Here is a 230,686-nt window from a genome sequence, read left to right as displayed (position 1 = left end):
ATAGATTTAATGATTATTGTCTCAGCGGTTTTACCTGCGTTTTCGCTGAATATAGTCGACCGTTATTTAATAGCGGCTGAAGCCATGCATATCAAGCCTCTGTTATTGCTGAATAAAATTGATTTATTAACCGAAGAACAGCGCGCGGAAGTCGATCAGCAACTGGCTATTTATCAGAAGATTGGTTACGAATTTTTATTGTTAAGCGCAAAAACAGGTGAAGGTACAGCTCAGCTGGATTCTTACCTGAAGCAAGGCGTAAGTATTTTTGTCGGCCAGTCTGGTGTCGGCAAATCTTCATTAGTGAATAACCTGTTGCCGGATATTTCCGCCGAAACCCGTGAAGTCTCAGAAAACTCAGGTTTAGGCCAACACACCACCACCACAGCACGTTTGTATCACTTACCGGATGGCGGCGATTTAATTGACTCACCAGGTATCCGCGAATTCGCCTTATGGCATCTGGAACCAGAGCAAATAGCTTTAGGTTATCCTGAGTTTAAAGACTGGCTTGGCCGTTGCAAATTCCGAGACTGTAAACATTTAAACGACCCGGGCTGCGCTTTACAACATGCGGTCAGCATTGGAGAAATCCACCCGGAACGTTTTGCCAACTACCATAAAATCCTGCTCAGTATGGCGCAGGATAAACCGAATTATTTTCAACCCTGAGGTTTAAATCCACTATGGATCAAGTCAAAATCGCATTGCAATACGCAATGCCAAAGCATTTATTATCCCGTCTTGTCGGCTATCTGGCAGCGGCTCGTTTAGGTTTTATCAGCCATGCGCTGATTAATCTGTTTATTAAGGCCTATAAAATTAATATGGCCGAAGCTCAATTTGAAAAAGCTTCGGACTATGCCAGCTTTAACGAGTTTTTTACCCGCCCGTTAAAAGATGGCTTACGCCCTATCAATGCTGATGCTGATGTGGTCTGCCAGCCAGTAGACGGCGCGATCAGCCAGTTAGGTGATATTGTCGATGGTAAGCTGATCCAGGCGAAGAACCACAACTATTCACTGCAGGCTTTATTAGGCGGAGATGCGGCTACAGCTGCTCCTTATGCCGGCGGTAAGTTCGCAACTATTTATTTAGCACCCAAAGATTATCACCGTATTCATATGCCTATTGCAGGCACCTTACGTGAAATGATTTATGTGCCAGGTGATCTGTTTTCAGTGAACCCATTAACAGCCGAAAACGTACCGGATTTATTCGCCCGTAACGAGCGTGTTGTGACCATTTTTGATACTGAACTGGGCCCTATGGCTTTGGTGTTAGTAGGCGCAACTATAGTGGCCAGTATAGAAACCGTCTGGGCTGGTACTGTGACACCGCCTACAGGCAAAGATGTATTCCGTTGGACCTACCCTGTCACAGGGCCTCAAGCTGTTACCTTAGAAAAAGGTGCTGAAATGGGCCGCTTTAAATTGGGATCTACAGTGATCCTGGCGTTCCAGGCTGGTCAGATTGAATTTACTGACAAGCAATACCCAACAGCAGTCACCCGCATGGGCGAGCCTTTTGCCGAGATAGTATCTAAGGCTTAAACAAATCAAGCAGAGCTCAGTCTCTGCTTTTTTATGTACAGGATGTACGTTACGTCGCTACTGTCGGGGTGATAGCGGCGAAGGCCGGGCTCTTGTTGCGACCTTTCTGGAGAACACAAATGCAGATTATTGCCCACCGTGGTGCCAGTGGCTCTTATCCGGAAAATACCTTGCTGGCGATTGAACAAGCGTTACTAGCCAAAGCCAATGGTATTGAAATTGATGTGTTTTGTGTCGAAAACCAGCTGGTGGTGATCCATGACGAGAATGTCAGCCGCACCACAAACGGCACAGGGTTGTTGCAGGATTTTACACTCAAGCAATTACAGCAACTGGATGCAGGTTCTGGCCAGAAAGTCCCCACTTTATGGCAAGTGCTGCAACTGGTAAACAACCAAAGCCTGCTGAATATCGAACTCAAAGGTGCTGACACAGCAGAGCCTTTATTAAAACTACTTAAAAAAGCTGAAACAGAACTAGGCACAGATCCGGACAAACTGTTGATCTCTTCTTTTAATCATCACCTTTTGCAGCATATAAAAAACCACAGACCAGATTTAAAAACAGGGGCTTTAACAGCCTCATTGCCACTGGATTACGCCGCTTTTGCGTCAGAACTAGGCGCCTGGTCAGTGAACTGCGACAAAGGATTTATCAATCAACAGATGGTAAAGGATGCGCATCAACGCGGTTTAAAAGTGTGGGTCTATACAGTCAACGACGCTGCCACAGCAAAAAAGATGCAGCAGTTGGGTGTAGATGGAATTTTTTGTAATTATCCGCAGGAAGCCAGAAGCTGGTAGCAGGTCAAAAAAGCTTAGTGCTTGTGGCTATCGCAACTATGACATTTGTTGCAGAGGCGAATATTTAAGATATGCGCCAGCACGACAAAAGATGCGCCAACAATCAGGATATAGTGCTCATAGTCATGGCCAAAAATGTCTTTTTGCCAATAGATAAAACCACCTAAAAACAGCGAGTAAAAAGGGTAAATCTTTTTATGGTAGCGGTGAAAACCGGCGAACAAGGTAATAAAACCCAACACCATAGTGATCAACAAAATGATCCGCTCGAAAGCATGGTTATGCCAGGCACTTAAACCCAGAAGTGGCAATACAGGTAATAACACAGGCAGCATAATGCAATGAATAGCACACAAAGATGTGATGGCTATACCTACTTTATCCAATGTATTCCGAACCTGACTCAGCACGACTTGACACTCCGGTTTTGAAAGAGTGATATAATATAACAAATCAAAATAAAAACAAACCGCCCTGCCCATTCTTTTGCTGCCAACAACGAAAAGCACTATGACGCAATCGGCATCTGGCAAAGGCTGTGGCATAATGCGGAAAATTTTTTGGAGACAAAAACATGGAACAATTACTGGAACAACTGGATCAGAATTTAAAAGATCTGTATCGCAAGGCTTTGGATGCAGACGCGATTTTAGAGGATATCCAGCAACAAGGCCATGGCAACTATCAGACCATTTTTGTTAACGACAAAAGCTTTCAGGTCAGCAGCAACAGATTTATGCCGTATTTAAGTGAAGCGGCAGAACAAGTCGCAGCGATGCGCCAAACCCAGCAATTTAATACAGCCACTTTACAGCGCGTGGTGAAACAAATTCAGTTATTACACAAAACTCTGGCAGATTTCCGCCAGGCAATAACTAAATAGCTTATTTTTTCACCTGATTATAGATATTTATTCTAACGACAAAAGGCCGTTGCACTACTCTAACTAAGTAGAAGGAGTATGAAATGGCAAGCTTAACAACTTCATTAGACAGCATAAAACTACAAGCGCGACAATTTGCGTTGTCCGGTAATCAAACTCGTCCTAACCCTGGTGCAGCCATTGCTAAGGAATTGGAACCCGCTGTACAACAAAGCAAACAGCAACAAGTTGTATCAAGTTTGCCTGAACCTGCGCAGCAAAAAGAAGAAACACGGCAAGATTCGATACGGGTGACAAGTACCCTGGGAAAAGCAGCCTCCAGTGGTCAATTAAGCCGCGAGGAGGCTGTTGCGATTTATAAGGAGATAGCTAGCTTGCTTTGACACTTCCCTGTTGATGCGCGAGCACTGCAGGCTCGATACTGTCTTTAAACCAACGTTCCAGCATGCTACGTTCATGCTCAAAAGGTCTGTCTGCTCTGGCACCGCTGATTCGGGTCATAAAGCCCATATCTTTTAACTTCAAATCTTTTTCTTCTGCAACTACAACCTTGTTTTGATCGAGCAAGGTGTAGCTGAAATTAATGCGTGGAATAAAGATCTCTTTGATGACACGGATCTGTTGACCCGTCTGAGTGAACATATGATTGACATCACCGGCCAAGTCTATATCTGTCACAACAACGTTCCAGCTATAACCTTCTGGCAACTTTCCTGCTAAATCAGCAAAAATTTTATCAAAGCTGGCCATAGTACGTTTTTCGAAACTGCCTCTCGTTTCGCTTGCAGGTTTGATGTCAGTAAACTTTTTATAGTCTTTGTATTCAACCTTCACTTCACCCGCCATGGCTGCAGTACCGACCAGTGCAGAAAGCATCAGTACACCCAATTTAATAAAACGCATATACACCTCCACTCATATCTTTAGAGCACTAAGCCGTCTTGTTTCAAGGATAAAACAGCAGCGAGCAATTCATTCTGAATAAGTACCTAAGCTATTGACTTCACTATAGCCTAGTCCGTTCATTAAACTGAAGTGATTAATTGTGCCAATAGGTGTTCAGATGTAATGCGTTGCTGACATAGCCTGACAATGGCGGTTATAAGCTTTGCTTTATGGCTGTAAAAGCCTGAGTTTCTCGTAGATGCATAAAGCAAAAAACCGCCTCGCGGCGGTTTTTTACACTAAAACGATGTAATTAACCGGCGCGGCCAGCACGTTTACGGTCGTTTTCAGTCAAGTGACGCTTACGGATACGAATTGACAGTGGTGTTACTTCAACCAGTTCGTCATCATCGATAAATTCCAGAGCTTGTTCCAGAGTGTAACGGATTGGTGGAACCAGGTTGATAGCTTCATCAGTACCAGAAGCACGAACGTTAGTTAACTGTTTGCCTTTTAAGCAGTTTACAGTTAAGTCATTACTACGGCTGTGAATACCGATCACCTGACCTTCGTACACTTCTTCAGCATGACCGATAAACATACGACCACGTTCCTGCAGAGAGAAAATCGCATAACCTGCGGCTTTACCCATAGCGTTAGAAATCAATACGCCGTTCATACGCTGGCCAATGGTACCGCCTTTGTATGGACCATAGTGATCGAAGCTGTTGTACATCAGGCCAGTACCAGAAGTGATAGTCATAAACTCTGTACGGAAACCAATCAAACCACGGCTAGGCATTTGGAAATCCATACGGATACGGCCTTTACCGTCCGGCTGCATGTTGGTCATTTCAGCTTTACGCTCGCCCATTTTCTCCATGATAGAACCCTGGTGCTGTTCTTCCACGTCGATAGTGACGTTTTCCATAGGTTCCATTTTCTCGCCATCGATCACTTTCATGATCACTTCAGGACGAGATACAGCCAGTTCGAAGCCTTCACGGCGCATGTTTTCGATCAGAACGCCTAAATGCAGTTCACCACGGCCAGACACTTTGAATTTATCACCGTCTTCAGTTTCTTCAACACGTAAAGCTACGTTGTGTTTCAGTTCCGCATTTAAGCGTTCTAAAATCTGACGTGAAGTAACAAACTTACCTTCTTTACCCGCAAACGGAGAGGTATTGACCTGGAAGGTCATAGTGACTGTTGGTTCATCCACTTGCAGAGCTGGTAATGCTTCCAGATTAGTCGGAGCACAAATGGTATCGGAGATTTTCAGTTCGCCTAAACCAGTGAAGGCAACGATGTCACCAGCGTTGGCTTCAGTCGCTTCAATACGTTCCAGACCTAAATAACCAAATACCTGGCCTACTTTAGCGTTACGTTTGGAACCATCAGCACCTAAAATAGTAACCTGCTGGTTTGGCTTTAAAGTACCACGCTTGATACGACCAATACCGATAATGCCTAAGTAACTGGAGTAATCCAGCTGAGACACCTGTAACTGAGTATCACCGTTCAGCTCAACAGCTGGTGGAGCTACGTGCTCAACAATGGCTGCGAACAAATCGTTGATATCAGTTTTTGGTTCGTTGTAATCCAGAGTAGCCCAGCCGTTGATCGCTGATGCATAAACTACAGGGAAATCTAACTGTTCGTCAGTGGCACCCAAGTTATCGAACAGGTCAAATACCTGGTCAATAACCCAATCAGGACGTGCACCCGGACGGTCAATTTTATTCACAACCACAATAGGCTTTAAACCGTGGGCAAAGGCTTTTTGAGTTACGAAACGCGTCTGTGGCATTGGGCCTTCAACAGCGTCTACCAGCAACAATACAGAGTCGGCCATAGACAATACACGTTCAACTTCACCACCGAAATCGGCGTGACCTGGAGTGTCCAGAATGTTGATATGGTAGCCGTTCCAGCGCACAGAAGTGTTTTTGGCCAAAATAGTAATGCCACGCTCGGATTCCTGAGCGTTAGAGTCCATCACACGTTCCTGCAATTTAGCACGGGAATCGAAAGTACCTGATTGTTGCAGTAACTTATCAACCAGGGTGGTTTTACCATGGTCAACGTGCGCGATAATGGCGATATTACGCAGTTTTTCTATTGCTGAAGCGGTTCCGCTCATTTGTATTTCCTCTGTGGCACTAGCTGACCATAAACCTGACCACTAGGCATTGACTAAAAGTTGCTCGAATTCAAGGGCGCGTATTCTACTCTGTTTTTACACAGAAAGAAAAATTAACTGTGATCTGAAGCGGCTTATTTTTGCATCCATAGAGCCAGCCTATATATTTCATGGTTTTTCAGTGACAGCGCGATGAAACTTGCTATTTTAAGTGGTGTTTATTTATAAAAGCACCAAGCTGGGGCTCTTGCCTCACAATGAGGCAACATTGCACCACAATAATGCAAAAGCTTGCATCATTAGGAGGCGACACTATAAAAAACCATTACAGATCAATGAGCTAAATCTTTGGCATAAGAATGGCATCAGAATGCGCAAAGCTTTGGCCTAAGCCAGCATTATATAACAGGTGTGCTCAACACACCCGTCAATAGCACAAACCGGAGGAATGCATGTCTGCATCTACAGTACTGAGTTTTATCAAAGAGAACGACGTAAGATTCGTTGATTTACGCTTTACAGATACCAAAGGTAAAGAACAACACGTGACTATTCCAGTCAGCCAGATCAACGAAGATTTCTTTGAAGACGGTAAAATGTTCGACGGTTCTTCAATCGCGGGCTGGAAAGGTATCAATGACTCAGACATGATCCTGATGCCTCAGGCAAACACCATGTTACTGGACCCGTTCTCAGAAGAAACGACAGTCAACATTACTTGTGACGTAATCGAGCCTAGCACTATGCAAGGTTATGAGCGCTGCCCACGCTCTATCGCTAAACGTGCCGAAGAGTACCTGAAATCAACCGGTATCGCTGACACTGTATTGTTTGGACCTGAGCCAGAGTGGTTCATGTTTGATGACGTGCGTTTCAAAAACACTATGTCTACAGCTTTCTTCGCTATCGATTCTGCTGAAGCTGCATGGAACTCAGACAAAGTATACGAAGGCGGTAACAAAGCACACCGTCCTGGCATCAAAGGCGGTTACTTCCCGGTTCCTCCAGTAGATCAACACCACGACATCCGTAGCGCTATGTGTGTAGTGCTGGAAGAAATGGGTCAGGTCGTTGAAGCTCACCACCACGAAGTTGCTACTGCTGGCCAGAACGAAATCGCAACTCGTTTCAATACTTTAACTAAGAAAGCTGACGAAATTCAGGTACTGAAATACGTTGTTCACAACGTAGCTAACCTGTACGGCAAAACTGTAACCTTTATGCCAAAACCACTGGTTGGCGATAACGGTTCAGGTATGCACTGTCACCAATCATTAGCAAAAGATGGTGTAAACCTGTTTGCTGGTGATAAATATGCTGGTTTGTCTGAAACTGCGCTGTACTACATCGGCGGTATCATCAAGCACGCGAAAGCAATCAATGCCTTCACTAACCCTTCTACCAACTCGTACAAGCGTTTAGTACCACACTTCGAAGCTCCGGTAATGCTGGCTTATTCAGCCCGTAACCGTTCAGCTTCTATCCGTATCCCTCTGGTACCAAGTGCTAAAGCACGTCGTATCGAAGTGCGTTTCCCGGATCCGGCTGCTAACCCGTACCTAGCTTTCGTAGCTCAGTTAATGGCTGGTTTAGATGGTATCCAGAACAAGATCCACCCAGGCGATGCTATGGATAAAGACTTGTATGACCTGCCACCAGAAGAAGAAGCACTGATCCCTCAGGTTTGTGGTTCTTTAGACGAAGCTCTGGATGCACTGGATGCAAACCGCGCTATCTTCACTAAAGGCGGCGTCATGTCTGACGCTATGATCGATGCGTACATCGAAATGAAACGTGCTGAAGCCAAACGTGTTTCTGTTGCAGTTCATCCACTGGAATACGAACTGTATTACAGCGTATAACACCAGGTTTAAAACAGCCTTTCATCCGCTGTTTTGACCAGCAAAACCCGCGCCTGACGCGGGTTTTTCTTTGACTGAAATTTGAGATCTGTGGCTGGACGGATTAGAGTGAATACAGCAGCAACCACCATTCGGGTTTACATGAATAAGCTGATCCTGTTTTTTGCTTTAGTCTGTGCCAACACCTTGGGCCAACAGGTTTATGTCAGCGTAGATAAAAATGGTGTCCCTCTGTATTCAGACCAACCTGTTGCCGGTTCCAAAAAGCTGGAATTGAAAGTGTCGCTGCAAAGCCAGCAACCTCAACAAGACACCCGGTTAGACCCCATAGCTTCATTCACAGACGAAGCAGCACCCTATCAACTCACTATAGTCAACCCTGCAATGGAAGCCACTGTGCTTTCGAATCAAGGTGAAGTGGCTGTACAAAGTGATGTCAGCCCACCACTGGCCGATCACCACAAACTGCGGTTAGTTCTTGATGGCAATCAACAAAGCCCATTGCAACAAAGCAGCAACTTTCGCTTGCTTGGCGTCGAGCGAGGTGAACATCAACTCCAACTTCAGGCCCTTGATCAAAACGGCAAGCTAATTGCAGAAAGTGCTGTAACAACCTTTTACTTACGTAAAACTACAATAGCTTCACCAAAATAGTGCGTTTTGACGGTGATCCGTCCGATTTTGCAGTACACTGTGAAATTGAAGCACCACTTTGGTGCAATAGGTGAGCGCAGTGACCCAACAACAAAAGACGATGGATTTTTCCACCACCGACTTTACCGATCAACTCAGCACCGCCATTTTGGTGTTAGATAGCCAGTTGCAGGTGCAGTATTTTAATACCGCCAGTTCGGCGATGTTTGGTGTGGGCGAAAAACGACTAGCGCAGCAGTACTTTTTTACCTTATTTCAGTACACGGATTTAACCTCCAGCTTCTTTTTAACCGCACTGCAAAACAGGCAAGGCTTTGGCATCAGTGATGTACAAGCGGTATTGTTAGATGGCCGGCATATTTTACTCGACGTGACCGTCAATCTGATTGAACAGCCCCATTTAGCCCTGATGCTGGAATTACGTCAGGTAGATCAGCAACGCAAAATCAGTCTGGAAAGTTTGCAGCAGCACCAGCATTTAGCGGCTCGGGAACTAATTCGGGGTTTAGCCCATGAAATTAAAAACCCTTTAGGTGGTTTACGTGGTGCAGCTCAGTTGTTGGAAGAATCACTGAACGACGATCAAAAGGAATACACTCAGCTTATTATTGCGCAGGCAGACCGGTTACGTAATCTGGTCGACCGATTACTAGGCCCTTATAAAGCGCCGAGTAAAAAATCCTCAAATGTGCATCAGGTGCTCGAAAGGGTCAGCCAACTGGCCCAAATGGACAACCCTACTCATGTTCAGTTTGTCAGAGACTATGATCCCAGCATTCCGGACTTTTCCTTCGACCCTGAACTGATTGAACAAGCACTACTGAATATTGTTGGCAATGCCCAGCAGGTGCTGACTGAAGGTGGCCAAATCACTTTACAAACCCGGATATTAAATCAGCATACCATTCATGGCCGTCGCCACCGCTTAGTAGCGGCAGTCAAAGTGATAGACAACGGCCCTGGTATTCCACCTGAAATTAAAGACACCTTATTTTTCCCTATGGTCACAGGCAAACCTGGAGGTACAGGCTTAGGTTTGTCGATAGCTCAAACCTTAATTCACCAACACGGTGGTTGGATTGACTGCGAAAGCTGGCCGGGGCAAACCGCTTTTACTTTGTATTTACCGCTCAATAACTCTGGAGAAGAACAATGCAGCAAGTAGTCTGGATTATTGATGATGACAATTCGATCCGCTGGGTATTGGAGAAAGCATTAGCTCGGGCAGATATAGCCTGCGAAAGTTATGCTTCGGCCGATTTAATGTTGCAACGTTTACAGTATGAACAGCCGACTGTTGTGGTATCTGATATTCGGATGCCAGGTACAGATGGTATGGCATTGCTGACCAAATTGCAGGAATTATCACCCGAGTTGCCAGTGATTATTATGACGGCACATTCGGATCTGGATAGTGCAGTCAATGCCTTTAAAAAAGGCGCTTTTGAATACCTGCCCAAACCTTTTGATATCAATGAAGCGGTGTCGCTTATTCAACGGGCTTTGGCTCATAGTCAGGCGAAACAGCCAAAACAACAGGCCGTAGTGCAAACAGAAGTACCGGAAATTATCGGTGAAGCGCCTGCCATGCAGGAAGTGTTTCGCGCCATCGGCCGTTTGTCGCGCTCCAGCATCAGTGTACTGATCAATGGTCAGTCCGGTACAGGCAAAGAGTTAGTGGCGCATGCACTGCATAAACACAGTCCCCGTTCAGAGCAGGCTTTTATTGCGTTGAATATGGCGGCTATTCCAAAAGATTTAATTGAATCCGAGCTGTTTGGCCATGAAAAAGGGGCCTTTACCGGCGCAGCCAATTTGCGAAAAGGCCGCTTTGAACAAGCTGATGGTGGCACTTTATTCCTCGATGAAATTGGTGATATGCCGCTGGACGTGCAAACCCGTTTGTTAAGGGTGTTGGCAGATGGCCAGTTTTATCGGGTTGGTGGTCATCAGGGCATTAGTGTGGATGTACGTATCATTGCCGCCACCCACCAGAATCTTGAAATTCTGGTGGCCGAAGGTAAATTCCGTGAAGATTTATTTCATCGCCTGAATGTGATCCGAATTCAAATTCCGGCATTGAAAGACCGTAAGCAGGATATTCCTAAACTGGCACAGCATTTTCTGCAACAAGCGGCGCGTGAGCTGAATGTTGAAGCAAAAAGTCTGGCCAGCGAAACGGAGAAGTTTTTAGCTCAGCTCGATTGGCCAGGTAATGTGCGTCAACTGGAAAACAGCTGCCGTTGGTTAACAGTGATGGCCAGTGGCAAACAAGTACTGCTATCTGACTTACCCCCAGAGCTTACCAGTGCGCCTAAAGTGGTTGTCAGTTCGGTTCCTGGCGGCCAGCAAAGCTGGCAAGATGCTTTAGCAGCCTGGGTCAGTCAAAAACTCAATGCTGGCGAGGAGAACATTCTGGCTGAAGCGGGACCAGAGTTTGAAAAAATAGTATTACAGCAGGCTTTACATTACACCCATGGCCATAAACAGGACGCGGCCAAACGCTTGGGTTGGGGCCGTAATACGCTAACGCGTAAGCTGAAAGAACTGAATATGGAATAAGGCTGAGTTGATCAGCCTCTGTACTGTAAGGTAAAAAAACCAGCCAGATGCCACATCATTGCATCTGGCCGGCAGGAAATCAGCGCTTAGGGTTAATAGGGCTCAAGCGCAATCTCTATGCTTTTGTAATACAAAGAGGTTAAACCTTCATAACCAGAATCTGTGCCAACAAAAACCCAGACCCGCCCCTGCCCATCGCTGTACAACGGAATACGTTCGTTGGTGGTGGTTTGTACTGTCTTTTCAGCAAATTTCGAACCATCACAAGCAGCGTCTTTGGCTGCAACATTGCCTATCACTTTGGCTTGAGTACCAGACTGTGATTGCTGCCCCTTGTCCAGATTTAAGTAATATCCTTCCTGCTTCGGCTCTTTGTCACCGTAACCAAACTTCAGATAAACACTTTCCCCAGGCGCACCTCCAACTCCGGCGCAATCCACACCAGCGTTAGATAAAAAAGTTAACCGTACTCTGGCGTAATATTTTGTCGAAGGTTCCAACCCGGAAAACTGATTTTTCAGGAACATAAACAAATCGTCGCTGCGATTGATGCCCGAGAGGAAATATCCCTTTTTTGCCGCCGCACCAGGCAAGGCGCGAATACCTGACTCTAGCTGGTAGGTTGCAGCGTTGTCTGCCGGATAGTCTGAAAAGCCTGCGGTCCAGCCATGAACTCCTGAATTAAAATCAAAATTAAAAGCTTTGTCTTGTCCTGGAAGTAACTCCACATTACAACCTGCAAGCAACAACCAGCTACAACCAGCAACAAAGGCTAAACGCTTCATCAGAGATCTCCTTAAGTTGTGCTTAGTCTAAGAACAACCGGAAAAAACCCTGTGACCATTTGTAATGGATCAGTTGGCAAAAGTTACCGGATACAACCAAAAGTAAAACCAGCCGTCCGATGCGGCTGGTTTGTTTGAGCTTAAGCGAAGGGTTGATCAATACTGACGGCAGGTTGTGTAAACCAAAGCGGACCTGAGCTGGTCATGTAAAAATGATCCTCAAGTCGCACACCAAACTCACCAGGTACACAGATCATCGGCTCATTACTGAAGCACATCCCAACCGCCAGTGGCGTATGCTCATTGCGCACCAGATAAGGGCCCTCGTGAATATCCATCCCTATGCCATGACCTGTTCTGTGCGGTAAACCCGGCAGGGCATAATCCGGCCCTAAGCCATGAGCTTCTAAGACTTCGCGCGCAGCGGCATCCACCAGACCACAAGCCATACCCAACTTAGCTGCGTTAAAAGCTGCTGCCTGAGCGGCCTTTTCGACAGACCAGATTTCACGCTGACGCGCTGTTGGCTCGCCAAACACATAACTGCGGGTAATATCAGACACATAACCCAATAAACGACAACCGGTATCAATCAACACCATATCGCCCTTTTCAAGGTTTTTTGGCGTTTTCACGCCATGCGGGTAAGCTGAATCCGGTCCAAATAACACAATACAAAAGTAGGAACCGCTGGCACCGACTTTACGATGGGCTTCGTCGATAAAAGCTTCAACTTCAGCTGTACTGATCCCTTCATACAAGATGCTGGCCACGGCTTTATGCACCTCTAATGTCATATCCATAGCGCGCTGCATAATGGCAATCTCAGCCGCTGATTTTTGTGATCGGGAGCCCTGAGTAATCACTTTACCGCTGACAATCTGTTGTTGTGGATTAGCCTGACGCAGGCCTTCGAAGATAAAAAACGCACTGCTGTCATCCAAAGCCAGCACAGGATCTGCTTTAATACAAATCCGTTTGCAGCTATCAAGCAGCAATTGATAGGGGTTTTCGTGCTCGTGCCAGCCCAGCACTTCGCCCTTTACTACCTGAAAACCAGCCAGAGTCGGGATTTCAAATACAGGACTGATATACACCAGCTCGCCTTTTGCTGGCAGCAAAGCTCCCACCAAGCGCTCACTGGCGTACCAGACTGTGCCGGTGAAATAACTTAAATTAGTACCGGCATTCAAATACAAAGCGTCTATGCCCTGCTGCTGCATCAGTTGCTGCGCTTTTTGAATACGGGCCTGATACTCGGCAGCACTGATCGCGTCTACGCCAGCAACCATGGAGGTTAAGCTATCCAGCGCTTGTTGTTTGGTTTTACCACCTATCTGACTCATTAGGTACTCCAATATTCAATTGATAACCCAGAGTATGCAGCTGCGAACATATGAATTAAAATGATATAAATTCAACAGTTCATGAATTGGATTCATCCATGTTGCCGCCACTGAAAGCATTACAAGCCTTTGAAGCCACAGCCCGGCTCAAAAGCTTTAGCAAAGCTGCAGAGCAGTTATTTGTCACCCAAAGTGCTGTCAGTCATCAGGTGAAACTGCTGGAAGACTTTATTGGTCAGCCGTTGCTTTTGCGACAAAACAAAAGTGTCGAGCTGACACAGTCTGGCGATATGTTGTATTCGGTGGTGCGGGATTGTTTTGTCCGGTTGAATTCAGTGACTCAGCATTTATTAAATCAGCCCCCTGTGCAGCTCAAAATTCTGGCACAAACCTCTATTGCAGTGGAATGGCTGGCACCGAGGCTGGAGCTGTTTAAACAGCAGCAACCAGAGCTGGATACCTTATTAGATATGGCGTCTATGGCAAACAATGCCGATCCTGAGCAGTACGATATTATTCTGGGAACCTGGCCGGCTCCGGCTGGTTTTGTTAGCCGGCAATTGCGTACTGAGTTCTGGTATCCAGTCTGTGCTCCGGCGCAGTTTCAATTATTAACCAGCTCTGATGCAGCAGAATTATTGCAATACCCGCTGTACAGCTCGGAGACAGGCGAAGACTGGCAATTGTGGTGTCAACATCAACAACTGCGCAGCCCGGCGGCTATGCAGCTGCGTTATGTCAATCTGGCATTATTGGCAACAAAAGCCGTTACTGGTGGCAGCGGCTTTGCATTGTCGAATGATTTTATTGCAGGGCCAGCCCTGGCTAGCGGTCAGTTGATTGCTTTACGCCAGTTCAGTTATCAGCTGCCATGGGGCCAGTATCAGGTGCATTACAAAGCCGATAGCATGCAAAGTTCAGCTGTGGAGCATTTTATTCAGTGGCTGACAACCCAATTGCAGCCACCTTCTGCTTAGAATTCGTTGCGCTGCGCGTAGGCGCGCCAGAACATTACGCCGCAGACGAAGAATACAAAAGCCAGCACCAGCGGCAGGCTGTTCCACTTGTTCATTACGATGATGTTGTTTTCCGGCCATAACAGCTTTTTATTGGTTGCCGAGGTACGGACGCCATGAATTAAAAAATCGCCGACTTTGTTTTCAATAAAAAAGATCAGCTGATTTTCTTTATTTAAAAAACCGTATAACTGCTGAGTATTGTCGCAATCCTGACGGTCCTGCAGCGGCAACCATTCAGTCGACAAGCTGCTTCTTAAATAAATAATACCTTTGCCACCTAAATCTGCATCGCAATTCATACCACTTAACACAGCCGGCACCTGCAACAAATCTGAGCCATCGCTTTCTACTGTGTATTTAGGAAAGAACACAAACACAGCCACAGCAGCAGCGGTCAGTAAAAAACTACACAAGCTGCTCCACTTTAAACGTCTTTGGCTCCAGTTCAGATACGACAGGCTTATTTTCATAGATCACCTCAAAGTGCAAAGAGCGATAAAGTACCAGTGTCATGAGCCTAAAGAAAGCAGAGAGTGATGCTCCTTATGTAGGCGCTGCAGCAAATTGACAGGCCTGCTGGCGAGCACTGATCAGTTCTACTGGAAATGACTGACCTGGTGGCTGGGGATTTTGCTCACATTAGGTAGAAATAAGGACACCGTGTTATGGGTGTCCTTGTTGATTAATATTTGGGGAAAGGTGCCCCCCCAATATTGTCTTAGTTATCTTTACTTTTAAACATCGACAGCAATTTATGTACAGCCAATTCAATTAACAAAGTTACTGCGATACATACTCCACCAACTATGGCCATTTGATAACCATTAGAGACCAAATCTGTACCTTTCAAAATTTTTGCAACCATGATAAAAACGACCACAGCTGCAACAATGAGTACATTTATACGCCGTTTGATAACTCCATCATCATTGTTCACGTAAACGCTCCTCAGTCATACCTGACGTTCCTCCGGCAACTGCACCAACAGCAGCCCCCACAGCACCTTGCTTAGTTTTGTCACCTTGAAGAGTACCAGGGTTCTCGGTCATACGCTGCGTACGTCCAGCAGGAACGTTAGGTTCCTTCACTGAGGGCATATTTTTGACTGGTACCATTTGCCCTATCTTAGTGCCCATGACAGTCCCTGCCGCCGCAGAAGCCCCTGAGCTTAAGCTTTTTTTAACATCTATATCGCCAACATCTTTACCGTCCACTACAACTTGAGCTGTAGCATCTGCTACAGAACCAGCAGCAAAAGATTTCATTACATTTGTGGCTAAGCGTCCTGGGGATAACGATAGAGCTGCTCTTACTCCACCAATAGCTCCAGATTTAAGCGTGGCTGTCACATCACCGCCTGTGCTGTTATAAGTCTGATACATACTGACGGCAGCAAATGCAACTGCATGAACTAACGATTCACCTTCAGGATCTTTGTATTTATAAGGATTGTTGTTTACATAAAAGTAACGGGTGAAACTCATCGGGTTATCAGCCTTAAACCCAACCGGATCATTCGAATAAAACCGCCCAATAACCGGGTCACAATACCGCTGCTGCATATAAATTAGTACGATGTAGCAACCAGAAATCATTCTGGTTTATCCCTAATATGTATACAAGCAAAAAAAACCGACATCATGTCGGCTTTTCAGAAGGGGGGATGAAGTGTCTAGGCTGCAACTTCCCAGTGGTCGCCTACTTCTTCCAGTTTTAACTTTATATCTTGCGCTGCTGCTTTGGCTTCAGTGTCGGCCAGTAAATCCAGGAAATAACTGACAGGATTATTCTTTTCCTGACTTTCCATGTACAGGGTTCTTAAAGCTACATCTGTCGTACGTGGGATTTTTGTCTGGCCTTTTTCGTAACGTGCAATGGTCTGCTCATCAACACCGAAACGTGTCCCCAGCATTTTTTGAGAAACATTCAGCTCAATACGCAAAAACTTAAATTCCTCATGAGTCAGTGGTCTATTGCAGTCAACAATAGCTTGAGCAATGGTTCTGTGAAGACCGTTCATATCGTCAATACTGGTGTATTCCTCACCGTCAATCACCTCAACCGTAAAGCCATTAACCAAATGCACATTCGATAAACCACATTCGCTGTAATGATACATAGTGATCTCCTTAACTAATCCAGACAGTAACGAGCACGGAGCTTGGCGTCTGTTGATGATTTTTCAGGGCCACGGCCAGTTCTATCACTGTACCTGCGGCCAGACCTTTGAGATTAAATTTCCAGTCACCATTCGATTCCTGAAACGGCCCCTCCCGAAACACGGAGTGTTTGCTCTTAAGCAGCGTCAGTATTTGACCGGTGGTCACGCCTCGTTCCTGCATCCGTTCTTTAACGTGTTTACTCCAGCGAATCCTGTCCGTGTGGTATTCAGCCAGATTATTGATGATCTGTCTGGCCGTTCCTTCCGTCAGAGGAAACTCATCTACTCCTTGAGGTTCACTTTTGCTCATGAATCACCTATCAAGTTGATACCCATCATTTTGATAGGTGAAGTGCGCACTGTCAATCATTGTTATCCATTCATTCAAAACAACCCGCTCCCTATCAACGCCGAAGGATGCGTTTTCATATACACCTCTTGGTAATCATCCCATTTTTAATGGACGCTTGAAGTAGAAGCCTGTGTTACTAAGTTGTCCTTGTACTTCGGTGGTATGCCACCCAAAGCTTTGTTTGGCCGTTCATTGTTATAAAACCACAGCCATTCTGTCGCATAGTCCTGAACTTCGGCAATACTGCTGAATAAATATTGGTTTAGCCAGTCGTAGCGAACTGTACGGTTATATCGCTCCACATAGGCATTTTGCTGCGGATTGCCTGGCTGAATATACTTCAGGGCCACTCCGTTTGATTCTGCCCAGTTTTTGAGGACAGAACCAATGTATTCAGGGCCGTTGTCGCTACGGATTTCCTTGGGTTTGCCTCGCCACTCAATGACTTGATTGAGCACTCTGACTACCCGTTCTGCCGGTAGCGAGAAGTCGACCTCAATGGCTAAGCCTTCCCGGTTAAAATCATCAATGATATTCAGCAGCCGGAAACTGCGGCCATCCTCGAGCTGGTCATGCATAAAATCCATCGACCAGCATTGGTTCTTCATCTCTGGCACCGCCAGCGGTTCAGGCTTTTCACGGGTGAGCCGTTTCTTGGGTTTTATCCTTAAGTTCAGCTCCAGCTCGCGGTAAATCCGCAGCACACGTTTATGGTTCCAGCCAAAGCGTTTCACATTACGCAGGTAATAGAAACACATGCCAAAGCCCCAACTCCGGTAAGTGGAGGTTAAGCGCAGCAGCCAGTCCGCAATTTCCGCGTTCTCATCCCTCAGACGGGCCTGATAGCGGTAGCAGGTTTCACTGATGCTAAACACCGCACAGGCCAATGTGACAGAAATGGATTTCTCGCGCACCGCCTTTTGCGCCAATTCCCGTCGGCGCGACGGCTTTACCACTTTTTTTCGATGGCCTCTTTGAGGATTTCGGCTTTGAGCCGTTCTTCGGCGTACATCTTTTTCAGCCGGGCATTTTCCGCCTCCAGCTCTTTAAGCCGGGCCATCATGGATGCATCCATGCCGCCAAATTTGGCGCGCCATTTGTAAAAGGTGGCCGAACTCATACCGTGCTCACGGCAGAGTTCGGGAACCGGAGCTCCAGCTTCCGCTTGTTTTAAAATTGCCAGGATTTGGCTGTCACTAAATTTTGATGTTTTCATGCAGAATCTCCTGCGTTTATATTACGAGAAAATTCTACTTTTAGCGTCAGTTAATTTAAGGGATGATTACCTCTTTGAGCTTCTGCCTGCTGGCATGGGGGTCAATCTGGGTGTGGTGGAAATACTGGCGTGACCGAGTGTAGGCGCTGCAGCAAATTGACAGGCCAGCTAGTGAACGTTGATCACTTCTACTGGAAATGACTGACTAGGCAGCTGGTGGTTTTGCGCGGTTTAGGTAGAAAAAAGGACACCGGTGAGATGTCCTTTGGATTTTAGAAAAAATACTAATTACAAATCAAACTTATTAAATATGTAACGCAAAAAATTCAAACCTAAATAATATAGAATAGGGATTAACAGAAATATCTGCAGCCCTATAAAAATCAGCCAGGTAAATCCATTCATTTCTCGGACTGGAGTGTCAAAGTCTAACTCAAAATATATTGCAAGCTTAAAGAAAATGTATGAGCCAATAAATGTAATAACCATCAAAACTGTAAACGCGATTGTCATTTTGATAGCCGTTTTTATTGGACTATTTCCAATTACAGATAAACTTTTTCTTTTATTCAGCATCGTCTAATTCTGTTTTTGCTCTTTTATAAATTGTTCACCCGCTGCAACGCCTAAAATTGAACCGGCACCATATGCAGCCCCAACCGCGGCCTCTTTCATTGGATTGACACTAGTAGCTAATTCTGCAGACCCTGCTAGCACTCTTTGTGAAGAGGATTCGGTCATATTGTTTGAATCGACCAGACTTTCTTAGACAGTTTGTTGCCTCATAAAGTACTGCTTTTCAAATACAGCAGGAGGCAGATCACCACTGTACCCATGTTTGCGTTTGATGTTATAGAACATTTCGATGTAATTAAAGATATCCGACTTCGCTTCTTCTCTGGTTACATACACTTTTCGCCTGACCCGCTCTCGCTTTAACAACTGGAAAAAGCTTTCTGCACACGCATTGTCATGGCAATTACCGCGACGACTCATACTGGCTTTGAGGTTGTGTTCTTTTAAAAAGCCTTGCCATTCGTAGCCAGTAAACTGGCTGCCTTGGTCGGAATGAACAAGGACTTCCTGCTTGGGTTTTCTGCGCCAGATCGCCATTAGTAACGCTTTGAGCACCACATCCGCATCCATTCTCGGCTGCATCGACCAACCAACAACCTGACGCGAGAACAAGTCCAGTACGACCGCCAGATACAGAAAGCCTTCATGGGTTTTGATGTAAGTTATATCGGTGACCCAAACCCGATTCGGTTCTGTGACATCAAACTCGCGTTGCAACACATTCTGCGCCACCACCGCAGGCTTGCCATGGTAGTGGCCTTTCCGTCTGCGGTATCCCACTTGCGCACTCAGCGTTTCCTGCTTCATCAGCCTGGCCACGCGGTTTTTACTGCATCGTTCGCCTAAATCTTTCAAATCGCTGGTGACTTTGCGATAGCCATAAACACAGCCACTTTCCAGCCACGAATGCTTAATTAACCCTAACAAGCGGTTGTCTTCCAAGGTCCGGCCAGAATGTGGCTGTTTTAACCATGCATACAACCCGCTGCGCTGAATATTCAGCACCTGACACATCAGTTGCACCGGATAGTGAGCCAGTCTGGATTTTATGAACGTGTACTTTTCTTTGACTCCACGGCAAAGTACACGGCGGCCTCCTTTAATATATCGCGTTCCATCGTCACCCGTTTCAGTTGTTTCTCTAACTCACGGATCTTGGCTTCCTGCTCAGAAACCTGTTGATAATGTTCGCTGTTGCTGCCGTATTTTTTAAGCCACAGGTAAAGACTGTTTGTAGAGATGTCTAAACGCTTCGCAACGCTCGCCACAGAATGGCCGCGCTCCGTAATTTGCTTGACTGCTTCAATCTTAAATTCTTCTGGAAACCGTTTTGTCGTCATTTGTCCCCCTTAACACACTGCATTGTAATGCTATTTTGTGTCTAGGAAACTCTGGTCGATTCAGTTGGCTGCTTGTGTCATAGTGTTATTGGGCAAACCTTTAGCACCGCTAATAAGTTGTGCAGCACCTCCAAGAGCCTTACCAACTGCGCCACCAACTGCTCCGGTAGCAGTAGCTGTTGCGATTTTACTGCCCCTTCCTTATTAATACTTCCAGTTGTAGCCAATTGCTTTCCTGCTTCGGCAACACCATTTGCTCCAGCACCGGCAAGAATGGTCGTTCCCAACCCCATACCAAGTATTGCTGTAGCAGCTCCAGCCGCGGCTCCAGCAAAAGCCGCGATTCCGATGTCTTTCATTGTTGCATTCGGATTAGACATATATTCTGCTGCTCCGCCTATCAGGCCACCAACTACCGCTGCAAACGCTATAACAGCTGGAACTGCAAATTCTCCATCCGGGTCCGTGTACTTATATGGATTATTATTCCCATAAGCATACCGATTAAACAGCATCGGATCCGACGCAGAGAAGCTCACTGGGTCATTGCTGTAAAACCGCCCAATCACTGGGTCATAATACCGCTGCTGCATATAGGTTAACCCTATATCTTTAAAGAGGAAATACGACTCTCAAAATAGGAAAACGGCAGTCTGTTTCACCAGACTGCCGTTTATTATCATTCGATATTAAGACTTGGCTTCGGCTCTTGCCTTGGCTTTTTCCTGCCATTTTTGTTGACGTTCAGCCAATTTGGCTTTTTGTTCCACCGTCAACACTTTGTTGATCTCAAACTGCAATTTCGCACGGGCCACTTCGTGATCCAGCTTGTCTTTCTGCTTGGCTTCTAACAAAGCACGTACAGCGGCTTCATCAAAACTATCAGCCTGCACCAGGGCTTTTAATTGATCCATCTCTGGTTTCACTTCATCACGTTTTGGCATAGTGGCGCGGTGTTGCTCCATCAGAGTTTTAATTTGCTCTTTTTGCGCATCGGTCAAATCCAGACCTTTTAAGGCTTTCATATGAAAACCTGCTGCAGGGCCATGGCCTTGATGGCCACGTTCTGGACCTGCAAAGCTGCTGATGCTGGTTGCAGCCAATAAACCACTGAATAATAATGCAATCACTGTAGAATGTTTCATAGTGTCTTTCCTCGTTTGGGCTGTATTGCGACAGTGATAGCTTACGATACTGATTGCAAAGCAGCGCAAAGCCAACGTAAAGGTTGTGTAAAGGACTGCAACAAGATAGCCGTGTCTTTTAAACTGGCAAAAAACACACCGGAGCCAGAATGACTTCTATATTGATGATTGATGACGACATAGCACTGACCCAGCTGGTTGCAGAATATCTGCAACTGGACGGGTATCAGTTTACTGCTGTACATCAAGGGCCGGAAGGTCTTGAACTTGCCAAATCCAATACCTTTCAGCTGGTGTTATTGGATATTATGTTGCCAGGTATGGATGGTTTAACTTTATTAAAACTTTTACGCCAACACAGCTATTGCCCGGTGTTAATGTTAACAGCTCGTGGTGACGAGATTGATCGGGTGGTTGGTCTGGAACTGGGGGCTGATGATTATCTGGCTAAACCCTTCAGCCCAAGAGAACTGGTCGCTCGCATAAAAGCCATCTTGCGCCGGGTTGAACTGGTACAACAACAACAGCAACCACAGTCCAGTTCTTTACAGGTCAATCAGCTACGACTCGACAGCGCCAAACGGCAGATCTACGTACTGGACAATCCACTGGTGTTAACAGCCACCGAATACCAAATTCTAGAGCTGCTAATGCGTCATGCCGGTGACGTCGTCAGTAAAGAAGATTTAAGCCAGCTGGCTTTAGGCAAAAGACTGCAACTGTATGACCGTAGCCTCGATATGCATATCAGTAACATCCGCAAAAAAATTGCCCAGTATGATGAAAGTGAAAAAATTCAGACCTTAAGAGGCTTAGGTTATTTGTTGTTACAAGGTGAACATTGATGAACTGGTCGCGCTGTAATCCGGTGAACTATCTGGCTGGCCGCATCTTTTTATGGTTTTGGCTGGTGTTATCAGTGGCTGTGGCCAGCGCAATTTTATTGGCAAGAGGCTGGCCTGAACAAACCGAAATACGGCGCTTACCTCATCCCGTCGCTGAGCAGTTCAGGCACCTGAAAGAGCATTTTCAGCCTTTTGCTAACCTCACCACCTTACAGCGCGATTTAGAACGCAAATACAAAGGTCGGTGGCTGATGGTAGATGTAGACAATAATCAGCTACTAAATCCGGATGCATTGCCCGCTAATTTTGACCCCAACTGGCTGACGGAGCTGTCGCAACTGAACAGACCCCGTATGCTGGTGCATAAAAACACTTTTGTGACGGGGCCTTTGCTCATTATCGCTTCCCACAAAAACCTCGCGCTATTTCAATTAAAACAACGGCCTGAACAAGCCTGGTGGCAATTCCATGCGCTGCCGGAAGGCTTTTTATTGATGTTATTGCTAGCCGTCTCTGCTGTAGCGAGCTTAATTCTGGCCTTGTCTATCACCCGACCTTTACGCGAACTGAGTAGCAGTCATTTAAAATTTGCCCAGGGCGAACTGGATAACAGAGTCAATGCGCTGGCCGCCCGTAAAGATGAGCTGGGTGACTTAGGCCGGGGTTTTAATACCATGGCCGCTCAGATAGAAGACCTGATCCATAATCAACAACGGTTACTGAGGGATGTGTCGCATGAATTGCGCTCTCCGCTGACCCGCTCACAACTGGCGCTCGCTCTGCAACAACGTCAGGGTGACCATCCGCAACTGCAGCGTATTGAAATGGAGTTAAAACTGCTGGACCAGCTGCTGGACGAACTATTAACCTTCAGCCGGCTGGATGCAGGCCAGTATCCATTGGAAAAACAAAAGCTGGATTTAACTGAGTTACTTTATGCCATTATTGAGTTAAATCAGCTCGAAGCTGATGCCAAACAACAGCAAGTGCACCTCAATGCGCCTGAACAATGCTGGCTGGACGCCGATCAACGTCTATTAGGCCGGGCTATTGAAAATGTGCTGCGCAACGCCATTAAATACAGCCCGGCAGAAAGCCTGATTTTATGCACATTAAAGCAGCACGAACAACAGCTTGAGCTACTTATTCAGGACGAAGGACCCGGCGTACCTTTGGATAGTTTATCGCATATATTTGCGCCTTTTTATCGCGTATCTGCAGTGCGGGAACATCAGAATGGTACAGGCCTTGGTTTGGCTATAGCAGCCTCTGCGATACGGCAACATCAAGGCAGTATCAGTGCTTCGGTACCTGAAACCGGCGGTTTATTGATCCGTATTTTGTTACCTTTGCCCCATTAAGGATCGTTAATTGTCTGCAGCATCTTTTAATACTCTGTCAGCCCGTTTTACTGAGGAGCAATTGCAGCACGCATTGCCTGTTTTGCAGCAGTTCTGGCAACAAGGCCAACATCGGTCTTTTTTCAGTTTTGATCAAAGGCAGCTTTATTACAGTAGCTTCCGCCATCCTGAGCCGCGAGCTGAAATAGTGCTGTCCCCCGGCCGTATTGAGGCCGCTCAGAAGTACCAGGAATTCTGTTTTGATTTGTATCAGGCAGGTTTTACTGTGCATTTGATTGACCACAGAGGTCAGGGGTTGTCGGACAGGATCAGTGCAGATCGGCATTTAGGCGATGTGGCTGATTTTCAGCATTATGTGCAGGATTTTGCACTCTGGTTACAGCACCATATAGTGCCAAAGCAACAAGCTCCGCTGCTGGGGTTAGCACATTCCATGGGGAGTGCCATTTTATGCCGTTATCTGCAGCAACATAGTAAACACGGTTTTAGCGGTGTAGTGTATTGCTCACCTATGTTTGGCATTCAAACAAAACCTTTGCCAAAAGTTGTCGCCACTGTGCTGGTGCATCTGATCGCAAAGTTACATAGCTTATGCGCTAACCAAGCTTGCTACTTTCCTGGCCAGAAGCCTTATCTGGATAAGCCTTTTAGCGGCAATCATCTGACTCACAGCCTCGTTCGTTATCAGCAGTTTCGGCAGTTGTATCAAACACAGGCTGAACTGCAATTAGGTGGGGTATCCAGCCGTTGGTTAGAACAATCCTTGCTGGCCATCAAAGCGTTGCAACAGGCTCCGGCTCTGGCTTTACCCCAGTTGATTGTGCAGGCAACAGCAGACCCTGTGGTAGATAACCAAATGCAGCAGCTGTATCAGCAGAAACATTCACAACAAGGGCTACCTTGTGAACTGGTGACGATCCAGGGGGCTTTGCATGAGATTATTTTTGAAAGCGACCCGCTGCGTAATCAGTTATTCAGCGCACTCCATCGCTTTGTGCTTCAGCTCGGACTCTGAATAGGGTTCAGCATGAATAATAACTTCGGCCTGTTTATACAAAGCCATCAACTGTCGCTCGGCTTGATCGACTATGGCATGAGCGGCCAGCAGAGATAAATCATCCTGCAATACCAGCCTCAGCTGAATAAATACATCAGGGCCGGCCTGACGGGTTTTTAACTGTTCTACCGCCAGTATTTCAGCTTGCGTCAGCAAGGTCTGCTCTATACGCAGTAACTGATCAGCAGGTAATTGCTCATCCAACAGATGTTGTAGCGCTTCTTTGGCAAGTTCAAAGGCACTGTAAAGTAAATAACCGCAGATCAATACAGCCACCAGATTATCCACCCAGAGGAAGTTTTGACTGGCGAGAAACAACGCGGCCAGAACCAGCAGGTTCATCAGTAAATCACTGCGGTAGTGCAACAAATCGGCTTTGACAGCTAAAGAGCCGGTGCGCCGGATAATCCAGCGCTGGGCAAGTACCAGAGTCAGAGTTAACAGCGCACAAAGCACGGTGATCCACATACCGAACTCCAGTTGCTGTACCGCTTCATTCTGATTAAAACGGCTGAAGGTTTGCGTCAGCAGCAGTAAAGCAGCACCAGTTAAAAATGCGGCCTGCAACAAGGCCATCACGGCTTCAGCTTTGCCATGGCCAAAACCATGGTTGTCATCAGCGGGCCGCAGGGCATAACGCAGCACGGCAAAATTCAGTACAGAAACCAGTAAATCCATGGATGCATCAGTAAAGGAAGCGAGCACCGAGCTGGAGTTGGTCGCCATTACAGCGCTGAATTTCAGCAGCAGAATAGTTAAAGCAATAGTTAGCGTCAGATAACCCGAACGTTTCACCCAAAGTTGATAATCAGTATTCTGTGTTATTTGGTTGTTCACAGTACTCATGTCAGCCTCATTCGTTATCTGCATCCATAGGCATTGTACGCCAATTTTGATACACTCACAGTGCTTAAAAAATTGGAAATCATCATGTTAGACATAGTGTTATATGAACCTGAAATTCCGCCTAATACCGGCAATATTATCCGCCTTTGTGCCAATACAGGCTTTCGCCTGCATTTAATTGAGCCATTGGGTTTTGCCTGGGATGACAAACGCATTAAAAGAGCGGGCCTGGATTATCATGAATTTGCCGATGTGAAACGTCATGCCAACTTTGCTGCCTTTTTAACTGACGTCAAACCAACCCGGGTTTTCGCCTGCACCACCAAAGGCAGTAATCACCACAGTGATGCGGCATACCAATTAGGCGATGCACTGGTATTTGGGCCGGAAAGCCGTGGTTTACCTGCAGATTTACTGGCCACCTTGCCCAAAGAGCAGTGGCTGCGAATTCCGATGACACCGGACAGCCGTTCGATGAACTTGTCTAATGCAGTCTCAGTATTTGTTTATGAATCCTGGCGCCAACTGGGTTATGCAGGTGCCAGACCCTGAGTTTGCCAAGCTTGAAAACATAGAGCTATAGTGTTACTCAGCTTGCTGATTTGTCTTAAAAAATTGCCCGGGGAATGAATTCAGATGCTGCTGCGTTGCCTTAAATTTTGTCTGGCGCTTTGGCTGTTATGCTGCAGCAATGGTATTCATGCCTATTTGCAGGTGCAGCCTATGGTGCATTCCCGCCAGTCACAGCATTTAGCCATTGAGCTCTTTACTCAAGATAAATCGGGGTTGTTGTGGTGGAGTACCAGCACTCAACTGCACCGTTTTGACGGCCATGATCATCAGTCCTACACCTTGCCCGGTGAATTACAAACTCAATCTTTAGTGCAGTTGCTGACGCTGGACCAGCATAGATTATGGCTGGCCAGTGTCGACCAGCTTTGGCTGTTTGAACAACAAAGCGGTGAATTCCGTCAAATTTGGCAAAGTAAAGAAGCCATCAAAGGGCTGTTCTTATCCGGCAACTCTATTCCGTTGATTTTGACTGAACAGGAAATCTGGCAATGGTCGGTTGAATCCACAGACGCCAAACTATTGTGGCGTGGCAGCAGCACAGCAGCAGGCTGGGCTCAGGGGGTCAGTGATGGCTTACATTTATGGTTATGGTCGAAAGACGCCAAATTGGCCCGTTATGATTTAGTCAGCCAAAGTTGGCAACATTACCCGGTGAATTTGCCTCAGCAAACCGATTTAGCTTTAGGACCTGATCAACAGCTGTGGTTGTTGGTACAAAATCAAACACTCTATCAGCTAAAAGAACAACAGCCGCAGCGTGTAGCTACACCTGAGAACTTTTACGCCACAGCTATGGAAGTAGACCCTTTAGGCCAGGTATGGCTGCTCTCTGCACAGAAACTTTATCTTTATCAAAAAGACAACAAAAGCTGGCAAACGCAACAACTGGCTCAGCCTTGGGTGCAGCTCTTCGCCGATCGCCATCAGAATATCTGGTTGGCAGACTCAGCCGGCGCTTTAGCTTTGGCGCAAGCTTCTGCTTTAACAGTTCAGCCAACAGATAAAACTCTGTTATGGGACAATACAAATCAAAGCTGGCAATTAGAACAACAACAGCTTACGCGGGTGACACCAGAGCAAAATAAGAAGCAAACGCTAGTCTTTCCCTTTGCATTGGAGCAGCTAAAAAAATTCTGGTATCAACAACAGTATTTTGTCTGGGTCGGCCAGCAAATCTGGCGTTACGACGACGCCACGGCCAATTGGTTGCCGCTACAAGATGCAGTGCTGGATGTGGCCCTGTCTGAACAGCAATTTTGGTATCTGACCAATCAAGGATTATGGCAATGGGATCAGAGCTCTGAACGCCCGGTTCTACTCAGTGATCAAGCCAGTTGGTTTTTACTGCGTTACCATTCAGGACAGTTATGGTTGACCGGCAGCAACAGGATTTATTCTTATCAACTGGCAGAGCAGCAACTGCGCACCTATGATGTAGGCCCTTGTGTTGCACCACCCTGCCTGGATGTGCGACAGATACAGGATTTAGTCCCAGAGCAACAAGAGTTATGGCTGCTGACACCCGATCAGCTGTATCACTACGAAGTTCAACGCAATACAACCAAGCTAACCCTGTTATTGCAGAATAAATGGCAGGTTCCCTGGCAACAGCTGCATATGCTGAAGCAGGACCAGCATCTCTGGCTCTGGTCCAGACAGCAGTTAAACTTACTTCATCTGGCCGATCAGTCTTTGCTGCAATGGCAATTGAACCAGGGCGAACAATTACTGCCATTTCAGGTTCAACTAGTGGATCATCAGCTACAGATCAATAGCTCCATTGGTCACTACCAGCTGCCGTTGGATCAACAATACGCTGCAACAATAGCCAATCCATTACGCATTGAACTGCTTGCGGAAAATGGCCAACACCTGAAACAACAGGACCACCTATTACAACTGGACAGCTGGGGGCCACAACTACAGTTTCGTTTGAGCCACTACCCAACGGCAGGCAAACAATGGAACTACTTTCGCTACAGTCTGGATAAAGCTCCTGCGGTGATGCTGACTTACCCACAACGACAATTCAAACTGCAACTGGACAACAGCGGCGACTATCAGCTGTCTGTCGAAGCCAGTCAGGATGGTTTGAGCTGGCAGCAGGCTGGCGATTACCAGTTGCAGTTTAACCGCTACTGGTGGATCCAGCAGAGCTGGTTGTGGTTGATGTTATTTGTATCCGTGGTCATGCTTGCTTTGCTGTTATGGCGCTACCGTGTGCATCAAAACCGCTTGCATCAAAGTCTGGAGCAACAGCTGATGATTAGCTCCCTGTTCGACAATACTCAGGATGCAGTCTGGTTAGGCGACGAGCAACTTCGGATTGAAAAAGTGAATCAGGCCTTTTGTCAGATCACAGGCTTCGACGTTACCCAGATAGAAGGTAAAACTTTACAACTATACACAGCCCAGGGCCATCAGACAGAACTGCTGAAAACCATAGTTCAACAGTTGCAGCAGTTCAGCTTCTGGCGTGGTGAGGTCTGGAGTAAAAAAGCCAATGGCGATAGCTTTGCTTTATCCTTAGCTATTACCTTACTATCAGGGAAAGGTGCGCTGGAACCAAAACTCTATCTGGCGATATTTTCCGATGTGACTAACCGCAAGCTGAATGAACGGGAACTACGTAAACTAAGCACTCGTGATCCGTTAACCCAATTACCTAACCGTGCTTTATTTCTGGAGCATCTGGACAGAGCCTTTTTCAGCTGCAGCAGCCGTTTTCCTCACTTTGCTGTATTACTGGTCGATTTAGACCGCTTCGCCAAAATTAACGATTCATTAGGCCATGACAGTGGCAATATGCTGCTGCAGATGGTCGCTGAACGCCTGCAAAAACAACTACCGTCTGGCTATATTCTGGCGAAATTAGGCGTGGATGAGTTTGCCATTCTGGTGCCATCGCATTTTAGTGTCGAACAATTTGATCTGTTGCTGAATCGCCTGAGTCTGCAATTGCTGCTGCAAATCCGCCAGCCGCTGGCATTGGGCGATTTGGAAATCACTCTGACCGCCAGTATTGGTATAGCAATCTACCCTGACGATGGCCGCTCTTCTGACATTTTATTACGCAGCGCGGATACGGCACTGCACCATGCTAAACAAATGGGCCGTAACAACGCTCAGTTCTTTAATGACAAAATGCTGCAACGCACTCCTGAATATTTGGCTTTGGAAAGCGATTTATGGCGCGGTATCAGTCAAGGCGAATTTAAAGTGGTGTATCAGCCTAAATACAATGTCGGCAGCAATACCATAGTAGGGTATGAAGCCTTATGCCGCTGGCATAATCCGGCCAGAGGCATGGTTTCCCCTCTGATGTTTATTCCTATTGCTGAAGAAAATGGCGTGATCATTCAACTGGACCGTCTGGTGTTCAGTCAGGTTTGTGCTCAAATTCAGCAATGGCAACAACAAGGCCGGATGCGAGGCCGGGTTGCGGTGAATCTGTCGGTGCAGCAACTACAACAGCCTGACTTGTTGGACTTCTTACAACAGGAACTGCAGCACTATAAGCTGGACGCCAGTTTACTGGAGCTGGAAATCACAGAGACAGCCATGATGCGTGATGCTGAACACTGCCTTGAGGTGATGCATCAACTTAAAGCTATAGGTTTTACTCTGGCGCTGGATGATTTTGGTACTGGTTATTCGTCTTTGGGTTACCTGAAGCGGTTCCCTATCGACACCTTAAAAATCGATCGGGCTTTTATCAAGGATATGGATATGTCCGAACAAGACCGGAATATTACGTCCACCATAATCCGGCTGGCCGGTTATCTGAAAATAGCAGTAGTGGCAGAAGGTGTAGAAACTGAAATGCAGGCTTATCTACTGCATGTAATGGGCTGTCAGGTAGTGCAAGGTTATCTGTTTAGCCCACCAGTCCAGCCAGAACAAATCGCCTTGCTACTGGATAAAGAGCCAAGGACAGAGTAGTAGGGGCTTGGTTTATCCCAGCCCGTTACTGCAGCTTCAAATACGACGGGGTATTTTAGCCTAAGTAGTTGGAGTTGCAGCGAGGCGGCAAGAGATTGAGACCCCAGGAGCATAGTTCACTATGTTACTGGAGCGAAAGCGTGCAGCCAACAAAGCTGCAGCTTCAAATACGACGGCCGTTTACCCTAAGTAGTTGGTGTTGCAGCTAGGCGACAAATGAACGAGACCCCAGGAGCATAGCAGTCTATGCGACTGGAGCGAAAGCGTGCAGCCAACAAAGCTGCAGCTTCAAGTACGACGGCCGTTTACCCTAAGTAGTTGGTGTTGCAGCTAGGCGACAAATGAACGAGACCCCAGGAGCATAGTTCACTATGTTACTGGAGCGAAAGCGTGCAGCCAACAAAGCTGCAGCTTCAAGTACGACGGCCGTTTACCCTAAGTAGTTGGTGTTGCAGCTAGGCGACAAATGAACGAGACTCCAGGAGCATAGCAGTCTATGCGACTGGGGCGAGAGAATGCAGGCAACAACGCTGCGGCGCCAAATACGACGGGGACTTTTAGCCTAAGTAGTTGGAGTTGCAGCGAGGCGGCAAGAGATTGAGACCCCAGGAGCATAGTTCACTATGTGACTGGGGCGAAAGCGTGCAGCCAACAAAGCTGCAGCTTCAAGTACGACGGCCGTTTACCCTAAGTAGTTGGTGTTGCAGCTAGGCGACAAATGAACGAGACCCCAGGCGCATAGTTCACTATGTTACTGGAGCGAAAGCGTGCAGCCAACAAAGCTGCAGCTTCAAGTACGACGGCTAAACTATTCGTCGCGTTTTTCACGGCCTAGTAGATCCATCGCCGCCAAACGCGCATCTTTGCCCTGATACAACACCTGGTAAATTTGCTCGGTAATAGGCATTTCTACACCGACACGTTGCGCCAGATTAAAGACTTCCTTGGCATTACGGTAACCTTCCACCACCTGACCTATGGTTGTCATGGCTTCGTCTACACCTTTGCCTTCACCTAACAACAAACCAAAGCGTCTGTTGCGGGACTGGTTGTCTGTGCAGGTTAAAACTAAATCACCTAAACCCGCCATGCCCATAAAGGTTTCTTTTTTCGCACCTAAGGCACAACCTAAACGGCACATTTCCGTTAAACCACGGGTAATTAAAGCTGTACGGGCATTAGCACCAAAGCCAATACCATCGGCCATACCGGCACCTATAGCAATAACGTTTTTCACCGCACCACCGAGTTGCACGCCAATAAAATCAGGATTGGTATAAACCCTGAATGTTTTAGTGCAATGCAATAAGTCGGATAAGGTGGTAATAAATTCAGGATCTGTGGAGGATAAAGAAATAGCTGTAGGCAAACCTTTGGCCAATTCTTTAGCAAAGGTTGGACCTGACAACACAGCTAAGGACACTTCTTCGCCGAGAATTTCTTTGGCGACATCTTGCAGCAAGCGGCCAGTTTCAGGCTCTAAACCTTTTGTTGCCCAGGCGACACGGGCATTATGCTGAAGAAAAGGCTTAATATCTCTTAAGGTGTCAGCAAAAGCATGACTGGGCACGGACAATAAAATATCCCGGCATGACCCTACTGCGTACGCCAGATCATCAGTCACAGCCAAAGAATCCGGCAAGCGGATGTCCGGCAAATAGCGCTGATTCATCCGCTGTTCGGTCATCACACGAATATCATCAGCGTTCCGGCCCCACAACAGAGTTGGATTACCATTACGGGCCAGCGAAATAGCAAGGGCGGTCCCATACGAGCCCGCCCCTAACACAGCAATTGCAGCGTTCATCTTAAGACTGTAGTTCTACGCCTTGCTGGGCCTGAGCTTCAGCCTGACGTTTTTGTACATATTGAGCAAATAAGGCATCAAAATTCACAGGTGCCAGATTTAATTGTGGGAAAGTACCGCGGTTCACCAGGTTAGACACCGCTTCGCGGGCATAAGGGAACAGAATATTGGGGCAGAAAGACGCTAACATATGCGCCATTTGTGCATCTTCCAGCGCTGGTACGCTGAAAATACCAGCCTGCTGCACTTCACATAAAAACGCCACTTCTTCTTCGATACGGGCGGTCACGGTCAGAGATAACACCACTTCAAACGTATTGTCGTCTAACTTTTCGCTGCGAGTGTCCAAATCTAATTGAATAGCTGGCTGCCACTCTTTGCGAAATATTGCCGGCGCGTTAGGTGACTCATAAGAAATGTCTTTGACGTAAATACGCTGGATGGCAAATTGTTCCGCGGCTTGTTGTTCGGCCATGATAAATCCTAGTTTTAATAATATTTAGTGATAGCTGGATAGCTCGCTGCAATCAGGCAGAGAGCATCGAATTCAAAGTACCGGCATTTTCCAGTGCAAAAAGATCGTCACAACCACCTACATGAGTATCGCCAATAAAAATTTGCGGTACTGTAGTACGGCCATTGGCCCGTTCAATCATGGCTGGACGCAACTCTGGCTGTTCGTCGATTTTAATCTCGTCAAACTGAACGCCCTTTTGACTTAATAACGCCTTAGCGCGAACACAATAAGGACAATAGGCCTTAGTGTAAATAGTGACTTGTGCCATCAGAGCTCCGACTTACGTTTTACTTTTTAACCAGAGGCAGGTTTGCCCCTGTCCAGGTACTCATGCCGCCCTGCAAAACAAAGACCTTAGTAAAGCCTTGTTTGGACAACGTAGCGGCTGCGCCTTGTGCAGACATACCAGCCTGACAGACTACTATGATGGGTGCGTCTTTTTTGTTTTCAAGTCCTGCAACGGCTTGGGTGTTGATTTGTTCCGTTGTCAGATGGCGGGCGCCGGTGATATGACCTTTTTTAAAATCTGCTTCCGCACGGATGTCGATGACTGTTGCATCTTCCCGGTTCACCATCAGCGTCAACTGGGTGGGAGTAATTTGTTTTACTGACGAAGTTAACGACTTAATCCAGCTGACGATTAAGGCTAAAAATAACGCCACCCAAGCGGCCGTCAGATACGGATGATTACTTAAAAAATCAATATATTGCTGCATAAACACCATTCTGTTTCATTTCAGGAGCAAAACTTTGCGGCCGAGTATACCTAGTTTGATAAAAGAATGCAGCATTGAAGCCCTATCCGTACTATTTCGTCACTGTTTTCACAGGAAAAACAAGGTAAGATAGGCAAACAAAACGATGATCAAGCAACAAGATACGGAGCTTACCAGATGCAGCCGAAAAAGCCGTTAGTCTTACTGATATTGGATGGATGGGGATACAGAGAAGAACGTGACTCCAACGCCATTTTACAAGCCAATACCCCAGTAATGGACAAGTTATGGGCAGAGTATCCTCATACGCTGATCTCAGGCTCTGGTCTGGATGTCGGTTTGCCAGATGGTCAGATGGGTAACTCTGAAGTAGGTCATGTCAATTTAGGCTCAGGCCGCGTGGTGTATCAGGATTTTACCCGAATCACCAAAGCTATTGACGATGGTGATTTCTTTACCAACCCAGTGCTGGTTGAAGCGACACAAGCTGCAGTGCGCCATGGCAAAGCTGTGCATCTGATGGGCTTGTTATCGCCAGGTGGCGTGCATAGTCACGAAGATCATATTATTGCGATGATTGATTTAGCCAAACAACAAGGCGCGACTGAAATCTATCTGCACGCCTTTTTAGATGGCCGTGACACCCCACCACGCAGTGCGGAAGCCTCATTGCAACGGGTGGAAGATCACTTTAAAGCTATAGGTGTAGGCCAGGTTGCCTCTGTGATTGGCCGTTACTTTGCGATGGACCGCGATAAACGCTGGGATCGTGTGCAAGCGGCTTATGACTTGTTAACTCAGGGCAAGGCATTGTTTACAGCCACTACTGCAGTGGATGCACTAAAAGCCGCTTATAGCCGTGATGAAAATGACGAATTTGTTAAAGCGACCGCCGTTAAAAATGCTGCTGGCGATGTAATTAAAATGCAGGATGGCGACAGCCTGATTTTTATGAACTTCCGTGCCGACCGTGCTCGTCAGTTCAGCCGCGCTTTTATTGATGCGGACTTCGCAGGTTTCGCCCGCGAGTATCAGCCTCAACTGGCAAGCTTTGTGATGTTGACCGAATACGCTGCCGATATTAAAGCGCCTTGTGCTTATCCACCAGAAAGCCTGGACAACGTATTGGGTGAATGGCTGGCAAAACACCAGAAAACCCAGTTACGTATTTCCGAAACTGAAAAATATGCCCATGTGACCTTTTTCTTTAGCGGTGGCCGTGAAGATGTATTTGACGGTGAACAACGTATTCTGGTGCCATCGCCTAATGTGGCCACTTACGATTTGCAGCCAGAAATGAATTCCACCGAACTGACCAACAAACTGGTGGGAGCCATTCACAGCGGCGAGTTTGATGTGATCATCTGTAATTATCCAAATGGTGATATGGTAGGTCATACCGGTATTTTATCTGCCGCAATTAAGGCAGTTGAAGCCGTCGATCACTGCATTGGCCGAGTGGTTGAAGCATTACAACAAGTGGGCGGAGAATGTTTAATTACCGCCGACCATGGTAATGCAGAGCAAATGATGGATCCGGAATCGGGTCAGGCTCACACCGCCCATACCAGCGATCCGGTACCACTAATTTATGTGGGCCGCAACGCCGCAGTGACTTCAGGCGGTATTTTAAGTGATATAGCTCCAACTATGCTGCACTTAATGGGCATGCCTATCCCTGCTGAAATGACAGGCAAAATTTTGATGAAGACAAATTAATGCCAGTACGACTCGTCAACTTTAGAATAAGGATGCAGCAGAGCTTAGCTCTGCTGCTCTGTTTAGGCACAGCAACAGTCGCGGCTCAGGATCAAAAAGAGGTGCAGCAGGAACTGTCGCAGCTCAAAGGAAAAATTCAGCAAACCGAAAAAGAACTGAAGCAACAACAAAAAGCTTTTACCAAAGCACAGGATTTGTTGAAATCGGCAGACCAATCACTGGCCAAGCTTGCACAACAAATTCGACAAAGTAATGAAGAACTTGCCAAAGTACTGCAACAACAACAGCAGTTGGAATTAGAGCAGCAGCAACTGCAACAAAGTTTCGAATTACAAAAATCCTTACTCGCACAACAACTTAAGGGCGCTTTTGTTACTGGCGAACATGATTACACCAAAATGCTGCTGAACCAGCAAGACAGTAATAAGCTGGAACGGGTACTGACTTATTATCAGTACTTGAATCAGGCACGTATGCAGCAGATCAAAAAAATTAAACAAACGGCGGACTCGCTAAAGCAAGTTGAGCTGGAGTTACAGGATAAAGCAGAACAACAGCAAGAATTACAGGCCCAGTTGAAAGAACAGCAGCAAGAACTGACAGAAGCAAAAACCAGTCAGTTGGCTTCAGTGAAAAAAATGAAGAGTTTTTTAACGGATCAGGAACAGCAACTGGACTACCTGAAACAAAACGAACAAAGCCTGCAAAACACCTTAGGTAAATTAAAAGCTGCAGCTATCGCGGCAAAAAAACGGATCAATTTGCCAAAAACCAAAGGCAAATTACCCTGGCCTGTGCAAGGTGATATTTTACAGGGTTATGGTGAAAAACGTCTGGCCGGTGTCAGTTCGCGCGGCATCTTAATAGCAGCGGCGGAAGGCTCAAAAGTAAAAGCAGTGGCTGATGGTCAAGTCATTTATGCCGACTGGCTCAAAGGTTATGGCTGGGTGATCGTATTGGATCATGGCAATGGTGTGATGAGCTTGTACGGCCACAATCAAACCTTATTAAAAAAACCAGGTGAAGCAGTGAATGCCAGCGAAGCAGTGGCTTTAGTCGGAGCTAGTGGTGGTCAGGCTCAAGCCGGATTGTATTTTGAGATCCGGCAAAAAGGTACGGCAATTAACCCTATTACCTGGTTACAGAAACGCGCAGGATCTTAGTCAATGAAGTATCTATTAAGCTTGGCTTTTGCGCTTTGCAGCTTACCCTCTGTTGCCGCTAAAGTGGCTATTGTGATTGATGATATTGGTTACCATCAGATTGACTACAAGCTGCTGGAATTGCCTTATGATCTGACCTTTGCCGTGATCCCGCATACACCCCACAGCAATGCAGTGGCCAAAGCTGCGTATAAGAAGCAACGAGATGTGATTTTGCATATGCCAATGGAGTCTGCACGTCGGGCCGATTTAAGTAAAAATGCATTAAAAATCACAATGAGCCGCTCTCAGATTGAGCATAAATTACAGGCTGCTTTTGCTGATGTACCTTATGCCATAGGCGTTAACAACCATATGGGCAGTTACTTCACAGAGCAGGCCGACGTGATGGACTGGACTTTGGGGTATATTGCCAAACGTCAGCTTTTTTTCCTCGACAGTAAAACCACTGCACGCAGTCAGGCTGGTGTTTATGCAAAAAAACATCAAATGCCACTACTGACCCGTCAGGTCTTTTTGGATAACGATCGCTCATACCAGGCTTTGGATAAGCAATTTAAGCTGATGATCAAACTGGCTAAACAGCATCAGTATGCGATAGCTATTGGCCATCCTTACCCTGAAACTTATGCCTATCTGAAAAAGCACTTAGCCGATTTAGCAACACAAGGCATTGAAGTGGTCAAGTTATCTGCACTGCTGCCAGCCGACTATTCGGTGATGACAGCAGCACAAACCGCAGATATACCTTTAACTTTGCCTGAACGAGATCCGGTCCAAGTTACGCTTGTGAATGGCATAGAGAACAAAGCAATGAATACAACAGTAAAAACACAGACTCCAGAGCCGGTGTTTGTGCCAGCCATTGAAGAGCCTGCAGCTATTATTGCCATGTATAGCCAGCAATGGGACATACCAGAGCTGCTGAACCCTATGACATTAGCCGTAATCACACCAGTTCAGGTATTGATACAAAAACCCTGGGCTTTGCCAGAACCAGCTAAAAAACCAGTAAAGTCTTTGCCCTTTTATCAGCTAGGAAGTAGTTTTTAACTAAAAATGCTGCAGATAAAAAGCAAAAAGCCCTGATATGTATCAGGGCTTTTTTACGGGGAAGAAACATTAAGCAGCCATTGCAGCCTGCAGTTTCTTCATCGCGTTTTTCTCTAACTGACGTACACGCTCAGCAGACACCTGGTAACGGTCAGCCAATTCTTGCAATGTCAGTTTCTGATCATCTAACCAACGGGCACGGATAATATCCTGGCTACGATCATCCAGTGTACGTACTGCTGCTTGCAGACGATCGACTGATGCATTATCCCATTGATCTTCTTCAATACGGTTGGCTAAATCTGAGCCTTTATCCTGCAGATAAAATACCGGCGCAGTGTAATTGCTTTCGTCTTCATCATCAGAAGCATCAAAAGGCATATCGTGATTGCTCATCCGGGATTCCATTTCCAGCACTTCGTGCACAGGAACACCTAAGGAATCCGCCACGTTTTGCACTTCTTCTTTGCTGAACCAGCCTAAATGCTTTTTGGCTTTACGCAGATTAAAGAACAGCTTACGTTGTGCCTTGGTGGTGGCCACTTTAACAATACGCCAGTTTTTCAGCACAAACTCATGAATTTCAGCTTTGATCCAGTGCACTGCAAAAGACACTAAGCGCACACCGACAGAAGGGTCAAAACGTTTTACAGCTTTCATCAGGCCTATATTGCCTTCCTGAATTAAGTCGCTGATAGGTAAACCATAACCTGAATAGCTGCGGGCAATATGCACTACGAATCGCAGGTGAGACATAATCAGCACACGGGCTGATTCTAAATCACCGTCTTGTTGTAATTTTTCAGCTAAAGAACGTTCTTCTTCTGCTGTGAGCATTGGGATAGTACTTACCGCATGAGTGTAAGCTTCTAGGCTGCCACTTCCAGCCACTGTCAGATTCATCATTTGTGAAGCCTGAGTCATGTCATTTCCCCTAATTGCGTAATTGGCCCAAATCTTAGCACTCTTTGATAGAGAGTGCTAAAAAAAATTTCGGTCTTTTAAGATCTGAATTGTATAAGCCCTGTTTTTTAATAATATCAATTCATATATAAACAACCAGTTTTCTTATATGATAAATTTAGAACCTACGCACACTGGTAATGAAAAAAAATAAAATCCACTTAAGGCACTTCTATGTATTGTTATGTCGCCCGTCAGCCTATTTTTGATCGTCAAAAATCCGTAACAGGATACGAGCTGCTATTTCGTGACGGTGTGGACAACTGTTTTCCAAATATTGATGCCGACGAAGCCACGTCGAAACTGATCACTCAACATCATCTGTTATTAGGGGTTGAAAAGATCACTGGCGGCAAGCAAGCTTTTATTAACTTTTCGGCAGATACACTTATCCACCACTTCCCCACTTCCATTGACCCCAACAGTATGGTGATCGAAATTCTCGAAACCGTGCCTATCAGTGATGAGCTGCTGACTGCCTGCAAAGAGCTACATAAGATGGGCTACCGCCTTGCGCTGGACGATCATGATTTTGACACCAAGTGGGATGTGTTTTTACCTTATATCAGCATTATTAAGGTGGATGTGCGGATGTTTAATATACTGCAGATCAGTAAATATCTGCGCCGTATAGCTAAATACCCTGTGACCTTACTGGCGGAAAAAGTAGAGACCGCAGATGAATACGAACAACTGAAGCAGCTGGGGTTTGATTTATATCAGGGCTACTTTTTTGCCCACCCGGAAATGCTTAAACACAAACAGATTGGCAGTAACAAGTTAAACCTGCTGGCACTGATCAGCGAGTCCAGCAAAATACAGTTAGATTTTGACGGACTGGCCGCCATAGTAGAACGCGATTTGGATATGTCCTACAAGCTGCTGCGTTTTATCAACAGCGTCAACTTTGCCCGTAAACAAAGTATAGGTTCATTGAAACATGCCATGGTGTATATGGGTGAAGCTGAACTGAAAAAGTTTATTTCCCTGCTGGCATTAGCCAATCTGGCAGAAGGCCAATCGGATGAGTTGTTAGTCATGTCACTGATCCGTGCACGTTTTTGTGACCGGTTGGCTAATATTCGCGGTGACAAAGAAAATCCACCAGCGGCTTTTTTAACAGGTTTATTTTCTTTGGTTGATGCACTGCTCGAGCAACCATTGGAAGAATTGTTGGCCCAGCTACCGTTGCTGCCGGAAATAAAAGTAGCATTGCTGGAAAACAAAGGTGTGCTGGCAGAATATCTGACGGTTGAACGCACTTTTGAGCGTGGTTTGTGGCAGCAGCAAACAGAACTGTCATCCCGCATGGTGCCCGATACCGTAGATTTAAATCTGGTGTATTTTGAAGCTGTGGAATGGGGGCAACGTTTGCTGGCAGTGCAACAACATTAACCCCCGGTATTCAATTAAAGTCCTGTTGCTTCAATCTGGCTGATATTGCGACGCACAGCCAAAAAGGAGCCTAAAAACCCCAATGTTACTGCTACCAGCAATAAATAACCTAATTCGGCCAGACTAAGCGGCTGTAAAGTAAAGCTGCTTTCGTACAACTGGGTCACACTGGCGATCGCCTGTTTTAACCACCACAGCAGTACTTCTTCTATTAAAAAGGTCAGGATGCCGCCAAAAAAACCAAGCCAGATACCGGTATATAAAAATGGACGCTGGATATAACTATTGGTAGCGCCCACCAGTTTCATCACTTCAATTTCGTCTTTTTTATTCAGGATCATCAGCCGAATGGTATTACCCACCACCAGAAGTACGGCGACCATCAGCAGCAAAGCGACAGCAATAGCCACCTGACGTACTAAGCTGACAATAGCATCCAATCGTTCTAACCAGCCAATATCCAGTTTCGCCAACTCAACATAACGTTCCTGCTGCAGCGCAGTCAGTAAAGCAGAAGCTGCGACGCTGGAGGTATTTTTCGGACTAACCAACATGACATGAGGTAACGGATTTTCTTCAATATAACTTAACGCATCGCCGAAACCAGATTCAGCGGTAAACTCAGCCAGCGCCTGACTTTTATCAATAAACTGCACATCAGCCACTTCAGGGTTAGCCTGTAGTAAAGCTATCAGTTCTGCAATCTGAGTTTCGTTGGTATCTGCTTTTAAAAACAAGCTGATTTGCGCCGCCTGATCCACACTGGTGCTGACCTGCTGCAGGTTTTTTACCATTAAATGCAAAGTTACAGGTAAAGTTAAACTCACGCCAAGCACTGCAACTGTTAATAAAGACGAAGCCGGAGTCAGCCATATTTCACCTAAACTGGTCAGAGCCTGGCGAATATGATGCACCCAAAACATCACAAATCTGTTCCACAAGCTTTGCTTCACTGCAGTAGCCCCTGTCGCACGGCCCTGAAATAAAATACTCATTCGTCGGCTCCATAGGACGTTAAGCCATCGTTGATCATGCGGCCATTTTTTAAAGTCAGGGTACGGTAACGCATCCGGGCCAATAGACTTAAATCGTGACTGGCAATCAATACAGACACGCCCACCTGATTAAAGGCTTCGAATACGTTCATAATGTCTTTGGATAAATCAGGATCCAGATTACCTGTGGGTTCATCGGCTAACAATAAAGGTGGGCGATTGACGACAGCACGGGCTATACCGACCCTTTGCTGCTCACCACCGGATAAAGTGTGAGGCAGACAGCGCACCTTATCCAACAGCCCTACTTTATCCAAAGCTGCATGCACTCTTTTGGTCATGTCTTTGCCGCTGAAACCTTCAATCACCAGAGGCAATGCTACATTGTCGAACACGCTATGGTTCATCAACAGCTTATGGTTCTGGAAAATCATACCAATATCACGGCGCACATAAGGCACCTGACCTTTGTTCACCCGGCTTAAATCCACGCCGTTGATAAAGACTTTGCCTGTGCTTGGGCGTTCAATCAGGCTGATCAGTTTTAATAAGGTACTTTTACCCGCGCCTGAGTGCCCTGTTAAAAAGGCCATTTCGCCTTTTTCCAGATGAAAACTAACCCTGTCGAGCGCGACAAAACCACCGCTATAACTTTTTGTGACTTGCTCAAAACGCAACATAATCAGAGATCCCTGGCAAACAATGCCTTAATAAAATCTTTACTATCAAATACCCGCAAGTCATCTATCCCCTCACCCACACCAATGTAGCGGATAGGTAATTTAAACTGGTCAGCGATTGCGAATATCACACCACCTTTGGCTGTACCATCGAGCTTGGTTAAGCTGATGCCACTAATATCCACTGCTTCTTTAAATAAGCGTGCCTGACTTAATGCATTTTGTCCTGTGCCAGCGTCCAGTGTCAGCATCACTTCATGTGGGGCGTTGGCATCGATTTTTTTCATCACCCGGACAATTTTTTTCAGCTCTTCCATTAAATGAGCTTTGTTTTGCAGACGACCTGCGGTATCCGCAATCAATACATCAATACCACGGGCTTTGGCTGCCTGATAGGCATCAAAAATCACTGAAGCACTGTCGGCACCACTGTGCTGCGCTATCACAGGAATTGCATTTCGCTCACCCCATACCTGCAACTGCTCGACAGCTGCAGCTCTGAAGGTATCGCCAGCGGCTAACATCACTGATTTGCCTTGTTGCTTAAACTGCTGCGCCATTTTGCCAATAGTGGTGGTTTTACCTACACCATTCACACCGACCATCAGAATCACAAAAGGACCATCAGCGCCTTCTAGTTGCAGCGGTTGCTCAACATCATCCAGCAACATCGCCATTTCCTGTTGCAGTTTATCGAACAAGGCATCAGCATCTTTTAACTGTTTACGATTGGCATGTTGCACCAGCTGTTTAATCAGTTTCTGACTGGTATCTACACCTACGTCGGCCATTAACAGCTGAGTCTCTAATTCCTCGTATAAATCGTCATCAATTTTTTTACCTAAAAACAAACTAGCTAAGCCATTGCCTAAATTCTGGCTGGTTTTAGTTAAGCCTTGCTTTAAGCGGGCAAAAAAACCTGGACGTTCAGCAGGCTGAGGTTGCAGTTCAACCACAGGTGCAACAGTAGCTAAAGCGGCCGCCTCTGATTGTTGGGCTTCAGGCTCAAGTACTTCTTCTGTAGCTACTGTTACTTCAGTCACTTCTGCAATCGCAGCAGCTTCAGCTGTAGTATCCGTCTGTTGTTCTGCCGGCTTACTCTGCTGTTCTACTGCAGTTTCAACAGGTGCAGCTTCTGTTTTTTTACCAAAACCAAGCCAGGAGAAGAGTTTATTTTGCTTTGTCATAAAGGTCGCTGCCAGAAGATCCGAAAACTAAGGTAAAATTGACCTATATAGTACCATCTTTAAGATGCAGGACAAAAATACTCAATGAAAACAGCAAAGGGCCGCAGTACAGCTCCGGCACATCAGGGGCCAGGTTTTGTCAGGCTGATTAGTGGCAAATGGAAAGGCCGGCGTTTACCAGTCTTGGATGCAGCAGGGTTGAGACCAACTTCAGACAGAGTCAAAGAAACTCTGTTCAATTGGCTGATGCAGGATGTGGCTGGCAGTACTGTGCTGGACTGTTTTGCCGGTAGTGGTAGTTTGGGTTTAGAAGCTTTATCGCGTTATGCCGATTTTGTTTTGTTGCTGGAAAAGGAAGCCAAAGCAGCAAATTTACTGAAACAACATGTCAAAAGCCTTGGTAGTACAGAAGCAGAAGTTTTGCAGACAGATACCTTGGTGTGGTTACAAAAACCAGCGCAGCGTCAATTTGACTTGGTTTTTATTGATCCACCTTTCCGTCAGGATATGGCACTGCCTTGCTGCAAAGCTTTGGCTGAACAGGGTTGGCTCAAACCCGGTGCGCTGATTTATCTGGAAACAGAAAAAGAACTGGCTTTGGATCAGCTTCCTGCAAATTGGCTGTTATTAAAGGAAAAAGTGGCAGGGCAATTGGCTTACCGGCTCTGGCAACAACCTTAAAGCTGAAAACAGAAAAGGCGCCATCAGGCGCCTTTTCTACATAAAATTCGATTAGCTTGCGCTACGGGCTTTGATAGCTTCCAGAATTGGCGAAGCAGCAAAACCATTGCTTGTAGCCCACTCTAAGTCACCTGATTTAGCAACATGGCTGCCTGGCAACTGCTTGATGATAAACTCAGCAGTATCAGCTGCATTGTGTTTGATAGCATGACGCACTAAAGGTAAACCGTCACAAACGATACCATCATAAACGCTTTTTAAACGCAGACGGTTGTCTGACAAGGCTTTACGCAGGTCGTTTTTGTTGTTATCGGCCACATAAGCACAGATTGACTGAACAATCTGGTCGTTAGCTGAGGCAGTTGGTGCAACAAATTGCACAGCGGCGATAGCGATTAAAGCAACAAACTTAAATTTCATAACAAGCTCCGGTGTTGGCTAACACTGATCTAAAAATCAGGCTGATTGGTCTGTATAAACAGGCTGAAACTTCAACAACAGTATGTTTGCCGTTGTTTATCAGCGAACACGAAAGGAGGAGCTTTGATACCAGCGAGCTGGCGTAGATGCGTCCTACGTAATCATCAGATTACGGCAGCCCAGCCATCATAGGTTTCCCCTTAGATCTGCAGCTTTGCGTGTACTCCCTTTCGGGAGACTTGCCTTTCGAGCGCGCGCATTCTAAGCAGTGACTGCTTTTTATGCAAGAAGAATTTTTACGCTTTTTAACAAAGTTAAAGCATTGACTCTAAAGAAACTATTCCTCCGGACAGCAAGACTTTTAGCCGTCTAAATTTTGAGTTTCAGGAACAAGCTCCATGCCTAGATTGCTTAATCCTTGTTCACGTACCCAGGCTTTCAGCATTTGTACTTGTTCACGCTGAAAACCGTCATTTAATGGTGTCACCAGTTCAATCAGTTCTGACAGACAATCCATTTCATATTCCATCAGTTCATGATCACGTACCCACTTTTTCAGTTCAGCTTCAGTAGTAATATCAAGATCTTCAGCCTGGTACTCGATTAAGCGGGCAACTGAGGCCTGCGAAATTTTGGCGACGTTAACAAACTCAGTCGCATCCTGTGACAAAATGCCATTTAACATAGAATCCAAAGCTGTGGCTGTATCAATAGCAGGATAGACTCCAAACATATCAAACTGATTTTGATCTGGTGTCGCCAGCTCTAACTCATTGCATAAACGCTCAAAATTAATTTTAACCTTTTTAACAAACAGCCATTCCCACACCATATTCAGTATATCGCGGCATAATTTAGCATCACCAAAACCTGTGACTTCACTAAATAGCTGATAATTAGGCAGCATCCGCTCCAGCAAAGTCGCTGCTATTGCAGCTTGCTGATAAAATCCCAGTTCACGCATGTTCTGGAAGTTGTTTGCTTTTTGTTTCATGCTTTATCCATATTGGTCTGGCAGTTGTGGCTGCGCATCATACACAAGCACAGCCAGACAGAAAACACTGTTATTTTTGTCCAGTGTACTACCCGCATGGCACTAATGCGAATATGATCAGAATCTTAGTCTATCTTTCTCCACTCTGACCACAGGTGACTTTATGTTGATGACCATGACCACCCCTGCTTTGTTATTTCCGGCTATTTCTCTGCTGTTATTGGCTTACACCAACAGATTTCTGGTTTTGGCGCAGCTGATTCGTCAACTGAATACCCGTGAGGGCGGGCAAGTGCGGGACATGGCCAAACGTCAGATCGAAAATCTGCGACAACGTATGTTTTTAATAAGGTCGATGCAACGCTGGGGCGTCATTAGTTTTGTACTGTGTACTTTGTCGATGTTTTTTCTGTTTATGCAGTGGAGTTTGGCCGGTCAGACCGCCTTTGGCGCCAGTCTGGCCAGTTTAATGCTGAGTTTACTGGTGTCTCTGTATGAAATTCAGATTTCCTGCAATGCCATTAAAATAGAGTTGGAAAGTATGGAGCAAGAGCAGGCTTAACTAACCCGCTCTTAGTGCTGCCAGTTGTTGCTCTAACGCTGCGCAACTGGCCTTTGTGTCCTGCTGCTGGATAGATAAAATAATTTCCCCCACAGGCAAACCAAACTTATACAAAGTAGACTGATTCATCAGCTGTTGCGGAGTCACCAGATACAACCAGTCCTCCACTTTGACTTCAATCACATCATCTTCATCCGGGATTTGCAGCACATATTCCCAATACAAAGTATTACCAGCCTGCTGGCCGGTCGCCTGTCCTGTCACATCAGCAGCTGAACCTGTGACTTTACCTTCTTTATCCACCGCCAGTTGCCAAATTCGTTGTTCCACCCGCCCATCGCTAAAATGAAACAACTCAAACAAAGTCCCTTCATTACCTTGCCACTGACCACAGAGCTGCGCTTCAAACCTCACACTCTGTTTACCTTGCCAGTTTTTTACCACGCCGTAAGCCTGTAGTGACCCACTGAAATAATCAGGTAAATGAAAGACTGGGGTTTGTTGCTGATAATCCTGCACCTGATGGCTACATCCCCACAGTAGCAAAGACGCAAACAAAGCAATAGAACGCATAATAAAGCTCCTCAACCAAGATAAAGGAGCTATACGTAGCCAGAGTCTGTCTGGCTCAGTTTTGTGTTAATGCAAAACAGCAATAAAAGGTAGCACCTTGCCCTTCTACTGATTCAAAGCCAATTAACCCATTCATACCATGCACCAGCTCTTTTGAGATGGCAAGACCCAAACCCGTGCCTCCTGTTTGTCTGGTGTCTGAAGCATCCGCCTGTGAAAAACGCTGAAAAATACGATCACGGAATTTTTCCGGTACGCCGGGTCCTTGATCAACAACTGCAATTTTTACCATTTTTTCGTTCAGGCTCAGCTGCACAACCACTGTTGCTGCGGCTGGCGAGAATTTAATAGCATTACTTAAAAAATTCGATAACACCTGAATAAAACGTTTAGCATCCACCTTGATACAGGCATCCGTCACTGAGGTTTGAATATGCAGCTGAATATGCCTGTCTTGCGCCATCATTTTGTTGGCATCCAGCGCCTGTTGGATCAAAGGCAACACCAACTCAGTTTCCAGATCAAACTGCATTTTTCCTGCAGCTATTTTTTCAATGTCCAGCAAATCGTTGATCAATAAAGTTAAACGCTGACAGTTTTTATAGGCAATGCTGATCAGGCTACTGACTTTTTCCGGCATATCGCCCATAACTCCAGCATGCAGTAAACCTAAAGCTCCGGTAATCGAAGTTAAAGGTGTGCGCAGCTCATGGCTAACCGTAGAGACAAATTCATTTTTCAGTCGCTCTATACGTTTACGATCACTGATATCCCGCACAGTACAAATGTAAATCAGCCGTCCCTGTCTGCGGATCACGGACAAGGCCATTTCCATAGCAAAGATACTGCCGTCTGCACGTAATCCATCCAATTCGCGATTGCAGCCTAACATTGGCTTCACCCCAGGAGTAGGCAAATAGGCCTGGTTGGAGTCCTGATGCTGACGCAGTACTGGCGGTAACAGGTTGGTCGCATAGTGCCCTAAAAAATCCTCAGCTTTACAGCGGAATAAGCTCTGGGCAGCAGGGTTCATACTGGCAATACGACCATTCTCATCAATGGTAATAATGCCATCGACCACATTATTTAAAATAGTCTGAGTATGCTGGGCATATTCTTTACTAATTTGTTCCGCATCTTTACGCTGCGCGACCGACAAAGTTTGCGCCATCACGGCAGCTATAGCACTGGCAAATGCTTCTTCGTCAGAATGCCATTGGCGTTTGGGCCCTATGTGCTCCAGGCACAGCACTCCCACCACTTTGCCAGCAATGATAATACCGGCATCAAGCATGGAACTGATGCCTAAAGGTTTTAGATAAAGTTCAGCAAATTCCGAGGTTGCAGGATCGTGAATCGCATCATTGGCACAAATCCAGCCACGGGACGCAACTACATCGAAATACTGTGGATAATCTGCCTGCCTCAGCAGCAATTGCCCAAACTGCTGCTGACCTTCACTTTGATGCAAAGCCAGACAAAACATTTCATCACCCAGCTCAGACAACATCCAGACACTGACTCGGTTACACAGGACAGCCTGGGCAGTTAAACGCACTAAGCTGGTCGCAAAAGCCAGGGTATCTCCGTTGGCGACAGCCTCATCAACCACCAATTGGGCTAAAGTAATACGTTGGCGTGCGGTGCGACTCTGACTGTCTTTTTCTGCCGTTTCCGCTGTCTTCCTGCTACTGATATCCAGACAAATCACGACAAACCCCGTCAACTGGCCCTGCTCGCTGAATACAGCATCACATTCAAGACTTAACCAACACGCTTGACCCGATACGCCGCAGCACAATAACTCTTCAGAAAAACCTGTGCCTATGACAATGGCCTGATGGATACGTTGCAGTACTGCAGCATCGGCTTTTTGACTGGTTAAAACCTGAGTGATCGCCTGGCCGTTTAAGTAACTGGCTTTATGGCCAGATAAGCGTTCATAAGCTGGATTAACCCACTCAATAGAACCTTGCGGATCAGTCACTATAACTCCGTTGCTGGTTCGGCTGACCACCAGCGACAAACGCTCCAAAGAAGCAGTACCCTGCTCTACCTTATGTTCCAGCTGTACAAAAGCATCGCTGAGCTTTGTTGCCATCAAAGCAAAAGACTGGATCAAACCGTTCAGTTCAAAAACCGGCGTTTGATACAAACTGAAATCTGTTCTGTCACCACTGGCTAACAGATCTGCTCGGCGGTGCAAGGCCTCAATAGGTTGCACCAGTTTGCGGCTCAAGACAAAAATCAACAAAGCGCCAATGATCACAGCCAACAGTATTAACCAAAGGGCCTGCAATGAGTTTTCGTCGACAAAACTCATCAGTTGCTGCTGTGGCAAAACTACAGCAATGCGCAGCTTTAAGCCTTGTGGGTCATTAAATTCAGTAAAATTCACTACATAATGCAGACCATCCAGCTCAAGCTGTTGCTGGCCTGCGGCACCAGTTTTACCATGGAGGGCTGCGGCTGCACTTTGGATCAATGGGTTTTCGCTTCGACTGGCGAGCAGTTGAGTAGTACCAGAGCCCAACTCAGATAACAACGCTGCTCCGGCGGAAGATGCAATCAAGTGACCTGCAGGGTCAGTGATAAAAATCAGTCCCTGCCCTTCCACCGACTGAGCCTGCAAATACAACTCTAAATGACGCAAACTGATATCCGCTGCCACTACCGCCTGTAATTGCCCACTACTGTCAAAGCTAGGAGCAGCCAAACCAACACCTAACCCCTCATACGACTGATATTTATAGATCGGATACCAGCTTGGTTTGCCTTGCTCAACTGCATGCTTAAACCAGCTGCGGGTTCTAACATCATATGGAATACCTTGCTCCAGTGCAGCTCCGGGTAAACCTATTTCCTGCAAGGTATAGCGCACCCTGACTAAGTCTTGCTGATTCAGTGAACTGATTAACGTCAATTGGCCATCGCCAACATCCCGGTTCACTCCCAGGTATCGACCATTAGCAAAACCTGCAGAAACATAAGTTAAGTAAGGGGCGCTACGTATTTGCAGTGTCATAAAGCGCGCCAAATCCTGCTCAGATTTCAGGTCCAGCATGCCACTGTCTATGGATTGTAATGTTGAATCCAATACAGTTTTTGGGATCGCCAGTAAATACTGCAAATGAGAATTTACCCGCAGACTAATTTGATCGGCCAGCTTCTGGCCGTAATGCAAAGCGGCCTGCTGACCATTGCTATAAGAAATCAGGCTAATCAAACCAGCAGTCAAAACAAACAGCAACAACACAGGCACTGTAAAAAAAAGCCGCAGGGACATTCCTTTGTATGAAGGGCGCTTTAAACGCATAGAAGCAAAACACTCCGGCTCTGATTTTTATAGACCATTCCAGTATAGCGGCAATATTTGGAACTACTGCAAGTTAAATCAGCTACTTATCCATATTTATCTGCAACTTAATAGGTGCCGGGCAACACTAGTGGATCAAGCCTAGTTCCAAAGCCAATAACACTGCACGGGTTCGGTCACGTACGCCTAATTTAGCCAAAATACTGGAGATCTGATTCTTAATAGTGCCCTCAGATTTGTACAGCGCACTGGCTATTTCTTTATTGGCATAACCCGACGCCATCAATTGCAGAATTTGCAGCTCTTTGTCAGATAACTCTTCAATAGCAACGGGACGAGGGAAATTACTGACCGGGCTCAGGCCTGATAATAAACGCTCTGTGATAGTGCTTTGAAAACAGGTGCCGCCTTGCTGCAGCGTTTGAATGGCAGAGACTAAACTGTCCAGCGACACGTCTTTAAGTAAATAGCCTTTGGCTCCCAGCTGGATACTTTTTAACACCAGATCATGCTCTTCAAAGGTAGTTAAAATCAGCACTGGTGTTTTTAGTTGCTGCTGTTTTAATAGCTCCAATGTGGCTATGCCATCCACTTTGGGCATAGATAAATCCAATAAAATCACGTCTGGCTTATGCAATAGCACCAACTCCACCACAGTCGAGCCATCCGGCGCTTCAGCGACCACATCAACCTGACCAGACAACTGCAATAAACTTTTAATGCCCTGACGGATCAGCATTTGATCGTCAACCAGCAACACCCGCAAGGTCATAGCTGTATTCCTGAAGGTAAAATTACCTGTAAATTAAAGTGATTGTCTTTGATTTGCCACTGCAAAGTGCCAGCGCAAGATGCAACCCGCTCTTTCATGCCAGTTAAACCATTGCCTGGTTTCCAGCCTGGATCCACCTTGCCGTTGTCATCAATAGTCAGCTGCAAAAAGCCATCTACAGGTTTCACAGATAAATAAAACTCAGTGGCCTGACTATGTCTTAAGGTATTGGTTAAGGCTTCCTGCACAATCAATAACAATTGCTGTGCTATTTTCACATCGGCAAGCTCTGCATCCTGCGGACAATCCCACTGTACTTTTACAGCGGGAACTGCAGTCAGAAGCTTATCCAATGCCTGATAAATGGAAAATTGCTGGTGTTCACGCAAGGCGCTGACAGCTTCACGTACATCAGATAACAGCAGCTTGGCAATCTGATGGCATTGATCCACTTTGGCTTTCGCTTCGCCTTCAGTTAAATGCCCCGCTACCTGCAAGTTAATAGTTAAAGCTGTTAAATGGTGACCCAATACATCATGTAAATCCCTGGCTATCCGGGTACGCTCCTGCTGCTGGGATGCCACCATTAGCAAATCCTGAGTCGCCAGCAATTGCTGGTGACTATGCTGTAATTCTTGCTTAGCTTTTTGTTCTGAGCGCGCCTGCTTGGTCATCAATAGCGCAAAAAAGTGAAAGCTGCTGAACAAAAGCCCGGTGATCCATAACGACCTTTGCTCCAAAGCAGAATCTACGCCATACCAAAACCCCATCAATGCAAGAGTGATGATCACCGCAGTTCGCATTGCCACCAGATAAGGCAAAACCGACACCCAAATAATGCTCAGAATAGCCAGGTAATCGAAAGGCAACAGCCAATTTAACGCCAGAGCAGACATCAACTGCAGCAGATAACAACAGAGCTCAAAGGCAGGCATGCTGCCATGACGTTCAGCACTGCGGGTGGTCAGATAAAAACAAAGGCCATTAACTAAAAATAACGGTATAACCCAGGGCCATAAAGTCCAGAGTTCAGCATCAGACCAGAGCAACCATAAGCTCAATACAAAGACTAAAAACCAGGTCAGCAAGCCTGCCAACACATCCCATGCTATTGAAAACTTTAGTCTCATCACTGACTTCAACCTTTGCTTATTCACTTTGCAGTATGCCTGATTTCAGGGGCGGCTCAATAGGCCAAAAGTCACAGTCAAAAATCCTGACTTATGGCACCTGCGAAAACACAGCTGAAGTTTTAGTCTGACTGCATCTGCTAAAGGGAGAATGATGATGTTAACGCTACATAGCCTGTTATTAAAACTACATATTGTTTTAGGTGTAATTGCACTCTTGCTGTTCTGGTTACCTATGTTAAGCCGCAAAGGTAGTTCTTTGCATCGCAGATCCGGCCGTTATTATGGCCATATTATGAAGACTGTGGCTTTAAGTGGTTTGGTGATGACCTGCATGGTCTGGTTTGATCCTATCGGAATTAAAGGTGCTGCTCTGCTGGCAGATGGTCAGGTCTCAGAGCGCAAACTGGCATTTTTTAACATGCTGAACCTGTTTTTGTTTTTACTCAGCCTGTTGACCTGGGTCACCATACGTCATGCCACCGGCAGCCTTTTATGCAAACAAAACCGCGAGCCACTGAAACACTGGAGTTATCAGGCTCCGGTCTGGTTGCTTGTGGTGGCAGCGCCCTACGCAGCCTGGCAAGGTTTTCTGTTTAATATGCCGCTGGTGATGGTGTTTGCCGGTATTTCGCTCGTGACCAGCTTTAGTATTCTGGCTTACCTGCATACCAAAACGGTTACCGCCAATCGTTGGTTAATAGAACACGCCTCAGCCATGATTGGTTCGGGCATTGCCGCTTACACCGCATTTTTTGCCTTTGGTGGCCGAGCCTTATTTGCCGAGTTATTAACAGGCCACTGGATGATGTTGCCCTGGCTGATCCCGAGCCTGATTGGTGTGCCAGCTACTATCTGGTTTAAACGCCGCTTATCACAGCCCTTAAGAAACTCAGCGTCATAACCTGAAAAAACCAAGGAGAACTTCATCAGAAATTCTCCTTTATATTTATACACTTAAAAACTCTTCAAAAATATTCCTGCTTTTTTGTCAAATCAGGCAAACTATTTTCAGACCTGATACGACTTATCATCAATACAACTTCACAATAGATCAAAAGTGTTTAAACGCAGCGACGAGAGCTTAATAGAAAAAGCCATAGGCGGTGATGCCAAAGCCTGGCAGCAATTGGTGTCGAGATATCAGGCACCCCTGTATTATTTTGGCCTGCGTTTATTGGGTTCGCCTGACGACGCCCGCGATTTATTGCAGGATGTATTGATGGTGCTTTGCCGTAATCTGGCACAGTACCGAGGTGATAGTTCATTCAAAAGCTGGTTGTTTGGCATTGCCAACTACAGAGCCATGGATATGCTCCGCAAGCGTAAAACAACCACAGAGTTTACCGACGAGCATGATTTTTATGATGATGAAGCACCAAGTTTTGAACAACAACTTTATGGTCAGCATACACAAAGGCTGGTGCAACAGCAGTTGCGATCCTTACCGCCGGAGCAGCGGTTGGTTGTAGAGCTGAGGTTTTATCAGCAATTTACTTTTGATGAGATTGCCGATCAGTTGGCGCTGTCGAGCAATACCATCAAATCCAGATTTTACGCGGCCTTAGATAAACTGCGTACGCAGTTGGAGTTAACAGATGTCGAACAGTCAGCAAATTTTTGAAGCATGGCTGGCCGGAAAATTGACGGCCAGCGAATGCGAACAGCAACTGGACCAGAACAGTGAATGGTATAGCCGTTTTCAGACAGCACAGATGATTCAACGTCAGGCTAAAGCACCATTTTTTGCGCCAGTGCCTGAAGTCGACACCATGTCGATGTTTGCGCAACAATGGCAGCGCCCTGCTAAAAGCAGCAACTGGTGGCCCAAACTAAGTGTGGCCTTTTCGGTGGTGGCTTTAGTGGTCAGTTTGTCACCATTGGAGCTGCAGATGCAGGACAGTGGCCTGACATTAAGCTGGCGTGGCGGACAACAAATGCAGCAGCAACAGCTGGAAACCTTGCTCGCAAGCTATCGCAAAGAGCAGCAGGATTATATCCAGACTCAATTACAGAGTACTCAACAGCAGCAAGCTTCACAGCTTATTTTGCTGAAGGACTATTTAACCGAACAACAAACCAAAGAAAGACGCACCGATATGCTGGAACTGGTGGAATACCTCAATCAGCAACGTCAGTCTGACTGGCATTACTGGCAGGATAATTACCAGCCAAGCCAGGCCAGATTGGATCTTGGTGCATCACCGAACACTCAGAACAGATAACCTAGTGGAGTAACAAACTCATGAAGATATTCAGCAAAGTCTCCTTGTTGGCAGGCCTTATTATCGCAAGCAACAGTTTTGCCGCCACTGAAGTGAACGCTAAGCTTGGACAAAATCTGAAAATAATGCAGGACATACTGCAAAGCTCATTAGGCGGCGAAGAGCACTCCAGCATAGGTCGGATCCAACACAGCTATCTGATAGGTCAGGGTGTGGCATTTCGGGTGGATAGTAACAGCGGCTGGTTGCGACATTTTGTGATGCCTCCTATGCCTCCTATGCCACCAGTAGCTCCTGTGGCTCCCGGGGCTGCAGTGGCGGTTTCAGCTAACGTGGCAAACTCCATCAGTATTTCGGAAAACGGTAATAGCTTTAGTTTTAGCTTTGATGAAGAAGCTATGGAAGAAATGGCTGAAGCCGCCGAAGCCATGGCAGAACAACAACAGGATCAAAGCGAAAAGCTGCGGGATCTGCGGGAGGAACGCCGTGACATCGAACGTGATTTACGGGATTACGAACGGGAAAAACGCGATATAGAGTTTTCCTCCAAAGTCAGCAAACTGGATGCAGATCAGCAAAAGAAACTAAAAGAAATTAACCAAAAGTCAGAGCAACTGAAGATCCAACTGACCCAATTGCAAAAAAATCTGACTGAGCAAGAACAGGAATACAATAAAAAACGCGCTGAGCAGCAAAAACTGGCGGCACAGCGTCAAACTGAGCTGGTGGCTAAAGTAGGTCAGGTGTTCAGTAATACCTTGTGTGATTACGGCGCCAGCTTACGGGATTTAAAAGAGCAGGAATTTGTCTCGTTTCAGCTAAGTTTATCTGGCCGCAACAACGCCAAAGATCACTACTGGGTGGTGAAAAAATCCGATATCAACCAGTGTGTCACAGGCAAGATTGATGCACCGGCTTTATTGAAAAAAGCCAGTTATTACCAGTATTAATAGCTCCCACTTCAAGACAACACAGCAGCAAGCCTCTGTGTTGTCTTGACAGCAGTTCAGCTTCTGGCGTACAAAGCCGAAAATTCATGATAAACCAGAGCTCAATAGTCCTTATGTCTTATCAATGGCCCACTTTAACAGACTGGCTGGAACAGATAGCTCCAGCTTTTTATCAGCAAGGTTATGTGGTGTTGGAACAGGCTATTCCGGCCAAGTTATGCTGGCAGTTGTATCAGGACGTGCAACGGCAGTCATTAAAAGCGGCAGGAGTTGGACGTCAGGGCCTGCACCAGCTGGATCAGCAAGTGCGACGCGATCATACCGCCTGGTTAGATTCTGACAATCCGGTGCAACAGCAGTATTTGCAACAAATGGCTTTACTGCAACAGGATATGAACCAACGCTGTTTTTTAGGTTTAATAGATTTTGAAGCGCATTACGCCCGTTATCAGCAAGGTGATTTTTATCAGAAACATCTTGATGCTTTTGTCGGCCGTTCAAATCGTGTGTTATCCAGCGTTTGTTATCTGAATACGCCAGAGCAAGGCGGCGAGCTGGTACTCTATGACGAGCAGGATCAGCTATTAACCACCATACAACCTAAAGCCGGCACTTTGGTGATCTTTGAAAGTTGTCGTTTTCCACATGAAGTATTGCCTGCGTCCGAAACCCGCTACAGCATTGCGGGCTGGTTCCGACATAACAGCAGTATTCAGGGCCAGATTGACCCCTCACAATAAACAGCTCAAAACAATAAACAAAAACACTCGCACAGTGTTTTACTTCAGGGCAAGATAATAAAAAAATTCGGGAATAGTGCCTGTGGTCTTATCTTCATTTTGGGTGTCACCGCTCACGTCATTGGCTCGTTTGTCATTCTGGCGCAGAGTGCACAAATATCTTGGCTGGGTGTTACTGCTGCAATTAATAGGCTGGTTTGGCAGTGGTTTGGTGATGAGCCTTTTACCTATAGAGCAAGTACGAGGTGAACATTTACGTCGAGCTCTGGCAACTCCGGACTGGAGTCAGGCTATCTCTCCTGCACCACTGGCGCAGCAACTCCCGCATCATCAGTTGAAACTCAGCCAACAAGGCATTACTCCTGTTTATCAATTCAGTAAAGACAAGGAGCAGTTGTATTATTCGGCCTTAACAGCTGAAGTGATAGCTCCATTAACAGAAGCTCAGGTAAAAGACTTAGCAAGACGTCAGTATCAGGGCTCTGCCGAAATAGACAAAATGCAGTACATGCAACAAGCACCTTTTGAAGTCAGGCACTTAACTGCACCTTTATGGCAAGTGCAGTTCGCGGATGAAGACAACAGCAGCTTTTATTTGGAAGAGTACACAGGCAAACTCTTGTCGGTGCGCACCGCGAACTGGCGTGTTTTCGATTTTGTCTGGATGCTGCATATTATGGATTACGAAAACAGAGAAGATTTTAACCACCCACTGTTGATTGTGTTTTCCGCTACAGCTTTGTTTTTTACCCTAACCGGCGCTTTGTTATTGCCATGGCGGCGGAAAAAACGCAATCGCTCATAACAAATCGAGGCCAATACCTGCAAATAGCAATAAACCACTGTAATGGTTATTTAAAAATGCCTGGAAACAACCGGCCCGGCCCTGCGTTTTTGCCTGCCAGTGTTGATGAATAAAACTCAGCAGCACCAGCACTAAAGCCGCATAAAAAAACCATCCAAGGCCATTTTGTTGACCCACCCAGGCCATCAGCGCCAAAAACATCAGCTGCAGAGCAGCAATAGCAGGATGACAATAACGACCAAATAATAACGCGGTGGATTTAACCCCTATCGTTTTGTCGTCCTGCATATCGACCATAGCGTAAAAGGTATCAAATGCGACGGTCCAGACTAAATTCGCCAGATACAAAGCCCAAATCCATAGCGGAATACTGCCTGTTGCAGCCATAGCGGCCATAGGAATTGCCCAGCTGTACGCCGCTCCTAAAACAAATTGTGGCAGGTAGGTCACACGCTTCATAAAGGGGTAGAGAATGGCTAAAGCAACTGCCACTAAAGATAACAGTTGGGTAGCCGGGCTTAAAAACAACAGCAAACTTGCACTACACAGCAGCAAGAGTACAAACAGCTGCAAGGCTTCGCCGCTGCCAACCAGCCCAGCGGCTAAAGGCCGCGCTTTGGTGCGCTCAACATGACCATCAAAATTGCGGTCCGCATAGTCGTTAATCACACAACCTGCAGATCTCATCAGTACAACACCAGCACTGAATACCAACAATAAGGTTAAATCCGGAAAACCAGATGACGCCAGCCACAAGGCCCACCAGGTTGGCCACAACAACAGATAAATGCCAATAGGCCGGTCCAAGCGCATTAACTGCCGGTAATAAGGCCAATTCTGCCATTGCAATTGCCATCTCATAGCTCAAGCACTCCGGGTAAAAAAACTTCCTGCACCAATAAAGGGTGTTGTTGCACTGAAAAGATGGAGCGTCGGGCCCATAATTCCCGCTGTGCACCAAGCACTGGCAGGTGTAAGCCAGCACTGAGTAAAGCGACTTCAATCTCACCGCGCTCTAAACTGGCATGTTGAAAAATATACTCCCCCAAAGGCTGGGATCCCAAACGGGCCAAAGGTTCCATCTGTTCCAGTGTCGATTCCGGTAACCAGCTTTGTGCATAAACACAAGGCGTACCGTCACACCAGAGGATCACATCCCGTTTTAACCCTTGAGGCTGTTGCCATTGCCGTTGTAACAGGTCCGGCAGCACTTGCCAGTGTTCTGCGACCAATTCCAGCCTGAAATTCTGGCAATGACGTTTAAGTAATGCGGTCAATGAGCCCTGACATAACAACCAGGACTCAAGTGCCGCAGGCAATTGCAGCTGCCGGGCATTTTGCCAAAAGGCATTGAGTTGAAAAAGACTGTCTGTGCTGTGCATAAAATTAAACTGCAGCTAAGGTGCCGCGCATCATAACAATTTTGCCATCGTATTGGTATGTAATGCCTTTGAGGGAAAAATTGATTACCATAGCGACATTATTATGTAAGCCCCCCCTTTGTTCTATGACGTATTGCCATACATTAATTATCGGAGCTGGCCACGCTGGTTATAGCCTTGCCAAAGAATTACGTAAGCTGGACCCCAATCGCAACATTTGCCTTGTCAGCAGTGACAGCGCAGATTATTACTCCAAGCCATTGCTATCCAACGGCTTTAGCAAACAAAAAAGCGCCGCTGATTTTATCCAAAAAACTGCAGCGCAAATGGCTGATGAACTGAACATCGCGATTTGGCCGCATTGCCAGGCTGAACAGATTGACACCGAGCTGCACCAAGTCCAGACCAATAAAGGCACAATACAGTATCAACAACTGGTACTTGCCACAGGAGCCAGCCCAGTCAAACTGGCTTTACCACCAGCAACAGAAGGTCTGGTTTGGTCTGTGAACGACTTAGCGGATTACCAGAATTTCCTGCAGCAAAGCCAGGGTAAACAAAAAATCACAGTGTTAGGCGCAGGTTTAGTTGGCATTGAATATGCTAACGATTTGGCTGCAGCAGGTTTTCAGGTATCGGTCATAGCGCTGGAGCAACAACCTTTGGCTCAGCTACTGCCGCCACTATTGGGCGACGTGTTGCAACAGCAGTTAAAAAACCTTGGCGTTGAATTTTATTGGGGCTCTGCCATCGCAGACGCAGAGCTCACTGGCCAGCACCTCAGGCTGACATTGGCAGATGGCCGCAGTCTGGATACAGAACTGATCCTGTCCGCCGTGGGTTTAAAACCAAATCTGCAACTTGCAATGCAGGCAGGTTTAGACTGTGGAAAAGGCATAAAGGTAAATCGGACTCTGGCAACTTCGGCCACTGATATCTATGCTTTGGGCGACTGCGCTGAAGTTTGCGGTTATAACCTGATGTATATTCAACCAATTAGTTTATCTGCCAAAGCCTTGGCCTTAACTCTTACCGGCCAAAGCAGCGCAGTGCAATTCCCTGTAATGCCGGTGATTGTTAAATCGCCGGCTTTATCTGTAGTAAGCTGGCCGGCAGCACCGCAGCAACAGGGTGAATGGAGCTTTGAGGGACATGGACTGGATTGGCTGGCCAGGTTTCAAAGCCAGTCAGGCCAGTTGCTGGGGTTTGCGTTAACCGGAAAAATGGTGGCACAACGTTTACGATTGGCAAAAGAAATGCCAGCTTTGATAGCTTAACGTCAGACCTTCGGGTAAGATCCTTTTTTGAATGTTTGATAAAAATGAAAGAGTGAACCGGATGAAAAAAGCGCTGACTTGTTTTGTTTTTTTATTGTTAAGTCAAAACCTTTGGGCTCAGGATGAAGCCAACACGCCCATGAAGGCGAGTTATGCATATTTTGGCTTTGATCCGGATATAGTCACTAACTATGTTACGCCAACCACTGAAGATCTGGGGTACGTTCGGGTGACGATGGAACTGATGATTATGGATAAAAAGTATCTCGAGGTGGTAGAGCACCACGAACCATTGATCCTGGATAAAATAGTCGCAGCCTTTGGCCGTGAAAATGGTGAAACAATTAAGTCTCTGACAGGGCGAGAAGAAATCCGCCTGAAAATACTAAACCAGTTGCGTGAAGTCCTTAAAAAGGAAACGGGTCAGGATATTTTAAAAGACGTATTGTTTACCAAGTATCTGTATCACTAAGCACTAAAAAGCACTTACTGCACTGTCAGCGCTGTGCAGTAAGTAGTTTGCTTGCGGCTATAAGTAAAAACGCGCAGACAATTCCAGCCAGTAGTCCCGCCAGATGCGCCCAATTCGCCATGGCAATCCACAACAAATCAAAAAAGCCTATCACTAGCCATATCAACATAAAGCCCACTAAAGCATTACTGATGCGCAAACCCCAGTTCGGCTTTAACAAACCGCATATCCAGTAAAAACCAAACAGGCCATACACCAAACCTGACATACCGCCGAAATGGGAATCGACCATGAAGAACTGAGTAAGATTGGAAATCAACAATACAATCAGCGTCAGGCTGATAGCAACAATACGGCCTAACTTCAGCTCCAGCGGCCCAAGTAAGTACCAGACCCAAATCAGGTTAAACACCAGGTGGGAGCCAGAAAAATGCAACCAGCCCGGAGTAAACCAACGCCACGCTTGATCCAGACTTAAGCCCAGTTCAGGTTTCAACTGCAAAGCCGCCAAAGCAGACCATGGATCAATTTGTTGCCAGCCATACACCAGCAAAGCCGACAACCAAACCATATGGCTAAACCAGCCACCGTTAGCCCATAACTGTTGCCAGTAACCGGATAAACCTGCTGACCCTGTGCCCGACTTCAGCACTTCAGCTCTGTCCCATGCCGCAGCCTGATAACGATCTGCATAGGGGTTTAACAAAAAGCGTTCCAACTCAGCCAAAACCTGTTGTGCATGCTCCGGCGCACACCACAACTCGGCTTGCTCTGCAGAATGCACTACCACACTGACATCCAGTTGCTGATTTTTACAATAATCAGCCAGACTCAAAGCCGCAGCAGAAGAGGCAAAATCACCAATTTTAATCATGGGAACCCGTAACAAAAGGCAATTGCTGACGCCAGGCTTCAAAACCGCCGTCCATACTGAATACAGTTTCAAAACCCTGTTGTGCCAGATACTGAGCAGCACCCTGGCTGGAATTACCGTGATAACAGACCACAACCACCGGAGTTTCAAATTCGGTTTGTTGGATAAACTGATTCAAACTACCGTTGGTTAAATGGAAAGAGTCAGCAATATGACCAGAGGCATAACTTTGCTCATCACGAATATCGACCACTACTGCTTTATGCTGCTTAATTTGCTCCAGCGCTGTGGCTACTGAAATACGACTGAACTCACTCATAGGTCACTCCGTTTACAACTTCAAATTCAAATGAATGCCGCGATTGTAGCCCAGCCAGACTATGTTGAGTACCACAGCTTGCATCAGATCCGCTGAACAGCAGAGAATTGACGAAGAAATAAACAGGCTAAAGCTACTAAATACCGCATTAAAACACCAAGTTAACAATTACAGCTTTAGCTAAAGCCCAAGCTTAGGTAAAATAGCGCGCCTTGTTGGTTTGGAAACAGAGTACTCATGTCAGATAGTCCCTTGTATTTAATTTACGATCCTGCTTTTGATGATATGGACGCCGAAGGCTGCCCGGGATTTGGTTTTATACTGGTATTTGACGAGCAGGATCTGGACAACTACCAATCGGGTGAAAACCCGCCTTTCCCTGCTGTATCCATGTTATTTACTGACCATGCCGATGGCAGCATCAGTGGTGACTTATTAGGCTGGGCGCAACTGGATGCCGAAATATTTCAACAGTTTCCCTTGGGTCAGTTTTTTCAGTTGATGGAACAAGCTGCTCAGGTTGCTATTAACGCTTATCGTCAAGTGGGCCAGGTACCAGACAAACTGATAGCCCAAATGTTACCGGACGATGATTTAATTCAGTTTGATGTGCAGTTTGCCACGCTGGAGCTAAATGATGCCGAAGCCGAATCACAGCTGGCCAAACAAATGATGTCTGGCCGTCCTTATTTAGATTCTTAACCGATCCTTTTCCCTCAATGCTCCGTAATCTGACAAAACGGAGCTTGTATGACCCATCATAAATTACATCTTCCTCAAAAAATCTGCGCCTGCTGTGGTTTAGCTTTTAGCTGGCGGAAAAAATGGCAAAAAAACTGGCCTGAAGTAAAGTACTGCTCAGAGCGCTGCCGCCGGAAAAAGTGACTTTCAGCCTATTGTAAAATTCTGCGAAAAACCTGTTAAATAAGGGTTAACCTATAACGCAGGATCCGTTATGAAAACTCTGTATCTTTTCGCCGCTTTAAGTAGTTTCCCCTTACTAGCCAGTGATTTAAGTTCATACGATTTATTGCTAGAGCAGGATAAATTCCGTCAGTTACAACAACAGCTAAGCAAGACAAGCAATTTACCCGATAAAGAGCTGTGGGCACTGCAACTGAAAACCATGCTGGGCTTGCGCCAATCTGAACAGGCAGAGCAATTGGCTAATCAGGCGCTTAAAGCCTATCCAAAAGATGCGGAACTGCTGCGTCTGGCGGCATTAAATCAGTTTAATCTGGCGCAAGAGAGCAGCATTTTTTCTGCAGGCTCTTATGCCAAAGCAGGTTTAGCTTTACTGAAACAGGCGATGGCTGCGGATCCTGCAGATTTGGAAACTCAACAAAGTCTGATTAGTTTTTATCTGCAAGCCCCTGCCATTGCAGGTGGCGACACGGAAGAAGCGAAAAAACTGGCGAAAGCTATGGCAGAAAAACATCAACCAGAAGGTACCTTAGCGGGTATCAACGTATTAATGGACGATGACAAACTACCGCAGGCTATTCAGCTCGCAGAACAACAACTGCAACAGTATCCAAAACACCCGGCTTTATTAGGCGCTTATGCAAATTTACTGAGCTTAAATAACGAACCGGCCAATGCTTTTATTCAGTATCAAAAAGCAGCCGCTGCAGCGACAGATTTGTCAGAGCAGCAAGGTTACTACTATCAGCTGGGTCGCTTAGCTGCAACAGCCCAAAAAGATCCACAACTCGGTCAGCAGGCACTGTTGGACTATTTAGCTTTTTATCAGGACAGCGACAACGCCAGATTCAGCTGGGCACAATTACGCTTAGCCCAGATTTATCTGGTACAAAAACAGCAGGATAAAGCAAAAGAGTTGCTACAGCAGATCAAAAACCAGCAGCAGGACGATGATCGGCTGCAAAGCGAGCTCAAAAAACTGGAAAAACAACTGAAAAATGCCTGAAGCCTGCTTATCTGAACGGGATCTGTGGATCCCGTTTTGCTTTTTAGGCGCAGGCCTTTTACTATATGCACTTTATTTCATCACCCAGTTCGCCGGAATCGCAGCATGGCAAAAGCAATTAATATGGCCGAGGTAGAAAAAGCGTTAAGTGGCTTTACTATTCCCCCTCAGCCGACTGTTTTATTAAGTATCAAAGCAGAAATTGAAAGTGATGATCCGAACATTAAGCGTATTGCTGAACTGATCAATCAGGATCTGGGGATTGCGGGTTTTACCCTCAAAGTGGTGAACTCTGTCTATTTTGGTTTGCGTCGTAAAATCAGCTCAGTAGAACATGCCTGTAAGTTTTTAGGTTTAACCCGGGTGATTAAATTAGTCAGCTCTGTGGTGTTGCGTTTTACTCTAAGCGAAGGCCGGACTGACCGTTTCACTGAAAACCTGTGGCAAAGCGCCGGCAACGTGGCCAATGCCGCTACTTTGTTAGCACAGCAGCTGCGTTATGGTACAGATTGCGCTGACGATGCCTACAGCTTAGGTTTATTCCATAATGCCGGTATGCTGTTGATCAGCAGCCAGTTTAAAGATTATGCCAAAGTACTGAAACAAGCTCATTTAGCGGGCTACAGCATGTCTGACGCTGAAGATCAGAATTTCCAGACCACCCACGAACTGCTGGGCTATATGATTGCTCAGTCCTGGGGCTTAGCACCTGAGCTGACCAATGTGATCGCTTACCACCACAGCCATGCGCTGATCCTGGCCTCTGATGATATCTACGAAAAACGTTTATTTGCTTTGCTGAAACTGGCTGAGCATATGACAGATGAAAGCAAAGTTTTGCTGGATTTAGATATGGATCCGGAATGGGATCATCATAAAGCCACTATTCTGGATATTCTGGAGCTGGACGAACTGGCCCTGCACGACTTAGGCGACTACCTGCAGCAGCAAGGTGTGCCAAATAGGTACCACGCTTGATATCCCCTTCGTACTTGAAGCCGCAGCTTTGTTGACTTCGCTTCTAGCCCCAGTCGCATAGGCAACTATGCTCCTGGGGTCTCGCTCGCTTGTCGCCTCGCTGCGACTTCAACTACTTTGGGTATAGCCGACCTTTGTTCTGAGGAATTTATAACGATGCGTATTGTACTAGCCCCAATGGAGGGTGTGGTGGACCATTTAATGCGGGATATGTTAACCCGTATTGGTGGTTTTGATTTATGCATCACTGAATTTGTCCGGGTGGTAGACCAACTTTTGCCAAACCGGGTTTTTACCCGTATTTGTCCTGAATTAAAGCAAGGTGGCGTAACTCCGGCCGGTGTGCCGGTGCGGGTGCAATTGTTGGGGCAAGAACCACAATGGCTTGCCGAAAATGCTGTACGTGCTGTGCAACTTGGTTCTCCGGGAGTGGATTTGAATTTTGGCTGTCCGGCCAAAGCGGTCAATAAAAGCCGCGGCGGAGCTGTGCTGCTAAAAGAAACCGAAACCTTGTACCAGATTATTAAAGCAGTGCGTGATGCAGTACCGTCCCAGTTTCCGGTCACAGCAAAAATACGCTTAGGTTTTGACGATACCAGCCTGACACTCGACAACGCCCGCGCTATTTATGAAGCCGGAGCAAGCGAGCTGACAGTTCATGCCCGCACTAAAAGTGATGGCTATCGACCGCCTGCGTATTGGCCCTGGATCAAACAAATCCGCCAAACCATACCTTTGAATGTGGTCGCCAATGGCGAAATCTGGACACCAGAAGATGCAGCTTTGTGTTTAGAACAATCCGGCAGCACAGATTTAATGTTAGGCCGCGGTGCTTTAGCCAGCCCGGGTTTAGCCCGCGATATCAAACAGCACTTTGCTAATGGCACTCATCAGAAAATGCCATGGCCTCAAGTACTGGAACTGCTGTTGCAGTACTCAGACTATGAAATAGCAGGCGACAAAGGCCTGTATTATTCCAACCGGATTAAACAGTGGTTTAGTTACCTAAAGCTGCAGTATGTCGAAGCCGAAACCTTATTCCAGCAACTACGGGTACAGCAAAAAGCAGCGGATTTAGTAGCGACTTTGCATGGGGCTTTGGAGAAGCTTTCAAGCATCTCTGAACATTAACCCGCGGAGATTCGACTCAAACGGCACGGTCAACTACAACGCAGACTCGCCGTAAATACGTACATGTAGGGTCCTGTTCGGCCCTGGGGTTTTGCAGAGCAAAACCCGTTCAGTCGGCAGCAAGTCAGATTGCTGACTTGCTGAAATCCCGACTTCACCCAACTGGACAGGGTCTGCTAACGCAGTTGTCCGGCCGTTTCCCAAGCTCCTTTGTATCTTCACTTTGTGCCAAAAGCGGATATTGCCTGTACTACTGGGCGAATACACAGTGTTATTTGCTTTCAGCACAAAACAGGCACGCTTTGTACAAGCTAACAGGCACATTTATCTGTTGCTGAAAAAGAAAAAACACTCTAATTTAGATACTTAGAGTGGGCCAACCTAAAAATAACAGGCCAGAGAAAAGAAATACTGTGCCAGCACGCTTTGTTCGCAGCTAGTAGTGGTTGATTGTGATTAATTGATTTTTATTAATAAGTTAATGCTGGCATGCCATCTGGTAGAACCAGAGAAGGCGTGCTGGCACAATATACAAATGTTATGTGATCTGAAATGGACAAGCCACGAATTAATGTAGACTTCAATGAACTAATAGAAAAAGATTTGGTTCTACTTTCTAAAACAGATGAAGTTCAAGACTCAGCCGGTGAAAATATTATCCTGCAGGTCGGCAAGCCAGTAGCAATATATGAATATAACCACTATGAAAGTGGCGAAAGGGAATATCTGTTAGCTGAGGGAATTGCAGTCTTGAATGAAGTTCAAGAAAATCCCATCGCAAAATGGTGTTGCCGTATAAATGAGCATGGAATTAAAGTAGTGAGCACATAACAAAGTGCTCCAACACGCGCACTTCGTGCGCTGGACAGTTTGTAAGTCGCGGCTTTGTGGTTTTGCTGCGCAAAAGTAATCCACAAAACCATGACTTACAAACTGCCGTTGAGCACGGCGTTAGGTAAATCCATGAGAAAAATCATATTGTTGTTCATTGTCCTATCTTTCTTTGGATGCTCATTATTAAATACATCAAAAAGAGAAATACGAAATTCTGAAAAGTTATGGGCGACTTCTGCGGTAAAGAATTACAACTACACATTTACAGTTGCATCTTTGGCTAGAGACAATGAGTGCTCAACTCCTAAAGTTGGAATTGAGGTTGAAGTGAGAAATGGAAAGCTTACGAAGTTCGGTACTTGCGCATTAACTGTAGAAAAAGCTTCTCAATTTGGAACAGTAGAGAGGGTGTTTGAAACTCTGAAAAATGAAAGGTCTAGCTCACCTCCTGGTCTAGAGGTAAGATTTAATAAGGTTTATGGGTATCCTGAATATATAGACATAAACTATTCTAGGTGGCTAACTGATCATAGAGTTCAATACCACCTGCGTAATTTCAAGGTCATGGAGTAAAGTTACCTAACAAAGTGCTCCAACTCACGCACTACGTGCGCTGGACAGTTTGTAAAGAATTAGCACCTAACTAAGTGAATTAAAGTGAATGAATACGATAGAAAAAGAAGCTCTAGGCGCTCATTACTTGGTAATTTGTTGGGCGCAACTCTCGGAATGATAGGTTGTTATTATGGTATGGATGCATACTACGATGGCGATGAGAAAGTAGGGCGAATTCCCCCAGTATTGTTTGCGTTTCTGAGCTTATTACTTGTTTTTACATGCTCCAATTCATTGTTTAAATTAAACAAGACATCCAATAAGAAAGCCGGAAGTGGCACCGAAACATAACAAAAAAATTAAGTCGCCTGCAGGCGCAGGCTGGGGCACATACACACAGGGCGGCTTCGCCATTATGCCCTACGTGTCTGCGCCCTTTATTTAGAAGTTATGTTCTCTAAAGGGATTTTGTGCATTGAACAAAAGCAACAAATTTAAGCTCTCGCTTATAGCATTAATTGCCTGCGTCATTGGCTTTCAGTTTTCGACACCGAGCATGAATTTTTATACTAACCCGTTCTATATTGGCGCTTTCATTTTCGCTATCGCTTTGTTGGTTAGTGCGCTGAATTTTTTCTGTCCAAACTGCAAGAAAAATCAGGTTACGCTCTCTTTAAAGCAGTTTAAGCTTCCGAGTAATACATGCTGCAATTGTGGTTACAAGTTTTGTAAAAATGGCACGGAATAATATCGGTGCTCAGAACATAACAAGCAAATGCATCCGACGCCAAACAGCGGCGCGGCTGATTAGAGCGTTATGTCCATTTTTCGCTCTTAGCTGCCAATCAGAAAAGGCCATACGGTAATCATCCCTTAAATTAACTGACGCTAAAAGTAGAATTTTCTCGTAATATAAACGCAGGAGATTCTGCATGAAAACATCAAAATTTAGTGACAGCCAAATCCTGGCAATTTTAAAACAAGCGGAAGCTGGAGCTCCGGTTCCCGAACTCTGCCGTGAGCACGGTATGAGTTCGGCCACCTTTTACAAATGGCGCGCCAAATTTGGCGGCATGGATGCATCCATGATGGCCCGGCTTAAAGAGCTGGAGGCGGAAAATGCCCGGCTGAAAAAGATGTACGCCGAAGAACGGCTCAAAGCCGAAATCCTCAAAGAGGCCATCGAAAAAAAGTGGTAAAGCCGTCGCGCCGACGGGAATTGGCGCAAAAGGCGGTGCGCGAGAAATCCATTTCTGTCACATTGGCCTGTGCGGTGTTTAGCATCAGTGAAACCTGCTACCGCTATCAGGCCCGTCTGAGGGATGAGAACGCGGAAATTGCGGACTGGCTGCTGCGCTTAACCTCCACTTACCGGAGTTGGGGCTTTGGCATGTGTTTCTATTACCTGCGTAATGTGAAACGCTTTGGCTGGAACCATAAACGTGTGCTGCGGATTTACCGCGAGCTGGAGCTGAACTTAAGGATAAAACCCAAGAAACGGCTCACCCGTGAAAAGCCTGAACCGCTGGCGGTGCCAGAGATGAAGAACCAATGCTGGTCGATGGATTTTATGCATGACCAGCTCGAGGATGGCCGCAGTTTCCGGCTGCTGAATATCATTGATGATTTTAACCGGGAAGGCTTAGCCATTGAGGTCGACTTCTCGCTACCGGCAGAACGGGTAGTCAGAGTGCTCAATCAAGTCATTGAGTGGCGAGGCAAACCCAAGGAAATCCGTAGCGACAACGGCCCTGAATACATTGGTTCTGTCCTCAAAAACTGGGCAGAATCAAACGGAGTGGCCCTGAAGTATATTCAGCCAGGCAATCCGCAGCAAAATGCCTATGTGGAGCGATATAACCGTACAGTTCGCTACGACTGGCTAAACCAATATTTATTCAGCAGTATTGCCGAAGTTCAGGACTATGCGACAGAATGGCTGTGGTTTTATAACAATGAACGGCCAAACAAAGCTTTGGGTGGCATACCACCGAAGTACAAGGACAACTTAGTAACACAGGCTTCTACTTCAAGCGTCCATTAAAAATGGGATGATTACCATACCAACTAATGGCACCAAATCCCCATTAGGGCGCGGTTCCGGTACTTCGCTGAGCTCAGTACGTCCATTCGGCGGCAAGCCAAATTGTTGGCTTACCGAAAGCCCGAATGAACCCAGAAAAAATTGGGTGGTCAAGGTTTTAAGGCTGGGAGTGTTTGAGTGAGGAGCCGGTAGCGACGAGCGAGTTGCCCAGCCGCCTTGGACACACGATTTTGGGCCGGGCTTTATACTTACTTCGCGCGTCCCCCTTCGGGGCCAGCTAAAGCTGTTCAACGCAAACCTTGTCGCTGCGACCTGGGGTCGCCTTTTATGAATTACATCCATGTAATTCACCCTGCGGGCCAGCCTTCGGCTGTTAGAAAGTGCTTCCTGAACTTACTTGCTTTGGGTACTTTCTTTTGGCGAAGCAAAAGCAAAGTATCTCGCCAAAGGCGAAAGCTTCTGCGGTAAACATCAATGACTACTTGCAGCAGGTTCCAAACCGGTCGATTGCTCTGGCGATAACTCTTCAGACTGAATATCAGCACTCAATACCAAAGCCGAAGTCGGCTGAATACAACAAGCCAATACTTCATCCCCGCCACAACTCATGCTGGGCTCCAGCACCTGCTGGTATTCACCTTTAACAACCCGCACTTTACAAAGGCCACAAGAACCTCCTTTGCAGTCGTAATTCAGCGGTACTCTTGCAGCCAGAATAGCATCCAGTACTGATTTATGGCCCTGGCTATCTGCAAACACACCATTGATTTCAATAGGGAAACTTTGCTCGCTGGCCGAAGCACTAAAAAACTCGGCATAACAATGCTGGGCTCCTAAAATGCCCAAATCATAAATCAGCTGCTCCACCATTTTGGCTGAAGCGCAAAAGTAATACTGAGCCTGAGCGCCTGCCAGTTTATACAAATACCCTGCGTCAATGCGGCCTTTAAAGCCTTGCCAGTCTGCTGGCGGCTGAGTCAAAGCAATACGAAGTTGTAAACGGGGTAAACGGCGTAGTAAGGGATAAAATACGATATCGTCCAGACGACGGGCCTGATACACCAGAAACACCTGACGTTTTTGCCGGATTGCGGCATAAGCCATTGCCAACATTGGCGTAATACCTACACCACCAGCCACCAGCACCAGCGGCTGGCGCGAGCGGTTTAATAAAAAATGGCCACGTGGATAAGAGCTTTCGATGAAGTCGCCTACTTTTAAATGCTGGAATAAAGCCTGACTCAAGCGGCCATCGGTTTCAGCTTTAATCACCAGTTGGTAATAACGCTGCTGACTACAATCCTGTGCCAATGAATAAGCGCGGCTGACGGGTTTGCCCTGTAAATCTTTGCCATACAATAGAATATGCTGACCCGCTTTAGCTTTGGGTAATAGCAGGCCGTCCGGATGCTGCAGCCATAACTTCAAATACTGGCCCTGGCGTTTTACCCTTACCAGTTGCAGTTTCAAACGCTGGTTCTGTAATTTTGGCAAAGCAATATGCTGCCAATAACCACGGCCAAATAAGAACAATGTCAAAAACAGCAGAGCAAAAGTCAGGACGATCATTGGAGCTGTAGCGAGTTCAGATAAGAATAATTATCAAATGATAACAGATCGCATTTAGGCTGCCAAGCGGGAAATTAATAGCAGAACACAGAGTGAAACAGAGAGCGGGATGAAGGGCAGAGCAAAGCTCTGCCCCTGTCAAATTACCAGTTCAGAATGACTTTACCGGATTGGCCTGAGCACATAATCTCAAAACCTTCCTTGTAGTTTTCCATTGGCATTTCGTGGGTAACTATTGGGCTTAAGTCCAGACCTGACTGAATTAAGCTGGCCATTTTGTACCAGGTTTCAAACATTTCGCGGCCGTAAATGCCTTTGATCACCAGGCCTTTAAAAATAACCTTATTCCAGTCCACCGCCATATCTGAAGGTGGAATACCCAGCATAGCAATTTTGCCGCCATGGTTGATGGTATCTAACATGCCACGGAAGGCAGAAGGCACACCGGACATTTCCAGACCTACGTCAAAACCTTCGGTCATGCCTAGCTCTTTCATCACGTCTTTTAAATCTTCTTTGCTGACGTCTACTGCTCGGGTCGCACCCATTTTACGCGCCAGCTCTAAGCGGTATGGGTTCACGTCGGTAATGACGATATGACGGGCGCCGACATGGCGCGCAACGGCCACAGCCATTATGCCTATAGGGCCAGCGCCAGTGATCAGTACGTCTTCACCTACTAAATCAAAAGACAAAGCAGTGTGCACTGCGTTACCAAATGGGTCGAAGATAGCCGCGATATTATCCGGAATATTGTCCGGAATTTTAAACACGTTAAAAGCCGGAATAGACAGGTATTCAGCAAAAGAACCTTCACGGTTAACGCCTACACCGACGGTGTTGCGGCATAAATGCACACGACCGGCGCGGCAGTTACGGCAGAAACCACAGACCAAATGGCCTTCACCTGAGACGCGATCGCCTTTGGCAAAACCACGGACTTCCGAGCCCATGTCGACTATCTCGCCGACATATTCGTGACCTACCACCATGCCATGAGGAATAGTTTTTTGTGCCCATTCATCCCATTTGTAGATATGCACGTCTGTGCCACAAATAGCGGTTTTTTTGATTTTAATCAGCACATCATTTGGGCCTACTTTTGGCATTTCTACTTCTGTTTGCCAAATGCCCGGTTCTGCTTTTAATTTTGCTAATGCTTTCATCATGGCGTCCTCAGGCAATTACGCCCATTTCTTTACCAATACGAATAAAGGCTGTGATGGCCTTATCCAGGTGTTCTTTGTCATGCGCGGCCGAGATCTGAGTACGAATGCGCGCCTGATCTTTGGGCACTACCGGGAAAGAGAATCCCACTACATAAATGCCTTCGGCGAGCATACGGCGCGCCATTTCAGCTGCAACTTTGGCATCACCTAACATCACAGGAATAATAGCGTGATCTTTGCCTGCCAGCGTAAAACCAGCAGCTGACATTTTTTCGCGGAAATAACTGACGTTGTCCCATAACTTAGCGCGCAGTGCATCACCGTTCGCCAATAAATCCAGCACTTTGATAGAGGCAGTCACAATAGAAGGCGCTAAAGAGTTAGAAAATAAATAAGGCCGTGAACGCTGGCGTAACCACTCGATGATTTCTTTTTTGCCTGAGGTATAACCACCAGAAGCGCCACCTAAAGCTTTGCCTAAAGTACCAGTGATAATATCAACACGTTCCAGCACATCGCAGTATTCGTGGGTGCCGCGGCCATTTTTACCAACAAAACCCACAGCATGGCTGTCGTCCACCATCACCAGCGCATTGTATTTGTCGGCTAAGTCACAGATGGATTTTAAGTCAGCAATCACACCATCCATAGAAAATACGCCGTCTGTGGCGATCAGTTTAAAACGGGCGCCATCGGCATCTGCTTGCTTCAGCTGAGCTTCTAATTCGGCCATATCGTTATTGGCATAACGGTAACGTTTAGCTTTACATAAACGCACGCCATCAATGATCGATGCATGGTTTAACGAATCTGAAATGACCGCGTCTTCAGCACCTAAAATGGTTTCGAATAAACCGCCGTTGGCGTCAAAACAAGAGGAATACAAAATAGTGTCTTCAGTACCTAAAAAACCACTGATTTTTTGTTCCAGTTCTTTGTGAATATCCTGAGTACCACAGATAAAACGCACAGAGGCCACACCAAAACCGTGGGAATCCAGGCCTTGTTGGGCGGCTTTAATCAGTTCCGGGTTATTGGCTAAACCTAAGTAGTTATTGGCACAAAAATTTAAAACCTGTTCATGACCTACGGTCACGGCGGCTTGTTGCTGAGAGCTAATCACTCGTTCAGCTTTGTACAAGCCTTGCACTTTTACGTCTTCTATTTGTTGTTGTAAGTGTGCAAGGAAAGGAGTCGTTCGCATAGCTGTCTCCAAAGAGGCTGTGGGCTTGGTAAAAACCGCCGTATTGTAATCACTAAGCGGTAGGGATGCAGCGCTTTTCTGTCAGAAAAGGCTGCAGATCGGATTAGTTGCGTAGCAAATTGTTGCCAGTTGGAAGTCAGAGCGTCTGATCACCGGACAACGCCTGGTAATGCTGTTGTAGTTTTTCTATACGAGGCAGAGCCTGAGCTGTGGCATAAGGCTTAAATAGCAGCAGCACTTTGAGCACCCCCAGATAAGCTTGCTCTTTGTTCATGGAGGTTTGGGGCTCCTGGGTTTTTAAATAACTGATCCAGAAGGTCACCACCAGTTTAATAGTGTGGGCAAAATTAGCGATGTCTGTATCGTCTATTGCAATCACATCAGCTTTTTTTAATGCGCTTAATACTGAAATGACCTTAGCCAGCACAGCTTTTTGTACTGTCAGGTAATCCTGCTGCAAGGCAGGATCACGCGACAAAATATCCGGCAAGTTGGCGTAAAAGAAATGGAAGCGCCACATTAGTTCGAATACCACATCCAGATACTGGGCTAACGAGTCCAAAGCCTCAGACGGTTGGCTGGGAGGCTGTACTCTGCTGTCGAGCAACTTGGCGTATTCACGGAAAATATTCCGCACTATGTCTTCTTTATTGCGAAAATGGTAATACAGATTTCCCGGACTAATGCCCAGATGTGCAGCTATATGATTGGTGGTGATACAACGCTCACCCTGCTGGTTAAACAACTCAATACTGGCCTGCAGTATCTTGTCTTTGGTCCGTAGCTTCTTATCCATCCGCGTATTTCTTTTTATTTATTTTTTATTAATTTGCTATAGTAACGCCAATTCGATTAAAAACTCTAGTCTCGTATACCCTTCTTACTTGAAGCTGCAGCTTTGTTGACTGCGTGCTCTAGGCCCAGTCACATAGGACAACTATGCTCCTGGGGTCTCACGCACTTGTCGTCTCGCTGCAACATCAACTGCTTTGGGTATAGGCAAAACAGGGATCAGCCACAAACGATGAAAACCAAAGCGATTTATCCCGGTACTTTTGACCCTTTAACTAATGGTCACAGTGACTTAGTCCAGAGGGCTTCGCGTTTATTTGATCAGGTGATAGTGGCTGTTGCTTCTAACCCAAGCAAGCAACCTCTGTTTACGCTGGCAGAACGTGTGCAGTTGGCTGAACAATGTTTTGCAGATATTCCTAACGTGACAGTGGTGGGATTTTCAGGCTTGCTGGCCGATTTTGCCAAGAATAATCAGGCTCAGGTGCTGTTACGTGGCGTGCGGGCTGTAGCCGATTTTGAATACGAGTTTCAGCTTGCCAGTATGAATCGACAACTGAACCCGGACTTAGACAGCTTGTTTATGACACCTTCAGAAAAAAATACTTTTATCTCTTCCACTTTAGTGAAAGAAGTTGCCCGCCATGGTGGCGATGTCAGCCGTTTTGTAGCTTCTCATGTTGAACAGGCATTGAAGCGCAAGTTTGCTGCGGTTTAGCCTGAAACACGGATCCTGGTCGTAATGAAAAAACTTCAGTATAGTACTTTTACCCTGGCTTTTATGGCTTTGTCAGCACAAGCCACCCCTTGGATAGATACCCAGGACAATTACCTGCGCCAGTCACTGCAAACTTTGTCTCACGCAGGTTTAATCAGTGGCCCTGTGAATACCTACCCTTTAATGTGGAAAAACATTGCAAAAGATGTAGCAAAAGCTCCGAATCGCCGCTACAGCGAAGAGGTGACTTTTGCGCTAGCCCATGTACGTAAAGCTTTGAACGTCAACGAAAGTGACAAAACCGCAGGCATTAAACTCAAAGCTAATTCAGAGGTTATGGGTATTCTGAGTTTTGGCGAAAGCTATAACGAAAAAGCCAGCATCACAGTATTCAGCGAATTTCAGAATGATATTTTGGCTGGCCGCTCCGAAGTGCATTACCGAAAATTACATGACGGCAGTGCCGAACAGGAATTAACTTACGACAACAGTTATCTGGCAGCCTTGCTGGGCAACTGGGTAGTATCTGTTGATCAGGTCAGCTCCTGGTGGGGTCCTGGTCAGCAAAGTGCCTTACTGCAAAGCAATAACGCCCGCCCCTTGCCTTCTGTACGTTTAAGTCGTCATGGCTGGGATGCGATAGATTTGCCTGTGCTGAACTGGTTAGGCCCATGGAGCTTTACCACCTTTATCGGTTTAGGCGAACATCAAAGTGCGGTCAGTCAAACCCGCTACTGGGGTGGACGTTTTAATTTCAGACCTACCGCCGCTTTGGAACTGGGGGTTTCCCGAGTCAGCCAATGGGGCGGTCAGGGAAAAAATAATGGCTTTGGTGATTGGTGGGATATGCTTGCGAATAAAGATGAATCAAGCGCCAACTCAGACCAAAGAGCAGCTATAGATGCGAGCTACCATTTTACTCTGCTGAACCAGCCTCTGACCGCTTATGTGGAACTGGCCGATGATGATAACGCGGAAGATTTACCGGATAACCCCTTGTTGCTGGCCGGTGTGCGCAGTTACTGGGGTAATAGTTCAGGCATTCATACGGTCAATATGGAGTATTCAGATACTTATATCGATTGTCCGGATTCAGTGATCAAAGGCGATTGCGCTTATCAAGGCGAGTTATACCCTCAAGGTTACAGCAGATACGGCCGGGTGATTGGTAGTGGTTATGGCAAAGATGCGCGGGTATTGAGCGCTGGTTATCATTACCAGACCTATGATGGTATTAGTTGGTCAGGCCATCTGTATCTGGCTAATTATTATGATACCGCAGGTAATAGCGAACAAAGCTGGCAGGCGAAAGCAGAACACAGACGACCATTTTTTAATGGCTTACTCAGCTTGCAACTAGGTTATCTGGATCAATCGCCATTACTGCCCGAAGGCGCTGACGAAGTGGCAGCTGCCACCACCTGGGAATACAGGTTCTAACGAATTCGGGTCAGAATAAACATGGGGTCATAAGACCCCATGTTTATTCGCAACCGTCCCTCTCGCTTCCCGCTCGGGCCAATGCTTCGCATTGTCAAACATTGTTCCTGTCCATGTTTTTATAGCTTTATCACTATATTGCGTTTATACAGCAGCAACGACAGGTACCAAAACCCAATCACGTGCAGCACAGCAAACAAAAAAGACGCCAGTTTGGCAGGGAAAATCAAAGCTAACTGCTCAAAGCCCCACTGATACAGCGATACTGAACCTGCGTCAGTTGGAATAAAAATAAGCTGACCAATAAGCACAGCCCACAACCAGGACAAGATATAAATAAACAGCGGATTAGTACCGTAGACTTTTAAAGGTTCTGCCAGAACAGTCCAGCCTTTGATATCAATGCACCAAACCAAAATAGCTAATAACAATAAAATTAAGCCACTGCTCAGCGCCAGATAACTACCAGACCATAAGGCTTTATTCACAGGCCAAAGCAATTGCCACAGTGCAGCTAAAACCACCAAAGCCACGCCAGATAACAACAAGAGCCGCAACGCCTGGTTATGCTGCTTCCCCTGTAAAGTTGAAGCCGTAGCAAAACCAATCAATACGGCCACAATACAAGGCAAAGTACTTAAAAGGCCTTCAGGATCAAAAGCCACACCAAAACCCTGATACAAATGTGCGGCACCAAAAATGGCCAGATCCCATTGCCGCACCAGGTTGTGCTGCAGGCTATAAGGCTGCTCGCCACCACCCAGTATCAAAGCCAACCAATACAACAACACTAAAACCACGGCAATGAAAGGCAAATAACTACGTTTGACGCTTAATACCAGCAACGCAGCACACCAGTACGCTAGCCCTATTCGTTGTAATACACCTGGCAGGCGCAACTCGGCCAGATCCACACTAAAAGGCACGTAGTTCAACAGAACGCCGATACCAATCAGTTTTAAAGCCCGGCTACTGATACGCCAGACACTCTGTGGAGAAAGCTCTGTGGTTTTCAGCGAATAAAACATCGCTGCCCCCACCACAAATAAAAAGGTAGGGAACACAATATCAGCGAAGGTAAAACCATCCCATGGCGCATGCAACAGCGGACTATACACATGCTGCCAGGAGCCAGGCGTGTTTACCAAAATCATTAAAGCTATGGCTAAACCCCGTAAAGCATCCAGCGCATAAAAACGTGTTGAAGACATGCAGGCACCTATACCAAAAAAACGAGTCAGAATAGCCAAAGTAATTGATGTTGCAGCAAGGCGACAAGCGAACAAGTCCCCATGAGCATAGTTGTCCTATGTGCAGTTGGATTGAAGCGAGAACTCGCAGGTCAATCCAACGATAATGTGCAACAAACTATTGGGGCGCGAGAACGCAGTCAACGCAGCTGCAGCTTCAAGTACGCAGGATATTTATTTCCAGCTGGTTAACTTATGCCCTTTAACTGCATAAAACAGGATAAAGGCGTAACAAGGTAACATCACCAGATAAGCGCCCTGCTGCCCAAGACCAGAGCTGCTGGCAAGACCCCAAAACAATGGCCCAAAAGCGCCACCTGCGATCCCCATAATCAGTAGAGCTGAACCAATGCTGGTTAAAGCTCCCAAGCCAGATAAAGCCAGAGGCCATACCGCAGGCCAGACGATGGCATTGGCTAATCCAAGAATAGCGATAAATAACAAAGTATCTGGTAAAGCTGTGCCACCAAAAGGCACTAAAAGAGCATTTGCAATCAGATAAGAGTTGGTATCGCCAAAAACGATGGCCAAAGTTAGTACTAAACCTAAAACGGCTGAGACAGCTAAGGCTTTTTGTTGTGATAACACCCGAGGGATCAGCACTATGCCTAAGATATAACCCAATACCATACAAGCCATAGTATAAGAGGTCATGACAGTGTAGCGTTCAACCCCAAGCGACAAGGCAAATAAACCTATAGTGTCACCCGCTATCACTTCAACAGCCACATAGACAAATAAAGACAACACACCAAACACCAGCGCAGGTTTTGCTAATACTGCTTTGAGCTGATCGGTACCAGTGCCTGTATCCGACTCTTTTTCCAATTCAGGCAAAGGCGAATATTTGACAGCAAGTCCCAGTAAACCTAAAAATGCGGCCAGCCCTAAATAAGGCAATACCAGACTCGCCGCCATGGCGTCAATTTGGTCAGCAGTCAGAGTTGCATCAGCCGGCGCAGTAAAACCGCTGACAATCAAGGCGGTAAATACCAGTGGCGCCACAACACCAGCGGTTTTGTTTAAGATGCCCATAATACTGATGCGTACCGCAGCCGTATCTTCAGGACCTATTTTAACCACGTAAGGATTCACAGCAGTTTGTAATAAGGTTTGACCAGCACCAATCACCAATTGAGCCAGCAGAAATAAGCCAAAGGTTTGAGTTTGTGCCGCTGGAATATACAAAAGCCCTGCCAGCATCATCACTGCCATACCCAAAGCCATACCGTTTTTATAGCCCACCCGACGGATCAACCAGGCCGAAGGCAACGCAGTAAAAGTAACGGCTATATAAAAGGAAAACAGCACCAGAGAGGCCTGCAACGGGGTTAACTGCAGCATTTGTTTTAAGTAAGGCATCAAAGAGCCATTGAGCCAGGTGGCAAAACCCAGCACAAAAAACAGCATGGCCACTATGACCATGGGCAAAATACTGCGGCGAACCTTGGGGGTATCGACTGTCATTTCCATAATTCCTTCCTGTTGCTTTAATAATTATTATTTTGAATTTATTGGATATTTTTACTATTAGATAGCAGGACGACCTTCCAGCCAGCACTGCTGTACCAGACCTTCGTCATTCAGTAACACCAGATCGGCTTTGGCCCCCACCAGTATTTGTCCACGCTGCGCGCTGATACCTAAAAACTCGGCCGGATACAAAGACGCCATACGCACAGCTTCTGCCAACTCAAGGCCAAGCTCTTTCACGGCATAAGACACAGCGCTGGCCATATCCAGTACAGAACCTGCTAAATTGCCGTTTAAGTTGGTTAACTTGTTGCCATCCCGAATCACTTTACCGTCAAAAAAATCAAACTCGGTTTGACTGGTGCCAACAGGCGACATGGCGTCTGTGACTATCAGTAGCTTGCCTTTAGGCTTAGCAGCTAAAGCCACTTTCACCGCCAGGGGGTGTACATGCAAACCGTCTAAAATCACGCCACACCAGCTGTGTGGGTCGGCAAGTGCAGCCCCTACTACACCGGGTTCACGCGAAGTTAAAGGTGACATGGCATTGTATAAGTGGGTAAAGCCCGTAGCTCCGGCAGCCAAAGCAGCCTGTACTGTAGCAGCATCTGTATTGCTGTGACCTAAACAGACAATGACATTGGCTTGGACTAATTCTTTGATTTGTTCAGCGCTGATAGTTTCAGGCGCAACAGTCACCAGCTTGATGCCAAGGTCGGTGCGACGATAAATCGCTAACTCAGCTTCGGATAAAGGCCGGATAAAGTTCTGCGGATGCACACCTCTCTTTGGCACGGATAAATGCGGGCCTTCAAAGTGCACACCCAAAACACCGGGCTCTTTATTCGCAATAGCCTGAGCTATCACATCAGCGGCTTGTTGCATCACAGCCACAGAATCAGTGATGACTGTTGGCAATAAAGCCGTGCTGCCAAACTGAGCATGGGCTTTGACCATAGTGCGCAGCGCTTCGAGACTGGTATCTGTGTTAAACAAAGCGCCACCACCGCCATTAACCTGCACGTCAATAAAACCCGGCACCAAAGTGCCAGCAAGCACAGCGCCAGCTGCGGGATGAATCGCATGAATGCGACCGGCTTCAATCTCCAGTGTCACATTCTGTTGCCAGTTCTGGCCATCAAAAAGCCGGGTTACTGAAATCTGTTGCATCAGGACCTCGTCAGACTGTTTTAGTGACTTTATTCAGGCCAGGAGGCGCATCCGGATTGACGCCACGGCTACGAGCCACAGCTTCAACATCCAGATAAAAACGCTGCAATAGCGCCAGAGGCAATACCCGCGGATTCGATAACAAGTCTGCATGGTGTAAATGCACAATACGGGCACCACGGCTGCGTACTTCGGCAATTTGTGCCTGATGAGCGGCATTGGCTTCATCCGCTATGCTGACATCGACAATGGCAAACTGGTCTTTGACTAAAGTCACAGGGCCATGCAGGAATTCAGCACTGGAAAAGGCCTCTGCATGAATGCCACAGACTTCTTTGAGTTTCAGCGCAATTTCACGGCTAATGGCATAACCAGGACCACGACCTAACACTACTAAATGCTCAACGCCTTGCAATGAGTGTGCTGTTAACTGAGCAGGCAATTCAATAGCGCGCTGCAGTAACTCTGGCAGGCTGATCACCGCATCCTGCAACTGGCTGTTACCAGACCATACCGCCACCAGCTGTAATAAAGCACTTAAGGTCGCGAGATAACTTTTGGTTGCAGCTACTGCTTTTTCAGCGCCCACATTCAGTGGGATCACCTGATCAGCCTGTTCAGCTAAAGGTGAACTTTCATCATTGACCAGAGCAACGACTAAAGCACCAGCGGCTTTGGCCATAGCTACCTGAGCCAGAATATCCGGGCTGCGGCCTGATTGTGAAATCACCAGTACCAATGCACCTGTTAAATCTAATTGTTTGTTGTATACGCTGGCGATAGAAGGGGCTGCAGCTGCAACAGGTAAACCTATTTCAATTTCTATCAGATACTTGGCAAATACGCCGGCGTGATCAGAAGATCCACGACCGACCATATAGACATAACGGGGTTGCTTTTGTTTGATAAGCGCCACTATGTCGGCAATACGACTGGCATTGGCCGCTAATTGTTCGCGGATCCGGCTTGGTGCTTCTGCAGCTTCCTGCGCCATAATGGTTCGGGTCATCTTGTGTTACTCACAGCTAATAGTTAAGAAACAAATTAAGAAATACGTTGGGCTTTGTGCTGACTTTGTTTGGCAAACCAAACCGCGCCAAATTCAGGGGCAGCTAAAGCCGGTGTGACTTTTTGCTGTACCTCGGAAGCCAGATAAGGTTGTAATTTGTGGGCCAAACCACCAATCAAGGACAATCGAGGTGGATTGATGCTTAATAAGCGCTGGGCTATCGCACTGATATGAGCAGCGGCTTGCTGCACTATCTGCTCAGCCAGAGCATCGCCTTGCTCTGCTGCAGTAAAAACCAGAGGCGCATATTTGGCATAGGTGGTTGGTGTGGCATGCATAAAGAAATCAACCAAAGCCAAAGTCTGACTCAGCTTTAATTCATGGCATAACAAATCGGTCAGTAAAGTCTGCGGACCTAATAAATCTTTGGCTAACAGCACATGATGCACCATCTGTAAGCCTATCCAGGCGCCGCTGCCATTATCACCATAAGGGAAACCATGGCCGCCAACTTCAATCAGTTGACCTTTCACATCAGCCAAACCGCAAGAACCTGTTCCTGCAATAATTACAGCACCATCGCCGCCTTGATGGGCGCCAATACAAGCTACATGCAAATCGCTGGTTAAATGCAATTGCGCAAAGGGATGCTGCCATTCTGAAAAAATACGGAAATATTCAGGCATGTTGACGCCAGCCAAACCGGCACCCACAATGAGTTTGGACATATCTTTAAAAGCCATACCAGCGCAAGTCAAAGCCTGCTGGGTCGCGGCCAGAATAGAGTCGGTTGCGACTTTCATACCACGTAACGGATTAGCGGGGCCAGATAAGCCTTCGCCTATTACCTGATTGTCTTCTGTGGTTATGATGACCCGGCATTTGCTGCCACCACCATCTACACCTAAATAAAACGGGCCATCATAGCCTACTGCTGTAGTCATCCCACCAACCTCATTGCATTGTCCGCTGGTCTGCATTAATCAAGTCCGATTAAGCTTTCACCTGTTGCTGTCCATTATTTCATCAAAAATCGAATTGACAGCGTTGTCATTTTTTCAATTCAGCATATAATAATTTTGACAAATAACAAGACCCTTGTTTAAAAATCGAGCTTAATTTTTCGAAATAAGCAGAAAAACTACTAAATTAACATTTAAAATCAATCAATTAAAAGAGGTCTACCTTGTCATTGTTCTGTCACTTTGCGTATTAAAAACACAAAAACATGCCTGAACAATTCACATAAAATCCATCAGGGAATAGCCCGCGGTACAGTGTACCGCTGTTTAGGGGAGCGTACGATGAAGTATTTTTTACTACTATGGCTTTGTATTAGTTACTTTTTTAGTGGACAAGTTCAGGCTTTTACTCAGGCTGAATTAGCCGATTTTGCTAAAAACACCGAATTAAAATTTGCGGTCAAAAGCAATTTTACCTCAGCTACTGCGCTCAAAGCTCAGGTCGAACTTATTCTGAGTAATAAATCATCGCAAACTCTGAAGGCAGGAGAAGGCAACTGGGTGTTGTATTTTCATGCGATCAGAAAACAGGAAGCTGCAGAGCAACATGGTTTGATACTGCAGCATGTGCAAGGTGACCTGCACAGTGTGAGCCCGGGTAAAAAATTTAAAGGGTTAAAACCAGGCGAGCAACTGCGCCTTACTTTTTCCCCCTCTTCTTCGATGGTCAGTTACAGCGACTGGATGCCACGGTCTTTTATTACTGCCAAAGGCTTAAAACCTGAAATCTTTGCCAATACGGATAGTGAAGATTTCAGTCGCTTTGTTGAGCCCTACACCAGAGCTGAACAATTGCAACGCTTTAATCATCCCGGGCCAGACTTATACCCAATAGCCACCAGTCAAAGCCGTTTTGTGCTCAACCAGCAGCAACTTTCCGCCTTTGAAAAACCAGAACAGCTATCCATAGTGCCGAGCCCACAACAGCTCAGTTACCAGCGTGGCCACACTCAACTCACTGCCGATTGGGTGATTTATCACAGTGGCCGTTTAACCTCTGAAGCCAGCTATTTGCAGCAACAATTAAAGCAGGTTACTGGTTTATCTTTAGCATTAACCACTCAGATTCCATCCACTAAGCAGCCGCATATAGCTGTGGGTATTGCGGATGTTAAAGAAAAAGCAGAAGGCTACCAGTTGGTGATCCATGATGAGCAAATTGCGCTAAATGCCAATGACAACGCCGGAACATTTTATGCAATTCAAAGTCTGCTGGCGCTGCTTCCGGTAGAAGGTGAACGTACTGTGTTACCTAATCTGACCATCAGCGACTGGCCACGATTTGGCTGGCGTGGTTTGCACTACGATATGGCGCGTAATTTCCATGGCAAAGAAGTCACCTTGCGAATGATTGACCAACTGGCGCGCTACAAACTAAATAAACTGCATCTGCATTTAACTGAGGATGAAGGCTGGCGCATTGAAATTCCAGGCTTACCAGAGCTGACTCAAATTGGCGCCAATCGCTGTTTTGATTTATCCGAACGCAACTGCCTGCTGACTCAGCTCGGCACAGGCCCTTTTGCATCAGGCAACGGCAATGGCTATTACAGCACAGCAGATTTTATTGAGATATTAAAATATGCCGCTGTTCGCCATATTGAAATCATTCCGGAAATCGATATGCCTGGTCATGCCAGAGCGGCAGTTAAAGCCATGCAGGCTCGTTACCTTGCACTGAAAGAACAAGGCAAAGAAGCAGAAGCGACGCAGTATTTATTGTCCGATCCTTTGGATCAATCTAAATACATGACAGTGCAAAACTACACAGACAACTCCATTAATGTCTGCTTGCCTTCAACTTATGCCTTTGTTGATAAAGTCATTTATGAACTACAGCAAATGTACCGTCAGGCTGGATTAAAACTCAGCACTTTCCATATGGGCGGCGATGAAACAGGCGTTGGTTCCTGGACCGCCTCTCCTGCTTGTCAGCAACTGATCGCAACACCAGACAATGGTATTGCAGGTGTCGCAGATCTTAAACCTTATTTCGTCGCCAAAGTGGCCCAACTGGCAGCCAATCGACAGCTGGCTTTAGGTGGTTGGGAAGATGGCTTAATGTATGACGCCAAAAACCCCTTCAACCGTCAGCAATTTGCTAATGAAAAGGTCTATGCCAATGTGTGGGATAATATTTGGGAATGGGGTGTTGGTGATCGCGCTTATCGTTTAGCGAATGCCGGTTATCAGGTGGTGTTATCGCATGGCACCCATTTGTATTTTGACCATCCTTACGAAGCTCACCCGGAAGAACGTGGTTACTACTGGGCTGCCCGTTTTACTGATGTCGCCAAAGTATTTGGTTACATGCCCGATGATTTATATGCCAATGCCGATAAAACCCGTGAAGGTAAAGTGATTGAAGATTTGGAAGTCTTGTTAGGTCAGGAACTGCCCCAACTCGAGAAACCAGAAAATATTCTCGGTATTCAGGGGCAAATCTGGACTGAAACCATTCGTACCCCACAACAGTTGGAGCAAATGTTGTATCCACGTTTATTGGCTTTGGCAGAACGAGCCTGGCACAAAGCTGATTGGGAAGGTGCAGATCCTGACACTGAGCAAAGGCAACAAGACTGGCAACGTTTTGGCTGGACTTTAACTCAAAAGGAATTACCACGTTTAGCGGAAGCTGGTGTGGCCTTGTATCTGCCACCACCAGGTGCAGTGCTGCAGGATGGTTTATTGCTGGCCAATAGCGCATGGCCTGGTTTAGTGGTCGAATACAGTGAAGACCAAGGCCAAAACTGGTTACCTTACTCCGAAGCGGTGAAAGTCAGCAGTAACTTACTACTGAGGACAAAAGCAAAAAATGGAGCCACCAGCAGAGTCACCAAGCTGGATTAGTCACAGGGTCAGAGCTTCGGCTCTGACCTGCGCTATGGAGGCTTAACTAACCTGAGCTTAACGCCCAGATACTGGGGGCAGAGTTAAAACTCTGCCCCCAGTATCTGCTCCATCATCCAGCTGGCTTTTAACGCCGTTTTGCCAGTGGAAGGATGGCCAGTGCCATGCAGCAAGTCCTGCACCATCGCCTGAATATGATAGAACTGGATATTTTCCGGATGAGGGATGTCCAGACTCAACTGCTGCTCATTGGTAAACAGCTGTACAGCTTCATTTTCAAACACTGAAAACTCAATCCGGCCTTTACTACCGTAAATAACCACTTTGTCCTGACGCTCAGCAGCTGCAAAGTTCCAGAATCCAGTGCCTAAACAACCCGACTGAAACTGCCAGACCGCAGAGACCGCATCCTCAGCCGCATACAGCTTTTGTTGGTTCAGGCTGATGCCACGCACATCCACCACATCACCCAGCAGATACAACAATAAATCCAGACCATGGCTGGCTAAATCGATAAAATAACCACCACCAGCTTTAGAGGGATCGGTACGCCAATTGTAGTGGCCTGCTAAATCCACAGTATTTGGTGTGCGGCTAAAACTCCATTGCACCTGACGCGGTGTGCCAATCAGTTGCTGTTCCAGCCATTCTTTGATTTTTAAAAAACGTGGTAAAGAGCGACGGTAATAAGATACATACAAAGGCAGCTGCTTTCGCTCAAAAGCCTCTGTCATTTCAATACATTGTGCGGTATTCAACGCCATAGGTTTTTCGACACAACAAATTTTACCTGCGGCCGCGACCAGTAAAGCGTAATCTTTGTGACTGTCAGGAGGAGTGGCAATATAGACAGCGTCCACTTCGGGGTCATTGATCAACTGCTGCGCATCGCAATACCAGCGAGGCACCTGATGACGTTTGGCATAATCTTCTGCTTTGGCCGCATCGCGACGCATCACGGCCACTAAGCCAGATTGCTCCGCTTTGTTAAAAGCCGGGCCACTTTTCAATTCCGTGACATTGCCACAGCCAATAATTCCCCAGCGGATTTGTTTCATGCTGATACACCCTCAACTACTTTTTGCTCACTTTAAACAAGCGCTTGGCTGATTTCCAGTGCAACATTGTACTGGCATCAATGGTAAAAACACGAGGCAGCAGAACTATTGAAAGTGCGCTAAAACCTGTACGCAAAAAACATAGAAGCTGAAAGACCAAAAGATGTAACAGATAGCGATGGCTGGGTCGGAACACTTAAAACGAAAGCAACAAGCAGCAACTGATGTGCTGCTTGTCCGGGATGAAGAAAGGGTTTAAGCCGCAGCCGCCGCTGCTTTATTAACCCGATCGCCTAAACGCTGCACTTGCTGTAACGACATCAAATGCGCATAGATGGCAGGCATGATGCCGCGTTTATTCAAATCCAATAACTGCTCGTCAGAAAGCGAGTTCAGTTTCTTTTCGTCCACGATATAAATACCAGAGATCTCACGTGGGCTACCTGACAGAGTCATTGTCAGTGTTTGAGGAATTAGCAAGTCTAAGTCAGCCAGTACTTTGTTAAAAGCTCTAGTCGTTTGCGACTGCATATAAAACTCACGCATCATATCAACACGGGATTTTAAAAAGTCAGACTCAGAACCGTCTTCGTTAAACAACGAATGACCAGTTTCAGTGTTCACCATAGGGCTTGATTCAACCAGAGCAACAACCAATTGGCCTTCTTGAGCTGGATCGTCTGCTAATAATAACGGATGATTCCACAGCACTTTTGGTACATAAAAACCTTGCCATTGGCCTTCTGATACCATCAGGTTTTCACCTGATTTTAGCCCGAGCATAGTCACAACATCGAAACGCTCTGACGCAGGGTCTTTAATGAAAACGATTGGAAGTTCTGCACCAACACGAATAAATTCCTGAACGACCACCGGCAAAATGTGCTGTTCTTTCGCAAAGGTGAACGGATTGGTAATGTTAATTTTGGTGTGAATATGTTTTTCTTTTTGTAGCGGAGCAATTTGCAGCGACATGAATAATACCTTTTACATCATTAAGAATTTAACCCTTATCCGGGCTAACGACCAATTTACAGCAGACTGATGTATGCTAAATTTAACCTTCAACTTACCCCAGTTTCAGCTTCGAGACTAGTAGAAAATACAGAGTTTTTGGCAATATTTAACAGTAGTTTTGCCTGTGAAGGGCAGTCCTGAAGCGCTATGAACGTTTTATGCACTATTGAGCTTTCTCTAATTCTTTAATTAGCCACTGTTTTATGGCTGCCTCTCTGGAAAAAGCGGATTGTCCAAGAATGCCTTTTTTATCTTGTGGAATATGAGTGAAAGCATCATCGTCCAATTGAAATAAAAAATGAGTGAACATCGCCTGCCAGGCTTTACGTTGTTGCAGTGGTAGCTGCCTGAAACTCAGCAGGCTATGTAACAGACTACTAAAAGGAGAAGATCGGCTATCTGCTGTGCCAATAGAGCCATCCCACCAGTAGTTGCATAACAGATTGACACTACCAGTGGATTCTACCTGATGCCACCACAATGCTGGAATATACAAAACATCACCTGGCTCCAGCTCTGCCTGCTGGGCCTGTTCCAACGCCTGTCGTGCTTTTGGATAGCGCTGAAAATCAGGGTTTGTAAAATCGACCAGACTGATAGGTGCTCCGGTAGGAGCATAATCCAGCGGACCTATATACATATTGGCCACTTGTTCCGGTGGAAACAGCGTAAAAGTGCGGTTTCCCGCAATCACGCAGGCCAGATTTTCTGCATCATCAAAGTGAGCCGGAACCAAAACCTTGTTCCCCAGCCAAATCCTCGGAATCACAGCCTCTGAAAGCAGTGGATTCTGATTCTCAGACATAAAACCAGGCAAACATTCAGAGACAAGTGCACTTTGAGCCGCAATATGCACGGCATCCGGCTGCTCTTTGGTTTTGAACAGTTGCATTAAAATAGCGGACAGAGGGTAATGACGCTTTTCATAGTTAAACCCCTCCAATCCATCTTTATAAAAGATACGTCCCTGGGTTTGTGGCGCTAAGAGTAAGGTGTCAAGCTGTGCACCTGAATCCAATGATGACATATAGTGGTAAAACCGGGATTCGCCCTGAAGCGCTGACTGTACTGATGGCCAGGAATTAAAAAAACCTTTTAAAACAGCTGGCTGACCAGCCGGCAATATCTCTGTTTTGAATTGTTCAACTGTCACCTGCTGCCAGCATTTTATCTGTGATGGCATACCTTTCTCCATAAAACAAAGGGGTTAACATAGTTAACCCCTTTTTAGCTTTTGCCAAACAGCGTTTATCAGAACGCCATTCTTATACCAGCTGTAAAGCGGCGACCATTTTCGTAGATAGAAAATAAACGAGCTTCATCAGTATTGTATTCAACCACTTGCTCATCTGTTAAGTTCACTGCTTCCAGCGACAGACTCACAGCCTCAGTCAGGTTGTAGGTGAAGCTTGCATCCAGTTGGCCATAAGCATCATTCCACAGCTCATCGCCGTTGAAATGCAAACCTTTGTACCACTCAGTACGGTAGTTATACATCAGACGAGTGCTGAACACATCAGTCTCATAATAAGCGCTTAAGTTCACCATCTGATCTGAAGTGCCTTCCACTAAGCCAGAACCAGGCTTCGTCAGATCACGTTCTTCATCACGTTCAGCATTGGTGTAGGTGTAGTTAGCAGTCACACCAAAATCACCAAATGATTGCTGATATGACAACTCTATACCATCTGTCTTACCACCAGTACCGTTTTCAGGACGGGTAAAGGTTACGTCTTTCCATTCATCCCCTTCTTCCCAGTAACGCTGGTCCACAAAGGTAGAGAAGCTACGATAGCTCTTAATATCTTTATGGAAATAAGTGACGGCAAGCAGAGAAGACGCATCAAAATACCATTCCCAGGACAAATCGAACTGATCAGCAATTTGTGGTTTCAGGTATGGGTTACTGGCACTACCTGTTGGCTGAGCCACATTCAATGAACCATAAGTCTGTACAGTAGAAATGTCGTTCCAGTTTTGGCGAGCCATAACTCGGGCAGCACTAAAACGCAGGATCTGCTCTTCTGACAAATCAAATGCCAGGTTCATGCTTGGCAGCACTTCACTGTAATCATTGTCAATTGTGCGCCATTCCAGAATCTCAGGAGTCAGGTAGTCAGGGTTGGACGGGTCCAGCTTACTGACCACTGTGGCTAAGCCCCAAGTTTCTCCGGAAAATTCATAACCGCCAGAGGTTTGATCGGTGCTGACGTAACGAACGCCAAGATTACCTCTGAAGCCTTCGCCTTCAAAATCACCTTGCAGATAGAGTGATAAGATATCTTCTTCTACAGCCCAAATCTCGGCCAGGTTCAAATGCTGAGCATAATCGGCAGCGTAACCATTGAGGCCTCCAAAGGCAATACTCTCCATCGCATCACGGTTATGGAAAAATTGTTGCGTCATATTACCGTTCACAACAGCATCAATGCTGGTGTTGCCTGAGTACAAACCACATTTATCCCAGGTATTACATTGAGAGAAAATGTAAGCCATGTAGTTTGGTGATCCGCTGCTTGCATCTATAGTGGAAGGCCAGTGCCAGCTGTACGCCAGTCTGTCCTGAGTCCGTTCTGCAGCACGATATTTAGCACCGGTTTTAATTGAATTAAACACACCGGCTTTTACCGGAATGGTGAAGTCAAACTGACCATAGGTTTCTTCATCAGTTGTTGGTTTAGAACCACCCCAAATCCAGCCGGCCTGAAATTGTGTAGGATCTGTTGCGTCTACTGTAGTAGAAGCAGAAGGCTTGTCTCCACGTAAATCAAAGGAATAGCCAGTGCCGCCTATTGGCGTATATTCCCATGAAGTTTCGCGGTAAGTACCACCTTTAGCTTTGGTTTGACCAACCTGAGTATGCAGCTCGTACTCGTCAGCAACATAGTTCAAATCCAGGTCAAAGGATTTTGTTTCAGTGGATGAAACCCTGTTGATGAAGTTGTAAGCCGCCTGGCCACCGCTTGCAATTTCACCCGCCACCACACTACCATTTTCAATGACGGTATTCGTCAGATCTGCAGCATGGTTATTAGGGAAAATCAGCCAGTTTTGGTTGTGGTTGTTTGCGTCTACTTTAGAATCAAGCAGGTTCAACACTATATCGAGGCTGTCTGTTGGTCTGGACTGCAAAGACACAAAAAGAGTTTCACGTTCACGCGCCTGTTCAAAACGTGGCACACCTATATGACTTGGAACTTTCAGATCTAAGTCAGCGTTGGTTGGCCAGCCAAGGATTTCAACACCCTGACGCACTACAGTGCGATCCTGTTTAATAGCAGATACCAGCACACCAAAATTTTCGTCGTCATTTTTCCAGGAATATAAACCTGAAACCTGTGGATCCCACTCTTCCGACGAATCTGAATATTGGCTTTCTAACGCCAGATTTACAGTGTTTTGATCTAAAGCCAAGGGACGACGGGTACGTAATAACACAGTACCACCAATAGAACCTTCGTCGATACTGGCCATAGGTGATTTATAAACTTCTAAATCAGAAACAAGAGCAGATGGCAGCATAGTGTAGTTAAAACTGCGGCCTGGGTTATCCAGAATAAACCAATCTGCTGTAGCCACAGTCTGGCCATTTAATAAGGTACGGTTAGTCGCAGAACTTGCGCCACGTACTGTAATTTTTTCGCCTTCACCAAACTCACGACTGACGCCAACACCAGTAATACGTGATAAAGATTCAGCTACGTTTTTATCCGGAAATTTACCTATATCTTCAGCTGTTACAGCGTCGACTATAGAATTAGCAAAACGTTTAGCATTTAAGTTGGCTTCTTGTGATGCCCGGATCCCTCTGACCTGAATCACTTCAACCTGTTGTTCTTTTGCCGCGCCATCTGCAGCAGCCTGATCAGCCATAGTTGGCAGCGCTAAAACAGCTGTTCCAACCATTAGACCTAACTTGACTGCTACGGCACATTTATTCATTTTGTTGTGCAACATAAGCTTCTCTCCCATTCCTGATTTTTTTTGTGCGATGATTTTTTTTGTCCTGAAACAACAGTTTTTCATGATTCCATCATGACAACGCTGTCATTGAAATTTAACATACACAAAAAAAATCAGCTTTGCAAACTCCTTTAGATGAAAATTTAAACGAATTTTAAAAGTATGATCTGTGGTGTTAGAACTGTTTTTTATAACGCCCCTTTTTGTACACAAAGACAATCCATCCGCAAATCTGGCATATCTAATTGATTTATATAAATTAAAATAATAATTTTATTCACAACCAAAAGAAAGGTGCTTTTTTCAGCGAAAAAGCCGGAATAAATGTTTGCCGTTTTATCAAAAAAGAGTTATCCCTTAACTTAATATTTGTTACAAAATGACCAGCGCTGTCATAAAGTTAGCTGGTTCAGCAAAAAATTCGCTTATTTATTTTCAGCATAAGGCCGCTTGGTGTTGTGCTTTTTGGGATCCAGCAATGAAAGTGACCATTCATGACGTAGCAGCTAAAGCGGGTGTGTCAATCAAGACAGTGTCGCGGGTGATGAACAATGAGCCGTCGGTAAAACAAGCAACGGTCGATAAAGTGAATCAGGCAATGCAAGAGCTGCATTACCAGCCAAACGCTGCAGCCCGCAATCTGGCCAGTACCAAGTCGTACAGCATAGGTTACATCTACGACAATCCTAATGCCTACTATGTAATTGATATGCAAAGAGGTTTACTGGATGCCTGTCGTAAGCATGGTTATGAACTGCTGATCCACCCTACCAATGCAAAATCACCAGGCATAGTGCAGGAAGTGATTGATCTGGTGCAGCATTCCAGACTGGCCGGTTTAGTATTAACTCCGCCATTTTCGGAAATGCCGGAAATAGCCGAAGCGCTAAGCAGCATTAATGTAGATTTTGTGCGCATTATTTCAGGCTCAACGCCTTCACCGAAACAAACCAACTGCGTGCTGGTGGACGACTTCACTGCAGCTTTTAAAATCACCAACCATTTACTGGAATTGGGTCACAGCCAGATCGCATTTTTATGTGGGGATGAAGAACACAGTTCCAGTGGCGAACGTTTAGCGGGTTTTAAAGCAGCCCTCACCAAAAGAGGCATAGAGACCAACCCTAAGTTTGTGGTGCCGGGCAGTTATTCGTTTGAGTCAGGTGTAAAAGGTGCAACTCAGTTGCTGGCTTTATCGAACAAGCCAACCGCTATTTTTGCCTGTAACGATGAAATTGCAGCAGGAGCATTATTTAGCGCCCGTTTGCAACATATTGAAATTCCACAGCAGCTTTCAATTGTTGGCTTTGAAAACAGCCCATTTTCGCGCCAGACCTGGCCACCACTGACCACTGCGCATCAACCCAACAGCACCATAGCGCAAAGTGCAGCAGAATTATTATTTAAACACACCAGACCAGGCAGTCACAGCAAGACCGAAGACCAACCAGTGTTTATTCCGGAACTGCTGGTGCGGCAATCGACAGCTCAAGCCAGCAACTGAGTCATTGAGGGCAGAGTAAAATTAAATCAAACATATTAATTTTACTCTGCCCTCGTTAGCTTAAGGCGCGACCTGTTGCAGCAACAAACCTGCGATATAACCACCATAAGTACCAAGTGCATAACCTAATACCGCCAGTAATACACCAACAGGGGCTAGAGCAGGATGGAAAGCCGCCGCCACCACTGGAGCTGAAGCTGCGCCCCCCACATTAGCCTGACTACCTACTGCCATATAAAACAGTGGAGCTTTGATCAGGCGGGCAACAAAAATCAGCAAGCCTGCATGGAAGCTCATCCAAATCATACCCACTAAAAACATCATCGGATAATCCAGAATAGCTGTCACATCCATATGCATACCAATGGTAGCAACCAGAATGTAGATAAAGACTGATCCTAATTTTGAAGCGCCTACAGCCTCCAGATTACGAGCTTTAGTACCAGACAATACCAAACCCAGAGTTGTTGCAATCAGCACCAACCAGAAGAAACCACTGGTTAAACTATACATGGCTAGATGTGGTGCGTGCTCCGCAATCCAGGGGGCGATAAGATCTGCCAGAAAATGCGAAATCCCAGTAACACCAAAAGCGACAGCCACCAGCTTCATTAAGTCAGTTAAGCTTGGGTTACGGGAGTTTTCTGCCTGATACTTTTCAATCTTTTGCTTTAAAGCTTCAATCCCTGAAGTGTCAGCTTTGTTGGCACGGTCAAAACGTTCAGAATTATTGGCCATCCATAACAGTACCGCCATCCAAATATTGGCAACAATAACGTCAACGGTAATCATCACCGAAAATATTGGGCCACCGACTTCAAACACTTCTTTCATTGCCGCCTGATTGGCACCACCACCAATCCAACTGCCGGCAATAGTCGTCATACCACGCCAAATAGCATTTTCACCTTCACCACCCACAGCTTCAGGCGCAAAACTGCCAACAATAGCCAAAGCTAAAGGCCCACCAATAACAATACCGGCTGTCCCCGTCAGAAACATAATCAAAGCTTTAGGGCCAAGGCCTAAAATAGCTTTAAAATCAACACTGATGGTTAGCAACACTAAGCTGGCAGGTAACAGATAACGCGACGCCATTTTGTATAGCTCTGACTTATCACCATCTATAATGCCAAAACTGTTAAATAACGAAGGGATGAAGTAACACAGCAATAAAGCTGGCACATATTTGTAAAAGCCCTGGCAATATTTATTGCTGCTTTGGCTGGTATGAAACACCAACCCCAAAATTACAGCCAATAAGCCAAGCACGACCGCATCATTGGTGATCAGTGCAGTAGATTGTTCCATACGTTTTCCTCGGTTCTACCCATAGTATTTTGGGTATAGCTCTGCAGCGGCTTTATGAATGGCTATTATTTTCAGCTTTAACGCTATTTATTTGTGATAACAGATAAAAACATCAGTTATCCATGCCATTCCACTGACAGAACTTTGTAGTTATTTTTTACGTGAAGCCTAAATCTATCACAGCTGGCGGGCCAGACAAAACAAAGTTTCCCGCTATGCCTTGGTTCGGCGAAAAGTAACGACTAAAAGCCTTTTCAAGCAAAAATCAGCTGCTATAGCACTAAAGTACCGTTGTGGTTCCTGTTCACTCTGCCTAGCATAAAGTTTTTGTCAGCACAGGCAGTTGAGCAATGAATGTATTAATAACAGGCGGCACTGGTGGTATTGGTTTTGCGGTGGCAGAGCATTTCGGCCGTTTGGGCCATCATGTGATTTTGGCGGATATCAACAGCAGCCAACTGGATAGTCGCAAACAAGAGCTGACAGCCGCAGGTTATCAAGCCAGCAGCATACTGCTGAACTTAACAGAACAAGAATCGATTGACGCCTGCGCTCAGGCTTATCAGGTCGATATTCTGATCAACAATGCCGGAGTGCAGCATGTAGCACGACTGGAAGATTTTCCTGAACAAAAATGGCAACAACTGTTGCAAGTGATGCTGACAGGGCCAGCTATGTTAACCAAAGCTGTGTTGCCGCGCATGCAACAACAAGGTTTTGGCCGGGTCATTAATATAGGTTCTATTCATGCACTGGTAGCCTCGCCTTTTAAATCCGCTTATGTGGCCGCCAAACATGGTTTATTAGGCTTTAGCAAAGTAGTGGCTTTAGAAAACGCCAACTTTGATTTCACTATTAATACCATTTGCCCTGCTTATGTCCGCACTCCGCTGGTTGATCAACAAATTGCGGCACAAAGTAAAGAACATAACCTGACCGAACAGCAAGTAATAGACCAGATCATGCTGGCGCCTATGCCACAAAAAGCCTTTATAGGCGTGGATGAAATTGCCAGCACAGCGGCGTTTTTATGTGAGCCCGCGGCACGGCATATTACTGCACAGACACTGGTACTGGACGGTGGCTGGACAGCACGCTAAAGCAACCAAAGGCTCAGACGAGTAGCCCAAGCTGGACAGTCCGCCCGGCACCAAGGCAGAATGAAGTGATTCCGTGACCACTGACCTGATTATGACCTTACCTGCCAGCAACATTGGTCTTGGCACCATTGCCGCTTTGTCTTTGCTGTATTTATTAGTGTTATTAGGTGTAGGTGCTGTGGGCCGCAGGCTGCAGCGCCGCCATCCAGTGTCGCCCTGGATTTTCAGCTTCGCGTTATCGATTTATTGCACCTCATGGGCCTTTTATGGTGTCACAGCTCAGGCCGCCGTCAATGGCTGGTGGATACCGCCTACTTACATTGGCTCACTCATTCTGTTCTGGTTTGCTTTTGGTTTAATAGGCCGCATTGCTATTGCCTGTCGTCGCTACCGTATTACTTCAGTAGCCGACTTTATCGCCACCCGTTATGGCCATTCCCGTTTACTGGCGATACTCACCACCTTGATAGTGTTGATCGCCATTATTCCTTATATTTCGTTGCAGCTGCAGGCCATCAGCACCAGCATTCAGGCGCTGGTGATTATGCAGGACAACAGACCCTGGTATCAGGATACCGGGCTTTATGTCACGCTTTGGCTGGCTGTCTTTGCGTTATTATTTTCTGGTCGCAGCGCCAAAGCCCATCAGCCAAATCCGGGCTTAATGGCGGCCATTGCCTTTGAATCGCTGGTGAAATTACTGGCGCTTTTGAGTATCGGTATTTTTGTCTGCTGGGGTATGTTTGACGGCATGGCTGATATTTTTAGCAAAGCAGCAGAACACCCCTCGGTGCAACAAATACAACAACAAGGCCAGCCCTCTTATGTGTATTGGGTGCATGTACTCCTGGGTTTTGTCGCCACTTTATGTTTACCCCGCCAGTTTCATGTCAGCTTTGTTGAAAACCAACAACTGAGCCATCTACATCAGGCCCGCTGGATATTCCCTGGTTACCTGCTGCTGATGAGTGTGTTTACTCTGCCTCTGGCTTTGGCCGGCATTATGATGCTGGGTCCCCAAGCCAATGTGGATTTAGTGGTACTGCAACTGCCTTTGGCTGCCAACCGCACTGATATTGCTTTGTTGGCTTATTTAGGCGGATTTTCTGCTGCCACCAGCATGGTGATAGTCGCCACTGTGGTGCTGGGTATTATGATCACCAACGATTTACTGACGCCGCTGATTTACCGCAAACAAAACACCGAAGATCCAGGCCAGCAAAAAATCAAAGTGGTCACTTTAAGGCGTTGGTCCATGCTCGCCGTATTGTTTTGTGGTTATCTGTATTACCGCTGGATAGGCACCAGCACTGGCCTGGCTCAGCTGGGTTTAATGGCTTTTGCTTTAATAGCACAATTAGCACCAGCTCTAATTTTAGGGTTATTCAGTCAACGCATTAACAGACAAGGAACCATCGCCGCTTTATGTAGTGGCCTGGCGATTTGGGCTTATATTTTATTGCTGCCGGAATTGGCCAGAGCTGGCTTTATTGGTGGTGACTGGTTAACTGAAGGTCCTTTAGGCATCAGTTGGTTAGCGCCATCTCAGCTTTTTGGTGGCCACATCGATTCCGTCAGTTTAGGTGTGCTGTTGAGTTTGACCGTCAATACAGCAATGCTGCTGTTGGTCAGCCATTTCAGTCAAACCCGTTTAGGTGAATGGCTGGAAAGTTACCGTTTTTTACGTCGCCCAAGCCAACCGAGTTCCAATAGCCAAAGCCCGGTATTAAGTGTGCAGGACGGTTATTTATTAGTGCGGCGCTTTGCCGGTGAAAAAGAAGCGAAAAAGCTGCTGCAACGTTACAGTAAAAACACGCTGGAACCCCAACAGTGGGCCAATCCGCAGTTTATGCAGGCGGTGGAGCGCAGTCTGGCTGCTGTAGTAGGTGGCGCTTCGATGCGGCTTTTGTTGCAGGCCTCAGGTAAACATGCCCAGTTGCCTATCGAGTCTGTGGCCCGTTTTGTCGACGAAGCCAGTCAGGTATTTCAGTTTAATCAGGCCTTATTGCACGCCACCATCGACAATATCAGTATGGGTATCAGCGTGGTTGACGCTGATTTACGGGTTATTGCATGGAATCAGCGTTACCTCGATCTTTTTGCCTATCCCCCCGGCTTAGTTGAAGTAGGACGCCCTGTTGAAGATCTTATCCGTTATAACCTGCAACGCGGTTTAGCGGGTCAGGCTTTATCTGAACAGGCCATCTGCCAGGAAATCCAAAAGCGACTGAATTACTTACGTCAGGGCAGCAGCTACAAGTTTCAGCGCCAGCAGCAGGATGGCCGTATTTTTGAAATGCTGGGCAATCCGCTGCCCGGTGGCGGTTTTGTCACCACCTACAGCGATGTCAGCTCTTTTATTGAAGTACAACGCGAGCTGGAGCAAAGTAATAATACGTTGGAACAACGGGTCAAAAGCCGCACCGCTGAGTTGGAACAATTAAACCAACAACTGCAGCAGACTAAACAACAGCTCGAAGCCACCACAGCAGCCAAAACCCGTTTTTTCGCCGCTGCCAGTCACGATCTGATGCAGCCTTTTAATGCCGCAGCCTTGTTTTGTGGTCTGATACGCCAGCAAAGTCAGCAAGATGAAGTCAAACAGCTGGCGCAAAATTTAACCCATTCGCTGAATTCTGCCGAAGAGTTACTGGCCGCTATTCTGGAACTGACCAAACTGGATGCCGGTGTGGTCAAAGCCCAGGCTGAAACATTTGCTTTGTCTGAATTATTGGATCAAGCAGCCCGCGAAGCCGCGGTATTGGCCCACAACAAAGGCTTGAGCTTTACCTATATTCCTACCCGTCTTGGCACCTTTAGCGACGCCAAACTGCTTAAACGGGTGATCCAGAATTTATTGGCCAATGCGCTGCGTTATACCCAGAGTGGCAAAATTCTGCTGGGTGTAAAACGTCAGGGTGAGGCGCTTCGAATTTGTGTTTGCGATACCGGCATAGGCATCAGCGAAGCAGATCAACAGAAAATCTTTGATGAGTTCCAGCAAGGCAGTCAAGCCGACCAAAAAGGCTTAGGGATAGGGCTTGCGATCAGCCAGCGGATTTGCAGCTTATTAGCTCATGACGTCAGTTTTAGTTCTGTGCCAGGCAAAGGCAGCTGTTTTTATATCAGAGTACCGCTGGCCAGAGTCAGTCAACGGGTGTTGCCACAGCTTAAATCTAACCAGCCCAGTCGTTTTGCCGGTCAACGTATTTTGCTAATGGATAACGAAGCAGTGTTGTTGCAAGCCGTGTCGCAATTACTGCAAAGCTGGCACTGTGAAGTGATAGCAGTCAGCTCTCCAAGTGAAGCGCTGAATGCTGTACAACAGGGCTTTAAACCTGATTTGATGTTGTTTGATTATCATCTGGATCATGGCGCTACAGGAGTTGAAGTAGCGGTGCAGTTGGCTGAGCATTTTGGCATCAACGCTCCTGTAGTGATTAACTCAGCCGATCAAAACGGCGACATCCGCCAACATGCGCTCAATGCTGGTTTTCATTTTATGCTCAAACCTCTAAAAGAAGTGTCATTAAAGCGCTTATTACAACGTCTGTTGAACTGAACAAAGTCATAAACTAAATTTTCTCAACTGTGAAGCTGAGCTGCAATTACTCATCTAGGCTTAATAGTTTCAATTTATTGAGGAAATCATAATGTCTGTTTTTGGTATTGTGCATACGCTCATTAGCTTAATTCCTATAGTGCTGGCAGCCATATTGCTGTTGCAGCAAGGCCATATTAATCCGCGCAGCAAGCTTGGCTTTTGGTATAGCCTGAGCACTGTCGCAGCAGTGGCAACTGCTTTTACTATTATGAAAACCGGTAAGCTTAGTGAAGGCCATTTCTTAGGAATTTTGATTTTGCTGCTGATTGGTGCTGCATATCTGCTGCCAAAACTGTCAGCCCTGCAAAGTAAAGCCGCTATGCTGGAGCGGTTTTTGATGAGCACCAGCTTTTTCCTGATGTTTATTCCAACTACTGTTGAAAGCTTAAGCCGCTTACCTGTTGGCGCACCGCTGGCTCCGGAAGGTCCTGAATCTCCATTAGTAAAACAAATCCTGGGTATTATCTTCCTGTTATATCTGGCTGGTTTATTCTGGCAATACAAGAAGTTAAAAAGCAGTTCAATCAACTGACTCAGTAGCTCAAAGCAAACTGCTGCTGGAAAAACTGGATCACGACCTTTAATCCCGCCTTCATATGATGGCGGTTTGGATACACCAGATGCAATGGCAGTGGTTCTGGCATATAGTCCTGCATCACTTCCACCAGACTGCCATTTTGCAGCTCTTTTTCTACCTGATAACGAGTGACAAATAACAAGCCCATATCCGCCAAAGCTGCATGTTTTAACGCTCTGTTGCTATTGCATAACACCCTGCCTGACGTGAGTACTTCAATGCTCTGATCCATATACCGAAAAAACCAGGTGCGATCGGCAATGGAAGAACCTGAACTTAAACACTGATGCTGACATAAATCTGCCGGGCTTTGCGGCGTGCCAAACGCTTCTAAATAACCAGGAGAAGCCACCATAGTAATAGGTAAACCTGGCAGAGAGCGCGCAATAAGGCTGGAATTGGCCAAGCGACCAAAACGCATTCCCAAATCCATTTTCTCGGCAATCAGGTCGACCACTTTGTCGTTTAAGTCCAGCTCCACCGATAACTTCGGATACTGCTTTAATAACTCAGGAAGCAAGGGGGCAATACGCAAAGTACCAAAAGTGACGGGGACAGTGATGCGGATTAAACCTGAAGGTTCGTCCCGCAGTTCGGATAAGTGATGTTCAGCCTGATCGGCCTGAGCCACCACCTGCTGGCAGTACTCAAAAAACGCCTCACCTTCAGCCGTTAAACTCAACTGGCGGGTAGAACGCTGCAATAAACGTACGTTTAAATGCTGTTCTAAACGGCTGATGGCTTTACTGACCGCGCCTTTGGACATATCCAGTGCTACAGCAGCCTGAGTAAAACTGCGGCTTTCTACTACTTTGGCAAATGTAGCCATATCACTTAAACGCTGAAGCAACGACATCCCTGCACCTTTTTCTTATGCTGTTTTCGTTGTTGATTTTAACCAGATTTTTTCACGCTGACTGTTTCTTTTAGGAAACTATCTGTCTTTGTTGAGCTGGCTAATCAAAACCCTACGCACTCTCTACACTGCTCATTATTCAGACAGCAGGAGTGCAATACTATGCTCAAACAAAGTTTAATTCAGGTATTTAAAGGCTTAGCTGAGTTTCATGGTTATGTGCCATCCGAACCAACGCTACAGACACAAGCCAATCAAAGTACGACAACCAGTCAGCCAAAGCCGGTTGTAGTTGCAGTACCAAAGCAACCAGCAACTGTCTGTTGCTGCTAGTCACCAGTTCCTAGCTAAAAGGCGTTGCCGCCTCTTGCCCACCCAAAGCGGTGGGCTTTTTTTTATGTACAGGAGGTACGGTACACCGAAAATGCAGGAGCATATTTTCGGTGACGCACAATAGTGCTGAGACTATTGCCGAACCACTGTTAAAAAACAAAAACTGCACCATACTTTGTACCTGTTATTTATCAACGACAGGGAGAGCGTCATGCTTTATCAGGTCAAAACCGGAGATACCTTAAGTAGCATAGCGGCCCGTTATTATGCTGACAGCAGCAAAGCCAGTTGGATAGCCAGTCAGAATAAGCTGACCAATCCTAACCAGATTTATCCGGGTCAGCAGCTGCTGTTGCCAGATTTACCAAGCACCACTTCAGCCTCACTGGTTAGTCCTGCTTTGTTGTCTGCTTTATGCCCAAGTTTAAGCAGCAGTACATTAAGTAGTTTCTGCAACGCGCTGGACCTGGATTTGCCTAAAGCTAAAATTACACCGCCTTTATGTGTTGCACATTTTATGGCGCAAACGGCCCATGAAAGTGCTGGTTACTCGCAGCTCAAAGAAAACCTGAACTACAGTGCCTCAGCCTTAACCTCTTTATTTGCTAAGTATTTTGTTGGTGTGGATCTGAATAGCTACGCCCGTCAGCCGGAGAAAATAGCAAACCGTATTTATGCCAACAGAATGGGAAATGGCAATGAGCAAAGTGGTGACGGCTGGGCTTACAGAGGCCGCGGTATTATTCAGTTAACCGGAAAAGCCAACTATCAGGCCTTTAGTCAGGATTGGGGCGTGGATGTGGTCAGCCAACCCGATTTAGTCGCCACAGATCCGGTGTTGGCAGTGGCTTCAGGCTGTTGGTATTGGCAAAAACGTAATATTAATGATGCGGCAGAAGCAGATGATTTAATCAAAGTCACCCGCTTAATTAACGGCGGCACCAATGGCCTGGACGACAGAGCGCATTTGCTTGGCATAGCTAAACAGCAAATGGGGTTGGGTTAAAACTCATCGGGCAGCTTTAGCTTCTCAAACATAATCCCCGCCAAAGTACGGTTATTCACATTCAGTTTGCGCAGAATAGCCGACACATGCTGCTTAATGGTGGTTTCCTGCACCTGCATTTCATAAGCAATTTGTTTATTCAGTAAACCGTCTGCAATCATTTTCAGCACTCGAAATTGTTGCGGCGTCAGTTGTTCCAATCGGCGGGCAAAATCCTGATCAATCAGATCCCTGGCTTTTTCCACTTCATTCACCAATTCAGCCGGCAGCCAGGTCTCCCCTGCCACAACCTGAGCCACGGCTTCGGATAACAAATCCAGCGGCGCAGATTTAGGAATATAGGCCGAAGCCCCGAGTTGCAAGGCTTGTTTAATCACAGCAGGATCTTCAATAGCAGACACCATCAAAATCGAGATATCAGGGTATTCAGTGCGCAGCGAAGTTAAACCAGCAAAACCTTCGGCATCCGGCAATTTTAAATCCAGAAAGATTAGTTCGGTATCAGGATGTTGCAGCAATAAAGCCCACAGCTGCGCCATGCTATTGGCTTGCAGCAAGACCGCATCGGAACCAAGAATTTGTTGCGAAGCTTGTGCCAAAGCGACACGGAATAACGGATGGTCATCAGCAATAATTGCAATCATAACAGCGCAGTATCAACTTTATAAAACCTCTTTTCACCATACTGAACCGGGGCTTTCGCCCCGGCAAGTGTTTTTTAGCCTTCGTACCGGGCGGGGATAAACCCCGCCCCTACAATCCTTGTCGACTCAAATTACTTTAGATACGTCGTTTATATCTAATGCTGCAGATACGGGCGGGGATAAACCCCGCCCTACCACATCAACAGCTTAGAAACGATATCCCAGAGTTAAACTATAAGTTCTTGGGTCGCCGTAGTAGGCGGTAATGGTTTGCTCACCCGCCAGCAGCGGGAAGTTGTACCCGGCAATACGGGTTTCTTTATCGCCTATATTACGCACCTGAGCCGACAAGTCCCAGTGACCATCATTGGAGTACCAGGTAGCGCCAGCGTTAAACAGGGTATAACCACCAAAATCCAGCACGGACGGCACTTCAAAAATCTGCGTATCAGCGCGGTACGAGCCCATGACGTTATACACAATTTCGCCTATACCGGCACTTTGGGTGTATTTCAGACCTAAAGTACCAGTCCACTCTGGGGTATTGGCGAATGACCAGATATCTGACACATCGGTATTGGTTTTGGTGGCCGCATCAAAAAACACCACTTCGTTAAACTTAGCGTCTGTGTAACCTAAAATCCCCGTCAGTTCTACGTTACTGGTCAGAACTGAAATCATCTCCACTTCAAAACCACGGATATCAGCGCTGGCCGCGTTCAGCACCTGAGAAGCAACGGTATTGTTGACTGCCCGCTGCACCGTCACCTGCATATCGTCATAGCTGGAAGTGAAAGCCGCAGCATTTAAACGTAAAGTGCGATCATTCCACTCACTTTTAAAACCAAGTTCAAAGGTATCTACCGTTTCTTCCTGATACGGGTCACCGGCATTTGGGTTAATTGACTGGTTGCCGCGCATATCAAAACCACCGGATTTAAAACCGTCGGTGTACGAGCCGTACCACATAAAGTTGTCATTGCTCTGGTATTCAAAACCTACACGAGGTGAAAAATGGCTGAAGGTTTCGCTGCCTGCAAAGTCTGACTGCACAGCAATAGGAGTGCCGTTGTCCCGTGGTCTTTTGTAGCCTAAATAAACAAAACGATAAACTTCAGCGTCTTTATCATCCTTGGTATAACGACCGCCTAAAGTGAAAGATAGCTTGTCAGTGAATTGATAACTACCCTGTGCATAAGCGGCTACGCTGTCGGTGTCGACACAACCACCATTTTCAGTAGTGACGCCAAGGCCCTGCACCAGCACAGTACCAAAAGCACCACAGGCTTCGCCATTAAAGTAATACAGGCCGGATGCCATCTTCAGTTTGTCGCCGTTAAACAGCAACTGCAGTTCTTGCGAAGTTTGTTCATCTTCATAAAAAGCCGGTACATCCAGCGACGGTAAACGAGTGGCGTCAAAGTCGATATTGGTATCTGTGACGCCTTCACGTTTGGCGCTAATGGATTTGAGGGTCCAGTCGCTGTTGATATCCCACGCAATAGTCAGCGACTGACCTTCAGTCACTACGGAGTTATCCGCTGGCATACTGGTATTGGAATCAAACACGCTTTTCGGTGGCGCATCACCTGTGACTAAACTTGGCGTTAAACGATGGCCGCCTTTGGAGTTTGAGTCATCTTCGGTGCGATCCGCGGCAAAACTAAAACGTAAGTTATCTGTCGCCTGATACTGCAGACTGACACGACCGGTCAGAATATCTTTATCGTAGTTTTCTGCGCCCGTATTGAGGTAAGTACCAAAACCATCCCGGTTCAGCGTGGCTAAGGCAGCACCAAAAAACAGCTTGTCTGTTAATGCAGTTTGACCGGCAATTTTAAAGTCTTTTTGACCATAGTTGCCGACAGTGCCACGTAGGCTGAGCTCATTGTCACCACTCAAAGGTTTAGTGATGTATTTCACCGCGCCACCTATGGTATTGCGGCCATATAAAGTGCCCTGAGGGCCACGCAACACTTCAATACGTTCTACATCGTACACGTCCATAGCAGCACCCTGAGGGCGGGCCATATAGACATCATCAATATAAATACCGACGCCAGGTTCAAAACCCCACAAAGGGTCCTGCTGACCAATACCGCGGATGTAGGCTGTTAAGGTGCTATTGGTACCACGGGATACCTGCAACGTAGTGTTCGGCGAATAAGCCTGCACTGCGGTTAAGTTTTCAATACCACGCTGCGCCAGAGCTTCTGCACCTATAGAGGTTACAGCAACAGGCACCTGCTGCAGGTTTTCAGCCGTTTTACGGGCTGTCACCTGAATGACTTCCAGCGTCGCTTCTTCTTGTTGTGCTGCAGCGTCGTTGCTGGCCTGTTCTGCCATGACCGGATTAATTAAGGCGGACCCTATCAGCACTGCTAATAAAGTGGGTTGGAATACAGTCTTCGTCTTCTTATTGTTATGGGCCATCTGGCTTCTCCTGCTAACTTGTCCAGTACCACTCTAGGCCGTCTTGTCGAAATGTTAAGCTGTACCTTAGTACTATACCCACGACAAACTACAGGTAAGCACATGAAAATAAAAGAATTATATTAAACTGAAGTTATAAGACTGTACCTTAGTACTATGGTTTGCCCTACAGCTTTACACCAGACTAAAGAAAAAACACAAGGTTGTTTCTATGCTGAGTTTATTTGGTCTGTTAGCGGGGCTGGTGTTACTGATAGTGCTAACCATGCGCGGGGTAAACCTGTTTATTCTGGCGCCACTCTGCGCTTTATTTGTGGCTTTGTTTAATGGCATCCCATTTTGGCTGGCCGATAACCCGGCCAATTTTGTCCAGGGTTATATGTCGGGTTTCGCTGGTTTTGTCTCCAGCTGGTTTTTAATGTTTTTACTGGGCGCCCTGTTTGGTAAGCTGATGGAACATACAGGCGCAGCGGACGCAGTAGCCCTTGCCATAGTGAAACGTATCGGCAAACAACGGGCTGTATTGGCTGTAGTTTTAGCTTGTGCAGTGCTGACATATGGTGGCGTCAGTATTTTTGTAGTGGCCTTTTCCGCTTACCCTATGGCGGTGAGCTTATTTAAAGACGCCAACCTGCCCCGGCGTTTTATCCCGGCCGCTTTAGGTTTAGGTTCTGTCACTTTTACTATGACATCCGCCGGCTCGCCTGAAATTCAAAACTGGATCCCTATTCAATACCTCGGCACCAGCCCTTATGCGGGTTGGGAAGTCAGCATTATAGTGGCGATTTTTATGGCAATACTAGGTTATTGCTGGCTGATGAAGATGATCAAAACTGCGATAGCCAAAGGTGAAGTTTTTGAAGGCCGTGAAGCGGATCCTGTGTTAGGCGACAAAGCCTTGCCTCATCCTTTGATGGGTATTTTACCTTTGCTGGTGGTGCTGCTGTTGTCCTATTTACTGCATGACACCCTGCAACAAGCCGCCTTAATAGTGGCGCTGACCGGTGGTGTCAGCACCTTGTATTTACTCAATCGTAAATTCTTACCCTCTTTAAGCCAGACGCTGGATCAAGGCGCTACCGGGGCTTTAATAGCGATAGGCAATACAGCAGCTGTAGTAGGTTTTGGCTCTGTGGCTAAGCTGACACCAGCTTTTGCCGCTGTGGTCGAGACCATGACACATTTACCAGGCTCTGAGCTGATAGGCGCTGCTGTTGCTGTTAGTGTCATTGCGGGTTTAACAGGTTCAGCCTCTGGCGGTCAGGCCATAGCTTTGCCAGAAATAGCCCCGGTTTACATAGAACGTGGCGTCGATGCAGAGCAGCTGCACCGTGTGGTCGCTATCTCATCCGGTGCTTTAGACTCATTGCCGCACAATGGTTATGTGGTCACTACTATTCGTGCTATCTGTGGTGAAAGCCATCAAAATGCCTACTGGCCTGTGGCCGCTGTGACTGTGGTAGTGCCCACTTTGGGCGTGATGCTGGCTATTTTCCTGTTTCAATGGCTGTGATCAAAGCTTTGCTGAAAGGATTTAAAATGAAACTATGGCTTGGTTTGATACTGCTGTTCAGCAGCTTGGTGCAGGCGGCAGAGCTGCCTTTAGTGCAAAAACAGCAGCTGGAACTGGCACACTTTACCACTCAAAGTGGCGTGGCGTTAAAGCAGGTGAAGGTCGGCTGGGAAGCTTATGGCAAGCTCAATGCCGATAAATCCAATGTCATTTTAATCACCCATTATTTTTCCGGCACTTCGCATGCGGCTGGCAAATACCGCTCTACTGATGCAGCGCCTGGTTACTGGGACAAAATTATCGGCCCTGGCAAAGCCATAGACACCAACAAATTTTATGTAGTCAGTGTCGATAGTCTGGCTAATCTGAACGCCTTTTCGCCTGATGTGATCACCACAGGCCCTGCCAGCATTAATCCGGATACGGGCAAGCCTTATGGTTTAACTTTTCCTGTGGTGACCATTCGTGATTTTGTTGAAGTGCAAAAAGCTCTGCTGGATAAACTCGGCATCAAAAAACTTTATGCCGTGATAGGCCCGTCCATGGGTTCCTTTCAGGCCATTGAATGGGCGGTCAGTTATCCGGATAAAGTGCAGCGTTTACTACCCGTGATAGGCACTGCTTATATCGATAGTTTTAGTGCAGTTCGGCTGGAGCGTTGGGCTCAACCGATAAAACAAGACCCGGATTGGAACAAAGGCGCTTATCCGTTAACAGAACAACCAGCTGGACTAACACGAGCTTTAGCTTATGTTATTCAGGATGCACTGAACCCGGAATTATTTAATCAAACCTATCCGGCCCCTTCTTTGGATAAAGCTATTCATCAGGATATTCAGGCCGAACTACCTGCCTGGAACCAGCTGCTGAGCACCGCTAAACAACGCTCAGCCCAAATGGATGCGAATTCATTGTTGTATTTGGTGCGGGCCTCACAATTATGGCGCGCAGGTATGGGCGACAATTGGCAACAACAGCTCAAAAGCGTGAAAGCCAAAACCTTGTGGTTACCAGCTACAGGAGATTTATTACTAACACCAGCTATGGCCAAACACAGCAAAGAGCAAATGCCGGATGCTGGCTACGAAGAGATTTCAGGTCAGGCAGGTCATTTGGACGGGCTTTTGAATATTCAAAGCAAAACAGAACAAATCCGGCTGTTTTTAGCAGACTAAATTTAAACACCACACTTTCTATCCACCCTAAGTAGAGGTTCGCCTTCCTCTGGTTCAGCTAAAGCCCTTGCTTTAGCTGTTTTTTTCGTGCATGGCTGGCCAGGAGCTTTTTACGTAACTGATACCGCGCTAAACACCATGGTCACAACTATAAGAAAACTAAAGATTCACGCGGCACAATGCGGTTCCTGTTTGCCATAAATACACCGAGATTCTTTGAGTTCAGGAGGGTTAAACAGCTTATCCAACGGGCTGACTGTGCCCGCGTAGTGCTGGCCAATCACATGAGTATAAATTTGAGTGGTTGCCACATCGTTATGACCCAGCAATTCTTGCACGGTACGAATGTCATAACCCGATTGCAACAAATGGGTAGCAAACGAATGGCGAAAGGTATGGCAATTCACCTTTTTATGAATACCGCAGGCGACCACAGCTGGCTGCAACGCCTTTCTGACCGCACTATCATGCAAATGATGCCTGCAAAGTACCCCAGTCAGTGGGTGTGCACACAGACTGGTTGAAGGAAACAAAAACATCCAACCCGCTTGCCGATACGCCGAAGGGTACTTACGCCCCAATGCAAAAGGTAAAGACGGACCAATGCCACGCAGATTGTCTTGCTGCTGCAACGCCAAAGCTCGTGTTATTTGTTGTTTGAGTGCCGTAACCAGGCTACTACTCAACAAAGTTTGCCTGTCTTTTTTGCCTTTACCGTCCCTGACCGTAATAGACAAGTGCTCCAGATCAATATCTTGCACACGCAAACGTAAACACTCCGAAACTCTTAACCCGCTGCCATATAACAAAGACACTATAAGTGCACACATCCCTTTCAGATGGGGCAGCAGTGCAGCGACTTCACTAACAGATAATACGACAGGCAAGCTGCGCTGTTTCGCCGCATGAGTAAACCCCAGCTCACCCAACTCTATTTTCAAAAACTTGTGGTACAAAAAAACTAACGCATTTAAGGCTACTTTTTGAGTGTTCACTGCAACATGGCGCTGATTCGCCAACCAGCTTAAAAAAGCTTTAACTTCATCAGCCCCCATCTGTTGTGGATGCTTTTTCTGATGGTACAAAATAAAACTTTTTATCCAATACAAGTAGGAATGCTCTGTACGAATACTGTAGCCCCTTAACCTAATGTCTTCAGATACAGCTTGTAAAAAAGCACTTTTAGCCATTTCGAAGCCCACCAACACATGTGTTTATATACAGTATTATTTGTTTTTTCCCAAAATCAAGCACGCTTTCGCTGATTGGCAGGCACAGTTATTTGTTGCTGAAGAAGGAAAAACAATCTAATTTAGAGACTTAGGATCACAGAGCAAGTAAATAACAGGCCTCCAAAAGGGAATAATGTGCCAGCACGATTTACCCTGTACGTGGATAAATCTTTTAAAAATACACTTTGTGAATCAAATGATTAACCGCAGCACGCCAACTGGTAGAACCAGGCAAATCGTGCCAGCACAATATACAAATGTTATAAGCCATAGGGAAGATCGGTGTTCAAAACGTTAATAGGCAAACTCGATGTACTCAGCGTTTTTATCGCGTGGTCTCTTTTGATCGCATTCTTTCTAGCGTTGGGTTACGGCAAGTTTCTTTCTCCACCGGAGGCTAGTGCGAGTCATTTGGTATACATCTTTGGTGCTTTTCTTGGCGCTGTAGTTGTACATATTATTTTGGCGTTTTTTAATCGTTGCCCTCACTGCAATAAGTGTTTAACTGTTCAAGGGTTTAAGTCACCGCATCCAGCATCTAGTGGGGACTGGTCTAAAGTTGTTTGGCATTGGTTTTCTGGCTCAATCGTTTGTATTCATTGCGGCAACAGGGTCAACACAAATGGCTTATAACAAGTTGCTAAATTTCGTTCCGGCCACAAACAGCGTGGCCTCCACGGGACAGCCTACACTGCGTTTCGGCTGCCCATTAGCAAAGCGTTAGCTGAAAAGGAAAGTCAGTTGAATATTTCGAGATTCATTTTTGTCTTATTAACGTTTTTGTCATTCTCAGCATATGCAGATAAGCGGACTTATATAAACTTGGATGGTACGGCGGATGTTCTTAATTTATACGGGATCACTCTGCAGGCGATGGATCCAGAACACAGTCCTATCGGATTCAGATATACAGTAACGTACCCGACAAAAGTTAGAAATGGATACGAAATTGAGCTGGTGAGATTGCAGATAACAGAAGATAAATACGAGGTTTTCCAAACTGATTTATTTTCAGGAGTTGCCGAGAATTCAACCAATAAGCATACTTTCAATTTCAAGAATGGCATGGGTAAGATACTTTCAATAAGCTTTTTATATCACTCTGTCGTTGAATCAAAAGTTATTAGCATAGGAGTTGAAGATATCAGTTCTGCACCAGTTAAGTTCGTGTTGTAAACAAAAAATGTTTTCTCGTTCAAAATTGGTGATAACTGGCTGGTTTTCAGCTAACAATCCGCGTCATTTGGGGCCTACGTCCCCTGCGACGCTCACAAGTTCGCGCGCATGCGCGGGGCGTTAGGGTTACTGCGAAATCATGGTGAATCTCAAAATAAAGAATGCGTCAGAGCTAATGGCAATTCACAAGCTAATTTGCGCAGTTAAGCGCAGTGAAAACCCCGACTTACCAGAAGCTTTATTCAGCCCTTTAATTGCTAGTTTCGCTGATGAAGTAGCGAAAAAGATATTAGAAACGCGGTTACAAGAAAATGATATTGAAGGCGCTGAAAGATGGAAACACTGTTTGATTGTAGATAGAGACTCTGAATTAATTGATTTATTTAAGTCCAATGTAAAGAATGGAAGCTGGTGGGAGAATCTAGATTCTCAAGGAAAGCGCGATCACATTTGGGCTTTTTTTAGTCCTGGCAGACCGACAGATGAAGTAATCGAAATGCTAACTTTGTTGTAACCCTAACAAGTTGCTTAATTTCGTTCCGGCCACAAAAAAACGTGGCCTCCTCTGGACTGCCTACGCTACGCTGCGGCAGCCAATTAGCAAAGCGTTATGTTTCTCGAGGTAGTAAGTGACTAAAGAGTACACTGACAATTTGGAAGAGATTGCTACCTTCGGTTTTGAAGCAATCGATCCTGATGAGAAAGTTGAGGTCAATTTAAAAGACTTGATGTACGTTTTCTCGACCTTGCAAGAATATCAAAGGTTTTTTCATCAGCCTTTGCATTACAAAAATATTAAGGATATCGAACGGTTTCTGGGCTCGATCAATGAGCACGCTGGATTTAAATTGCTACACACATCTATTCACGAAAAGATGCGAAATATGCTGCCAGCGCACATAGATGTGAAATATGGGGAGGGCGATTTTGATTCTCCAAAATTACCCTTCTATTACGATGAAAATAGATAAAAACATAACAAGCGCAAACAACCGATTCGCTACGCTCTCGGCTGTTGCGGGCGTTATGTTTACTTTGAGATATGACTGAATCGGAAGCTATAGAAAACTTCAAGGAATTTTGTAGACAAGAATTTAAAGAGCTTGCGTATCTACTCGGCTTAAAGGAAGTTGTATCACCCAAACGTAAATTTGAAAACCCATATAAAATAGCTTTCAAAAATAAAGCACTTTTCATCCAATTTGAAAGCATTAGTTATGGTTTTCCTTTGGGAACAACTTTTGGCAAGTCTTCTAGGGTAAACTCCTTTAGCGTTAACAATGCCCTATGTTTGCTAAAAGGTAGAGCGGAAGCAGAGAAATATAATGATACTTGCCCAAGTGGTTATCATTCGAATCTAAAAAGAGATTTGAAGATTTTAAATGATAACCTTAGTTTTTTTATGCAGCTCGATGACGAACTAAAGATAGCGGCTCTTTTAAATATACAAAAGGAAAATCGAGAGCAGTATCGTGTGTAAACATAACAAGCAAATGCATCCGACGCCAAACAGCGGCGCGGCTGATTAGAGCGTTATGTGTTTTCATGAGGTATCAGTTTAATGTCCAACGTATTGAATGTAGCTAAGTCTCGCAATGCCAAGTCGGAATTTAAAATGTTGATTGTTTTGGCATTTTGTTTAGTTGCTTTGTCATTTTTTGCAATAGGCTTTATTTATGCTCAAGCGCCAGCAATCACCATTTTGATAAAGCTTCTGGCAACCATGGGTGCTGTAAATATTGCCATGGTTTTCTATACAATTAAAAAATTCAACGCTTTATCAAACACATAACAAGGCGCTATTGTCACCACTATCGTGGCTGGGACGGCTTACGCTGCGCTCCAGCCGCCCCAAAGCTTAGCGTTATCAATTTAATTTAGCTTGTGGAAAATCTTTTAACCCCTTTTGGTGTGGTTGAGCGTTATTAGAAAACAATAATTGAAATTTCAGGAAGAATGGACTTCCCCCAATCTCATAGACACTCGTTAACCTCGTTGAGATTAGCTTTTTCCTCATAATCTGCTGGTGATAACTGTCCTAAATGACTGTGTCTGCGCCGACGGTTATAAAATACCTCGATGTACTCAAAAATGTCACTACGCGCTTCTTCACGGTTGTTATAAATTCTCCGTTTAATCTGCTCTTTTTTCAGTGAACTAAAGAAGGATTCGGCAACCGCATTATCCCAACAGTTACCGCGCCGACTCATGCTGGCTGAGAGTTTGTGTGTATCCAGAAATCGTTTCCATTCATCGCTACTGAACTGGGAGCCTTGGTCAGAATGTATGATGACCGGTTGTTTCGGTTTCCTGCGCCAGACAGCCATTAACAACGCATCAAGCACAATTTCTTTCGCCAGCGTGGCCTTCATCGACCAACCAATGACTCGTCGAGAGTACAGATCTAACACTACGGCAAGATATAAAAAGCCCTCGTAGGTTCTGATATAGGTGATATCAGTTACCCAGGCTTTATTTGGCTCGTTATAAGTAAATTCACGCTGTAACTGGTTTTTTGCCGGTACAGCGGGTTTACCCGCACGATAACGTGGCGTTTTATAACCACGAATAGCTTTGAGGCCAGCCAAATTCATCAAGCGAGCTACGCGATTCTCCGAGCAGGTTTCACCGGCTTCACGTAAATCAACATGGATACGAGGGCTGCCATAAATGCCGCCGCTTTCAAGCCATGACTCTTTAATCAGTGCCGTTAAACGCTGGTTCTCACGTGCTCTGTTTGATTCAGGCTGCTTCAGCCATTGATAATAGCCGCTGTGATGGACACGCAGCATGGTACACATCAACCGCACAGGATGGCAGTTCTGGTTATCGCGGATAAAGGCATACCTTAACTGAACTGCTTGGCAAAGTATGCGGCGGCCTTTTTTAGGATGTCCCGCTCTTCTTCAGCCCGTTTTAAAGCGGCTTTTAGCCTGGCATTTTCAGCGGCTAAATCCTGCTGCTGCGTCACTACAGGATCTGGATTAGTGGCCTGATTATGTTCCTTGAGCCACTTATAAAGGCTGTTGTCTGATACGCCTAAGCGCTCAGATACATCTTTAACGGAATATCCACGTTCTGTGATTTGTTTGATAGCTTCGGCTTTGAATTCTGGTGTAAAACGTTGCTTGGACATGGTGCCCTCCTAAAGTTGTATTTTAACCTAAGGAGTGTCTAGTGTTTTAGGGGAAGTCCAGATAACTACGTAATTGAAAATACAGCAACAACGTTAGCTCAGTTAATGCGTTCGAAATCATTGTTATCTGGTTGCGATCATCAAAAGTCATCTGAAGATATTGCTAAATTTATGACTTTGGAATTAAACAAAATTGCAAATGATAAACACCTCTCTGTCGTTTATGACCCACAATGGGTGAATGAACTGAAAACATACCGTTCATCAGCACAAACTAAAGCGTTTTCGGATAGTCGAGCCATGGAGACGCCTACAGACAACTATGGTTTTAAAAAGGTTGAAATGCTTGATGGCAACATTGGTTACCTTGACATAAGAGTGTTCTCGGATAGTCATTTAGGTGGTGAAACGCTTGAAAATGCGATGAAATTTTTACAGCATGCCGATGGTGTTATTATTGATTTAAGGAACAATTTTGGTGGCAGTCCTTTTATGGTAACTTCGTTAGCCAGTTACTTTTTTGACTTAGATACTGTTCATTTATCGACTTTTGAAAGTCGAGAGAATGGTGTGTTAACTCAAACGCAAGATTGGACGTCGCCTTATGTTCCGGGTCCTAGGTTTAAAGATACTCCTCTTTATATTCTCACCAGCAGTAATTCTGCATCCGCTGCAGAAGGCTTTAGCTATGCTATGCAAAGTTTGACTAGAGCAACCATTGTTGGAGAGGTAACAGCTGGAGCTGCTCATGCCAGAAGAGCAGAAATAGTAAATGACGATTTTATTCTCACTTTACCAACTGCCCGACCTGTTGACCCCAGAACAAACGATAATTGGGAAAGAAAAGGTGTAAAACCAAATATTGAAACGAGCAGCGACAATGCACTTAATGTAGCTTATGCAGAGGTACTAAATACCTTAATAGAAAGTAAAAGTAGTAATCTCAGCTTGCACAAATGGGTCTATCCGCTTGTAAAAGCTAAATCGAGCCAATACCAGCCAAATCAGAGTGATTTCAATCAGATAGTAGGTACGTTTGGAGAGCACAAGGTATTCCAAGAAGGTGGTAAACTCTTTTATCAACATTCAGATGAGCCGGCCTTTGAAATTGAACTTCTTGATAAAGAAACTATCGTTTTTAAAGCGTTTACCGAGGCAAGGCTGCAAGCAATATATAAAGATGAGCAAGTCATTGCATTGAAAATGCTCTCTTTTGGTAGGGATGAAAGAGAGTTTCAGAGAACCATGTAAAGATTGCTAACAAGGTTGTCAACGCGGACAAAAAACAGTTGGCTATGTTCGTACCTCACAAATTTTAGCCAACTATTTTTAGCCGGTTACAACGGCGTTAGGCCGACATAGGAAAGTTACATGATCCCAACATCGGCATTACTCAACCCAACTGGGTACCTGATAGGAATTGGCGTAAAGAAAATTGTTGAAAAAATATCAGAGTCGGATAGCTCAACTCCGATTTCAACACTTAAGGAAGAATCCCTCCGAGCTGAAATCAAAGCAAAGGCCTTGTTAGCACAAGCTAAGGTTGAGCAGGAATTAGCTATATCACGAAGAATAGACAGCGCCGAAGAAGTTGAAATCGAAGAGTATTACGACACATCCGGAAAGGGAAATGCCGGATTAAATACCGACGGAGAAACAATATCCTTAGGGCTTGGCGGAGAAGGCCGAAGAGTTACCAAGCGGATAATAAAATTCAAAGGTTGTACGCCAATCATCCAGCAGCAATCTTCTGATAGCGAGGCCTAACAAATGGTTCAAGTCGCTCGCTTCGCTCACTGCGGGACCGGCTAAAGCCGGCCCCTTAACCAAACGTTAGGGTTATATGAAGATCGTACACTACGAATCGAATGCACCATGGGTAGGGAAAATGAAATATCCAAACCCTAAGTGCGGAAAGGAAACTCCTGCTAAAAGCGTTATGAAACACAAGAGGATCGCAAGAACAAATGGTGGTTTTGAGAAAGGCAGAAGCAAATGATCTCGCTGAAATTATGGAGTTATACAAACAGAGTGCTTCACTTCATAATCCTTGGGTTTATGCTCCAAATAATTACGAGGAGTACTTGAAACAAGAACATCGGTATTTTGTTTGCTGCAATGAAAGTGGAAATATTTTAGGTACATTCAATATTTCAGGAATTGTTCGCGGTTATTTTCAATCGGCTTACCTAGGCTATGAAGTCTTTAGCCCATATCAGGGAAAAGGCTACATGAGTAAAGGAATACTATTGCTCCTGAATAAAGCATTTGAAGAATTAAATCTACATCGTCTAGAAGCAAATATTCAGCCAGAAAATGCAGCATCAATTAAATTAGTTTCAAATTCGGGTTTTGTTAAAGAAGGCTTTTCTAAAAGTTACTTAAGGGTTGGCGGGCTTGAATGGAAAGACCATGAACGGTGGGCTATCGTAAATTCAAGCTGGTCAGAGCAGGAAACTTCATAACAAGTCGTTGCAGCACCGTTCCGCATCGCTGCACTTGACAGTTTTTAAGTCGCAGTTTTATGGTTTTGCTGCGCAAAAGTATTCCATAAAACCACAACTTAAAAACTGCCGCTGAACTCGGCGTTATAACTTGACGTTAATATGCAAAGTTCTCTGGTTCTATAGAATAGGCTTATTTCCTGTCACAGCCGCGCAAACAACACCAAATGATCCAGCTCCAGCTTAATACCAATGCGGCTATGCAATTGATGGTTGTGGTGGCTGGGCGCTAAGCAATACACCTGCTCTGCCCCTTCCAATTCCAGGCTATACAAAATATGCGAGCCACGGAAGGATTTACTCACCACTTTGGCGGTAAAACCACTTTGATCGTCGTGCACTATATCGTCCGGCCGTACCAGCAAGTCCACAGCGACACCAGTTGCAAAATTCGACTGAGTCTGGGGAAACACTCCCAAAGCTGTGTACACCTTCTGATCCGCCAAGACTTCGCCTTTAAGTAAAGCACCGTGGCCAACAAAGTCTGCCACAAATCGGTTGGCGGGCTGATGATACAGCTCGTAAGCACTGCCCCACTGCTGCAGCTTGCCATGTTGCATCACACCTATCTGATCGGCCATGGCAAAAGCTTCAAACTGATCATGAGTCACCATCAAAGCACTGATGCCACGCTGCTTGATAATGGCACGGATATCCTGTGCCAAAGCTTCACGTAAATCAGCGTCTAAACCGGAGAAAGGTTCATCCAATAACAAAACTTCGGGCTCTGGCGCTAAAGCCCTGGCTAAAGCCACACGCTGCTGCTGGCCACCAGACAGTTGATGCACATAACGCTCGCCTAATGTCGGCAAGCCAACTAATGCTAACAGTTCCTCTACTACCTGTTGCTGCTGTGCTTTTGGCTTTTTCTTTAAGCCAAAGGCAATATTTTGCGCCACTGTCAGGTGCGGAAAAAGCGCGAAATCCTGAAACACCATGCCAATACGGCGCTGCTCAGGATTCAGCATTTTGCCTGGCTCTGACAGAGATGAACCTGCCAACACAACAGAGCCCGTTTGTAGTGGTTCAAAGCCTGCGATAGCTCGTAATAAACTGGTTTTACCGCAGCCTGAAGGCCCTAACAAACAGCCGATTTGGCCTTTTTGCAACGTGAGACTAACGTCTTTGACCACAGTAGCCTGACCATAAGCTATCGAAACCTGTTGTAACACCAGCATTACTGGGCTCCTCTGTTAGAACTGTCCAAAGCACGGGAAAGCAGGATCACCGGAATTAAACCTATCAGAACTATGGCAAGTGCTGGCAAGGCAGCATCGGCCAGACGCTCGTCAGACGCCAGCTCGTAACTGCGCACCGACAAGGTATTAAAGTTAAAAGGCCGCAGCAATAAAGTAGCGGGTAACTCTTTGAGTACATCCACAAACACCAGCAATAAAGCACTGAGTACTGAAGCTTTCAGCAGCGGCAAATGCACACGCTTGAGCACTCCAACCGGGCTTTCCCCTAAGCTTCTGGCGGCATTGTCCATTGAAGGAGTGATTTGCATTAATCCAGCTTCGACACTATGCAAAGCCACAGCCATAAAACGCACCGTATAAGCCAGCACCAGCGCCACTAAAGTGCCAGATAATAACAAACCAGTGCGAATGCCAAACTGCTGCTCTGCCCATAGATCGATGGAGTTATCCAAAGCGGCCAGCGGTATCATCACGCCTATGGCGATTACTGTGCCAGGCAAAGCGTAGCCCATAGCCGCCAGCCGCACAGGCAACACCAAAGACCAATGGCCGGACAAACGTTTGGCATAAGCAAAACATAAAGCCAGGCTGGCGGTGACCAGCGCTGTTAGAGCAGCCAATGAAAAACTATTGAGCAACAACTGCATAAAATCTACCGACCAGAACTGGTCCAGCCGCTCCACAGCCCAGCCCACTAACTGTAACGCAGGCAATAAAAAGCCAAACATAACAGGCAATAAACACAGCAGCAGCAGAGTAAAACCAGCTAAGCCATGGATAGACTGTCGGCTGGGTTCCTGTTGTTTTTGGCCTTGTTGATAAAACTTCAGTTTGCGTCTGGACCATTGCTCCAGATAAAGCAGCAACAATACAAAACTACACAAAAGCGCCGATAATTGCGCAGCCCCCAGTTGATTGCCCATTCCAAACCAGGTGCGGAAAATACCAGTGGTGAAGGTGGTGACGCCAAAATACTGCACTGTGCCGTAATCGGCTAAGGCTTCCATCATCGCCAGCGCCGCCCCTGTTAAAATAGCGGGGCGAGCCACAGGCAAAGCCACCTTCCAGAAATGCTGGCGCGGCGTATAACCTAAAGTGCGGCTGGCTTCCAGTAAGGAGCCGGATTGCTGACGAAAGGCAGTACGCGCCAACATATACACATAAGGATAAAGCACCAGCGACAACATCAGAATGGCACCGGGCAAAGAGCGGATTTCAGGGAAATAATAATCGCCGTAAGACCAGTCAAACCAAAGCCGCAGCTGGCTTTGCACTGGCCCGGCAAAATCCAGCAAACCTGTATAGCTGTACGCCATAATATAAGCCGGAACTGCCATAGGCAGCAGCAATAACCACTGCACCACTGCTCTGCCAATAAACTGATAACGCGCCACAGTCCAGGCCATTAAAGTGCCAATAGCAGCGCTGCAAAGACCCACACCCAAAGCCAACAGCAAAGAATTGCGGACATAATCGGCCAGCACAGTATCCAGCAGATGCGCCCAAAGCTCTGGCTGAGGTGTCAGTAAAGAGCCAAGCACCACCAGCACGGGCACAGCCAGTAGCAAAGCAAACAAGGTGGTGGTCCGGCTAAATAAAGGGCTGGTCAAACGAAGAGTATCCTTCTAAAAAAGCCAGGGGCGACCTTTATGGTCGCCCGCTTATCCGATCAACAAAACTGTGGCTTCAAGTACGCAGGGGAATTACTTCCAGCCCGCTTTGTCCATCACTTGAATAGCCTTAGCGTTTAATTCGCCTAAAGTCGATAATTGTACCTGCTCAGCTTTAAATTGCCCAAAAGATTCAAGACGTTGGCTCCACTTCACATCAGCCACTACCGGATACTCGTGGTTAGTCACAGCGTACCAGCTTTGGCTTTCAGGTTTTACCATGTATTCCAACAGCTTTATCGCTTCGGCTTTGTTCGGCGCATATTTAGCAACGCCAGCACCAGAGATATTGATATGAGCGCCACGGTCCTGCTGATTTGGCCAGAACACCTTCACAGCTTCAGCTGCGGCTTTGTCGCCAGCTTCATCGAACATACCACCTAAGTAATAAGTGTTGGCGATGGCGATATCACAAACACCAGCAGCGGCCGCTTTAATTTGGTCACGGTCACCGCCTTTTGGAGGCTGGGCAAAGTTTTTCACAAAGCCATTGGCCCAGGCCTGAGTTTTTTCTTCCCCTATCTGGGCTATTAACGCCGCCACCATAGACTGGTTATAAATATTGTCAGACGAGCGCACACAAATTTTGCCTTTCCATTTTGGATCGGCCAAATCTTCGATACTGCTTAACTGTTCTGGTTTGACTTTACCCGGCACATACATAATTGGACGGGCCCGCTTGGTTAAACCAAACCATTGCTGTTTTGGATCGCGCAAATGAGCCGGAATAGCGTCCGTCAGTACTTTTGAATCAATAGGCTGCAATAAACCCTGCACTTCAGCCCGGTATAAACGGCCGACATCAGTGCTGATCAACAAATCCGCCGGGCTGTTGCGCCCTTCACTTTGCATACGGCTGATCAGCTCATCCGGCTTGCCTGTGATTAAATTCACTTTAATACCAGTGTCCTTGCTGAATTGATCCAGCATAGGTTTCAGCAATTCTTCCTGACGGCCAGAATACACATTCACTTCTGCCGCCTGAGCCAAAGTAGCGGCTGTTAAGGCCGCTGCCACTAAAGATTTTTGCCAGAATTTCATCGGATACTCCATTGGGGTTCACTGAAAGTTGCCGCAGTATAGCCACAAACAAGAACTGTTCTCAAATAACAAAACTGATTTTGCTGTAAGTTGCTGCTTTAAAGAGTTAAACCACAGCGGCTGAATTCATCATTATTTACTGTCAATACGGCCCGATGCAGCAAGCAGACCATGGCCAGACTCAGGCCGCAACTGCAGTACTTGCGCGTAGAGCTCCTGTGCTTGCTGATTTGGGATAGCGGCCAGCGTCACACTGCCATTGGCGGTACTGAATTTAACTTGCACCAGTTGGTTCTGACGAAAAAACCACGATTGCACCAACTGTACTTTTTGTACCTGCCGCAGCGGCAATACTTGCCAGAACTGACCAAGACCTCCATGCCACAGATACAACACCTGATCCTGCACACAGAATCCATGCCAACGGCGGTAGGCCCAAAAATCGGCCAACAGCCACAATGCGGCAACAAAGAACATCACCACGCCCGTGCTTAAGGCGATAACCCTGGATTGCCACAATACGGCCACGAACAGACCAAGCAGCAGAATAAGTATGCCCCGGAGCCACAACAAGCGCCGGAAATAAGCCGGAACATAACGCTGCAAGGGTAGCTTCTGGATATCGGACAGAGCTAAAAGCTGCTGTGCCTGCAATTGCTGATTGATGTCATCACTCGTCTGCCCCAACAGCGCAAACTTACTTTTCTGTTCCCGGGAATTGGTGAAACCATGAAAAATAAGTGAAAAGTGACCAAAAAGCCGCGCCAGCCATGGCTGACTAAGGGTGAGCATCTGTACACCTTTCGTTTGGATGCGCTGCGACTTTTTCAGCAAAGTGCCCTGGAGTAACTGGAGCTGCCTCTCATCCCGTAAAAAACGCTGCGGATAAAGCCAAATAAAGGTCATCAGCACTAATACTACAACCACCAACAGCAGTACGCTCAGGCCGGCCGCTATTTGCAATGTGAAACTCTGTTCTAGTCCTGAGTGTTGCAACACTTGTTGACCTTGCGCAAACAAGCGCTCAACCAGTTTGCCATCAAGCTGCGATTGGACAGCGCCAAAAACGGCCAATAGTGGTAACCACAAATGTTTGTTGTACAAAGTCGCCAGCCAAATCCGAAAAAATGACGTGGATGGAACAGCTTGGTCGACCTGCACCTCACCCTGTAATAAAGCAAGTTGCATTGACGTCAGACCCGTTAGATAAAACTCCTGCTGCTGACTACCGGCACTATCAAGACTGACGGCAAATAACTTCAGTGGCCTGAAATAAAAAGGCTGTTGAACCTGTAGCTCTTGAATACGCGATGTTGCCAACAGCAGATGTTCTTTTTGCAGCACTCCACGGCGCAACTCGACACCTTGAGCAGAAACACGAAACAGGGTGCTGCGCCAGTTCAGCAATGCACTGCCAACAACCAATAGCGCCAACCCAGTGATCCCATAGGGTGCATAAGCCTGAAACCTATCGCTAAAGGATAAATAGGCACCACCTAGGATCACACCAGCCCATTGCGCTACAGCTTTCACCAGCAAAGGCAGCAAGGCCCAGAAGGAACAGCGCTGCCATTGCTCAGCTGCGGCCGACTGTTCTGGCATATCAGCGTTCGACATCAGCATCTCCACGCGGGATCAACTGACTAAGCTGCTCACTCAACACCACAGCAACCCCATGTTCTATATCGGCCAGCGCAGCTTCAGCATCCAAACCACCTGCGGTGTAGACTTTTAAGGTGGCCAACCCAAAGCGTTTTTGCAGTGGCCCCTGGCTAATAGTTACATGCTGCACACGATGCAAAGGGATCAGCACAGCTCTGCGCCAAAACACGCCGTATTGCAGTAAAAAATCCTGAGTACGGAGTAAAAATCTGGTGTGCCGGATTTCCAGTGGTAAGCAAAACCAACAGGTCAGAAATATCAGTCCGGTCAGGCCCCAGCATGCTAAAAGCAGCGGCAATAGCCAGTGCGAATCCCACCACCACTGCGCAACCGACAATCCACAAAGCACAACCACTAAAGTAAGTAACCAGCTGCAGCGTCTTTTGGTCAAAGCCACTGTTGGTAGCAACAACCACTCATCGGGTAAAGGACCAGTTAAGCATTGGTCATCTAAAAATCCAGCGTCTAGCAGCTGATTGGTCATGGCTAAGCTTCCTTGTTTTCAATCTCGCCAGCATATCGCAAAGACTTGTTTCTCCCAAGATTTAGGTTTACATACGGAAAAACATATATAAACTATTACATATGATTTTCCGTATATAGTGTTCAACTATGCAACTTAACCCTGTCACCTTTTTTAAAGCCCTGTCGGATGAAACCCGGCTGCGCAGTTTGTTGCTGATCCAGCAGGAACAAGAGCTTTGTGTTTGTGAACTGGTGGCTGCGCTTGCAGATATTCAGCCTAAAATTTCCCGTCATTTAGCCCAGTTACGTCGCGACGGTATTTTGCTCGACCGCAAACAAGGCTTATGGGTGTATTACCGTTTAAATCCTGAATTACCGGACTGGGCGCTGCAGTGTTTGCAACAGACAGGCACTGCGAATTCTGGCTGGCTGGAGTTAAACCAGCAGCAATTGTGCCAGATGGGCGACAGGCCAGAACGGCAAAAAAGCTGCTGTTAATTCAACCTAACAGTATCAAAGCGGAGCACGACAATGGGATTATTTGAACGCTATTTATCGGTCTGGGTTGCGCTGGCTATGTTGCTGGGTGTGATTGCAGGTAACCTGACACCTGCCCTGTTTCAACTGGTAGCGTCATTTGAATATGCTCAGGTGAATCTGGTGATTGCGCTTTTTATCTGGGTCATGATTTACCCAATGATGGTGCAAATTGACTTTAGTGCCATTAAAGATGTGACTAAAAAACCCAAAGGCATAGTGCTGACGCTGGTGGTGAACTGGCTGATCAAGCCTTTTACTATGGCCTTTTTAGGTTGGTTGTTTTTCCGTCTATTGTTTGCCGATTGGGTCGACCCACACACTGCGACTGAATATATAGCAGGTATGATTTTACTCGGCGTAGCGCCTTGCACCGCTATGGTCTTTGTCTGGAGTCAGTTAACCAAAGGTGATGCCAACTACACTCTGGTGCAGGTCTCGATTAACGACATTATTATGATTTTTGCCTTTGCGCCTATCAGTGCTTTGCTGCTGGGTGTGTCAGATATCACAGTGCCCTGGTCGACCCTGATTTTGTCTGTGGTGCTTTATGTTTTGCTGCCGCTATTGGCCGGTGTCTGGACCAGAAAATCTTTCGCCACTAAAGATCCTGAAAAACTGACGGCTTTGCTGGCGCAGATCAAACCCTGGTCCGTGTTTGGTTTACTGGCCACTGTCGTACTGCTATTTGGTTTTCAGGCGCAAACCATTTTGAATCAACCGCTGGCCATAATACTAATCGCCATTCCGTTGCTGCTGCAAACCTACGGCATCTTCGCTTTGACCTACTTTGCCGGTTGCAAACTACATCTGCCTCACAATATAGCGGCCCCCGCTGGTATGGTCGGTGCCAGTAACTTTTTTGAATTAGCAGTGGCTGTGGCCATCTCACTTTTTGGTCTGAATTCAGGTGCAGCCCTTGCCACAGTAGTAGGTGTGCTGGTTGAAGTGCCTGTGATGTTATCGCTGGTGTGGTTTGCTAATCGCACTAGCCACTGGTTTTTGCACAATGAATAAAAGATTGCATAGCTGATAAGGACAAATTTATGTCACACCCATTTGACGAGTTAGCGCTGGAAGGCTCAGCAGCGCTGTTGTTCACACCTTGCCCTGGCACTAAAACTGAAGCACTGAAAGACTCATTGCTGACGTTAAAGCAGGCCGGAGCTTCAGCCATTTTGACTTTAATGCCTGAAGACGAAATAGCGCGTAATCAGGTCACTGACCTACCGGCCTTGTGCGAAGAACTTGGATTAATCTGGTTTCATTGCCCTATTGAAGACGACCATGCACCGCAGGCTGACTTTGCCACAGCCTGGCAGCGGCAAGGACCACATATTCATAAGCTGTTAAAAGATGGCAAAAAAGTAGCCATCCACTGCAAAGGCGGTTCAGGCCGCACTGGCTTAGTGGCTGCTCAAATTCTAATTGAACGTGGCATCGACAAAGATCGGGTCAAGCAACGTATTCAGGCTTTGCGGCCTAACGCACTGACGTTAGCCCCACATCAGGCCTATTTTCAAAGCCTTTAATCACCCTTTAGCAAAGAGATGCTGTTATGAAAAAAATTAAACTAGGTATTAATGGTTTTGGCCGAATCGGCCGTTTAGCGTTACGTGCTTCTTTTGACTGGCCTGAATTTGAGTTTGTGCAAATCAATGACCCAGCTGGTGACGCTGCTACTTTTGCTCATTTACTGAATTTCGACTCAGTGCACGGCCGCTGGCAGCATCAGGCTGAAGCGCAAGGCAATACCGTTGTTATTCAAGGCCAGTCTATTGCGGTCACGCACAATAAAGCCATCAACGACACCGACTGGTCAGGCTGTGATGTGGTGATTGAATGCTCTGGCAAAATGAAAAGCACAGAGTTACTACAGGCTTATTTAGACCAGGGCGTAAAACGTGTAGTAGTCAGTGCTCCAGTCAAAGAAGCTGGCGTATTAAACGTGGTGATGGGGGTCAATCATCAGTTATTTGATGCCGCAGTGCATAAGATAGTCACAGCGGCCAGCTGCACTACCAACTGTCTGGCGCCTGTGGTTAAAGTGATCCATGAAAAGCTGGGCATTAAACATGGTTCTATCACCACCATTCACGATTTAACCAATACTCAGTCTATTCTGGATACGCCACACAAAGACTTACGCCGCGCCCGTGCTTGCGGTAGCAGCTTAATTCCAACCACGACTGGCTCTGCCACTGCTATTACTGAAATATTCCCAGAACTCAAAGGCCGCTTAAATGGCCACGCAGTGCGGGTACCACTGGCCAATGCCTCGTTAACCGACTGTGTATTTGAAGTTGAACGCGCCACTAGCGCAGAAGAAGTCAACGCTTTGCTAAAAGCAGCGTCAGAGCAAGAACTTAAAGATATTCTGGGTTACGAAGAGCGACCTCTGGTCTCGGTGGATTATAAAACCGACCCTCGTTCCAGCATTATCGATGCCTTGTCGACTATGGTAGTGAATGGCACTCAGGTGAAAATTTACGCCTGGTACGATAACGAATGGGGTTACGCCAACCGTACAGTGGAGTTGGCCAGAATGGTTGGGTCTGTATAACAGGAAAATGAAAATGACAGTAGCACTAAAGCAATACTTGGTAGTCACCGGCAACTACTGGGCTTTTACCCTGACCGACGGCGCTTTGCGCATGCTGGTGCTGCTGCATTTTTACAAACTCGGCTACAGCCCTTTAGAAATAGCATCGTTATTTGTGTTTTACGAGCTGTTTGGTGTGGTCACTAACCTGTTTGGCGGCTGGCTGGGTGCTCGTATTGGTTTAAATAAAACCATGAATATCGGGCTGTTTTTACAAATTGCAGCGCTGTCGATGTTATTGGTTCCGGCTGAGTTATTAATAGTGCCTTGGGTGATGGCAGCTCAAGCTTTGTCCGGTGTGGCCAAAGACTTAAATAAAATGAGCGCCAAAAGCTCGATTAAATTACTGGTACCGCAGGATTCACAAAGCAAACTTTACCAGTGGATAGCGATACTAACAGGCTCAAAAAATGCACTGAAAGGGGTTGGCTTTTTTATCGGTGGTTTTTTGTTAACTCAAATCGGCTTTCAGGGTGCTGTGGCTACTATGGCTGGCGCTTTAGCTCTGGTTTGGTTACTGAGTTTAGTCTTGCTGAAAAAAGACCTCGGCAAAAGTAGCTACAAACCCAAATTTAAAGACATATTGTCGAAAAGTGGCCCTATTAACTTGTTATCTGCGGCACGCCTGTTTTTATTTGGCGCACGGGATTTATGGTTTGTTATAGCCCTGCCGCTGTTTTTAGCCCAGCAACTGGCCTGGAGCCAACAGGCCATAGGCACTTTTCTGGCCTTGTGGATTATGGGTTATGGTGTGGTGCAAAGCTTGGCTCCTTTCATTACTGGCAAACGCTCCGGCAAAGTACCGGGTCGTTGGGCCGCCGTCGGTTGGGCCATCGCACTTTGTATTATTCCGGCGTTATTAGCCAAACTTTTGCCGCTGCCCTTTCCGACAGAAACTTTGTTAGTCTCGGTACTGCTGTTATTCGGCGCTGTCTTTGCGGTCAATTCATCCTTGCATAGCTACTTGATAGTAAGCTATGCCAAAGCGGATGGTGTATCGCTGGACGTCGGTTTTTATTATATGGCCAACGCCATGGGCCGTTTAATTGGCACTGTATTGTCAGGGTATTTGTATCAGACTCAGGGCCTGGAAACCTGTCTGTATTGGTCCAGCGGCTTTATTCTGGCGACAGTACTGTTGTCCTGTTTTTTGCCAAAGGCTAAAGAGGTAAGCCTTCGTTGATCTAAACAGAATGCGATGTGAGGTTTAAATGGCGGGTTAGAAGTTGCCACCAGAGAAAGGGGTCATGCTAAGGTGATGCTATACAACTCAGCTTATTGATCAGTCAGGAGAAAACCTGTGTTAAGGTCCCGCAAATTATTGTCTTTTTTTACTCATTCCCTGCTTAGCCTGGCGCTACTGTGGCTCGCACCTGCCGCCTTAGCCGCTACTGCGGCAGAGCAACTGCAAAAAGTTATAGATGACCATTGGCAATACAGCCTGCAGGAAGACCCCATCAGTGCAGGCCGGATGGGACTGGCTGGTTACAATAATCGTCTGCCTGGTGTGACGGCTACAGATCGCGCCCGTCGGCTGAAGGCTGAACAAGCTTTACTGCAACGTCTGCAAGCAATAGACACAAAACCACTGACAGACTCAGACCGGGTGAATCATCAGCTGCTTGGCTGGGTGCTGCGCAATTCGATCCAGTCCAATAAGCTGTTCCTTGACCGCATTCCGGCCAATACCTTTTACAGTTTCTGGAGCTCAGCTTTGGATGCCAGTAGTGGCCTGTCTATGCCTAAAGTAGCGGATTATCAGGATTATATAGCCCGCATCAATGACTTTGGCCGTTACTTTGACGAGAACATCGCCAATATGCGCACTGGAATTAAAGACGGCTTTGTTTTACCTAAAATTGTCGTCCAGGGTATAGCACCTACAGTGCGCGCCCAAGTCTATAAGGACCCAACACAAAGCAGCCTGTACGAACCTTTTAAAACACTGCCTGCGGCTTTTTCTCAAAGCGAGCAACAACAATTACAACAGGCCGCCAAACAAGCTATTCAACAAACAGCTTTACCCGCTTTTGCCCGCTTAGCCGACTTCCTTGAAGGCGACTATATGAAAGCAGCCACAGAAAGCCTGGCTGCAGAGCAATTAACAGAGGGCAAAGCCTATTACCGTCATACCATTAATACCTATGTCACACAGGATATGGATCCAGCAGAAATCCACAACATTGGCCTGGCTGAAGTGAAACGTATCCGCACCGAGATGGATGCATTGATTAAAGAAACTGGCTTTAAAGGCAGCTTCAGCGACTTCACGAAATTTCTGCGCACTGATCCGCAATTCTATGCAAAAACACCAAAAGAACTGCTGAAAGAAGCCTCTTATATCGCCAAACGTATTGATTACCGGCTGCCGGAATTTTTTGGCAAGCTGCCACGCCTGCCTTATGGCGTGGTGCCGGTTCCAGCCGAAATAGCACCGAACTACACTACAGCCTCTTATAACCCTGCAGCTATTGGTGGCACTCGTGGTGGTGCTTATTGGCTCAATACAGATTCACTGGATCAACGCCCTTTGTATGAGCTGGTGGCCTTAACGCTGCACGAATCTGTGCCTGGCCATCATTTACAAAATGCTTTGTCACAAGAGCTGGAAAATGTGCCGCAATTTCGCCGTAACCTGTATTTAAGCGCCTATGGCGAAGGCTGGGGTTTGTATGCCGAACGGCTAGGTGTGGAAATGGGGGTTTATGAAAATGCCTATCAGCAATTTGGCCGTCTGAGTTATGAAATGTGGCGCGCTTGCCGTTTAGTGATAGACACAGGTATTCACTCCCAAGGCTGGAGTCGCCAGCAGGCGCTGGATTTCCTGTCGAGCAACACCTCTTTATCACAGGCCAATGTAAGGGCTGAAGTGGATCGATATATTTCCTGGCCGGGACAGGCACTGTCGTACAAGATGGGTGAAATTAAAATCCGTCAGTTGCGGGCTAAAGCCGAACAACAACTGGGCGCAAAATTTGACCTGCGCGCTTTTCACGATGCCCTGTTAGCCAATGGCGCTTTGCCTTTGGAAATTCTGGAAGCGGAAATGGATCGCTTTATTGCCAGAGAAAGCAGCAAAACCAGCACAAAATAAAAAGGAAGAATAATGAAAATTGTCAGTTTGTTTAGCCTGTTATTGCTGGCACCTGGTTTAGTGGCCGCTTTGCAACAGCCCAATACTGCGGCAACCCAAGTTGCCACAAAAAATCAGCCCTCTGCAATCAAAAGTTTTACTAAAGGTATGACCCATAAAAAGGGCTATTTTGATTTTTACTATCAACAGGACAGCGGCAAGCTTTATCTGCTGGTCGACAAACTGGCGCAACCTTTTATTTTTCAAAGCTCATTACCCCGGGGTATAGGTTCCAACGATATTGGTTTAGACAGAGGCCAATTGGGCGACACCCGACTGGTGCAGTTTGAACAGTTCGGTAATAAGCTGATGCTCAAACAGCTGAATACCTATTACCGAGCGACCTCAAGCAACAGCGCAGAACGTCAGAGTGTGGATGAAGCTTTTGCCAGTTCAGTACTGGCGGGTTTACCTGTAGTAGCGCAGGAAGGCTCAAGCCTGTTGGTCGATTACACCGACTTTTTACTCAGCGATATTCATCAGGTGAGTAAAACGCTGGAATCACAAAAACAAGGCAGCTACGCAGTAGACCCTAACCGTAGTGGTGTTTATCTTGAGCGCAGCAAAGCTTTTGTCCAGAACACCGAACTCGAAGCCATGGTGACTTATGCCGGCGGAGCTGCAGGGGAGTGGGTCAAACAAGTCACCCCTTCGCCCAACGCTATTACTGTACATTTGCATCATTCGTTAATAGCTCTGCCGGAAGATGGTTATCAAAGCCGTGCTTTTCACCCTTACTCAGGCTATTGGAAAGTGGAGTACATGGATTACGGCACCAGCTTTGACAGCCCCATCACCCAACGCCTGTTACCACGCCACCGATTAGAGAAAAAACAACCTGGCGCTGCGATCAGCGAAGCGGTTGAACCTATTGTTTATTATCTGGATCCCGGTGTACCTGAACCTGTGCGCAGTGCGCTAAAAGAAGGGGCTTTGTGGTGGAACAGCGCCTATGAAAAAATTGGTTATAAAAATGCGTTTCAGGTGAAAGATTTACCTGCAGATGCCGACCCGATGGACGTACGTTACAACGTGATCCAATGGGTACACCGCGCCAGTCGTGGTTGGTCTTATGGCGCTGGCGTAACAGATCCACGCACAGGTGAAATCCTTAAAGGCCATGTCACGCTTGGATCCTTGAGGGTACGACAGGATTTTCTAATCGCCACAGGCCTGACCGCGCCTTATCAGGGCGATAACATCAACACTGAAAAAGAAAAAGCCATGGCGCTGGCCCGTATTCGCCAGTTATCAGCGCACGAAGTTGGCCATACGCTGGGGCTTATCCATAACTTTGCTGGCAGTGCCAATGGCCGTTCTACCGTCATGGATTATCCGCATCCTCAAATCGACCTGCGAAATGGCAAACTCAGCCTCGACAATGCCTACCGTGAAGGTTTGGGCGAATGGGATCTGTATGCCATTGCGTATGGCTATGGTGATTATTCTGCCGAACAGCTGACACAACTGGTCAGCAAAGCCAAACAGCAAAACCTGCAGTATATGGCCGATGAAGATGCACGACCTGAGGGCGGTGTCAGCGCAATAGGCCATTTATGGGACAATGGTGCAGACCCTGTCGCCGAGCTGAACCGGCTGGCAGAAGTACGCAAAACGGCTTTGGCACAATTTGGTCTGAATAACATCACCACAGGCCAGCCGCTGTCCGCCATTCAGGAAGCTTTAGTGCCGATTTATCTGCTGCAACGTTATCAGGTAGAAGCGGTCAGCAAACTGATAGGTGGCGCTTATTACGAGTATGAACTCAAAGGCGATTACGACAGCCCTAAAGGGTTTCGCTGGGTCAGTAAGGATACTCAGCAACAAGCTTTGCAGGCTTTATTGGCCACCTTAACTCCTGATTATCTGGCGTTACCAGAGCAACTTGAAGTGTTGATTCCGCCCAAAGCTTATGGCGACAGTGATGGCCGCGAAAGCTTTCAGGGCCGTTATGGCCTGGCCTTTGATCCCTTATCAGCGGCTGAAGCTGCAGCCAACCAAACACTAGGCCTGTTACTAAACCCACAACGTTTAAACAGGTTAAGTGGTCAGCAACAACTGGGCGATCTGCTGGATAAAGTCATTGAAGCCACTATCCGGCAAAAGCCTTTATCCGCTAAGGCCGGATTACTGCAACAGCGGGTGTCGCATGTGGCCTTTTATCAATTGATGCAGGCCCTGACGGCCAAAGAACTAGCGCCTGAAGCCAGAGCCACAGTGCAGCAACGACTGGTAAATCTGGCAAGCTGGCTGAAAAAGCAGGATAACGATGGCCATCAGCTGCAACACACTTTATGGCAAAACTTCACCGAATCCGGGGTTTGGACACCAGTTTTTGTGCCAAAAGCTCTGCCTCCTGGATCGCCCATTTAATCTGTTGCAGATACCTGGTGCAGAGCCTTAATTGGCTCTGTACTATCAGTAAATCTAAAATCTGGCGTCAGCTTTGAGAGGGCTTTTTATGTCACTACAATACAATTTCAGTTTGCTGGCCCGCTATAACCAGTGGATGAATAACCAGCTCTATCAACTCGCTTCAACACTCACGCACGATGAGCTGCTGCAAAACAGAGGCGCTTTTTTTGGTTCTGTGGCTGGTATTCTGAATCACTTACTGGTGGCCGATTTAATCTGGTTAAACAGATTTAAGCAGTTGGCCATCCAACCCAAAGCATTGCAGCCACTGAGCAACCTCCCCCAACCGACAGCTTTGGATCAACTGCTGTTTGTGGATTTTAAGCAGCTGTATCAGGCACGCCAGCAAATCGACGCCTTATTTTTAGACTTCATCGCCGAACTGGACGATCAACTACTGCAGCAACTATTGAGCTACAAAAATATGAAAGGTGAGCCCATGCAAAAGATGTTATCTTCGGTAGTGCAGCATGTGTTTAATCACCAGACGCATCACCGCGGTCAGCTGACGACCTTGTTTTCTCAGATGGGTCTGGAGGTCGGAGTCACGGATCTGCTGATGCTGATTGATAACGAATAGTTGCTTTACGCCCGTTGAGCGCAAGCACCGGACTCTGACCATGCTAAAAATTTTAGGCAAATCTTCATCCATCAATGTGCGAAAAGTGCTGTGGACCTGCGCAGAACTTAACTTAAGTTATGAACACGAAGAATGGGGTTCTGGTTTTCAATCCACGGAAACAGAAGCATTTAAAGCGCTGAATCCTAATGCGCTGGTGCCAGAGTCTGTCAGGCAAAGAGCTTTAGTTGAACAGTGGATGGACTGGCAGAGTACAGAGCTGAATAACTCATGGCGTTATGCGTTTATGCATCTGGTTAGAAAAAGCCCAGCCTATCAAGACAAAGCTGCTGCCCAGAGCAGCATTGTCGTCTGGAATGAAAAAATGCAACTGCTGGATACAACACTGGCGAAAACAGCTCTGTACATCACAGGCGCTGAATTTACTCTGGCAGATATAGTGCTGGGTTTGTCGGTAAACAGATGGCTAATGACCCCTATGGCAAGGCCAGAACTGCCAGCTGTGGCAGCCTACTATAAAAGGCTGAGCCTGCGCCCTGGTTTTCAGCGCTTTGGCTGTAACGGTATCCCCTAAGCTGTTGCATTCAACAAAGGAAAGCTATGTATTTTATTGCTGCTTTTGGAGTATTGATGTTGCTCTTTAGCCTGATGATGCTATTCAGGCCACATGCCTTTGCCCAGGGGATCATCAACTTTAGTGAGCAGCCTTATTTTCATCCTTTTGAAATTATCAGCAGACTAATTGCCGGAGGCCTTTTTGTGGCTTATGCCGCAGACACTCAGTTCCCTTTGCTATTTAAAGTCATAGGTTTAGTGTTGTTATTGGTTGGCGCTGGTTTGGCTTTAACCCCTCCCAGCTTACATAAAAAGTTTGCAGTTCAATCGGCTCAAGGTTGTAAAAACTACTTCCGTTTAATAGGTGGGGCTTCTGTAGGATTATCTTTTGCTTTGATTTATGCCGCTATAGGACTCTAGCTGGCCGATTGTAGGGGCTTGCCCCTGCCCGCCTCCTATTTCAGATCAGTACCGGACTTCAAGTACGACGGGGGATCGCCATTGATTAGCAGCTATAACTCATCTAACTTAAATGCTAAATAAGTCTCTGTGGAGCATCTTGATGCTGAAATTAATTCGAAATCTGGCTGCCATCCTTTTAGGTGTAGTAGTGGGAGCCGCGGTGAATATGGCGCTTGTCAGCATCAGCCCTATGCTTATTCCTCCACCTGCGGGTGTTGATGTCACGAACACAGAAAGCCTGAGTTTGGGTATAGATTTATTTGAACCCAAACATTTTATTATGCCCTTTCTGGCGCATGCTCTTGGCACTCTGGCCGGGGCTTTGGTTGCCTATCTGATAGCTGCCAGCCATAAAAACCGTTTTGCTTATGTGATTGGCGTGTTTTTTCTTTGTGGTGGTTTGGCGGCAAGCTTTATGATCCCAGCGCCTACCTGGTTTATTGCACTGGATCTGATAGTGGCTTATCTTCCTATGGCATGGCTGAGTATTATGCTTGCGCAGCGAATACAGCCAGAAAAAACGGATTGGTGAAAAGTTGACAGAAACTGTGGAAAATAAAATCTCTGGATTGGGCCAGCTTGCCATCACAGTCAAAGATGTGCAGCTTTCATTGCCATTTTATACTCAAGTGCTTGGGCTGCAGTTTCTATTTGCTCCCTCTGAGCAGTTGGCTTTTGTTCAATGCGGCGACACCCGTCTGATGCTAAGCACCCCACAGGGCGCTGGTGAAATTGGCAAAAACTCTATCCCTTATTTTAAAACCACGGCTATAGAACAGTTTTATGCTACCGCCATAGAGCAAGGCGCTGTTGGCGAAAGAGCACCACAACTTGCAGCACAAATGCCGGATCACCAGCTTTGGATAGGCTTTCTAAAAGATCCGGATGGTAACTTAATAGGCCTGATGGAAGAAAAGCGCTGAAAGATCAGCAGCAAAGGTACAGCTTATCTGCTGTCGTAAAGCTGTCGTGCTAGTGCCGTAACCTGCAGCCGTTTTTTGAGTTATCTTTGCGTCTATTAGTCAATGCAAGGTATCGAAGCCATGAAAATTAACGCAGAACTGGTAAAAAAACTAAGAGCTGACAAGCAATGGTCACAGGAGCAACTGGCAGCAGCCTGTGGCCTGAACCTGCGTACTATTCAGCGGCTGGAAAATACCGGCAATGCATCCATTGAATCAGTGCGGGCTTTAGCTGCTGTTTTTACAGTGGATGCCAGCAGCCTGCAGCTAAGCCCCGAAACATCTGACGCTATAATTCCCACTCCACTTTCAGTGGTCAAAGACTGCTTTGTGCAATTTGCTGATTTTTCCGGTACAGCCAGCAAGTATCAATACTGGTGGTTTTTAGTTTTTGTACTGCTGATTAGTGCACTTGCGGAAATTATCAGCCCGACTTTAAGGCAGTTTGTCACTGTGCTAATTCTGCTGCCATTTTTGGCTGTGGGTACACGCAGACTGAATGACGCGGGGCAAAATGCCTGGTGGCAACTGATGTATCTGGTGCCTTTTGGCTTTGTGGTGGTATTGTTTTTTATGGCCAAAGACAGCATACAACCTAGCTTGTCCGCAGCAGATAGCCGGGCATAAACAGAAACGGATCCTAAGGTGCAAAAACCAGTGAATATTATTACTCAACATGATTTGCTGGACCTGCTGCTGCAACACTATCAAGCCGACATAGGCAAAGATTTCACCGCCTATCGTCATCATTGTTTCAGAGTGCTGAATCTGGCATTTTGGCATTCGGATCACTCAGAACAATCACTGGAAAAAATAGCTCTAGCTTGTGCTTTTCATGATCTGGCGATCTGGGTCTGTCATAACTTCGACTATATAGATCCGTCCGTGGCTTTAGCTCAGCAGTATCTGCAGCAACAAGGGCTGTCGGACTGGTCGGCGGATATCAGTTTATTGATCAGTGAACATCATAAAGTCACAGCTTGTGGCGACAATAAACTGGCTGAGGCTTTTCGTAAGGCAGACTGGACAGATGTTTCACTGGGTTTGCTCAATTTTGGTTTAGACAGAGCTCTGCTGCGGACTTTATATCAAACCTTCCCCACTGCCGGTTTTCACTGGCGGTTGGTGCAGCTTTCTGCGGCTCATTTTGTAAAACATCCACTCAAACCACTGCCGATGTTTAAATGGTAAGGTAGTGAATGCACTGGTTTTTAAATAAAGGAAATGCACAATGAACAAAGATGGAAAATTAAACTACGTCGAACTTCCCGCCAAAGATTTAACCGCCACCAAAGCTTTTTTCAGCGCAGCTTTTGATTGGAGTTTTGTCGACTATGGCCCGGATTATGTCGCCTTTTCCGATCAAGGCTTAGACGGTGGCTTTTTCCGTTCAGAACAATGCTCCACCAGTGCTACAGGCGGAGCTTTATTAGTGTTTTACAGTGCAGATATCAAGGCCGCTTTAGCCAAAGTACAGCAGCATGGTGGCATTGTGATTAAGCCTATTTTTGACTTCCCTGGCGGCTGCCGTTTCCACTTTACCGAACCCAGCGGCAATGAGTTTGCGGTTTGGTCAGAGTCTAAAGACTAAGCCGGACTGAGCTTAGTCCTGAACCAGTTGAATAAACACCGGATTGCTGTAAAACCATAAGTCCTGCCAGGGGTTTTCACCTTTGGCATCAGGCTCTGGTTCCAGCTCATTTTTATTGTTGGTGCCCCGCAAACGTACATACTGGCTTTTGCTGACTTTACCCAGCGGTAGCTCAAACTGGCTGTAGCCGTCTTTAATGCTCCAGTCGGCTGAGTAAAAACGTTTAGCGACTTTGGTATCTGGTGTTTCGTCGCTGTTACGATTGTTCACCGGCCCTGTGAACAGACCCTGGATCACGTCCACCCGCTGTACTTCCGGGTTAAAACCACCGCCGTTGTTGCTATCTGGGTCGCGAAAACGCACGCGCAGCACCAGCTCATCATCAGGTTTTACTGTGAGTGTCTGGCCTGCTGTAGCGGTTTTAGTGGAGTTTTTTACTGCCACTTCGACAAACAAAGCATCTATTAAATCGCCAGTGGTGACAAAAACCTGACCGGCTTTGAGTGCTGCAAAAATGCTGTCGTAGTTTTTATCTGCATAGACATAAGTTTTGGCGTATTGACCAGGCCAGAAGTCGGCCCAGCCATCAGTGTAATGACCATGGCTGTCGGACACGCCTGTCACCCACCAATTCCGGCCTTCGCTGAGTAAACTATCCCAAACCCCACCTAAACGGGCTGTCATCTGGTCGTAGCCGCCCATAGTCGGATAATCCGGGTATTCGCCGCGAATGGCATTTGGGTCTGTGCTGCCATCCGGATTTAAAGTCGCAGCCTGATGGCCTTCAGCGCCCGTCATACCTATGACCACATCGGGCGCTGTATCCTGCCAGTCACGTAATTGCGCTGGAGTCACTTTATTGTACTGCCGAAAACCAGTGGCTAAACGTGCCGGGTGATTGACCAACAGCAAAGGTTTATCCGGTAATTCATTCATGGCTTTTAAGGCTTGCAGCATAAAAGCATCTTCGGCTTTTTCCGGCCCAGGCGGCACCCCCTGACGGCCGTTGTAGCGGCTTTCTATCTGGTACAGCTGCTCTGCTTCTGTTGCCCTGTGCGGCATAATAAAACTGGCATGGCGACCACCAGGGCTATTGCCCGGCACATCAAATTCCATACCGTAAAACTGCAAAATCTGCGGTAAAGCTTTACGTGAGGCCACAAGTTCAGGATAAGCCTGCTCCAACGCCAGTTTGGCGCGGTTTGGCCCACCGTGATCAGTGACCACCATCCAGCTTAAGCCGTAATGTGACGCCATTTGCGCATTGAGCGGAATCGAATATTTAGCATCGCCACCTAAAATAGGGGCTGGCGGAAACACAGAGTTATCCCATTTCACACTGTAATGGGTATGCACATGGTGATCACCGGCCAGCCAGCTTTTGCCTTGTTCAGTCTTAACTACCGGATGAACCTGTTGGCAGGACGCCACCAGCAAAGTCAGGACTCCAGCCAGGCCAATCTGCTTTTTATTCACTACAAAAGTTTTCACTCACTACACCTTAGGAATTATAAAACAGCCCTGACCCGACAGAATCAGGGCTTTTTAACCAGATTAGAACTGTACTGTTACCCCAGCCATATAAGTCCTGCCACTAAAGGTAGTGTTATAGGCTCTGTCGCTGGAATCACTGTACAACTCATCCCGCACATTGGTCAGGTTTATCGCTTCCAGGTTCAGCTTTATACTGTCGCTTAAGCGATAAAATGCAGAGAAATCAACGTTGGTTGTGGCATGGTAACCACGTTCGTCATCGTCAATCGAGCCGCTTTCCACACCTGTGATGTAATCACTGCGATAAGCGGCAGCAACACGGGCGCCCCATTGTTCAGCTTCGTAATACAGCGTGAAGTTGTAGCTTTGTTTGGATAAACCAGGAAAGGCTTTGATTTGATCTTTGCCTGAGTTTTCCACGTTACGATACAAGGTGTTACCGTCTGCCCAAGTGTAGTTGGCAATCACACCTAAGTTATTAAACGGCTCTGGCAGGAAATCCAGATCCCGTTGCATCGCCAGTTCAAAACCTTTGATGGTGGACGAATCAGAGTTTTGTGGTGACGACACGTTAAAAATGTCGTTTACCGTTTTGCCTTTTGGTAATAACTCTGCCGGTAAACCCAATTCGCTGTAAACAATCTGCTGGGTTTCAGTGACGATAAAGTTATCGATATCTTTGTAAAATACAGCGGCCGACAACAAACCTACATCTTCAAAATACCACTCTAGCGCTGTATCAAAGTTATCCGATTCAAAAGGTTGCAGATGTGGGTTACCCACTGAAATCTGGCCTATATCATTTTCACCCAAAGAGGTTTGGCTAACGTTGGCCGAAAACGCCATAGCGCCTAACGAAGGACGAGTCATGTTTTTGCTCAGGCCAGTACGCCAAATCACGTCTTCAGCAAACTCGTAGGCAATATTCAGGCTTGGCAAATAATCAGAATAATCGCGCACCATCTCTGTTGGAATGCCTTTCGACAAACCTTTTGAGCTCAGCTCTGTACTAAAGTAACGCACGCCGATATTAGCGCGCAGCGGCATACCTGCCACATCGTATTCAGTATCGTAAACCAGATAAGCAGCCTGAGTTTCTTCGGCTAAATCATAAGCCGAACTTTCCACTGTGTAGGCATCTGTTAAGGTGAAATCGGTCAGGCCATAAAAGGCCTGTAACGCCGCCATATCACCTTGTAACCAGCTCTTGTCCGGGTGACCGTTAAACAGTTGCACCTGTTCTGCCGTCAGAGTTTTTACGCCCTGATTCTGCGGAGTGGCTTTATTGGTTGGGAAATCCTGCGCGACCCGCTCAAAACCTGAATTAGTGAACTTTTTATAGTTGGCACCAAATTTCAGGCTGGAACTGTCGGTTAACGCATAGTCAAAATCCAGCTTGGCATTATCAAAGTCGGAGTAGATAAAGTTCGACTGGAAATACAGATCCTTGACTGTGTAACCTTCCAGCGAGGCCACATCAAAGCTTGGCGAATAGCTGTGACCGTAAAAAGCGTCCTGCGTGAAATCAGTAATAATGTTGACGCTTTTTTTCGCTTCAATATTGAGTTTATTCACACGAGGCTGCTCGTAATCGGAAGAGCTGTGGCCAACCAGAGCGCTCATTTTTAGATCGTCAGTCAAAGTCCAGTCTGCGGTTAAACTGGCCTGATTTAATACCGACTCGTTGCGATCCTGGCGGTTTTCGTTACGCCAGGTGGCGTTTTTATAATCGGCATACATTACTTCTTTGCTGCCGTTGTTGTCGCGCCACACCAGGCTGTTGACCGTTGAGTTATCTTTTACCGCCATATGATGTTCAGACAGTTGGTTTTCCAGTTTGCCGTGCATCAAATCCAGCACCAGGCTGAAGTCTGAATTGGGTTTATATTGCAAAGCTGCGGTAATACCTAAACGGTTTTGATCATTTTCCCAGACCGAATAACGGTGACCACGAGGGAACCATAATTCACCTGAATCCAGTTCAGCCTGCAATTCAGTATTGGTGGCATCAGCCGCTTTTTTGCCACCTTCACGACGCCAGCGTGTGGTGTTGGTGCCGTATTCGTTGGTCGCTCTGTCGCTGTATGCCACAGACACCAGCGCACCAAAATCTGACCAGGTATTCGACAATAAAGCCGCGATACGAGGATCTGTGCTGTCGGTATTGCTGTTGGTGCCTACCTGAGCGGAGACAGCAGCCTGAGCACCATCGTAATCAAAGGGTTTGGCAGTACGTAAATTGACAGTACCAGCTATGCCACCTTCTTCCTGATCGGCAGAAAAGGATTTTTTCACATCAATCTGGTTAAAGAGTTCAGAGGCAAAAATATTAAAGTCAAAAGCTCTGGTCCGGGACACACCACCCCGTGCATCCATAGGCGAAGACGAAGTACCTAAAGCTTCCATGCCGTTGACCTGCACACGGGTAAAATCAGGGCCTAAACCACGCAAAGAAATCTGCCGGCCTTCGCCACCTTCACGGGTAATAGTGACACCAGGCACACGTTGCAGTGAGTCGGCCAGGTTCAGATCCGGGAAATCGGCAATATCTTCCGCCACTATCGAATCCTGAGCGATCATGGCTTCACGCTTCAGATCTTTGGCTTTGATAATAGAGCTACGAAAGCCTTTGACTTCAATCACTTCAGTTTCTGATGCTTTAGCTTCTGTAGCTGATTGAGCCAGCAATACAGGGCTGTAAAAAGCCGGAATTGCGGCCAGCACGGCCAAAGCCAGATGACTCTTGCGACGATTCGTCTTCATAATTAATCCATTATTCCTGTTTAGTTGAGCTGATTGAGTAGTTCTGCCAGGCCTGAAAGCGCAGCAGTCCTCCTAAAGAGCAACAAAGAGTGATTTATGGACAAAAAAATTTATGAAAGTTTTTTTACGGTGGGTTTGAGGATAGCTGTCACTGAAACTGAATCATCAAATTGGTCATTAGAAAGCGGGCTTGTTGCCCGCTCCAAAGCCTTATTGGATCTCAAACAACTCCACATCAAAAATCAGGGTTGAACCGGCCGGGATTTTGCCTGCGCTGCGGTTGCCGTAACCCAGATTGGAAGGGATATAAAAGCGGAATTTATCACCTACTTTCATTAACTGTACGCCTTCGGTCCAGCCGGGGATAACGCGGTTTAACGGGAAAGAAATAGTTTCGCCGCGTTCGACTGAAGAGTCGAATACTGTGCCATCGGTAAGCGTGCCATGATAATGCACCCGCACTTTGCTGCTGGCTGTTGGGTGGATTTCGCCGCTGCCACTTTGTAACACCTCATACTGCAGGCCTGAAGCTGTAGTTTTTACGCCGTCTTTTTTGGCGTTTTCAGCTAAAAATGCACTGCCTTTTTCCAGATTCAGCGCTGCGGCTTTTTGGTTATTGGCGTTGTTGTAGAAGTAATAAGCTATACAGGCAATAACTAAGATAATTAACGCAATTTTCATGGTGAGTCCGATGATGTAAATGAAGTAACAGCATCTTATGTTTTATAAGTGTTTTGGTCAAAACCAGACCTGACAGTCCGCTACAATGCCGAAACAACAACTACTTTACTGGATGCGAAAACTGCATTTCAGGCTGTTGCTGTGCTCAGCCGGATCAATCGCCAGTGAAGCTCCTGAAAAGCCTGCAGTTTGTCGTCAGCTTCACCATCAAGTAATAAAGTGGAAATACCTTCACACGGCATCACTTTATGCCTTGCAACAGCTCCGACTTTATCAGAGGTCAGGGCAATCAGCACTTCACTACTTTGCCGCACTATCGCTCGTTTAAATTCTGCATCCTCAACATCAAGAGCAGTGACGCCCTCGAGGGCATCCAAAGCACAAACGCCCAGCAGACATTGATCAAAATACATGGTTTCTAGTTGTCTGATGGTACCAGGCCCTACTGAAGCCCCCAAACGTCTGTTCAGCTTTCCACCAAGCAAAATAACGTCACACAAAGGTCGATTGATTAACTCGACAGCAATCGCGGGCACATGTGTCACAAAAGTCAGGCGTTGTTCCATACTGACTGCTTTGGCAATGGCCATATTGGTGCTGCCTGAATCAATAAAGACACAACTACCATCGCGCAGCAATTGAGCAGCAGCATGACCCAATCGGGTTTTATCGGCTCCGCTGTTCTGAATACGCTCGGACAAATCACCCACGGCTGTTAGCATACTAACAGCGCCGCCATAGACTTTTTTACATAAGCCCTGATTGGCCAGTTCCTGCAAATCACGACGTATCGTATGTTCAGACACATCCAGTTTTGCTGCCAGTTGAACACAGAGCACACGACCATGCTGACGTAACAGGTCTTTGATCAACGCTTGCCTCTGATCCGGAAAAGAAGCATAATCGAGCATAATAAATCACAAATGAGCAAACAATATGCTAAATACTACCTTTAAGTGCTGGTTTCAGCAATCTAAAGGACAGAGCTTTCGTCACAGAGTGGTATTTATCCTGAAGATATTTGCTCGATTGCGCCGACTTACCACTAACGAGGTTTCCTGATGTCTGATGCGAGTTCCTTAGATAATAGCGTTGCTTGTCTGCCCAAAAAAGACAGAGAAGCGCTTTCAACCCGTGTTATGTTTTTTTGCTCTGGCCTTGCCACTGCAGCCTGGGCTGGCATTATCCCAATAATTAAAGCCAACACCGGCATAGACGACGGCACTTTGGGATTATTACTATTGTGTTTAGGTATGGGCGCTATTTTGTCTATGCCTGTGGCTGGCGCAGTGGCTACCCGTGTCGGTTGCAAACTGGTGCTGCTTGTCACACTTTGCGTTTTTTCGCTGCTGTTAATGCTGCTGCCGCTTGCCAGCAGTACAGTTCAATTAGTGCTGTTGTTACTTGGTTTTGGCTTTGGTATTGGCGCCACAGATTGTGTGATGAATATTCAGGCCATACTGGTAGAAAAAAGAGCAAACAAAACCCTAATGTCTGGTTTTCATGGTTTTTACAGCTTAGGTGGTATTGCTGGTGCTGGTATCATGGTCGCTTTGTTAAGTGCAGGAGTCAGTGCTTTTCATGCCTGTGTGCTGATTGGTCTGGCGATGATGGCCTCACTGATGTTAATCCACAAGGGGTTATTACCTTTTGCCAATCCAAAAGAAGGCCCTTCGTTTGCACTGCCAAAGGGCGCTGTCTTGTTAATTGGTGTGATCTGTTTTTCGTTTTTCCTGGCAGAAGGCACAGTGTTAGACTGGAGTGGTGTTTATTTAACTGAATATCAGGGCGCTGCTCACGCAAACGCAGTATTGGGATTGTTTTGTTTTTCCATCACTATGACCCTAGGGCGTTTGACAGGCGATAAACTGACAGAACGGCTGGGTGCCCGGCTGGTGTTAACCCTGGGTGGTCTGCTGGCCTGCGCAGGTATGTTTTTTGCGATTACCGCGCCGGTTCTGCATTGGGCACTGGTTGGTTATGCTTTAGTGGGAGCTGGCTGCTCCAATATTGTGCCCATTATGTTTTCAGCTACGGGCAAACAGACCAGCATGCCACAAGCTATTGCAGTGCCAGCTGTCTCTACTCTGGGTTACATAGGTGTATTGGCAGGGCCTGCCAGTGTAGGACAGATGGCGCATTTTTTCAGCTTACCTGTAGCGCTTTATGCGATAGCCGTGCTGATTGCTGTAGCCACCCTGTTGTCGCTCAGGGTGAAGATCTAAACTTCTGCTCTTTACCTGTTGGCTAATTCAGGGAGTATAGTCAGGCGGCTCTTGCTCAAACACGGTAACTAATCTTTGTTTGAGCATCGCTCTTGAGCCAAATGCTGGCTTTGCCTACAATGGTGCACGTTTTATTTATTACAGGCCATAGCCATGACAGACACGACCACTCAAGACACAGCAGCACGCCCGGATTTACCGGATCGCCTTTGCACTAACCCACGCAGCCCGCACTTTGTAGCGGCCATTTTTGAACATGAAGTGGGTATTCGCCTGAACGGCAAAGAACGTTTTGATGTGGAAGAATATTGCATCAGCGAAGGTTGGGTGAAAGTGGCAGCAGCCAAAGCGCTGGACCGCCGTGGCCAACCTTTACTGATGACAGTTAAAGGTAAAGTAGAAGCTTTTTATCGTTAAAAGCATACAGCTCGCTCAGACTGTCGTTTGAACGCGAGACGGGCAGGGAAAACCCTGCCCCCGCATTTTCACAGCTAGTGCAATCTAAGCAGCCGTATTTAGCATCAGAAAAATGCAATGCTTCCCATCAAAACTCCGCTGTAACCCCAAGCATATAAGTGCGGCCGCTATAAGTGCTGTTGTAAGCTCTGTCGCTGGAGTCGCTATACAGTTCGTCGCGCTGGTTGGTTAGGTTTAGGGCTTCGAGATTTAGCTTTATATGGGCATTGAGCCGGTAATAAGCTGAAAAATCGAGATTAGTGCTCTCGTGATAACCACGTTCGTCATCGTCGATAGAACCACTCTCAACACCTGTGATGTACTTGCCTCTGTAAGCCGCAGCAACACGAGCGCCCCAAACTTTGGTTTCGTAATACAAGGTCAGGTTATAACTTTGCTTTGATAGGCCAGGGAAAGCTTTGCGCTGGCTCTGGCCTGAGTTTTCAACATTCGGATACAAGGTGTCGCCATCGGCCCAGGTGTAGTTGGCTATCAGCCCTGAATGCTGAAAAGGCGCTGGCAGGAAATCTAAATCACGTTGCAGCGCCAGCTCAAACCCCTGAATGCCGGACGAGCCTGAGTTTTGTGGAGACGAGACATTAAAGATATCGTTGACCGTTTTGCCGTCAGGTAATAAGTCGGCAGGCAACCCCAGCTCGCTATAACGCCGCAGCTCTGTTTTGGTCTGAATAAAGTTGTTAATGTCTTTGTGAAACACAGCCACTGAAGCCAGACCTGCGTTTTCAAAATACCACTCCAGCGCCATATCAAAGTTCTCAGAATCATAGGGTTGCAACTCTGGGTTGCCTGTGGAGATTTGGCCTATATCGGTTTCACCCAGGGAGGTTTTACTGACATAAACAGAAAAGGCCATGGCGTCTAAGGATGGGCGGGTGATATTTTTATTTAGGCTGGCGCGCCAGATCAGATCTTCTGAGAGTTCATAAGCCAGATCCAAACTCGGCAAATAACCTGAGTAGTGGCGATTGATCGTAGCAGGCTGCATAGAGGACACCCCTTGCGAGCTCATTTGCGTGTCGAAAAAACGTAAGCCAAAGCGCGAGCGTAATGGTGAACCTGCAAGCTCTGAGTCGTGGTGATACAACAGATACAGCGCATTGGTTTGCTCCGCTAAATCGTACACTGTGCTACTCAACGTATTGGCAGCCGTTAAGGCAAAATCGCTCAGGCCATAAAAATTCTGCACTGCAGCTATATTGCCTTCCAGCCAGCTTTGGTCCGGATGGCCGTTATAAATTTGCACCTGATCTGGGGTCAGGCTAACCATCCCCTGATTCTTTGGTGTCGCGTTGTTATAGGGAAAACCACTGGCTTCTTGCTCAAAGCCCGAGTTACTGAACTTTTTATAGTGAATACCAAATTTAAGCACATTGTTTCCGCTGAGCTGGTAATCCACATCCAGCTTGGCATTGTCAAAACTGGAATAGATAAAGTTCGACTGGAAAAACAGGTCTTTGACTGTATAACCTTCGATAGATGTAACATCAAAATCAGCCGAAGAACTGCGGCCATAAAAAGCGTCCTGGCTGAAGTCTGTGCTGATGGAGGCTTTTTTCTTCGCTTCAATATTGAGTTTCTGCAACAGCGGCTGGCTGTAGTCGGATGAACTATGGCCCAGCATAGCGCGGATCTGCAGATCAGCTGTGGCTGTCCAGTCTGTGGCCAGACTGATTTGATCAAACACCGACTCGTTATAATCCTCCCGGCTTTCATTACGCCAGCTGGCATTTTTGTAGCTGGCATAGACTACTTCTTTGTCGCCTTTTGCACTTTCACGCCAGATCAGCGAGTTCACCAGGTTATTGTCTTTTACCGCCATATGATGTTCTGCCAGCTGGTTTTCCAACTTACCGTGCATCCAATCCAGCACCAGACTGAAATCCTGATTGGGTTTGTATTGCAGTGCTGTTGTGATACCTAAGCGGTTTTGTTCGTTTTCCCAGACTGAAAATCGCTGACCACGTGGAAACCATAACTCACCAGAATCCAACAGATTTTGCAGTTCAGTATTGCTACTATCGGCCGCTTTTTTGCCGGTTTCCCGCCGCCAGCGTGTGGTATTGCTGCCATATTCATTGGTAGACCGGATGCTGTGAGTGATGGATATCAAAGCACCAAGATCTGACCAAAGCTCAGAGAACACTGCGGAGAAGCGTGGATCTGAGCTATTGGTGTTGCTGTTGCTGCCCAACTGAGCCGAAATACTGCTTTTTGGCCCGTCGTAATCAAAAGGTTTGGCGGTATGTAAATTCACAGTGCCCGCTATACCACCCTCTTCCTGATCAGCTGAAAAGGACTTTTTGACATCAATTTGATTAAACAGCTCAGAGGCAAAAATATTAAAGTCAAAAGCCCGGGTTCTGGACACAGCGCCACGCGCATCCATAGGCGAAGACGAGGTGCCTAAGGCTTCCATACCGTTCACTTGCACCCGGGTAAAATCCGGGCCTAAACCCCGCAATGAAATCTGCCGGCCTTCGCCCCACTCTCTGTTAATAGTAATGCCAGGCAAGCGCAGCAAGGAGTTGGCTAAGTTCAGCGCAGGAAAGTCGGTAATATCGTCGGCCACCAAGGAATCCTGTGCAATCATGGCTTCGCGTTTTAGCCTTTTAGCCTGAGGCAACACTGCTTTGGTCACAGCATTTTGCTCTGCAACTACAGTGGAACGTATAGCTATCACTTCCATAGCTGCAGGCGGTTTTTGACTTTGAGTTGCAGGAATAGCGACAATCACTGCTGGTTTTTCTACTACTGCTTTAGCTCTAATCAACCAGCCTTTTTCGCGGGGAATAGCTTCTAAAGGCTGCTGCGCTAACAACTGATGCAGTGCTTCAGTGGGTTCAAATTCACCATAAAGAGCCGGTGCTTGTCGCCCTTCAAGTAAAGCTGGATCGTACAATAACGGCTGATTTGCCTTGCGGGCAAATTGTAGCAAGGCAGCAGATAAAGGCTGAGATGGCAGGGAGTACAACTGCTTCTGTGAAGCTTCAGCAGCCCATAAAGCAGGGCTTTTGCACCAGCACAAAAGCAATAACACCCAGAGTTCAGGTCGTAACCACACAACCCGCCTCCACTGCTACTCTGACCTACTCAGCCGGATACCGCTACTGTTTTGCTGCAGCGTCAGGCCATAAGCTTCAGTCAAAGCCGATAAGGTTTGTTGGGTGTTGGCCAGTTCAAAACGACCTGCCACCCGCAAATCTGCGACCTCTGCACTGGCACTGACAGGCACCAAAGCCGAGCGGTTTAGCCTGTGCAGTAAATAAGCTAAGGTTTCGTTTTCAATTTCAATCCAGCCAGAGCGCCAGTCGACTAACTGTTGCAAATCCACTTTTTGCACTTCGGATAATTTATTCTGCTGAATACGAATTCGCTCACCACTTTTGAGCAACTGACTTGGGCCAGCAGCGCTAGCCTGTACCTGCACAGCACCTTCGTACACTGTGATATCAATCAGATCCGGGTCGCGATCAATATTAAATTCGGTGCCAACAGCCACTACGCTGGCTTGATCCAGTCGGACTTCAAAAGGCCGTTGTTTGTCTTTGGCCACAGCAAAATAAGCAGCACCCTGGCCTTGCAGTACCTGACGTTTATCTGGCGTAAAAAACACTGTGAGCTGACTGTCAGGCGCTATATCGACCACTGAGCCATCATCAAGCCCTTGTTGCATGCTGCTGGCCTGAGCTGTTTTAAGCTCGTAAGGCGCAGGACTAGAAAACACGCTGCCATTGCCCAGATAAAGTAACATCACCAACACAGAACTGCATGCCATAGCAGCGCCAGCCAGCTGCAATTTAGGCCACTTCAAATTAAGCAATAGGGGAATAGATAACTGCCAACGTTTTAACGGCGAAGGCTGATAAGCAGACAAAGCTTTAGTTAAAGCCGGATCCTGCCAGGTTTCGACCATAGATTGCAGCAGTACTGGGTGTCTGGGATCGGCATCCAGCCAATGGCTAAACCGCCTTTTACTCAGGCTGTCCAACTCACCACTGGCGAGTTTTTCCACCCAACTGGCGGCTTGCAGATACAACTCCTGCTCTGCCTGTTCTTTGCTATTCAACTTTTCTTGTTCATTCAAAATAGGACTCACACAACACGCGACTGATCGATCAGACGCTGAATATCCGCCAGCGCCCTGCTGACATGTTTAGATACTGCATCCTCGCTGATTTGCAGTAAAGCAGCAATATCACTGCGGCTTTTACCCTCCATCCGCAACAACACAAAGACTTGTCGTCTTAATGGCGGCATCGTAGATAGCGCCCGACTAAAGCGATCGACAGTTTGCTGCATGCTGGCCATTTCTTCCGGGTTGGCGCTTTGACACAGCACTTGATCCGGCTCCTCGGCCTGGACTGGTTTTAACCGCATTAACATATGACGGGCCACAGTGAAGGCATAAGCAAGAGGATTCAGAATAGGCCGCTGCTTTGCCTGTTCCAACACACGGGCAATAGACTCCTGAAAAATATCGGCGGCATCAGCACTACTGGCATTTCGCTCCAGATAACGAGCCAAAGGCGCAGCATTTTTTAAGGCCTGATGCACATCCTGCACAGGCTTTTCAACTATCGACATAAAGCCCCCATAGTCACATTCATAGTCAAACCATAGCTGACAGATATGACATTATGTTGACACGATGTCAGAGAGGAAGGGAAAAAGGAATGCTATTTAGCAAGAAGGCCTGTGACGGCCTTCTTTAACTGCAGAATTAATTAATTTCAGTGACAAAGTGTTCGCGGCTGCGACGCACTTTTTGCAGCTTCACCAGCCAGTCGCCTTCATCAGCGCGGTAGCCTAAAGGCAGTAACAATACAGAGCGTAAACCTTTTTCTTTTAAGCCAAGGATTTCATCCACTTTCACCGGGTCAAAACCTTCCATAGGCGTGCTGTCTACTTTCAGCTCGGCTGCAGCAATTAAAGCTGAACCTAAACCAATATAGGCCTGACGGGCTGCATGTTGATAGTTGGTTTCAGCATCACGCTGTGGGTAGGTGTTCAGCAGCATAGCGCGGTAGTTTTCCCAGCCTTCGTTTTTAAAACCACGGATATCATTGGTTAAATCAAACATGGTGTTAATACGTTCAGCTGTGTAGTTGTCCCATGCAGCAAACACCAATAAGTGTGAGCTGTCAGTGATTTGCCCTTGATTCCAGGCGTGCGGCTTAATTTGTTCACGTATGGCTTTATTCGTGATCACCAGTACTTCATAAGGCTGTAAACCACTGGAAGTAGCGCTTAAGCGGATAGCTTCCAGAATAAAGTCGATTTTATCCTGTGAAACAACCTGGCTCGGATCGAATTTTTTGGTGGCATAACGCCATTCTAATTTGCTAATTAAATCAGACATCTGGAACTTCCTAGATACAAAGGGGAAACAAAATAGGGGGCAATTATACCCCTGCAGCCTGCAGTTTTGTTAGTTAATATCAATATGACTTATCACATTTTAGAAGAGTAAACTTTAACGGAGTAGCGTTGAAAATTGAAATTCGAAACCCAATCCACATAAGAGCCAGTTCGCCTATTTTTTTCAGCTCGAATATTAAAACCTGATCGCGCGCAATGCCCTCACATTGCGCGATATTGCAGCCTGTTTAGCAGGGCGCTAATGACCTAAAGATAGTTATCGTGCAGGTTGTAGCACCATCAGCAGTGGTTGAGCAAGCATGTCCCTTAGTTTTACTGGGGCATAATTGTAATCCTGTGTTGCCTCCACCAGGAATTGAGGGGGCGCCACCACCGCCACCACTCACAGGAGGACCGGTGATCTCAACCTCCTGCTGTGATAAGTACTCACGAAAACAAGGCATTGACCCAATATCATCTGTTAAGTTCACGCTGCCGCCATTGGGTGTCAGATCAGTTAATCTGTGCCCATCTACCCAGGAAGTGCTTCTGTCTACCGAAAGACGTATTCCCCAAGAGCTCAGGCCAGGTTGATCTGAAATTTTACCTATATAATTCACTTTAAAATTAAGATTATTCAGGTTCTTTTGTTCGGGCGTCGCACCAAAAAAATGGCGCTCGTAGACTGCCTGGGTTCTGTGTTTCTCATTAAAACTGAGCTGGGCAGAACCATGTTCAATGCGAAAACCAACAGGATCCATAGGGCTGATCGTCATATACTGACTCCATGGTCTGTCGCCTATATTTCTCTTAACTTTTTCAGCAATGGCTTTATCAATATCGCTTTTTGTATCAGGTTTGGTGAAATAATCCATTGGATTAGCAGAACACTGCTCTTCAGAACCTGCTTTTAGCGCTGAAAAATCTCCACGAATAGACTTTTCGATCATCTCATTCATCTGACCTACTGCATCATTTATTGATGATTCAATATCGTAATAAGTCGCCAAAACAGCACGTTCATCAGCTGTCAATCTAAGTTTGCTCAAACTGACTTCGGGATTGCATCCCATGCCAGTACATTTTTGTTGAACCCGATATTTAACAGCTTGCTCAGTCGCAGGGTTTACAACAATCAACTCTAAGGGGGCTGCAGAACAGTTCATATCATCCGGCTTAACCACTGTGCCTGGAGGATTGGTATATTCACATTGAGCTGCAGGCGCATAACTTTCCGCCAGCAGTTGTGCTTCCTGATTATTACAGCTATCGCAGACATAGGCTGTGAGCTGATCGGCCTGTAATGGCATAGTGATCAGCCCTGCCGCAATGAATAAAAATTTCATTTGAAAGTCCTTTTAAAACAAACTAAAAGCGTAATAAATACAAAATATTTACCAAGCTATCACAAGTAGAATCAAAAAAAACCTTAAAAGGTACAAAACTCCCACAAATGAAACACCAATAGCAAAAGAGCCAGCGGCCCCTTTGCTATTCAAGCTGCAATGCGAAAATCAGTTTCACTCTGCTTAATTATGTTTCTCCGTTGGCGTCACTTCCACTCTTTCCATTGGCGTGTCTAGCAAGTCCAAAGCGAATTCCAGCTTCACCAGCATATCTTTATGCTCCTGGCCTGTAGCTGAATACTGCCATTGCTCCAAAGCTGTGATACTGACTTTGTCAAAAGTGCCTTGGGGCACTGAACGCACAATACGCACATTACTGACTTTGCCTTGTGCTGAGATATCAAACTTAGCATCCACATAACCTTCTATTTTTTGTTCGGCGGCCTGAATTGGGTACTTAGGTTCAATCCGCATTACAGGAACTGGTTCATTTTTCACAGCAGCAGTAGTAGACGCAGCCTGAACAGGTTGCTGTAACCAAAGGCCTGTGGCAAGCACCAGCGCTAAAGCTGCGACTAATGTGGTTTTACTAAAACCCTGCTGAGTTTGTAATTGTAATAAACGTTGTTTCATCTGTTTTACATCTCCATAGTGAGTGGTAAGCCCCTGCCAGCTGACTGGCGTTGGCTCTGAGTTGCTTAGTAAAGCTTTACCGTAAGCAATTTTGTCGGCAGTGGCTGCGCCTGCTAATACCAGCGCATCACAAGCTAATTCCTGATCCTGGCGGTAGGCGCTGTAGGCCAACCAACACAAAGGGTTAAACCAGAACAACATCAGCAAACCCAGAGCAAGCAGATTGCAAAACAAATCGCCACGCTGCCAATGTGTCAGCTCATGATTGAGGATCAGTTGCTGTTGAGTGGGCGAAAAACGTTGGAAAAAATCAGCTGGCAGCATAATTTCTGGTCGTAACACACCACTGATATAGGGTCCCTGCACTCTATCGCTTAACAAGCAAGGCAAGGTGGAATGCAAAGACGCGGATTGCAGTTCGATAGATGTAGCTGCCGCTTTTTCTTTGCGCAATTGCAACTGACTACGCAACACTGCAGCGGCAAATAACAGCACACCAGTCAGCCAAAACCAGAGCAGCAAAGAGCCGCTGCTAAACTGCTGCGAAGCTTGCTGCAACCCCACCTGATACACCTGCATAACAGCCAAAGAGCTGTTCTGCCCCAGCTGCAATGGCAACACAAAACACAACAGCAATACAGGCACCAGACACCACAATGCATACAAGGTGCGCCCTCCAAGCCGCGTGAGTAAATAAGGCCGCAGCACCAGCAATGTCAGTAGCATCAACGACAGCGGCAGCAGTAACTCCAGCAACAGACTAATCATGTTTATTCTCCTGCTCCCAGCGGGCGATCAGTTGCTTCAACTCGGCAATATCCTGTTCTGCCAGTTTGTCCTGCTGAGCAAAACCTGCCACTAAAGGCGCGATTCGACCGGAAAACACCCGCTGAATAAAACTCTGGCTTTCCTTCATCTGATAATCGGCCTGCTGCAGCACAGGGCTGTATAAATAAGCCCGGCCGTCTTTTTCAAAAGACACAGCACCTTTAGTCACCAGACGGTTCAACAGAGTTTTTACTGTTTTTTCATGCCACTGACTGGCATCGGCTAAAGCATCCACAACTTGATTGGCTGTGGCTGGTGCTTGTTGCCATAACACCTTTAATACTTCCAACTCAGCCTGACTGATATCTTTCATTGCATCTCACCTATCGATTACAAGCGTAATACATAAACTATTACAGCTGTAATCCATAAATGCAATAGCGTGGAGGAAATATTTTTCAGCAGGCTTTTTATAACTAATCCCAGCAAATGATTGCGTTAACAATTTTCATCTGACAAACATCTAATATTGCCTTTATACTAAATAGAACAAGCAGATAGCAGAGTTATGTTCATGCAGACAACGGATTCCACTGCGCAAACAGGTCAGGTGCTGACACTGGAGCATTTTGTCAGCCACTGGCAATTAATGGTGGATTTATTAGCGCGTCAGGCCGATGTACCTTGTGCTTTGATCAACAGGATGGATGGCAGTCAGTTGGTATTGCAGGTGACCAACAGCAATGGCAAACACCCATTTTTTGCCAGCCAAAGCATGCCACTGCACTTGAATTCCTATTGCGCCAATGTGCTGCGTACGCAAAAGCCTCTGCATATAGCAGATGCCACACAGGTACCGGAAATGCATGACAACCCTACTGCGGCGCTGGGGTTGGTGTTTTACCATGGTTACCCGTTGTATTGGCCTGATGGGCATCTGTTTGGCACCATTTGTATTCTGGATTATTTCAACAGGCCTATGGACGAGCAGCATACTCAGTTGCTGCAGCTCTTTAAAGAAGCCATTGAAGGCGATTTAGCCTTGTTTGATCAAAACGTTGAACTGCAGCAGCAACTGCAGGATGAAAAAAATTACAACCATCAGTTAATGTTGTCGTTACAGCAATCTCACTACAACTTGCCTCAACTCTCTGATTTACTGGCTAATTTAATGCAGATGCTGCAACAGCAAATGATTCAGAGCCAACAACAGCTGCAACTGATGCACAGCAGGTTGCTACAACCAGAACATAAACTGACCCTGCCTTTGCTTAAACCCAGCCTGCAACAACTGAAACAGCAGAGTTCCTGCTGGGCCGTATTATCAGGCATGCTTGAAAAACTGTCTGGGGTGCAGTCCCAGCAACAGACCACCAGCAAAGTGGTAGACCTGGCTGAACGTGGCGCTTATCAGGCCTCGCTATTACTGAAAGCGTCTCCGAGAATTTCATCCTGCATATCGCCATTGCTGGCTTGCTCATTACCACCTCAAGTACTGGAATTATTGTGCTGTGCTTTGAGCTGCTACGTGCTAAACCATAGCCTGAGTCGCACGCCTGAACTCTGCTTAAGTACCGAACAACATGGCTCTCAGTTGCAACTCAACTGGATCTTGTTGTATCCATGGCAGCAAGAAGCTGAACCAGAAGAAAGTCACACTGAACCTTTTTGGGTCTTTAGTCAGTATCTGGCAAAGTTGTCTGGCGTATCATTGCAGCGGGAAAGCACAACTGAAAAACTACAGATCAAAGTTTATTTAGCGCAAGCAGCAGACCTGACTGCAGCTTATTGAAGCACGCACTCGTAAAACGAAGCAGGGAGCATCAAGCTCCCTATCGATCCTGTTTCACTGCTTCTTCTGAGCGATAGTGATGCAACTCGTCTGGCAGGATATAGCCATTAAAACTCAGCAGTTGCACAAAGGTTTGCCAAAACTCACGGCTGAACATAAGGACCTCCGGTTTTACTTAAGGCCCCTTAAGTATAGCCCTGACCATAACTGGCGTCGTTAATTAGCTGTGAACAGCACTACAACTTCAGCTTAATCCTGAATATCCTTCCATTCGTCAGGGTTTTATTTATAGCGCTACTGGCCTATGCTAGCGTCAACTTATTGCTTTGACTGAACAAACGCGAGTGTGTATGAAATTTAGTTTTTCAGCCCTGATGATGGTTGTGGCGGCAGGTGCTGCTCAGGCCGCAACTGAACCTTTAACGGCTCAGCATTTATGGCAAGTGGCGCGCCCCGGTGCCATGACCTTATCACCCAGTGGTCAGCAACTGGCATTGACGATCACCCGTTATGATCTGGCCGCCGATAAAGGCAATGCTGATATTCATATTCTGGATTTACGTACCCAACAATTAACGGCTTTAACCCAGCACCCGGATTCAGATACTGCACCAGCCTGGAGCCCTGATGGTCGTCAGCTGGTGTTTTTATCCAAACGTGGCAATGAAACGAATCAGCTATTTTTATTGCCTTTAACTGGTGGCGAAGCCAAAGCTTTAACTAAATTACCTGTTGCGGTGCAGCAGCCAAAATGGTTTCCGGACGGCCAGCGTATTTTGTTTCTGGCCAATGTACCTAAAGGGTTTAATGGTGACTTTGCCGCTTTAGCAGAGCAGTTGAAGAAGAAAAAAGACAATAAAGTGACAGCACGGGTGACAGAAGACAGAGTCTATCGCTTCTGGGATCACTGGTTAACCGATGACAGCTATCCGCATTTGTTCAGTATTAACATTCATACCGGCGAAATAGCAGACTTAACACCAGGCTGGGATCGCAGATTTAGTTTAAATGGCGATGCTGAATTTGATATTTCTACAGATGGCCGCCAGATAGCTGTCAGTGCAGTGACCAGCCCACCGCCTTTTGATCAGCTAAATCACGATATTTTGATTGTTAAAACTGACGGTTCAGGTGAGTTTGTCAATATCACCGCAGACAATCCGGCCAGTGACAACAACCCTAAATTCAGCCCTGATGGCAACAGCCTGGTCTATGGCGCACAGCGCAGCACCTTTTTCACCTCGGATAATAACCAGCTGATCCGCTTTGATTTTAAGCCCCAGCAAAAAACCAACCTGACTCAGGATTGGGATATTTCGGTCGATGACTGGGAGTTTGGCAACAACGGCACTTTGTATTTTCAGGCGGCCGACAAAGCAAAATCAGCTTTGTATAGCATGCCGTTAGCCGGTGGCCCAGTGAAACAAATTTTGCGCCAGGCTGATATCAGTCAGCTGCAAATTGGCCAACAGCAACAAATTTATCTGGTGCAGCACAGCATGAAGCAGATGCCGGAAATTTATAGTTTGGATAATAAAGGGCGCACTTTAAAGCAGCTAAGCCGGATCAACCAGGAGCTGCAGCAAAGCATTAGTTGGGGTAAAACTGAAGATGTCAGCTTTGCCGGAGCAGATGGCAAACTGGTGCAGGCTTATATTACGTATCCGCCGAACTTTGATCCCAACAAAAAATGGCCTTTGCTGAATGTATTGCATGGCGGACCACACAGCTACTCGGGTGACAGCTTTAGTTACCGCTGGAACTCCCAGGTATTTGCTGCAGCAGGTTATGTAGTGATCCAGCCCAACTTCCACGGTTCAACCAGCTTTGGTCAGGCTTTTGCTGAATCTATTCATGGCGAACACCCGGTAAAGCCTTTTATGGACAGTGAAGCTGCTGTGGATTACATGCTGTCGCGTGGTTTTATTGATTCCACCCGCTTAGCAGCAGCTGGCGGCAGTTATGGGGGTTATCTGGTAAGCTGGATTGCGGGTCATACCGAACGATATAAAGCGCTGATTAATCATGCCGGTGTCTATAACCTGATGGGCCAGTTTGCCTCTGACGCAACCACTCACAGAGTACATGCCTATGGCGGTGCACCCTGGAGCGGCCTGGACGTCATGCAGCAATGGAACCCGGCTTTATTTGCCGATAAGTTTGTCACTCCTATGCTGATTATGCATGGTGAACAGGATTACCGTGTGCCAGTGACACAAGGGCTGGAAATTTATGGTGTGTACAAAGGCAAAGGCTTAGATGCACGTTTGGTGTATTTCCCCAATGAAAACCACTGGATTTTAAAACCAAACAACTCCATTTTCTGGTTTAACGAATTCACAGGTTGGTTGCAACGTTATGTACCGGCGGGTCCAACAGATTGAGTTCGGACTCTGTAACCTCGCTTTATCAGCAACAGGTCCAACAGGGCCTGTTGTTGTATGACGAGCCACAATATCAGGCGGTATTGGCGCTGCAACAGATAACAGACCAGCTGTGTTCCGGCATGCCTACTTTGGGTTTGTATCTGCATGGCCCTGTTGGTCGTGGCAAAACCATGCTGATGGATTTGTTTTACCAACAGCTGGCTGTGGATGGCAAAATCCGGCTGCATTTTCATCATTTTATGGCGCGGGTGCATCAGGAACTAAAACAGCATCAGGGCGAAGCTGACCCTTTATTGCAAATCGCCCAAGACTGGGCACAACAATACAAAGTACTGTGTTTTGACGAGTTTTTTGTCAATGACATAGGCGACGCTATGTTACTTGGCACTTTATGGCGTTATTTGTTTCAGTGTGGTGTGGTGCTGGTCACCACCTCCAATGCAGAACCTGAAGAGCTGTATAAAAATGGCCTGCAACGTCAGCGTTTTTTACCCACCATTGATTTGCTGCGCCAGCACTGTCGGGTGTTAGCCTTGGATAACGGCATAGATTACCGGCGATTAAAGCAAAGCCCTATGCGTTATTACCAGCAGGGAACGACTGAAACAAAGTTAAAACAACAGGCAGAGCAGCTATTTGGCGAAGTGCAGCCCCTGCCCGACTTTGAATTGTTGGGCCGCAGTTTCCCGGCGTTATGGAGTAATGAAAAAATCATAGGTTTTGATTTTATGGCACTCTGCTCCGGCCCACGCAGTCAACTGGATTATATGCAGCTGGCAAGCCGCTACCAAGCCATAGCTGTGCTGAATGTACCGCAATTCAGCGCTGTGTCGGACACGGCCATTTTGCATGGTGTGGAAGATAGTTATCAGCGCGAACATCAGGATATTTATATCAGTAAGCTGGACAATGAAGCACGGCGTTTTATTGCATTGGTGGACGAATGTTATGACAGAGGCTGCTTGTTACTACTGACCTCTGCTGTTGCGATTTCAGAGCTGTACCAGGCGAAACAGCTGGAATTTGCTTTTGCCCGCTGCGAGTCGCGTTTATATGAAATGCAGCGGTGGCCAGCTGCTGCGCCCGACCATAGTCAGAGCGCAGAAGCTGCGTTGTCCTGATGTATAAATAATCTTCTTACAAATAACGTATCCAGGCTTGCTGGCTGCGTTTTTTATACAAAGAAAAGCATTTTGTTGGGTAATACAAAGCGACGGCTAACAGCACGCTAGTCAGCCAGATCCAGCCCATATGCTCCATCCCAAACCTGTCGCCCTGATTAGGCCCAAACAGAGTGACTAACATCCAATGCAGCGCCAGCAATACATACAAATGCAGTATGTAGAAAAACATTGGTGCAGAACCAAAGTTCACCAGGATTTGAGTCCAGTTGCCTTGCTGTTTCTCCAGTGCGAACAACAGCAAAAACATCAGACCTAAGGTCACCATCAGGAAATTTAACGAAGGCGGATACTTGGTCAGATTCAATATCGACATCAGGGTTGTGACTAAATCCGGATAGAGTTGCCAGTCCAGGGTTTCACCGTAGATATTAAAACCACGCAGCAGCACAAACAGTACTAAACAGCTGGCTCCTAGCTGCAGCAATAAAGCGCCGCGATGCTGTGCAGACATCCTTTTACTGTACAATGGCCCCGCCAGATAACCCAGAATAATCACACCTATCCAGGGTAGAACCGGATAACTGGCCTTAATTTTCACAGCGCCTTCACTCACCAGATAGTTGCGGTCATGCAAAATAGTCCAGAGCGTATAACCCCATTCATCAGGCTGAAAATTGATAGGCGTCAGCAGGTTGTGGCCAAAGACTATGCCAAAACCTATCACAGCCAATACAGCTTTTGGCCACTGACTAACCAGTGCCAACACCACCATACTCAGGCCAATAGCCCAAATCACCTGCAACCAAATGGTGTCGTAGGATCCCATCCAGGACAGAGGCAACACTATCCATTCCAGTGCTATTAAAAACAAACCACGCTTGATAAGGAAACTTCGGGCCGAACGCACAGGGCCATTCACCGGATTGGCATAAAGCCAGGCCGACAAACCAGTTAAAAACACAAAAACCGGCGCACATAAATGTGCAGCAAAACGGCTAAAAAACAGGCTTACAGAGGTGATATCGAGATCCATAGGATCCGACACCTGCAGATGATAAAAAAACCGCTCCCGCACATGGTCCAGCAACATAATCAGCATCACCAGACCCCGCATCATATCGATGCTTTGGATACGACTACGATTAATCATTTCCCAACCCCCAGAATTAGAAAGCATAGGTCAGACTTATGCGGTAGCTACGTGGCTCACCCGGCACTGTCCACAGCGCCGAATAGGAGTTATGGATATAAAACTTATCAAACAGGTTGTCGACATTCAGCTGAGCTTTCCAGTTCTGATCCAAATCAGCAGCCCAGGACAGGCCAACTAAAGTATGGGACGGCAGCATATAGCTACTGTCGACTGAATCTCCCAAACGTTTGGCTACATGATTAACCTTGAGCCCTAAACGGCTTTCAACAGAACCTAAAGGTAACAACTGAGTCAGCATCAGGCTGGCGTTATGTTTAGGAATATTCACCAAACGACTGCCGGCAGGCACATTAACACCCCATTCCAGATTAATCATATCGTTGACGGTTTGTGTATCCAGATAGGCATAAGACAATTGAGCCGATAAGTCTCCTGTGAGCTGGCCTTGTAAATCCAGCTCAATACCACGGCTGGTGGCTTCACCTAAGGTGGCCGAGAAACCGACATTCACCGGATCGGAGGTTAGAATGTTGGATTTTTTTGCATCAAAGAATGCCAGGGTGCCGGTGATACCTGCAGCGACAAATTTTGCACCAATTTCATAAGAGTCACTTAACTCAGGTTCAAAAGGATTGCCCGCATAGTCTGTGCCGCTTAGTGGCAGGAAACCTTCAGAGTAGCTGCTGTAAAGGCTTAATTCTGGGTTTACTTCATAAACTAAACCAATACGAGGGCTGACTTGTGTGCCGCTTTTGTCCGATCGGGTGGCCTTTAAAAGCTCCTGAATATCCTGCTGATAATCGTCAAAACGCAGACCAAGCAGTAATTTCCAGTGTTGTGTCAGATCCATTTGATCCTGCAAATACACACCCCAGGCTTTTTGGCTTTCCTTATTTTCATACAAAGGCGCAGGAGCTGTGGCTGTACCTCCATAGACTGGGTTATAAATATCTAAAGCGTAAGTGCCTCTTGGACCACGGAAACGTGACAATAAAGTATATAAATCATAATCGTAGGCATCAGCTCCCATCAGCAGGTGATGCACAATACCGGCAGTAGTCAGGTGGCCACTCAATTCAAAACGCACGGACCTATCTTCAGCCTGATAATCACGGTAACGACGCTGACGAGTTAAGGTTTTACCATCATCAAATAACGACTGACGAGCTTTGGCTAATTCAGCATCCGAAGAAAAACCGTTTAACGACGAGTCACGATAACCTACACCAGCCAACAAAGACCAGTGGTCTGTCAGGCTGGTTTCATAAGATAACTGATGGCCAGTGGCCTCAATTTCAGTAGGGCCGTCACCTGGTTCACCTAAATAACGGGAGCGTGGCACTGTATGAAAATCACCGTTTAGCACAACAATACCGCGGTCAAATAATTGCTCTTGTTTCAGGTATTCAAACTCGTACAACAAGGCGGATTTATCATCCAGATCAATACGTACTGAAGGGGTAAACACCTGTTTTTTGCTGCTGACATAATCACGGAAACTGCCATAGTCCTGCACTGCACCATTGATGCGCACTGCCACATTGTCGCTGATACCATTGGTGTAATCGGCTTCGACTCTGTGCTGATCAAAACGACCAGCAGAGACTTGCAGATAACCTTCCTGCTCCTTTTGTGGTTTACGGGTCACGACATTAATGGTGCCTCCGGGTTCTGAGCGGCCATAAAGTGCTGAACCCGGGCCTTTTAGAATCTCAACATACTCCACATTAGATAAATCACGGTGACCACTAAAACCACGGCCGCCGTTAAAACCATTAATTAAATAACCGGATGGCATATTTTCATTGCCCGGAAAACCACGCAGCGAAAAACTATCCCACAAGCCACCGCCGTTATTCTGCCGTGAAATGCTGGCTGAAAAATCCAGAGCATCCTGAAAGCGCGTTAAGGCATTGTCTTGTATTACACTTTTGTCGATGACCGTAATGGACTGAGGTAAAGACTGAGCTGGAATATCTCCACGATAAGCCTGGCGATACTGCACTTCGATACGCTCAATATGCTCAGCCGACTCAGCCATAGCTGCAGGAATAGAGGCAATAAAGCCTAAAGAGAGCATAAGAAAAGAGAGTTTAAAATTTAGACTTGGCATGATGTTTTTAGTCCGGTCACTGTAAAAAAATAGGCTGAATCGATAAAGTTAGAGACGAAATGATACAATATAACATATCCATAAACCAACAGATTTATCTGCTCTCTTTCTGGCTCTGACTGCAAAGCAGCTTGAATAAGCCCGTCGCAGCCCCGATACTGCCTTGATAAAGGCTTTCTCAACTGACGTGAGTGATAGATGGAACAATGGTTACAGCAGTTACTGACTGAATATCAGGCTTATGCCCTGCTGATTTTATTTTTGCTGACTTTTGCTGAGTCCGTCGCCGTGTTGGGCCTGTTAGTGCCAGGTACAGCCTTAATGTTTAGTTTTGGTGTGCTGATTGGTGCCGAACAAATGGGCTTCTGGACAGCCTGCATGGTGGCGACAGCAGCAGGTTTAGTTGGCGATTCCATGTCTTATCTGGCTGGACGCAAATTCAGACCTCAGTTGGAAAGCTGGAACTGGTTATCCCGCCAGCAAAAAGAGTTGGATAAGATAAGCGGCGCTTTAGAAAACAATGTGTGGCTGGCTATAGTTGCAGGGCGTTTTATTGGCCCCAGCCGGCCGCTATTGCCTTTGTTAGCCGGTATGTTGCAGTTAGCACCATCACGTTATTTCCCTGCCGCCATTCTGGCTTCTGTGCTCTGGCCCATCGCTTATTTTCTGCCTGGTATTCTGGCTGGAGTAGCCTGGCAGCTCAAAGGCACCAACCTGACCTTGTTTTACAGTTTGCTGGCAGGCTCAGTCCTATTGGCCATATTAAGCAGCTATTTGCTGAAAAAATACTTGCAACACAAAGAGCAGGATAAACCAAAACATCGCTGGTTTTGGGGCTCTTTAGTCAGCATCTTCCTGACGGCTTTTTTATTTTTTGAGTTAAGCCAGCATCCAGCTACTCCTCTGTATCTAAAAGAGTTATCCGGATTAATGTTCTGATCTTCAGGTTTAACCATGCCAATACAAGCTCAGCTTTTGTAGTAAAAACTCTGATAAGGCTTTAAGTACAGGAGAAGAAGACAAGCGCTGCACCGCCAGCAAATACAAAGGCGCTTGCTCAGTTTTATAATCAGGTAACAACTTCACCAAAGCGCCGGATCTCAAATCAGACAAAATATCTAACCGGGATTTATAGGCAATACCTAAACCTGCCACTGCCCAGCGCCGCACCACATCGCCGTCGTCTGCCACTAAAGCACCCCGCACCTGAACCTGATGTAGCTGCCCATTTAGCCAGAACTGCCATTTACTGTGGACGGCCTCGCCCAGCACCAGCTGCAAAACCTGATGCGAGCAAATGTCTTGCGGCTGCTCTGGCGCTCCATAACGACGGATGTAATCGGGAGAAGCACAAAGCACTCTATGATTATCTGGCACCAAAGGCAAAGCCACCAACTGCGAATCTTTTGGCTCACCATAACGCAACGCCAAATCCACAGGCTGACGACCTAAATCAGCCAGCCTGTCACTGACCCGGATCTTCAGCTGTAATTTGGGATGCTGCTGTTGAAACTCCGCCAGCCATACAGCCATGCTATTCCGACCAAAATCTGACGGCATAGATAAAGTCAGTTCACCGGATAACTGCTCTTTGCCCAGTTGCAATAACTGCTGGCCTTGCCCCAGCAGCTGGATCGCCTGGCGGGCATAATCCAAATAGGCCATACCTGCTGTGGTGAGCCTTAAACTGCGGGTAGAACGCAAAATCAGTTGAGTATTCAGCTGCTGTTCCAGTCGTTTTAACGCCACACTGGCCAACGCAGGCGAAAGGTCCAGCTCACGCGCAGCAGCGGAAATAGAACCTAAATCAGCTGTTAATACAAAAAGTTGTAAATCATCGGTTCTGAGCATCATTATCAAATTATTTTTGAAACTGAATCCAAATCTAGCATATTTTTCTAAATAGTCAGCACCCTTAAACTAACAACATCAACCTCATGGAGCATCCAGATGAAAGCCATAGTCTATAGCCAGAACTTACCAGCCACAGATCTACAGTCTTTATACGACACAGAGCTGCCCATTCCAACGCCGGGCGAAAACGATCTGCTGGTTGCTGTTAAAGCAGTTTCTGTGAATCCGGTCGATACCAAAATCCGTCGTAACGCCGACACCCAAGGCCAGCAAAGAGTTTTAGGCTGGGACGCTGCTGGTGTTGTAGTCGCGGTGGGCAGTGCAGTCACGAGCTTTAAAGCAGGCGATGAAGTCTGGTACGCCGGTGCTATTGATAAGCCTGGCTCAAACAGCGAGTTTCAACTGGTGGACCAGCGTATTGTCAGCTTTAAGCCAAAAAGCTTAAGTTTCACCGAAGCAGCAGCTTTGCCTTTAACGGCAATCACGGCATGGGAGCTATTGTTTGACAGGTTTGAACTGAATGAACACAACACCAAAGGTAAATCTCTGTTGGTGATTGGCGCCGCTGGCGGCGTAGGCTCAGTGCTATTGCAACTGGCACGGCAAAAAACTCAGTTAAAGGTGATTGGTACTGCTTCAAGAGCAGAGACTAGTGAATGGGTCAAAACCTTAGGTGCGGATTTAGTAGTAGATCATAAAAAACCTATGGCTGCACAGCTGAAAACTCTGGGTTTGCCTGAGATCGATTATGTCATCAGTCTGACTCATACCGACCACCATTTTAACGACATACTGGACTTGATTAAACCTCAGGGCAAACTGGCTTTGATTGACGATCCGGAGCTTATTGATATACGCCCGATGAAACGTAAAAGTCTGTCGCTGCATTGGGAGCTGATGTTTACCCGTTCTTTATATCAAACCGAAGATATGATTGCTCAACAGCAGCTATTACAACAGGTTGCGGATATGGTTGACGCTGGTCAGTTAAAAACCACCCTGAACTCAGACTTTGGCAAAATTAACGCCGAAAACCTGCGCAAAGCCCATCAGCTGATTGAAAGCCAACAAGCAATCGGCAAACTGGTATTAAGCGGCTTTTAAACCGCTTAATACCGCTATTGCTAAAGCCGAGCTCATCACCTTAAGGCTGCGCTTGTTGCGTAGCCTTTTCTATCCGCTCTTTGGTATTAGGATGTGATTTTAAATACTCCAACCACGGCAACAGCTCTTCTTTTGGCTGACCTTTGGTCAGAGCCTGCATAGCCTCGGCAAAAGCCTGTGGAGACTTGTTCAGCTTTAACAATGATTGAGTCGAGAAGTAATCAGCCTGACGCTCCATATCTCTGGAAAACGCAGATTGAACCAGCGAGGTGCCCGTACCCAATACTGCTTCAGTAATACCTTCCAGATCACTGAATAATACCGACATCACAATAGTACTGGCCGTCGCTTGTGCCGCCAGCGTCATACCGTGCCTGTGCTCAACATGCCCTACTTCGTGCAGTAACACAGCCAGAATAGCATCGGGTTGTGTTTCAAGGCGTTTTACCAGTTCATCCGTAATAGTCAGATAACCACCTGGCAAAGCAAACGCATTGGCGCCCAATCTTTTACTGGCACGAAAATGCAGTTGGTACTGATAACCGCTGCTTAACTGCAACTGATCGACAGCCATTTGCCACTGGCTACGAATAGACTGTTGTAACTCCGGGCTCAGTTCTGAATCGGACAACAAAGTACGGTCAAACACCTGCATACTTTGTTGACCAATACTTTCTTCAACAGAAACCGGGATCCAGGGCACTAAAGCTGTAGCGGCTTTTGGCAAACCTACAGTGGTGAGCCACCAGATTAATATGGGCACTGCAATAACTGACAGAACAATCAGCGATTTATTGGTTTCCAGTTTCAGAGTCAGATTCTGACGCCTACTTTTAGGCCAGCGCCAATTGTGATCCTCCGGTGAAAATACAGCTCCTGTTTCAAACAACAAGTCGGCGGGTAAACCGGGCAAAACCTCGGCGACCTTGTAACTATCTGCTGTTGCTTCGTACAGCAGTGCATTGTCATGTTCAGCATACAGCTGCACCAGCCCCTGTTCAGTGAAATGCAACACTGCAGCACAACATTCTGTACTGGCGGCATACTGGAATTGCCCTTTAATGGTCTGCATCAGGTCAGAGAAAAATCAACGTCAAACAAATCGGCAGCCTGTTCAGCAAAAGCAGATGAATTCTGCTGTAGCGGATCAGTAAGTCGATCAGCAGCGGGGTAAACGGTCACTTCAGTTGCTTTAGCTAATAAAGCGGCCATCCGGACTTTAGTCCAAGGATAGGCCAAACCTAAAGTACACAACACTAGCAGCATATTAGTAAAAGTAACCCAGACTAAATCTACAGTTTCCAAATTGGAATGCAGCTCTGCAGTATCAGGTAGCAACGTTGAATTAAACAGATGGTTACGGATCATGGCGTGGTATACGGCGCCAACCAGCATAAAAACGCCAAAATAGGCCACATACAAAAGTAATATAGCCAGGCTAACTCCTGCTTCAGGCTCTGGCATAGAAAAACCTGCGATTGCAGCAGCTACACCACAGACAATACCTAAACCAATAGCCACACTTAAAGCAATAAAAAAGGCTTTGAAGTAGTTAGAGGTTTTGGTATTCACCTCAAATTTTTTACCACCGAAGCTGATATTGCTGAACACAAAATGATCCAGCTTTTTCAGTGCCCATGGCATTGCCAGATACAAAGTAAAAATACACAGAAATGGCAACAACAGGTAATAGACAAAAGCCGAACCATAAGTGCCATGGAAGCCAAAACGAACGTTACGATAGCTGGTCATACGAAGGTTAAATTTCAGGCCTTGTACCAGTAACCAAGGCAGCGCAATTAAAAACACTAAAGCAGCCGCCAAACCAAACAACGGACTGAACGTACTTAATACGGAAATCAGCGCAAAAATAATGACGGCTATAATACGGCCTTTCAGGATCTGGATGGGTGTAGCTAAATAACGAAAACCATGACCATCCACTTTGGTATGACCATAAAAATACTGAGTGGTACGAACCTTAGCCCATGCGCTGTAGATACCAAGCGTCACTATGGTCAGCAGCACATTCACAATCCAGATACCAAAAAACTCAGCACCACGACCAGAAAATTGTACTGTTGACCGACGAGCAGAAGCTACTTCAGTTGAAGCAGCTGAACCATGCATATCCATATGAAATTGTCCTTAACTAATAAACCCTGCCAGTTAAACCAAAACAGGAATTATTGTCAACTTATTGTAAGAAAAAAACATCTATTGTGATTAAGACAACCTATTGTTGTGAATAGAAAAATCCGGCACAGTGCGCTGATAGTCCTGCCCCACTAATGTTGATGTAACAATAAAATCCGCTGTGGCTTTATTACAGGCCACAGGAATATTCCATACCACAGCTAAACGGATCAGCGCCTTAACATCAGGATCATGAGGCTGAGACGATAATGGATCCCAAAAAAATACCAGCCAGTCAATTTTCTGCTCAGCAATTAAAGCACCTATTTGCTGGTCGCCGCCCAAAGGACCGCTGGCCAAACATAGTACTTCTTTGTTTAAAGCCTCATTTAGTAAACGACCCGTGGTGCCTGTCGCCACCAGCTGTTTATCCTGAAAAAAATCAGCATGTTCTTTCACCCAAGCCAGCAATTCAGCCTTTTTTCCATCATGCGCTACTAAAGCTATAGTTTTCATTGTTTTACTCCTTAAGTTTGTTGCCAGCATACACTGAGTTTTTCATAGAGTTCAGCATACTTAGCCAAAGTATTTGCTGTTGCAGCCAGGCGACAAGCAATCGAGTCCCTAGGAGCATAGTTAACTATGTGACTAGGGCGAGTGCGCGCAGTCAACAACGCTGCGGCTGCAAGTACGAAGGTCAAAAAATTGCAGGAGCAATTTTTAACATCGGAGCAAAGCGACGATGGCCCAGCAGGGTGAGCGCCATGGATGGCTGCGAATAATATAAAAAAAGCCCGGCAAAGCCGGGCAAACAACCAAGGTCCACGTAAAAACTCTGTACTTGGGATTAATCTATCAACCGACGATTTTTTTCATCGCGGTCATGTAGCCCCTTAACTTTTTGCCAACCAGCTCTACGGGATGCTGGCGGATTGCTTCGTTCACAGCAATCAGGCGAATATTGTCTACACCATTTGCAGCAGAGCTTAAGCCCTTGCCCACATAATCGGCGCTCAGCTTATTAACGAAATCACGTAACAATGGCACTGCAGCATTACTAAACAGGTAGTTACCGTATTCAGCTGTGTCTGAAATAACCACGTTCATTTCGTACAAGCGTTTACGCGCTATGGTATTGGCGATTAACGGTGTTTCATGCAACGACTCGTAGTACGCTGATTCTTCTACAATACCGGCCGCAACCATGGTTTCAAACGCCAGCTCTACACCGGCTTTCACCATAGCGACAAACAAAATTCCGCGGTCGAAATAATCCTGCTCTGGAATTTGCTCGCTGGAAACAGGTGCGTTCTCAAAACCAGATTGACGGGTTTCTTCGCGCCAGCCAAACAGCTGCTTATCATCATTGGCCCAATCGGCCATCATGGTGCGGGAGAATTCACCGCTGATGATATCGTCCATATGTTTTTCAAACAGTGGACGTAAAGTTACTTTTAATTCTTCAGCTAAATCATAAGCTTTGATTTTGGCTGGGTTCGACAAACGGTCCATCATATGAGTGATGCCACCGTGTTTTAAAGCTTCAGTCACAGTTTCCCAGCCAAACTGGATTAACTTGGCGGCATAACCTGGCTCTACACCTTCGGCCACCAACTTGTCATACGCCAGAATAGAGCCGGTTTGCAACATGCCACATAAAATGGTCTGTTCGCCCATTAAGTCGGACTTCACTTCAGCAACAAAAGACGATTCCAGTACACCGGCACGATCACCACCAGTTGCAGAAGCGTAAGCCTTGGCGATTTCTAAACCTAAACCTTTAGGGTCGTTTTCAGGGTGCACTGCAATCAGCGTTGGCACACCAAAACCACGTTTGTATTCTTCACGTACTTCAGTACCAGGACACTTAGGCGCTACCATCACCACTGTGATGTCTTTACGAATTTGTGTACCTTCTTCCACAATGTTGAAACCGTGCGAATAAGCTAAAGTTGCACCTTGCTTCATCAACGGCATCACAGCTTTAACAACTGATGTATGCTGCTTATCCGGAGTCAGGTTTAATACTAAATCCGCAGTTGGAATTAACTCTTCGTAAGTGCCTACATTAAAACCATTGTCAGAGGCGTTTTGGAACGACTTACGTTTTGCGGCAATAGCTTCAGCACGCAAAGCATAAGAAATATCCAGACCTGAGTCGCGCATATTCAGGCCTTGGTTTAAGCCCTGAGCACCACAACCTACAATCACCACTTTCCAGCCTTTCAATAAATCAGAGCCTTTGGCAAACTCTTCTTTGGCCATAAAACGGCATTTACCTAACTGTTTTAACTGCTGACGCAAATTCAATGTATTGAAGTAGTTACTCATAACAAATCCTGACGAATTCTTCTAGCTGGCTATCTGTTGTGCTCAGCGTAACAGGGCAGAGAAGTCATGCACTGTTTTGATGCCTTCGAGAATAAAACAGTGCAATGATTGCGTGAAGTGATATATTCACAATACAGTATTTCACTTTATGCAACACTGACCTTCATAGCAGAGACACTAATGGATATTCGCAACGCACAGCTATTTTTGCATCTGGCAAGCAGCCTGAACTTTGCCCGCACCAGCGAACAAATGTATGTCAGCCCTTCTACGCTTAGCCGGGTGATCCAGCGAATGGAAGAAGAGCTGAGCGTCGAGTTATTTCAACGGGATAACCGCTCTGTGCGGCTGACGTTGGCGGGCCAAAAAGTGCAGGCTTTTGTGAAAAGTTACCTAGAACAATGGCATCAACTGCAAATTGCTCTGAGTGAAACCAGTGCATCCTTAAGTGGTGAGATCCGTCTGTTTTGTACTGTGACGGCCAGCTTTAGTCACCTGCCCGCAATCCTGGATAAATTCCGTTTAGTCTGCCCTTTGGCAGAAATTAAACTGATTACAGGCGATGCTTCTGCAGCTTTAGAGAAAGTAAAACAGGATGAAGCGGATATAGCGCTGGCTGTATACCCTGAACATTTCCCACTGAATATGGCCTTTCGCAGTATTGCCAAAGTACCATTACAGCTAATCGCTCCTGTGATCCCATGCAAAACCAATGATTTGCTTAGCCAAAGCCCAATTCCCTGGGAACAAGTGCCTTTTATTTTGCCCGAGCATGGCCCGGTGCGCAGCCGCTTTGAGTTATGGCGTAAAACCCGAATAGCCGAGCCTAAAGTGGTTGCCAAAGTGGAAGGCCATGAAGCTATGGTCAGTATGGTGGCTTTAGGCACAGGAGTGGCTTTAGTGCCAGCTATAGTGGCGCAGCAAAGCCCGGCAAGGGACAGAGTGAGGTATTTAACTCAAGGCGATGAATTTGCCCCCTTTGATTTAGGATTGTGTACTTTATCAAAACGGCTGCATGAACCCTTGTTAAGAGCCTTCTGGCAGGTGGCATCTGAGCTGATTTAACTCAGATGCTTATTTCATTCATATCAGAACTATTTCACGACGCGCAGGTGAGAGACTTTTTTACCTTTGTTCGGATCCGTAGGTTCGTCATCCGGTGGCGTCTGTTCGGCGTTATTATGCTCGTCGTCAGACACAGCTTCCAGCTGATGAATATCATCCTCTGTGTCTTCTTCAGCATCAAACATAGTGCCAGCGCCATTTTCGCGGGCATAAATAGCCAACACAGCTTTCACAGGCACTGTCAGCGCAAAAGGTTTACCGCCAAAACGGGCGTTAAAGGTAATCACTTCATTACCCATCAACATATTACCTACAGCGGAAGGCAGAATGTTCAGCACTATCTGACCATTCTGAATGTGCTGTGCGGGCACTTTACAGCCTTGCATACTGGCATTGACCACCAGGTAGGGCGTTAAATTGTTATCCACTATCCATTCGTAAAAAGCACGGATTAAATAAGGCTTATTCGGCGTCATGTCCATCAGTAACCACGCCCCCGACGGATTTCGCGTTCGGCTTCAGTTAAAGACTGCTGAAAACCGTCGCGTTCAAAAATACGGGTCATATAAGTTTGCAATAACTTACTGCCAGCTCCGGTCAGTTCAATATCAAGCATTGGCAAACGCCAGAGCAAAGCCGCCAGATAACAATCAATCAGGCTGTATTCGTCACTCATAAAATACAGATGTTCCTGGAACAAAGGCGCCATAGCAAGTAAGCCTTCACGTAAATCGCGACGGGCTATAGCGGCGTCCGGAGCATTCTTCAGAATCTTGTCAGCTAAACCATACCAGTCTTTTTCGATGCGATGCATCATTAAACGGGCATTAGCGCGAGCTACCGGGTACACCGGCATTAAAGGTGGATGTGGGAAACGCTCATCCAGGTATTCGTTAATAATATCGGCTTTAAATAAAGCTAAATCTCTGTCCATTAAAGTGGGCAAAGAACCATAAGGATTAACCTCATAGACATCTTCAGGCAGACTATCTGTGCTGACCTGCATAATATCTACAGTGACGCCTTTCTCCGCCAGTACCATTCTGACCTGATGACAGTACATGTCATTGGCTGTTGAAAACAAGGTCATCACAGCACGTCTGTTGGCAGAAATCGCCATAGGATCCTCCGGTTATAAGCAAAAATGCAAAGGGGCCTCGCGGCCCCTTCAAAGGCTAACATCAGTGTCCTTAATGGACATCTCTCCAGTACTCTTTCTTCAGCAGGAAAGCGAAGATAAAGAAGATACCTAAAAAGATCAGAACTTTAATACCTAAGCTGCGCGATTCCAGTTTAGAAGGCTCGCCAACGTATTCCAGATAGTTCACCAGATCAGCTACCGCACGATCGTATTCTTCTGTACTCAGCTCACCTGAACCATCAGTCTTAATACCAACGTCAACTTCTGTTGGCACACCATCAACCAGGCGTGTTTCAGAGGCTTTGTAAGGAATACCCTGCAGCTCTTGTAACACATGCGGCATACCGACCATAGGGAACACTTCATTGTTCACACCAAATGGACGGGTTGGATCCACATAGAATGAGCGCAAATAAGTGTAAAGCCAGTCAGGACCGCGTACACGTGCTACGTTGGTTAAATCTGGTGGCGCAGCGCCAAACCAGTTGGCCAGATCCGCTTTAGGGGCTGCGTTTTTAATATGGTCGCCCACTTTATTCGCAGTAAAACCTAAAGTGGCCATACCCACGTCATCCGGAATACCTAAATCACGGAAAGTACGGGAGTAACGCTGGTACTGCATCTGGTGACAACCTAAGCAGTAGTTCTGGAACATACGGGCACCACGTTGCAGTGACTCTTTGTCCTTCAGATCAATAGGTGCTTTATCTAAATGCACAGCATGACCACCAGCCGCCATAGCAGCGCTGGATGCTACCAGCGCTAGTACAGTAAATAACTTTTTAATCATCAGGATAACCTCACTGGCAACGGCTTGGTTTTCTCATTTTTGCTGTAGAACCATAACAGGCCAAAGTAAGCAAAGTAAGTGAACGAGAAAATCTGCGCTAACAAGGTATAAGTTGGAGTCGCAGGTAATACACCTAATACACCTAACACCACAAAGCTGATACAGAACATGATCAAGTTTGCTTTGTGCAGAGTGCTACGGTAGCGGACTGAACGCACAGGGCAACGGTCTAACCATGGCAACAGCGCAAGGAAGATAATAGCCAGGAACATGAAGATCGCACCAAACAGCTGATCAGGTACAGCACGTAAAATGGCGTAGAAAGGCGTGAAGTACCATACTGGCGCTATGTGATCCGGTGTCTTCATTGGGTTGGCCGGTTCAAAGTTTGGCGGCTCAAGGAAGAAACCACCACCTTCTGGTGCAAAGAAAATAACCCAGCAGAAAATAATAAGGAAACCTACCACACCTACTATATCCTTCACCGTGTAGTACGGGTGGAAAGGAATAGCATCAACGATAATTTTCTTACCGCCTTTGGTGAAATACTCATGGAAAGTAAATTTATCAGACACATTGTCTTCAATCTTCTGACCATCATTTGGACGTTTTACATCAATACCATCAGGGTTGTTTGAACCTACTTCATGCAAAGCAATGATGTGCAGGAATACCAGAACAACTAATACCAATGGTAAAGCAATAACGTGCAATGCAAAGAAACGGTTTAAGGTAGCTCCGGAAATAACATAGTCACCACGGATCCACAAAGTTAAATCATCACCAATCACCGGAATAACACCGAAGATAGAGATAATAACCTGAGCCCCCCAGAACGACATTTGACCCCAGGGTAATAAGTAACCCATAAAGGCTTCAGCCATTAAAACTAAGAAAATCAGCATACCGAAAATCCACAGCAGTTCCCGCGGTTTCTGGTAAGAACCGTACATCATGCCACGCAGCATATGCAGGTAGACAACAACGAAGAAGGCAGAAGCACCGGTAGAGTGCATATATCGCAGTAACCAGCCATAGTCGACATCACGCATGATGTATTCAACAGAAGCAAAAGCACCTTCAGAAGTAGGAACGAAGTTCATGGTCAACCAAATGCCGGTCAGAATTTGGTTCACCAGTACTAACATGGCTAACGAGCCAAAGAAGTACCAGAAGTTAAAGTTTTTTGGTGCTGGGTACTGCAACACATGGAGATTCATTTTCTCCATAAATGGCATGCGGTACTCTATCCAGCTCATAAAGTTTTTAAACATTAAGCTGTCCCCTCATCTTCACCTATCAAAATGGTGGTGTCGTCGACAAACATATAAGGTGGGATCATCAGGTTTTTCGGCGCAGGAACACCAGAGAACACACGACCAGCCATATCGTAGGTAGAGCCATGACATGGACAGAAGAAACCAGAAGGAATGCCTTCAACCTGAGCATCAAAGTCTTTCATCAGGTAAGTTGGAGAACAGCCCAGGTGAGTACAGATACCCACAGCGACAAAAATCTCAGGCTTTTTCGAACGATGATCGTTTTTAGCATAATCAGGTTGTTGCGGTTCTTCAGAAGCAGGGTCACGAAGTTTATCTACTGCTTTGGTCAGACTTTCCAGCATGGCTGGCGTCCGCTTCACGATCCACACAGGTTTACCCCGCCACTCGACCCGAATTAACTGCCCGTCTTCGAGTTTGCTAATGTCAGCGGTGACTGCAGCACCAGCTTGTTTAGCTTTTTCACTCGGATTCCAGGAAGCAATAAAGGGAACAGCAGCTCCAATCGCACCAACCCCACCAACTACAGAAGTTGCTATGGTCAGAAAGCGACGGCGACCATGATCTACAGGCGCATTGCTCATCCACTCATCTCCACGTTAAACGCTTAAATGTTGATATTTTAAGCGGCTGAATTACAGCGATTATTATAAGTTGAAAAATACGGCGGATCATAATGAAAAGCCCTGCTTTACACAAGGATTTAGCCGAATTCTCTTTGTTCTGACACCAGTTTTTCGACGAATTACGAAACCAGAATAGTCAGTAAAACTTTGCATCACCATGTTTTAACCCGAAAAAGACATTTCTGTCATGATCAGGCACAAACAGAGCGGTTCTGAAGAAAAGGAAATAGGCGACAGGAAAAGAGAAAACACCGATCTTACCTCAGCCTTGAGCAGATAGTAATGCACAGAAAAACAGCGTAGTTTTTTTGACACTCCGTGAAAATCTGGCAATAAAAAACCCGGTACAAGACCGGGTTCTTTGCAACAAAAAACGAATTAACGTTTTGAGTACTGTGGACGCTTACGAGCTTTATGCAGACCCACTTTCTTACGTTCAACTTTACGGGCGTCACGAGTGACGAAACCAGCTTTACGTAATGCAGGGCGCAGAGACTCGTCGAACTCCATCAGAGCGCGGGTGATACCGTGGCGGATTGCGCCAGCCTGACCAGAAATACCGCCACCTTTAACAGTAACGTATAAGTCAAACTTGCCTACCATTTCCACTAACTCTAATGGTTGCATTACAACCATACGAGCAGTTTCACGACCGAAGTATTCAGTGATAGAGCGTTGGTTGATAACGATGTTACCTGAACCTGCTTTGATGAATACACGAGCTGTAGAGGTCTTACGACGACCAGTACCGTAATATTGATTAGTTGCCATGTTCTGCTCCGATTAGATATCTAAAACTTGCGGTTGCTGAGCAGCATGTTGATGCTCGGCGCCTGCATATACTTTTAACTTACGGAACATAGCGCGGCCCAGAGGACCTTTTGGCAACATACCTTTTACGGCTGCTTCCAATACCATCTCCGGCTTCTTGACCAGCAGTTTTTCAAAGTTAATTTCTTTGATACCACCTGGGAAACCACTGTGAGAGTAGTACATTTTGTTTTTTGCTTTGTTACCAGTGACTGTCACTTTGTCAGCGTTTACAACGATGATGTAATCACCGGTGTCAACGTGTGGAGTGTACTCTGGCTTGTGCTTTCCGCGTAAACGAAGAGCGATCTCAGTTGCGATACGACCAAGTGTCTTACCTGTTGCATCAACAACGAACCAGTCACGTTGCACGCTTTCTGGCTTAGCAGTAAAAGTTTTCATCTAAAAACTACCCAAAAAAAATAACACTGTTACACCTAACACAACTTACATTGTGTCGCTTATCGCACCCCTTCGAGTACATAAACTGCCAGGCTACGGCAATTTCAGGCTGTAACGTGGGCCGGCCGCGGATTATATAGTAACCAATGATAAAAAACAGCCATTTACAGAAAAAATTACGGTAAATGTTCTTTGGCCAGATAATCGTGCGATTGCATCTCCTGCAGCCGGCTTAAACAGCGCTTAAATTCAAAGGATAAAATGCCTTCTGTATAAAGTTGTTCCATAGGCACAGCAGCGGAAATAATCAGTTTGACATGGCGTTCATAGAACTCGTCAACCAGCGCAATAAAACGTCTGGCGACATCGTCACGGGTTTGCCCCATTTGCGTCACGTTAGAAAGCAGCACAGTGTGATAACACTTACTCAGTTCCATATAGTCATACTGACTACGCGCCGTTTCGCAGAGCTCCGGGAAATCAAACCAAATAATACCATCGGCCTCTTTACGGCTGGTTAAAGTACGGCCCGCGATTTCTATTTGGGCTTGATCCTGCCGTGGTTCCACTGACAAGGCCAGAAAGTATTCCGCCAGATTACAATCGGCTTTTTTATCCAGCGGCGAATGATAAATCTCAGCCTGAGTTAAAGTACGCAGCCGGTAATCTATACCGCTATCCACATTAACAATGTCCGTATGCTGTTTAATTAAGTCGATGGCAGGCAGAAAGCGCGCACGCTGCAAACCGTTGCGGTACAAACCGTCAGGCTCAATGTTGGAGGTTGCCACCAGTGTAATACCCCGGGCAAACAGCTCCTGCATCAGCGTGCCTAAAATCATCGCATCTGTGATGTCAGAGACAAAAAACTCATCAAAACACAACACATCAGTTTCTGCTTTAAAGCGATCAGCCACTACTTTTAATGGATCTGACACGCCAGGCAGAGATTTCAGCTCCTGATGCACTTTGTGCATAAAGCGGTGAAAGTGAATGCGCAGTTTACGTGTTCCAGGCAGGCACTCATAAAAGGTATCCACCAGATAGGTTTTGCCCCGCCCTACTCCGCCCCAAAAATACAGGCCTTTCAGTGGTTGTATTTCAGGCTTTTTGCCCAGCAGCTTATCCAGAAAACCTTGTTTCAAAGGCTTCTTTTGCACAAATTGCTGATACAGACGTTCCAGCTGCTGCACCGCATTTTGCTGGGCTGCATCAAACATGAAATCATCGCGTTGGAGGTCTTGTTGATATTTTTGCAGTGGTGTAGTCATGCCGGATATTGAAAAATAAGCCAATTAACCCTAAATAATGGTCGTAATAGTAACATGCCTTACCACTCTGGATAAGAAGATAGGTTAAACTATTGTTGAACTAACTAATTTTTCAGGAGTTGTTATGACTGTTACTTTTGCCTTGGCCTGGTTAGTAGCTGGCTTAGTGGTTGGCATAGTGGCAACCCGCTTGTATTGTTTGCGTCAATTTAATCAAAGCAAACTGCAGGTGGAGCTAAACGAAACCAAACAACAGCTGCAGCAATATCGTAGTGATGTCACTGAACACGTGGAAACGACCCATCAACTGATGAGCCAGCTTCATGAAAACTACGAAAAAATTGCCCGCCATATGGCTCAGACCAAGATGCAGTTGATCGAAAGACCAACCTTTGACAATCGTAGCGAGCTGAATTATTTCGCAGCAGACACTACGGCACAAATACGCCAGTCGATCCATAAGCTGGATGAGCGTCGTAAAGTGAAGGATGAACCATCCTACCAGCCGCTGGATTATTCCAATACGGCCAGTGGCTTAATGAAAAATAAAACTGAACGAAACTCATCGGACAACTGAACTTTTCGACTGGTAAAGCATTCTTAGTGACGTCATCTGTACGAAGGAGCATTACCTATATGAAGTCGCAGTTATCTTTAGTTACTGTCAGTATTTTAGCCGCCTTTCTGCTGGCGCAACCTGCGCCGGCTCAGGCCAAGTTGCCATTTTTTGGCGCTGGCGATCAGGAAATGCCTAGTCTGGCTCCTATGCTGGAGAATGTGACTCCGGCTGTTGTGAACATATCAGTGGCAGGCAGCCGCGAAGTACGACAACGCTTGCCTGGTGGACTTGAACAATTTCTTGGCCGTGGTGGTGAGTTACGCCAGGAGCAACCTTTCCGTGGCTTAGGCTCTGGCGTTATCATTGATGCAAAAAAGGGCTACGTGGTCACCAATCATCACGTCATCAATGAAGCTTCAGACATTCAGGTCACCTTAAAAGATGGTCGCACTTACAAGGCCAAAAAGATTGGTGAAGATCCGGAAAGTGATATCGCTTTATTGCAAATCGAAGCAGAAGATTTGGCTCAGGTTGAACTGGCCGACTCAGATGCGTTAAAAGTCGGTGATTTTACCGTTGCCATTGGTAACCCTTTTGGTTTAGGCCAAACCGTGACGTCGGGTATAGTTAGCGCTTTAGGCCGTGGTGGTTTAGGCATAGAAGGCTATGAAGACTTTATTCAGACTGACGCCGCCATTAACAGTGGTAACTCTGGTGGCGCTTTAGTCAACCTGAAGGGCCAATTGATAGGTATCAATACGGCCATCCTTGGGCCTAATGGCGGCAACATCGGCATAGGCTTTGCTATTCCTGCCAATATGATGAAAAACCTGGTCGGTCAGTTTATTGAATACGGCGAAGTTCGCCGCGGTTCTTTAGGGGTACGAGGCGGTGATTTAAACGCTGAAATAGCTAAGGCCATGAAAGCCAAAACCAATAAAGGTGGCTGGGTGCAGGAAGTGATCCCCGGTTCAGCTGCAGACAAGGCTGGTCTGAAAAGCGGCGATATTATTACTCACCTGAACGGTAAGCAGATTGGCTCCTTTACCGAGATCCGCGCCAAGATCGCCACTTTGGGCGTAGGTAAAGAGATTACTTTAGGTATTCTGCGTGAAGATAAAGCCATCACAGTGAAAGTGACACTGGAAGCCGCTGAAGCAACGACTGCAGAAGCTAAAGTGCTGCATCCTATGCTGGAAGGCACCAGTTTAAGTGATGGCAAAACACCGGATGGTGAAAAGGGTATTGTGATTGAGGATGTTGCTGCCCGTTCACCTGCCGCCGCTTTAGGCCTGGAAAAAGGCGACGTGATTGTAGGCGTTAGTCGCAGCCGTGTCACAACGACCAAAGAGCTGCGTGACATTCTGGCTAAAAGCTCTGGTGTGATTGCTCTGCAGGTGCAACGCGGCAATCGGATCCTTTATGTGTTAATACGATAACTTTTTGCAGTAGCAAGCCTGTGGCTTGCTACTGCAACTTCAGTTTTAGTGTTATGCTTGCAAAATCTTTCAGTTTTATAATTTCTTCCAGTGCCCAAACTTCTGATAAGTCTATTAAAAAGTGTCGCTTATGGCTTGGCAATAGCCATGCTGTGGTTGGTTTTTTTTAACCAGAACCAAGGGCTCAGCCTTAACTTTTGGCAGCAAAAAGAACAACTTCCGGCTCCTGTTTCTTATTCCAAAGCTGTACGGGCTGCAGCTCCTGCTGTCGTCAATGTCTATACCAAAAGCACGACCCAAGACCCGCGTTCTTATCAAAACCGGACTATCGAACGTCAGGAGCTGGGTTCAGGCGTTATTATGAATGCACAGGGTTATGTGCTAACCAATTATCATGTGGTCTACGGTGCCGATCAAATATCCGTAGCATTACAGGATGGCCGCGTTTTTGATGCAGTACTGATTGGTCAGGATCAACTAACTGACTTAGCCGTGTTGTATGTAGAAGCAGATAATTTGCCAGTGATCCCTCAGGATGCAAGTCTGGAGCCCCAGGTCGGTGATGTAGTGCTGGCTATAGGTAACCCATTTAACCTCGGCCAGGCTATTACTCAAGGCGTAATTAGTGCTACAGGCCGCGCCGGTTTAAGCCCAGCCAATGGTTATGCTGATTTTATGCAAATGGATGCGGCTATTAATGCGGGTAACTCAGGCGGCGCTTTAATTAACAGCAATGGCGTATTAGTAGGTATTAACACTGCGGCTTTCCAACGTCAGCGCAATCAGGATATTCAGGGTATATTTTTTGCGGTGCCTTACCGCTTAGCCAGCAACGTACTGCAGAAGCTGATCAAACATGGGCGGGTGATCCGTGGTTATTTAGGTGTCAGCGGCGATCCTGTGGTTAATCCTGCCGGTGATCTGATGATATCAACAGCACAGACCCTGTTTGGCGTGAAAATCAGCGCCATAGAGCCTTTAAGCCCAGCAGCTATAGCAGGCTTAGAGGTGGGGGATATATTGCAGAAAATTAACGGAGAGACTTTAACCAGCGTGCATCATGCACTGGATTTGATAGCGGAAACACCACCGGATACGAGCTTACAAATGTCGATTGAGCGGGATGGAAAAGCGCTGGTTGTGCCCGTGGTGATCCGGGAACTCAACTAATTCATCAAGCCGGAATAAGAAAGCCAGTGACGATGCACTGGCTTTTTTATTTGTGTTTAAAGCGACATATCAGGCCGGAGCATTAATCCGCTGAATATTAGCGCCTAAGCCTTTAAGTTTATGCTCAATTTGTTCGTAACCTCGGTCGATATGGTAGATACGATCAACCACAGTTTCACCTTCAGCGACCAGACCTGCGATGACTAAGCTGGCAGAAGCCCTTAAGTCCGTCGCCATCACCTGAGCCCCCATCAGCTTGTCGGTGTGCTTAATCAAGGCTGTATTGCCTTCCAGCTGAATATCAGCACCCATACGTTGTAACTCAGGCACATGCATAAAACGGTTTTCGAAAATGGTTTCAGTGACCATACCCACGCCTTCAGCCACCACATTCAACACAGTAAACTGTGCTTGCATGTCAGTAGGAAAACCAGGGTGAGGCACGGTTTTTACATTCACTGATTTTAACGTACGGCCTGTCATATTCAAACGGATCCAGTCCGGTCCGGAACTGACTTCAGCGCCCGCTTCCCGCAGTTTTTCGAGCACTACTTCAAGCTCGGCTGGTGATGCGTTTAAGCAAGTGACATCACCACCAGTCACAGCAGCGGCAACCAGGAAAGTGCCTGTTTCAATACGGTCTGGTAAGACAGTGTGATGTGCGCCGTGCAGCTTTTCTTTGCCTGTAATACGAATAGTATCAGTGCCTGCGCCCTGAATATCAGCACCCATAGCAATCAGATACTTGGCTAAATCCACCACTTCTGGCTCACGTGCTGCATTTTCAATAATGGTTAAGCCATCAGCCAGCACTGCGGCCATCATCAGGTTTTCAGTGCCTGTGACACTGACCATGTCCATAAAAATATGAGCACCATGTAAGCGAGCCGCTTTGGCTTTGATATAACCCGCTTCTACTGTGATCTCTGCACCCATTTTGCGTAAACCGTCAATATGTAAATTCACCGGTCGGGCGCCAATAGCGCAACCGCCAGGTAATGACACTTCGGCATGGCCAAAACGGGCTAACAAAGGTCCCAATGCAAGAATGGAAGCGCGCATGGTTTTCACCAGCTCGTACGGGGCCATCTGGCTGTGAATTGCTGTTGCATCCACAGTCACCTGATGCCCTTCGCAGCTGACTTCAGCGCCAAAAATACGCAACAATTTAAAGGTGGTATCAATGTCTTTTAATACAGGGACATTGCTCAGCACCGAAGGCTGCTCTGCCAGAATAGTGGCGAATAAAATAGGAAGTGCGGCATTTTTAGCGCCGGAAATAACAACGTCACCTTTTAAGGTAGCGCCGCCTGAAACCAGAAATTGTTGCATCTTTAACTACTATACAGGTGGGTTAAGTAATTTTTCACGGCGCCATTGAGTCGGCGTGAACGTTTTAATCGAAACGGCGTGGATACTACCATCAGCTATAGCAGCCATCAAAGGGGCATAAATCATTTGTTGCTGCTTTACACGACTGACACCGTCAAAACAGTCCCCTACCGCAGTCACTGCATAATGATTGCCTTCAGCTTTGACATACACTTCAGCCAGTTTCAACTCTTCGGTCAATAGCTGTTCAATATCATTACACTGCATGGCCTTTATCCTCTTTTTCTAATGGCAGCAAAGCCAAAACATCTGACAACTTCGCCAGAGAGATCAACTGCTCTGGCACATGACACATTTGGATGTTCAATTTCAGCTTAGCTGCTTGTGCTACTTGATGCAGTAACCATGCAAGGCCTGCAGTGTCAACTAACGCCAGTTCACTAAAATCAAATACTACTGTGCCACTTAGTTTTTTTAATAACTTAAATGGCCATACAGTGGGCACGGTGTCACGGTCTAAAGCACCGGCAAAAAACAGTGTTTGTTCTTGCTGACTAATTTTTAGCATCATTACCCTGCAAAGGAGCTGTAATAGGAGCTTTTGATTTTTCTACTAACAAGGCAGTTACGCTGGTCAGACCTTGCTGACGGATCAGGTTACCCAATTCGGCCCTTTTGCTGTCCAGCAGAGAAATACCTTCAGCAACCATGTCAAACACCTGCCAGTTCGCAGCATCTTTAGCGCGACGCAGTTTAAATTCGATATTAATATCTGGTTTGCCCGGATCAATAACGCGGGTTTTGATAGTGACGATATTCTGATTGCCGACAGCTTTGGCTGGCTCAAAAATCACTTTTTGATTTTTATATTGAGTCAAAGCACCAGCATAAGTCGCTACCATATAGTCTTTAAAAGCCACCACAAAAGCATCACGCTCTTCTGGCTTGGTTTGTTTAATGTAGTTACCAATCACACGAAAAGCCGCATAACGGCTGTCAATGTATGGCACTAACTCTTCATTGACGATCACTCGTAAATGCTCAATGTCTTTTTGGATCACAGGCTGATCGTTGGCGATACGGCGAAAGGTTTGATCCGCCACAGCTTCGATCATTTTGTATGGGTCATCATAAGTTTTAACGTCAACGGCACCAGCTTGGGCAACAACACCCAAGGAAATTAATGCAGCAGCTGCAATTTTTACCAGCAAGTTTTTCATGCTTAGTTGCTTCCTCTGTTAAATAAGAACTGGCCAATTAACTCTTCCAGTACGATAGCGGATTTGGTGTCTTCAACATAATCACCACTTTTCAGAATGGAGACTGTTTCATCAACAAAACCAGGCTGTAAACCTAAATACTGTTCACCCAACAAACCAGAAGTCAGAATAGCGACCGAGCTGGTTTCAGGGAAATTGTTGTACTGGCTGTCAATTTCCATCGCCACTACAGGTGAATATTCTTCGGTGTTCAATTCAATCGAACGCACTCGTCCCACTACAACACCACCGACCTTGATCGGAGAACGTACTTTTAAGCCACCAATATTTTCAAACTTGGCGTACAACATATAGGTTTGGCCAGAGCCGGTCATGCCGCTGTTTGCCACTTTCAGCGATAACAACAAGAAAGCAGCTATTGCCAGAGCAACAAACAAGCCCACCAACACTTCGATTTTGCGAGATGTCATTTTTTATCCACCAAACATTACTGCAGTTAATATAAAGTCAAAACCTAAGACCGCTAAAGAAGATGTCACCACAGTTTGTGTGGTGGCCTGGCTGATACCTTCAGAGGTTGGCACCGCATCAAAGCCTTTATGTAAGGCTATCCAGGTCACAATCAAGGCAAACACAGCACTTTTAATCACGCCGTTCAGAATATCCTGTTGGAAATCGACGTTAGCTTGCATGGCAGACCAGTAACCACCACCATCTACACCTAACCAATCCACACCCACCAGATGACCACCTAGAATACCTACAGCGGTAAAAATCATCGCCAGCAGCGGCATACTAATGACACCAGCCCAAAAGCGCGGCGCAATAATGCGGCGCAATGGATCTACAGCCATCATTTCCATACCGGATAACTGTTCAGTTGCCTTCATCAGACCAATTTCAGCTGTTAATGCACTACCTGCACGGCCTGCAAACAATAAAGCTGTGACCACAGGCCCAAGCTCACGTAACAAACTCAATGCAACCAAAGGGCCTAACATTTGTTCGGCACCAAACTTAGACAGCACGGTGTAGCCTTGTAATGCCAGCACCATGCCGATAAACAAACCTGAAACCAAAATAATAAGTAAAGACAACACACCGACGACGTACAACTGTTTTAACAATAAAGGAAAACTTTTACGGGGGGTCGGCCAGGCAACCAGAGCACCAAACAACATAATAGTTGCCCTGCCAATGCCCTGTATTTTGGCAATACTCTGTTGTCCAAGTTGCTGTAACTTATCCACTATCACTTAGCTAACTCCATTAATTCGGCACTGTAACTGGCTGCTTTAAAGTGGAAAGGTACAGGACCGTCAGACTGCCCCTGCAAAAATTGCTGCACTAAAGCAGAAGGGTGAGCCCGAAGTTCATCCGGTGTTCCCTGCCCTATCACTTTCTGCTCTGCCACCACATAAACATAATCAGCGATACTCATCACTTCGCTCACGTCGTGCGACACCACTACAGAAGTTAAACCTAAGGCGTTGTTCAGCGAACGGATTAAACGGACTATCACGCCCATTGAAATCGGATCCTGACCGGCAAAAGGTTCATCGTACATAATAAGTTGTGGGTCTAAAGCGATAGCACGGGCTAAGGCAGCACGGCGAGCCATACCACCAGATAATTCGGCCGGCATTAAATCCCGGGCACCGCGTAAACCTACAGCCTCGAGTTTCATCAATACCATCAGACGAATAATATCTTCCGGCAGACGGGTATGCTCTCTAATAGGGAACGCCACGTTGTCATACACCGACATATCACTGAACATAGCGCCGCTTTGAAACAGCATGCTCATTTTTTGTCGGGCTTTGTACAAATCTTTACGATTAAGCTGAGGTATATCCTGACCATTGACCAGAATTTTGCCCTGTTCAGGTTTGAGCTGACCACCAATCAGACGCAACAAAGTGGTTTTACCTATACCACTGGGCCCCATAATAGCGGTCACCTTACCACGCTGAAACTGCATGCTCATGTCATCATAGATCACACGGTCACCACGTTTGAACGTCAGGTGCTGAATGTCTACCAGAATATCTGACACGTTGATCCTCATTTAAAGAGTAGCGCTTAACGCTAAAATTAAAGGCGCGCAATATACCTACGCACAACTGCTACTTCAAGCTAAGCGGACTAGTAAAGGCCTGCTATTGTATAGGTTTTTCGCCACGACAACCTTATAAAAAATAGTAACAACTGATTGCAAAAACAGAATAATTCGATTGTTTTACGTAATCTTTTGCATTTGCGGCTGATAAGCACGAAAATATCGGCCTCTGTGTATGGCCGCAAAGTGTGCCGCGCTGAAAATGAATCGCAGCTTAATGCTTCAGCTATCTCTATGATCTGACTGATTCTCTTACTGGATCCTTTCCACAGAACAGCAGATCCAACTGCGCTGACAATGACTAATTGATGGGGATTTTTGCATGACTCTGGATTTTCGCCCTCAGGCCCTGCAAGTGTTACAAATTGAAGCTGCAGCTGTAACCCAACTTGCCGCCTATATAGACGACAGTTTTAATTTGGCTTGTCAGATGATGTTTGACTGTAAAGGCCGGGTCATTGTGATTGGCATGGGAAAATCCGGCCATATAGCTCACAAAATTGCCGCAACTTTAGCCTCAACCGGCACTCCTGCTTTTTTTGTGCATCCGGCAGAAGCCAGTCATGGTGACCTCGGGATGATCACCCACGACGATGTAGTCTTGGCTATCTCTAACTCAGGTGAAACAGCTGAAGTTCTGACCATAGTGCCAGTGTTGAAACGCCGTGGTATTAAAATGATAGGCATGACAGGCCGTTCTGAATCAACCTTAGCAACTTTATCAGACGTGCATCTGTGTGTGAGGGTTGAACAGGAAGCCTGCCCATTAGGCCTGGCTCCCACCGCCAGTACCACAGCAACACTGGCGATGGGCGACGCTATTGCAGTCGCCCTTCTGGACGTTCGTGGTTTTTCTGCAGATGATTTTGCCTTATCTCATCCGGGTGGCAGTTTGGGTCGTCGTTTGCTATTACGTTTAGAAGATGTGATGCATTTTGGTGATGCCCTGCCTGTTGTGCGTCAACAAGTTAGCCTGAAAGACGCCTTGCTGGAAATTTCCCGCAAAGGATTAGGTATGACCTCTGTTGTAGATGACTCCGGTAAACTGGTTGGCTTGTTTACTGATGGCGATTTACGCCGAGTGCTGGATCAACAAGTCGATTTGCATAAAGCCAGCATTGCCAGCCTGATGACCAAAAACTGTATTACTGCCAAACCTGCTATGCTCGCGGCTGAAGCCTTGCAAGTCATGGAACAACACAAAATTAATGGTCTAATTGTGGTCAACGAGCAACAAGAGCCAATAGGTGCTCTGAATATGCATGATTTATTAAAAGCAGGAGTGCTCTGATGCCATCTTTATTTGCCCAAATGTACCAGGCTATCAGCCCAGAGCTGGAACAAAAAGCCCGACACATTCGCTTGTTGATATGTGATGTCGATGGCGTGTTCTCCGATGGCCGTATTTACCTGGGTAATCAGGGCGAAGAGCTCAAAGCCTTCCACACCCGCGATGGCTACGGTATTAAAGCCTTACGGCATGCAGGTATTGAAGTGGCAGTGATTACTGGCCGCCGTTCAGAAATTGTGCAGCAACGAATGACCTCACTTACTGTCCCTTACATTTATCAGGGGCAGGAAAATAAACTCGCCGCTTTTGCTGAACTCCAGCAGAAACTGGCACTCGAAGCCTCACAAATCGCTTTTATTGGCGATGATTTGGCCGACTGGGCCGTGATGCAACATTGTGGTTTAAGTGTTGCGGTACAAGACGCCCACCCTTACCTTGCGTTGCATGCAGATTACCGTTGTAAATTACCAGGTGGTTTTGGTGCAGTGCGTGAACTCTGCGATTTGCTATTGACCAGTCAGGGCAAATTTGCTGAATTTTCAGGAAGTAGCACATGATTCGTCAATTTCTCTGGTTGTTACTGATAGTGGCTGCAGCTGCTGGCTTTTACAGCTGGCAACTGTTGGATCAGGAGCAAAGCGGAAGCCCGGCCAATCAAGACAACCAACCTGACTATGTGGCACAGGATCTCACCCGAATGATTTATGACAAAGAAGGCCATTTGTCAGATTTAATCCGTGCTCAGCGTATGGAACACTTCGAACGCTTTGGTTTTTTGCAGTTTGATTTCCCTATCTACACCATTTATCAGGAAAAAGTGCCATTATGGCAAGTGACAAGCGAGCAGGCAGTGCTTTATCCTGATGACAAACTCATTCTTGAACACAGAGTGGAGCTGCGCAATATGTCGACAGACCCACTTTTTACCCGAATAGAAACCAATGCAGTTGAGCTTTTGTTTAACAGCAATACGCTGCAGTCAAACGAGCAGGTACGCATTTTTGGACTGGGTTTTCAAATTACAGGCCAAGGCATGCTGGCTGATTTGAACGAACAGAATATAGAGCTGAAACAGCACACTAAAACGGTTTATTACAATGAAAAGTAACATTATTTTACTCAGCGTTCTCATCACTTTCAGTGGCTTTTGTCTGGCAGGCCCTGATGACTTTAAAAAAGAAATTCAGGTCGGTTCTGACCGCCAGTTTGGCTCGATTAAAGATAAAGTAATGACTTTTGTTGATAACGTCAAAGTGCAACAAGGCAGCTTATTGATTGAAGCAGACAAACTCGAAGTCATTGCCAGCGCAGGCAAAGGCAAAGAAGTTTTTATCGCTTCAGGCCAACCCGCAAAATATTCCCAAATGCTGGACGGTGATAAGCCTATTAAAGCCAGCGCGAACGAGATCCGTTATGACGTAGCCAACGGTACGCTTGTCCTGACGGGCGGCGCAGAACTCAGCCAAAACGGCAGTATGGTGCAAGGCGCAGTGATTAAATACAACCTGGAAAAACAAGAGCTGGAAGCGGAGTCTGACGGTAAAAAAACCGAACGAGTCACCACAGTGTTCAGCCAGGAAGGAAAAGAATAATGAAGTTAGTTGCGTCCCATCTGGCTAAAAGTTACAAAGGGCGCCAGGTGGTCAAAGACGTTAGTCTGGAAGTGAGAGCCGGTCAGATTGTTGGTTTGTTAGGTCCTAACGGTGCGGGCAAAACCACTACTTTTTATATGATTGTTGGTTTAGTGCCATCAGATAAAGGCAAAATCACCCTGGATGACAAGGAGATCACCTTTGATCCTATCCATGCCCGTGCTCGCGCAGGCATTGGTTATCTGCCGCAGGAAAGTTCGATATTCCGCAAACTGACGGTATATGACAACCTGCTGGCCATTTTGCAGCATCGCAAAGATCTAACCGAAGAGCAGCGCGAAGAAAAAGCCGATGCGCTGCTGGACGAGTTCCATATAGGCCATATCCGTAACAGCCTTGGCATGAGTTTATCCGGTGGCGAACGACGCAGAGTGGAAATAGCCAGGGCATTGGCCGCAGATCCGGCGTTTATCCTGTTGGATGAACCTTTTGCTGGTGTTGATCCCATTTCAGTGTTAGATATTAAAAAAATTATTCAGCATCTGTGCCAAAGAGGCATAGGGGTGCTTATCACCGACCACAATGTGCGCGAAACTCTTGATGTCTGTGAAATTGCCTATATTGTAAGTCATGGAGAACTGATTGCTGCAGGTACCCCGACTGAGGTTTTAGCAAACCAACAAGTCCGTGATGTCTACCTTGGTGAGCAATTCAGGTTATAGTTTAAAACAACATCCGAATAGGGTTGTTTGGAGAAAATAAGAAGTACATGAAACCGTCTCTGCAACTTCGTCTTGGTCAGCAGCTCACAATGACTCCTCAATTGCAGCAAGCAATTAAACTGCTGCAATTGTCTACTATTGAACTGCAACAGGAAATTCAGGAAGCGCTGGATGCTAATCCATTGTTGGAAGCTGAAGATGACTATGCAGTATTTCAGGAACCTTCATCAAAAGATTTAAATCATGGTGCCGAGTTTGATTCGCCTGACTATGACAACAGCCATGATGAGCATTACGAACCCGAAGTAAAGGACAGCAGCGAAGCGATGTCCGAGCAAAATATCAAAGAAGATTTACCGCTGGACAACCACTGGGACGATTTAGTCAGTGCGGCTCCGGTTGCTGGTGCCAATAACTTCAATGGCGATGAAGATACGGTATTTCAGGGCGAAACCAGCGAAACCCTGCAAGATTACTTACGTTGGCAAATGCAGCTGACCCCATTTTCAGATACAGACCGCACTATTGCTGAAATCATTATCGAAGCCATAGACGAAAACGGTTTATTAACGATAGACACAGAAGATATTCTCGAATCGCTAGGCATGCCGGAAGTGGAAGCCGACGAAGTCGAAGCGGTCATTAAACGTATCCAGTTGTTCGATCCTGTAGGTGTTGGCGCCCGCACTATTCAGGAATGTCTATTGGTACAGCTGCGCCAGTTTGATCCAAAAACCCCCTATCTGGCTGAAACCCAGCATATTATTAAAGAATATACTGACTTTTTAGCTAACAGAGATTTCCGTTCTCTGATGCGTGTGACTAAACTCAAAGAAGACGACTTAAAAGAAGTGATGCGGCTTATTCACAGCCTGAACCCTCGACCTGGGGCAGATGTGATTCGACAAGAACAGTCGTATGTGATCCCTGATGTGTCAGTTGCAAAAATCAAAGGACGCTGGATGGTCGAGTTAAACCCTGATGCGATGCCAAAGATCAGAATTAACGAGCAATATGCTGCCATGTCACGTAATGCCCGTAATGCATCAGATGGTCAGTTTATTCGTTCCCACCTGCAGGAAGCCAAGTGGTTTTTAAAAAGTCTGGAAAGTCGCAACGAAACTTTACTTAAAGTTGCCAACTGCATAGTACAGCAGCAACAGGCCTTTTTTGAGCACGGTGAAGAAGCCATGAAACCCATGGTATTAAACGACGTGGCTGAAATGGTGGGAATGCATGAGTCAACCATTTCCCGTGTTACTACACAAAAATATATGCACACTCCCAGAGGAATATTTGAACTTAAGTTCTTTTTCTCCAGTCATGTAAGTACAGAGAGTGGCGGTGAATGTTCATCCACCGCAATCCGCGCCTTTATAAAAAAATTGGTGGCGGCGGAAAATCCTGCCAAACCTTTAAGTGACAGCAGGATGGCAGAAATACTGTCAGAACAAGGGATTAATGTCGCACGGCGTACCATTGCCAAGTATCGTGAAGCCTTGTTTATTCCGCCGTCTAATCAGCGCAAGAGCTTGCTTTAACAGCTCTATTAAGAAGGAAGAGTCTATGCAAATCAACTTAACTGGTCGTCATGTAGAAATCACTGAAGCACTGAGAGAGTACGTCGATAGCAAATTTTCCAAACTTGAACGTCATTTTGATCATATTAACAATGTACATGTAGTGCTGAACGTGGAAAAATTAAAGCAGATTGCAGAGGCTAAGATGCACCTCAATGGAGGTGAAGTATTCGCTGTGTCGGAAGACGAAAATATGTACGCTGCGATAGACCAGTTGATCGATAAACTGGATCGCCAAGTTATTAAACATAAAGAGAAAATTTCTCGTCATTGATTCTGAAACTATGAACCTGAGCTCAATGTTATCGGAGGACTGCACCAAGAGTGCGGTCCTTTTTAATAGTAAAAAACGCATTCTGGAATACATAGCTGAACTGGCACATCAGCATTTACCGGAAGTTCCTGAGTACAACATACTCGAAGCCCTGATGAGCCGTGAGAAACTCGGTTCCACAGGTATTGGCGGTGGTATCGCTATTCCGCATGGCAAATTAAAAAATGTCACCACACCTTTGCTGGTGTTTGTCGTCAGTAAAGATCCAATACAGTTTGATGCTATTGATAACCAGGCTGTGGATATTTTTTGTGCCATCCTGATCCCGGAAAATCAATGCCAGACCCATTTATCTACTTTGTCCGGCATAGCCCGTATGCTCAGTCAAAAAGATTTCACCAAAAAAATCCGTCATAGTGCCAATAGCCATGATTTGTACCAGTTGCTAATGGCAGGCGCTGAACAGGCAATGGCAAAATGAAATTATTAGTCGTCAGTGGTCGATCGGGTTCGGGCAAATCTGTTGCCCTGCGCGTCATGGAAGACCTAGGTTATTATTGTGTAGATAACATCCCCGTCAATTTACTTCCGACTTTAGCCAACGCCGTGATGGGGCAGTACGAAAGGGTCGCTGTCAGTATTGATGTGCGCAACCTGCCGCAAGACCCCGATGAATTAACAGATATCCTGTCTTACCTGCCGCACAAAGTTGACCTGACCATTCTTTACCTAGACGCCGACCACACCAGCCTGATTAAACGCTTCAGCGAGACACGACGCTTGCATCCGCTTTCGCATCAGGCCATGTCACTGGATGAAGCCATACAACGCGAACAACAGCTGTTGGACCCTATCTCCAGCCGTGCAGATTTATACCTGGATACCACAGAACTAAACGTACATCAGCTGGCAGAACAGCTTAGAGAACGTATCCTTGGGCAAAAAACCGGTCGTCTGGTGATCTTGTTTGAATCCTTTGGTTTTAAATATGGTATTCCCAAAGATGCCGATTATGTGTTTGATGCGCGCTTTTTACCGAACCCACATTGGGAGCCCGAACTGAAAATACTGACAGGCTTAGATCAACCAGTACAAAACTACCTGTCTTCCCAAGCCGTAGTGGCTCAGTATATCTGGCAGATTAATCAGTTTATCGGCACCTGGTTGCCGCATTTAGAGCGCAACAACCGCAGTTACCTGACCATAGCCATAGGCTGTACCGGCGGTCAACACCGCTCTGTGTATATCGCCGAATCCTTGGCTGAAAGTTACCGTTTACAGCGGGAAGACGTGCAAATCCGTCACCGCGAGTTAGTGAGACATCATGGTAGATAAAAACATCCAAATCCGTCACCACGTATTAGTGAGGCGTCATCACGATGGCCGATAAACTTCAACAAACAGTCACCATCGTCAATCAACTGGGCTTGCACGCCAGAGCAGCTACTAAGCTGGTACAGTTATGCCGTCAGTTTGATGCCAAAATTGAATTACAACAGGAAGGCCAAACCGCAGATGCCAGCAGTGTCTTGGCACTTTTAATGTTGGCAAGCAGCAAAGGTAAAACGCTGGAAGTCTGTACTGAAGGCACTCAGGCACAAGAAGCACTGACCGCTGTGGTCGCTTTGATTGAAAACGGGTTTGACGAAGAAAACTAATAATTCAACAATGCGGTTTAAAGGTCTGCGTTTTGTTTTCCTGACGTTTGTGTCGATGTTTTGAGTTTTAAATGCAACGCAGCTTTGATTAACATATGAGCTGTAATAGGTGCTGTAATAAATAAAAACAGAGCGATCAATAACTGCTGTAAACTTAACTCACCTTTCACAAAGTTGAAATAAAGCATAGAGGCTAATACCAGAGCTCCCAAACCTAAGGTTGTCGCCTTGGTTGGGCCATGCAGGCGGGTATAAAAATCCGGCAATTTCACTAAAGCGACAGATCCTAACAACACAAACAATGACCCGGCCACTGCCAACAAGGCAACCAACCCCTCAAGCAAATTCATAGATTACTCCTCATCCGACGCTTTATTCAGTTGCTTACTCAATGATGTCGCCACGCAGTAAAAACTTACACACAGCCACAGTACTGACAAAACCCAACATAGCAATCAATAAAGCGACTTCGAAATTCAAGCTAGTCCCCAAATATATACCGTACAACAACAGCAGCGCTATGCTGTTGATATACATCGTATCCAGCGCCAACAGACGGTCAACAACCGAAGGTCCACGAATGGCCGCATATAAATTTAATAGCAAAGCAAACCCTACCACAACAAAGCAGCATTGCAGGATCAGATCAAGCATCAAAATATCTCCTTTAATGGAGCCTCGTAGCGTTGTTTTACCTGTTGGATTAATTCAGCTTCATCGGCTAAATCCAACACATGCAACAACAGATAACGTTGCTCACCGGATCCGACATTTAACGGTAACACTTCAGCGCTGACAGTCCCAGGAGTTAACGACACTGTACTGGCAAGGATAGTGATAGCAAGGTTGTCTGTTAAATCCAGCGGCACAGTCACAAAAGCAGGTCTTAGCTTTTTGTTAGCACCCAGCACCAGTCGAACCACCTGCAGGTTGGCGACAACAATATCCCACAATACCATCAGGCCATAAGTGAGAGCTGCGCCCGGCTTTTTAATACCAGGCTGGATCAGGCGAAACTTATGGATAAGCAATGGGATCAACCAGGCCAGCAACAGACCAAAAAACAGATGGATTAAAGCCACGCTGTTGTTCAGTAATAACCAGACCAGAAACAAAAACAAGCTACGGACAGGGGTTGGCCACCAGGTTTTGAATGAAAACATCAGAAGGCTCCCGGGCTAAGATTAGCAATCTGCTGTAGCTGCACAGCTGCAGCCTTACACCAGGCTGTGAGTGGGCCAGCAAATAAGCTTAACAAAGGACTGGCCAGTACCAGGAGCATTAAAGCTATGCTGCGACGGCTACCAGCCATACGGGCTTCAGTATCAGAACCCGCTACCTGCCAGAACAAAATACTACCCGCTCTGCTCAGTGCTATTAACAGCAGTACACTGCTACCTAATAAAACCGACCAGAACCACAACATAGCACTGCCTTGCGGTACAGCCTGAAGCAGCAACAGTTTGCCTATAAAACCAGAGAACGGTGGCATACCCACTATACTCAACGCCACCACAATAAAAGCCGCCCCCAGCAACACAGGTTGCGCAACTTTTCGGCCGTTCACCAAGCGGTCTCCGGCTTTGCCACGTTGATGAGCAATAAGGTCGGCCAGCAAAAATAAAGCTGCAGTAGCTAATGTTGAATGCACCAGATAATACAGTAGTGCTTCCACTGACTCTGGAGTCCCCAAAGAGAGAATAGCAACCAAAGCGCCTACTGACACAATCACCAGATAGCTGGCCATTTTACGTAGATCTTCACTGGCCAGAACACCCAGCACTCCCATCAGAATCGTCAGAAGGCCAGCCCACCACAGCACAGGAAAAACCCAACTGGCGACAAAGCCTGCATCCTGCAGCACCATAGCAAACACCCGCAGCAGGCTGTAAATGCCTACTTTGGTCATAATGGCAAACAAAGCAGCCACGGCAGGAGAAACAGAAGAATATGCATTCCCCAGCCAGAAGTGCAACGGCATCACTGCGGCTTTTAAACCAAATACAACCAAAAGTAATGCAACAGCGGCTTGCAGTAACTGCAACTGAGTATCAGATAAAGTCGCCACTTTGGTGCCTAAATCCAGCATATTTAGTGTGCCAGAGGCACCATAAATCAATGCCAGTGCAAATAAAAACAACGCCGAACCGACCAGATTCAAAATAACGTAATGCACTGCGGCTTTGGTTTTAGCTTTACCGCCACCATGGATCAACAAAGAGTAGGAGGCAATCAACAGCACTTCAAAAAATACAAAAAGGTTAAACAAGTCAGCGGTTAAAAAAGCACCGTTAATACCCATCAACTGGAAATGTAATAAAGCGTGGAAAAAAGGGCCGTTTTCATCTTCACCACTGCTGGCATACAAGCTTGCAGCCACCGCCAGTGCGGAAGTCAGACACAACATTAAACTGCTGACCTGATCTAACAACAAACTGATGCCAAAAGGCGCTGGCCAGTTACCCAGTTGATACAGCTGAGCCGGGCTATCGGTACTTTGTATGACCAGCAGCAGACTCAACAGCAACAGTATCAAAGAGCCACCAACGCTTAAACAGCGGCGCAATAGCAGGTTCTGATCAAAAGGTGGCAACATTGTCAGTAAAGCCACCAGCAAAGGCCAGAGGATCGGCAGAATAATCAGATGATTCATGACGAAGCTCCCTGCCGGGTGTTTTTCGCTACTGGTAATTTACCGTCGACATGATCATTGCCTAAATCAGCACGAGCCCGAATCGATAGCACCACCAAAAAGGCGGTCATCGCAAAACCAATGACGATGGCAGTTAATACTAAGGCCTGGGGCAGAGGATCGGCATACTCTTCCGTTGCTTTAAGCACAGTACCAGCACCTATTTTTAAGCCGCCACTGGCAAAAATAAACAGATTCACGGCGTAAGACAACATGGTCAATCCCAGCATGACCGCAAAAGTTCTCGCCCGTAAAATCAGGAATACGGCACAACAGGTAAGCACCCCTATGATAATCGCAACCAGTAATTCCATTAGCTTTGTACCTCATGCACGGGCCTGTGTTCTGTGGTCATTTTGCCCAGATTAGCCAAAATCATCAGCGTAGAACCCACTACTGTCAGATAAACCCCTAAATCAAAAGCGATGGCACTGGCCAATTCAATTTCACCAAAAAGCGGTAATTGGAAATAATCAAACCAGGAGGTCAAAAAGGGCCGATCAAAAGCCCAACTTGCAGCTCCTGTCAGTGCTGAAATCAATACTCCAGCAGCAACCAGACGGTGATATTCCATAGTTAAGCGCTCGCGTACCCAATCCACACCTTGTGCCACATACTGCAAAATAATGGCGATAGCTGTGATTAACCCCGCGACAAATCCGCCACCTGGTAAGTTATGACCACGGAAAAAGATATAGACAGAGACCAGCAGTGCTAAAGGCAATAAGGCCTGAGACACTACAGCCAGCAACATCGGGTGTTTATCCAGCGCCCACTGCCGTCCTTGTGCGTCTGAACTGGATTTAAACAAAGGTAAACGGGTCAATAGTTTAAATATGCCCAAAGCGGCTATACCCAAGACGGTAATCTCACCTAGCGTATCAAAACCGCGGAAATCGACCAGGATAACGTTCACAACGTTATAACCTCCACCACCGGTTTTGGCGTTGGCGAGGAAAAAATCGGAGATCCGCTGCTGTGGTTCCAGCATCACCGCATAACTTAAGCTGCCAATCACCACGCCACAGACCGAAGCTATAGCTCCATCGCGGATCAGCCTGCCAGCATTAGATGCCCTGCTGATTTTATGTGGCAGGAAAAACAGAGCCAGCATCAGCAGCACTATAGTCACCACTTCCACAGACAGCTGGGTGAGGGCTAAATCCGGCGCTGAGAAACGGACAAAAATCAGCGTGACCACTAAGCCCACCACAGAAATCATCACCAAAGCTAATAAGCGCTGACGTTGGCACAACACTGTGGCAAAAGCGGCAATAATAGCAACCAGCATGGCGGCCAGCATCAACGCATCGACAGGTAACTTAGTATGATGCCCGCTGAACTGGCCCATTTGTTGTAATGGCCAAATCAGCAATACCACGACTATAAGGAAAAGCCATAACAAATAGCGCTGCAACTCAGCCGATTCAAACCTTTGGTGCCAGTGCTGGGCAAAACCTAACAGGGCTTTGATTTTCTGTTCAAACAACTGCAGAGGATTGAACTCAGGCAATTCGGCCTGGAAACGAAACAGATGTTTGCGGTTTAAGTACAACAAAATCCCTAAAGTCAGGGCCATCACACTCATCATCAGTGGCAAATTCACCCCATGCCAAATCGACAAACTGTACTCTGGCAAAGGACCGCCCAATGCCGCAGCAGATGCAATAGCCAGTAAATCACCCACTATGTACTGCGGAGCTAAACCCACCAGAATACAAAGTGCCACTAAAATTTCGACCGGCACCCGCATATAACGGGGTGGCTCGTGCGGAGTACGGGGTAAACCTCTGGGCTGGCCGTTAAAAAACACGTCATGAATAAAACGGGCCGAATACGCCACAGACAAAGTGGCGGCTAAGGTGGCCAGCACAGGAATAAGCCATGACAAAGCTCCTAATACATCCTGGTGCAGGGTTTCCGCAAAAAACATCTCTTTGGATAAGAAACCATTAAGCAAAGGCACACCAGCCATAGAAGCAGAAGCCACCATAGCGAGCGTGGCGGTCACCGGCATAAACTGCCAGAGACCATTAAGCTTACGCATATCCCGTGAACCGGACTCATGATCAATAATGCCGGCTGCCATAAATAACGAAGCTTTAAAAATAGCGTGGTTAATAATATGGAAGATTGCCGCTACCGTCGCCAGATCAGTATCTAAACCCAGCAGTAGCGTGATTAAACCTAAATGACTGATCGTAGAATAAGCCAACAAGCCTTTTAAATCGTGCTGGAATAACGCCAGATAAGCGCCAACCAGCAGAGTCGTCATACCGGTGATCGTCACCAGCAGGAACCATAAATCTGTGCCTGCTAATAATGGATACATCCGCGCCAGCAAAAAAATACCAGCCTTGACCATAGTGGCCGAATGCAGGTAAGCACTGACCGGAGTCGGCGCCGACATCGCATTTGGTAACCAGAAATGAAATGGAAACTGAGCTGACTTCGTAAAAGCCCCTAACAGCACCAGAATTAAAATCACCGGATACAAGCTGTGCTGTTGCAGCACATCCGCCTGAGATAACACCACATCCAGTTCAAAACTACCCAAAACCTGGCCAATCAACAAAATACCAGCCAATAAAGCCAAACCACCAAAACCCGTGATGGTTAATGCCATACGTGCACCTACGCGAGCATCAGCTCTGTGCCACCAAAAGCTAATGAGTAAAAAGGAACTGATACTGGTCAGCTCCCAGAACACCCAAAGCTGCAACAGGTTATTCGATAACACTATGCCAAGCATGGCCGTCATAAACAGCATCAGGAAGCCATAAAAACGTGCCATCGAGTCTTTTTCAGATAAATAATAGCGAGCGTACAAAATGACCAGCAAGCCAATGCCAAGGATCAGCAGCACAAACAGTAGTGACAAACCATCCAGCCGGAAACACAAAGACAGACCCAAAGTTTCGACCCAAGGCAATGTGTAAAACAAGGTTTCGCCAGAAAACACGGCAGGCGCAAGCTGTAGCACTAATCCCAAAGCCGCCACGGGTAAAAAGGCAGTTGCAAGTGCACTGTAGCTGCGTGACCAGCGAGCTGTAAACACAGGCACTAAAGACCCTATCAAGGGAAATAAGACTAAAAACAGAAGCTCAATCATGTACTTGCGTCCTCTTTACGGGCTGAGTTGCATTCACTTTATTGAACAAAGAAAGCAACCTGAGCGGTGTGGCAAGCAACAAACAACTTTTGCGCCAGACAGAGGGTGAAATACCCTGAAGATTTAATATGCCGTACTTTATACCTGTCTGGATACGGGCTGTCCAGCGTTCTGACGGATCACAAGCTGAAGTGAGAAAAATGAAGGATCAGAGGCAATAGACCTCTGATCCATAACAGTTTAATGTCCGGTAGCTACCGCCGCAGCAGCTGCCGCTGCATCATAATGATGGATCCAACCTTCGGCATACATCCAATGGGTGATTTCAGGCAGCAATACAACGGTGCTAAGCAAACCTACCAGTGCAAGCACTATGGTGTATGGCAGCGCCATCCACACCATTTTCATATACGACAGGCGAATGAGCGGAGCCAAAGCGCTGGTCAGCAGGAATAAGAACGCAGCCTGACCATTAGGTGTTGCCACACTTGGCAAATTGGTACCAGAGTTAATAGCAATCGCCAGCATTTCAAATTGCTCACGACTGATAGTACCGGCCTGCCATGCCGCTTTGACCTCATTGATGTACACAGTGCCAACAAAGACGTTATCACTGACCATGGACAACAAACCATTGGCTAAAAACAACACCGCCATTTGTTTTTGTCCATCAAAAGTCAAGACAAAATCAATTACAGGTTTGAACAGATGCTGGTCAATGATCACGGCAACCACAGCAAAAAACACCACCAGTAAAGAGGTAAAAGGCAAGGCTTCCTGAAAGGCTTTACCAATAGCGTGTTCATCGGTCACGCCACAGAAGGTAGTGGCCAGAATAATCACCATTAAACCTATTAAACCAACAGAAGCTAAATGCAGACTTAAACAAATAATCAGTAAAATGGCGATGATGCTTTGCACCCATAATTTACTGATGTCAGAGGCCGTCATACGTTCAGTCTGATAGTTGTCATACGCAATCAATACGTCCTGAACAGCCACGGGCAAACGCACACCAAAATCAAATAAACGAAATTTTTCCAGCACTATTGTGGTCAGTAAACCCGCGATAAACACAGGAACACTGACCGCTGCCATACGTAGGGCGAATTCACCAAAACCCCAACCTACAGCTTCGGCGATGATCAGGTTTTGTGGCTCACCCACCATAGTGGAAACACCACCTAAGGCCGTACCCACACCTGCATGCATTAACAAGTTACGTAAAAAACCACGAAACGCATCTAAGTCAGCACGAGATAGTTCGGCGACCTCAGAATCTTCATTGTGGTTGTGCGGGTCGGGGAATTTCTTGCCTGAAGATATTTTGTGGTAAATAGCGTAAAAACCTATGCCCACGGCAATAATCACAGCGACTACAGTTAAAGCGTCTAAAAATGCAGACAGAAATGCAGCCATACAGACAAAAGCCAAAGACAAATTCGTTTTTGAACGCACCCGGATCAACAGCTTAGTAAACACAAACAACAGCAAGTCTTTGACAAAGTGAATACCGGCCACCATAAAGACCAGCAGCAAAATCACTTCGATATTCATTTCAATTTCATGCATCACCTTGGTGGTACTGGTCATGCCCATCACAATAGCCTGCAACACCAATAACCCACCTGGTTGCAACGGGTAACATTTCAGCGCCATCGCCAGAGTGAAAATAAACTCAACCACTAGAGCCCAACCCGCTATATAAGGGCTTTGCAAAAACAACATTGGATTAATAAAAAGAAAAGCGATGATACTTAGTTTGTACCAGTTTGGCGCCTGCCCGAGAAAGTTATTGTACAAGGCCAAAGCCATGCCAGATGGTTTCATAGTGTTTACCCAAGTTCGGAGTGTTGCGTGTTGGATTTATGTTTTGTTATTTACCATAGTTCAAATCTGTGTAAAGGTGATGACAATTAGCACAGAAATTATCAGGTAGTTCAGTTTGTTATACCTAGCGCACCTGTTTTTGTCCAGACAGATTGTGGTAACCCGCCGACTAAAACAATAAATAAAAGATCAGCATTGGTAAAGCAACTCAATTTGACTAAAAACTGGCTTTTGCAGGTGAAATGTAACCTAAGTAACATAAAGTAAAGAAAACTTTAAAAAAATCTCAAATTAACAAAGTCCTGAGTTGTCACTCGCTAAAAAAGAAAGTAAAACATCAGGGCTTGTTTGAACTTTATTCACAAAAACAAAAATATCAGCTTAACTTAATTAAAGTAATTACTGCAGGAACTCATTATGGCAATACTCAATGTTGCAGAAGTCGCCGCCTTTTTAGGTATTCAGGAAATTCGTGTTGAACGTCTGGCTCGCGAAAATCTATTAGTTGCCAATGGAAAGGATGAACAAGGTAAACCTGTGTTCGATGAAGAAGATGTAAAACGTTACAAAATTCTGGCTGAACGATTAGGCGGACTTTAAAATTCTACTTCTGAACAAGCTGCAGTAACAGCTGGTAACAGTCTGCTGCGGCTTGTTTGTATCTGGGGTCCTGATTTTCCAGTTCTTCCTGCCAGTACCATAACCAGCAAAAACCTGAATACACCACTTTAGCTAAGGCTAGCTTCTCTAATAACTGCACACTGTAAGCAGAACTGCGGGACGCTTTGTAACTATCCAGTAGCAGCTGTTGTTCCGCATCCGACAAATCAAACTGAACTATTAGCGCCACTAAATCAAATACCACATCAGCCAACTGACAGTATTCAAAATCTATCAACCACAACTTGTTCTGCCACAGCAACATATTCTGCGCATGCAAATCCATATGGCATAAGCCAATGTCAGCTTGAAAATACTGCAGATCACGGGCAGCGGTGATCAAAGGTTGCCAGATTTTTTCCGCTTCAGTGGTCCAGTGCGGCTCCAACTGTTTTTTCAGCTGTTGTAAATAAAGCCAGGGGTCAAGCACAGCAGTTTGCACTGGCAACTGATGCAAAGTCGCCAGCTTTTGTGCCAAACCAGCAAGGTTCTGCCTGATGTATGCAGCGGAAGGAGCTTGAGTATCAGGTAAAAATTCAGTGATCAGCATGCGCTGATGATTGTTCAGACACAAAGGAGCCGGTGCCAGTCCTGCGGCAGCTGCAGCGTGCTGACAACGTAATTCCTGTTGCCTGCACACACCTAAAACTGAAGGACCATAATGACGCAGCACATAATGCCCTCTGTCAGTTTGCACCTGATAGGAGCTGGTTCTTTTGCCTTGCGTCAGTTGCTTGAACAGCACAGGCTTATGATCAGCAAAAAACTCCAGTTGTTGGCATAAATGCCAGATCACACGGGATGGGTCTGCTGTTGTTGCTGATAGCTGCTGCGCCATACAAAAAATCCGATCAAGGCAATGATGGTATAGAGTACAAAAAGTGCCGTCGTAAAATACAGATGTTTTTGTATATAAACATAAATACAGACGGCATCGATCACCACCCAGTACAACCAATTCGACACCACTTTGCGCGCCACCAGATAAGTGGTCATCACACTAAAAGCTGTGGTTTGTGCGTCTATATAAGCAAAATCGGCGTGCGTGTACTGCTCCATCAGATAACCCAATATCAGCCCGGCTATCGCTGTGCCGCCAATTAAATTCAGATGCGTACTGGCCGACCACTCCGTCATGCCCGACTGCCCTGCTGGTAATAGCTGCTTCTGCTGACGCCAGCTGTACCAGCCATACAAGGCCATGCCGGCATAATACAGCTGCAGCAACGCATCAGATAACAAAGCTGAATGCCACATAATATGGGTGTATAACAGAGTACTGAGCAAAGCAGCTGGCCAGCACCACAAACTTTGTTTCATCGCCAGCAGCACATAAGCCAGCGCTGACAAAGTCGCTGCCAGCTCCAGCTGAGTCAAGGTTTGCCAGCCGCTAAAAAGCTGCCACCAGGAGTCCGTCATGGTCGCAAATCACCGTGCAGAAACTTCACCACAAACACCACTTTGCCGTAAGTTTCAAAAGACCAGCGAATACCCTGCTGCAACAAGGCCATCACTTCGTCGTAATCGCCAAAGACTTGTGTGCTCAGCGTATTGGTGATCACCAGCACATTAGGGTTGGTGTTGAGCAGTTCAATAAAACCTTTGATAGGCTCAATGTAATCACTGGTGAGTGGGTACTTACTGATTTCAATAGATAATTTCATCAAAAATTCCTTAAACTTGCCTTAAAACTGGTAGCTGGCTGTCACACCTATACGGCGTGGTTCACCCAATTGTTCATAGGTATGAGGCTCGTAGCCGTCACGCGGGTCGTTACCAAAGTAAAAGCCCCGTACACCGTAGTCCTCGTCCAGCGCATTGCGGCTCCAGAGCGCCAACTGCAGCTCATTCCACTGGTACTGCAGGCGTAAATTCACTAAATGCATTTGCTCTGATCGGGAGTCGTGGCTATCAGAGTAATAAAACGCGGCTTTACTCTGCACGCCCAGATTAAAACTCAAGTCAGAGGTCAGTAACCACTCATTGTTGACACTGTATTGATACTTTGGCGCATGGGCTTGATCGCGGCCCGTCTTATCTACACCCTTTTCCGTGACAAAACCACGGATTTCACTATCAAGCCAGGCTGCATTGGCAAACAAAGTCCAACTGTCCGTCAGCTGAACCCGGCTTTCCACTTCCAGCCCATGATTACGGCCTGAGGCAGCATTATCAATAAAACCAATAAAGGACTGATCACGGGTGACCCAACTATTGACCTGCATTTCATCACGCCACATGGCAAATAAAGCCACCCGACTGACAATCTGCTGATCAGCTGAACTGGCTTTAACACCAAACTCGGCATTCCATAAAGTTTCAGGTGAAAAATTGGCTTTGCTGTTTAAATAGTCTGCCAAATCCTCAGAGCCGCTGCCCTGAGCTTTACCCAGAGCTTCACCATTGACCCCACCCGCTTTGTAACCTCTTGAACCCAACAAATACAGGCTTGTTGCATCGGTAAGCACTAAACTTAAGCTCAGTTTGCCGCCCCACATCAGTTCGTCGTTTTGCTGAGCTATTCCATTGCTGTCAATGTATTCATCGTCATAACGTTCAGCACGGGCGCCAGAAGTTAAACTCCAACCATCCCCTAAATCTGTGGACCACTGCCCAAATAACGCCAGGTTCTGGCGTTTAAAATCACTGAAAAACTGTGCAGCCTGCCATAAATCCCAGTTCCAGAATTGACGTTCTAACTCAGTTTGCTGACCACTGGCATACCAGCCGGCAACCCAATTCGCTTGATCTTTGCCCAAAAAGCGCTGTTCCAGACTCCACTGATCCCGCTGCCGTAAATATCGGTCTGTGGTGGCATAGCCATCCGGGTGAATACCTTCATAACTCCAGTCTTCGTCAAAGCCATAGTCGGTATCGGCAGTCAGGCCACTGAGTTGTGTGTAGACATTAGCCCAACTTAAGCCCTGATAATCGGCCTTTATAGCCAAAGCACGGCTTTGTTGTTCATCTTGGCCTGGTTTATCCGATAAGGTTGTGCGGTTGCGATCTAAAGAAAACACATCGTAGCCATTATTGATATCACGGTAATGACCAATAAAATCCAGCGTCAGATCGCTCGTCGCCAGATAACGCAGTGCAGCACGGACTGAGGTTTCGTCAATATTGTTAGTATCGTCACGATTTAGAAAGCTGTTGTCGATAAAGCCATCTGAGCTTTGATGATCAGCTGCTACACGATACGCCCACTGCTGGTTGATCGCATTGCTATAAGCGCCGCTTAGCTGGTAGCTATCGTAGTTGGCCAATGTAGAACTTAACTGGCCTTCACCTTCAAAGCTCGGAGCATTCGAAGTTAAATTCAACATACCGGCCATGGCATTAGCGCCAAATCGAGTGGCTTCCGGGCCGCGGAATATCTCTACTTGCTGCACATCAGCCAAAGAGCTGACCCCTAAAGCTGAATAATCAATGCCATCAATCAGCACACCCACCGAAGGGTTAATACTGTCGACAAACTCACTGCGCTCGCCAATACCACGAATTTGTAAAAAACGGCCACGGGATGCACCAGCCGAAAAGTTTACGTTGGCGGCTTGTTGTAACAAATCATCTAAATGTTGGGCGTTGTGACGACTGATATCCTGCTGACTCAATACCAGAATACTACCTGGCAGCTTTTGTAACTGCTGCTGCCGGAAATCGCCTTGCACCAGAATACGCTCTACAGCCTGTTCGGACGCAGGGTTTTCTTCGGCACTCACAGTAGTGGATAAAGCGGCAAGAATGGCCAGGGATAAATAAGAAACCTTTTTCCCTAAGTAATTGAAGTCACAACGAGGCGACAAGTAAACGAGTCCCCATGAACATAGTCGTGCTATGTGATTGGGGCGAGAGAGCGCAGGCAACAAAGTAGTGGCTTTAAGTACGAAGGGCAAAGACATATGATTCTACTCCATATCAAAAAGTAGGATCACCAAAGCAAAAGGAATACAGAAGTACCATCCCTCCGCCGGTATGATCCGGATCAGGTTCGAAGGGTTCGCGTTTGACGGCGTCTCAGCTAAAAGCACCCCTTGGTTCGCGGCGCAGTGTATCGGCTTTTTTTCAGACAGGCAATTGCCAGATCTACACCTTTATGCAGATCTGGCTTACGAATTAAACCAAAGCAGGTAAATACCAGCTGGCAATAGAGAAATAAATCACGACACCAGCCACGTCGGCAATAGAGGTGATCAGAGGTCCACTGGCGGTTGCCGGGTCCATGCCAAAACGGCTGAGTAAAAAGGGTAAAGATAAGCCAACTAAACTGCCAACCAGTACCACTATCAGCATAGTGGCAGCGACCACCAGCGCTATGTCCAGCCCCCCACGCCAGTAGCCCAGCGCATAGACAGCAAGAGCCATAGTGATACCTAATAAACCTGCTACCAGCACTTCTTTGCCGAGCATTTTGCCCCAGTGCCGCAGCTTAATGTCGCCAGTGGCTAAAGCCCGTACCATCAAAGTACCAGCCTGAGCGCCTGCATTACCGCTGCTTGCAATCAATAACGGCAGGAAAAACAACAAGGCTATATGTTCAGAAATAATTTGCTCAAAAGCAGCTAAACCTGCGCCGGAAAAAATATTGCCAAACACCAACACCACCAGCCAGACCACGCGTTTGCGGTATAACAAACTGATTTTGGCATCTTTTACGCTGCCTTCGAGCTTGCCGATAGTGGCGGTTTTGTGAAAGTCTTCTGTCGCTTCAGCAGCTGCGACGTCCATCGCGTCATCGTGGGTGACAATACCGACTAACTGCCCTTGCGCATTCACCACAGGAATAGCAATTAAATCGTACTTAGCCACCAGTGACGCTACTTCTTCCTGTGCTGTATCAACATGGACATGGATAGGGTCGTGTTTCATCACATCATCGACCAGCGCATAAGTCGGTGCCAGAATCAGCTCGCGCAACGACAAAGCGCCAATCAAAGTGCGGTCCTGATCCACTACATAAGACAGGTAAATGGTTTCCTTATCCGGCGCTTCGTTTCTCAACACTTCAATGGCTTGAGCAGCCGTTAAATCCGGCGACAACATGGCGTAATCTGAACTCATAATGGCGCCAGCCGTGCCTTCAGAGTATGACGACAGGCTCAGCACATCATCACGTTCTGCTTGCGCCAAAGCAGGTAACAAGGCTTGTTTTTGTGCATCAGACAGCTTATTAAACAAGTCAGCCCTTTCATCAGACGACATCTGGCGAATCACAGGGGTGAAGTCCTGGCGACTGACGTTATGTGCCAGTTCAACTTGTTTGTCTTCGGGTAAATAGCTGAAAACGTCTGCTTGTGTGCTTAACGGAAAACAACTTAACAGTTGCCACACATGCTGTGTGGAAAACTCAGCCAAAGCACCAGCTAAGTCGGCAGCGTGAGTATCAGCCAGACGAACAGATAAAACGGACAGGTCACCACTCTCCAGAGCAGCACGTAAAGTATGGATCAGAACTAAGGGTTCCATGTTTTTACCTCGAACTACGGGCCGTAGTCGCAAGGTTCAGACAAACCAGCGGTCTACAGCAAAACTACAGGGTTAAGTTGTATGTCAGGCCAGGCCTGTGACTGGGTACGTCCATAAAAACGGAACTCTCCTATGCAAACGGAAAGGAATATCAGCTTAACTTATTGCTGATACAGCGAAAAACGAGCATCATTTTACTCCTGTAACCACTTAACCTCAACTTAATAACGGTTATAAGTGCGTGATTTAGTTCAGGCTATACCCGAACGTCAAAAGGACACAACATGTTTGCTGAAAATCAGGCTTTATGGTGGCAACCTCAAACGCTGCTGAATGAACAAAGCTGTAAAATTCAGCTGGGACCTTTGCACATTTTTTTGCAACGTAAGGCTGGCGAATGGCGACTCGCAACAGAACAACTGACGCAGGCGGAGCACCAGCATGTGGAATCACAGCTGCTGGCTCAATGGCCGCAACACCGGCTGGCAAACCGTTTTGTATTTGAAAATGAACCACTGCAGTTTTGCCTTAAGCCCGTGCTGGCAGATCGGCCTGTGGTGGTTAAAACTCACCAGCCCGTTTATGTGCCGCCTGGTGAACAAGTCACTTTTTTTATCAGTAGCCCTGTCAGTATTCGTATCGAATTACAGCAACCCGCTTTACTGCTACAGGAAGTTCAAACACAACGCTTATCCGACACCTGGTTTGGCCCGAACACCCAGGTAGGCGAACTCTGTTATGCCGATAAAACTCAGGCCAGACACAGCAAAGAAGAACTGCCCAGACGAGTGCATAAAGCCGTTACCCCTGTTACGGTGAAAAACAACTCCAGCCAGATGATGAGCATTGAAAAACTCAGCTTACCTGTACCTTATTTATCCTTGTATGGTCTGGCCGATGGCAGTTTGTGGACCGATCAGGTGTTGCTGGATCATCAGGACGATGCCGAACTGAGCCGACTGCAAATCAGTAAACAAATGCCGGCAGGTTCAGATGGCGCAGAACGTTTAGCCAAACCACGTTTGTATATGGAAAAACATGGCCTGTTCCGTGCCTTTAGTGATTTATTTGCTCATGCCGCAAGCAGAGGTTCTTTATGATTGACCTGATCATTAACTACTTAGATTCAGATAAGTTTTTCTCTTTGCTGCAGGCAGGCCTGTTGTTTACAGTCGGCTTTTTAGCTGCAAGTTTATTAGCCCGCGCTACTTATAAACTCTGCTTAAAACGTTTTAGCCCGCATCATGCCAGTTTAAGCCGCCGCTTAGTGTACTGGTTGGTATTGGCTTTATTTATTGCCAGCGGCTTAAAACAGTTAGGTTTTAACTTAGGCGTATTGCTGGGTGCCGCAGGGGTGCTGTCTGTCGCTATCGGCTTTGCTTCTCAAACCTCTGTATCGAACCTGATCAGCGGTTTATTTTTAATAGGCGAACGGCCTTTTCAGATTGGTGACACTATTCAGGTGGGCAATACCACAGGGGAAATTCTGTCCATTGACCTGCTGTCCATCAAATTACGTACTTTCGATAACCTATTTGTGCGCATTCCTAACGAAAGTCTGATAAAAACCGAAGTCACCAACTTAACCCGCTTTCCTATTCGCAGGCTGGATTTAAAAATTGGTGTAGCCTATAAAGAGAACATCAGCCAGGTTAGGCAAGTACTGTTGCAGGTCGCTGAACAAAACCCTTTAAGTCTGGATGAACCCAACCCGGTATTTCAGTTTTTAAGCTTTGCCGAGTCTTCGTTGGATTTACAGTTTTCGGTCTGGACCAGAAAAGAAAACTACAGAGAACTGCGCACCTCGTTACTGGAAGAAATCAAACTGGCCTTTGATCAGCAAGGTATTGATCTGCCCTTCCCGCAACGGGAGCTCAGCCTGAGCCAAGACACTTTGGCTCTGTTACGACCAGAACAAAACACTAAAACTCAAGGATAAGCAGCCAGAGAACAGAAATGATCTGAGTCTTTTTCCTATCTTATCCGGAAAATTGTGTCATGATAAAACCCAATCAACAGGAATGGATGTTGTAGTCTTGACGATGCTGAAGATGTATAAACTTAGGTTACTGAAGCCGCTAACCGCAGTTGTTGCTATGTTGCTGTTTAGTGTAACTAGCCCGACTTTGGCATCAGAGTTATGCTCTTTGGTAGAAACTAATACTGATTTTAGCGCCTATCAGGGGCAGACCATTTCAGAAATTCGCTTTATCCGCAACGATGTGTTTGATCTGCAACAGCCCAACACCTACTGGTTTCACCGCTTCGCTAACCGCACCCATATGATTACCACCGAAGCTACGCTACAGGAAGACGTCCTGTTTAAAGTGGGAGAGCCATTGGATGCCGACAGTCTGGCAGAAACAGAACGCCTGTTAAGAACACGACGGTATTTGCGCAAGGTCGAAGTGCGGGTGACTCATCAATGTCCGGACCAGCACGTTGTTGTCACGGTCAGCAGCTGGGATAACTGGTCGCTTTTACCTAAAATATCCGCCAGCCGCGAAGGCGGAGAAAGCCGTTCTACTTTCGGCCTGGCTGAAGATAACCTGTTCGGTTCTGGTAACAAAATCAACCTCGATTATGAACACGACAGCGAACGCACCAGCTACTTAGTAAACTTCAGCTCTCCCAATATGTTTGGCAGCCACTGGGGGTTAAATACCCGTTACGCTGATAAATCCGATGGGGAGTCTTACTTAATTGCGGTCGAAAAACCTTTTTATCGCCTGAATGCGCCCAGGTCTTTTGCCCTGACCCTGGATCAGGACAGCCAGGATATTAACGAGTACCTGTTGGGCGACGAAGCCAACGAATTTCAGAAACAAAAAAGGTTCTTTGATATTCAGGGGGGCTTGAAAGTATCGGCTGCTAACAACTGGGTACAACGTGTTTTTGTGGGGGCGACCCACAACGAAGTAAAGTTTCAAGACACACCTGATACCTTGTTTGGTACACCAGTACAACGAAATTTGTCTCAATTTTGGCTGGCCTGGCAGTACTTAGAGTCAGACTACCGACAGATGTTTAATATCTACCAATTTAACCGGGTAGAAGACATCAACTTAGGCTGGCAGGCTGATGTAAAGTTGGCCTATCTGGCACCTATGCTGGGCGCTGACGATCAGGGCTGGCAACTGACAGCCTCCGCTTATAAAGCCACAGAATTAAATGCAGATAACTATTTACTGACCTCAGCTTCAGCCAGTCAGCTGGAACAGGCAGACCTCAGCCAAAGCCTATTAAAAAGCCATCTGCTGTGGATCCACAAATTTGACCCGCAGCAGAGTCTGGTCGGTCAGCTGACTTACCAATACGGCAATGATTTATTTCGTGATGAGCGCTTAAGTTTAGGCGGTGACACTGGCCTGCGGGCTTTCCCTTTGTATTACCAAACTGGTGAACGTCTGGCGCTGGCTACCATGGAATACCGCTATTACAGCAACTTATCCATAGCGCAGATTTTTGATGTAGGGTACGCCACCTTTGCCGACATGGGTCGCACCTGGGGTGACAACCCTGATTTACCGGGCAGCTCAGGCGATCAAACCTTGTATGGCATAGGTGCCGGCATACGTTTGCTATCAAGCCACAGCAGCCGCGGCACCATGATCCATATCGACCTGACCAAAGCTTATGGCGGCGACGACGACTTATCCGGTTTTGAATGGCGGGTATTGGCTAAACAGAGTTTTTAGTGTTCGCCCTGACAAGCCGGACAATACACTGTGCTGCGCTGTCCTAAACGTATTTCTTTTAATTCAGTCTTACAGCTGAAACATTCCTCACCGCCACGACCATAAACCAAAAGTTGCTGGGCAAAATAGCCCGGCTTGCCATCAGTTTGGCTGAAGTCTTTTAAAGTGGTGCCGCCCTGAGTGATGGCTTTAGCCAAAATTTGTTTCACCACCTGTACCAGCAGTTCAGCTTTTGCTGCGGTCAGTTGATTCGCTGGCATTTTTGGATGAATACCAGCCTGAAACAAAGCTTCATTGGCATAGATATTACCCACACCAACCACCACATGATTATCCATCAACACCAGTTTGATGGCGCTACTGCGTTTTTGACAAGCGGCCAGCAACATAGCTGCGTGGAAATCACCGAGCAAAGGCTCAGGCCCTAAGTTTGCCATCAGGGTATGCACACTGTCTTTCGGCTGCCACAGTACGGCACCGAAGCGTCTGGTGTCGTTTAATCTCAGCACTAAGCCATTACTCAGATAAATATCTACATGGTCATGTTTTCCGGCTGGCGTTACTGCAGGTACCACTTTCAGATGACCTGACATGCCCAAGTGGATAATCAACTCGCCTTCCGGCAAATGAATTAACAGATACTTAGCTCGTCTTGTCACATCCAGTACCGGCTGCTGGCTAATCTGCAGTACTTCATCTGGTATTAACCAGCGCAACTGGCGTTGCCGCACCACCACCTTCTCAATACGCTGTTGCTGCAAATGCGGACTAATACCTAAACGGGAAACTTCAACTTCTGGTAATTCTGGCATAACAGCCTCAACGTAAAACGGATGGGAATAATAATTCAGCCTGACCTTGTGGCAAACGGTACCATAAATCAGCATCTACAGCTTTTAACCAAGAAAACTCACCTGCTTGATACAACTGCCATTGCAGCTGCGCAGGTTTGCCAGTCAGCCAGACTGACACTTCGGTCACAAATACTGGATTGATTGGATTCAATGGCGATTGTTCTGGCAAAGTCGCTTGTTGCCAATGCTGCAGTAAAACCGTTAATTGCTCCTCAGTCAGTACAGCAGGTTGTGAACGCCAATTTGGCCCTGCCCGCTCAATCTGATGCTGCGGAAAATGCAAAGCTAACAACGTCTGATTTGTTGAAATAAGCTGAGCTTGTGGCTCGTTACGCACTTGTTTTAAGTATTCAGGCAAACCAATAAACAGGGCGACTAAAATCACCACTGTGTAGATCATGACGTTATTCCAGCCTTTTTGACTTAAACGGATCATAAAGATAAAAACCGGGGCAGAAGAAAAACAGCAGTGTAAACCAGAGTCAGGCGGAACAACCAGAAGAAAGCGAAGAAGATACAGTAGACAAAGCTATGACGTGGATATGCAGTACTTTATAGCTCATAAAAAACCCGACTTGCGTCGGGTTTTTTAAGTTCAATTACTTGATTTTCGCTTCTTTGAAAATCACGTGCTTACGCACTTTAGGATCGAACTTTTTGATTTCCATTTTTTCTGGCATGGTGCGTTTGTTCTTCGTAGTTGTATAGAAGAAGCCAGTACCAGCAGAAGAAACTAAACGAATTTTATCGCGCATAATTTAATTCCTTAAACCTTCTGACCTTTAGCACGCAGATCGGCTAAAACAGTATCGATGCCATTTTTGTCGATAATACGCATACCACGAGTAGAAATACGTAAAGTCACAAAACGGTTTTCGCTTTCAACCCAGAAACGGTGAGTTTGCAGGTTAGGCAGGAAACGGCGCTTAGTTGCGTTGTTGGCGTGTGAACGACGGTTACCTACCATCGGACCCTTACCAGTGATTTGGCACACTCTAGACATGTCAATGTTTCTCCAAAATTACTTCAGCTCGAGCTTCGTTCATCCTTCTGGCCAAGAAGAATGCCCCGGATTTCTGAAAGGGCGCAATTTATACACGAAAGCCTGATCAAATTCAAGCAAATCTGTACGGTTCAGGCGATCGTTTGCACATCCAAACTTCAGACCTTTATAGCCAGCCGCGTTCGGCAAAGGAAATAACCTCTGCATCACCTACCACAAAATGATCCAGCAACTTAATGTCGACAAGAGACATGGCTTGAGTCAGGCGTTCCGTTATAACCCGATCGGCACGGCTCGGCTCTGCAACTCCGGATGGATGATTGTGAGCCAAAATAACGGCGGCGGCATTATGCGCTAAAGCACTCTGAACTACAATACGCGGATACACAGGAGATGCATCAATAGTGCCGAAAAATAACGGCTCGGCGCAAATAAGCCGGTGTTGACTGTCTAAATACAACAACATAAAAACTTCGCGTTTTTGCGAAGCTAAACTTTGTTGCAGATAACGCTTCACCAAAGCAGGTTCGGTAAAGACAGTATCCCGCTGCATGCTTTGCACCAAATAGCGCCTGCTTAGCTCCATAACCGCTTGTAATTGCACATATTTTGCCTGACCTAAACCGTGCCCCTTGCAAAAGTCAGCCTGACTGGCTGCTAACAAAGGTCGAAGCCCACCAAACTGATGCAATAAAGTGCGGGACAACTCCACTGCATCCATTCCGGCCACACCAGTACGTAAAAAAATAGCCAGCAATTCACCGTCAGATAGATGTTCTGCGCCATGCGCCAGCAGTTTTTCTCTTGGCCTTTCACCTTCAGGCCAGCTTTTGATACTCATCTTCGCCTCCTTGAGTTTTTGTTTTCCTTCATCTTTCCGTGTTATCTTAACGCCAACTTAACCACTTTTTGCTGCGACAGACATGGCACTATTACTGGCAGGAAAACGCATTTTATTAGGCATTAGCGGCGGTATTGCCGCTTACAAAAGTGCCGACTTAATTCGCCGTCTGAAAGAACGTGGCGCTGAAGTACGGGTGATTCAAACCGACGCAGCGCGCGAATTTATTACGCCTTTAACTTTGCAAGCCTTATCCGGCAATCCGGTGGCCAACAGCTTGCTCGACCCAGCTGCTGAAGCAGCTATGGGTCATATTGAGCTGGCCAAATGGGCCGATTTATTACTGATAGCCCCAGCTTCGGCTGATCTCATTGCCCGCTTGGCCCATGGCCTGGCCAACGACTTGTTGAGCACTTGTGTGCTGGCCACTGATGCCCCAGTGGCAGTGGCTCCTGCAATGAATCAGCAGATGTATAAAAATATAGCCACCAAACACAATATAGATACATTAAAGACACGTAATTTTTACATCTGGGGCCCGGCCGCAGGCGAACAAGCGTGCGGTGATGTCGGTATGGGCCGGATGTTAGAACCTTTGCAGCTGGTGGATTTAGTACTGCAGCATTTTGCGCCGCGAGTTCAGCCTTTAACTGGCGTATCGCTGGTGATTACCGCTGGCCCTACCCGCGAGCCGATAGATCCTGTGCGTTATATCTCCAATCACAGCTCGGGCAAGATGGGTTTTGCTTTAGCTGAAGCCGCTGTGCAATTGGGTGCACAGGTTACTTTAATTGCAGGACCAGTGCAGCAAAAGACCCCTGATCAGGTCAAGCGTATAGATGTAGTCACTGCCGATCAGATGTATCAGGCCGCATTAGAGCAGGCGACCAGTGCAAGCATCTTTATTGGCTGCGCCGCTGTAGCAGATTATAAAGTGGCGCAGGTCGCAACACAGAAACTGAAAAAAACCAGCGACGACAGCACCAATCTTACCTTAGTAAAAAACCCGGACATTATTGCCGCTGTGGCTGCATTAACGTCACAACGTCCTTTTACTGTAGGTTTTGCCGCCGAAACTCAGGATGTCGCCAATTATGCCCGCCAGAAACTGGCGAAGAAAAAACTGGACCTGATTTGCGCCAATGACGTATCAGTCACAGGCCAGGGCTTTAACAGCGAACAAAATGCTCTCACTGTATTTTGGGCTGACGGCGAACAGCAGTTTGGCTTACAAGCCAAAACAGAGCTGGCACACCAACTTCTTTTATTGATTAACGAGCGTTATCTGCATGAAAAAAGCCATTGATTTAAAAATTCTCGACCCACGTATCGGCACTGAATTCCCATTACCGGCTTATGCCACACCGGGTAGCGCTGGTTTAGATTTACGTGCTTGTCTGGATGCAGAAGTACAACTGGCGCCTGGCCAAACCACGCTGATCCCAACAGGTTTGGCAATTCATATTGGTGACGCTAACTTATGCGCCACTATACTGCCACGCTCTGGTCTGGGCCATAAACACGGCATAGTACTGGGTAACTTAGTGGGTTTAATCGACTCGGATTATCAGGGCCAGTTAATGGTGTCTATGTGGAACCGTTCGCAGGAAGACTTCACTATCCAGCCTGGCGATCGCATCGCTCAGTTGGTGTTTATGCCTGTGGTACAGGCAGAATTTACTATTGTTTCAGATTTTGACGCTTCAGACCGGGGCGAAGGTGGATTTGGTCACTCTGGCCGTCAGTAATTAGTGACAAGGATTTCCATGGCAACAACAAAACGTCCCAACCGCAAAGAAGATATTTTGCAGGCTCTGGCCGCTATGCTGCAAAGCCATGCGGGCCAGCGTATCACCACAGCAGCTTTGGCTGCTCAGGTGGGTGTATCTGAAGCGGCATTGTACCGTCATTTCCCTAGCAAAGCCCGGATGTTTGAAGGCTTAATCGACTTTATTGAAGACACCTTGTTGTCGCGTATTAATGCGATAGTCCAGGAGCACAAACAAACCGAGCAGCGCATCGAGCTGATTATGCAGCTGTTGCTGATCTTCGCCGAGCGTAACCCTGGTATTTGCCGGATTTTAACCGGTGATGCCTTACAGGGTGAACAGGAACGTTTGCAGGAGCGCATCAGCGCCTTGTATGAAAAGCTGGAAACTCAGTTAAAACAATGTCTACGCGAACGTAAGTTACGTGAAGGCAAAAGTTTTAGTGTGGATGAAGGTGATTTAGCCAACCTGTTGCTGGGTATTTGTGAAGGCAAAATGCAGCAGTTTGTCCGCTCAGGTTTTGCCCGCTTGCCTACAGCTCAGTGGCCAAACCAATGGGCTTTGCTGCAAAAGACCATCTTTGCGGTTTAAAGATTGCTGTTTAAAAGCTAGAGATAAAAAAACCGGTCAGCTTAAAGTTGACCGTTTTTTTGTTTTCTGTTTAAACACAGTTAACTCAAGCAAAACCATTAAGCCAAAGTAATTGGAGTTGTGGCGCGGCGACAAGTGAAGGAGACCCCAGGAGCATAGTTGTCCTATGTGACTGGGGCGCTACTTTGAATTGACGAGAGGGCGCAGTCAACAAAGCCACAGCTTCAAATATGAAGGCTTAACTAAACTTCTGCCAGATAGCGGCGGCCCAGACTAAGGCGACAAAGACAAGCGCTGAAGTCACAGCAGCTGAGCCCATATCTTTAGCCCGGCCTGATAATTCATGCCGCTCTAAACTAACCCGGTCGGTTAAGGCTTCAATGGCAGAGTTGAGTAACTCCACAATAATCACCAGTAACCAAACCCCCATCAAAATAGCAAAGTGACCAAAATCAGCAGCTAAATACCAGGCAAAAGGAATAGCAGCTAAAGTAAGCCCGGCTTCCTGACGAAAGGCGGCTTCGTTCACCCAAGCTGCAGTAAAACCTTTACGGCTACAATCCGCAGCTTTAATAATACGCCCAAAACCTGTGCCGTTTGGCTTACTCATCGCTTATCCTTTATTGGATCTAAAACCCTAACTCACACCATATTGGGCACGATAAGCAGACACAGCTTCTAAATACTGGGCCAGCTCTGGTTTGCCTTGCAGGTAGTTGATTAAGTCGTTTAAACAAATAATAGACACCACTTGAGTGCCAAAGTCGCGTTCGACTTCCTGAATAGCAGAAAGTTCGCCCTGACCTTTTTCCTGACGGTCCAGTGCAATCAGCACACCACTTAAACTGGCGCCTTGTGCCTGGATCAGCTGCATCGATTCACGAATTGCAGTACCGGCCGTGATCACATCATCCACCAACATCACTTTGCCCTGTAAAGGCGAACCCACTAAGTTGCCGCCTTCACCATGGGTTTTGGCTTCTTTGCGGTTAAAGCAATACGGCACATCTTTACCGTACTGATCAAACAAAGCCACAGCTGTGGTAGTCGCAATAGGAATACCTTTGTAGGCAGGGCCAAACAACAGGTCAAACTCTACACCAGCGTCTTCTAACGCCGCCGCATAAAAGCGGCCTAAACGGGCTAAGTCGCCACCCGTATTAAATAAACCTGCGTTAAAAAAGTACGGGCTGGTACGGCCGGATTTCAGTGTAAAACTGCCAAACTTCAGTACCTGACGCGACAAGGCAAATTCAATAAAGTCTTTTTGAAACTGTTTCATAACTTAGTGTGACCTCAAAACCTTAAGTAAAACTTAAGCTAAAACGCGTTTTTGTTCGTCGATAATTTCACGGATGGCGTGTTTGCCTAATTCCATCATCTGCTGCATTTCTTCAAAGCTAAATGGCGCTTCTTCAGCCGTGCCCTGAATTTCGATGATTTTGCCGGTTTCAGTCATGACGATATTCATATCGGTTTCAGCGTTTGAATCTTCGGCGTAGTCTAAATCGGCCACAGCAGTGCCTTTATAAACACCCACAGAAACCGCAGCCACCATAAAATTCAACGGGTTGGTTTTAATCATGCCTTTAGCGCGCATAAAATTCAGTGCATCCACTAAAGCTACACAAGCACCGGTAATAGAGGCTGTGCGGGTGCCGCCATCGGCCTGGATCACGTCACAGTCGATAGTAATAGTGTTTTCACCCAACAGTTTTAAATCCACAGCAGTACGCAAAGCGCGGCCAATCAGGCGCTGAATTTCCATAGTACGGCCACCCTGCTTACCACGAGCCGCTTCACGGTCGTTACGGGTATGAGTTGCGCGTGGCAACATGCCATATTCAGCTGTGATCCAGCCTTTGCCCTGGCCTTTCATAAAACGTGGCACACCTTCAATCACGCTGGCAGTACAAATAACTTTGGTGTTACCAAACTCAACCAATACTGAACCTTCAGCATGAGCCGTAAATTGACGGGTGAAAGTAATAGGACGAATTTGACTCGCTGTTCTGCCGCTAGGACGCATGGTGAAGCCTCAACCTGATATTAAAAGTGCTTCATTATAGGGATTTCGCCCTTGCTGTGCCATCTATACGCTAAGTAATTGCGGCAGAGTGTTTTTTGCACCAAGCTTGCTACCGGATCTAACAACTAAACGCGGTCAACAAAGTTGCAGCTTCAATTAAGACGGGTATACTCGGCATTATTTTGTATTTCAGGACCTCATTATGATCCACAGTATGACCGCTTATGCCCGCCACGAAATTCGTGCCAGCTGGGGCAATGCCGTTTGGGAAATCCGCTCCGTTAACCAACGTTATCTGGAAAGCTATTTCCGCCTGCCAGAACAGTTTCGTTGCTTAGAAGGTTTATTACGCGACAAACTGCGACAGAAACTGCACCGCGGCAAACTGGAAATCAACCTGAAATACAGCGCTGCAAGCTCTGCTGGTGAGTTAAAAATTAACGAAGCTTTGGCCAAACAACTGATGCAAAGCGCCAGCCTATTAGCCGAACAAAGCGGCAAAGCCCAACTGAACGTGGTTGATATTCTGCGCTGGCCTGGTGTGATGGAAACTCAGGAAGAAGACATCGACAGCTTACAAGCCGAACTGATGGCCGCTTTTGACGCCGCCTTAGTCGACTTCGTTGCAGGCCGTGGCCGTGAAGGTGTAGCCATAGAGCAAATGATCCGCGACCGCCTGGATCAAATCTCCACTCATGTCAGCACCTTACGCACCCATTTGCCACAAGCACTGCAATGGCAACGCGACAAAATGTTAAACCGCCTGCAGGAAGTAAAAGCCGAACTGGACCAAAACCGCCTTGAGCAGGAAATGGCCTTTTTAGCCCAAAAATCTGACGTAGCAGAAGAGCTGGACCGTTTAGACGCTCATATCAAAGAAACCCGCCACAGCCTAAAACAAGGCGGAGCCATAGGCCGCCGCCTCGATTTTATGATGCAGGAATTCAACCGCGAAGCGAACACCTTGTCTTCTAAAGCCATCTCAACCGAGATCACCAATACGGCGGTGGAGCTTAAGGTTTTGATTGAACAGATGAGAGAGCAGATCCAGAATATAGAATAAAATCAGTAGTTTAAATCAAACCTCTACTCATAAAACTGATTAAAGTCTTTGCTTGATCTTAGCTCAAGCAAAGACCCTTTCTGCCAGTCCCTCGCAAAATGCTTTATGTCATACCCTAAACATACCATTGGGCTTTCCACCTCAAACGTCTGACACAGATGCAATTCATCTTATTAGTCTCTACGACGTTAGGGTTATTTCAGGCAATGTTTTATCCTCTCCACTAATCAACGATTTACAAAAAATTAGAATTAAGTACTCCTCTGAAGCACTTATTAATACTGGATAAAACTTCATTTAATTGTCGTATTTTTGCATTTGATCATTGTCGTATTTTTGCTTATGCTACAACTATGATAAACGGGAGATATCAGATGACGATACAAGACAGAATACAAACCAGAGTGAAGCGCTCTAAGCGTTCTGTTTTTCTACGTTCTGATTTTACTGATATCGCTGATTATGACCAGGTTGGCCGTGGGCTCAGAAGCCTGGTACGCGAAGGCTTGTTATTGAAAATTGGCTACGGCCTGTATGTGCGCGCCAGAATCAATCGCATCACTGGTCAGCTAATGCCGGACAACCCTGCCGGTAATGACGGTGTAATGATAGAGGCTATGGAAAGGTTAGGTGTTGATTATCAACTTGATGACTTGTCTCTGAAAAATTTGTCAGGCGAAAGCACTCAAATTCCGGCAAATGTGAAGATTATTCCTAAGAGTTCGCGCTTTACCCGCAAGATTGCGGTAGGGAAACAGCGTGTCAACGAAGTTCGATAGCTCACTCTTTGTCGATGTTGCGAATGCTTTAGGGCTTGGCAACACTGCCATTGTTGAAAAAGACTATTACGTAGTGCAATTGCTGCAGCAGATATCTGCACTTGAACTCGAATATCACCACATCGTGTTCTCTGGTGGAACAGCACTGGCGAAATCTGCAATCAAAACCTATCGCATGTCTGAAGACGTCGATCTAAAGCTGGTCCCAAAGCCAGCTTTTTCCGACCTCATCTCTCGAAATGCCAAAAGAAATGCACGCAAGGCCGCTAAGCAACTGGTTGAGTCAGTTATTGCACAGAGTGAAATTTTTTCTGTTGAAACTGCGCCTCTAGTGTTGGATGAATATAGATATTTCAGTTTCGAAATCCGTTACCCACAGGAGTATCAGCAAGCGCCCTGTTTGCGTCCATTTATCAAACTGGAGTTTATCGAATCTGATTTACTCAGCGCCTCTGAGCCACGGAGTATTCAGTCTATTTTTTCGCGCATGCTGAAAAGTGATGTCGAGATTAACCAGTTATCCTGCGCTGCGATTATTGAGACACAAGCCGAAAAACTGCTGTCAATGATGCGCAGAACAGCTAGTGTAGAGCGCAACAGCGAACGGGATGATGACGAGACCTTAGTTCGGCATATCTACGATACTTACCATATCCAGCTCGCCCAACCTTCAGATATCGAGCAACTGGGTGCACTTGTGGCTAAAGCAATCCGCACAGATGTTGAGCGCTACGGTAATCAACATCCACAAATGGTTGAATCCCCTATTGAAGAGTTACGCTTCGGATTGCAGCTTTTAGCTGACAACCCTAAGTTCGAGCAGCGATACAACAGCTATGTTAGCCCTATGGTGTATGCTGAAACCCCCACTCAATGGCTGGAGGCGTTAACTGTTTTTATAAAGCTATCGAATGACGTGTTGGATTATGTGGAGCAACAATTTGATGACCTACTTGCGAAAGTAAGCAGTTAATGCATATCTTAAGCGAAGTAAAATTGGCGGGTAAATCGGTGAGTAAAACACAAAAATAAACATCGAATTCACACGCAAGCAATTGATTTAAAATAACTTATAGAAATCAATCAATTAACAGATACAGAATATTGAGTAGCATCAATACATTGAAACAAAAAAGCCCTGCATTTTCGTAAATTCAGGGCTTTATTTTTTATAGCGATTATCTTTTTTACCCTACGGCTAACTTCGCCGCTTGTTGCCACATAAAACTCGGCATAGGCGACTGAAGCTTCCAGGTAATGCTCATGGGCTGTGAGCCAGTATGTGATACATATTCAACTTCACCAAAGTTAACAAAGCCCATAGTACGGCCATATTCATCGTCTGTTTGCTCACGAACAAACAAGAAAATCCTCTTGCCCGTCATTTTATGCTGTAGATAATCCAAACCTCGGCCACGATCTGGACGCGCACTATTTTGTGACTGCCAATGAAACAGCGATTCATTAATGGCGTAATCGTGATACATGGTCGTCGGAGAAAATTGTTTTTCATTCTTAATTAAAGTGACAAATAACAGCTCAATATTTTGATCTTGAATAACATACACACCTTCCCTCGCTGGAGGTTGTCGCTCGAAAGTTATGGCTCCAAAACCAGTTAATATTTGCTCACGTGTATAGCGGGCATGAAGTCGCAGTGGCACTTCTGGTAGACCTGCCAAAGCTAACTGTTCATGCTTAGTCCGCGCGATTTGCCACTCCAAAACGTCGAGCAACTCATTTCTAAGAGATAGGCAGTTTAAAGCCTTTAAACTTTGCTCAAGTGTTTCAAAACCTAATGCAGGACCCGGCTTTTGCCAAAAGTCGTAATGACACATTAACGCCAACCGTGGGTTCTGAGATCCTTCAACAACAAAATGGTGCGAGACGAGCTTTTTCAGGAATACCAAATAGTGATAGTCGTCACAGGTCAAAATCCTGAGTTTGATAGCCCGTTTGTATACTTCAACCAATACATCATCGGCACCTGTTTCTCTGACCTCATCAAATGAACGCGAGACTAATTCGCCCCACCCACCTCGTTGATATAAGTCACGGATACCAATATGTGGATGTAATTTCAGGAAATTACCAAGGGTTAATGGCAATTCGAAATTATGAGGGTATTGCCTGATAAGCCCGACTAACCTGTTACTCGTCAGTGTCGCCTGACGAATATTGTTCAGGACGATCTCTTGCGTGATTTTCGATAGCTCAATCCGACAGCCAAGTGGTGCGTGCGGGAAACCTTGTTTAATTTCGTCGCTAATCGCTTTATTTGTTTTACCAATCAGCGCACGGAATTTATTGGAAAAATCATATTCAGCTCGTGAATTACCCACAAAATCCAATACAGTACAACACTCTTTATCATCGGCTAGACGCAAGCCTCGCCCCAACTGTTGCAGGAAAATAGTCAAGCTTTCGGTAGGGCGTAACAATAACAATGTATCAATTTCTGGAATATCTACCCCTTCATTAAAGATATCAACCACACATAACACATTGATTGAACCTGATCGGATCGCCTTCTGCTTTTGCTGCCGATCATGACTGTTATCACTGATCAATACGTCACTTTTGATACCTTTTAATAAAAATTGGCTACACATATATGTGGCGTGTTCACGGCTCACACAAAAGGCCAGAGCTTTCATGTTGCCAATATCTGTGATGATTTGCTGCATGCTTTGCAAAATCTTATTTACGCGGCTTTGATTATGAGTGTAAAGATTGCTTAGCTGCGAAATATCATAGCGGCCACGATTCCAACTAATGCTCCGGAGATCCGTATCATCGTCAATCCCAAAATACTGGAATGGGCAGAGATGCCGGCGGTTGATCGCTTCAGGCAATCGCATTTCCGCAGCTATGACACCACAAAAATCCTCTAAAATATTTGCACCGTCATGACGTTCCGGCGTAGCAGTCAATCCTAAGAGGATTTTAGGCTGGAAGTAATCAAGCACAGCTCGGTAGCTATTAGCAGCGATATGATGCACTTCATCAATCACCAAATAGTCATAAAAGTCTGCAGACAACTTTATAGAATCTAATTGATTATTCAGTGTCTGGATCGACACAAATAGCTGATGATGATGCTCTGGTCTGTGACCGCCAACCCATAACTCACCAAACTGGCCGCGTTTCAACACTCCACGATAAACCTGACGCGCTTGAATTAAGATTTCCTCTTTATGTGCAATAAACAAAAACTTAGCATCTGGTTTTTCTTTGATAAATCGGGCGAAATCAAATGCGGAAATTAAAGTCTTGCCTGTGCCGGTTGCTGCGACCACTAAATTACGAAACCTATTATGGATTTGTCGCTCGATACTAAGTTGTTCCAAAATCTCGAGTTGATGTTGAAAGGGTTTTAGATCGAAATAATGCTGATGATCCTCACTAACACTACCGCGGGCAGTCTTTAATGCAACCTTGAGCTTCTCACGACTCTCGACTTGACCATCGAATAGTTCAAACTCGCTGGATTGCCAATAGGTTTCAAAAGTGTTCAGTGACTTATCAATAATATGTGGAATTTCCTGCGATGTGATTTTCAGATTCCACTCAAGGCCATTCGTCAGTGCTGAGTGCGATAGATTGGATGAACCAATGTATCCTGTGTGGAAACCTGTATGGCGTAAAAATAGATAACTTTTGGCATGTAGCCGCTCACGTTCAGTGTTGTAGCTCAATTTCACTTCAGTGTTAGGTAAGCTTGCCAGATACTCAACCGCTTTAGCATCTGTAGCTCCCATGTAAGACGTGGTAATAATTTTCAACTCGCGGCCACTACGCGTAAAGGATTCCAACTCGTTGCGAAATACACGAATACCAGTCCACTTGATAAAAGACACCAGCCAGCAAATTTTATCTGCTGACAAAATCTCACGCTTTAGCTCAGACTCAAGCGACAATCCTGCATTGCTACCGCAAAACAACTCGCTCTCAGTCAAACCTGTCAGCGGGAATATGTCCTCAACATACTTCTGTAAATCGGCAGCTATTGGGTTATCCAGCGTGTACAACGCTGTCAGAATTTTTCCTCTGCTACTTAGTAAATTTTCTTCAATAAAACCATCATCTTGAATTTTATCCTTCAGCCACATAAGCATCTGGTTAGCGAGCTCAATTTGCAGCTTTAACCGATCGTCACCCGTTGGAACTGAGGCTACAGCAAATTCCATAATTTTACTGAAAAAGCGGGATAACCAAACTGAGGCCTCGTTAGAAGATAGCTCTCGCTCACCGACGTAAAATCGTGTTCGGTCCAAGTTCCGTTCAACCAACTGAGTGATCAATTGCTCGTAAAGGCCAATTTGCTGCATTAAAAAATCCTTTTAATTCTGGCGGTGGCGTAGTGAATGCTCTGCATAAAGATTTGGGGTTTAGCAAGTTGTTCCAGGATATCGTACTAGCTGCTACGCCGTAAAATAATAGCGACTGATACGACATAAAAAACGGCTTGGCGTTCAGTCGATGTACGATCCAAACCTGCGAATAATACAGCACTAGACGACGATTCATGGTTTTATAAGCATCATCAATCAGTTGCATCTTATCTACCGCGTCACGGTCACCTGTCAGCAATTTGATGATTTACAGCTTAAAACTGGAAAAAAAGGAAACTATAGTTTCACAATCAAACAGAAAAGGTAATTTTAGTTTCACATCAATTCAGTTAAGCATCTCGATTTGTCACTTTGCCTAAAGTTAAAAATGAAACTATAATTTCACTAATTACTGATTAGAGAAAATATAGTTTCACTATGAGTGCTGTCGAATCAAAAACAAAGCGCACCGCTGTCGTTTTCCCAAAACACAAAAAGGTGTTAAGCATCCTGGGTGAAAACTTAACGCTGGCGATGAAGCGGCGCGGCATTACTCAAGATATGATGCATAGCAGAACAGGGCTCTCTAAACCGACGCTACGAAAAATCTTAAAAGGCGACCCTTCTGTTTCGCTTGGGCACTACGTCAATGTATTAGCCTGCCTCGGCCTGGTGGACGACCTAACTAAAGTTGCCTTTGATGACGAGCTGGGAAGAAAGCTGCAAGACATCCAATTGCTGAACAAAAAATAAGAGCGCCGGATTATGGAAATCTACGTTTACGCTGATTGGACTGAGTCAACTGACCCTATATTGGTCGGTACTTTACGCTCCACAGAAATCAGAGGCAAAGAGCATTTCAGCTTTAGTTATGATGATAAGTGGCTGGCCTCTGACTATGTTCGTCAGATCGATCCCTCTCTAAAGTTATTCGTTGGAGAGCAACATGCGCAGGGCGATAAAAACTTCAAAACATTTCTCGACTCATGCCCTGATCGTTGGGGACGGTTGCTGATGCAACGCAGAGAAGCGGTGATCGCCCGACAAGAGAAGCGACGAACAAGAACTCTGTACGAAACAGATTACTTACTGGGTGTTCATGACTCATTCCGCATGGGTGCACTGCGCTTTCGCACATCACCAACAGGTCCATTTTTAGACGATAGCCATGAGCTGTCTGCCCCCCCAATAACCAGCCTGCCCGAGCTGCAACAAGCCGCACATAAAATAGAAGAAGCACCAGATTTAGATAATCCAGATTATCTGAAATGGCTCAATATGCTGATCTCACCAGGTTCATCTTTAGGTGGTGCCAGGCCAAAGGCGTCAATAAGAAATCATGATAACAGTTTGTGGTTGGTCAAGTTCCCCAGTCGTCATGACGATTACGATATTGGCTTATGGGAGTTCATTGTTTACCAAATGGCCATTGAGTCAGGCATCGAAATGGCAGAGTCCAAAGTTGAAGCCATTGGCAGTCATCATATTTTTTTAACAAAAAGGTTCGACCGCACCGAGTCTGGCAAGCGGCTTCACTTCAGTTCTGCAATGACTCAGCTTGAGTACTTTGATGGTCAGGATGATGGTGCAAGTTACTTAGAACTGGCTGAGTTTCTGATACAGCACGGCTCCAACACTCAGCAAGACCTTGAACAACTTTGGACAAGAATGCTGTTTAACATCATGGTCTCTAATTGTGATGATCATCTGAGAAATCACGGATTCATTCTGGAGCCCACAGGCTGGCGGCTATCTCCCGCCTACGATATCAACCCCATGTTATATGCCACCGGCTTACACCTTAATATTGATGATGTGAGTAACGCGCTCTTTGTAGACTTGGCATTTGAAGTTGCGGAGTATTTTCACGTTAATGCTGATAAAGCAAAGGCTATCCATCAAAGATTGTTAAAGGCCGTGTCAAAGTGGGAAAGCCTTGCCCAACAAGCTGGTATCCGCAAAGAAGAAAGAGAGCTATTGAGGGGCTGCTTTATACTCGATTAGAACGTCACTACACTTTTATGCTCATAAAAACAAAAAGCCGCTATAAAAGCGGCCTTCAAATTCAGAATTAACCCCCAAAGCTACTTACAAAGCCCCCGCGGCAATAACCCCGCCGCTATATAAGCATCATCAATCAGTTGCATCTGATCTATTGCGTCGCGGCCACCTGTCAGCGGTTTGCTTTCGCCTTTGATGCAGGCGACGACGTGCGCCAGTTGATGGTCGTAGGTGGAGTCGCCGTTGATTTGATAGTCATGAGCCTCGCCGTTTTTGGTCAAGCATAACTTGTGGCCTTGATGTGGGGCGACCAGGTTCAGCACTTCCAGCTGAGCTTTGTCACCTTCGAGATAGAAAGACGCATCGTGGTGGCGGCTTAAATGTTCGCTCATAGCGCAGCCGACATAACACAGCGGGCCGTTTTCGAACTGTAGACGAAGCTCGAAGCTGCTATCGAGTTGAGGTTTAGGGCAAATAGCGTCGGCCCATAAAATTTGCGGTGTGCTGGCGAATAAAGAGCGTAACCAGTGCAGTGGGTAGCAACCTAAATCCATTAAAGCGCCACCACCTAAAGGCGCGTTATGACGCAACGAACCTGGTGTTTCGGCAATACGCACTGAAAAATTGCTGCGTACTGTGTGAATAGTGCCAAGTTCGCCACTGGCCACTAAACGCTGAACTTCGGCAAAAACCGGATGAAAGCGGTAGTGATACCCTTCAATCAGTAAACGGCCACTGCTTTCTGCGGCCGCGACCATGGCTTGCGCTTCTGTAGCATCCATGGCAAAAGGCTTTTCGCACAACACATGCTTACCTTGTTGCAAAGCTTTAATCGACCACTCTGCATGCATAGAAGGTGGTAAAGCGTTGTAAATCAGGTCGATATCATCACGGGCCAGCAGCTCGTCATAGCTGCCTAATGCCAGTTCTATATCAAACTGCTGGGCAAAAGCCTGAGCCTTTTCCAGAGAGGATGCAGCCACTGCTGCAATGACTACATCAGAGCGCAAGGCAGCGGGCTGAATAATAGCCCGATCGGCAATGCGTGCTGCACCTAACAAACCTATACGGATCATAGCTATTCCTTTTATTTAGCCCTTTGCCTTTTGCTCTTCGCCCAAGGCCTTACAGCGGCAATTGCACCAGCAACTGATAACTTTGGCCTGCAGTGATAGTGCGCACCGCTAACTCTTCCTGTTGCACTTCATCCAGCCAGAGTGTTGGCGCTTTGACATCAGCAACCCGCTCAAAACGGATATGGAAGTCTGCGCCACGAAAACGGCGTAATACGGACGCCTTGTTCCAGCTGGCCGGCAATTGCGGCGCTATGGTTAAACCATGCTGGTCGCCCTTCACACCAAACAAACCTTCGACCAAACAACGATACACCCAGTGCACTGTGCCTGTATTAAATAACTGGCTGGAGCGGCCTGCAGTGCGCGGTAAGGTCTGGTATGCGCCACGGTAATAATTTGGAATAAATACCGGCAACTGACCCCGTTGTAACTGATCCTGTGGATCGTCCGACGGCAGCATTTGTTTTAATACCTGATAAGCTTTGTCGGCCTGATTAACCTGATACAAAGCAAAGAGGTAGAAGGCTGCAGCGTGGTTATAGACTGAACCGTTTTCTGCCGAGCCCGGATACTTTTGCGTGACACGGCCCACGTCTTCACGCATAGCTGTATAAGCAGGTGCCAGCATTTGTGGGCCATAAGGCGTATGCAATTGCTGCTCTACTGCTTTTAACAGCTGTTGCTGTTGTTCGCTGTTGGCGGCACCACTTAATAAAGCCCAGCTTTGTGGGTTCAGGTAAATGCGGCCTTCGATGTCTTTGCTGATACCAAAGACGACATTGTCGTCTGTGATACCACGGCCGTACCAGTTACCGTCCCATAAATATTGGTTCACTGCGGCATTAAAAGCGGCTGCTTGTTCTTCGTATAAAGCCACATGCTCAGTACGGCCTGCATCACGGCAAATTTGCGCCCACACCTTCAGCGCATAAGCTGCTGCCAGACTTAACCAGCCCGACACACCTTTGCCTTTGTAACCCACCATATTCATTGGGTCACACCAGTCGCCCTGCTCAATGTAACTTAAGCAACGTTCGTCTTTTTTCAGCCATAACCAGCCCATAGCACGGTGAATATGCTCAGCCACCGTATGTTGTTCGGCAGAATCTTTGAAGGCGACTTTTTCGTTTAACAGCGCGTAATCGTTGGTTTCTGCCAGATAAGCGCTGATACAGACAGGTAACCAGACACATTGGTCGGTATGAGGCACCTGATTGATGTATTTCAGTTCGGCGTCTTTGTGCAGCAGGATACCGTCTGGCATTTCACCCGATAGATGCTGCTGCGATAAAGCTGTTAAAAAGGCCTGACGTGCCACAGCAGGAGCCAGATAGCTCATACCCATATTGTCCTGCAGATAATTACGGGTTTGTGGATCTGTGGTTAAGCGGTTGACGTCGCCATGGTAATACACCTGACGCGCCAGCCAGTGGTTGACATAGTTATTCAGCTCCTGATCCGGCGTATCTATTTCTAAGCAAGGCACAGCTTGCGCAACATAAGCGGCATAAGCCTGTTGGATCTGGCCGAAGCTCTCTGATGTGCCAAACACCTGCTGTCGAATTTGTGCTACTTCAGCTTTGTCATAAGCCGGCCCAAACACAAAACGATACTGCTCTGACTGGCCTGCAGCTAAAGAAGCTCTGTATTGCATCACACAAGCTGGCGTTTCGTAGTCTGAATCACCACAAGCTAAAAACGGCTGTTGTACAGCTGAAGGCGCATGTAAACCGCCCTGCCCTTCGAATGCTTGCTGGTTCACTTCCCAGAAATCCGGTGTGCGCTCGGCCAATAAGAAGGTTTTGTCTTTTAAGAACTTGTTTTTAAAGTAATCAGGGTACTTTTGATAAGGCGTCACTGAAGAGCAGATAATGGCTTTTAAATCGGCATCATAACGGCCAGACTGGTTCATCCAGGACATATAACCAACCGGGAAATACGGATACAGGCTTAAAGAACGGTTCTGATTTGAATCGTTGCGTACCGTCAGCTGCCATAACTCCAGCGGTTGATCCGGAGTTAAGGTTAATAACCATTCCACAGTTAAACCACAGTCCAGTGTCAGCTGCCAGCGGATATCCGACTGGCCTGCTGAAAACACAAAGTTCTTTGCTTCTTTGCGCACCGGCTCGTAAGGCACAGACCAGATTTCACCGCTGTTTTCATCTTTGATATACACAAAACGGCCCGGATGATGAGCGTAATACGGCTGCTCCGGCTGCATAAAAGTTTTGGCTTCTAAGTTCGGCGCATGAGCATATTTAGCTGGTTCTGGCTGCATAAACTGCGCTGTGGCATAACCACGGCAGTTTTGCTGGATCATCATCACCTTGTTCCATAAAAAGCCCGCAGCCTGTGGCATCGCAGTGGCGCTGTACAATTCATAACGCTGGCCGTTTTCTGTGGCTTGCATCAACTTCTTCATAGTTACTCCGACACTCCGACTACTGCAGTTTGTTTAAAAGGTGCTGCTTTGCGCTGATCCAATTCCTGTTGAATGGTCAGCAATTGTTTTTCATCTAAATGGTAAAAGCGCATGACAAAAGCAGCTAAAAAGGCCACTAAGCCAGGGATCACTGAAACCATGAGTAAAATACCCATTTGTGAGCCCGCACTTTGTTCAGTGTTGGCGACATAACCTATCAATGCCAATAACCAGCCAATTACAGCTGAGGCAATAGCACCGCCGAGTTTTTGCGAAAAGGTAGCGGCTGAAAAGGTCATAGCTGTGGCACGACGGCCAGTGCGCCATTCATTGTAATCTGCGGTATCGGCATACATAGAAAAAGCCAGTGGCGATTTAGGCCCTAATACAAAACCTATAGCCAGGTTGATGGCAAAAATTAAACCCACCTGATCAGCTGGCACAAAAAACAAGCTGATAGAGAATAATCCGGCCAGGCTCATGAGCAGCATCATCAATGGCTTTTTATCCATAAACTTGGTCATTAATGGCGTAGATGCAGCACCTAAAGCCAAAGCAAACATATAAGAAGATAAAAACTCGCCGACCAGCTCAGGCCGCATTACATAATATTTAAAGTAATAAGTACCACTGCTGGCGCGCATGGTAATAGTGATCATAATGATCAGCGCCAAACTGAACAGCACCAGCCAGGGTTTGTTGTTTTTTAAATCGAGCAAATCCTGTTTCACGGCATTGTTGGTTTCACTGACAGGCTGAATACGCTCTTTGGTGCTGGCAAAGGTGAATAAAAACAGCAAAGCAGCAGCTATACCAAAGACGCCCATAGTCAGCTGCCAGCCTAAGATTTCATCGCCTTGGCCTAACAACACCACCAGCTTAGGGGTTAAATAAGTCACCAGAATACCGCCGGTAAAACCACCGATAAAACGGAAGCTGACTAAAGTAGTTCTGTCCTGGCTATTACGGGTCATCACACCAGACAAGGCTGAATAAGGAATATTGATAGCTGTGTACGTCAGCATCAGCAGGCTATAAGTGCAATAAGCCCATACCAGTTTACCGCCTGGGCCTAAATCCGGCGTGCTGTAGGTCAACACACCAGCACCAGCAAGAGGTAAAGCGAGCCACAATAAATAAGGCCGGAATTTACCAAAACGGCTTTTGGTTCTGTCCGCTAAAGCGCCCATCATAGGGTCGGTAAACGCATCGATGATTTTAGTGATCAGCATCATGGTGCCAGCGGCAGCCGCTGAGATACCAAATACATCGGTATAAAAAATCAATAAAAAGGCCGAAATATTAGCCCAATAGAAATTAAAACCCATATCGCCGACGCCGTAACCGAGCTTTTCGCGCAGCTTTAGCTTGTCTTGAGGTACCGCAGTTTCTGTTGTCACTTTGTCACCCTGTCGTTGTTTTGTTGTTTTGATTTAAAGATTTATTGACCATGCGCCAGCCAATGATGGCCAGTCGTGATCACTTGTTATAGTCGTTGCTCTATTTTTAAAATGACTTGCAGCATCAGTTCGTTGACGCTTTGACTGATATCCAGACACAGCACATCAGCTTCCTGCTCTACCGATTCCATAGTAGCCAGCTGGCTTTGCAGCATAGACACAGGCATAAAATGGTTTTGCCGCTGCGCCAGGCGTTCGGCCAGCAATTCAGCGCTGCCTTGTAAATAAATGAACTGTGGGTTGGAAGCCGCCTGACGAATGCGCTCACGATGCTTGCGGATTAAACCTGAATAACTTAATACCACTGCAAGTTGTTTTGTTGCGCACTCTTGTAAAGCTGCACATAAACGGCCGACCCATTGGTCACGCATTTCACTGGTAATAGGCGTGCCTGACGCCATCATCTGTTTGGCTTCAAGGCTGTGAAAATCATCACCTTCCAGATAATGCCAACCCAGTTGCTCTGCAAGGCGCAAAGCCAGCGTAGATTTGCCGCTGCCGGCCACGCCCATAATGATCAGACTTTGGCATTGTGTTGTATTGCTTGCCTGCTTCTGAGCTGTTAGATCCTGTTGCATCAGATACGATCACACCTTCCATAAAAATGTGGCCTCAGCTTAATTCAGATAAAATGATAGCGCAACCATTTTGACTCAAACTGAGCTTTCAGTTATTGTTTTTCAAAAATAATGAGAATGGTGTGATGAACAAAAAACCTAACCTGAAAGATGTGGCTAAAGTAGCAGGGGTCAGTGCTATTACTGTGTCCCGCGTGCTTAGTAATCCTGATAAAGTCTCAGAAAAACTGCGGGCAAAAGTTGAACAGGCTGTGCATGAAATTGGTTATATCCGTAACCATGCGGCCAGTGCATTGGCTTCCCGTCGTTCAGGTGTGATTGCGGTTATCATTCCATCATTATCTAACATAGTTTTTAATGATGTTTTGCAGGGTATTTATAGTGCAGTGAAACAACATCATCTTCAGGTGGTATTGGGGGATTGCCATTATTCGCCTTTGGAAGAAGAAAAACTGATCGCCACTTTACTCAGTCAGTCGCCTGAAGGTTTTATTTTAACCGGCACAGATCAAACCGATTATGCCCGTAAATTACTGCAACAATCCGGCATTCCTATAGTGCAGCTGATGGAACTCAGCGACTGCCCTATTGATATGAATATTGGCTTTTCGCACTTTAATGCCGGGGTGGATATCACTAACCACTTGCTGCAAAAAGGCTATCGCAAACTAGGCTTTCTGGGCGCCCGCATGGATACCCGTACCCAGCAACGTTTAGCGGGTTTTAAAAAGGCGATAGCGGATTTTAAGCAGCCTTGTCAGAGTTATGTAGTCACCACCACTCAGTCTTCCTCGATACGTTTAGGCGGTCAGTTATTGCAGGCTGTGATGGCAGAATCTCAAGGGCAGTGTGATGCGGTGTTCTGCTGTAACGACGATTTGGCTTTGGGAGCTTTGTTTGAAACCAAGCGGATGAACCTGAAAGTGCCGGCAGATATCGCCATTTGTGGTTTTAACGATTTAGAAGCTTCAGCTTTGGTCGAACCCGCCATTACCAGCGTCGCCTCACCTCGTTTTGAGATGGGCCAGCAAGCGGTTGAATTACTGATGACAGCATCGGGCGAGGACAAAACCCATAAGCCACCTATAGATGTGGGTTATCGCATAGTGGAAAGGGCTTCAACCTGACACAAGCAAATTCGGTGCTAAAAGTGCTCAGATGGAGTTCGAAATTCAACCTGAGCAACTATACAATTAAAGTTATTTCTCTGTTTTTTTCTCGATATAGTGATAGACACAGCGAATAGCCAACGACGCATACACTATGGCCCCAACAAAGGCGAAAAATTGGTCTGTTAGATAGCATTGATACCCAAAGCACAACACAGTGAAAATCATTAAGGCCAACACACCAGGTTGCTCTCGATAAACCGGATGGATAAATCTCATAATAAAAGCTTTCATTAGTGAAGATTCCTGTCAAATTAAGGACAATTCATTACTTTAATTTCAGTCCAGTGAGTACAAAGGCCGCCTTGAGTACATATAGTGTGTTTCTCAGAATAATAGCAAGTAGAAGGAGTCGCACTGCCGCCACCGCCACCACCGCCACCACCGCCGCCACCACCGCCGCCGCCGCCAGAGTCTTCATTTTCGACACACTTATCAAGATTATACTTGGCATTGTCATAAGCGAGGCGACACTGATAGAGCGTGTGGTTGTAATTGCCTGTTACGGCAGCATAACTAATCAATGCTATGCTACAACCAAAAATTGTTACATTCCCTACAGTACATCCAACTAAAAGCCCTAAAGAAGCAGCCAGAGAAGCAACCTCAGCAGGCCGTATGCATCCGCTTAAAGTAGAATACCCACCATACCCGTTTGAATCGACCAGAGTTTCCTAGACACAAAATAGCATTACAATGCAGTGTGTTAAGGGGGACAAATGACGACAAAACGGTTTCCAGAAGAATTTAAGATTGAAGCAGTCAAGCAAATTACGGAGCGCGGCCATTCTGTGGCGAGCGTTGCGAAGCGTTTAGACATCTCTACAAACAGTCTTTACCTGTGGCTTAAAAAATACGGCAGCAACAGCGAACATTATCAACAGGTTTCTGAGCAGGAAGCCAAGATCCGTGAGTTAGAGAAACAACTGAAACGGGTGACGATGGAACGCGATATATTAAAGGAGGCCGCCGTGTACTTTGCCGTGGAGTCAAAGAAAAGTACACGTTCATAAAATCCAGACTGGCTCACTATCCGGTGCAACTGATGTGTCAGGTGCTGAATATTCAGCGCAGCGGGTTGTATGCATGGTTAAAACAGCCACATTCTGGCCGGACCTTGGAAGACAACCGCTTGTTAGGGTTAATTAAGCATTCGTGGCTGGAAAGTGGCTGTGTTTATGGCTATCGCAAAGTCACCAGCGATTTGAAAGATTTAGGCGAACGATGCAGTAAAAACCGCGTGGCCAGGCTGATGAAGCAGGAAACGCTGAGTGCGCAAGTGGGATACCGCAGACGGAAAGGCCACTACCATGGCAAGCCTGCGGTGGTGGCGCAGAATGTGTTGCAACGCGAGTTTGATGTCACAGAACCGAATCGGGTTTGGGTCACCGATATAACTTACATCAAAACCCATGAAGGCTTTCTGTATCTGGCGGTCGTACTGGACTTGTTCTCGCGTCAGGTTGTTGGTTGGTCGATGCAGCCGAGAATGGATGCGGATGTGGTGCTCAAAGCGTTACTAATGGCGATCTGGCGCAGAAAACCCAAGCAGGAAGTCCTTGTTCATTCCGACCAAGGCAGCCAGTTTACTGGCTACGAATGGCAAGGCTTTTTAAAAGAACACAACCTCAAAGCCAGTATGAGTCGTCGCGGTAATTGCCATGACAATGCGTGTGCAGAAAGCTTTTTCCAGTTGTTAAAGCGAGAGCGGGTCAGGCGAAAAGTGTATGTAACCAGAGAAGAAGCGAAGTCGGATATCTTTAATTACATCGAAATGTTCTATAACATCAAACGCAAACATGGGTACAGTGGTGATCTGCCTCCTGCTGTATTTGAAAAGCAGTACTTTATGAGGCAACAAACTGTCTAAGAAAGTCTGGTCGATTCAAGGGAAAGAAAGTATATATCCCTCCATCACCAGACTCTAGAATACCAACATTATTGATCTTTACGGTATCTGCCGACACTTTACAACTTGCAAAAACTAATAATGTAAAAAAAATGTATATTTTATACATTTTTCATCCTCTGAACTGAAGCTAAATAACATTAGTTTAAATTATGTAAACTAATGTACTATTACTTAAAAACACAGTAACAACATCAACATACCTTACCGAGGAATGAGGCGTCAACAAAAAAAGGAACAGCTGCAGGGCGACACGCATTAACTGCGGTTTATTGAACGGCGAAAAGAATGGCACAGTTGTACTAATAACAAAACATCATAAAAAAGTACCAGCCGAAGCTGGTACTGATACCCCCAATTACCGGGAGGACCCGGACTCGCACAAGTCCGGGAGACAAGGGTAAAACATCAATAATGTTGGACGAATTATTCAAAAGCTACGTTAAAACGCACACCAAAGGTACGTGGTGATTGCCACATAAAGTTAGGTACTGCGTCACCGTGAGTACGGCCTTGATCGCTCTTAATATCGCGGTCAGTGACGTTATTCACAAAAGCTTCTGTAGACCAGTTGCCTTCTGAAGGTTCAAACGTCAGGCTTAAGTCCACTTTGGTATAGGCATCCTGACGGTCGATATCAGCAGCATAAGGCAGATTTTTGAAACCTTCAGGTCTGTCACCACGGTTGGCCGGGTCAAACCATACTTCGCTGGTGTAACCCACACGAATTCTTGGCTTTAACGTAGCGCCGCTTTCCAGACCAACAAAATGTTCGTAATTCACAGAAGCTGAGAATTCCGGAGCCATCACTAAATGGTTACCGCTGAAATCCAGCAGGTTAGGTAAAGCAGGGTTACCTGCAGACGGGTTAAAAGCTAAACCATCACGGCCATATTTAGAATCTGTGGTCAGGAAGTCATCGTAAGTTGCATCCAGTACAGACATAGAACCACTTAACTCGCCATTTTCAATCACTAACCAACGGGCTTCTAATTCCAGACCATTAATAGTGGCTTTACCGGCGTTAGTTTTACGCAGCAAGTCAGCGCCAGTGTTGGTGACCACGTTACTGGTCACCTGTAAGTCTGTGTATTCAGTACTGAACAGTGCAGCAAATAACTGCAAGGTGCCATCCAGGAATAAACCTTTCATACCCAGTTCAATACTGCTGTTTTCTTCAGGTGCTACGTAAGCGGCAGTTCCCGCAGCTTCGTTATTGTTGCCAGCGATAATGGCATCCAGGTCAGCCTGGGTGAATGGACCAGTGCCCGTATATTTACCGCCATCCTGAATAGTACCGGACTTAAAGCCAGTGGCGTAGGAGCTGTAGAACATCACATCGTCTGTCATGTCCCATTCAACACGAGCCATACCTGTCGTTTTGCTCCACTCCGGGCTGGTGTCGTTGTAGGTATCAACCCAACATTGACCAGGTTGCACCAGGTTTTTGTTCGGGCCAAGACCATTGAGGATGCCTTCCGGATCCATGTACCCCAGGTTGTCCTGATTAGGGTCCATCACTTCAGTACGTTTTACATCAGGACACATGATGTTACGGCCACCTTTGTCCCAACGTTTATCGTTGGTGTAACGTAAGCCAGCGCTTACACGCCAGTCATCAGTCAGCTTGTAAGTCGACTGAGCATAAATACTGTTGGACTCTAAACCACGGTCAGGCTGACGGTAAGTGGACCATAAGTTTTTATTTGGGGTAGTACCACCTTCGTAATCAACATCAGGGTGCACTATGTCAAAATTAGTGCTGTTGTTTTCTTTGAAGTAGAAGTAACCCACCATCCACTGTAAACGTTCAGCGTCGTCATTTTTAAACTGTAATTCGTGCTGAGTGGCTTCGTGGGTACATTCCACACAACCACCCCATTCATACTTGGTCAGGCTCCAGGTTCTGTCCCATACCGAAACACGAGACGTATCTGTGTAACCGCCTATGTAAGACAATTGCAGGCCCGAGTCAAAGTTGTAGTTGGCTCTGGTACGGAAGCTATCGCTGGTTGCGTCGTTAAAACCTGGCTCTTGTACATAAGAGCTGCGATCCGAACCACCGCTGATGGTTGGGATATTACCAGTGCCATTGTCGGTAAAGTTTTCGTAGGAGAAGGTTAAATCAAACTTGTCTGACGGCTGGTAAAAAGCACTGAAACGCGCAGCAGCCAGATCGGTAGAACCGTATTTTTCACCCATAGCTGAACCTGGCAGGAAATCAACCACACCTTCAGATTGGTCCACAGCAGCAGCAACACGCACAGCTAAAGTATCGCTTAATGGAATATTGACCATACCACGCATAGCACGACGGTCGTAGTTGCCTAAAGTGATTTCGGCGTTGGCATCAAAACCATCCAGACGGGCTTTGGCAGTGTGTAAGTTCACTACACCACCAGTGGCATTACGGCCGAATAAAGTGCCTTGTGGGCCACGTAAAATTTCAGCGCCTTCCAAATCAAACATCAAGGCAGAGGCGCCCTGCGAGCGGGCTGAATAGACACCATCTATATGGAAAGCGACGGCAGGGTCACCACTTTCGGTTTGGTCAGAAGAACCAATACCACGCACATACACCATAGGGGTATTTTGGGTGCCGTTTTGCGCAATTTGTAAACTTGGAACTATGCCCTGCAAATCATCCAGTTGTGCCACATGGTTTTCGTCCAGAGTTTTCTGGTCAAAGGCTGTTACTGCCAGTGGGGTTTCACGTAAGGTGGTTACCCTTTTGGTCGCGCTGATTTGAATCACTTCAATAGCACGGCCTTCATCATCTTTGCCATCGCTGCTCTTTGTGCTTTCAGCCACTTGTGCAGCCACACCAAAAGCGCTGCAGAGTGCCAGAGTGGTGAGTAAATACGCCGGTTTTAATTTTAAAACTTTCACTATGAATCCCCTATCCTGTCTGGATGTTTTTGTCAGCATGACAGCGCTAACACCTGTTGATTTTTTTTATTTGGTATCAGTTCAAGCGATAGGAAATCCAGGGCATATCCTCTCGGAATTGCTGTTTGAATTGATTTCTTCCGCTTGTTTTTCATACCAAGGCTAAGCCTGGGCGTTAAATTAGCCTCAGATAAATGATTGCGCAACCATTATTTAGATCTTTTTTGTGAAAATAAGCTGGGATCCGGATCTTTTACGACAGAATACGAACGAGGCAACAGCCGAAATAATAGGCAATTGTTGTTTGAGTTTTCAGCAAGCAGGCAGGTGAGAAGGAAAAAAATCAAAAATGATAGCGCTATCAATTCATTAAATCAGAGCCAAATTAAAGCTACAGCTATAAATTTGACTCTGACCTAACTATTTATTTTTTCTGCAAAAAGGCTTTATCCAGCGCCAGAAATACCACTGGAGTCGTCAGCAGAGTTAATACCTGGCTAAAGGCCAAACCCCCTACCACTGCCACGCCTAAAGGTACCCGCAGTTCTGCACCAGTACCAAAGCCCATCATTAAAGGCACAGCACCTAAAATAGCTGCCAGCGTGGTCATCATAATAGGGCGGAA

Annotated in this window: 225 protein-coding genes and 2 riboswitches (2 of these 227 running past the window's edge); of the genes, 105 read left to right on the top strand and 120 right to left on the bottom strand. The window is 46.4% G+C overall.

The genetic code is table 11. The features are described 5' to 3' along the window. The 3 genes from rsgA to EK374_RS03410 all read left to right on the top strand — a co-directional run. Window positions 1-672 carry the 3' portion of a small ribosomal subunit biogenesis GTPase RsgA gene (gene rsgA, locus EK374_RS03420; RefSeq protein ID WP_127020154.1) on the top strand. Its footprint begins 372 nt before the window's first position, so only the last 672 of its 1,044 coding nucleotides appear in the window; the start codon falls outside the window, past its left edge; the stop codon is at window positions 670-672. Between the two features lie 14 nt (window positions 673-686). Beyond that, the gene (gene asd, locus EK374_RS03415; RefSeq protein ID WP_127020152.1) at window positions 687-1,553 is read left to right on the top strand and encodes an archaetidylserine decarboxylase; all 867 of its coding nucleotides are present in this window, start codon (window positions 687-689) and stop codon (window positions 1,551-1,553) included. A 119-nt stretch (window positions 1,554-1,672) separates the two neighbouring features. Continuing rightward, window positions 1,673-2,356: a glycerophosphodiester phosphodiesterase gene (locus EK374_RS03410; protein WP_127020150.1), complete on the top strand. Its 684-nt coding sequence runs from the start codon at window positions 1,673-1,675 to the stop codon at window positions 2,354-2,356. 14 nt (window positions 2,357-2,370) lie between these two features. Here the strand turns inward: EK374_RS03410 and EK374_RS03405 are convergent, their stop codons facing one another. Next, on the bottom strand, window positions 2,371-2,766 hold the full coding sequence (locus EK374_RS03405; RefSeq protein ID WP_053423880.1) for a MerC domain-containing protein: 396 nt from the start codon (window positions 2,764-2,766) through the stop codon (window positions 2,371-2,373). 164 nt (window positions 2,767-2,930) lie between these two features. Here EK374_RS03405 and EK374_RS03400 point away from each other — a divergent pair, with 164 nt between their 5' ends. Both EK374_RS03400 and EK374_RS03395 read left to right on the top strand, forming a co-directional pair. Continuing rightward, on the top strand, window positions 2,931-3,239 hold the full coding sequence (locus tag EK374_RS03400) for a prephenate dehydrogenase (protein WP_127020148.1): 309 nt from the start codon (window positions 2,931-2,933) through the stop codon (window positions 3,237-3,239). A gap of 83 nt (window positions 3,240-3,322) precedes the next feature. Beyond that, window positions 3,323-3,622, top strand: a complete 300-nt coding sequence (locus tag EK374_RS03395) for a hypothetical protein (RefSeq protein ID WP_127020146.1) — start codon at window positions 3,323-3,325, stop codon at window positions 3,620-3,622. Here EK374_RS03395 and EK374_RS03390 read toward each other — a convergent pair. Together EK374_RS03390 and typA are read right to left on the bottom strand one after the other, a co-directional pair. After that, complete coding sequence (locus EK374_RS03390) at window positions 3,609-4,142, bottom strand: DUF3016 domain-containing protein (protein WP_127020144.1); 534 nt, start codon at window positions 4,140-4,142, stop codon at window positions 3,609-3,611. The two genes, EK374_RS03395 and EK374_RS03390, sit on opposite strands and share 14 nt — an antisense overlap. A gap of 295 nt (window positions 4,143-4,437) precedes the next feature. Further along, complete coding sequence (gene typA / locus EK374_RS03385) at window positions 4,438-6,270, bottom strand: translational GTPase TypA (protein ID WP_127020142.1); 1,833 nt, start codon at window positions 6,268-6,270, stop codon at window positions 4,438-4,440. A 452-nt stretch (window positions 6,271-6,722) separates the two neighbouring features. Between typA and glnA the strand changes: the two genes are divergently transcribed. From glnA to glnG, 4 genes are all read left to right on the top strand, one after another. After that, entirely contained in the window at window positions 6,723-8,132 is a 1,410-nt protein-coding gene (glnA, locus tag EK374_RS03380) for a glutamate--ammonia ligase (RefSeq protein ID WP_127020140.1), read from the top strand. 108 nt (window positions 8,133-8,240) lie between these two features. Beyond that, window positions 8,241-8,786: a DUF4124 domain-containing protein gene (locus tag EK374_RS03375; protein ID WP_127020138.1), complete on the top strand. Its 546-nt coding sequence runs from the start codon at window positions 8,241-8,243 to the stop codon at window positions 8,784-8,786. Between the two features lie 70 nt (window positions 8,787-8,856). Next, a complete protein-coding gene (glnL, locus tag EK374_RS03370; RefSeq protein ID WP_233280325.1) occupies window positions 8,857-9,951 on the top strand; it encodes a nitrogen regulation protein NR(II) in 1,095 nt (364 codons plus the stop codon). After that, a complete protein-coding gene (glnG, locus tag EK374_RS03365; RefSeq protein WP_127020136.1) occupies window positions 9,939-11,348 on the top strand; it encodes a nitrogen regulation protein NR(I) in 1,410 nt (469 codons plus the stop codon). Before glnL ends, glnG begins: the two co-directional genes overlap by 13 nt. Window positions 11,349-11,440: 92 nt before the next feature. Here glnG and EK374_RS03360 read toward each other — a convergent pair whose 3' ends face one another. Both EK374_RS03360 and EK374_RS03355 read right to left on the bottom strand, forming a co-directional pair. Next, complete coding sequence (locus EK374_RS03360; protein ID WP_127020134.1) at window positions 11,441-12,133, bottom strand: hypothetical protein; 693 nt, start codon at window positions 12,131-12,133, stop codon at window positions 11,441-11,443. A 140-nt stretch (window positions 12,134-12,273) separates the two neighbouring features. Next, a complete protein-coding gene (locus EK374_RS03355) occupies window positions 12,274-13,479 on the bottom strand; it encodes a M24 family metallopeptidase (protein ID WP_127020132.1) in 1,206 nt (401 codons plus the stop codon). Window positions 13,480-13,577: 98 nt separating this feature from the next. Between EK374_RS03355 and EK374_RS03350 the strand changes: the two genes are divergently transcribed. Then, window positions 13,578-14,456, top strand: coding sequence for a LysR family transcriptional regulator (locus tag EK374_RS03350; protein WP_127020130.1), 879 nt, complete (start codon window positions 13,578-13,580; stop codon window positions 14,454-14,456). Here the strand turns inward: EK374_RS03350 and EK374_RS03345 are convergent. The 9 genes from EK374_RS03345 to EK374_RS03300 form a co-directional block, all read right to left on the bottom strand. After that, window positions 14,453-14,968 carry a hypothetical protein gene (locus EK374_RS03345; RefSeq protein WP_127020128.1) on the bottom strand — a complete coding sequence of 172 codons (516 nt, stop codon included), beginning with the start codon at window positions 14,966-14,968 and terminating at the stop codon, window positions 14,453-14,455. The genes EK374_RS03350 and EK374_RS03345 overlap by 4 nt on opposite strands. 248 nt (window positions 14,969-15,216) lie before the next feature. Next, a complete protein-coding gene (locus EK374_RS03340) occupies window positions 15,217-15,435 on the bottom strand; it encodes a hypothetical protein (protein WP_127020126.1) in 219 nt (72 codons plus the stop codon). Beyond that, a complete protein-coding gene (locus EK374_RS03335; RefSeq protein ID WP_233280388.1) occupies window positions 15,425-16,060 on the bottom strand; it encodes an RHS repeat-associated core domain-containing protein in 636 nt (211 codons plus the stop codon). Before EK374_RS03335 ends, EK374_RS03340 begins: the two co-directional genes overlap by 11 nt. Window positions 16,061-16,170: 110 nt before the next feature. After that, window positions 16,171-16,617 (bottom strand): helix-turn-helix domain-containing protein, encoded by a 447-nt coding sequence (locus tag EK374_RS03330; RefSeq protein WP_127020122.1) that lies wholly within the window; start codon window positions 16,615-16,617, stop codon window positions 16,171-16,173. Window positions 16,618-16,627: 10 nt separating this feature from the next. Beyond that, entirely contained in the window at window positions 16,628-16,969 is a 342-nt protein-coding gene (locus tag EK374_RS03325) for a DUF4258 domain-containing protein (RefSeq protein WP_127020120.1), read from the bottom strand. 146 nt (window positions 16,970-17,115) lie between these two features. After that, window positions 17,116-18,227 (bottom strand): IS3 family transposase gene (locus EK374_RS03320; RefSeq protein ID WP_407691844.1). Its coding sequence is split into 2 segments (ribosomal slippage): window positions 17,116-17,966 and window positions 17,966-18,227, totalling 1,113 coding nucleotides; the frame shifts between segments, so codons are not numbered across the junction. A gap of 765 nt (window positions 18,228-18,992) precedes the next feature. Beyond that, a protein-coding gene (locus tag EK374_RS03310; RefSeq protein ID WP_127019331.1) for an IS3 family transposase occupies window positions 18,993-20,143 on the bottom strand; the annotation gives its coding sequence in 2 pieces (ribosomal slippage) (window positions 18,993-19,906 and window positions 19,906-20,143; 1,152 coding nt in all). 77 nt (window positions 20,144-20,220) lie between these two features. Continuing rightward, window positions 20,221-20,751 carry an RHS repeat-associated core domain-containing protein gene (locus EK374_RS20730; RefSeq protein ID WP_267898335.1) on the bottom strand — a complete coding sequence of 177 codons (531 nt, stop codon included), beginning with the start codon at window positions 20,749-20,751 and terminating at the stop codon, window positions 20,221-20,223. A gap of 81 nt (window positions 20,752-20,832) precedes the next feature. Further along, entirely contained in the window at window positions 20,833-21,288 is a 456-nt protein-coding gene (locus EK374_RS03300) for a Spy/CpxP family protein refolding chaperone (protein ID WP_127020116.1), read from the bottom strand. A gap of 149 nt (window positions 21,289-21,437) precedes the next feature. On the opposite strand from EK374_RS03300, the gene EK374_RS03295 reads away from it, so the two are divergent. From EK374_RS03295 to EK374_RS03285, 3 genes are read left to right on the top strand one after another with little or no spacing between them, the layout of a single operon-like run. Next, window positions 21,438-22,133, top strand: a complete 696-nt coding sequence (locus tag EK374_RS03295) for a response regulator transcription factor (protein WP_127020114.1) — start codon at window positions 21,438-21,440, stop codon at window positions 22,131-22,133. Beyond that, the gene (locus EK374_RS03290) at window positions 22,133-23,494 is read left to right on the top strand and encodes an ATP-binding protein (RefSeq protein ID WP_127020112.1); all 1,362 of its coding nucleotides are present in this window, start codon (window positions 22,133-22,135) and stop codon (window positions 23,492-23,494) included. The genes EK374_RS03295 and EK374_RS03290 overlap by 1 nt, the downstream gene beginning before the upstream one ends. Window positions 23,495-23,504: 10 nt before the next feature. After that, window positions 23,505-24,509 (top strand): alpha/beta fold hydrolase, encoded by a 1,005-nt coding sequence (locus EK374_RS03285; protein WP_127020110.1) that lies wholly within the window; start codon window positions 23,505-23,507, stop codon window positions 24,507-24,509. Here the strand turns inward: EK374_RS03285 and EK374_RS03280 are convergent. Next, the gene (locus EK374_RS03280; RefSeq protein WP_164731811.1) at window positions 24,465-25,397 is read right to left on the bottom strand and encodes a cation diffusion facilitator family transporter; all 933 of its coding nucleotides are present in this window, start codon (window positions 25,395-25,397) and stop codon (window positions 24,465-24,467) included. The two genes, EK374_RS03285 and EK374_RS03280, sit on opposite strands and share 45 nt — an antisense overlap. An 84-nt stretch (window positions 25,398-25,481) precedes the next feature. Between EK374_RS03280 and trmL the strand changes: the two genes are divergently transcribed. Together trmL and EK374_RS03270 are read left to right on the top strand one after the other, a co-directional pair. Beyond that, window positions 25,482-25,949 (top strand): tRNA (uridine(34)/cytosine(34)/5-carboxymethylaminomethyluridine(34)-2'-O)-methyltransferase TrmL, encoded by a 468-nt coding sequence (trmL, locus tag EK374_RS03275; RefSeq protein ID WP_127020106.1) that lies wholly within the window; start codon window positions 25,482-25,484, stop codon window positions 25,947-25,949. 84 nt (window positions 25,950-26,033) lie between these two features. Next, window positions 26,034-29,912: an EAL domain-containing protein gene (locus EK374_RS03270; protein ID WP_127020104.1), complete on the top strand. Its 3,879-nt coding sequence runs from the start codon at window positions 26,034-26,036 to the stop codon at window positions 29,910-29,912. 808 nt (window positions 29,913-30,720) lie between these two features. Here the strand turns inward: EK374_RS03270 and gpsA are convergent. From gpsA to EK374_RS03250, 4 genes are read right to left on the bottom strand one after another with little or no spacing between them, the layout of a single operon-like run. Next, window positions 30,721-31,719: an NAD(P)H-dependent glycerol-3-phosphate dehydrogenase gene (gene gpsA, locus EK374_RS03265; protein ID WP_127020102.1), complete on the bottom strand. Its 999-nt coding sequence runs from the start codon at window positions 31,717-31,719 to the stop codon at window positions 30,721-30,723. Window position 31,720: 1 nt separating this feature from the next. After that, a complete protein-coding gene (gene secB, locus EK374_RS03260) occupies window positions 31,721-32,194 on the bottom strand; it encodes a protein-export chaperone SecB (protein ID WP_127020098.1) in 474 nt (157 codons plus the stop codon). A gap of 52 nt (window positions 32,195-32,246) precedes the next feature. Then, complete coding sequence (gene grxC, locus EK374_RS03255; RefSeq protein ID WP_127020096.1) at window positions 32,247-32,504, bottom strand: glutaredoxin 3; 258 nt, start codon at window positions 32,502-32,504, stop codon at window positions 32,247-32,249. A 19-nt stretch (window positions 32,505-32,523) separates the two neighbouring features. Next, entirely contained in the window at window positions 32,524-32,952 is a 429-nt protein-coding gene (locus EK374_RS03250; RefSeq protein WP_127020094.1) for a rhodanese-like domain-containing protein, read from the bottom strand. A gap of 177 nt (window positions 32,953-33,129) precedes the next feature. On the opposite strand from EK374_RS03250, the gene gpmM reads away from it, so the two are divergent. From gpmM to EK374_RS03235, 3 genes are read left to right on the top strand one after another with little or no spacing between them, the layout of a single operon-like run. Then, a complete protein-coding gene (gene gpmM, locus EK374_RS03245; protein ID WP_127020092.1) occupies window positions 33,130-34,671 on the top strand; it encodes a 2,3-bisphosphoglycerate-independent phosphoglycerate mutase in 1,542 nt (513 codons plus the stop codon). Then, complete coding sequence (locus tag EK374_RS03240) at window positions 34,671-35,834, top strand: murein hydrolase activator EnvC family protein (protein WP_233280324.1); 1,164 nt, start codon at window positions 34,671-34,673, stop codon at window positions 35,832-35,834. Before gpmM ends, EK374_RS03240 begins: the two co-directional genes overlap by 1 nt. Window positions 35,835-35,837: 3 nt before the next feature. Next, complete coding sequence (locus tag EK374_RS03235) at window positions 35,838-36,887, top strand: divergent polysaccharide deacetylase family protein (RefSeq protein WP_127020088.1); 1,050 nt, start codon at window positions 35,838-35,840, stop codon at window positions 36,885-36,887. 69 nt (window positions 36,888-36,956) lie between these two features. Here the strand turns inward: EK374_RS03235 and rpoH are convergent, their stop codons facing one another. Further along, on the bottom strand, window positions 36,957-37,811 hold the full coding sequence (rpoH, locus tag EK374_RS03230) for an RNA polymerase sigma factor RpoH (protein WP_127020086.1): 855 nt from the start codon (window positions 37,809-37,811) through the stop codon (window positions 36,957-36,959). A 213-nt stretch (window positions 37,812-38,024) separates the two neighbouring features. Here rpoH and EK374_RS03225 point away from each other — a divergent pair, with 213 nt between their 5' ends. Next, on the top strand, window positions 38,025-39,245 hold the full coding sequence (locus EK374_RS03225; protein ID WP_127020085.1) for an EAL and HDOD domain-containing protein: 1,221 nt from the start codon (window positions 38,025-38,027) through the stop codon (window positions 39,243-39,245). A 14-nt stretch (window positions 39,246-39,259) separates the two neighbouring features. On the opposite strand, the gene ftsX is transcribed toward EK374_RS03225, so the two are convergent. From ftsX to ftsY, 3 genes are read right to left on the bottom strand one after another with little or no spacing between them, the layout of a single operon-like run. Then, on the bottom strand, window positions 39,260-40,240 hold the full coding sequence (gene ftsX / locus EK374_RS03220) for a permease-like cell division protein FtsX (protein ID WP_127020084.1): 981 nt from the start codon (window positions 40,238-40,240) through the stop codon (window positions 39,260-39,262). Beyond that, on the bottom strand, window positions 40,237-40,920 hold the full coding sequence (gene ftsE, locus EK374_RS03215) for a cell division ATP-binding protein FtsE (RefSeq protein ID WP_127020082.1): 684 nt from the start codon (window positions 40,918-40,920) through the stop codon (window positions 40,237-40,239). The genes ftsX and ftsE overlap by 4 nt, the downstream gene beginning before the upstream one ends. 2 nt (window positions 40,921-40,922) lie before the next feature. Next, entirely contained in the window at window positions 40,923-42,107 is a 1,185-nt protein-coding gene (gene ftsY, locus EK374_RS03210; protein ID WP_127020079.1) for a signal recognition particle-docking protein FtsY, read from the bottom strand. Window positions 42,108-42,191: 84 nt separating this feature from the next. On the opposite strand from ftsY, the gene rsmD reads away from it, so the two are divergent. Continuing rightward, a complete protein-coding gene (gene rsmD, locus EK374_RS03205; RefSeq protein ID WP_127020077.1) occupies window positions 42,192-42,788 on the top strand; it encodes a 16S rRNA (guanine(966)-N(2))-methyltransferase RsmD in 597 nt (198 codons plus the stop codon). A 51-nt stretch (window positions 42,789-42,839) separates the two neighbouring features. Here rsmD and EK374_RS03200 read toward each other — a convergent pair whose 3' ends face one another. Further along, window positions 42,840-43,208, bottom strand: a complete 369-nt coding sequence (locus tag EK374_RS03200) for a DUF3718 domain-containing protein (protein ID WP_127020075.1) — start codon at window positions 43,206-43,208, stop codon at window positions 42,840-42,842. Window positions 43,209-43,378: 170 nt separating this feature from the next. Then, window positions 43,379-43,462: riboswitch (cyclic di-GMP riboswitch) on the bottom strand. A 107-nt stretch (window positions 43,463-43,569) separates the two neighbouring features. Continuing rightward, complete coding sequence (locus tag EK374_RS03195) at window positions 43,570-44,202, bottom strand: YjaG family protein (protein WP_127020073.1); 633 nt, start codon at window positions 44,200-44,202, stop codon at window positions 43,570-43,572. A gap of 163 nt (window positions 44,203-44,365) precedes the next feature. Between EK374_RS03195 and EK374_RS03190 the strand changes: the two genes are divergently transcribed. Then, entirely contained in the window at window positions 44,366-44,764 is a 399-nt protein-coding gene (locus EK374_RS03190; protein ID WP_206099273.1) for a DUF2721 domain-containing protein, read from the top strand. Here the strand turns inward: EK374_RS03190 and EK374_RS03185 are convergent, their stop codons facing one another. The 4 genes from EK374_RS03185 to EK374_RS03170 form a co-directional block, all read right to left on the bottom strand. After that, window positions 44,765-45,337 carry a DUF3833 domain-containing protein gene (locus tag EK374_RS03185; RefSeq protein WP_127020071.1) on the bottom strand — a complete coding sequence of 191 codons (573 nt, stop codon included), beginning with the start codon at window positions 45,335-45,337 and terminating at the stop codon, window positions 44,765-44,767. 55 nt (window positions 45,338-45,392) lie between these two features. Continuing rightward, window positions 45,393-48,653, bottom strand: coding sequence for a PAS domain S-box protein (locus EK374_RS03180; protein WP_127020069.1), 3,261 nt, complete (start codon window positions 48,651-48,653; stop codon window positions 45,393-45,395). Window positions 48,654-48,780: 127 nt separating this feature from the next. After that, window positions 48,781-49,425, bottom strand: coding sequence for a response regulator transcription factor (locus EK374_RS03175; RefSeq protein ID WP_127020067.1), 645 nt, complete (start codon window positions 49,423-49,425; stop codon window positions 48,781-48,783). Continuing rightward, window positions 49,422-50,555 carry a sensor histidine kinase gene (locus EK374_RS03170; RefSeq protein ID WP_127020065.1) on the bottom strand — a complete coding sequence of 378 codons (1,134 nt, stop codon included), beginning with the start codon at window positions 50,553-50,555 and terminating at the stop codon, window positions 49,422-49,424. Before EK374_RS03170 ends, EK374_RS03175 begins: the two co-directional genes overlap by 4 nt. 154 nt (window positions 50,556-50,709) lie before the next feature. On the opposite strand from EK374_RS03170, the gene EK374_RS03165 reads away from it, so the two are divergent. From EK374_RS03165 to EK374_RS03140, 6 genes are all read left to right on the top strand, one after another. Beyond that, window positions 50,710-51,459 carry a hypothetical protein gene (locus EK374_RS03165; RefSeq protein WP_127020063.1) on the top strand — a complete coding sequence of 250 codons (750 nt, stop codon included), beginning with the start codon at window positions 50,710-50,712 and terminating at the stop codon, window positions 51,457-51,459. Window positions 51,460-51,615: 156 nt separating this feature from the next. Then, entirely contained in the window at window positions 51,616-52,179 is a 564-nt protein-coding gene (locus tag EK374_RS03160) for an RNA polymerase sigma factor (protein WP_127020061.1), read from the top strand. Then, window positions 52,154-52,780: a hypothetical protein gene (locus EK374_RS03155; protein WP_127020059.1), complete on the top strand. Its 627-nt coding sequence runs from the start codon at window positions 52,154-52,156 to the stop codon at window positions 52,778-52,780. Before EK374_RS03160 ends, EK374_RS03155 begins: the two co-directional genes overlap by 26 nt. 20 nt (window positions 52,781-52,800) lie before the next feature. After that, the gene (locus EK374_RS03150) at window positions 52,801-53,730 is read left to right on the top strand and encodes a hypothetical protein (protein ID WP_127020057.1); all 930 of its coding nucleotides are present in this window, start codon (window positions 52,801-52,803) and stop codon (window positions 53,728-53,730) included. Window positions 53,731-53,843: 113 nt separating this feature from the next. Next, complete coding sequence (locus EK374_RS03145) at window positions 53,844-54,470, top strand: 2OG-Fe(II) oxygenase (protein WP_127020055.1); 627 nt, start codon at window positions 53,844-53,846, stop codon at window positions 54,468-54,470. An 82-nt stretch (window positions 54,471-54,552) separates the two neighbouring features. Then, a complete protein-coding gene (locus tag EK374_RS03140; RefSeq protein ID WP_233280323.1) occupies window positions 54,553-55,275 on the top strand; it encodes a PepSY domain-containing protein in 723 nt (240 codons plus the stop codon). On the opposite strand, the gene ubiA is transcribed toward EK374_RS03140, so the two are convergent. Together ubiA and EK374_RS03130 are read right to left on the bottom strand one after the other, a co-directional pair. Beyond that, a complete protein-coding gene (ubiA, locus tag EK374_RS03135) occupies window positions 55,270-56,136 on the bottom strand; it encodes a 4-hydroxybenzoate octaprenyltransferase (RefSeq protein ID WP_127020053.1) in 867 nt (288 codons plus the stop codon). The two genes, EK374_RS03140 and ubiA, sit on opposite strands and share 6 nt — an antisense overlap. Then, window positions 56,133-56,657: a chorismate--pyruvate lyase family protein gene (locus EK374_RS03130; protein WP_127020051.1), complete on the bottom strand. Its 525-nt coding sequence runs from the start codon at window positions 56,655-56,657 to the stop codon at window positions 56,133-56,135. The genes ubiA and EK374_RS03130 overlap by 4 nt, the downstream gene beginning before the upstream one ends. A 125-nt stretch (window positions 56,658-56,782) precedes the next feature. Between EK374_RS03130 and EK374_RS03125 the strand changes: the two genes are divergently transcribed. Beyond that, window positions 56,783-57,934 (top strand): FAD-dependent oxidoreductase, encoded by a 1,152-nt coding sequence (locus EK374_RS03125; RefSeq protein ID WP_164731810.1) that lies wholly within the window; start codon window positions 56,783-56,785, stop codon window positions 57,932-57,934. A gap of 61 nt (window positions 57,935-57,995) precedes the next feature. Next, window positions 57,996-58,406: a flagellar basal body-associated FliL family protein gene (locus EK374_RS03120; RefSeq protein WP_127020047.1), complete on the top strand. Its 411-nt coding sequence runs from the start codon at window positions 57,996-57,998 to the stop codon at window positions 58,404-58,406. Between the two features lie 25 nt (window positions 58,407-58,431). On the opposite strand, the gene EK374_RS03115 is transcribed toward EK374_RS03120, so the two are convergent. Further along, complete coding sequence (locus EK374_RS03115; protein ID WP_127020045.1) at window positions 58,432-59,280, bottom strand: rhomboid family intramembrane serine protease; 849 nt, start codon at window positions 59,278-59,280, stop codon at window positions 58,432-58,434. Beyond that, window positions 59,273-59,599 (bottom strand): thiosulfate sulfurtransferase GlpE, encoded by a 327-nt coding sequence (glpE, locus tag EK374_RS03110; protein WP_127020043.1) that lies wholly within the window; start codon window positions 59,597-59,599, stop codon window positions 59,273-59,275. The genes EK374_RS03115 and glpE overlap by 8 nt, the downstream gene beginning before the upstream one ends. A gap of 237 nt (window positions 59,600-59,836) precedes the next feature. Here glpE and EK374_RS03105 point away from each other — a divergent pair, with 237 nt between their 5' ends. From EK374_RS03105 to EK374_RS03060, 8 genes are all read left to right on the top strand, one after another. Next, window positions 59,837-60,301 (top strand): hypothetical protein, encoded by a 465-nt coding sequence (locus EK374_RS03105; protein WP_127020041.1) that lies wholly within the window; start codon window positions 59,837-59,839, stop codon window positions 60,299-60,301. 48 nt (window positions 60,302-60,349) lie between these two features. Next, window positions 60,350-60,484: a DUF2256 domain-containing protein gene (locus EK374_RS20985; RefSeq protein ID WP_082335703.1), complete on the top strand. Its 135-nt coding sequence runs from the start codon at window positions 60,350-60,352 to the stop codon at window positions 60,482-60,484. 70 nt (window positions 60,485-60,554) lie between these two features. Continuing rightward, window positions 60,555-61,529, top strand: coding sequence for a tetratricopeptide repeat protein (locus EK374_RS03095; protein WP_127020038.1), 975 nt, complete (start codon window positions 60,555-60,557; stop codon window positions 61,527-61,529). Between the two features lie 105 nt (window positions 61,530-61,634). Continuing rightward, complete coding sequence (locus EK374_RS03090) at window positions 61,635-62,507, top strand: HDOD domain-containing protein (RefSeq protein ID WP_127020037.1); 873 nt, start codon at window positions 61,635-61,637, stop codon at window positions 62,505-62,507. Window positions 62,508-62,663: 156 nt separating this feature from the next. Further along, complete coding sequence (locus EK374_RS03085; protein ID WP_127020035.1) at window positions 62,664-63,638, top strand: tRNA-dihydrouridine synthase; 975 nt, start codon at window positions 62,664-62,666, stop codon at window positions 63,636-63,638. 552 nt (window positions 63,639-64,190) lie between these two features. After that, entirely contained in the window at window positions 64,191-64,469 is a 279-nt protein-coding gene (locus EK374_RS03080) for a hypothetical protein (RefSeq protein ID WP_127020033.1), read from the top strand. A 132-nt stretch (window positions 64,470-64,601) separates the two neighbouring features. Next, the gene (locus tag EK374_RS03075) at window positions 64,602-65,045 is read left to right on the top strand and encodes a DUF6174 domain-containing protein (protein ID WP_127020031.1); all 444 of its coding nucleotides are present in this window, start codon (window positions 64,602-64,604) and stop codon (window positions 65,043-65,045) included. Window positions 65,046-65,959: 914 nt separating this feature from the next. Then, window positions 65,960-67,071 (top strand): IS3 family transposase gene (locus tag EK374_RS03060; RefSeq protein ID WP_407691844.1). Its coding sequence is split into 2 segments (ribosomal slippage): window positions 65,960-66,221 and window positions 66,221-67,071, totalling 1,113 coding nucleotides; the frame shifts between segments, so codons are not numbered across the junction. A gap of 471 nt (window positions 67,072-67,542) precedes the next feature. Here EK374_RS03060 and EK374_RS03055 read toward each other — a convergent pair. The 4 genes from EK374_RS03055 to EK374_RS03040 form a co-directional block, all read right to left on the bottom strand. Continuing rightward, window positions 67,543-68,640: a 2Fe-2S iron-sulfur cluster-binding protein gene (locus EK374_RS03055; protein ID WP_127020025.1), complete on the bottom strand. Its 1,098-nt coding sequence runs from the start codon at window positions 68,638-68,640 to the stop codon at window positions 67,543-67,545. A 143-nt stretch (window positions 68,641-68,783) separates the two neighbouring features. Beyond that, the gene (tdh, locus tag EK374_RS03050) at window positions 68,784-69,806 is read right to left on the bottom strand and encodes an L-threonine 3-dehydrogenase (protein WP_127026421.1); all 1,023 of its coding nucleotides are present in this window, start codon (window positions 69,804-69,806) and stop codon (window positions 68,784-68,786) included. A gap of 10 nt (window positions 69,807-69,816) precedes the next feature. After that, window positions 69,817-71,013 (bottom strand): glycine C-acetyltransferase, encoded by a 1,197-nt coding sequence (locus tag EK374_RS03045; RefSeq protein ID WP_127020023.1) that lies wholly within the window; start codon window positions 71,011-71,013, stop codon window positions 69,817-69,819. A 136-nt stretch (window positions 71,014-71,149) separates the two neighbouring features. Further along, entirely contained in the window at window positions 71,150-71,809 is a 660-nt protein-coding gene (locus tag EK374_RS03040) for a TetR/AcrR family transcriptional regulator (protein WP_127020021.1), read from the bottom strand. Window positions 71,810-72,037: 228 nt separating this feature from the next. Between EK374_RS03040 and coaD the strand changes: the two genes are divergently transcribed. Both coaD and EK374_RS03030 read left to right on the top strand, forming a co-directional pair. Beyond that, entirely contained in the window at window positions 72,038-72,523 is a 486-nt protein-coding gene (gene coaD / locus EK374_RS03035) for a pantetheine-phosphate adenylyltransferase (RefSeq protein ID WP_127020019.1), read from the top strand. A 24-nt stretch (window positions 72,524-72,547) separates the two neighbouring features. Next, window positions 72,548-73,963 carry a capsule assembly Wzi family protein gene (locus EK374_RS03030; protein ID WP_127020016.1) on the top strand — a complete coding sequence of 472 codons (1,416 nt, stop codon included), beginning with the start codon at window positions 72,548-72,550 and terminating at the stop codon, window positions 73,961-73,963. Window positions 73,964-74,082: 119 nt separating this feature from the next. On the opposite strand, the gene EK374_RS03025 is transcribed toward EK374_RS03030, so the two are convergent. The 5 genes from EK374_RS03025 to nagK all read right to left on the bottom strand — a co-directional run bounded on the left by EK374_RS03025 (window position 74,083) and on the right by nagK (window position 79,809). After that, complete coding sequence (locus tag EK374_RS03025; protein WP_127020014.1) at window positions 74,083-75,174, bottom strand: acyltransferase family protein; 1,092 nt, start codon at window positions 75,172-75,174, stop codon at window positions 74,083-74,085. Between the two features lie 213 nt (window positions 75,175-75,387). Further along, a complete protein-coding gene (gene nagP, locus EK374_RS03020; protein ID WP_206099272.1) occupies window positions 75,388-76,686 on the bottom strand; it encodes an N-acetylglucosamine MFS transporter NagP in 1,299 nt (432 codons plus the stop codon). A 57-nt stretch (window positions 76,687-76,743) separates the two neighbouring features. Beyond that, window positions 76,744-77,856, bottom strand: coding sequence for an N-acetylglucosamine-6-phosphate deacetylase (gene nagA / locus EK374_RS03015; protein WP_206099271.1), 1,113 nt, complete (start codon window positions 77,854-77,856; stop codon window positions 76,744-76,746). Window positions 77,857-77,866: 10 nt separating this feature from the next. Then, entirely contained in the window at window positions 77,867-78,865 is a 999-nt protein-coding gene (nagB-II, locus tag EK374_RS03010; protein ID WP_127020010.1) for a glucosamine-6-phosphate deaminase NagB-II, read from the bottom strand. Window positions 78,866-78,900: 35 nt separating this feature from the next. Continuing rightward, window positions 78,901-79,809 carry an N-acetylglucosamine kinase gene (gene nagK / locus EK374_RS03005; protein ID WP_127020008.1) on the bottom strand — a complete coding sequence of 303 codons (909 nt, stop codon included), beginning with the start codon at window positions 79,807-79,809 and terminating at the stop codon, window positions 78,901-78,903. A gap of 360 nt (window positions 79,810-80,169) precedes the next feature. Between nagK and EK374_RS03000 the strand changes: the two genes are divergently transcribed. Continuing rightward, on the top strand, window positions 80,170-82,737 hold the full coding sequence (locus EK374_RS03000) for a family 20 glycosylhydrolase (protein WP_127020006.1): 2,568 nt from the start codon (window positions 80,170-80,172) through the stop codon (window positions 82,735-82,737). A gap of 83 nt (window positions 82,738-82,820) precedes the next feature. Here EK374_RS03000 and EK374_RS02995 read toward each other — a convergent pair whose 3' ends face one another. The 4 genes from EK374_RS02995 to EK374_RS02980 form a co-directional block, all read right to left on the bottom strand. Then, a complete protein-coding gene (locus tag EK374_RS02995) occupies window positions 82,821-83,795 on the bottom strand; it encodes a Gfo/Idh/MocA family protein (RefSeq protein ID WP_127020005.1) in 975 nt (324 codons plus the stop codon). Window positions 83,796-84,050: 255 nt separating this feature from the next. Beyond that, window positions 84,051-84,770 (bottom strand): SapC family protein, encoded by a 720-nt coding sequence (locus EK374_RS02990; protein ID WP_127020003.1) that lies wholly within the window; start codon window positions 84,768-84,770, stop codon window positions 84,051-84,053. A gap of 205 nt (window positions 84,771-84,975) precedes the next feature. Continuing rightward, a complete protein-coding gene (locus EK374_RS02985; RefSeq protein WP_164731809.1) occupies window positions 84,976-85,995 on the bottom strand; it encodes a cupin-like domain-containing protein in 1,020 nt (339 codons plus the stop codon). A gap of 68 nt (window positions 85,996-86,063) precedes the next feature. Next, the gene (locus EK374_RS02980) at window positions 86,064-88,718 is read right to left on the bottom strand and encodes a TonB-dependent receptor (protein ID WP_127026419.1); all 2,655 of its coding nucleotides are present in this window, start codon (window positions 88,716-88,718) and stop codon (window positions 86,064-86,066) included. Between the two features lie 535 nt (window positions 88,719-89,253). Here EK374_RS02980 and EK374_RS02975 point away from each other — a divergent pair. After that, on the top strand, window positions 89,254-90,279 hold the full coding sequence (locus EK374_RS02975; protein ID WP_127019999.1) for a LacI family DNA-binding transcriptional regulator: 1,026 nt from the start codon (window positions 89,254-89,256) through the stop codon (window positions 90,277-90,279). A 60-nt stretch (window positions 90,280-90,339) separates the two neighbouring features. On the opposite strand, the gene EK374_RS02970 is transcribed toward EK374_RS02975, so the two are convergent. Next, window positions 90,340-91,590 carry a DUF819 family protein gene (locus EK374_RS02970; protein ID WP_127019997.1) on the bottom strand — a complete coding sequence of 417 codons (1,251 nt, stop codon included), beginning with the start codon at window positions 91,588-91,590 and terminating at the stop codon, window positions 90,340-90,342. Window positions 91,591-91,940: 350 nt separating this feature from the next. On the opposite strand from EK374_RS02970, the gene EK374_RS02965 reads away from it, so the two are divergent. The 3 genes from EK374_RS02965 to EK374_RS02955 all read left to right on the top strand — a co-directional run bounded on the left by EK374_RS02965 (window position 91,941) and on the right by EK374_RS02955 (window position 96,826). After that, on the top strand, window positions 91,941-92,690 hold the full coding sequence (locus tag EK374_RS02965; RefSeq protein ID WP_127019995.1) for a 3-hydroxybutyrate dehydrogenase: 750 nt from the start codon (window positions 91,941-91,943) through the stop codon (window positions 92,688-92,690). Between the two features lie 73 nt (window positions 92,691-92,763). After that, window positions 92,764-96,252, top strand: coding sequence for a PAS domain-containing hybrid sensor histidine kinase/response regulator (locus EK374_RS02960; protein ID WP_233280322.1), 3,489 nt, complete (start codon window positions 92,764-92,766; stop codon window positions 96,250-96,252). Between the two features lie 91 nt (window positions 96,253-96,343). After that, entirely contained in the window at window positions 96,344-96,826 is a 483-nt protein-coding gene (locus tag EK374_RS02955; RefSeq protein ID WP_127019993.1) for a hypothetical protein, read from the top strand. Between the two features lies 1 nt (window position 96,827). On the opposite strand, the gene EK374_RS02950 is transcribed toward EK374_RS02955, so the two are convergent. Beyond that, window positions 96,828-97,727 carry a LysR family transcriptional regulator gene (locus EK374_RS02950; RefSeq protein WP_127019991.1) on the bottom strand — a complete coding sequence of 300 codons (900 nt, stop codon included), beginning with the start codon at window positions 97,725-97,727 and terminating at the stop codon, window positions 96,828-96,830. Between the two features lie 190 nt (window positions 97,728-97,917). Further along, window positions 97,918-98,064 carry a hypothetical protein gene (locus tag EK374_RS20645; protein ID WP_164731808.1) on the bottom strand — a complete coding sequence of 49 codons (147 nt, stop codon included), beginning with the start codon at window positions 98,062-98,064 and terminating at the stop codon, window positions 97,918-97,920. Window positions 98,065-98,271: 207 nt separating this feature from the next. Between EK374_RS20645 and EK374_RS02945 the strand changes: the two genes are divergently transcribed. Then, window positions 98,272-99,066, top strand: a complete 795-nt coding sequence (locus EK374_RS02945; RefSeq protein ID WP_164731807.1) for a glycoside hydrolase family 19 protein — start codon at window positions 98,272-98,274, stop codon at window positions 99,064-99,066. Here the strand turns inward: EK374_RS02945 and EK374_RS02940 are convergent. Next, on the bottom strand, window positions 99,063-99,710 hold the full coding sequence (locus EK374_RS02940) for a response regulator (protein WP_127019989.1): 648 nt from the start codon (window positions 99,708-99,710) through the stop codon (window positions 99,063-99,065). The genes EK374_RS02945 and EK374_RS02940 overlap by 4 nt on opposite strands. Before the next feature lie 207 nt (window positions 99,711-99,917). Continuing rightward, window positions 99,918-102,143: a TonB-dependent receptor gene (locus EK374_RS02935; protein ID WP_127019987.1), complete on the bottom strand. Its 2,226-nt coding sequence runs from the start codon at window positions 102,141-102,143 to the stop codon at window positions 99,918-99,920. A gap of 211 nt (window positions 102,144-102,354) precedes the next feature. On the opposite strand from EK374_RS02935, the gene EK374_RS02930 reads away from it, so the two are divergent. Together EK374_RS02930 and EK374_RS02925 are read left to right on the top strand one after the other, a co-directional pair. Continuing rightward, a complete protein-coding gene (locus tag EK374_RS02930) occupies window positions 102,355-103,656 on the top strand; it encodes a GntP family permease (RefSeq protein WP_127019985.1) in 1,302 nt (433 codons plus the stop codon). Between the two features lie 26 nt (window positions 103,657-103,682). Then, window positions 103,683-104,831, top strand: coding sequence for an E22 family MetX-like putative esterase (locus tag EK374_RS02925; protein ID WP_127019983.1), 1,149 nt, complete (start codon window positions 103,683-103,685; stop codon window positions 104,829-104,831). A 167-nt stretch (window positions 104,832-104,998) separates the two neighbouring features. Here the strand turns inward: EK374_RS02925 and EK374_RS02920 are convergent, their stop codons facing one another. Then, on the bottom strand, window positions 104,999-106,021 hold the full coding sequence (locus EK374_RS02920; protein WP_127019981.1) for an integron integrase: 1,023 nt from the start codon (window positions 106,019-106,021) through the stop codon (window positions 104,999-105,001). Between the two features lie 783 nt (window positions 106,022-106,804). Here EK374_RS02920 and EK374_RS02915 point away from each other — a divergent pair. The 5 genes from EK374_RS02915 to EK374_RS02895 all read left to right on the top strand — a co-directional run bounded on the left by EK374_RS02915 (window position 106,805) and on the right by EK374_RS02895 (window position 109,031). Then, window positions 106,805-107,239 (top strand): hypothetical protein, encoded by a 435-nt coding sequence (locus tag EK374_RS02915; RefSeq protein WP_127019979.1) that lies wholly within the window; start codon window positions 106,805-106,807, stop codon window positions 107,237-107,239. A gap of 139 nt (window positions 107,240-107,378) precedes the next feature. Then, window positions 107,379-107,753: a hypothetical protein gene (locus EK374_RS02910; RefSeq protein ID WP_127019977.1), complete on the top strand. Its 375-nt coding sequence runs from the start codon at window positions 107,379-107,381 to the stop codon at window positions 107,751-107,753. A 115-nt stretch (window positions 107,754-107,868) separates the two neighbouring features. Beyond that, entirely contained in the window at window positions 107,869-108,210 is a 342-nt protein-coding gene (locus EK374_RS02905; protein WP_127019975.1) for a hypothetical protein, read from the top strand. A gap of 71 nt (window positions 108,211-108,281) precedes the next feature. Then, complete coding sequence (locus EK374_RS02900; protein ID WP_127019973.1) at window positions 108,282-108,719, top strand: hypothetical protein; 438 nt, start codon at window positions 108,282-108,284, stop codon at window positions 108,717-108,719. Between the two features lie 81 nt (window positions 108,720-108,800). Further along, window positions 108,801-109,031: a hypothetical protein gene (locus EK374_RS02895; protein WP_127019971.1), complete on the top strand. Its 231-nt coding sequence runs from the start codon at window positions 108,801-108,803 to the stop codon at window positions 109,029-109,031. A 181-nt stretch (window positions 109,032-109,212) separates the two neighbouring features. Here EK374_RS02895 and EK374_RS02890 read toward each other — a convergent pair. Then, window positions 109,213-110,375, bottom strand: a protein-coding gene (locus EK374_RS02890; protein ID WP_206099215.1) for an IS3 family transposase whose coding sequence is annotated in 2 segments (ribosomal slippage) — window positions 109,213-110,120 and window positions 110,120-110,375 — 1,164 coding nt in all. Because the reading frame shifts where the segments join, the coding sequence is not laid out codon by codon here. 105 nt (window positions 110,376-110,480) lie between these two features. Here EK374_RS02890 and EK374_RS02885 point away from each other — a divergent pair. The 3 genes from EK374_RS02885 to EK374_RS02875 all read left to right on the top strand — a co-directional run bounded on the left by EK374_RS02885 (window position 110,481) and on the right by EK374_RS02875 (window position 112,840). Beyond that, window positions 110,481-111,626, top strand: coding sequence for a S41 family peptidase (locus tag EK374_RS02885; RefSeq protein ID WP_127019966.1), 1,146 nt, complete (start codon window positions 110,481-110,483; stop codon window positions 111,624-111,626). A gap of 120 nt (window positions 111,627-111,746) precedes the next feature. Beyond that, the gene (locus EK374_RS02880; RefSeq protein WP_127019964.1) at window positions 111,747-112,142 is read left to right on the top strand and encodes a hypothetical protein; all 396 of its coding nucleotides are present in this window, start codon (window positions 111,747-111,749) and stop codon (window positions 112,140-112,142) included. Window positions 112,143-112,342: 200 nt separating this feature from the next. Continuing rightward, window positions 112,343-112,840, top strand: coding sequence for a GNAT family N-acetyltransferase (locus tag EK374_RS02875; RefSeq protein WP_127019962.1), 498 nt, complete (start codon window positions 112,343-112,345; stop codon window positions 112,838-112,840). Between the two features lie 182 nt (window positions 112,841-113,022). Here the strand turns inward: EK374_RS02875 and EK374_RS02870 are convergent, their stop codons facing one another. The 5 genes from EK374_RS02870 to EK374_RS02850 form a co-directional block, all read right to left on the bottom strand. Continuing rightward, complete coding sequence (locus EK374_RS02870; RefSeq protein ID WP_127019960.1) at window positions 113,023-114,057, bottom strand: ABC transporter ATP-binding protein; 1,035 nt, start codon at window positions 114,055-114,057, stop codon at window positions 113,023-113,025. Then, a complete protein-coding gene (locus EK374_RS02865; protein ID WP_127019958.1) occupies window positions 114,057-115,688 on the bottom strand; it encodes an ABC transporter permease in 1,632 nt (543 codons plus the stop codon). Before EK374_RS02865 ends, EK374_RS02870 begins: the two co-directional genes overlap by 1 nt. A gap of 93 nt (window positions 115,689-115,781) precedes the next feature. Next, complete coding sequence (locus EK374_RS02860; RefSeq protein ID WP_127019956.1) at window positions 115,782-116,789, bottom strand: Fe(3+) ABC transporter substrate-binding protein; 1,008 nt, start codon at window positions 116,787-116,789, stop codon at window positions 115,782-115,784. 132 nt (window positions 116,790-116,921) lie between these two features. Continuing rightward, entirely contained in the window at window positions 116,922-118,406 is a 1,485-nt protein-coding gene (locus EK374_RS02855) for a PH domain-containing protein (protein WP_164731806.1), read from the bottom strand. Then, window positions 118,393-118,935 carry a PH domain-containing protein gene (locus tag EK374_RS02850; RefSeq protein WP_127019952.1) on the bottom strand — a complete coding sequence of 181 codons (543 nt, stop codon included), beginning with the start codon at window positions 118,933-118,935 and terminating at the stop codon, window positions 118,393-118,395. Before EK374_RS02850 ends, EK374_RS02855 begins: the two co-directional genes overlap by 14 nt. A gap of 128 nt (window positions 118,936-119,063) precedes the next feature. Between EK374_RS02850 and EK374_RS02845 the strand changes: the two genes are divergently transcribed. From EK374_RS02845 to EK374_RS02775, 15 genes are all read left to right on the top strand, one after another. Beyond that, window positions 119,064-119,414, top strand: coding sequence for a metalloregulator ArsR/SmtB family transcription factor (locus EK374_RS02845; RefSeq protein ID WP_127019950.1), 351 nt, complete (start codon window positions 119,064-119,066; stop codon window positions 119,412-119,414). 33 nt (window positions 119,415-119,447) lie between these two features. Continuing rightward, a complete protein-coding gene (gene arsB, locus EK374_RS02840; RefSeq protein ID WP_127019948.1) occupies window positions 119,448-120,470 on the top strand; it encodes an ACR3 family arsenite efflux transporter in 1,023 nt (340 codons plus the stop codon). Window positions 120,471-120,499: 29 nt separating this feature from the next. Then, the gene (locus EK374_RS02835) at window positions 120,500-120,985 is read left to right on the top strand and encodes a phosphatase domain-containing putative toxin (RefSeq protein ID WP_127019946.1); all 486 of its coding nucleotides are present in this window, start codon (window positions 120,500-120,502) and stop codon (window positions 120,983-120,985) included. A gap of 26 nt (window positions 120,986-121,011) precedes the next feature. Further along, entirely contained in the window at window positions 121,012-122,016 is a 1,005-nt protein-coding gene (locus EK374_RS02830) for an ArsJ-associated glyceraldehyde-3-phosphate dehydrogenase (protein WP_127019944.1), read from the top strand. Window positions 122,017-122,029: 13 nt separating this feature from the next. Next, a complete protein-coding gene (gene arsJ, locus EK374_RS02825; protein ID WP_127019942.1) occupies window positions 122,030-123,238 on the top strand; it encodes an organoarsenical effux MFS transporter ArsJ in 1,209 nt (402 codons plus the stop codon). 117 nt (window positions 123,239-123,355) lie between these two features. Then, window positions 123,356-125,149, top strand: a complete 1,794-nt coding sequence (locus EK374_RS02820) for a DUF885 domain-containing protein (RefSeq protein ID WP_127019940.1) — start codon at window positions 123,356-123,358, stop codon at window positions 125,147-125,149. A gap of 12 nt (window positions 125,150-125,161) precedes the next feature. Next, window positions 125,162-127,561, top strand: a complete 2,400-nt coding sequence (locus EK374_RS02815; RefSeq protein ID WP_127019938.1) for a zinc-dependent metalloprotease — start codon at window positions 125,162-125,164, stop codon at window positions 127,559-127,561. 88 nt (window positions 127,562-127,649) lie between these two features. Continuing rightward, window positions 127,650-128,183, top strand: coding sequence for a DinB family protein (locus tag EK374_RS02810; RefSeq protein WP_127019936.1), 534 nt, complete (start codon window positions 127,650-127,652; stop codon window positions 128,181-128,183). 40 nt (window positions 128,184-128,223) lie between these two features. Further along, window positions 128,224-128,757 (top strand): glutathione S-transferase family protein, encoded by a 534-nt coding sequence (locus tag EK374_RS02805; protein WP_127019934.1) that lies wholly within the window; start codon window positions 128,224-128,226, stop codon window positions 128,755-128,757. A gap of 26 nt (window positions 128,758-128,783) precedes the next feature. Further along, entirely contained in the window at window positions 128,784-129,158 is a 375-nt protein-coding gene (locus EK374_RS02800; RefSeq protein ID WP_127019932.1) for a hypothetical protein, read from the top strand. 142 nt (window positions 129,159-129,300) lie between these two features. Continuing rightward, the gene (locus EK374_RS02795; protein ID WP_164731804.1) at window positions 129,301-129,732 is read left to right on the top strand and encodes a hypothetical protein; all 432 of its coding nucleotides are present in this window, start codon (window positions 129,301-129,303) and stop codon (window positions 129,730-129,732) included. 4 nt (window positions 129,733-129,736) lie between these two features. Next, entirely contained in the window at window positions 129,737-130,123 is a 387-nt protein-coding gene (locus EK374_RS02790; RefSeq protein WP_233280321.1) for a VOC family protein, read from the top strand. Window positions 130,124-130,243: 120 nt separating this feature from the next. Next, window positions 130,244-130,789 (top strand): DUF805 domain-containing protein, encoded by a 546-nt coding sequence (locus tag EK374_RS02785; protein WP_164731803.1) that lies wholly within the window; start codon window positions 130,244-130,246, stop codon window positions 130,787-130,789. 18 nt (window positions 130,790-130,807) lie between these two features. After that, window positions 130,808-131,353 (top strand): hypothetical protein, encoded by a 546-nt coding sequence (locus tag EK374_RS02780; protein ID WP_127019925.1) that lies wholly within the window; start codon window positions 130,808-130,810, stop codon window positions 131,351-131,353. A 40-nt stretch (window positions 131,354-131,393) separates the two neighbouring features. Continuing rightward, a complete protein-coding gene (locus EK374_RS02775) occupies window positions 131,394-131,753 on the top strand; it encodes a VOC family protein (RefSeq protein WP_127019923.1) in 360 nt (119 codons plus the stop codon). A 12-nt stretch (window positions 131,754-131,765) separates the two neighbouring features. Here the strand turns inward: EK374_RS02775 and EK374_RS02770 are convergent, their stop codons facing one another. From EK374_RS02770 to EK374_RS02755, 4 genes are all read right to left on the bottom strand, one after another. After that, window positions 131,766-133,244 carry a CehA/McbA family metallohydrolase domain-containing protein gene (locus tag EK374_RS02770; RefSeq protein WP_127019921.1) on the bottom strand — a complete coding sequence of 493 codons (1,479 nt, stop codon included), beginning with the start codon at window positions 133,242-133,244 and terminating at the stop codon, window positions 131,766-131,768. Between the two features lie 63 nt (window positions 133,245-133,307). Then, window positions 133,308-136,010 carry a TonB-dependent receptor gene (locus EK374_RS02765; RefSeq protein ID WP_127019919.1) on the bottom strand — a complete coding sequence of 901 codons (2,703 nt, stop codon included), beginning with the start codon at window positions 136,008-136,010 and terminating at the stop codon, window positions 133,308-133,310. A gap of 210 nt (window positions 136,011-136,220) precedes the next feature. Further along, window positions 136,221-136,691 carry an FKBP-type peptidyl-prolyl cis-trans isomerase gene (locus EK374_RS02760; RefSeq protein ID WP_127019917.1) on the bottom strand — a complete coding sequence of 157 codons (471 nt, stop codon included), beginning with the start codon at window positions 136,689-136,691 and terminating at the stop codon, window positions 136,221-136,223. 128 nt (window positions 136,692-136,819) lie between these two features. After that, window positions 136,820-137,602, bottom strand: coding sequence for a DeoR/GlpR family DNA-binding transcription regulator (locus tag EK374_RS02755; RefSeq protein WP_127019915.1), 783 nt, complete (start codon window positions 137,600-137,602; stop codon window positions 136,820-136,822). Between the two features lie 150 nt (window positions 137,603-137,752). On the opposite strand from EK374_RS02755, the gene EK374_RS02750 reads away from it, so the two are divergent. Together EK374_RS02750 and EK374_RS02745 are read left to right on the top strand one after the other, a co-directional pair. Continuing rightward, window positions 137,753-138,916: an MFS transporter gene (locus tag EK374_RS02750; protein WP_206099270.1), complete on the top strand. Its 1,164-nt coding sequence runs from the start codon at window positions 137,753-137,755 to the stop codon at window positions 138,914-138,916. Window positions 138,917-139,069: 153 nt separating this feature from the next. Further along, entirely contained in the window at window positions 139,070-139,333 is a 264-nt protein-coding gene (locus EK374_RS02745) for a DUF3297 family protein (RefSeq protein WP_127019913.1), read from the top strand. A 127-nt stretch (window positions 139,334-139,460) separates the two neighbouring features. Here the strand turns inward: EK374_RS02745 and EK374_RS02740 are convergent, their stop codons facing one another. From EK374_RS02740 to EK374_RS02710, 7 genes are all read right to left on the bottom strand, one after another. Continuing rightward, window positions 139,461-142,454: a TonB-dependent receptor gene (locus tag EK374_RS02740; RefSeq protein ID WP_233280320.1), complete on the bottom strand. Its 2,994-nt coding sequence runs from the start codon at window positions 142,452-142,454 to the stop codon at window positions 139,461-139,463. 15 nt (window positions 142,455-142,469) lie between these two features. Continuing rightward, on the bottom strand, window positions 142,470-143,459 hold the full coding sequence (locus tag EK374_RS02735; protein ID WP_164731802.1) for a FecR family protein: 990 nt from the start codon (window positions 143,457-143,459) through the stop codon (window positions 142,470-142,472). Between the two features lie 26 nt (window positions 143,460-143,485). Continuing rightward, window positions 143,486-143,977: an RNA polymerase sigma factor gene (locus tag EK374_RS02730; RefSeq protein WP_127019909.1), complete on the bottom strand. Its 492-nt coding sequence runs from the start codon at window positions 143,975-143,977 to the stop codon at window positions 143,486-143,488. Between the two features lie 136 nt (window positions 143,978-144,113). Next, window positions 144,114-144,752, bottom strand: coding sequence for an NAD(P)H-dependent oxidoreductase (locus EK374_RS02725; protein ID WP_127019907.1), 639 nt, complete (start codon window positions 144,750-144,752; stop codon window positions 144,114-144,116). Between the two features lie 247 nt (window positions 144,753-144,999). Next, entirely contained in the window at window positions 145,000-146,097 is a 1,098-nt protein-coding gene (locus EK374_RS02720; protein ID WP_127019904.1) for a hypothetical protein, read from the bottom strand. 183 nt (window positions 146,098-146,280) lie between these two features. Next, a complete protein-coding gene (locus EK374_RS02715) occupies window positions 146,281-147,498 on the bottom strand; it encodes a TonB family protein (protein ID WP_127019902.1) in 1,218 nt (405 codons plus the stop codon). Next, window positions 147,491-147,871, bottom strand: coding sequence for a BlaI/MecI/CopY family transcriptional regulator (locus EK374_RS02710; protein WP_127019900.1), 381 nt, complete (start codon window positions 147,869-147,871; stop codon window positions 147,491-147,493). Before EK374_RS02710 ends, EK374_RS02715 begins: the two co-directional genes overlap by 8 nt. 195 nt (window positions 147,872-148,066) lie before the next feature. On the opposite strand from EK374_RS02710, the gene EK374_RS02705 reads away from it, so the two are divergent. The 3 genes from EK374_RS02705 to zapE (EK374_RS02695) all read left to right on the top strand — a co-directional run bounded on the left by EK374_RS02705 (window position 148,067) and on the right by zapE (EK374_RS02695) (window position 152,798). Then, complete coding sequence (locus EK374_RS02705; protein ID WP_127019898.1) at window positions 148,067-149,290, top strand: GAF domain-containing protein; 1,224 nt, start codon at window positions 148,067-148,069, stop codon at window positions 149,288-149,290. A 350-nt stretch (window positions 149,291-149,640) separates the two neighbouring features. Continuing rightward, window positions 149,641-151,674, top strand: a complete 2,034-nt coding sequence (locus EK374_RS02700) for an alpha/beta hydrolase family protein (protein WP_127019896.1) — start codon at window positions 149,641-149,643, stop codon at window positions 151,672-151,674. Next, complete coding sequence (gene zapE, locus EK374_RS02695) at window positions 151,671-152,798, top strand: cell division protein ZapE (protein WP_127019894.1); 1,128 nt, start codon at window positions 151,671-151,673, stop codon at window positions 152,796-152,798. The genes EK374_RS02700 and zapE (EK374_RS02695) overlap by 4 nt, the downstream gene beginning before the upstream one ends. A gap of 16 nt (window positions 152,799-152,814) precedes the next feature. Here the strand turns inward: zapE (EK374_RS02695) and EK374_RS02690 are convergent, their stop codons facing one another. Both EK374_RS02690 and EK374_RS02685 read right to left on the bottom strand, forming a co-directional pair. Next, on the bottom strand, window positions 152,815-153,951 hold the full coding sequence (locus EK374_RS02690) for a DUF1624 domain-containing protein (RefSeq protein ID WP_127019892.1): 1,137 nt from the start codon (window positions 153,949-153,951) through the stop codon (window positions 152,815-152,817). Window positions 153,952-153,967: 16 nt separating this feature from the next. Further along, window positions 153,968-156,067, bottom strand: coding sequence for a TonB-dependent siderophore receptor (locus EK374_RS02685; protein WP_127019890.1), 2,100 nt, complete (start codon window positions 156,065-156,067; stop codon window positions 153,968-153,970). A gap of 198 nt (window positions 156,068-156,265) precedes the next feature. On the opposite strand from EK374_RS02685, the gene EK374_RS02680 reads away from it, so the two are divergent. Beyond that, entirely contained in the window at window positions 156,266-157,006 is a 741-nt protein-coding gene (locus EK374_RS02680; RefSeq protein ID WP_127019888.1) for a DedA family protein, read from the top strand. A 9-nt stretch (window positions 157,007-157,015) separates the two neighbouring features. On the opposite strand, the gene EK374_RS02675 is transcribed toward EK374_RS02680, so the two are convergent. After that, complete coding sequence (locus tag EK374_RS02675) at window positions 157,016-157,921, bottom strand: LysR family transcriptional regulator (RefSeq protein ID WP_233280319.1); 906 nt, start codon at window positions 157,919-157,921, stop codon at window positions 157,016-157,018. Window positions 157,922-158,017: 96 nt separating this feature from the next. Between EK374_RS02675 and EK374_RS02670 the strand changes: the two genes are divergently transcribed. Continuing rightward, entirely contained in the window at window positions 158,018-159,025 is a 1,008-nt protein-coding gene (locus EK374_RS02670) for a zinc-binding alcohol dehydrogenase family protein (protein ID WP_127019886.1), read from the top strand. A gap of 40 nt (window positions 159,026-159,065) precedes the next feature. Here EK374_RS02670 and EK374_RS02665 read toward each other — a convergent pair whose 3' ends face one another. The 4 genes from EK374_RS02665 to ilvC form a co-directional block, all read right to left on the bottom strand. Then, window positions 159,066-160,097 (bottom strand): M48 family metallopeptidase, encoded by a 1,032-nt coding sequence (locus EK374_RS02665; RefSeq protein WP_127019884.1) that lies wholly within the window; start codon window positions 160,095-160,097, stop codon window positions 159,066-159,068. After that, window positions 160,097-161,161, bottom strand: a complete 1,065-nt coding sequence (locus EK374_RS02660) for a YjgN family protein (protein WP_127019882.1) — start codon at window positions 161,159-161,161, stop codon at window positions 160,097-160,099. The genes EK374_RS02665 and EK374_RS02660 overlap by 1 nt, the downstream gene beginning before the upstream one ends. 90 nt (window positions 161,162-161,251) lie before the next feature. Next, window positions 161,252-161,677 carry a methylglyoxal synthase gene (locus EK374_RS02655; RefSeq protein WP_127019880.1) on the bottom strand — a complete coding sequence of 142 codons (426 nt, stop codon included), beginning with the start codon at window positions 161,675-161,677 and terminating at the stop codon, window positions 161,252-161,254. A gap of 339 nt (window positions 161,678-162,016) precedes the next feature. Continuing rightward, window positions 162,017-163,492 carry a ketol-acid reductoisomerase gene (ilvC, locus tag EK374_RS02650; RefSeq protein ID WP_127019878.1) on the bottom strand — a complete coding sequence of 492 codons (1,476 nt, stop codon included), beginning with the start codon at window positions 163,490-163,492 and terminating at the stop codon, window positions 162,017-162,019. Between the two features lie 180 nt (window positions 163,493-163,672). Between ilvC and ilvY the strand changes: the two genes are divergently transcribed. Continuing rightward, a complete protein-coding gene (gene ilvY, locus EK374_RS02645; protein ID WP_127019876.1) occupies window positions 163,673-164,557 on the top strand; it encodes an HTH-type transcriptional activator IlvY in 885 nt (294 codons plus the stop codon). A gap of 29 nt (window positions 164,558-164,586) precedes the next feature. Here the strand turns inward: ilvY and EK374_RS02640 are convergent, their stop codons facing one another. From EK374_RS02640 to zapE (EK374_RS02605), 8 genes are all read right to left on the bottom strand, one after another. After that, window positions 164,587-165,033: a ClpXP protease specificity-enhancing factor gene (locus tag EK374_RS02640; protein WP_233280318.1), complete on the bottom strand. Its 447-nt coding sequence runs from the start codon at window positions 165,031-165,033 to the stop codon at window positions 164,587-164,589. 5 nt (window positions 165,034-165,038) lie between these two features. Beyond that, entirely contained in the window at window positions 165,039-165,677 is a 639-nt protein-coding gene (gene sspA / locus EK374_RS02635; RefSeq protein ID WP_127019872.1) for a stringent starvation protein SspA, read from the bottom strand. Window positions 165,678-165,747: 70 nt separating this feature from the next. Beyond that, complete coding sequence (locus EK374_RS02630) at window positions 165,748-166,488, bottom strand: cytochrome c1 (protein WP_127019870.1); 741 nt, start codon at window positions 166,486-166,488, stop codon at window positions 165,748-165,750. Then, window positions 166,488-167,762, bottom strand: coding sequence for a cytochrome b (locus tag EK374_RS02625; protein WP_127019868.1), 1,275 nt, complete (start codon window positions 167,760-167,762; stop codon window positions 166,488-166,490). The genes EK374_RS02630 and EK374_RS02625 overlap by 1 nt, the downstream gene beginning before the upstream one ends. Next, window positions 167,762-168,352, bottom strand: a complete 591-nt coding sequence (gene petA / locus EK374_RS02620) for a ubiquinol-cytochrome c reductase iron-sulfur subunit (protein ID WP_127019866.1) — start codon at window positions 168,350-168,352, stop codon at window positions 167,762-167,764. Before petA ends, EK374_RS02625 begins: the two co-directional genes overlap by 1 nt. 420 nt (window positions 168,353-168,772) lie before the next feature. Next, window positions 168,773-169,165, bottom strand: a complete 393-nt coding sequence (gene rpsI, locus EK374_RS02615) for a 30S ribosomal protein S9 (RefSeq protein ID WP_008899943.1) — start codon at window positions 169,163-169,165, stop codon at window positions 168,773-168,775. 12 nt (window positions 169,166-169,177) lie between these two features. Then, window positions 169,178-169,606 (bottom strand): 50S ribosomal protein L13, encoded by a 429-nt coding sequence (rplM, locus tag EK374_RS02610; protein ID WP_046519663.1) that lies wholly within the window; start codon window positions 169,604-169,606, stop codon window positions 169,178-169,180. Window positions 169,607-169,782: 176 nt separating this feature from the next. Beyond that, window positions 169,783-170,877: a cell division protein ZapE gene (zapE, locus tag EK374_RS02605; RefSeq protein ID WP_127026412.1), complete on the bottom strand. Its 1,095-nt coding sequence runs from the start codon at window positions 170,875-170,877 to the stop codon at window positions 169,783-169,785. A gap of 124 nt (window positions 170,878-171,001) precedes the next feature. Here zapE (EK374_RS02605) and EK374_RS02600 point away from each other — a divergent pair, with 124 nt between their 5' ends. The 3 genes from EK374_RS02600 (at window position 171,002) to EK374_RS02590 (ending at window position 174,045) form a co-directional block, all read left to right on the top strand. Next, complete coding sequence (locus EK374_RS02600) at window positions 171,002-171,454, top strand: YhcB family protein (RefSeq protein ID WP_008899946.1); 453 nt, start codon at window positions 171,002-171,004, stop codon at window positions 171,452-171,454. A 59-nt stretch (window positions 171,455-171,513) separates the two neighbouring features. Further along, entirely contained in the window at window positions 171,514-172,875 is a 1,362-nt protein-coding gene (locus EK374_RS02595; RefSeq protein WP_127019864.1) for a Do family serine endopeptidase, read from the top strand. A 147-nt stretch (window positions 172,876-173,022) separates the two neighbouring features. Continuing rightward, entirely contained in the window at window positions 173,023-174,045 is a 1,023-nt protein-coding gene (locus EK374_RS02590; RefSeq protein WP_206099269.1) for a trypsin-like peptidase domain-containing protein, read from the top strand. Between the two features lie 69 nt (window positions 174,046-174,114). Here the strand turns inward: EK374_RS02590 and murA are convergent, their stop codons facing one another. The 7 genes from murA to EK374_RS02555 are packed head-to-tail and all read right to left on the bottom strand — an operon-like array spanning window position 174,115 to window position 178,665. Further along, window positions 174,115-175,377: a UDP-N-acetylglucosamine 1-carboxyvinyltransferase gene (gene murA, locus EK374_RS02585; protein WP_127019860.1), complete on the bottom strand. Its 1,263-nt coding sequence runs from the start codon at window positions 175,375-175,377 to the stop codon at window positions 174,115-174,117. 9 nt (window positions 175,378-175,386) lie between these two features. After that, the gene (locus EK374_RS02580; protein WP_127019858.1) at window positions 175,387-175,644 is read right to left on the bottom strand and encodes a BolA family protein; all 258 of its coding nucleotides are present in this window, start codon (window positions 175,642-175,644) and stop codon (window positions 175,387-175,389) included. Next, window positions 175,634-175,945, bottom strand: coding sequence for an STAS domain-containing protein (locus tag EK374_RS02575; RefSeq protein WP_206099268.1), 312 nt, complete (start codon window positions 175,943-175,945; stop codon window positions 175,634-175,636). Before EK374_RS02575 ends, EK374_RS02580 begins: the two co-directional genes overlap by 11 nt. Then, complete coding sequence (locus tag EK374_RS02570; RefSeq protein WP_127019854.1) at window positions 175,932-176,597, bottom strand: MlaC/ttg2D family ABC transporter substrate-binding protein; 666 nt, start codon at window positions 176,595-176,597, stop codon at window positions 175,932-175,934. The genes EK374_RS02575 and EK374_RS02570 overlap by 14 nt, the downstream gene beginning before the upstream one ends. Window positions 176,598-176,599: 2 nt before the next feature. After that, window positions 176,600-177,067: an outer membrane lipid asymmetry maintenance protein MlaD gene (mlaD, locus tag EK374_RS02565; RefSeq protein WP_127019852.1), complete on the bottom strand. Its 468-nt coding sequence runs from the start codon at window positions 177,065-177,067 to the stop codon at window positions 176,600-176,602. A gap of 3 nt (window positions 177,068-177,070) precedes the next feature. Further along, complete coding sequence (mlaE, locus tag EK374_RS02560; RefSeq protein ID WP_127019850.1) at window positions 177,071-177,853, bottom strand: lipid asymmetry maintenance ABC transporter permease subunit MlaE; 783 nt, start codon at window positions 177,851-177,853, stop codon at window positions 177,071-177,073. After that, window positions 177,850-178,665 (bottom strand): ATP-binding cassette domain-containing protein, encoded by an 816-nt coding sequence (locus EK374_RS02555; protein WP_127019848.1) that lies wholly within the window; start codon window positions 178,663-178,665, stop codon window positions 177,850-177,852. The genes mlaE and EK374_RS02555 overlap by 4 nt, the downstream gene beginning before the upstream one ends. Window positions 178,666-179,038: 373 nt before the next feature. Here EK374_RS02555 and EK374_RS02550 point away from each other — a divergent pair, with 373 nt between their 5' ends. From EK374_RS02550 to EK374_RS02505, 10 genes are read left to right on the top strand one after another with little or no spacing between them, the layout of a single operon-like run. Next, the gene (locus EK374_RS02550; protein WP_127019846.1) at window positions 179,039-180,007 is read left to right on the top strand and encodes a KpsF/GutQ family sugar-phosphate isomerase; all 969 of its coding nucleotides are present in this window, start codon (window positions 179,039-179,041) and stop codon (window positions 180,005-180,007) included. Beyond that, complete coding sequence (gene kdsC, locus EK374_RS02545; RefSeq protein ID WP_127019843.1) at window positions 180,007-180,564, top strand: 3-deoxy-manno-octulosonate-8-phosphatase KdsC; 558 nt, start codon at window positions 180,007-180,009, stop codon at window positions 180,562-180,564. Before EK374_RS02550 ends, kdsC begins: the two co-directional genes overlap by 1 nt. Further along, the gene (lptC, locus tag EK374_RS02540; RefSeq protein WP_127019841.1) at window positions 180,561-181,115 is read left to right on the top strand and encodes an LPS export ABC transporter periplasmic protein LptC; all 555 of its coding nucleotides are present in this window, start codon (window positions 180,561-180,563) and stop codon (window positions 181,113-181,115) included. Before kdsC ends, lptC begins: the two co-directional genes overlap by 4 nt. Further along, window positions 181,105-181,599, top strand: a complete 495-nt coding sequence (gene lptA / locus EK374_RS02535; protein WP_127019839.1) for a lipopolysaccharide transport periplasmic protein LptA — start codon at window positions 181,105-181,107, stop codon at window positions 181,597-181,599. The genes lptC and lptA overlap by 11 nt, the downstream gene beginning before the upstream one ends. Beyond that, window positions 181,599-182,321, top strand: a complete 723-nt coding sequence (gene lptB, locus EK374_RS02530; protein ID WP_127019837.1) for an LPS export ABC transporter ATP-binding protein — start codon at window positions 181,599-181,601, stop codon at window positions 182,319-182,321. The genes lptA and lptB overlap by 1 nt, the downstream gene beginning before the upstream one ends. 47 nt (window positions 182,322-182,368) lie before the next feature. Next, a complete protein-coding gene (locus EK374_RS02525) occupies window positions 182,369-183,862 on the top strand; it encodes an RNA polymerase factor sigma-54 (RefSeq protein ID WP_127019835.1) in 1,494 nt (497 codons plus the stop codon). 25 nt (window positions 183,863-183,887) lie between these two features. Next, on the top strand, window positions 183,888-184,175 hold the full coding sequence (gene hpf, locus EK374_RS02520) for a ribosome hibernation promoting factor (protein ID WP_127019833.1): 288 nt from the start codon (window positions 183,888-183,890) through the stop codon (window positions 184,173-184,175). Window positions 184,176-184,185: 10 nt separating this feature from the next. Further along, window positions 184,186-184,656, top strand: coding sequence for a PTS IIA-like nitrogen regulatory protein PtsN (ptsN, locus tag EK374_RS02515; protein ID WP_127019832.1), 471 nt, complete (start codon window positions 184,186-184,188; stop codon window positions 184,654-184,656). After that, entirely contained in the window at window positions 184,653-185,510 is an 858-nt protein-coding gene (gene rapZ / locus EK374_RS02510) for an RNase adapter RapZ (protein WP_127019830.1), read from the top strand. Before ptsN ends, rapZ begins: the two co-directional genes overlap by 4 nt. Before the next feature lie 44 nt (window positions 185,511-185,554). Beyond that, window positions 185,555-185,833 carry an HPr family phosphocarrier protein gene (locus tag EK374_RS02505; protein ID WP_127019828.1) on the top strand — a complete coding sequence of 93 codons (279 nt, stop codon included), beginning with the start codon at window positions 185,555-185,557 and terminating at the stop codon, window positions 185,831-185,833. 17 nt (window positions 185,834-185,850) lie between these two features. Here EK374_RS02505 and EK374_RS02500 read toward each other — a convergent pair whose 3' ends face one another. The 7 genes from EK374_RS02500 to nhaB all read right to left on the bottom strand — a co-directional run bounded on the left by EK374_RS02500 (window position 185,851) and on the right by nhaB (window position 193,467). Beyond that, a complete protein-coding gene (locus tag EK374_RS02500) occupies window positions 185,851-186,183 on the bottom strand; it encodes a Na+/H+ antiporter subunit G (protein WP_127019826.1) in 333 nt (110 codons plus the stop codon). 34 nt (window positions 186,184-186,217) lie between these two features. Further along, a complete protein-coding gene (locus tag EK374_RS02495) occupies window positions 186,218-186,487 on the bottom strand; it encodes a K+/H+ antiporter subunit F (protein ID WP_127019824.1) in 270 nt (89 codons plus the stop codon). Continuing rightward, window positions 186,487-186,996, bottom strand: a complete 510-nt coding sequence (locus EK374_RS02490; protein WP_127019822.1) for a Na+/H+ antiporter subunit E — start codon at window positions 186,994-186,996, stop codon at window positions 186,487-186,489. The genes EK374_RS02495 and EK374_RS02490 overlap by 1 nt, the downstream gene beginning before the upstream one ends. After that, window positions 186,996-188,486 carry a monovalent cation/H+ antiporter subunit D gene (locus EK374_RS02485; RefSeq protein WP_127019818.1) on the bottom strand — a complete coding sequence of 497 codons (1,491 nt, stop codon included), beginning with the start codon at window positions 188,484-188,486 and terminating at the stop codon, window positions 186,996-186,998. The genes EK374_RS02490 and EK374_RS02485 overlap by 1 nt, the downstream gene beginning before the upstream one ends. Next, a complete protein-coding gene (locus EK374_RS02480) occupies window positions 188,483-188,839 on the bottom strand; it encodes a Na+/H+ antiporter subunit C (RefSeq protein WP_127019816.1) in 357 nt (118 codons plus the stop codon). The genes EK374_RS02485 and EK374_RS02480 overlap by 4 nt, the downstream gene beginning before the upstream one ends. Continuing rightward, on the bottom strand, window positions 188,839-191,637 hold the full coding sequence (locus EK374_RS02475) for a monovalent cation/H+ antiporter subunit A (protein WP_233280316.1): 2,799 nt from the start codon (window positions 191,635-191,637) through the stop codon (window positions 188,839-188,841). The genes EK374_RS02480 and EK374_RS02475 overlap by 1 nt, the downstream gene beginning before the upstream one ends. 240 nt (window positions 191,638-191,877) lie before the next feature. After that, the gene (gene nhaB, locus EK374_RS02470; protein WP_127019814.1) at window positions 191,878-193,467 is read right to left on the bottom strand and encodes a sodium/proton antiporter NhaB; all 1,590 of its coding nucleotides are present in this window, start codon (window positions 193,465-193,467) and stop codon (window positions 191,878-191,880) included. A gap of 417 nt (window positions 193,468-193,884) precedes the next feature. Between nhaB and EK374_RS02465 the strand changes: the two genes are divergently transcribed. Further along, entirely contained in the window at window positions 193,885-194,067 is a 183-nt protein-coding gene (locus EK374_RS02465) for a helix-turn-helix domain-containing protein (protein WP_127019812.1), read from the top strand. Window positions 194,068-194,071: 4 nt separating this feature from the next. Here the strand turns inward: EK374_RS02465 and EK374_RS02460 are convergent, their stop codons facing one another. From EK374_RS02460 to mgtE, 5 genes are all read right to left on the bottom strand, one after another. Beyond that, window positions 194,072-194,965, bottom strand: a complete 894-nt coding sequence (locus EK374_RS02460; RefSeq protein WP_127019810.1) for a phosphotransferase — start codon at window positions 194,963-194,965, stop codon at window positions 194,072-194,074. Continuing rightward, complete coding sequence (gene pnuC / locus EK374_RS02455; RefSeq protein ID WP_127019808.1) at window positions 194,920-195,546, bottom strand: nicotinamide riboside transporter PnuC; 627 nt, start codon at window positions 195,544-195,546, stop codon at window positions 194,920-194,922. Before pnuC ends, EK374_RS02460 begins: the two co-directional genes overlap by 46 nt. Continuing rightward, on the bottom strand, window positions 195,543-195,791 hold the full coding sequence (locus EK374_RS02450; protein ID WP_046520436.1) for a YkoF family thiamine/hydroxymethylpyrimidine-binding protein: 249 nt from the start codon (window positions 195,789-195,791) through the stop codon (window positions 195,543-195,545). The genes pnuC and EK374_RS02450 overlap by 4 nt, the downstream gene beginning before the upstream one ends. A 21-nt stretch (window positions 195,792-195,812) precedes the next feature. After that, complete coding sequence (locus EK374_RS02445) at window positions 195,813-197,933, bottom strand: TonB-dependent receptor (RefSeq protein ID WP_233280315.1); 2,121 nt, start codon at window positions 197,931-197,933, stop codon at window positions 195,813-195,815. A 139-nt stretch (window positions 197,934-198,072) separates the two neighbouring features. Beyond that, window positions 198,073-198,172, bottom strand: a riboswitch (TPP riboswitch). Window positions 198,173-198,243: 71 nt separating this feature from the next. Continuing rightward, window positions 198,244-199,593 carry a magnesium transporter gene (gene mgtE / locus EK374_RS02440; RefSeq protein ID WP_127019804.1) on the bottom strand — a complete coding sequence of 450 codons (1,350 nt, stop codon included), beginning with the start codon at window positions 199,591-199,593 and terminating at the stop codon, window positions 198,244-198,246. 284 nt (window positions 199,594-199,877) lie between these two features. On the opposite strand from mgtE, the gene EK374_RS02435 reads away from it, so the two are divergent. The 3 genes from EK374_RS02435 to EK374_RS02425 all read left to right on the top strand — a co-directional run bounded on the left by EK374_RS02435 (window position 199,878) and on the right by EK374_RS02425 (window position 203,291). Further along, window positions 199,878-200,693: a DUF432 domain-containing protein gene (locus EK374_RS02435; protein WP_127019802.1), complete on the top strand. Its 816-nt coding sequence runs from the start codon at window positions 199,878-199,880 to the stop codon at window positions 200,691-200,693. Then, window positions 200,690-201,532: a mechanosensitive ion channel family protein gene (locus EK374_RS02430; protein ID WP_127019799.1), complete on the top strand. Its 843-nt coding sequence runs from the start codon at window positions 200,690-200,692 to the stop codon at window positions 201,530-201,532. Before EK374_RS02435 ends, EK374_RS02430 begins: the two co-directional genes overlap by 4 nt. 112 nt (window positions 201,533-201,644) lie before the next feature. Continuing rightward, window positions 201,645-203,291: a BamA/TamA family outer membrane protein gene (locus EK374_RS02425; RefSeq protein WP_164731798.1), complete on the top strand. Its 1,647-nt coding sequence runs from the start codon at window positions 201,645-201,647 to the stop codon at window positions 203,289-203,291. Here EK374_RS02425 and mutM read toward each other — a convergent pair. The 5 genes from mutM to radC form a co-directional block, all read right to left on the bottom strand. Then, window positions 203,288-204,103, bottom strand: a complete 816-nt coding sequence (mutM, locus tag EK374_RS02420; RefSeq protein WP_127019795.1) for a bifunctional DNA-formamidopyrimidine glycosylase/DNA-(apurinic or apyrimidinic site) lyase — start codon at window positions 204,101-204,103, stop codon at window positions 203,288-203,290. The genes EK374_RS02425 and mutM overlap by 4 nt on opposite strands. A 7-nt stretch (window positions 204,104-204,110) precedes the next feature. Next, window positions 204,111-204,581, bottom strand: coding sequence for a hypothetical protein (locus tag EK374_RS02415; RefSeq protein ID WP_127019793.1), 471 nt, complete (start codon window positions 204,579-204,581; stop codon window positions 204,111-204,113). Window positions 204,582-204,744: 163 nt separating this feature from the next. Further along, window positions 204,745-204,900 (bottom strand): 50S ribosomal protein L33, encoded by a 156-nt coding sequence (gene rpmG, locus EK374_RS02410; RefSeq protein WP_008219722.1) that lies wholly within the window; start codon window positions 204,898-204,900, stop codon window positions 204,745-204,747. 11 nt (window positions 204,901-204,911) lie between these two features. Further along, window positions 204,912-205,148, bottom strand: a complete 237-nt coding sequence (gene rpmB, locus EK374_RS02405; RefSeq protein WP_008899984.1) for a 50S ribosomal protein L28 — start codon at window positions 205,146-205,148, stop codon at window positions 204,912-204,914. Between the two features lie 166 nt (window positions 205,149-205,314). Next, window positions 205,315-205,989: a RadC family protein gene (gene radC, locus EK374_RS02400; RefSeq protein ID WP_127019791.1), complete on the bottom strand. Its 675-nt coding sequence runs from the start codon at window positions 205,987-205,989 to the stop codon at window positions 205,315-205,317. An 82-nt stretch (window positions 205,990-206,071) separates the two neighbouring features. Here radC and coaBC point away from each other — a divergent pair, with 82 nt between their 5' ends. The 3 genes from coaBC to slmA are packed head-to-tail and all read left to right on the top strand — an operon-like array spanning window position 206,072 to window position 208,349. Further along, on the top strand, window positions 206,072-207,295 hold the full coding sequence (coaBC, locus tag EK374_RS02395; protein ID WP_127019789.1) for a bifunctional phosphopantothenoylcysteine decarboxylase/phosphopantothenate--cysteine ligase CoaBC: 1,224 nt from the start codon (window positions 206,072-206,074) through the stop codon (window positions 207,293-207,295). After that, window positions 207,279-207,737: a dUTP diphosphatase gene (gene dut, locus EK374_RS02390; RefSeq protein ID WP_127019787.1), complete on the top strand. Its 459-nt coding sequence runs from the start codon at window positions 207,279-207,281 to the stop codon at window positions 207,735-207,737. Before coaBC ends, dut begins: the two co-directional genes overlap by 17 nt. An 18-nt stretch (window positions 207,738-207,755) precedes the next feature. Next, window positions 207,756-208,349 carry a nucleoid occlusion factor SlmA gene (gene slmA, locus EK374_RS02385; protein WP_127019785.1) on the top strand — a complete coding sequence of 198 codons (594 nt, stop codon included), beginning with the start codon at window positions 207,756-207,758 and terminating at the stop codon, window positions 208,347-208,349. Between the two features lie 238 nt (window positions 208,350-208,587). Here the strand turns inward: slmA and EK374_RS02380 are convergent, their stop codons facing one another. From EK374_RS02380 to rph, 3 genes are read right to left on the bottom strand one after another with little or no spacing between them, the layout of a single operon-like run. Further along, entirely contained in the window at window positions 208,588-208,959 is a 372-nt protein-coding gene (locus tag EK374_RS02380; RefSeq protein ID WP_127019783.1) for a diacylglycerol kinase, read from the bottom strand. A gap of 27 nt (window positions 208,960-208,986) precedes the next feature. Next, window positions 208,987-209,631, bottom strand: a complete 645-nt coding sequence (gene pyrE, locus EK374_RS02375; RefSeq protein WP_127019781.1) for an orotate phosphoribosyltransferase — start codon at window positions 209,629-209,631, stop codon at window positions 208,987-208,989. Between the two features lie 33 nt (window positions 209,632-209,664). Beyond that, window positions 209,665-210,378: a ribonuclease PH gene (rph, locus tag EK374_RS02370; RefSeq protein ID WP_127019779.1), complete on the bottom strand. Its 714-nt coding sequence runs from the start codon at window positions 210,376-210,378 to the stop codon at window positions 209,665-209,667. A 202-nt stretch (window positions 210,379-210,580) separates the two neighbouring features. On the opposite strand from rph, the gene EK374_RS02365 reads away from it, so the two are divergent. The 3 genes from EK374_RS02365 (at window position 210,581) to EK374_RS02355 (ending at window position 213,193) form a co-directional block, all read left to right on the top strand. Next, a complete protein-coding gene (locus EK374_RS02365) occupies window positions 210,581-211,441 on the top strand; it encodes a YicC/YloC family endoribonuclease (protein WP_127019776.1) in 861 nt (286 codons plus the stop codon). Window positions 211,442-211,815: 374 nt separating this feature from the next. Continuing rightward, complete coding sequence (locus EK374_RS02360) at window positions 211,816-212,220, top strand: DUF6088 family protein (RefSeq protein WP_127019774.1); 405 nt, start codon at window positions 211,816-211,818, stop codon at window positions 212,218-212,220. After that, a complete protein-coding gene (locus EK374_RS02355) occupies window positions 212,201-213,193 on the top strand; it encodes a nucleotidyl transferase AbiEii/AbiGii toxin family protein (protein WP_127019772.1) in 993 nt (330 codons plus the stop codon). The genes EK374_RS02360 and EK374_RS02355 overlap by 20 nt, the downstream gene beginning before the upstream one ends. A gap of 214 nt (window positions 213,194-213,407) precedes the next feature. Here EK374_RS02355 and EK374_RS02350 read toward each other — a convergent pair whose 3' ends face one another. Then, window positions 213,408-216,551 carry a DUF3427 domain-containing protein gene (locus EK374_RS02350; protein ID WP_127019770.1) on the bottom strand — a complete coding sequence of 1,048 codons (3,144 nt, stop codon included), beginning with the start codon at window positions 216,549-216,551 and terminating at the stop codon, window positions 213,408-213,410. Between the two features lie 441 nt (window positions 216,552-216,992). Between EK374_RS02350 and EK374_RS02345 the strand changes: the two genes are divergently transcribed. Together EK374_RS02345 and EK374_RS02340 are read left to right on the top strand one after the other, a co-directional pair. Further along, complete coding sequence (locus EK374_RS02345; protein WP_127019768.1) at window positions 216,993-217,307, top strand: helix-turn-helix domain-containing protein; 315 nt, start codon at window positions 216,993-216,995, stop codon at window positions 217,305-217,307. Between the two features lie 12 nt (window positions 217,308-217,319). Next, window positions 217,320-218,558, top strand: a complete 1,239-nt coding sequence (locus EK374_RS02340) for a type II toxin-antitoxin system HipA family toxin (RefSeq protein ID WP_127019766.1) — start codon at window positions 217,320-217,322, stop codon at window positions 218,556-218,558. Between the two features lie 80 nt (window positions 218,559-218,638). Here the strand turns inward: EK374_RS02340 and EK374_RS02335 are convergent, their stop codons facing one another. The 4 genes from EK374_RS02335 to EK374_RS02320 form a co-directional block, all read right to left on the bottom strand. Further along, complete coding sequence (locus tag EK374_RS02335) at window positions 218,639-219,631, bottom strand: Gfo/Idh/MocA family protein (protein WP_127019764.1); 993 nt, start codon at window positions 219,629-219,631, stop codon at window positions 218,639-218,641. Between the two features lie 49 nt (window positions 219,632-219,680). Continuing rightward, window positions 219,681-222,056 carry a GH36-type glycosyl hydrolase domain-containing protein gene (locus tag EK374_RS02330; RefSeq protein ID WP_127019762.1) on the bottom strand — a complete coding sequence of 792 codons (2,376 nt, stop codon included), beginning with the start codon at window positions 222,054-222,056 and terminating at the stop codon, window positions 219,681-219,683. Window positions 222,057-222,058: 2 nt separating this feature from the next. Next, a complete protein-coding gene (locus tag EK374_RS02325) occupies window positions 222,059-223,456 on the bottom strand; it encodes an MFS transporter (RefSeq protein ID WP_127019757.1) in 1,398 nt (465 codons plus the stop codon). 86 nt (window positions 223,457-223,542) lie between these two features. Further along, window positions 223,543-224,094, bottom strand: coding sequence for a gluconokinase (locus EK374_RS02320; RefSeq protein WP_127019755.1), 552 nt, complete (start codon window positions 224,092-224,094; stop codon window positions 223,543-223,545). 125 nt (window positions 224,095-224,219) lie between these two features. Here EK374_RS02320 and gntR point away from each other — a divergent pair, with 125 nt between their 5' ends. Next, window positions 224,220-225,221, top strand: a complete 1,002-nt coding sequence (gene gntR / locus EK374_RS02315) for an HTH-type transcriptional regulator GntR (protein ID WP_127019753.1) — start codon at window positions 224,220-224,222, stop codon at window positions 225,219-225,221. A 72-nt stretch (window positions 225,222-225,293) separates the two neighbouring features. Here gntR and EK374_RS02310 read toward each other — a convergent pair whose 3' ends face one another. Both EK374_RS02310 and EK374_RS20725 read right to left on the bottom strand, forming a co-directional pair. Next, window positions 225,294-225,497 (bottom strand): hypothetical protein, encoded by a 204-nt coding sequence (locus EK374_RS02310; protein ID WP_127019751.1) that lies wholly within the window; start codon window positions 225,495-225,497, stop codon window positions 225,294-225,296. A 34-nt stretch (window positions 225,498-225,531) separates the two neighbouring features. Further along, window positions 225,532-225,684, bottom strand: a complete 153-nt coding sequence (locus EK374_RS20725) for a hypothetical protein (RefSeq protein WP_206099267.1) — start codon at window positions 225,682-225,684, stop codon at window positions 225,532-225,534. A gap of 298 nt (window positions 225,685-225,982) precedes the next feature. Here EK374_RS20725 and EK374_RS02300 point away from each other — a divergent pair. After that, window positions 225,983-227,133, top strand: a protein-coding gene (locus EK374_RS02300; protein ID WP_127019331.1) for an IS3 family transposase whose coding sequence is annotated in 2 segments (ribosomal slippage) — window positions 225,983-226,220 and window positions 226,220-227,133 — 1,152 coding nt in all. Because the reading frame shifts where the segments join, the coding sequence is not laid out codon by codon here. Window positions 227,134-227,598: 465 nt separating this feature from the next. Here the strand turns inward: EK374_RS02300 and EK374_RS02295 are convergent. Continuing rightward, entirely contained in the window at window positions 227,599-230,061 is a 2,463-nt protein-coding gene (locus EK374_RS02295) for a TonB-dependent receptor (protein WP_164731797.1), read from the bottom strand. A 424-nt stretch (window positions 230,062-230,485) separates the two neighbouring features. Continuing rightward, on the bottom strand, window positions 230,486-230,686 hold the end of the coding sequence (locus EK374_RS02290) for a multidrug efflux RND transporter permease subunit (RefSeq protein ID WP_127019747.1). Its footprint extends 2,853 nt past the window's final position; 201 of the gene's 3,054 nt are visible here — the last part of the coding sequence; its start codon lies beyond the right edge, outside the window; it ends in the stop codon at window positions 230,486-230,488.

Source organism: Rheinheimera mangrovi (assembly GCF_003990335.1).
Taxonomy (GTDB): Bacteria; Pseudomonadota; Gammaproteobacteria; order Enterobacterales; family Alteromonadaceae; genus Pararheinheimera; species Pararheinheimera mangrovi.
Note: the sequence above shows the minus strand (reverse complement) of the source record. Positions and strands in the feature narration are given on the sequence as shown.

Excerpts from the sequence above, each read along its gene's own strand:
- EK374_RS02555 (WP_127019848.1), bottom strand. The coding sequence starts at position 178,665 with ATGAGGATCAACGTGTCAGATATTCTGGTAGACATTCAGCACCTGACG.
- EK374_RS02335 (WP_127019764.1), bottom strand. The coding sequence starts at position 219,631 with ATGATCCGTATAGGTTTGTTAGGTGCAGCACGCATTGCCGATCGGGCT.
- EK374_RS02875 (WP_127019962.1), top strand. The coding sequence starts at position 112,343 with ATGGTGGTTTTGAGAAAGGCAGAAGCAAATGATCTCGCTGAAATTATG.
- EK374_RS03350 (WP_127020130.1), top strand. The coding sequence starts at position 13,578 with ATGTTGCCGCCACTGAAAGCATTACAAGCCTTTGAAGCCACAGCCCGG.
- gpsA (WP_127020102.1), bottom strand. The coding sequence starts at position 31,719 with ATGAACGCTGCAATTGCTGTGTTAGGGGCGGGCTCGTATGGGACCGCC.
- EK374_RS02810 (WP_127019936.1), top strand. The coding sequence starts at position 127,650 with ATGTCACTACAATACAATTTCAGTTTGCTGGCCCGCTATAACCAGTGG.
- rpoH (WP_127020086.1), bottom strand. The coding sequence starts at position 37,811 with ATGACTCAGGCTTCACAAATGATGAATCTGACAGTGGCTGGAAGTGGC.
- EK374_RS02570 (WP_127019854.1), bottom strand. The coding sequence starts at position 176,597 with ATGAAAAACTTGCTGGTAAAAATTGCAGCTGCTGCATTAATTTCCTTG.
- dut (WP_127019787.1), top strand. The coding sequence starts at position 207,279 with ATGAAAAAAGCCATTGATTTAAAAATTCTCGACCCACGTATCGGCACT.
- EK374_RS03125 (WP_164731810.1), top strand. The coding sequence starts at position 56,783 with ATGACGTATTGCCATACATTAATTATCGGAGCTGGCCACGCTGGTTAT.
- EK374_RS02750 (WP_206099270.1), top strand. The coding sequence starts at position 137,753 with ATGTCTGATGCGAGTTCCTTAGATAATAGCGTTGCTTGTCTGCCCAAA.
- EK374_RS02580 (WP_127019858.1), bottom strand. The coding sequence starts at position 175,644 with ATGCAGTGTAATGATATTGAACAGCTATTGACCGAAGAGTTGAAACTG.
- EK374_RS02655 (WP_127019880.1), bottom strand. The coding sequence starts at position 161,677 with ATGAAAACTATAGCTTTAGTAGCGCATGATGGAAAAAAGGCTGAATTG.
- EK374_RS02475 (WP_233280316.1), bottom strand. The coding sequence starts at position 191,637 with ATGATTGAGCTTCTGTTTTTAGTCTTATTTCCCTTGATAGGGTCTTTA.
- EK374_RS02925 (WP_127019983.1), top strand. The coding sequence starts at position 103,683 with ATGAAACTATGGCTTGGTTTGATACTGCTGTTCAGCAGCTTGGTGCAG.
- EK374_RS03115 (WP_127020045.1), bottom strand. The coding sequence starts at position 59,280 with ATGATTAAAATTGGTGATTTTGCCTCTTCTGCTGCGGCTTTGAGTCTG.
- EK374_RS02595 (WP_127019864.1), top strand. The coding sequence starts at position 171,514 with ATGAAGTCGCAGTTATCTTTAGTTACTGTCAGTATTTTAGCCGCCTTT.
- EK374_RS02900 (WP_127019973.1), top strand. The coding sequence starts at position 108,282 with ATGACTGAATCGGAAGCTATAGAAAACTTCAAGGAATTTTGTAGACAA.
- typA (WP_127020142.1), bottom strand. The coding sequence starts at position 6,270 with ATGAGCGGAACCGCTTCAGCAATAGAAAAACTGCGTAATATCGCCATT.
- nagA (WP_206099271.1), bottom strand. The coding sequence starts at position 77,856 with ATGCAACAGATTTCAGTAACCCGGCTTTTTGATGGCCAGAACTGGCAA.
- EK374_RS02360 (WP_127019774.1), top strand. The coding sequence starts at position 211,816 with ATGACGATACAAGACAGAATACAAACCAGAGTGAAGCGCTCTAAGCGT.
- EK374_RS03395 (WP_127020146.1), top strand. The coding sequence starts at position 3,323 with ATGGCAAGCTTAACAACTTCATTAGACAGCATAAAACTACAAGCGCGA.
- EK374_RS03400 (WP_127020148.1), top strand. The coding sequence starts at position 2,931 with ATGGAACAATTACTGGAACAACTGGATCAGAATTTAAAAGATCTGTAT.
- ilvY (WP_127019876.1), top strand. The coding sequence starts at position 163,673 with ATGGATATTCGCAACGCACAGCTATTTTTGCATCTGGCAAGCAGCCTG.
- EK374_RS03145 (WP_127020055.1), top strand. The coding sequence starts at position 53,844 with ATGTCTTATCAATGGCCCACTTTAACAGACTGGCTGGAACAGATAGCT.
- EK374_RS03130 (WP_127020051.1), bottom strand. The coding sequence starts at position 56,657 with ATGCACAGCACAGACAGTCTTTTTCAACTCAATGCCTTTTGGCAAAAT.
- EK374_RS03045 (WP_127020023.1), bottom strand. The coding sequence starts at position 71,013 with ATGCGAACGACTCCTTTCCTTGCACACTTACAACAACAAATAGAAGAC.
- murA (WP_127019860.1), bottom strand. The coding sequence starts at position 175,377 with ATGCAACAATTTCTGGTTTCAGGCGGCGCTACCTTAAAAGGTGACGTT.
- EK374_RS03325 (WP_127020120.1), bottom strand. The coding sequence starts at position 16,969 with ATGAGCAAAAGTGAACCTCAAGGAGTAGATGAGTTTCCTCTGACGGAA.
- EK374_RS02460 (WP_127019810.1), bottom strand. The coding sequence starts at position 194,965 with ATGGCGCAGCAGCTATCAGCAACAACAGCAGACCCATCCCGTGTGATC.
- EK374_RS02860 (WP_127019956.1), bottom strand. The coding sequence starts at position 116,789 with ATGAAATTCTGGCAAAAATCTTTAGTGGCAGCGGCCTTAACAGCCGCT.
- EK374_RS02760 (WP_127019917.1), bottom strand. The coding sequence starts at position 136,691 with ATGAAAATTGCGTTAATTATCTTAGTTATTGCCTGTATAGCTTATTAC.
- EK374_RS02485 (WP_127019818.1), bottom strand. The coding sequence starts at position 188,486 with ATGAATCATCTGATTATTCTGCCGATCCTCTGGCCTTTGCTGGTGGCT.
- EK374_RS03120 (WP_127020047.1), top strand. The coding sequence starts at position 57,996 with ATGAAAAAAGCGCTGACTTGTTTTGTTTTTTTATTGTTAAGTCAAAAC.
- EK374_RS02980 (WP_127026419.1), bottom strand. The coding sequence starts at position 88,718 with ATGGTTGGAACAGCTGTTTTAGCGCTGCCAACTATGGCTGATCAGGCT.
- EK374_RS02685 (WP_127019890.1), bottom strand. The coding sequence starts at position 156,067 with ATGCCAAGTCTAAATTTTAAACTCTCTTTTCTTATGCTCTCTTTAGGC.
- EK374_RS02990 (WP_127020003.1), bottom strand. The coding sequence starts at position 84,770 with ATGTCGCTGCAAATTGCTCCGCTACAAAAAGAAAAACATATTCACACC.
- asd (WP_127020152.1), top strand. The coding sequence starts at position 687 with ATGGATCAAGTCAAAATCGCATTGCAATACGCAATGCCAAAGCATTTA.
- EK374_RS02525 (WP_127019835.1), top strand. The coding sequence starts at position 182,369 with ATGAAACCGTCTCTGCAACTTCGTCTTGGTCAGCAGCTCACAATGACT.
- EK374_RS03185 (WP_127020071.1), bottom strand. The coding sequence starts at position 45,337 with ATGCGTTCTATTGCTTTGTTTGCGTCTTTGCTACTGTGGGGATGTAGC.
- EK374_RS03195 (WP_127020073.1), bottom strand. The coding sequence starts at position 44,202 with ATGAAACAAAAAGCAAACAACTTCCAGAACATGCGTGAACTGGGATTT.
- EK374_RS03345 (WP_127020128.1), bottom strand. The coding sequence starts at position 14,968 with ATGAAAATAAGCCTGTCGTATCTGAACTGGAGCCAAAGACGTTTAAAG.
- grxC (WP_127020096.1), bottom strand. The coding sequence starts at position 32,504 with ATGGCACAAGTCACTATTTACACTAAGGCCTATTGTCCTTATTGTGTT.
- glpE (WP_127020043.1), bottom strand. The coding sequence starts at position 59,599 with ATGAGTGAGTTCAGTCGTATTTCAGTAGCCACAGCGCTGGAGCAAATT.
- EK374_RS02945 (WP_164731807.1), top strand. The coding sequence starts at position 98,272 with ATGCTTTATCAGGTCAAAACCGGAGATACCTTAAGTAGCATAGCGGCC.
- EK374_RS03030 (WP_127020016.1), top strand. The coding sequence starts at position 72,548 with ATGAAAAAACTTCAGTATAGTACTTTTACCCTGGCTTTTATGGCTTTG.
- EK374_RS02625 (WP_127019868.1), bottom strand. The coding sequence starts at position 167,762 with ATGTTTAAAAACTTTATGAGCTGGATAGAGTACCGCATGCCATTTATG.
- EK374_RS02680 (WP_127019888.1), top strand. The coding sequence starts at position 156,266 with ATGGAACAATGGTTACAGCAGTTACTGACTGAATATCAGGCTTATGCC.
- EK374_RS02665 (WP_127019884.1), bottom strand. The coding sequence starts at position 160,097 with ATGCAGACCATTAAAGGGCAATTCCAGTATGCCGCCAGTACAGAATGT.
- EK374_RS02550 (WP_127019846.1), top strand. The coding sequence starts at position 179,039 with ATGACTCTGGATTTTCGCCCTCAGGCCCTGCAAGTGTTACAAATTGAA.
- EK374_RS02425 (WP_164731798.1), top strand. The coding sequence starts at position 201,645 with ATGTATAAACTTAGGTTACTGAAGCCGCTAACCGCAGTTGTTGCTATG.
- secB (WP_127020098.1), bottom strand. The coding sequence starts at position 32,194 with ATGGCCGAACAACAAGCCGCGGAACAATTTGCCATCCAGCGTATTTAC.
- EK374_RS02935 (WP_127019987.1), bottom strand. The coding sequence starts at position 102,143 with ATGGCCCATAACAATAAGAAGACGAAGACTGTATTCCAACCCACTTTA.
- mlaD (WP_127019852.1), bottom strand. The coding sequence starts at position 177,067 with ATGACATCTCGCAAAATCGAAGTGTTGGTGGGCTTGTTTGTTGCTCTG.
- rpmB (WP_008899984.1), bottom strand. The coding sequence starts at position 205,148 with ATGTCTAGAGTGTGCCAAATCACTGGTAAGGGTCCGATGGTAGGTAAC.
- EK374_RS02985 (WP_164731809.1), bottom strand. The coding sequence starts at position 85,995 with ATGCCATCACAGATAAAATGCTGGCAGCAGGTGACAGTTGAACAATTC.
- EK374_RS02815 (WP_127019938.1), top strand. The coding sequence starts at position 125,162 with ATGAAAATTGTCAGTTTGTTTAGCCTGTTATTGCTGGCACCTGGTTTA.
- EK374_RS02950 (WP_127019991.1), bottom strand. The coding sequence starts at position 97,727 with ATGTCGTTGCTTCAGCGTTTAAGTGATATGGCTACATTTGCCAAAGTA.
- EK374_RS02450 (WP_046520436.1), bottom strand. The coding sequence starts at position 195,791 with ATGAAATTATCTATTGAAATCAGTAAGTACCCACTCACCAGTGATTAC.
- EK374_RS03240 (WP_233280324.1), top strand. The coding sequence starts at position 34,671 with ATGCCAGTACGACTCGTCAACTTTAGAATAAGGATGCAGCAGAGCTTA.
- pyrE (WP_127019781.1), bottom strand. The coding sequence starts at position 209,631 with ATGAAACAGTTTCAAAAAGACTTTATTGAATTTGCCTTGTCGCGTCAG.
- sspA (WP_127019872.1), bottom strand. The coding sequence starts at position 165,677 with ATGGCGATTTCTGCCAACAGACGTGCTGTGATGACCTTGTTTTCAACA.
- ubiA (WP_127020053.1), bottom strand. The coding sequence starts at position 56,136 with ATGAGATGGCAATTGCAATGGCAGAATTGGCCTTATTACCGGCAGTTA.
- EK374_RS20985 (WP_082335703.1), top strand. The coding sequence starts at position 60,350 with ATGACCCATCATAAATTACATCTTCCTCAAAAAATCTGCGCCTGCTGT.
- lptA (WP_127019839.1), top strand. The coding sequence starts at position 181,105 with ATGAAAAGTAACATTATTTTACTCAGCGTTCTCATCACTTTCAGTGGC.
- lptB (WP_127019837.1), top strand. The coding sequence starts at position 181,599 with ATGAAGTTAGTTGCGTCCCATCTGGCTAAAAGTTACAAAGGGCGCCAG.
- EK374_RS02310 (WP_127019751.1), bottom strand. The coding sequence starts at position 225,497 with ATGAAAGCTTTTATTATGAGATTTATCCATCCGGTTTATCGAGAGCAA.
- mutM (WP_127019795.1), bottom strand. The coding sequence starts at position 204,103 with ATGCCAGAATTACCAGAAGTTGAAGTTTCCCGTTTAGGTATTAGTCCG.
- hpf (WP_127019833.1), top strand. The coding sequence starts at position 183,888 with ATGCAAATCAACTTAACTGGTCGTCATGTAGAAATCACTGAAGCACTG.
- rpmG (WP_008219722.1), bottom strand. The coding sequence starts at position 204,900 with ATGCGCGATAAAATTCGTTTAGTTTCTTCTGCTGGTACTGGCTTCTTC.
- gpmM (WP_127020092.1), top strand. The coding sequence starts at position 33,130 with ATGCAGCCGAAAAAGCCGTTAGTCTTACTGATATTGGATGGATGGGGA.
- EK374_RS03390 (WP_127020144.1), bottom strand. The coding sequence starts at position 4,142 with ATGCGTTTTATTAAATTGGGTGTACTGATGCTTTCTGCACTGGTCGGT.
- EK374_RS03105 (WP_127020041.1), top strand. The coding sequence starts at position 59,837 with ATGTCAGATAGTCCCTTGTATTTAATTTACGATCCTGCTTTTGATGAT.
- zapE (WP_127026412.1), bottom strand. The coding sequence starts at position 170,877 with ATGACTACACCACTGCAAAAATATCAACAAGACCTCCAACGCGATGAT.
- EK374_RS03180 (WP_127020069.1), bottom strand. The coding sequence starts at position 48,653 with ATGCGTTTAAAGCGCCCTTCATACAAAGGAATGTCCCTGCGGCTTTTT.
- EK374_RS03025 (WP_127020014.1), bottom strand. The coding sequence starts at position 75,174 with ATGTCTTCAACACGTTTTTATGCGCTGGATGCTTTACGGGGTTTAGCC.
- EK374_RS02320 (WP_127019755.1), bottom strand. The coding sequence starts at position 224,094 with ATGCAACAGGATCTAACAGCTCAGAAGCAGGCAAGCAATACAACACAA.
- EK374_RS03165 (WP_127020063.1), top strand. The coding sequence starts at position 50,710 with ATGATGTTAACGCTACATAGCCTGTTATTAAAACTACATATTGTTTTA.
- EK374_RS02340 (WP_127019766.1), top strand. The coding sequence starts at position 217,320 with ATGGAAATCTACGTTTACGCTGATTGGACTGAGTCAACTGACCCTATA.
- EK374_RS03040 (WP_127020021.1), bottom strand. The coding sequence starts at position 71,809 with ATGGATAAGAAGCTACGGACCAAAGACAAGATACTGCAGGCCAGTATT.
- EK374_RS02970 (WP_127019997.1), bottom strand. The coding sequence starts at position 91,590 with ATGGAACAATCTACTGCACTGATCACCAATGATGCGGTCGTGCTTGGC.
- EK374_RS02590 (WP_206099269.1), top strand. The coding sequence starts at position 173,023 with ATGCTGTGGTTGGTTTTTTTTAACCAGAACCAAGGGCTCAGCCTTAAC.
- EK374_RS02850 (WP_127019952.1), bottom strand. The coding sequence starts at position 118,935 with ATGACCAATCAGCTGCTAGACGCTGGATTTTTAGATGACCAATGCTTA.
- EK374_RS02835 (WP_127019946.1), top strand. The coding sequence starts at position 120,500 with ATGTCACACCCATTTGACGAGTTAGCGCTGGAAGGCTCAGCAGCGCTG.
- EK374_RS03150 (WP_127020057.1), top strand. The coding sequence starts at position 52,801 with ATGAAGATATTCAGCAAAGTCTCCTTGTTGGCAGGCCTTATTATCGCA.
- EK374_RS02365 (WP_127019776.1), top strand. The coding sequence starts at position 210,581 with ATGATCCACAGTATGACCGCTTATGCCCGCCACGAAATTCGTGCCAGC.
- EK374_RS03190 (WP_206099273.1), top strand. The coding sequence starts at position 44,366 with ATGTTGATGACCATGACCACCCCTGCTTTGTTATTTCCGGCTATTTCT.
- rsmD (WP_127020077.1), top strand. The coding sequence starts at position 42,192 with ATGAAAACAGCAAAGGGCCGCAGTACAGCTCCGGCACATCAGGGGCCA.
- EK374_RS03410 (WP_127020150.1), top strand. The coding sequence starts at position 1,673 with ATGCAGATTATTGCCCACCGTGGTGCCAGTGGCTCTTATCCGGAAAAT.
- EK374_RS02640 (WP_233280318.1), bottom strand. The coding sequence starts at position 165,033 with ATGACGCCGAATAAGCCTTATTTAATCCGTGCTTTTTACGAATGGATA.
- ftsY (WP_127020079.1), bottom strand. The coding sequence starts at position 42,107 with ATGACAAAGCAAAATAAACTCTTCTCCTGGCTTGGTTTTGGTAAAAAA.
- EK374_RS03300 (WP_127020116.1), bottom strand. The coding sequence starts at position 21,288 with ATGAAACATTCTACAGTGATTGCATTATTATTCAGTGGTTTATTGGCT.
- ilvC (WP_127019878.1), bottom strand. The coding sequence starts at position 163,492 with ATGAGTAACTACTTCAATACATTGAATTTGCGTCAGCAGTTAAAACAG.
- EK374_RS02435 (WP_127019802.1), top strand. The coding sequence starts at position 199,878 with ATGTTTGCTGAAAATCAGGCTTTATGGTGGCAACCTCAAACGCTGCTG.
- EK374_RS02380 (WP_127019783.1), bottom strand. The coding sequence starts at position 208,959 with ATGAGTAAGCCAAACGGCACAGGTTTTGGGCGTATTATTAAAGCTGCG.
- EK374_RS02480 (WP_127019816.1), bottom strand. The coding sequence starts at position 188,839 with ATGGAATTACTGGTTGCGATTATCATAGGGGTGCTTACCTGTTGTGCC.
- EK374_RS02710 (WP_127019900.1), bottom strand. The coding sequence starts at position 147,871 with ATGAAAGATATCAGTCAGGCTGAGTTGGAAGTATTAAAGGTGTTATGG.
- EK374_RS03250 (WP_127020094.1), bottom strand. The coding sequence starts at position 32,952 with ATGCAGCAATATATTGATTTTTTAAGTAATCATCCGTATCTGACGGCC.
- tdh (WP_127026421.1), bottom strand. The coding sequence starts at position 69,806 with ATGAAAGCATTAGCAAAATTAAAAGCAGAACCGGGCATTTGGCAAACA.
- EK374_RS03335 (WP_233280388.1), bottom strand. The coding sequence starts at position 16,060 with ATGCAGCAGCGGTATTGTGACCCGGTTATTGGGCGGTTTTATTCGAAT.
- rplM (WP_046519663.1), bottom strand. The coding sequence starts at position 169,606 with ATGAAAACTTTTACTGCTAAGCCAGAAAGCGTGCAACGTGACTGGTTC.
- EK374_RS02920 (WP_127019981.1), bottom strand. The coding sequence starts at position 106,021 with ATGGCTAAAAGTGCTTTTTTACAAGCTGTATCTGAAGACATTAGGTTA.
- nhaB (WP_127019814.1), bottom strand. The coding sequence starts at position 193,467 with ATGAAACCATCTGGCATGGCTTTGGCCTTGTACAATAACTTTCTCGGG.
- EK374_RS03090 (WP_127020037.1), top strand. The coding sequence starts at position 61,635 with ATGGCAAAAGCAATTAATATGGCCGAGGTAGAAAAAGCGTTAAGTGGC.
- rph (WP_127019779.1), bottom strand. The coding sequence starts at position 210,378 with ATGCGTCCTAGCGGCAGAACAGCGAGTCAAATTCGTCCTATTACTTTC.
- EK374_RS02965 (WP_127019995.1), top strand. The coding sequence starts at position 91,941 with ATGAATGTATTAATAACAGGCGGCACTGGTGGTATTGGTTTTGCGGTG.
- nagB-II (WP_127020010.1), bottom strand. The coding sequence starts at position 78,865 with ATGACCCGAACCATTATGGCGCAGGAAGCTGCAGAAGCACCAAGCCGG.
- EK374_RS03200 (WP_127020075.1), bottom strand. The coding sequence starts at position 43,208 with ATGAAATTTAAGTTTGTTGCTTTAATCGCTATCGCCGCTGTGCAATTT.
- EK374_RS03170 (WP_127020065.1), bottom strand. The coding sequence starts at position 50,555 with ATGAGACTAAAGTTTTCAATAGCATGGGATGTGTTGGCAGGCTTGCTG.
- EK374_RS03225 (WP_127020085.1), top strand. The coding sequence starts at position 38,025 with ATGTATTGTTATGTCGCCCGTCAGCCTATTTTTGATCGTCAAAAATCC.
- EK374_RS02745 (WP_127019913.1), top strand. The coding sequence starts at position 139,070 with ATGACAGACACGACCACTCAAGACACAGCAGCACGCCCGGATTTACCG.
- EK374_RS02995 (WP_127020005.1), bottom strand. The coding sequence starts at position 83,795 with ATGAAACAAATCCGCTGGGGAATTATTGGCTGTGGCAATGTCACGGAA.
- EK374_RS03330 (WP_127020122.1), bottom strand. The coding sequence starts at position 16,617 with ATGTATCATTACAGCGAATGTGGTTTATCGAATGTGCATTTGGTTAAT.
- EK374_RS02670 (WP_127019886.1), top strand. The coding sequence starts at position 158,018 with ATGAAAGCCATAGTCTATAGCCAGAACTTACCAGCCACAGATCTACAG.
- EK374_RS02330 (WP_127019762.1), bottom strand. The coding sequence starts at position 222,056 with ATGAAGAAGTTGATGCAAGCCACAGAAAACGGCCAGCGTTATGAATTG.
- kdsC (WP_127019843.1), top strand. The coding sequence starts at position 180,007 with ATGCCATCTTTATTTGCCCAAATGTACCAGGCTATCAGCCCAGAGCTG.
- EK374_RS02490 (WP_127019822.1), bottom strand. The coding sequence starts at position 186,996 with ATGTTTTCATTCAAAACCTGGTGGCCAACCCCTGTCCGTAGCTTGTTT.
- EK374_RS02430 (WP_127019799.1), top strand. The coding sequence starts at position 200,690 with ATGATTGACCTGATCATTAACTACTTAGATTCAGATAAGTTTTTCTCT.
- EK374_RS20725 (WP_206099267.1), bottom strand. The coding sequence starts at position 225,684 with ATGAAGACTCTGGCGGCGGCGGCGGTGGTGGCGGCGGTGGTGGCGGTG.
- EK374_RS02575 (WP_206099268.1), bottom strand. The coding sequence starts at position 175,945 with ATGCTAAAAATTAGTCAGCAAGAACAAACACTGTTTTTTGCCGGTGCT.
- EK374_RS03085 (WP_127020035.1), top strand. The coding sequence starts at position 62,664 with ATGCGTATTGTACTAGCCCCAATGGAGGGTGTGGTGGACCATTTAATG.
- EK374_RS02705 (WP_127019898.1), top strand. The coding sequence starts at position 148,067 with ATGTTCATGCAGACAACGGATTCCACTGCGCAAACAGGTCAGGTGCTG.
- petA (WP_127019866.1), bottom strand. The coding sequence starts at position 168,352 with ATGAGCAATGCGCCTGTAGATCATGGTCGCCGTCGCTTTCTGACCATA.
- EK374_RS02700 (WP_127019896.1), top strand. The coding sequence starts at position 149,641 with ATGAAATTTAGTTTTTCAGCCCTGATGATGGTTGTGGCGGCAGGTGCT.
- EK374_RS02495 (WP_127019824.1), bottom strand. The coding sequence starts at position 186,487 with ATGCTTGATCTGATCCTGCAATGCTGCTTTGTTGTGGTAGGGTTTGCT.
- EK374_RS02895 (WP_127019971.1), top strand. The coding sequence starts at position 108,801 with ATGTCCAACGTATTGAATGTAGCTAAGTCTCGCAATGCCAAGTCGGAA.
- EK374_RS02720 (WP_127019904.1), bottom strand. The coding sequence starts at position 146,097 with ATGAAATTTTTATTCATTGCGGCAGGGCTGATCACTATGCCATTACAG.
- arsJ (WP_127019942.1), top strand. The coding sequence starts at position 122,030 with ATGACAGTAGCACTAAAGCAATACTTGGTAGTCACCGGCAACTACTGG.
- EK374_RS03290 (WP_127020112.1), top strand. The coding sequence starts at position 22,133 with ATGAACTGGTCGCGCTGTAATCCGGTGAACTATCTGGCTGGCCGCATC.
- mgtE (WP_127019804.1), bottom strand. The coding sequence starts at position 199,593 with ATGGAACCCTTAGTTCTGATCCATACTTTACGTGCTGCTCTGGAGAGT.
- EK374_RS03080 (WP_127020033.1), top strand. The coding sequence starts at position 64,191 with ATGGACAAGCCACGAATTAATGTAGACTTCAATGAACTAATAGAAAAA.
- trmL (WP_127020106.1), top strand. The coding sequence starts at position 25,482 with ATGTTAGACATAGTGTTATATGAACCTGAAATTCCGCCTAATACCGGC.
- gntR (WP_127019753.1), top strand. The coding sequence starts at position 224,220 with ATGAACAAAAAACCTAACCTGAAAGATGTGGCTAAAGTAGCAGGGGTC.
- pnuC (WP_127019808.1), bottom strand. The coding sequence starts at position 195,546 with ATGACGGACTCCTGGTGGCAGCTTTTTAGCGGCTGGCAAACCTTGACT.
- EK374_RS02505 (WP_127019828.1), top strand. The coding sequence starts at position 185,555 with ATGGCCGATAAACTTCAACAAACAGTCACCATCGTCAATCAACTGGGC.
- EK374_RS02725 (WP_127019907.1), bottom strand. The coding sequence starts at position 144,752 with ATGTCTGATTTAATTAGCAAATTAGAATGGCGTTATGCCACCAAAAAA.
- EK374_RS02975 (WP_127019999.1), top strand. The coding sequence starts at position 89,254 with ATGAAAGTGACCATTCATGACGTAGCAGCTAAAGCGGGTGTGTCAATC.
- EK374_RS03295 (WP_127020114.1), top strand. The coding sequence starts at position 21,438 with ATGACTTCTATATTGATGATTGATGACGACATAGCACTGACCCAGCTG.
- EK374_RS03235 (WP_127020088.1), top strand. The coding sequence starts at position 35,838 with ATGAAGTATCTATTAAGCTTGGCTTTTGCGCTTTGCAGCTTACCCTCT.
- EK374_RS02940 (WP_127019989.1), bottom strand. The coding sequence starts at position 99,710 with ATGATTGCAATTATTGCTGATGACCATCCGTTATTCCGTGTCGCTTTG.
- arsB (WP_127019948.1), top strand. The coding sequence starts at position 119,448 with ATGGGATTATTTGAACGCTATTTATCGGTCTGGGTTGCGCTGGCTATG.
- EK374_RS03280 (WP_164731811.1), bottom strand. The coding sequence starts at position 25,397 with ATGAGTACTGTGAACAACCAAATAACACAGAATACTGATTATCAACTT.
- ftsE (WP_127020082.1), bottom strand. The coding sequence starts at position 40,920 with ATGTTGCGTTTTGAGCAAGTCACAAAAAGTTATAGCGGTGGTTTTGTC.
- EK374_RS02730 (WP_127019909.1), bottom strand. The coding sequence starts at position 143,977 with ATGTCGATAGTTGAAAAGCCTGTGCAGGATGTGCATCAGGCCTTAAAA.
- EK374_RS03155 (WP_127020059.1), top strand. The coding sequence starts at position 52,154 with ATGTCGAACAGTCAGCAAATTTTTGAAGCATGGCTGGCCGGAAAATTG.
- EK374_RS02765 (WP_127019919.1), bottom strand. The coding sequence starts at position 136,010 with ATGAAGACGAATCGTCGCAAGAGTCATCTGGCTTTGGCCGTGCTGGCC.
- EK374_RS02785 (WP_164731803.1), top strand. The coding sequence starts at position 130,244 with ATGAAAATTAACGCAGAACTGGTAAAAAAACTAAGAGCTGACAAGCAA.
- EK374_RS02855 (WP_164731806.1), bottom strand. The coding sequence starts at position 118,406 with ATGTCGAACGCTGATATGCCAGAACAGTCGGCCGCAGCTGAGCAATGG.
- EK374_RS02800 (WP_127019932.1), top strand. The coding sequence starts at position 128,784 with ATGTATTTTATTGCTGCTTTTGGAGTATTGATGTTGCTCTTTAGCCTG.
- glnA (WP_127020140.1), top strand. The coding sequence starts at position 6,723 with ATGTCTGCATCTACAGTACTGAGTTTTATCAAAGAGAACGACGTAAGA.
- EK374_RS02345 (WP_127019768.1), top strand. The coding sequence starts at position 216,993 with ATGAGTGCTGTCGAATCAAAAACAAAGCGCACCGCTGTCGTTTTCCCA.
- slmA (WP_127019785.1), top strand. The coding sequence starts at position 207,756 with ATGGCAACAACAAAACGTCCCAACCGCAAAGAAGATATTTTGCAGGCT.
- EK374_RS03075 (WP_127020031.1), top strand. The coding sequence starts at position 64,602 with ATGAGAAAAATCATATTGTTGTTCATTGTCCTATCTTTCTTTGGATGC.
- EK374_RS02715 (WP_127019902.1), bottom strand. The coding sequence starts at position 147,498 with ATGATTAGTCTGTTGCTGGAGTTACTGCTGCCGCTGTCGTTGATGCTA.
- EK374_RS03095 (WP_127020038.1), top strand. The coding sequence starts at position 60,555 with ATGAAAACTCTGTATCTTTTCGCCGCTTTAAGTAGTTTCCCCTTACTA.
- EK374_RS03360 (WP_127020134.1), bottom strand. The coding sequence starts at position 12,133 with ATGAAGCGTTTAGCCTTTGTTGCTGGTTGTAGCTGGTTGTTGCTTGCA.
- coaBC (WP_127019789.1), top strand. The coding sequence starts at position 206,072 with ATGGCACTATTACTGGCAGGAAAACGCATTTTATTAGGCATTAGCGGC.
- EK374_RS02690 (WP_127019892.1), bottom strand. The coding sequence starts at position 153,951 with ATGATTAATCGTAGTCGTATCCAAAGCATCGATATGATGCGGGGTCTG.
- EK374_RS02845 (WP_127019950.1), top strand. The coding sequence starts at position 119,064 with ATGCAACTTAACCCTGTCACCTTTTTTAAAGCCCTGTCGGATGAAACC.
- EK374_RS02500 (WP_127019826.1), bottom strand. The coding sequence starts at position 186,183 with ATGAATTTGCTTGAGGGGTTGGTTGCCTTGTTGGCAGTGGCCGGGTCA.
- ptsN (WP_127019832.1), top strand. The coding sequence starts at position 184,186 with ATGAACCTGAGCTCAATGTTATCGGAGGACTGCACCAAGAGTGCGGTC.
- EK374_RS02600 (WP_008899946.1), top strand. The coding sequence starts at position 171,002 with ATGACTGTTACTTTTGCCTTGGCCTGGTTAGTAGCTGGCTTAGTGGTT.
- EK374_RS02795 (WP_164731804.1), top strand. The coding sequence starts at position 129,301 with ATGCTGAAATTAATTCGAAATCTGGCTGCCATCCTTTTAGGTGTAGTA.
- EK374_RS03355 (WP_127020132.1), bottom strand. The coding sequence starts at position 13,479 with ATGAGTCAGATAGGTGGTAAAACCAAACAACAAGCGCTGGATAGCTTA.
- EK374_RS02660 (WP_127019882.1), bottom strand. The coding sequence starts at position 161,161 with ATGGATATGCATGGTTCAGCTGCTTCAACTGAAGTAGCTTCTGCTCGT.
- nagP (WP_206099272.1), bottom strand. The coding sequence starts at position 76,686 with ATGGAAATGACAGTCGATACCCCCAAGGTTCGCCGCAGTATTTTGCCC.
- EK374_RS02830 (WP_127019944.1), top strand. The coding sequence starts at position 121,012 with ATGAAAAAAATTAAACTAGGTATTAATGGTTTTGGCCGAATCGGCCGT.
- EK374_RS02775 (WP_127019923.1), top strand. The coding sequence starts at position 131,394 with ATGAACAAAGATGGAAAATTAAACTACGTCGAACTTCCCGCCAAAGAT.
- EK374_RS02910 (WP_127019977.1), top strand. The coding sequence starts at position 107,379 with ATGGTGAATCTCAAAATAAAGAATGCGTCAGAGCTAATGGCAATTCAC.
- EK374_RS02415 (WP_127019793.1), bottom strand. The coding sequence starts at position 204,581 with ATGATCCGTTTAAGTCAAAAAGGCTGGAATAACGTCATGATCTACACA.
- coaD (WP_127020019.1), top strand. The coding sequence starts at position 72,038 with ATGAAAACCAAAGCGATTTATCCCGGTACTTTTGACCCTTTAACTAAT.
- EK374_RS02885 (WP_127019966.1), top strand. The coding sequence starts at position 110,481 with ATGCGTTCGAAATCATTGTTATCTGGTTGCGATCATCAAAAGTCATCT.
- ftsX (WP_127020084.1), bottom strand. The coding sequence starts at position 40,240 with ATGAGTATTTTATTTCAGGGCCGTGCGACAGGGGCTACTGCAGTGAAG.
- lptC (WP_127019841.1), top strand. The coding sequence starts at position 180,561 with ATGATTCGTCAATTTCTCTGGTTGTTACTGATAGTGGCTGCAGCTGCT.
- EK374_RS02630 (WP_127019870.1), bottom strand. The coding sequence starts at position 166,488 with ATGATTAAAAAGTTATTTACTGTACTAGCGCTGGTAGCATCCAGCGCT.
- radC (WP_127019791.1), bottom strand. The coding sequence starts at position 205,989 with ATGAGTATCAAAAGCTGGCCTGAAGGTGAAAGGCCAAGAGAAAAACTG.
- rpsI (WP_008899943.1), bottom strand. The coding sequence starts at position 169,165 with ATGGCAACTAATCAATATTACGGTACTGGTCGTCGTAAGACCTCTACA.
- EK374_RS02955 (WP_127019993.1), top strand. The coding sequence starts at position 96,344 with ATGTCTGTTTTTGGTATTGTGCATACGCTCATTAGCTTAATTCCTATA.
- EK374_RS02465 (WP_127019812.1), top strand. The coding sequence starts at position 193,885 with ATGGCAATACTCAATGTTGCAGAAGTCGCCGCCTTTTTAGGTATTCAG.
- EK374_RS03000 (WP_127020006.1), top strand. The coding sequence starts at position 80,170 with ATGAAGTATTTTTTACTACTATGGCTTTGTATTAGTTACTTTTTTAGT.
- glnG (WP_127020136.1), top strand. The coding sequence starts at position 9,939 with ATGCAGCAAGTAGTCTGGATTATTGATGATGACAATTCGATCCGCTGG.
- EK374_RS02870 (WP_127019960.1), bottom strand. The coding sequence starts at position 114,057 with ATGCTGGTGTTACAACAGGTTTCGATAGCTTATGGTCAGGCTACTGTG.
- EK374_RS02350 (WP_127019770.1), bottom strand. The coding sequence starts at position 216,551 with ATGCAGCAAATTGGCCTTTACGAGCAATTGATCACTCAGTTGGTTGAA.
- EK374_RS03270 (WP_127020104.1), top strand. The coding sequence starts at position 26,034 with ATGCTGCTGCGTTGCCTTAAATTTTGTCTGGCGCTTTGGCTGTTATGC.
- EK374_RS02805 (WP_127019934.1), top strand. The coding sequence starts at position 128,224 with ATGCTAAAAATTTTAGGCAAATCTTCATCCATCAATGTGCGAAAAGTG.
- EK374_RS02930 (WP_127019985.1), top strand. The coding sequence starts at position 102,355 with ATGCTGAGTTTATTTGGTCTGTTAGCGGGGCTGGTGTTACTGATAGTG.
- EK374_RS03055 (WP_127020025.1), bottom strand. The coding sequence starts at position 68,640 with ATGATCGTCCTGACTTTTGCTCTGCTGTTTTTGACATTGTTCTTATTT.
- EK374_RS03175 (WP_127020067.1), bottom strand. The coding sequence starts at position 49,425 with ATGACCTTGCGGGTGTTGCTGGTTGACGATCAAATGCTGATCCGTCAG.
- EK374_RS02755 (WP_127019915.1), bottom strand. The coding sequence starts at position 137,602 with ATGCTCGATTATGCTTCTTTTCCGGATCAGAGGCAAGCGTTGATCAAA.
- nagK (WP_127020008.1), bottom strand. The coding sequence starts at position 79,809 with ATGACTACAGCAGTAGGCTATGATGGCCCGTTTTATTTAGGTGTAGAT.
- EK374_RS02880 (WP_127019964.1), top strand. The coding sequence starts at position 111,747 with ATGATCCCAACATCGGCATTACTCAACCCAACTGGGTACCTGATAGGA.
- rapZ (WP_127019830.1), top strand. The coding sequence starts at position 184,653 with ATGAAATTATTAGTCGTCAGTGGTCGATCGGGTTCGGGCAAATCTGTT.
- EK374_RS02675 (WP_233280319.1), bottom strand. The coding sequence starts at position 157,921 with ATGATGCTCAGAACCGATGATTTACAACTTTTTGTATTAACAGCTGAT.